At 37.4% G+C, this 230,686-nt stretch carries 183 protein-coding genes (1 of these 183 cut by a window edge); 96 read left to right on the plus strand and 87 right to left on the minus strand.

The window, feature by feature from the left end; genetic code table 11:
- Positions 1-648 precede the first annotated feature (648 nt).
- The 11 genes from ACN1CD_RS14740 to ACN1CD_RS14790 all read left to right on the plus strand — a co-directional run bounded on the left by ACN1CD_RS14740 (position 649) and on the right by ACN1CD_RS14790 (position 13,084).
- A complete protein-coding gene (locus ACN1CD_RS14740; protein WP_419131148.1) occupies positions 649-1,593 on the plus strand; it encodes an outer membrane protein assembly factor BamD in 945 nt (314 codons plus the stop codon).
- A 7-nt stretch (positions 1,594-1,600) separates the two neighbouring features.
- On the plus strand, positions 1,601-1,927 hold the full coding sequence (locus ACN1CD_RS14745) for a DNA-directed RNA polymerase subunit omega (protein WP_029287811.1): 327 nt from the start codon (positions 1,601-1,603) through the stop codon (positions 1,925-1,927).
- 80 nt (positions 1,928-2,007) lie between these two features.
- The gene (coaBC, locus tag ACN1CD_RS14750; RefSeq protein WP_419131149.1) at positions 2,008-3,204 is read left to right on the plus strand and encodes a bifunctional phosphopantothenoylcysteine decarboxylase/phosphopantothenate--cysteine ligase CoaBC; all 1,197 of its coding nucleotides are present in this window, start codon (positions 2,008-2,010) and stop codon (positions 3,202-3,204) included.
- Positions 3,204-4,091 (plus strand): DUF4835 family protein, encoded by an 888-nt coding sequence (locus ACN1CD_RS14755; protein ID WP_419131150.1) that lies wholly within the window; start codon positions 3,204-3,206, stop codon positions 4,089-4,091. The genes coaBC and ACN1CD_RS14755 overlap by 1 nt, the downstream gene beginning before the upstream one ends.
- Before the next feature lie 176 nt (positions 4,092-4,267).
- On the plus strand, positions 4,268-4,639 hold the full coding sequence (locus ACN1CD_RS14760; protein ID WP_419131151.1) for a BlaI/MecI/CopY family transcriptional regulator: 372 nt from the start codon (positions 4,268-4,270) through the stop codon (positions 4,637-4,639).
- Positions 4,640-4,760: 121 nt separating this feature from the next.
- On the plus strand, positions 4,761-6,602 hold the full coding sequence (locus ACN1CD_RS14765) for a M56 family metallopeptidase (protein WP_419131152.1): 1,842 nt from the start codon (positions 4,761-4,763) through the stop codon (positions 6,600-6,602).
- 101 nt (positions 6,603-6,703) lie between these two features.
- Positions 6,704-8,356: a DNA repair protein RecN gene (gene recN, locus ACN1CD_RS14770; RefSeq protein ID WP_419131153.1), complete on the plus strand. Its 1,653-nt coding sequence runs from the start codon at positions 6,704-6,706 to the stop codon at positions 8,354-8,356.
- A 46-nt stretch (positions 8,357-8,402) separates the two neighbouring features.
- On the plus strand, positions 8,403-9,626 hold the full coding sequence (locus ACN1CD_RS14775) for a carboxypeptidase-like regulatory domain-containing protein (protein WP_419131154.1): 1,224 nt from the start codon (positions 8,403-8,405) through the stop codon (positions 9,624-9,626).
- A gap of 73 nt (positions 9,627-9,699) precedes the next feature.
- Entirely contained in the window at positions 9,700-10,935 is a 1,236-nt protein-coding gene (locus tag ACN1CD_RS14780; RefSeq protein WP_419131155.1) for a carboxypeptidase-like regulatory domain-containing protein, read from the plus strand.
- Between the two features lie 168 nt (positions 10,936-11,103).
- Positions 11,104-12,171 carry a PA0069 family radical SAM protein gene (locus tag ACN1CD_RS14785; RefSeq protein ID WP_419131156.1) on the plus strand — a complete coding sequence of 356 codons (1,068 nt, stop codon included), beginning with the start codon at positions 11,104-11,106 and terminating at the stop codon, positions 12,169-12,171.
- Between the two features lie 40 nt (positions 12,172-12,211).
- The gene (locus tag ACN1CD_RS14790; protein ID WP_419131157.1) at positions 12,212-13,084 is read left to right on the plus strand and encodes an ATP-grasp domain-containing protein; all 873 of its coding nucleotides are present in this window, start codon (positions 12,212-12,214) and stop codon (positions 13,082-13,084) included.
- 90 nt (positions 13,085-13,174) lie between these two features.
- On the opposite strand, the gene ACN1CD_RS14795 is transcribed toward ACN1CD_RS14790, so the two are convergent.
- Both ACN1CD_RS14795 and ACN1CD_RS14800 read right to left on the minus strand, forming a co-directional pair.
- Positions 13,175-13,783 (minus strand): hypothetical protein, encoded by a 609-nt coding sequence (locus ACN1CD_RS14795; protein WP_419131158.1) that lies wholly within the window; start codon positions 13,781-13,783, stop codon positions 13,175-13,177.
- Positions 13,784-13,992: 209 nt separating this feature from the next.
- Positions 13,993-16,545: an ATP-dependent Clp protease ATP-binding subunit gene (locus ACN1CD_RS14800; protein WP_419131159.1), complete on the minus strand. Its 2,553-nt coding sequence runs from the start codon at positions 16,543-16,545 to the stop codon at positions 13,993-13,995.
- Positions 16,546-18,247: 1,702 nt separating this feature from the next.
- Between ACN1CD_RS14800 and ACN1CD_RS14805 the strand changes: the two genes are divergently transcribed.
- The 4 genes from ACN1CD_RS14805 (at position 18,248) to ettA (ending at position 22,718) form a co-directional block, all read left to right on the plus strand.
- A complete protein-coding gene (locus ACN1CD_RS14805) occupies positions 18,248-18,568 on the plus strand; it encodes a hypothetical protein (RefSeq protein WP_419131160.1) in 321 nt (106 codons plus the stop codon).
- Positions 18,569-18,624: 56 nt separating this feature from the next.
- Positions 18,625-20,148, plus strand: a complete 1,524-nt coding sequence (locus ACN1CD_RS14810; protein ID WP_419131161.1) for a DUF4394 domain-containing protein — start codon at positions 18,625-18,627, stop codon at positions 20,146-20,148.
- 200 nt (positions 20,149-20,348) lie between these two features.
- The gene (locus tag ACN1CD_RS14815; protein ID WP_419131162.1) at positions 20,349-20,741 is read left to right on the plus strand and encodes a hypothetical protein; all 393 of its coding nucleotides are present in this window, start codon (positions 20,349-20,351) and stop codon (positions 20,739-20,741) included.
- Between the two features lie 297 nt (positions 20,742-21,038).
- Positions 21,039-22,718, plus strand: a complete 1,680-nt coding sequence (ettA, locus tag ACN1CD_RS14820; RefSeq protein WP_419131163.1) for an energy-dependent translational throttle protein EttA — start codon at positions 21,039-21,041, stop codon at positions 22,716-22,718.
- A 137-nt stretch (positions 22,719-22,855) separates the two neighbouring features.
- On the opposite strand, the gene ACN1CD_RS14825 is transcribed toward ettA, so the two are convergent.
- The 6 genes from ACN1CD_RS14825 to ACN1CD_RS14850 all read right to left on the minus strand — a co-directional run bounded on the left by ACN1CD_RS14825 (position 22,856) and on the right by ACN1CD_RS14850 (position 26,492).
- Entirely contained in the window at positions 22,856-23,251 is a 396-nt protein-coding gene (locus ACN1CD_RS14825) for a hypothetical protein (RefSeq protein ID WP_419131164.1), read from the minus strand.
- Between the two features lie 18 nt (positions 23,252-23,269).
- Positions 23,270-23,617: a hypothetical protein gene (locus ACN1CD_RS14830; protein WP_419131165.1), complete on the minus strand. Its 348-nt coding sequence runs from the start codon at positions 23,615-23,617 to the stop codon at positions 23,270-23,272.
- A gap of 198 nt (positions 23,618-23,815) precedes the next feature.
- Positions 23,816-24,535, minus strand: a complete 720-nt coding sequence (locus tag ACN1CD_RS14835) for an SGNH/GDSL hydrolase family protein (RefSeq protein ID WP_419131166.1) — start codon at positions 24,533-24,535, stop codon at positions 23,816-23,818.
- A 25-nt stretch (positions 24,536-24,560) separates the two neighbouring features.
- Positions 24,561-24,791 (minus strand): DUF1456 family protein, encoded by a 231-nt coding sequence (locus ACN1CD_RS14840; RefSeq protein WP_121948305.1) that lies wholly within the window; start codon positions 24,789-24,791, stop codon positions 24,561-24,563.
- A gap of 133 nt (positions 24,792-24,924) precedes the next feature.
- Positions 24,925-26,229, minus strand: a complete 1,305-nt coding sequence (locus tag ACN1CD_RS14845; RefSeq protein WP_419131167.1) for a DEAD/DEAH box helicase — start codon at positions 26,227-26,229, stop codon at positions 24,925-24,927.
- Between the two features lie 47 nt (positions 26,230-26,276).
- Positions 26,277-26,492 (minus strand): hypothetical protein, encoded by a 216-nt coding sequence (locus ACN1CD_RS14850; RefSeq protein WP_419131168.1) that lies wholly within the window; start codon positions 26,490-26,492, stop codon positions 26,277-26,279.
- A gap of 213 nt (positions 26,493-26,705) precedes the next feature.
- Between ACN1CD_RS14850 and ACN1CD_RS14855 the strand changes: the two genes are divergently transcribed.
- A complete protein-coding gene (locus ACN1CD_RS14855; RefSeq protein WP_419131169.1) occupies positions 26,706-27,179 on the plus strand; it encodes a ribonuclease H-like YkuK family protein in 474 nt (157 codons plus the stop codon).
- Between the two features lie 649 nt (positions 27,180-27,828).
- The gene (locus ACN1CD_RS14860; protein WP_419131170.1) at positions 27,829-28,296 is read left to right on the plus strand and encodes an SRPBCC family protein; all 468 of its coding nucleotides are present in this window, start codon (positions 27,829-27,831) and stop codon (positions 28,294-28,296) included.
- A 7-nt stretch (positions 28,297-28,303) separates the two neighbouring features.
- On the opposite strand, the gene ACN1CD_RS14865 is transcribed toward ACN1CD_RS14860, so the two are convergent.
- The 12 genes from ACN1CD_RS14865 to ACN1CD_RS14920 all read right to left on the minus strand — a co-directional run bounded on the left by ACN1CD_RS14865 (position 28,304) and on the right by ACN1CD_RS14920 (position 41,262).
- Entirely contained in the window at positions 28,304-28,882 is a 579-nt protein-coding gene (locus tag ACN1CD_RS14865) for a DUF4468 domain-containing protein (protein WP_419131171.1), read from the minus strand.
- An 88-nt stretch (positions 28,883-28,970) separates the two neighbouring features.
- The gene (locus ACN1CD_RS14870) at positions 28,971-29,987 is read right to left on the minus strand and encodes a porin (protein WP_419131172.1); all 1,017 of its coding nucleotides are present in this window, start codon (positions 29,985-29,987) and stop codon (positions 28,971-28,973) included.
- 36 nt (positions 29,988-30,023) lie between these two features.
- Positions 30,024-31,430, minus strand: a complete 1,407-nt coding sequence (locus tag ACN1CD_RS14875) for an ammonium transporter (RefSeq protein WP_419131173.1) — start codon at positions 31,428-31,430, stop codon at positions 30,024-30,026.
- A 346-nt stretch (positions 31,431-31,776) separates the two neighbouring features.
- A complete protein-coding gene (locus ACN1CD_RS14880) occupies positions 31,777-32,724 on the minus strand; it encodes a TIGR01212 family radical SAM protein (RefSeq protein WP_419131174.1) in 948 nt (315 codons plus the stop codon).
- Between the two features lie 207 nt (positions 32,725-32,931).
- Positions 32,932-33,441: a hypothetical protein gene (locus ACN1CD_RS14885; RefSeq protein WP_419131175.1), complete on the minus strand. Its 510-nt coding sequence runs from the start codon at positions 33,439-33,441 to the stop codon at positions 32,932-32,934.
- A 2-nt stretch (positions 33,442-33,443) separates the two neighbouring features.
- The gene (locus ACN1CD_RS14890) at positions 33,444-34,058 is read right to left on the minus strand and encodes a hypothetical protein (protein WP_419131176.1); all 615 of its coding nucleotides are present in this window, start codon (positions 34,056-34,058) and stop codon (positions 33,444-33,446) included.
- Positions 34,048-35,388 (minus strand): PAAR-like protein, encoded by a 1,341-nt coding sequence (locus tag ACN1CD_RS14895; RefSeq protein ID WP_419131177.1) that lies wholly within the window; start codon positions 35,386-35,388, stop codon positions 34,048-34,050. The genes ACN1CD_RS14890 and ACN1CD_RS14895 overlap by 11 nt, the downstream gene beginning before the upstream one ends.
- 1 nt (position 35,389) lies before the next feature.
- Complete coding sequence (locus tag ACN1CD_RS14900) at positions 35,390-36,280, minus strand: hypothetical protein (protein ID WP_419131178.1); 891 nt, start codon at positions 36,278-36,280, stop codon at positions 35,390-35,392.
- A gap of 2 nt (positions 36,281-36,282) precedes the next feature.
- The gene (locus tag ACN1CD_RS14905) at positions 36,283-38,088 is read right to left on the minus strand and encodes a type VI secretion system Vgr family protein (RefSeq protein WP_419131179.1); all 1,806 of its coding nucleotides are present in this window, start codon (positions 38,086-38,088) and stop codon (positions 36,283-36,285) included.
- Between the two features lie 34 nt (positions 38,089-38,122).
- Positions 38,123-38,839: a hypothetical protein gene (locus tag ACN1CD_RS14910; RefSeq protein ID WP_419131180.1), complete on the minus strand. Its 717-nt coding sequence runs from the start codon at positions 38,837-38,839 to the stop codon at positions 38,123-38,125.
- Positions 38,840-38,847: 8 nt separating this feature from the next.
- Positions 38,848-39,429, minus strand: coding sequence for a hypothetical protein (locus ACN1CD_RS14915; RefSeq protein ID WP_419131181.1), 582 nt, complete (start codon positions 39,427-39,429; stop codon positions 38,848-38,850).
- Positions 39,430-39,819: 390 nt separating this feature from the next.
- Positions 39,820-41,262: an APC family permease gene (locus ACN1CD_RS14920; RefSeq protein WP_419131182.1), complete on the minus strand. Its 1,443-nt coding sequence runs from the start codon at positions 41,260-41,262 to the stop codon at positions 39,820-39,822.
- 959 nt (positions 41,263-42,221) lie between these two features.
- Here ACN1CD_RS14920 and ACN1CD_RS14925 point away from each other — a divergent pair.
- The 4 genes from ACN1CD_RS14925 (at position 42,222) to ACN1CD_RS14940 (ending at position 48,132) form a co-directional block, all read left to right on the plus strand.
- Positions 42,222-44,468, plus strand: coding sequence for a sodium-translocating pyrophosphatase (locus tag ACN1CD_RS14925; RefSeq protein ID WP_419131183.1), 2,247 nt, complete (start codon positions 42,222-42,224; stop codon positions 44,466-44,468).
- Positions 44,469-44,581: 113 nt separating this feature from the next.
- Positions 44,582-46,057: an amino acid permease gene (locus ACN1CD_RS14930; RefSeq protein WP_419131184.1), complete on the plus strand. Its 1,476-nt coding sequence runs from the start codon at positions 44,582-44,584 to the stop codon at positions 46,055-46,057.
- A gap of 94 nt (positions 46,058-46,151) precedes the next feature.
- Positions 46,152-47,486 carry a porin gene (locus tag ACN1CD_RS14935; protein ID WP_419131185.1) on the plus strand — a complete coding sequence of 445 codons (1,335 nt, stop codon included), beginning with the start codon at positions 46,152-46,154 and terminating at the stop codon, positions 47,484-47,486.
- A 79-nt stretch (positions 47,487-47,565) separates the two neighbouring features.
- Positions 47,566-48,132, plus strand: a complete 567-nt coding sequence (locus ACN1CD_RS14940) for a MarC family protein (RefSeq protein ID WP_419131336.1) — start codon at positions 47,566-47,568, stop codon at positions 48,130-48,132.
- Positions 48,133-48,576: 444 nt separating this feature from the next.
- Here the strand turns inward: ACN1CD_RS14940 and ACN1CD_RS14945 are convergent, their stop codons facing one another.
- The 5 genes from ACN1CD_RS14945 to ACN1CD_RS14965 form a co-directional block, all read right to left on the minus strand.
- Complete coding sequence (locus ACN1CD_RS14945) at positions 48,577-49,740, minus strand: RsmB/NOP family class I SAM-dependent RNA methyltransferase (protein WP_419131186.1); 1,164 nt, start codon at positions 49,738-49,740, stop codon at positions 48,577-48,579.
- A 15-nt stretch (positions 49,741-49,755) separates the two neighbouring features.
- On the minus strand, positions 49,756-50,967 hold the full coding sequence (locus ACN1CD_RS14950) for an ABC transporter substrate-binding protein (protein ID WP_419131187.1): 1,212 nt from the start codon (positions 50,965-50,967) through the stop codon (positions 49,756-49,758).
- Positions 50,968-51,073: 106 nt separating this feature from the next.
- Entirely contained in the window at positions 51,074-52,603 is a 1,530-nt protein-coding gene (guaA, locus tag ACN1CD_RS14955) for a glutamine-hydrolyzing GMP synthase (RefSeq protein WP_419131188.1), read from the minus strand.
- 188 nt (positions 52,604-52,791) lie between these two features.
- Complete coding sequence (locus ACN1CD_RS14960) at positions 52,792-53,256, minus strand: deoxycytidylate deaminase (RefSeq protein WP_419131189.1); 465 nt, start codon at positions 53,254-53,256, stop codon at positions 52,792-52,794.
- Between the two features lie 64 nt (positions 53,257-53,320).
- Complete coding sequence (locus ACN1CD_RS14965) at positions 53,321-54,928, minus strand: MFS transporter (RefSeq protein WP_419131190.1); 1,608 nt, start codon at positions 54,926-54,928, stop codon at positions 53,321-53,323.
- A 151-nt stretch (positions 54,929-55,079) separates the two neighbouring features.
- Between ACN1CD_RS14965 and ACN1CD_RS14970 the strand changes: the two genes are divergently transcribed.
- The gene (locus ACN1CD_RS14970) at positions 55,080-55,706 is read left to right on the plus strand and encodes a LysE family translocator (RefSeq protein WP_419131191.1); all 627 of its coding nucleotides are present in this window, start codon (positions 55,080-55,082) and stop codon (positions 55,704-55,706) included.
- A 529-nt stretch (positions 55,707-56,235) separates the two neighbouring features.
- On the opposite strand, the gene ACN1CD_RS14975 is transcribed toward ACN1CD_RS14970, so the two are convergent.
- Entirely contained in the window at positions 56,236-58,137 is a 1,902-nt protein-coding gene (locus tag ACN1CD_RS14975) for an amidophosphoribosyltransferase (protein WP_419131192.1), read from the minus strand.
- A gap of 215 nt (positions 58,138-58,352) precedes the next feature.
- On the opposite strand from ACN1CD_RS14975, the gene ACN1CD_RS14980 reads away from it, so the two are divergent.
- Genes ACN1CD_RS14980 through ACN1CD_RS14995 form a run of 4 tightly spaced genes read left to right on the plus strand, consistent with a single transcriptional unit; the run spans position 58,353 to position 65,219 of the window.
- Positions 58,353-61,151, plus strand: a complete 2,799-nt coding sequence (locus tag ACN1CD_RS14980) for a TonB-dependent receptor domain-containing protein (RefSeq protein ID WP_419131193.1) — start codon at positions 58,353-58,355, stop codon at positions 61,149-61,151.
- Positions 61,152-61,154: 3 nt separating this feature from the next.
- Positions 61,155-62,486, plus strand: coding sequence for a DUF4876 domain-containing protein (locus ACN1CD_RS14985; protein ID WP_419131194.1), 1,332 nt, complete (start codon positions 61,155-61,157; stop codon positions 62,484-62,486).
- A 33-nt stretch (positions 62,487-62,519) separates the two neighbouring features.
- Positions 62,520-64,076, plus strand: a complete 1,557-nt coding sequence (locus ACN1CD_RS14990; RefSeq protein ID WP_419131195.1) for a DUF6850 family outer membrane beta-barrel protein — start codon at positions 62,520-62,522, stop codon at positions 64,074-64,076.
- Between the two features lie 3 nt (positions 64,077-64,079).
- Positions 64,080-65,219 (plus strand): cytochrome-c peroxidase, encoded by a 1,140-nt coding sequence (locus ACN1CD_RS14995; protein ID WP_419131196.1) that lies wholly within the window; start codon positions 64,080-64,082, stop codon positions 65,217-65,219.
- Between the two features lie 114 nt (positions 65,220-65,333).
- Here the strand turns inward: ACN1CD_RS14995 and murI are convergent, their stop codons facing one another.
- The 13 genes from murI to ubiE form a co-directional block, all read right to left on the minus strand.
- The gene (gene murI / locus ACN1CD_RS15000; RefSeq protein ID WP_419131197.1) at positions 65,334-66,152 is read right to left on the minus strand and encodes a glutamate racemase; all 819 of its coding nucleotides are present in this window, start codon (positions 66,150-66,152) and stop codon (positions 65,334-65,336) included.
- A 297-nt stretch (positions 66,153-66,449) separates the two neighbouring features.
- Positions 66,450-67,028, minus strand: coding sequence for an OmpH family outer membrane protein (locus ACN1CD_RS15005; RefSeq protein WP_419131198.1), 579 nt, complete (start codon positions 67,026-67,028; stop codon positions 66,450-66,452).
- 63 nt (positions 67,029-67,091) lie between these two features.
- Complete coding sequence (locus ACN1CD_RS15010) at positions 67,092-67,622, minus strand: OmpH family outer membrane protein (protein ID WP_419131199.1); 531 nt, start codon at positions 67,620-67,622, stop codon at positions 67,092-67,094.
- Between the two features lie 362 nt (positions 67,623-67,984).
- Positions 67,985-70,528, minus strand: a complete 2,544-nt coding sequence (gene bamA, locus ACN1CD_RS15015; RefSeq protein WP_419131200.1) for an outer membrane protein assembly factor BamA — start codon at positions 70,526-70,528, stop codon at positions 67,985-67,987.
- A gap of 148 nt (positions 70,529-70,676) precedes the next feature.
- Positions 70,677-71,417, minus strand: coding sequence for an isoprenyl transferase (locus tag ACN1CD_RS15020; RefSeq protein ID WP_419131201.1), 741 nt, complete (start codon positions 71,415-71,417; stop codon positions 70,677-70,679).
- 19 nt (positions 71,418-71,436) lie between these two features.
- Positions 71,437-72,258: a DUF6089 family protein gene (locus ACN1CD_RS15025; protein ID WP_419131202.1), complete on the minus strand. Its 822-nt coding sequence runs from the start codon at positions 72,256-72,258 to the stop codon at positions 71,437-71,439.
- A gap of 2 nt (positions 72,259-72,260) precedes the next feature.
- A complete protein-coding gene (locus ACN1CD_RS15030; RefSeq protein ID WP_419131203.1) occupies positions 72,261-73,142 on the minus strand; it encodes an NAD kinase in 882 nt (293 codons plus the stop codon).
- Positions 73,143-73,150: 8 nt separating this feature from the next.
- Positions 73,151-73,813, minus strand: coding sequence for a CBS domain-containing protein (locus tag ACN1CD_RS15035; protein ID WP_419131204.1), 663 nt, complete (start codon positions 73,811-73,813; stop codon positions 73,151-73,153).
- Positions 73,813-74,577, minus strand: coding sequence for an alpha/beta fold hydrolase (locus ACN1CD_RS15040; protein WP_419131205.1), 765 nt, complete (start codon positions 74,575-74,577; stop codon positions 73,813-73,815). The genes ACN1CD_RS15035 and ACN1CD_RS15040 overlap by 1 nt, the downstream gene beginning before the upstream one ends.
- Before the next feature lie 221 nt (positions 74,578-74,798).
- Complete coding sequence (locus tag ACN1CD_RS15045; RefSeq protein WP_419131206.1) at positions 74,799-75,239, minus strand: GatB/YqeY domain-containing protein; 441 nt, start codon at positions 75,237-75,239, stop codon at positions 74,799-74,801.
- 158 nt (positions 75,240-75,397) lie between these two features.
- On the minus strand, positions 75,398-76,156 hold the full coding sequence (locus ACN1CD_RS15050; protein ID WP_419131207.1) for an SDR family oxidoreductase: 759 nt from the start codon (positions 76,154-76,156) through the stop codon (positions 75,398-75,400).
- Between the two features lie 97 nt (positions 76,157-76,253).
- The gene (locus ACN1CD_RS15055) at positions 76,254-77,051 is read right to left on the minus strand and encodes an outer membrane beta-barrel protein (RefSeq protein WP_419131208.1); all 798 of its coding nucleotides are present in this window, start codon (positions 77,049-77,051) and stop codon (positions 76,254-76,256) included.
- Positions 77,048-77,779: a bifunctional demethylmenaquinone methyltransferase/2-methoxy-6-polyprenyl-1,4-benzoquinol methylase UbiE gene (gene ubiE, locus ACN1CD_RS15060; protein WP_419131209.1), complete on the minus strand. Its 732-nt coding sequence runs from the start codon at positions 77,777-77,779 to the stop codon at positions 77,048-77,050. The genes ACN1CD_RS15055 and ubiE overlap by 4 nt, the downstream gene beginning before the upstream one ends.
- A 305-nt stretch (positions 77,780-78,084) precedes the next feature.
- On the opposite strand from ubiE, the gene yihA reads away from it, so the two are divergent.
- The 5 genes from yihA (at position 78,085) to ACN1CD_RS15085 (ending at position 84,332) form a co-directional block, all read left to right on the plus strand.
- Entirely contained in the window at positions 78,085-78,708 is a 624-nt protein-coding gene (gene yihA / locus ACN1CD_RS15065; RefSeq protein ID WP_419131210.1) for a ribosome biogenesis GTP-binding protein YihA/YsxC, read from the plus strand.
- Positions 78,709-78,784: 76 nt separating this feature from the next.
- The gene (locus ACN1CD_RS15070; protein WP_419131211.1) at positions 78,785-79,642 is read left to right on the plus strand and encodes a UbiA-like polyprenyltransferase; all 858 of its coding nucleotides are present in this window, start codon (positions 78,785-78,787) and stop codon (positions 79,640-79,642) included.
- A 103-nt stretch (positions 79,643-79,745) separates the two neighbouring features.
- Entirely contained in the window at positions 79,746-81,452 is a 1,707-nt protein-coding gene (locus tag ACN1CD_RS15075) for a M3 family oligoendopeptidase (protein ID WP_419131212.1), read from the plus strand.
- A 451-nt stretch (positions 81,453-81,903) separates the two neighbouring features.
- The gene (locus tag ACN1CD_RS15080) at positions 81,904-82,434 is read left to right on the plus strand and encodes a carboxypeptidase regulatory-like domain-containing protein (RefSeq protein ID WP_419131213.1); all 531 of its coding nucleotides are present in this window, start codon (positions 81,904-81,906) and stop codon (positions 82,432-82,434) included.
- 83 nt (positions 82,435-82,517) lie between these two features.
- Positions 82,518-84,332 carry an outer membrane beta-barrel family protein gene (locus tag ACN1CD_RS15085; RefSeq protein WP_419131214.1) on the plus strand — a complete coding sequence of 605 codons (1,815 nt, stop codon included), beginning with the start codon at positions 82,518-82,520 and terminating at the stop codon, positions 84,330-84,332.
- A gap of 44 nt (positions 84,333-84,376) precedes the next feature.
- Here the strand turns inward: ACN1CD_RS15085 and ACN1CD_RS15090 are convergent, their stop codons facing one another.
- Entirely contained in the window at positions 84,377-85,600 is a 1,224-nt protein-coding gene (locus ACN1CD_RS15090; RefSeq protein WP_419131215.1) for an MFS transporter, read from the minus strand.
- A 276-nt stretch (positions 85,601-85,876) separates the two neighbouring features.
- Between ACN1CD_RS15090 and ACN1CD_RS15095 the strand changes: the two genes are divergently transcribed.
- Together ACN1CD_RS15095 and ACN1CD_RS15100 are read left to right on the plus strand one after the other, a co-directional pair.
- Entirely contained in the window at positions 85,877-87,826 is a 1,950-nt protein-coding gene (locus ACN1CD_RS15095; RefSeq protein WP_419131216.1) for an amino acid permease, read from the plus strand.
- A gap of 60 nt (positions 87,827-87,886) precedes the next feature.
- Complete coding sequence (locus tag ACN1CD_RS15100; RefSeq protein ID WP_419131217.1) at positions 87,887-88,117, plus strand: hypothetical protein; 231 nt, start codon at positions 87,887-87,889, stop codon at positions 88,115-88,117.
- 273 nt (positions 88,118-88,390) lie between these two features.
- On the opposite strand, the gene ACN1CD_RS15105 is transcribed toward ACN1CD_RS15100, so the two are convergent.
- Complete coding sequence (locus ACN1CD_RS15105; protein ID WP_419131218.1) at positions 88,391-90,370, minus strand: KUP/HAK/KT family potassium transporter; 1,980 nt, start codon at positions 90,368-90,370, stop codon at positions 88,391-88,393.
- A 361-nt stretch (positions 90,371-90,731) separates the two neighbouring features.
- Here ACN1CD_RS15105 and ACN1CD_RS15110 point away from each other — a divergent pair, with 361 nt between their 5' ends.
- From ACN1CD_RS15110 to ACN1CD_RS15150, 9 genes are all read left to right on the plus strand, one after another.
- Positions 90,732-91,082 (plus strand): T9SS type A sorting domain-containing protein, encoded by a 351-nt coding sequence (locus tag ACN1CD_RS15110; protein WP_419131219.1) that lies wholly within the window; start codon positions 90,732-90,734, stop codon positions 91,080-91,082.
- A 71-nt stretch (positions 91,083-91,153) separates the two neighbouring features.
- Positions 91,154-91,765: a fumarylacetoacetate hydrolase family protein gene (locus ACN1CD_RS15115; protein ID WP_419131220.1), complete on the plus strand. Its 612-nt coding sequence runs from the start codon at positions 91,154-91,156 to the stop codon at positions 91,763-91,765.
- Between the two features lie 3 nt (positions 91,766-91,768).
- Entirely contained in the window at positions 91,769-93,502 is a 1,734-nt protein-coding gene (locus tag ACN1CD_RS15120) for a M23 family metallopeptidase (RefSeq protein ID WP_419131221.1), read from the plus strand.
- A gap of 128 nt (positions 93,503-93,630) precedes the next feature.
- Positions 93,631-94,095: a thioredoxin-dependent thiol peroxidase gene (gene bcp, locus ACN1CD_RS15125; RefSeq protein ID WP_419131222.1), complete on the plus strand. Its 465-nt coding sequence runs from the start codon at positions 93,631-93,633 to the stop codon at positions 94,093-94,095.
- Between the two features lie 56 nt (positions 94,096-94,151).
- Positions 94,152-94,997, plus strand: coding sequence for a transketolase (locus tag ACN1CD_RS15130; protein WP_419131224.1), 846 nt, complete (start codon positions 94,152-94,154; stop codon positions 94,995-94,997).
- A gap of 180 nt (positions 94,998-95,177) precedes the next feature.
- The gene (locus ACN1CD_RS15135; RefSeq protein ID WP_419131225.1) at positions 95,178-96,137 is read left to right on the plus strand and encodes a transketolase family protein; all 960 of its coding nucleotides are present in this window, start codon (positions 95,178-95,180) and stop codon (positions 96,135-96,137) included.
- Between the two features lie 130 nt (positions 96,138-96,267).
- A complete protein-coding gene (locus tag ACN1CD_RS15140; RefSeq protein WP_419131226.1) occupies positions 96,268-96,828 on the plus strand; it encodes an RNA polymerase sigma factor in 561 nt (186 codons plus the stop codon).
- Between the two features lie 33 nt (positions 96,829-96,861).
- Positions 96,862-97,518, plus strand: coding sequence for a hypothetical protein (locus ACN1CD_RS15145; RefSeq protein ID WP_419131227.1), 657 nt, complete (start codon positions 96,862-96,864; stop codon positions 97,516-97,518).
- A gap of 65 nt (positions 97,519-97,583) precedes the next feature.
- Positions 97,584-98,024, plus strand: coding sequence for a hypothetical protein (locus ACN1CD_RS15150; protein ID WP_419131228.1), 441 nt, complete (start codon positions 97,584-97,586; stop codon positions 98,022-98,024).
- Between the two features lie 28 nt (positions 98,025-98,052).
- Here the strand turns inward: ACN1CD_RS15150 and ACN1CD_RS15155 are convergent, their stop codons facing one another.
- The 3 genes from ACN1CD_RS15155 to ACN1CD_RS15165 all read right to left on the minus strand — a co-directional run bounded on the left by ACN1CD_RS15155 (position 98,053) and on the right by ACN1CD_RS15165 (position 101,720).
- Positions 98,053-100,689 (minus strand): carboxypeptidase regulatory-like domain-containing protein, encoded by a 2,637-nt coding sequence (locus ACN1CD_RS15155; protein ID WP_419131229.1) that lies wholly within the window; start codon positions 100,687-100,689, stop codon positions 98,053-98,055.
- A 10-nt stretch (positions 100,690-100,699) separates the two neighbouring features.
- Positions 100,700-101,422, minus strand: a complete 723-nt coding sequence (locus ACN1CD_RS15160) for a GLPGLI family protein (protein ID WP_419131230.1) — start codon at positions 101,420-101,422, stop codon at positions 100,700-100,702.
- A 64-nt stretch (positions 101,423-101,486) separates the two neighbouring features.
- Complete coding sequence (locus tag ACN1CD_RS15165; RefSeq protein WP_419131231.1) at positions 101,487-101,720, minus strand: hypothetical protein; 234 nt, start codon at positions 101,718-101,720, stop codon at positions 101,487-101,489.
- Positions 101,721-101,960: 240 nt separating this feature from the next.
- Between ACN1CD_RS15165 and ACN1CD_RS15170 the strand changes: the two genes are divergently transcribed.
- The 8 genes from ACN1CD_RS15170 to ACN1CD_RS15205 all read left to right on the plus strand — a co-directional run bounded on the left by ACN1CD_RS15170 (position 101,961) and on the right by ACN1CD_RS15205 (position 114,775).
- Positions 101,961-102,668 (plus strand): LytR/AlgR family response regulator transcription factor, encoded by a 708-nt coding sequence (locus tag ACN1CD_RS15170; protein ID WP_419131232.1) that lies wholly within the window; start codon positions 101,961-101,963, stop codon positions 102,666-102,668.
- Positions 102,669-102,698: 30 nt separating this feature from the next.
- Positions 102,699-103,904 (plus strand): aspartate aminotransferase family protein, encoded by a 1,206-nt coding sequence (locus ACN1CD_RS15175; RefSeq protein WP_419131233.1) that lies wholly within the window; start codon positions 102,699-102,701, stop codon positions 103,902-103,904.
- Between the two features lie 297 nt (positions 103,905-104,201).
- Positions 104,202-104,879 carry a response regulator transcription factor gene (locus ACN1CD_RS15180; protein WP_419131234.1) on the plus strand — a complete coding sequence of 226 codons (678 nt, stop codon included), beginning with the start codon at positions 104,202-104,204 and terminating at the stop codon, positions 104,877-104,879.
- Between the two features lie 315 nt (positions 104,880-105,194).
- Complete coding sequence (locus ACN1CD_RS15185) at positions 105,195-106,499, plus strand: sensor histidine kinase (protein WP_419131235.1); 1,305 nt, start codon at positions 105,195-105,197, stop codon at positions 106,497-106,499.
- A gap of 70 nt (positions 106,500-106,569) precedes the next feature.
- Positions 106,570-108,468: a 7TM diverse intracellular signaling domain-containing protein gene (locus ACN1CD_RS15190; RefSeq protein ID WP_419131236.1), complete on the plus strand. Its 1,899-nt coding sequence runs from the start codon at positions 106,570-106,572 to the stop codon at positions 108,466-108,468.
- 289 nt (positions 108,469-108,757) lie between these two features.
- Positions 108,758-111,670 carry a SusC/RagA family TonB-linked outer membrane protein gene (locus tag ACN1CD_RS15195; RefSeq protein WP_419131237.1) on the plus strand — a complete coding sequence of 971 codons (2,913 nt, stop codon included), beginning with the start codon at positions 108,758-108,760 and terminating at the stop codon, positions 111,668-111,670.
- Positions 111,671-111,681: 11 nt separating this feature from the next.
- On the plus strand, positions 111,682-113,106 hold the full coding sequence (locus ACN1CD_RS15200; protein ID WP_419131238.1) for a RagB/SusD family nutrient uptake outer membrane protein: 1,425 nt from the start codon (positions 111,682-111,684) through the stop codon (positions 113,104-113,106).
- 226 nt (positions 113,107-113,332) lie between these two features.
- Positions 113,333-114,775 carry a glycoside hydrolase family 30 protein gene (locus ACN1CD_RS15205; RefSeq protein WP_419131239.1) on the plus strand — a complete coding sequence of 481 codons (1,443 nt, stop codon included), beginning with the start codon at positions 113,333-113,335 and terminating at the stop codon, positions 114,773-114,775.
- 854 nt (positions 114,776-115,629) lie between these two features.
- On the opposite strand, the gene ACN1CD_RS15210 is transcribed toward ACN1CD_RS15205, so the two are convergent.
- Positions 115,630-116,316, minus strand: a complete 687-nt coding sequence (locus ACN1CD_RS15210; RefSeq protein WP_419131240.1) for an RluA family pseudouridine synthase — start codon at positions 116,314-116,316, stop codon at positions 115,630-115,632.
- Positions 116,317-116,431: 115 nt separating this feature from the next.
- Positions 116,432-117,247 (minus strand): 3-methyl-2-oxobutanoate hydroxymethyltransferase, encoded by an 816-nt coding sequence (gene panB / locus ACN1CD_RS15215; RefSeq protein ID WP_419131241.1) that lies wholly within the window; start codon positions 117,245-117,247, stop codon positions 116,432-116,434.
- A 392-nt stretch (positions 117,248-117,639) separates the two neighbouring features.
- Between panB and carA the strand changes: the two genes are divergently transcribed.
- From carA to ACN1CD_RS15240, 5 genes are all read left to right on the plus strand, one after another.
- Positions 117,640-118,752, plus strand: coding sequence for a glutamine-hydrolyzing carbamoyl-phosphate synthase small subunit (gene carA, locus ACN1CD_RS15220; RefSeq protein ID WP_419131337.1), 1,113 nt, complete (start codon positions 117,640-117,642; stop codon positions 118,750-118,752).
- Between the two features lie 251 nt (positions 118,753-119,003).
- Complete coding sequence (locus ACN1CD_RS15225; RefSeq protein ID WP_419131242.1) at positions 119,004-119,768, plus strand: ABC transporter ATP-binding protein; 765 nt, start codon at positions 119,004-119,006, stop codon at positions 119,766-119,768.
- 164 nt (positions 119,769-119,932) lie between these two features.
- Positions 119,933-121,057: an ABC transporter permease gene (locus ACN1CD_RS15230; protein WP_419131243.1), complete on the plus strand. Its 1,125-nt coding sequence runs from the start codon at positions 119,933-119,935 to the stop codon at positions 121,055-121,057.
- 110 nt (positions 121,058-121,167) lie between these two features.
- The gene (locus tag ACN1CD_RS15235; RefSeq protein ID WP_419131244.1) at positions 121,168-122,124 is read left to right on the plus strand and encodes a Fic family protein; all 957 of its coding nucleotides are present in this window, start codon (positions 121,168-121,170) and stop codon (positions 122,122-122,124) included.
- A 45-nt stretch (positions 122,125-122,169) separates the two neighbouring features.
- Entirely contained in the window at positions 122,170-122,856 is a 687-nt protein-coding gene (locus tag ACN1CD_RS15240; protein ID WP_419131245.1) for an XAC2610-related protein, read from the plus strand.
- A 4-nt stretch (positions 122,857-122,860) separates the two neighbouring features.
- Here the strand turns inward: ACN1CD_RS15240 and ACN1CD_RS15245 are convergent, their stop codons facing one another.
- The 4 genes from ACN1CD_RS15245 to kbl form a co-directional block, all read right to left on the minus strand.
- Complete coding sequence (locus ACN1CD_RS15245; protein ID WP_316796725.1) at positions 122,861-123,436, minus strand: TetR/AcrR family transcriptional regulator; 576 nt, start codon at positions 123,434-123,436, stop codon at positions 122,861-122,863.
- The gene (locus tag ACN1CD_RS15250; protein WP_419131246.1) at positions 123,436-123,846 is read right to left on the minus strand and encodes a hypothetical protein; all 411 of its coding nucleotides are present in this window, start codon (positions 123,844-123,846) and stop codon (positions 123,436-123,438) included. Before ACN1CD_RS15250 ends, ACN1CD_RS15245 begins: the two co-directional genes overlap by 1 nt.
- Complete coding sequence (gene pheS, locus ACN1CD_RS15255) at positions 123,846-124,886, minus strand: phenylalanine--tRNA ligase subunit alpha (RefSeq protein WP_419131247.1); 1,041 nt, start codon at positions 124,884-124,886, stop codon at positions 123,846-123,848. The genes ACN1CD_RS15250 and pheS overlap by 1 nt, the downstream gene beginning before the upstream one ends.
- 320 nt (positions 124,887-125,206) lie before the next feature.
- Positions 125,207-126,394, minus strand: coding sequence for a glycine C-acetyltransferase (gene kbl / locus ACN1CD_RS15260; protein WP_419131248.1), 1,188 nt, complete (start codon positions 126,392-126,394; stop codon positions 125,207-125,209).
- Between the two features lie 248 nt (positions 126,395-126,642).
- On the opposite strand from kbl, the gene ACN1CD_RS15265 reads away from it, so the two are divergent.
- From ACN1CD_RS15265 to ACN1CD_RS15315, 11 genes are all read left to right on the plus strand, one after another.
- Positions 126,643-129,090 carry a DUF5686 and carboxypeptidase regulatory-like domain-containing protein gene (locus ACN1CD_RS15265; protein WP_419131249.1) on the plus strand — a complete coding sequence of 816 codons (2,448 nt, stop codon included), beginning with the start codon at positions 126,643-126,645 and terminating at the stop codon, positions 129,088-129,090.
- A gap of 142 nt (positions 129,091-129,232) precedes the next feature.
- The gene (locus tag ACN1CD_RS15270; protein WP_419131250.1) at positions 129,233-131,695 is read left to right on the plus strand and encodes a DUF5686 and carboxypeptidase regulatory-like domain-containing protein; all 2,463 of its coding nucleotides are present in this window, start codon (positions 129,233-129,235) and stop codon (positions 131,693-131,695) included.
- Positions 131,696-131,838: 143 nt separating this feature from the next.
- Complete coding sequence (locus ACN1CD_RS15275) at positions 131,839-132,783, plus strand: rhodanese-related sulfurtransferase (RefSeq protein ID WP_419131251.1); 945 nt, start codon at positions 131,839-131,841, stop codon at positions 132,781-132,783.
- Between the two features lie 177 nt (positions 132,784-132,960).
- Positions 132,961-133,311, plus strand: coding sequence for a four helix bundle protein (locus ACN1CD_RS15280; RefSeq protein WP_419131252.1), 351 nt, complete (start codon positions 132,961-132,963; stop codon positions 133,309-133,311).
- 147 nt (positions 133,312-133,458) lie between these two features.
- On the plus strand, positions 133,459-136,326 hold the full coding sequence (locus ACN1CD_RS15285; RefSeq protein ID WP_419131253.1) for a ligand-binding sensor domain-containing protein: 2,868 nt from the start codon (positions 133,459-133,461) through the stop codon (positions 136,324-136,326).
- 335 nt (positions 136,327-136,661) lie between these two features.
- Positions 136,662-139,673: a SusC/RagA family TonB-linked outer membrane protein gene (locus tag ACN1CD_RS15290; protein WP_419131254.1), complete on the plus strand. Its 3,012-nt coding sequence runs from the start codon at positions 136,662-136,664 to the stop codon at positions 139,671-139,673.
- Positions 139,674-139,684: 11 nt separating this feature from the next.
- Positions 139,685-141,157 (plus strand): RagB/SusD family nutrient uptake outer membrane protein, encoded by a 1,473-nt coding sequence (locus ACN1CD_RS15295; RefSeq protein ID WP_419131255.1) that lies wholly within the window; start codon positions 139,685-139,687, stop codon positions 141,155-141,157.
- Positions 141,158-141,213: 56 nt separating this feature from the next.
- Positions 141,214-142,578, plus strand: coding sequence for a glucoamylase family protein (locus ACN1CD_RS15300; RefSeq protein WP_419131256.1), 1,365 nt, complete (start codon positions 141,214-141,216; stop codon positions 142,576-142,578).
- Positions 142,579-142,662: 84 nt separating this feature from the next.
- On the plus strand, positions 142,663-144,408 hold the full coding sequence (locus ACN1CD_RS15305; RefSeq protein WP_419131257.1) for a discoidin domain-containing protein: 1,746 nt from the start codon (positions 142,663-142,665) through the stop codon (positions 144,406-144,408).
- A 27-nt stretch (positions 144,409-144,435) separates the two neighbouring features.
- Positions 144,436-146,733, plus strand: coding sequence for a beta-glucosidase BglX (gene bglX / locus ACN1CD_RS15310; RefSeq protein ID WP_419131258.1), 2,298 nt, complete (start codon positions 144,436-144,438; stop codon positions 146,731-146,733).
- 67 nt (positions 146,734-146,800) lie between these two features.
- Positions 146,801-147,583, plus strand: coding sequence for a prolyl oligopeptidase family serine peptidase (locus ACN1CD_RS15315; RefSeq protein WP_419131259.1), 783 nt, complete (start codon positions 146,801-146,803; stop codon positions 147,581-147,583).
- 331 nt (positions 147,584-147,914) lie between these two features.
- Here the strand turns inward: ACN1CD_RS15315 and ACN1CD_RS15320 are convergent, their stop codons facing one another.
- Together ACN1CD_RS15320 and ACN1CD_RS15325 are read right to left on the minus strand one after the other, a co-directional pair.
- On the minus strand, positions 147,915-148,643 hold the full coding sequence (locus ACN1CD_RS15320) for a YebC/PmpR family DNA-binding transcriptional regulator (RefSeq protein WP_419131260.1): 729 nt from the start codon (positions 148,641-148,643) through the stop codon (positions 147,915-147,917).
- 243 nt (positions 148,644-148,886) lie between these two features.
- Positions 148,887-149,834, minus strand: a complete 948-nt coding sequence (locus tag ACN1CD_RS15325) for an NAD-dependent epimerase/dehydratase family protein (protein ID WP_419131261.1) — start codon at positions 149,832-149,834, stop codon at positions 148,887-148,889.
- 529 nt (positions 149,835-150,363) lie between these two features.
- Here ACN1CD_RS15325 and ACN1CD_RS15330 point away from each other — a divergent pair.
- The 10 genes from ACN1CD_RS15330 (at position 150,364) to ACN1CD_RS15375 (ending at position 160,779) form a co-directional block, all read left to right on the plus strand.
- Positions 150,364-150,948, plus strand: coding sequence for a gluconate 2-dehydrogenase subunit 3 family protein (locus tag ACN1CD_RS15330; protein WP_419131262.1), 585 nt, complete (start codon positions 150,364-150,366; stop codon positions 150,946-150,948).
- A 26-nt stretch (positions 150,949-150,974) separates the two neighbouring features.
- Positions 150,975-152,675, plus strand: coding sequence for a GMC oxidoreductase (locus tag ACN1CD_RS15335; RefSeq protein WP_419131263.1), 1,701 nt, complete (start codon positions 150,975-150,977; stop codon positions 152,673-152,675).
- Positions 152,676-152,759: 84 nt separating this feature from the next.
- A complete protein-coding gene (locus ACN1CD_RS15340) occupies positions 152,760-153,917 on the plus strand; it encodes a Gfo/Idh/MocA family protein (protein ID WP_419131264.1) in 1,158 nt (385 codons plus the stop codon).
- A gap of 8 nt (positions 153,918-153,925) precedes the next feature.
- Positions 153,926-154,978 carry a sugar phosphate isomerase/epimerase family protein gene (locus ACN1CD_RS15345; RefSeq protein ID WP_419131265.1) on the plus strand — a complete coding sequence of 351 codons (1,053 nt, stop codon included), beginning with the start codon at positions 153,926-153,928 and terminating at the stop codon, positions 154,976-154,978.
- Between the two features lie 89 nt (positions 154,979-155,067).
- Positions 155,068-155,451: a c-type cytochrome gene (locus ACN1CD_RS15350; RefSeq protein ID WP_419131266.1), complete on the plus strand. Its 384-nt coding sequence runs from the start codon at positions 155,068-155,070 to the stop codon at positions 155,449-155,451.
- Between the two features lie 33 nt (positions 155,452-155,484).
- Positions 155,485-156,942, plus strand: a complete 1,458-nt coding sequence (locus ACN1CD_RS15355) for a Gfo/Idh/MocA family protein (RefSeq protein WP_419131267.1) — start codon at positions 155,485-155,487, stop codon at positions 156,940-156,942.
- Positions 156,943-156,967: 25 nt separating this feature from the next.
- Entirely contained in the window at positions 156,968-157,648 is a 681-nt protein-coding gene (locus ACN1CD_RS15360) for a 3-keto-disaccharide hydrolase (RefSeq protein ID WP_419131268.1), read from the plus strand.
- Positions 157,649-157,763: 115 nt separating this feature from the next.
- On the plus strand, positions 157,764-159,005 hold the full coding sequence (locus ACN1CD_RS15365; protein WP_419131269.1) for a nucleoside permease: 1,242 nt from the start codon (positions 157,764-157,766) through the stop codon (positions 159,003-159,005).
- Between the two features lie 4 nt (positions 159,006-159,009).
- Positions 159,010-159,894, plus strand: a complete 885-nt coding sequence (locus ACN1CD_RS15370) for a hydroxypyruvate isomerase family protein (protein ID WP_419131270.1) — start codon at positions 159,010-159,012, stop codon at positions 159,892-159,894.
- 9 nt (positions 159,895-159,903) lie between these two features.
- Positions 159,904-160,779: a sugar phosphate isomerase/epimerase family protein gene (locus tag ACN1CD_RS15375; RefSeq protein WP_419131271.1), complete on the plus strand. Its 876-nt coding sequence runs from the start codon at positions 159,904-159,906 to the stop codon at positions 160,777-160,779.
- A gap of 107 nt (positions 160,780-160,886) precedes the next feature.
- On the opposite strand, the gene ACN1CD_RS15380 is transcribed toward ACN1CD_RS15375, so the two are convergent.
- Positions 160,887-163,493: a lamin tail domain-containing protein gene (locus ACN1CD_RS15380; RefSeq protein ID WP_419131272.1), complete on the minus strand. Its 2,607-nt coding sequence runs from the start codon at positions 163,491-163,493 to the stop codon at positions 160,887-160,889.
- A 49-nt stretch (positions 163,494-163,542) separates the two neighbouring features.
- Between ACN1CD_RS15380 and ACN1CD_RS15385 the strand changes: the two genes are divergently transcribed.
- The 9 genes from ACN1CD_RS15385 to ACN1CD_RS15425 all read left to right on the plus strand — a co-directional run bounded on the left by ACN1CD_RS15385 (position 163,543) and on the right by ACN1CD_RS15425 (position 171,718).
- Positions 163,543-164,535 carry an aspartate-semialdehyde dehydrogenase gene (locus ACN1CD_RS15385; RefSeq protein ID WP_320464710.1) on the plus strand — a complete coding sequence of 331 codons (993 nt, stop codon included), beginning with the start codon at positions 163,543-163,545 and terminating at the stop codon, positions 164,533-164,535.
- Positions 164,536-164,589: 54 nt separating this feature from the next.
- Positions 164,590-165,192, plus strand: coding sequence for a CDP-alcohol phosphatidyltransferase family protein (locus tag ACN1CD_RS15390; RefSeq protein WP_419131273.1), 603 nt, complete (start codon positions 164,590-164,592; stop codon positions 165,190-165,192).
- A 137-nt stretch (positions 165,193-165,329) separates the two neighbouring features.
- Positions 165,330-166,481 (plus strand): ATP-binding protein, encoded by a 1,152-nt coding sequence (locus tag ACN1CD_RS15395; protein WP_419131274.1) that lies wholly within the window; start codon positions 165,330-165,332, stop codon positions 166,479-166,481.
- A gap of 16 nt (positions 166,482-166,497) precedes the next feature.
- On the plus strand, positions 166,498-167,904 hold the full coding sequence (gene dacB / locus ACN1CD_RS15400; protein ID WP_419131275.1) for a D-alanyl-D-alanine carboxypeptidase/D-alanyl-D-alanine-endopeptidase: 1,407 nt from the start codon (positions 166,498-166,500) through the stop codon (positions 167,902-167,904).
- 24 nt (positions 167,905-167,928) lie between these two features.
- The gene (locus ACN1CD_RS15405; protein WP_419131276.1) at positions 167,929-168,288 is read left to right on the plus strand and encodes a hypothetical protein; all 360 of its coding nucleotides are present in this window, start codon (positions 167,929-167,931) and stop codon (positions 168,286-168,288) included.
- A 73-nt stretch (positions 168,289-168,361) separates the two neighbouring features.
- Positions 168,362-168,880 carry a GNAT family N-acetyltransferase gene (locus ACN1CD_RS15410; protein ID WP_419131277.1) on the plus strand — a complete coding sequence of 173 codons (519 nt, stop codon included), beginning with the start codon at positions 168,362-168,364 and terminating at the stop codon, positions 168,878-168,880.
- A 328-nt stretch (positions 168,881-169,208) separates the two neighbouring features.
- Positions 169,209-170,504 carry a phosphopyruvate hydratase gene (gene eno, locus ACN1CD_RS15415; protein WP_419131278.1) on the plus strand — a complete coding sequence of 432 codons (1,296 nt, stop codon included), beginning with the start codon at positions 169,209-169,211 and terminating at the stop codon, positions 170,502-170,504.
- 177 nt (positions 170,505-170,681) lie between these two features.
- Positions 170,682-170,981: an FtsB family cell division protein gene (locus tag ACN1CD_RS15420; RefSeq protein WP_419131279.1), complete on the plus strand. Its 300-nt coding sequence runs from the start codon at positions 170,682-170,684 to the stop codon at positions 170,979-170,981.
- Positions 170,982-171,103: 122 nt separating this feature from the next.
- Complete coding sequence (locus ACN1CD_RS15425) at positions 171,104-171,718, plus strand: trimeric intracellular cation channel family protein (RefSeq protein ID WP_419131280.1); 615 nt, start codon at positions 171,104-171,106, stop codon at positions 171,716-171,718.
- 345 nt (positions 171,719-172,063) lie between these two features.
- Here the strand turns inward: ACN1CD_RS15425 and ACN1CD_RS15430 are convergent, their stop codons facing one another.
- Entirely contained in the window at positions 172,064-174,148 is a 2,085-nt protein-coding gene (locus ACN1CD_RS15430; protein WP_419131281.1) for a hypothetical protein, read from the minus strand.
- A 648-nt stretch (positions 174,149-174,796) separates the two neighbouring features.
- On the opposite strand from ACN1CD_RS15430, the gene ACN1CD_RS15435 reads away from it, so the two are divergent.
- Positions 174,797-175,531, plus strand: coding sequence for a L,D-transpeptidase family protein (locus ACN1CD_RS15435; protein WP_419131282.1), 735 nt, complete (start codon positions 174,797-174,799; stop codon positions 175,529-175,531).
- 63 nt (positions 175,532-175,594) lie between these two features.
- Here the strand turns inward: ACN1CD_RS15435 and fabG are convergent, their stop codons facing one another.
- The 11 genes from fabG to sucD all read right to left on the minus strand — a co-directional run bounded on the left by fabG (position 175,595) and on the right by sucD (position 187,631).
- Entirely contained in the window at positions 175,595-176,338 is a 744-nt protein-coding gene (fabG, locus tag ACN1CD_RS15440; protein ID WP_419131283.1) for a 3-oxoacyl-[acyl-carrier-protein] reductase, read from the minus strand.
- 134 nt (positions 176,339-176,472) lie between these two features.
- Complete coding sequence (locus tag ACN1CD_RS15445; RefSeq protein ID WP_419131284.1) at positions 176,473-177,549, minus strand: agmatine deiminase family protein; 1,077 nt, start codon at positions 177,547-177,549, stop codon at positions 176,473-176,475.
- Positions 177,550-177,744: 195 nt separating this feature from the next.
- Entirely contained in the window at positions 177,745-178,098 is a 354-nt protein-coding gene (locus ACN1CD_RS15450; protein WP_419131285.1) for a four helix bundle protein, read from the minus strand.
- Between the two features lie 147 nt (positions 178,099-178,245).
- Positions 178,246-179,121 carry a carbon-nitrogen hydrolase gene (locus tag ACN1CD_RS15455; protein WP_419131286.1) on the minus strand — a complete coding sequence of 292 codons (876 nt, stop codon included), beginning with the start codon at positions 179,119-179,121 and terminating at the stop codon, positions 178,246-178,248.
- A 369-nt stretch (positions 179,122-179,490) separates the two neighbouring features.
- Positions 179,491-179,727 (minus strand): cysteine-rich CWC family protein, encoded by a 237-nt coding sequence (locus ACN1CD_RS15460; RefSeq protein ID WP_419131287.1) that lies wholly within the window; start codon positions 179,725-179,727, stop codon positions 179,491-179,493.
- A 285-nt stretch (positions 179,728-180,012) separates the two neighbouring features.
- Entirely contained in the window at positions 180,013-182,397 is a 2,385-nt protein-coding gene (locus ACN1CD_RS15465; RefSeq protein WP_419131288.1) for a ribonucleoside-diphosphate reductase subunit alpha, read from the minus strand.
- Positions 182,398-182,555: 158 nt separating this feature from the next.
- Positions 182,556-183,527 carry a ribonucleoside-diphosphate reductase small subunit gene (locus tag ACN1CD_RS15470; protein WP_419131289.1) on the minus strand — a complete coding sequence of 324 codons (972 nt, stop codon included), beginning with the start codon at positions 183,525-183,527 and terminating at the stop codon, positions 182,556-182,558.
- 444 nt (positions 183,528-183,971) lie between these two features.
- The gene (locus ACN1CD_RS15475) at positions 183,972-184,352 is read right to left on the minus strand and encodes a septal ring lytic transglycosylase RlpA family protein (RefSeq protein ID WP_419131290.1); all 381 of its coding nucleotides are present in this window, start codon (positions 184,350-184,352) and stop codon (positions 183,972-183,974) included.
- Between the two features lie 231 nt (positions 184,353-184,583).
- On the minus strand, positions 184,584-185,087 hold the full coding sequence (locus ACN1CD_RS15480; protein WP_419131291.1) for a methionine-R-sulfoxide reductase: 504 nt from the start codon (positions 185,085-185,087) through the stop codon (positions 184,584-184,586).
- A 1,058-nt stretch (positions 185,088-186,145) separates the two neighbouring features.
- Positions 186,146-186,538: a GxxExxY protein gene (locus ACN1CD_RS15485; RefSeq protein ID WP_419131292.1), complete on the minus strand. Its 393-nt coding sequence runs from the start codon at positions 186,536-186,538 to the stop codon at positions 186,146-186,148.
- A 220-nt stretch (positions 186,539-186,758) separates the two neighbouring features.
- On the minus strand, positions 186,759-187,631 hold the full coding sequence (gene sucD / locus ACN1CD_RS15490; RefSeq protein WP_419131293.1) for a succinate--CoA ligase subunit alpha: 873 nt from the start codon (positions 187,629-187,631) through the stop codon (positions 186,759-186,761).
- Between the two features lie 318 nt (positions 187,632-187,949).
- Here sucD and ACN1CD_RS15495 point away from each other — a divergent pair, with 318 nt between their 5' ends.
- The gene (locus ACN1CD_RS15495; RefSeq protein ID WP_419131294.1) at positions 187,950-188,372 is read left to right on the plus strand and encodes a cupin domain-containing protein; all 423 of its coding nucleotides are present in this window, start codon (positions 187,950-187,952) and stop codon (positions 188,370-188,372) included.
- 74 nt (positions 188,373-188,446) lie between these two features.
- On the opposite strand, the gene rlmF is transcribed toward ACN1CD_RS15495, so the two are convergent.
- The 4 genes from rlmF to truA form a co-directional block, all read right to left on the minus strand.
- The gene (gene rlmF / locus ACN1CD_RS15500) at positions 188,447-189,442 is read right to left on the minus strand and encodes a 23S rRNA (adenine(1618)-N(6))-methyltransferase RlmF (RefSeq protein ID WP_419131295.1); all 996 of its coding nucleotides are present in this window, start codon (positions 189,440-189,442) and stop codon (positions 188,447-188,449) included.
- A gap of 332 nt (positions 189,443-189,774) precedes the next feature.
- Positions 189,775-190,800, minus strand: coding sequence for an isoaspartyl peptidase/L-asparaginase family protein (locus ACN1CD_RS15505; RefSeq protein WP_419131296.1), 1,026 nt, complete (start codon positions 190,798-190,800; stop codon positions 189,775-189,777).
- 52 nt (positions 190,801-190,852) lie between these two features.
- Positions 190,853-192,622, minus strand: a complete 1,770-nt coding sequence (locus ACN1CD_RS15510) for an ABC transporter ATP-binding protein (RefSeq protein WP_419131297.1) — start codon at positions 192,620-192,622, stop codon at positions 190,853-190,855.
- A gap of 236 nt (positions 192,623-192,858) precedes the next feature.
- Positions 192,859-193,611 carry a tRNA pseudouridine(38-40) synthase TruA gene (gene truA / locus ACN1CD_RS15515; RefSeq protein ID WP_419131298.1) on the minus strand — a complete coding sequence of 251 codons (753 nt, stop codon included), beginning with the start codon at positions 193,609-193,611 and terminating at the stop codon, positions 192,859-192,861.
- A 224-nt stretch (positions 193,612-193,835) separates the two neighbouring features.
- Here truA and ACN1CD_RS15520 point away from each other — a divergent pair, with 224 nt between their 5' ends.
- The 5 genes from ACN1CD_RS15520 to ACN1CD_RS15540 all read left to right on the plus strand — a co-directional run bounded on the left by ACN1CD_RS15520 (position 193,836) and on the right by ACN1CD_RS15540 (position 198,562).
- Positions 193,836-194,273 (plus strand): hypothetical protein, encoded by a 438-nt coding sequence (locus ACN1CD_RS15520; protein WP_419131299.1) that lies wholly within the window; start codon positions 193,836-193,838, stop codon positions 194,271-194,273.
- Positions 194,274-194,356: 83 nt separating this feature from the next.
- Positions 194,357-194,824 (plus strand): DUF4293 domain-containing protein, encoded by a 468-nt coding sequence (locus tag ACN1CD_RS15525; RefSeq protein ID WP_419131300.1) that lies wholly within the window; start codon positions 194,357-194,359, stop codon positions 194,822-194,824.
- 23 nt (positions 194,825-194,847) lie between these two features.
- Positions 194,848-195,705 (plus strand): dienelactone hydrolase family protein, encoded by an 858-nt coding sequence (locus tag ACN1CD_RS15530; RefSeq protein WP_419131301.1) that lies wholly within the window; start codon positions 194,848-194,850, stop codon positions 195,703-195,705.
- 10 nt (positions 195,706-195,715) lie between these two features.
- The gene (locus ACN1CD_RS15535) at positions 195,716-196,504 is read left to right on the plus strand and encodes a hypothetical protein (protein ID WP_419131302.1); all 789 of its coding nucleotides are present in this window, start codon (positions 195,716-195,718) and stop codon (positions 196,502-196,504) included.
- A 147-nt stretch (positions 196,505-196,651) separates the two neighbouring features.
- Positions 196,652-198,562, plus strand: a complete 1,911-nt coding sequence (locus tag ACN1CD_RS15540; RefSeq protein WP_419131303.1) for a DEAD/DEAH box helicase — start codon at positions 196,652-196,654, stop codon at positions 198,560-198,562.
- A gap of 95 nt (positions 198,563-198,657) precedes the next feature.
- Here the strand turns inward: ACN1CD_RS15540 and ACN1CD_RS15545 are convergent, their stop codons facing one another.
- Positions 198,658-198,990: a hypothetical protein gene (locus ACN1CD_RS15545; RefSeq protein ID WP_419131304.1), complete on the minus strand. Its 333-nt coding sequence runs from the start codon at positions 198,988-198,990 to the stop codon at positions 198,658-198,660.
- A gap of 367 nt (positions 198,991-199,357) precedes the next feature.
- On the opposite strand from ACN1CD_RS15545, the gene bshC reads away from it, so the two are divergent.
- Both bshC and ACN1CD_RS15555 read left to right on the plus strand, forming a co-directional pair.
- On the plus strand, positions 199,358-200,944 hold the full coding sequence (gene bshC / locus ACN1CD_RS15550) for a bacillithiol biosynthesis cysteine-adding enzyme BshC (protein WP_419131305.1): 1,587 nt from the start codon (positions 199,358-199,360) through the stop codon (positions 200,942-200,944).
- Between the two features lie 102 nt (positions 200,945-201,046).
- A complete protein-coding gene (locus ACN1CD_RS15555) occupies positions 201,047-202,132 on the plus strand; it encodes an Ldh family oxidoreductase (RefSeq protein ID WP_419131306.1) in 1,086 nt (361 codons plus the stop codon).
- A gap of 391 nt (positions 202,133-202,523) precedes the next feature.
- On the opposite strand, the gene ACN1CD_RS15560 is transcribed toward ACN1CD_RS15555, so the two are convergent.
- The 11 genes from ACN1CD_RS15560 to ACN1CD_RS15610 form a co-directional block, all read right to left on the minus strand.
- Entirely contained in the window at positions 202,524-205,217 is a 2,694-nt protein-coding gene (locus tag ACN1CD_RS15560; RefSeq protein WP_419131307.1) for a glycoside hydrolase family 3 N-terminal domain-containing protein, read from the minus strand.
- A 13-nt stretch (positions 205,218-205,230) separates the two neighbouring features.
- On the minus strand, positions 205,231-206,661 hold the full coding sequence (locus tag ACN1CD_RS15565) for an alpha-L-fucosidase (protein WP_419131308.1): 1,431 nt from the start codon (positions 206,659-206,661) through the stop codon (positions 205,231-205,233).
- Between the two features lie 56 nt (positions 206,662-206,717).
- Entirely contained in the window at positions 206,718-208,313 is a 1,596-nt protein-coding gene (locus tag ACN1CD_RS15570; protein ID WP_419131309.1) for a SusD/RagB family nutrient-binding outer membrane lipoprotein, read from the minus strand.
- Positions 208,314-208,331: 18 nt separating this feature from the next.
- Entirely contained in the window at positions 208,332-211,598 is a 3,267-nt protein-coding gene (locus tag ACN1CD_RS15575) for a SusC/RagA family TonB-linked outer membrane protein (RefSeq protein WP_419131310.1), read from the minus strand.
- A 62-nt stretch (positions 211,599-211,660) separates the two neighbouring features.
- Positions 211,661-212,869: an ROK family protein gene (locus ACN1CD_RS15580; RefSeq protein WP_419131311.1), complete on the minus strand. Its 1,209-nt coding sequence runs from the start codon at positions 212,867-212,869 to the stop codon at positions 211,661-211,663.
- A gap of 531 nt (positions 212,870-213,400) precedes the next feature.
- Positions 213,401-214,588, minus strand: a complete 1,188-nt coding sequence (gene lepB / locus ACN1CD_RS15585; protein ID WP_419131312.1) for a signal peptidase I — start codon at positions 214,586-214,588, stop codon at positions 213,401-213,403.
- A gap of 585 nt (positions 214,589-215,173) precedes the next feature.
- A complete protein-coding gene (gene lepB, locus ACN1CD_RS15590; RefSeq protein WP_419131313.1) occupies positions 215,174-216,367 on the minus strand; it encodes a signal peptidase I in 1,194 nt (397 codons plus the stop codon).
- Positions 216,368-216,443: 76 nt separating this feature from the next.
- Positions 216,444-217,178 (minus strand): 4-hydroxy-tetrahydrodipicolinate reductase, encoded by a 735-nt coding sequence (dapB, locus tag ACN1CD_RS15595; protein ID WP_419131314.1) that lies wholly within the window; start codon positions 217,176-217,178, stop codon positions 216,444-216,446.
- A 93-nt stretch (positions 217,179-217,271) separates the two neighbouring features.
- Positions 217,272-218,006, minus strand: a complete 735-nt coding sequence (locus tag ACN1CD_RS15600) for a DUF5683 domain-containing protein (RefSeq protein WP_419131315.1) — start codon at positions 218,004-218,006, stop codon at positions 217,272-217,274.
- Positions 218,006-218,914, minus strand: a complete 909-nt coding sequence (locus ACN1CD_RS15605) for a ParB/RepB/Spo0J family partition protein (protein WP_419131316.1) — start codon at positions 218,912-218,914, stop codon at positions 218,006-218,008. The genes ACN1CD_RS15600 and ACN1CD_RS15605 overlap by 1 nt, the downstream gene beginning before the upstream one ends.
- A gap of 7 nt (positions 218,915-218,921) precedes the next feature.
- Positions 218,922-219,725 carry a ParA family protein gene (locus ACN1CD_RS15610; protein WP_419131317.1) on the minus strand — a complete coding sequence of 268 codons (804 nt, stop codon included), beginning with the start codon at positions 219,723-219,725 and terminating at the stop codon, positions 218,922-218,924.
- A gap of 183 nt (positions 219,726-219,908) precedes the next feature.
- Between ACN1CD_RS15610 and ACN1CD_RS15615 the strand changes: the two genes are divergently transcribed.
- Complete coding sequence (locus ACN1CD_RS15615) at positions 219,909-220,430, plus strand: NADPH-dependent FMN reductase (RefSeq protein ID WP_419131318.1); 522 nt, start codon at positions 219,909-219,911, stop codon at positions 220,428-220,430.
- A gap of 181 nt (positions 220,431-220,611) precedes the next feature.
- On the opposite strand, the gene ACN1CD_RS15620 is transcribed toward ACN1CD_RS15615, so the two are convergent.
- Genes ACN1CD_RS15620 through ACN1CD_RS15630 form a run of 3 tightly spaced genes read right to left on the minus strand, consistent with a single transcriptional unit; the run spans position 220,612 to position 222,281 of the window.
- The gene (locus ACN1CD_RS15620) at positions 220,612-221,685 is read right to left on the minus strand and encodes a DUF2891 domain-containing protein (protein WP_419131319.1); all 1,074 of its coding nucleotides are present in this window, start codon (positions 221,683-221,685) and stop codon (positions 220,612-220,614) included.
- Between the two features lie 13 nt (positions 221,686-221,698).
- Positions 221,699-221,839, minus strand: a complete 141-nt coding sequence (locus tag ACN1CD_RS15625; RefSeq protein WP_419131320.1) for a hypothetical protein — start codon at positions 221,837-221,839, stop codon at positions 221,699-221,701.
- Entirely contained in the window at positions 221,829-222,281 is a 453-nt protein-coding gene (locus ACN1CD_RS15630; protein WP_419131321.1) for a hypothetical protein, read from the minus strand. Before ACN1CD_RS15630 ends, ACN1CD_RS15625 begins: the two co-directional genes overlap by 11 nt.
- 19 nt (positions 222,282-222,300) lie before the next feature.
- Between ACN1CD_RS15630 and ACN1CD_RS15635 the strand changes: the two genes are divergently transcribed.
- The gene (locus ACN1CD_RS15635; protein ID WP_419131322.1) at positions 222,301-223,962 is read left to right on the plus strand and encodes an ABC transporter substrate-binding protein; all 1,662 of its coding nucleotides are present in this window, start codon (positions 222,301-222,303) and stop codon (positions 223,960-223,962) included.
- Here ACN1CD_RS15635 and ACN1CD_RS15640 read toward each other — a convergent pair.
- The 3 genes from ACN1CD_RS15640 to ACN1CD_RS15650 all read right to left on the minus strand — a co-directional run.
- Complete coding sequence (locus tag ACN1CD_RS15640; protein WP_419131323.1) at positions 223,959-226,037, minus strand: S9 family peptidase; 2,079 nt, start codon at positions 226,035-226,037, stop codon at positions 223,959-223,961. The genes ACN1CD_RS15635 and ACN1CD_RS15640 overlap by 4 nt on opposite strands.
- 127 nt (positions 226,038-226,164) lie before the next feature.
- Complete coding sequence (locus ACN1CD_RS15645) at positions 226,165-227,598, minus strand: SusD/RagB family nutrient-binding outer membrane lipoprotein (RefSeq protein ID WP_419131324.1); 1,434 nt, start codon at positions 227,596-227,598, stop codon at positions 226,165-226,167.
- A 12-nt stretch (positions 227,599-227,610) separates the two neighbouring features.
- Positions 227,611-230,686 carry the 3' portion of a SusC/RagA family TonB-linked outer membrane protein gene (locus ACN1CD_RS15650; protein WP_419131325.1) on the minus strand. Its footprint extends 59 nt past the window's final position, so only the last 3,076 of its 3,135 coding nucleotides appear in the window; the start codon falls outside the window, past its right edge; the stop codon is at positions 227,611-227,613.

A 230,686-nucleotide genomic window follows, 5' to 3' on the forward strand; every position in this document is an offset into this window, starting at 1 on the left:
TATATAGAAGTATTTTGCAGCTATATTATAGCGATCGCTATAAACACCCAACAAGGCCAAACCACTGTTTCTTCGTTCTGCGCCTAGACCGGCATGGTCAATTTTTCGGGATGGCACTGACCTAGCTTAACAGCTGACTTTAACAGAAAAATGGTGCAACCATCATGAATGCAATTAAAAATATAAAAACTATATGAACAATTGCGAGCTAGCAACTTTGGGTTTTCACTTGTGTTTATTAGTTATTTTGTGTTCAAGCTAGCTTCGCTGGTCTTTTGGTTGCCAAAAGAAGAGAGTCCGTCCGGCTAGGACAAGATGAGATCATTTAAATAGGCTATTAAAAAAGTGGATCCATTTCATAGCCTAAGGGGTACCTCCCGTTTAGGTATTACAAAAAGAAGGCAATAGTTTATACCTTATATATAGTAGTAGAGGGAGTTAAATTACACAACGATCCAGGTGTGGGTATTCGCAGAACAATTTAAGTCTAGTAACTTAGCGACGCATCAATCATCGGCATTAGAGTAAAGACTAAAATTGATTTTATGTTAAAAATTGTTAACTATATATATGTACTGATTTCCTTTGCATAGCTTAGCGTCGAATTGTTTTTATTGATGTTATCGTATTATTAATTATCTTTGCAGAATGTTTAAAGTTAAACACTTAATTATTTTAGTATTTATTGCCGCATTGGGCTTTGCGGGTTGTAAAAGTCGTTTCGAGAAATTGAAGGCCAGTAACGACGTGGCTAAAAAATACCAGGAAGCGCTTCGCTTATATAACAAAAGGGATTACAGTAAGGCATTGGTGCTTTTTGAAGATCTTTCTCAGAAATACCGTGGCCGCGCCGAAGCAGAAGATTTGAACTATTATTACGCTTATACATTATATAGATTAAGTGACTTTACCACGGCCAGATATCAATTTAAAAGTTTCGCCGATACTTATCCAGCAAGTAAGAATGCTGAAGAGGCTAGATATATGGGCGCTTATTGCTACTATCTGGAGTCACCTAGCTTCTCTCTTGATCAGGAAAATACTTATAAAGCAATCGATGCGCTACAATTATTTATCAACTTATATCCATCAAGTGATAGGGCTGCCGCTGCAGGAAAATACATTACCGATTTAAGGGGAAAACTTGAAGATAAGGCTTTTGAAAACGCAAAAATGTATTTAACAACCGGACCTAGTAATGTAGATAACTACAGAGCTGCCGTTATCGCCCTAAAAAATGCACAACGAGATTACCCGGATATTAAATATGCAGAAGAAATGGACTTTCTGATGATCAGAGCTCAATATCTATATGCTAAAAACAGTTATGTAATCCGCCAAGAGGATCGTTATAATGAGGCACTTTCTTTGTATAATGAATTTACAGAAAATCATCCTGAAAGCAAATTTGCAAAAGATGCAAAACAAGTAAAATCAGATGTTGAAGCAGGAATAGTTGCTACAAAACAAGAACTTGCACTATATGCTGCTGATCAGGAAAAGTACAAACAGATGCTGATCAAAACGAAGAAAGTTAAAGATACGGTTTCTACCAAACCAACTAATGCAGACAATACAGATATTAAAAATTAAGTAACACATGAATACTAACAAACCTGCTGTACCAAATACTACAGTTACCAGAAACGTACACGATTTAGATAAAACTACAGATAATTTATACGAATCTTTAGTTGTTATTGCTAAGAGAGCAAATCAAATTTCGAACAACGTTAAAGAAGAGTTACATGGTAAATTGGCAGAATTTGCATCAAGTAACGATAACTTAGAAGAGATTTTTGAAAATCGTGAGCAAATCGAAATCAGCAAGCACTACGAACGTATGCCTAAGCCTGTTTTGGTTGCTATTGACGAATTTTTGAATGATAAAATTTATCACAGAAATCCTGCTAAAGAACAAAAATAATATTTAGCATGGTGCATGGAGTTTTAAGCAAAGCGTTTTATACATACGCCCCTTGCCCTATGTTTTAAACTCCTTGCTCAATGCTTAAAAATAAAAACATAATCCTTGGCGTTTGCGGTAGCATTGCTGCCTATAAATCGGCGTTTTTAGTCCGGTTATTAGTAAAAGCTGGTGCAAACGTTAAGGTTATTCTTACTCCCGATGGCGCAAATTTCATTACGCCACTTACCCTTGCTACGCTTTCTAAAAACCCCGTTTACACACAGTACTTCGATGAGGAAACTGGTGTTTGGAGCAATCATGTTGAATTAGGCCTTTGGGCAGATTTGATTATCATCGCCCCAATAAGCGCAAATACACTTGCCAAACTGGCTACCGGAATTTGCGATAATTTGCTTACAGCCGTATATCTCTCTGCAAAATGTCCTGTTTATGTTGCGCCTGCGATGGATCTAGACATGTGGAAGCATGAAACTACACAAGGAAACATTAAAAAAATCGAAAGTTTCGGTAATACCATTATTGAACCTGGCGATGGTGAACTAGCTAGTGGCTTATATGGTGCAGGCAGAATGGCTGAGCCAGAAGAAATCATATATTTCCTGAATCATTCGATTAAACAATCGATGCCACTATTTGGGAAGAAAGTAATGGTCACTGCAGGTCCAACTTATGAGGCAATTGATCCCGTTCGTTTTATTGGAAATCACTCCTCAGGTAAAATGGGCTTCGCGTTGGCAGATGAATTGGTAAAACTTGGTGCCGACGTGACACTAATTTCAGGTCCTACTGCACAAAGAGAAAATCAATCTTTACGGCGAATTGATGTAGTAAGTGCACAGGAAATGCTGGATGCATGTTCTACTATATTTCATGAAACGGATATTACCATTATGTGTGCCGCCGTTGCAGACTATCGCCCGAAAGTTGTAGCCAATCAGAAAATCAAAAAACAAGAAAATAACCTGGTACTGGAATTAGAAAAAACTGTTGACATTCTGGCTTCACTTGGGCAAATAAAGAAAATCAATCAAATTTTAGTAGGCTTCGCTTTGGAAACCAATGATGAGGAAAACTATGCTAAAGGAAAACTAGAAAAGAAAAACCTGGATTTAGTGGTGCTCAATTCTCTTAATGATAAAGGAGCGGGTTTTAAATCAGATACCAATAAAATTACTATTTTTAACAAAGCATTGGAACGAACGGTTTTCGAAACAAAACCAAAGGCAGAAGTTGCCAAAGATATTTGTACTGCTATTTTAAAAATTTCAAAATAATGAAAAGGATTGTCTGGATATTATTATTAGTAGGCTTTGGTAAATTACAAGCCCAGGAATTAAACGCCAGGGTTACCTTATTGGCACCGCAGGTTTCTAACATCAGCAAGCCAACTTTAGATGCACTCCAGAGAACTATCCGCGATTTTTTAAGCAATAATAAGTTTAGTACCGAAAACTATAAGCCTACTGAACGGATTGATTGCAGTTTCATTATCACGATAAATTCATGGGATGGTGGATCTGGCTATACCGCTGAAGCACAAATACAAAGCAGTCGGCCGGTGTTTAATAGTTCTTATAACAGCACGTTACTGAACATGAGCGACAAAAACTTTGATTTCAGTTACAATGATGGCGCAACTATCGATTTCTCAGATCAAAACTATATCTCCAATATCAGTGCACTCCTATCCTATTATGCTTATACCATTATCGGCATGGATAAAGATAGCTTCGCCAAAATGGGTGGAACCACTTATTACAAAAAAGCTCAAAACATTATTAACCTCGCACAAGCGTCAGGTAATGCGGGTTGGAAAGCTGCTGATGGTTTAAGAAACCGCTTTTGGTTTAATGAAAATGTATTAAATCCGGTTTTTAGTGAATTGAGGGCTTTTATCTATAGCTATCACCTGAATGGTTTGGATCTACTCACCGACAATGATAAAGGTTTAAAACAAATTGTTGATGCACTGCCTGCCTTACAGCAAATGGATAAGCAAAAATTAGGTTCAATTTTCCCTAACGTATATTTTGCATCGAAGGCAGAAGAAGTAACGAATGTGCTATCGAAACTGAATACACAAGAGCGATTAAAAGCTTATAACATGCTGGCTGAAATAGATCCTGCCAATATTGGTAAGTATGAAGGGTTGAAAAAGTAATCCACTATTACCCTGTACAAAACGCATGCTGGAGTAATTTACTATCTATAAACCTGTCAAAGGCAGCAATACCTATCCCCTTTCCTTTGCTTCAATAAAATAATTTCAAAAATATTTTGATATTACGAATATCTTCGTACATTTGATTACGAAATAATTCGTACAACTCGTAACATATGACTAATCATAACATCAAACCAACAGAAGGTGAAATGGAAATCCTCCAGGTGCTTTGGCAAAAGGGGAACGCAACGGTAAGAGAAGTTCATGAGGCATTGAACAAAAAAGATTCAGGTTATACCACTACTTTAAAACTGATGCAGATTTTGCACGAGAAAGGAATGGTGGAAAGAGATACCAATCAGAAGACGCACATCTATAAAGCAATTGTGAATCAGGATAAAACGGAAAAACACCTGGTTAATAAAATGATTGACAACGTTTTTAATGGCTCAGCCGCACGTTTGGTGATGCAGGCACTAGGAAATCATAAAGCAAGCGCTGATGAAATTGATGAAATTAAAAAGTATTTGGATAGCTTAAAGTAATCAGACGTTTTTCGTTGATCGTTTTTCGTTAGACGTCTATCCTTGATAGTTGATCATATTTTAGGGGAGCAGAGAGTTGATGGTATTCTGAATATAATATTTGTTTAAATAAAACATAAAAATGGAAACTTTAGTACAACAATTTATCAAAGCATTTGGCTGGAGCATTTTAAATTCACTTTGGCAAAGCGCCATCATTTACGGCATTTTATTTATCATCATGCTAATTTTGCCCAAACTTGCTGCAAAACATAGGCATAACCTTGCCTTCTCTGCTATTATACTCATGTTTTTTGTTTTTTGCTATAATCTCGGAGAACAACTGGTGTTAACTAAACCCGTTCATCAATTGCCTGTTACGGCACAACAGATACAGTTCAGTCAATACTTTAAAAATTTGCCTGAAACTTTTAGCAGCAAAGTGGAGCAGTACTTCCCCTTAATTGTAGTTGCCTATATCCTGGGTATTTTTCTTCAATTATTTATCATTGCAAAAGGATATCATCAACTTTCAAAACTCAAAAACGAAAATTTAAGTACCATCCCTGAAGAGTGGAAATTGATCTTCGAAAACATCATCGCTAAATTGGGAATTAAAAAAGTGGTCAGATTTGATCTGTCCTCGCTGGTAAATGTTCCATTGGTAATTGGTTATTTAAAACCTGTTGTATTGTTTCCATTTACATTGGTTAATGAGTTGGATAGTGACCAGGTGGAGGCCATTTTAATTCATGAACTATCTCATATCAGAAGACATGATTTTTTACTTAACCTCATCAAGACGGCCATTGAAACGCTTCTATTCTATAATCCTTTTGTTTGGATGGCGGGAAGATTCATTCACATCGAACGTGAACATGCCTGCGATGACCTGGTGTTAAAAACCACAGGCAAACCTTTAAAATATGCCCATGCCCTACTTAAACTCGAACTGATAAAAGAAAATAAAAGTCCGGCTTATGCCCTGGCAGCCACTGGTAAAACGCAGAATTTGTATCAACGAATCAAACGAATCACTAATATGAAAACAAATTATTTAAACGCCAAACAGCAAATGGCAGCCTTAACATTAGGGGTGGCCTGCATGTTATCCATCGCATGGATTAACCCAAGCGAAAAGAAAAAAGAAATTAAAAAAGCATTAACCAATCAAATGGCGAGCATTAATACTGCTTTTGAAAACTTAACAACTCCTCAGGATACTACTAAAAAACGTAAAACGAAGATTGTTACTATCGATGCAAATGGCAAGAAAACCGAGTACAACTCTATAAGTGAGATGCCTGATAGCCTTAAAAAAAGCATTTACTCAGAAGATTTCGCGGGGATTAGACATCTTTTCAATTTCAGTCATGATAGTTCATTTATCTTTGGTGATTCTACACTACGTGTTAAAATGCAAAAAGAATTCAATTCGCCAGAAGCAAAGGCCAAGTGGAAGAAATTTGGGGATGACTTAGCCAAAGAATATAGCAGTCCACAAGCACAGGCAAAGTGGAAGAAATTTGGCGAAGACGTGGCCAAAGAATATAGCAGTCCGCAAGCGCAGGCAAAATGGAAGAAATTTGGCGAAGACGTAGCCAAAGAATATTCTTCTCCTGAGGCTGAAGCCAAATGGAAAAAGTTTGGCGAAGACATTGCTAAAGAATATTCATCGCCTGAAGCACAAGCCAAATGGAAAAAATTTGGAGAAGATGTCGCGAAAGAATATTCATCGCCAGAGGCACAAGCCAAATGGAGAAAATTGGGTGAAGATAAGGTATTTATAGTGGTTGATGGGGATACGTTGCTTAACGAAAGAAATTCTTCTGTAAAGACAAATAGATCTTTTAACTATACCTATAATAGTTCTAATAATAAGGTAAAAAACTCCGAAGAATACAAAAAGCTAAAAGAAAAGTTCGATAAGGAAGTAAAAGAGCTTAAAGAGAAAATAGAAAAAAGGGAGAAAAGGGAAAATTAATCAACCAAACAAACCATAGTTAAAACAGCGAAGAATATTCTTCGCTGTTTTTGTTTTGAATCGCCTGCTTGAAATAACTTTTTAGTATTTTCGCTGTAGTTATGCTACAAAAACTTTCTATTCGTAATTACGCATTAATCGATAGTCTTGACATTGAATTTGACAAAGGCTTAAACATTATCACGGGGGAAACTGGTGCGGGGAAATCCATTATTCTTGGCGCACTTTCGCTTATCCTTGGCCAGCGGGCAGAAAGCAAATATTTTTTCAGTCAGGATAAAAAATGTGTTATAGAAGGGAACTTTATTTTAGCTGATGAAAATCTTCGTGAAACTTTTGAATCCTACGATCTCGATTTCTCTAACGAAACAATTCTGCGCAGAGAAATATCTATTGATGGCAAAACACGTTCATTTATTAATGATACTCCTGTAAATCTTTCCATTTTAAAGCAAATAGGTGAAAGGTTGATAGATATTCATTCGCAACATGCCACTCAGGAAATTAACGATGCTGATTTTCAGTTATTGATTGTAGATTCTCTATCCAGCCATCATAATTTATTGTTCGATTACCGCAGCGGGTTTAAAAAACTAAAGCAAGAAAGCAATAGCCTGAAAAAATTTATTGATGATGCAAATGAAGCAAAAAGTAAACAGGATTATGAGCAATACCTATTTAATGAGTTAGAACAAGCAAATATCAAAGATAACGAACAAGAAGAACTGGAGCAGGAATTGGAACGCCTAACCCATGCTGAAACAATTAAAAGGGCCTTACTCACTGCTGCCGGATTATTAAATGAAGGTGAACCCTCAGCATTGCAAATTCTTAAAGAAACGGCTTTACAGTTACAGGGAGTTGAAAAGTTTGATCCTTTGATTAATACTTTATATGAACGCTTAAGGTCTTCGATCATTGAAATTAAAGACATTTCTGATGAACTTTCTGCTATGGAAGAAAATACTTTGCATAGCGCAGATCGTATAGATATCATTAACCAGCGATTAGATCTATTTTATTCACTACAACAAAAACACCGGGTGGCTAATAATGGTGAATTATTGGAAATTCAATCTCAATTGGAGCGCAATCTTAATCAGCTTTTGTCATCTGATGAAAATATAGAAAAACTTCAAAAGCAAATCGACCAACTGAAAAAAGATTTACAAAAGCAGGCGGAGCAGTTAAGTAGTAATAGGAAAAACGCGATCAAAGTTGTAGAGGAACAAACAAGTGCTACTTTAAAAAGAGTGGGTATGCCAAATGCGAAATTGGTTTTAGCGCAAAAAACTTTAGGAGATTTAAATAAGGATGGTTTGGATGAAATCAATTTATTATTCACAGCAAATGCTGGTCAGGCACCTGCACCAGTAACTAAAGTTGCTTCCGGAGGTGAACTTTCCCGCCTGATGCTGGCCATAAAAGCACTTTTAGCAAAACATACTTCACTCCCAACCATTATTTTTGATGAAATTGATACAGGAATTTCCGGAGAAACAGCTTTAAAAGTTGGCGAAGTGATTTCTGATTTAGGCGAAAACATGCAGGTAATTTCGATCACGCATTTACCTCAAATCGCGGCAAAAGGAAAATCTCACTATTTTGTTTATAAGAACGACGAAAAAGGTAAAACAACAACGGGGATTCGAAAACTTAAGCAAGAAGAAAGAATAGGCATAATTGCAGAGATGTTAAGCGGTAAAAACCCGGGCATTTCTGCTATAGATAACGCAAAAGAACTTTTAGGATAAAGCAGGCTGGATTTGTTATTTTAAAACTAAAACATTAGTTTTAAATATGAAATTAATTTTTGCTTTTCTTTTCCTGTTATTCGCATCACTGACTTGTTCTAGTCAACAGTTTACCCTATCAGGGACAGTTAAAGATGGTCGAGGTGAAGCACTTCCAGGAGCTGGGATTTATGTAAGTGGTTATCAGATTGCAACAGTTTCAGATAACGATGGTAAGTTCAGTTTAAGATTAAAGCCAGGCAATTATGATCTTCTGGTTCAATTAATTGGTTTCACAGCACTAAATAAAAATATTGTGATTGCCGATAAATCGCTCAGCATTGATTTTATTTTAAAGGAAAGTATTACCCAATTAGCTGAAGTAACCATCAAGCCCGATCCAGACCGTGAACATTATATTAACATGTTCAAGGATTTCTTTATCGGTACAACGCCTAATGCAAAACAATGCAAGCTGATAAATCCGAATGTGCTACTTGTTGATTACGACAAAGATGAATCGGTATTAACCGTTAAAACCAATCAGTTCCTAATTATCGAAAACAAAGCTTTAGGTTACCGTATAAAATATTTATTAAATGTTTTTCAGTTTGACAGTAAATCACGCATTATTTATTATGAGGGTTTTCCGTACTTCGAAGATCTAAAAGGCTCTTCACGGCAAAAAAAGAATTGGGAAAAGAGGCGTTTAATGGCTTATCTTGGTTCTCCACAACACTTTTTCAAGTCACTTTATCAACAAAAAGCAACCGAAGAAGGCTTTGTGATTAATAAACTGGTGATGCAGCCGAATATCAACAGACCATCCGACAGCCTCATCAAAGCAAATATCAATCGCCTTTCTAAAACAAAGTTAAATACGGGAAGAACAATTTACATCGACAATAACGATTCACTAACCTATTGGGTGAGGAAAAAAAATCAACCTGCAGAAATAGCAGTCTTGAGCAGAGCGAATATTTTACAGGATACATTGGTAAAAACAGTAAACTCCAGCATCAAAAAAATAGATTTTACAGATAAACTGTTCATCTCTTACACTAAAGAAAAGGAAAATCCATTGTTTAGTAATAGTATTGGTTTATCTATACCGAGGCCATTAGATATGGGAGATAATCAGGTTTCTACGGTTACTTTGCAGGTTAGCCCTGTTTATTTTTATGAAAATGGAGGTATTTACAATACCAGGAGTATGTTATTTGCTGGATATTGGGCCTGGGAAAAGATTGCCGATAATGTACCGATGGATTACATCCCGACTTTACCATAATTTTAACGACTAAAAATGTTAAAATAGTTAACTGGCATTTACAATATTATTGCTTTTGTTTACATTCGTTGCTATGATCAAAAGTCTGCTGGCTTCCTTAATATTCTTCTTTGCTTTTACCAATGTTATTGCTCAGAATACGTTTTCGATTAGCGGAATTGTGCGAGATAAGAAGGACGGTTTACCTGGCGCAAGTATTTATTTGAGTGGCTACAAAATTGCTACGGTAGCAGATAATGATGGAAAGTTTAAACTTTCAAATTTGAAACCCGGAAGTTATGATTTATTGGTTCAGATTGTAGGTTACCTCCCCTACTCTAAAAGTGTGATTATCGCTGATCAATCGGTACAGGTTGATTTAGTTTTGAAAGAAAATGTAGCTCAGCTTGATGAGGTAACGGTTCGGGCAGATCCAAACAGGCAGAAATACATTAACCAGTTTAAAGAATTTTTTATTGGTAAAACGCCAAATGCATTACAATGCAAAATCCTCAATCCGCAGGTGTTAAATGTTGATTTCGATATCACAAAAAGTACACTGACAGTTTCGACAACGGAATTTTTAGTGGTGGAAAATAAAGCTTTAGGTTATCGCTTAAAGTACATGCTGGATCATTTCGAGTTCAATTCCCGCACGCACATCATTTATTATTCGGGTCACCCTTTCTTCGAAGAACTCAAAGCATCTGCAGCTAAAAAGAAAAAATATATCGCCGCCAGGGAGATTGCTTACTATGGTTCTTCGCAACATTTCTTCAGGTCGTTGTATGCCAATAAAACAAAAGAGGAAGGGTTTATCATCAATAAAATGGTTAAAATACCAAATCCTAACCGCTATCCGGAATACCTGATTAATGCCAATTTGGAGAAGTTAAAAACACTGCCGGGAAAAACTGGGGTGAGGAAAACTGCTGGAAAAATTGATACAGCCTTGCTTTCATTTTGGACCAAACAGATGGAAATGCCCCGTACAATTGATAAGTTTTCCAGGGCAGAAGTATTGACTGATACACTGGTTCATGATTTTAACCAGAACTTAAAATACATCAGCTATACCGACGCATTGCTGATCCAATACACAAAAGAGAAAGAATCACTGGCCTACTCAAATACGGGTTTCTGGATTTTCAGACCATTGGATGTGCCAGAGAATGAAATTTCAGTGGCCAATTTAATGGGAGAAGGTGTACGATTTTATGAAAACGGTGGCATTTATGATTCACGTTCATTACTTTTTGAAGGTTATTGGGCATATGAAAAGGTGGCAGATATGGTGCCTATGGATTATGTACCGCTGCCGAGGAAATAAAATTGATGTAAGATGGATGATGGGAAGACGGATAATGTGAAAATTGATGATGAATAATGGAATTGGATTAGTGAAAAATGTATTAAACACATTATGCTTCTAAATATTGTTGAAAAGTAGTCTTCACTCCCAAGCTTTAATTACTAAAAATATTAGTAATTTTAATTTATGTCTGGTGAAGAAGAAAAACAATATTTTAAGGGAAGAGGTGCTCAGGTAAATCCACATAACAAATTTTTAAAAGATGTTTATGTAAAGGAGCATGATGAAGGAATTGACGATTGGGAGGAGACCGATCATAAAACATCATTCATCTTCGAAAACTCAAAAACCATTGTAAACAAAGTTGATAGTCCGGATGTTGGCATGGCTTATTCCTTAAATCCATATCAGGGCTGCGAGCATGGCTGTACATATTGTTATGCCAGAAATTCGCATCAATACTGGGGCTATAATGCAGGATTAGCGTTTGAGCAAAAAATAATTGTAAAGCAAGATGCGCCTTCCCTATTTAAAAAATTTCTGGAAAAGAAAGGATGGGATGCTTCAACTATATCCTTATCTGGCAATACAGATTGCTATCAACCCGCAGAACGCAAGTTTAAACTAACCAGACAGTTGTTAGAAATTGCCATGGAGTATAAACAACCCATAGGCATGATTACCAAAAATTCTTTGATTTTAAGAGACCAGGATATCCTGCAGGAAATGGCGAAACTAGATCTTTGTATGGTCTATGTATCAATCAACAGCCTGAATGAAGATTTACGACAGGTGATGGAACCGAGAACAACCACTGCAAAACAACGATTAAAAATAGTAGAACAATTGAGTAAAGCCGGAATTCCAGTTGGTGTAATGGTTGCACCATTGATCCCTGGATTGAGTGATCATGAAATCCCCAAAATACTCAAATGCGTGGCAGATGCTGGCGCAGTGAAAGCTGGCTATACCGTGGTGAGGCTAAACGGCGCAATTGCACAAATATTTGAAGACTGGCTACGTAAAAATTTTCCCGATCGTTTTGATAAAGTCTGGCACATGATACAAAGCTGCCACAGCGGAAATGTAAATGACAGCAGGTTTGGAGACCGGATGCGTGGCGATGGAAATATTGCAAAGATGATTAGAGATAGTTTTAAACTGCATTCCAGGTTAAATGGCTTAAATACAAATGAAATTATTTTAAATCATTCTTTATTCAAAGTACCTAGCGATCAGATGTCTTTATTTTAGATTTATTTGCTGCTTAATTGAATAAAACTTAGTTTTAGAAATGAATATTGCTTTAGTTACCTATCATGATCAAGGTGCTTATGACAGTGAAACCGTTGAAAGTGAAGATCAGCGGCTGCTGATATTTTTACAGGAAAAAGGTTTACAGATTAAGATGGTGATCTGGAACGACCCAGAGGTGAATTGGGAAGATTATCAACTCGCTATACTTAAATCTCCATGGGATTATTTCGATTTAATCAATGACTTTCATCAATGGTTAAATCATTTGGAAGAGAAAAAAGTAAGGTTGCTGAATCCGATTGATATAGTTCGGTGGAACACAGATAAGCAATACCTGAAAGAAATCGAAGCCGCTGGATTAGACATTACACCATGTTCTTTTATCAAAAAAAATGAAAAGGTAAATCTCAACGACTTTTTCAACATTTATCATACGGATAAACTCATTGCTAAACCCTGCATAAGTGGAGGGGCGAAAAACACGTTTAAGGTTACAGCGGAGAATATTGAGGAAGTAAATGAAAAATTAAGCCTACTTGTTCAGGATGAAAATTTTATTATTCAACCATTTTTACCTGAGATTGTGGAGAACGGGGAATGGTCGTTTATTTTCTTCAATGGTGTTTACAGCCACTGCCTGATTAAAAAAGCTAAAGATGGCGATTTTAGGGTGCAGCCTGCACATGGTGGATCAGTTCATCCACAACATCCTGATCAGTCTTCTATTACAACTGCATCAGAATATGTTGACCGATTTGCCAAAAATTGCCTTTATGCAAGGGTTGATGGAACATTTGTTAAAGGTAAATTCTTATTAATGGAGCTTGAGTTAATAGAACCGTTTTTATTTCTCAATACGGATCCTTTAAACTACGAACGATATTACATTGCCCTCAAGACATTAATGTAATTTCATATGTAAAATTGAGCGAATATGCTAAATAGAAGCAACCAATGTATCGTCTTCGAATGGAAACGAACACCTAACCTGATTAAGTAATTATTTACCCAGTTGAAATTGTGTTTCTTTTACCACGATCTGGCTGAAAAATTGCCAGTCGATATGAGGCTGTTTCCATTTTGCCAACTCATTTTCTATGGATACTTGATCTATATTGCTTTTGACCAGGTCATTAATTTCAGCGATTGTAGATTTTAAACTTTTTAAAACAGAGAAAAAATGTCGGTCGTTATTAAATGCTACTCGCCTATCTTTTTCACCAGATAAATATTCGAAATTTGAACTTTCACTATAGGCAAACTGCATTTTATCGAGTACCATCAAGCGTTCATTAATAATATTTAGAGCCACTTTAGATAAAGGAATATCCGCTATTGCTACGATTTTTTTATTTTCGATTTTGAAACTCAAACCTTCAATGTCTACGGTATGTGATCCTGCCTGATTAAAAATATATTTGGATTTAGGAAGATTCAGCGTTTGAATTTCGCGTGACTTAATGAGCGTCTTATTAAAATTGATGCGGGCATCAACTAATTTTTTGATGTTGACATTGGCATCAGCAATAGTAACTAAGTTATTTTGTGCGTTAACATATGTTGAAATACTTAACGATGATATGAGTAGAAGAGCGAATTTGGTTCTCATAGCGCAAATCTAACCTTAAAAAATTACATAACCTCTATTATTGTATGTTCAAGAATACACATTTATGAGGATTTCAACAATTTCATATTGATAAAAATCAACAATTGATAACTTCTCACTTGTTACCGCAGCTATCACTATCTATAATTTATCGCAAAACGATTTAAATGGATAAAAAAAACTCCCGATTTCCATCGGGAGTTTTTAAATTATTTACTTGAAGAATCTTCTTCTTTTTTAGGCTCTTCTTTCTTCTTTTCGCCTTTTCTATGATTTATTGAAATCAATTCGGTTTCTTTTTCATAATCGATTTCCAATACATCACCATCAGATAATTCACCTTTCAGAATTTCTTCTGCAATCGGATCTTCTAAGTATTTTTGGATCGCTCTCTTCAACGGACGAGCACCAAAGTTACTGTCGAAACCTTTCTCAGCAATATATTCTTTAGCATTTTCAGTTAATGCAATTTCATAACCTAAGCTATGAACACGACCGAATAAAGCTTTCAATTCAATATCGATAATTCTGAAAATCTCCTCTTTACCTAAGCTATTGAATACCACTACATCATCAACACGATTTAAAAACTCTGGAGCAAACGCACGTTTTAAAGCACCTTCAATTACACCACGGCTGTGAGATTCTGCCTGATTTGTTTTCGCTGTAGTAGAGAAACCAACCCCTTGACCGAAATCTTTTAACTGACGGGCACCGATGTTTGAAGTCATGATGATGATTGTATTTCTAAAATCAACCTTACGGCCTAAACTATCTGTTAATTGTCCTTCGTCTAAAACCTGCAATAGAATATTGAATACATCCGGATGCGCTTTCTCAATCTCATCCAACAAGATCACAGCATAAGGTTTTCTTCTAACTTTCTCGGTTAACTGTCCACCCTCTTCGTAACCAACATATCCCGGAGGCGCACCCACTAAACGTGAAACTGCAAATTTCTCCATGTATTCACTCATGTCGATTTGAATTAGTGAATCATCACTATCAAACATGAAACGAGCCAATTCTTTTGCTAATTCTGTTTTACCAACACCAGTCGGGCCTAAGAATATAAATGAACCAATTGGTTTTTTAGGATCTTTTAATCCTGCTCTTGTGCGTTGGATCGCTTTTGTTAATTTTTTGATTGCATCGTCCTGGCCAATGATTTTTTCAGCCACTTTATCAAACATGTTCAAAAGCTTCTGGCTATCCGTCTGCCCAACACGTTGAACTGGAATACCAGTCATCATGGCCACAACCTCAGCTACATTATCTTCTGATACTTCGTAACGTTTAGTCTTGGTTTCTGCTTCCCACTCTGCTTTTGCTTTATCTAATTCTTCAATTAAATTTTTCTCCGTGTCGCGTAGTTTTGCTGCTTCCTCATACTTCTGACTACGAACAACCTTGTTTTTCTCTAACTTGATATCTTCAATTTTAGCTTCAATATCAATAATGTTTTGAGGAACATGAATATTCGTTAAGTGAACTCGGGATCCAGCTTCATCTAAAGCATCAATCGCCTTATCTGGCAAGAAACGATCTGAAATATAGCGGGAAGTTAAGCTAACACAAGCCAAAATTGCTTCATCTGTATAAGTTACACCATGGTGTTCTTCATACTTATCCTTAATCCTAGTTAAAATTTCTACAGTTTCATCTGGTGTAGCCGGTTCAACCATTACCTTCTGGAAACGACGGTCTAAAGCACCATCTTTCTCTATATACTGGCGGTATTCATCTAAAGTGGTCGCACCAATACATTGAATTTCTCCTCTGGCCAAAGCAGGTTTAAACATATTCGATGCATCTAACGATCCTGATGCACCACCAGCTCCTACGATGGTATGAATCTCATCAATGAATAAAATCACATCTGTAGATTTTTCTAGTTCGTTCATTACCGCCTTCATACGCTCTTCGAACTGACCGCGATATTTCGTACCTGCAACTAAAGATGCTAAATCTAATGTAACCACACGTTTACCAAAAAGCACACGTGAAACTTTACGCTGAACAATACGTAAGGCTAAACCCTCTGCAATGGCAGATTTACCAACACCTGGCTCTCCGATTAAAATCGGATTGTTTTTCTTCCTACGAGATAAAATCTGCGAAACACGCTCAATTTCTTTCTCACGTCCAACAATTGGATCTAGACGACCTTCTTCTGCAGCCTTTGTTAAATCGCGACCGAAATTATCTAAAACCGGTGTTTTTGATTTAATGTCAGAAACCTTTTTAGGGGTGCTAAAGCTTTCCTCTTCACGATAATCATCATCGCCACCAGTTGATGCACTGTTGGAAATATCATCTCTGAAACCATTTTTATTCACTTCTACCTCCTGTTTAAAAACATCGTAAGTAACGCCGTATTGCAATAAAATTTGTGAGGCGATATTATCATCATCTCTCAAAACGGATAACAATAAATGCTCGGTACCAATTAAATCACTTTTAAATATTTTAGCTTCTAAGTAAGTAATCTTTAAAACTTTTTCTGCTTGTTTCGTTAGCGGAATATTACCTAAATTAACTGTAACGCTCGAAGTACCGCGAACAGCATCTTCAATTGAGCGGCGCAATTTACCGGTATCAACTCCTAACGATCTTAAAATTTTGATAGCCATACCATCGCCTTCGCGGATGAGGCCCAATAATAAATGCTCGGTTCCAATGTAATCATGCCCTAAACGGAGAGCTTCCTCCCTACTAAAAGAGATTACATCTTTAACCTGTGGTGAAAATTTTGCTTCCATAATACCTTTCTTAACAGCTACGTCCCTAAACTATAAAATTAATTATAAAAAGAGATAGTACCGTTTTCTTTATTTTATCAACAATTGCGCCATGTGGGTAGATAAACAGCCTTTTGAACCATCGCTACCCTAAAAATTTATGTAAGAATATAGTGGCTGTAAATATGCTTATCCTGATATATATCTACGTAATATCTATTTTAAAGGTTTTAAAAGTGCTTTTGAATTTGGCACTTCAACTACATTTAATTTTTGTCGGTTTAGTGTAAGGATTTTTCTATTGAATAAAACTGACAAATTGTATCTTATAATCTATGCAATTTACAAGTTTTGACAGAAAAACAAAGGGATTGTGACATCCTTTTATAACTAAACAAAGAAATTTATAGTTGATTTAAAAAAGTAGTTCCATTTTAGATCGCAATACTGAAATAACCTTGCCTTAAAGCTTTTTGTTTCAGGAATTTTGTTGATGAAGTGATTAATGTGAATGTCATTGTTGGACAAGGAATAATCCTTAATAAAAAAGATTTATTTTGTCCTGACCGGACGGGCTCATTTTCTTTTGACACCAAAGACCAGCAGAGCTAGCTTGAAGACAAAATAACTAATAAACACATGTGAAAACACAAAAGTGCCGGCTCGCAATTATTCATCTAGTTCATATGTTTTTAAAAGTATTCATGAGGGCTGCGCCGTTTTTCTGTGGAAGTCAGTAGGTAGGCTGGGACAGTGCCATCCCAAAAAATTGACCATGCCGGTCTAAGAGCAGAATGAAGAAACAGTGGTTTGGCTTTGTTGGATATTTATAGCGATAGCTATATACATTACGCTGAACAAACTTTCATATACCATTATTTTCATCCAAGCACGTTATCCGGCCTAGCATGATTTCGCCGAAGAGCACAGTGAAATTCTTGCACAAACTTTTGTAATCCGAATAACCAAGGAAATATGCAGCGAGGGCGAGTCTAAGTAATGGCTAAGCCTCATATTGCCGCTATAAGAATTTTGATGCTGCTATTCAAGAAAGGATGCAAGCCTTGGGTTTTGTTTCTTTTTGCCAAGAAAAAGAAAGACGCCCGTCTGGCTAAGACAAAAAAAAATCAATTTTAAACAAGGAGTAGTCGTTAAATAAAGAAATTTATCTAGTCCTGCCGGACGGCCTCATTTTCTTTTGACACCAAAAGGAACAAAAGTGCCGGCTCGCAATTATTCATATAGTTTTATATTTTTAATGATATTCATGAGGGCTGCGCCGTTTTTCTGTTCAAGTCAGTGGTTTGGCTGGGACAGTGCCATCCCGAAAAATTGACCATACCAGTCTAAGAGCAGAACGAAGAAACAGTGGTTTGGCTTTGTAGGGTGGTTATAGCGATCGCTACTTCTCGACACATCGTCTTTGCGGGGAGGCACGACGAAGAATCTTAATGCGATCGCTATATGCTTTGAGTCGTAGCGAGACGCTACAATCAGATTCTGGGAAACAGTGGTTTGGCCTTGCAAGTATTAGATGTATACAATGATCGCTACTCATCTCTTTTTTTAAGAGGATATCTGAAAGGTAAGGTGACTAACACTGAAATCTTATAAACATAACTTTCATTTTAACTCAATCCATCACAATTAAACAATCCTTAAAAATCTAACTTATTTTTTTTTACGTAGATGCTTTTGAATCGAAAGAAATATAGCTTTTAATATGTCAGCACTTTACCAAAGGTTTTTCATTGTATTAATTCTGCTAACTGTTTTTACAGGCAGGATTTTTATATATGCCATGCCTTTGCCTAAAGCCACTAAAGAAATTTTTAAAAGTTCAGCTGGTGATTCATCAGAAAAATCTGAATCTTCTGAAAAGCAAAATCAATTAGAAGACAAAGATAAACTGGCAGATTTACTGCTCATCCGAATGAACGAAGTCGATTTCAATGATCTTCATCACTCCATAAACAGCCAATTCCACGGCATGTTTAATCTGATACACTGCCATTTACAAATACCTGAACAACCTCCGAAATAGATTTACCTAATACTATTTCAAAAAAATCCTTATTCATAACATTAAACATTAAAAACATGATTAAAATTAAACATTTAATCGTAGTAGCCATATGCGCTATTATGACCCCAATTTTATTTTCTGCCTGCAAAAAAGACCGAAACATTGCCCAGGAAATGCTCACTCCAGGACCAGACGTTAATTTTTATGCGCTAACATCCGATAGCAAATTACATCTGATAAATGCTAAAAACCCATCTACTATTACCTCTACAGTAAATATAAGCGGCTTACAAACTGGCGAAACCATTCTAGGCATTGATTTCCGTCCGGCCACAGGTCAACTATATGGTTTGGGAAGTACGAGTAGATTATATGTAATTGATCAAAGAACTGGTGTAGCGAGATCAATTTCTTCGACTCCTTTTATACCTGCTTTAAGCGGTACATCAGCAGGTTTCGATTTTAACCCAACAGTAGATCGCATTCGTGTAGTCACCAATACAGGACAAAATTTACGCCTGAATCCAGAAACAGGATCTGTTGCAGCAACAGATGGTGTAATTAACGGGGTAATTAATGCTAGAGTTTCTGATGTAGCCTATACTCAGAATAGAGCTGGTGCTACTGCCACAGTGCTTTTCGACATTGATGCTGCGACAGATAAACTGTATAAACAAGATCCGCCTAATGATGGAAAATTAGTAGAAGTTGGAAACTTAGGTTTCGACGTAGACGAAATGGGTGGATTTGATATTAATCCTGATGGAACAGCAGCACTTGCAGCCTTAAAAGTTGGTGGCATTTCTAGCTTATACACCATAGACATCAATAGTGGTAAAGCAGCTAAAGTAGGAAATTTACCAGTTAACATTACTGGTTTGGCCATCCCAACTGAAACTGTAGCATATGCTGTATCTAACAACAATGAGTTATTAATTTTCAACCCGTTATCAACCACGCCGACCATCAGTGTAAAAACAATCACCGGCATTCAGGGTGGTGAAAGTATTTTAGGCATCGATCTTCGTCCATTAAATGGTCAACTTTATGCTTTAGGTAGTTCAAGCCGAATTTATACCATCAATATGTCTTCTGGTGCATCTGTAGCTGTTGGTACTGCACCACTGAGCACCTTGTTAAATGGTACTCAGTTTGGTTTCGATTTTAATCCTACTGTAGATAGAATTCGTATCGTAAGTAATTTAGGTCAGAATTTACGTTTCAATCCAAATGATGGAAGTGTAACCGTTGATGGCAACATCAGTTTAGCAACTGCTGCCATCTCTGGTGCGGCTTACACCAATAATTTTCAAGGTGCAACTGCCACTGTATTATTTGATATTGATGCAGCAGGCGATAGATTATACAGACAAGATCCACCAAATATTGGAACTTTAGTAGACGTTGGAGCTTTGGGTATTAATGTAGAATCAAACAACGGTTTTGATATTGGTGGAACAAGCGGGTTGGCTTATGGCTTATTTACCGTTGGCGGAACCCAAAGAGTTTATAGTGTAAACTTATCAACTGGTGTTGCAACAGCTGGAGCGACTATTTCAAATGCAGCCAGAGGTTTTGCTTTAGGTCTAGGTTTTTAATCGATCGCAATTTTAAACCAAAAAAATGGCCACAGTATAAAAACTGTGGCCATTTTTCATTTCAGATGATAAACCTTGCGGAATATTCAGCACTTAGGACGTGCTGAAGGAAAGCTTATTTTGTTAGGGGTGATTTGATGTTTTTATAATTTTTTCATTGGCTCTTTACTGCCCACGTTCAGGAAAGTCTTGGTTTGTATTTGGATTTATTAACCGCTGAAATAGCGAATAATAAACCATGCGAAGATTTTAAAGATGACATAGAGGTTAACAATATTTATTTGTGCTTCAACTTTACAAATATTGGAGAATTATACACGAAAAACATTCCAAAACAGGCACTTGTAAATTGCAATGTAAGGATTTTAAGTTTTTTATTGAAATTGGTAATTCACTTAAAAACATTAATCATGAAAAATTTAAAAGAAAAAGTACTATCAAATGCAGAAATGAAATGCATTAAGGGCGGTTTAAAATGGACAAACGACAGAAGTGTTAATGTAGAAGATAGGCGGAATGATCCTAAGAGCATGAATGAGATATTGTCGTACAGACGACAATTAACCGCTAGAGAAATTCTTGCTGGATACTAATAACGGCTGATTAGAAAATTCACTCTTTAAACTTTGTAGCAAAAAGCGCAATTATTATAGTGTGAACAAATTTTCTGCTGTAGAAACAAAAAAGGTTCATTTGATTTAGAATGGGCCTTTTTATTGTCGGAATAACTCTCATAATTCTGTCACTAAAATGCAAAAACTGATTACTTTAAATAACTATTATAAATACAAAGCCCCATAAAAGATTGATTCTCTAAATTTTCACCAATCACCCACAGCCTTTTACCTTCCGCCTTAAAAAAGTATCTTTGCGCTTCAAATCTTTTAATTATGTCTGACGAAAAAATAATCTTTTCAATGGCGGGTGTAAACAAAGTTTACCCCCCACAAAAACAGGTTTTAAAAAATATTTACCTTTCTTTCTTTTACGGCGCTAAAATTGGCGTAATTGGTTTAAACGGCTCAGGTAAATCATCGCTATTAAAAATTATTGCTGGTTTAGATAAAGCCTATCAAGGTGAAGTGGTTTTCTCTCCAGGTTATTCGGTGGGTTACTTAGCACAAGAGCCAATTCTTGATCCGGAAAAAACCGTCCGTGAGGTAGTAGAAGAAGGCGTTGCTGATGTAATTGCAACATTAAAAGAATACGAAGAGGTAAATGAAGCCTTCGGACTGGAAGAAAATTATTCTGATCCTGATGCCATGGATAAATTAATGGCCAGACAAGGTGAATTACAAGATAAAATTGATGCTATAGGTGCCTGGGAACTCGATTCTAAATTGGAAAGAGCCATGGATGCCTTGCGTTGCCCTGATCCAGAAACTAAAATCGGCGTACTTTCAGGAGGAGAACGTCGTCGGGTAGCCATGTGCCGCTTATTATTACAAAAGCCAGATGTATTGTTATTGGATGAGCCTACCAATCACCTGGATGCCGAAAGTATCGATTGGTTAGAGCAATTCTTGAAAAATTACGAAGGAACTGTAATTGCCGTTACCCACGATAGGTATTTCTTGGATAACGTAGCCGGATGGATTCTGGAATTAGACCGCGGTGAAGGAATTCCATGGAAAGGAAATTACAGCAGCTGGTTAGAGCAAAAAGCTAAACGTTTATCTCAGGAAGAAAAAACAGAAAGCAAACGCCAGAAAACGCTGGAACGTGAGTTGGAATGGGTGCGAATGGCCCCAAAAGCCCGCCACGCAAAATCAAAAGCACGTTTAGCAAACTACGATAAATTAGCATCAGAAGATGGAAGAGAAAGAGAAGATAAACTGGAACTTTTCATTCCTGCCGGGCCACGTTTGGGTAATGTGGTGATTGAAGCGACAAATGTAACAAAAGCTTACGGCGATAAAATTTTATTTGATAACCTGAACTTCTCACTTCCCCCAGCTGGAATTGTAGGAATCATTGGCCCAAATGGAGCAGGTAAAACCACGCTTTTCAGGTTAATTACTGGTCAGGAAGAACCAGACAATGGTACTTTCCGTGTTGGGGATACCGTAGAATTGGGTTATGTAGATCAGATGCACAATGATTTGGATGCAGATAAAACCGTTTATGAAAATATCACCGATGGGCTAGACAATATTCAACTGGGCACCAAAGCCGTGAATGGGCGTGCCTATGTTTCTAAATTTAACTTTAATGGTGGCGATCAACAGAAAAAAGTAGGTATTCTATCTGGTGGAGAACGTAACCGGGTTCACTTAGCTATTACTTTGAAAAAAGGGGCAAACGTACTGTTACTCGATGAGCCAACCAATGATATCGACGTTAACACATTACGTGCTTTAGAAGAAGCATTAGAAAACTTTGGCGGTTGTGCAGTAGTGATTAGTCACGATAGGTGGTTCTTAGACAGAATTTGTACGCACATCCTGGCATTTGAAGGAAACTCTGAAGTATATTTCTTTGAAGGAAATTATTCTGATTACGAAGAAAACCGTAAGAAACGTTTAGGTGATGTAACGCCAAAACGAATCAGATATAAAAAATTAGATTAATACTTTCATTTATCGGTTGGTTTGGTGAGCCACCAACCAGTGAGTTAGCGATAAGTATAAGCCCTATTTCATATTAATGTTAAGCTTTGACAACTTTCTTTGGCATTTTGCCAGAAAGCTGTCAAAGCTTTTTTTATTTATTGTCCTACGAAAGTTGGAGGGAATGACTCAGGTTTTAAAGGTTGATTCGATTTTCTTTTACCTCTAAAAAAGAGATAAAGATTAAGAAATAACATGATCCCCAGGTAGATAGAAAAGCCACCAATTTTAGAACCTAGCGCTTCTACCAAATGCTGATAGCTATTAGTATAGATCGTGATCTTCATAATAAGCAAGGCAAATCCAATATTCAATAAATAAAAGCCTGTTTCAAAAAGTTTATTGGTAGCAGCAGCAATCTCTTCCCTTCCCTTAAAAATATCGAGCATATAAATTTTACTGTTTTTAAATAATGTTTTTGAAACGTATAGTGTTAAGAATAGCGCTACTGGTAAATAAATAGCATAACCGATTAAAATTTTGGTAGTTTCCATGACTAAATTTTTAGATTGTTATTTAATTAATTTATGAATGGTGTTGGTAAGCAAAAAAATATTTAAATAATGCAGCACAGATAAAATACAGATAATCACCGCGAATTTTATAGCCAGTATCTCTATCAATTGCAATGGCGAAGTAACCGTATCCCAACTTACGAGCGTCATGGTACAATAGCCAATGTTAACGAGGTAATAACAAACAAGAAGTGTTTTATTAATCTGCTGACATAGATCTAAATGATCGGGAATAAGCGCAGCGACGAAGATATTACCATTTTGATAGCAAATTCTCCCAACAATAACGATGATAAAAACAATCACTGTGATAAAAACGCTGTATCCTATTAAATTGTAATTCATCTTGATTCGATTTAACAATACCCAATTGTTTTTTAATGGAACAATGCTAAATTCAACCGTGAGACTGAACTTCCGTCATCAAAATAACTGCTGTTCCTATTACGATATAAAGATAAATATAACTTTCTGTATTTTCAAATATTATTGAAAGTTTAATACAAAAAATAACCCACAAACTTTCTTGTGGGTTAAAATGATTTATTTCTTTCCGCCTAAGGCCTGATCGATTGCTTTTTCAGTTACTTCTTCCATAATTTTGTATCCTGCTAAATTAGGATGTACACCATCTACTGTAAGCGCTGCTTTTTGTCCTTTACGCTGATCAACCAAAGGCGTCCAATAATCAAGAATGGTGAAATTATTTTTTTTCGCATAAGCTTCAATCATATTGTTTAAATCGACAATTTTTTCGGCTGGCTTAATACTTTTGTTCCATGGGTATTCGTAAATAGGCAGGTATTTACAAAGAATTACTTTGATGTTATGAAGCCTGGCCAACTCAGACATCGATTTAATGTGATCCATAATGCCTTCGTTTGTCACATGCCCTTTGTTACCGGCAATATCGTTGCTACCCGCCAAGATAATTACTGCTGCAGGTTTCAAATTAATCACATCTTGCCTGAACCTCAGCAACAATTGCGGCGAAATTTGTCCGCTTACTCCCCGATCGATATAAGATTGATTACTAAAATACTTCGGATCCTTTTCTTTCCAAAACTCAAATATGGAACTTCCTAAAAAGACAACCCTGTTTTCCCCTTTCACGGGGGCAGGCAAGGCAGCATTTTCTTTTTTATATTTAGATAAAGCAGCCCAATCATCAGAAAAGTCTTCTTTCTGCTTAGAATCAGCTTGTTGTGCAAAATTATTACAGGAGCATAGTGCGAGTAGCGCTAAGAATAAATAGTTTTTCATTGAAAACGTTTTAGGTTGAATAACACTATTTTTTCTCTTCTCTCGGTCCTCTCTTATAAATAACTAAGCCATTTAAAAAGTTCCGAAGAATCTGATCGCCGCATGGCTTAAAGTTTTCATGATCTTCGTTTCTGAAAATATCACCTAATTCTGCTTTGGTAACCTTAAAACCAACCAAATCACAGATGGTGATGATGTCATCCGTTTTAAGTGATAATGCTACTCTTAATTTTTTAAGTATATCGTTGTTGCTCATATTTTATAATTATTGAATTGTAGAAGGGTTGAGTGAGTGAATGTTTAAAAAGTTATTAGAGATTGTAAAGTTGGAAGGTTATAATGTTGCGAATTACCCAATGAACTAATGACAAATGAACCAATGAACTACCTCAACTCGCTATCTCCAGTTTAAGTTTTTTGCCTTTAATTTTTTCATTACTCAACACTTTCAAGAGTTTTTCAACCTTATCCCGTTTAACGGCGATGTAACTGGCAGAATCTTTCACCTCAATTAATCCCAAATCATCTTTTTCCAGTTCACCCTTTTTAAGGAACACCCCCACAATATCTACTTTGTTAATTTTATCTTTCTTTCCGTTCGGAATATATAGCGTTACCCAGTCACTCGCCTCAGGTAATTTATAATTTTTGGATAAATCTTCTTCCTGAATATCTTCTGGCAGGTATTTATAATTTTCTTCTGGCGTAAGCACAACATAAGCAGTTCCCTTCGCATTCATCCTCGCCGTTCTGCCATTTCTATGAATGTAAGAATCTTCGGTATAGGGCAATTGGTAATGCACAATAAATTCTACCTCCGGAATATCCAGGCCTCTGGCTGCCAAATCTGTAGTGATTAAAATTTTATGACTCCCGTTTCTAAATTTAAGTAACGCTTTCTCACGATCAAATTGTTCCATCCCACCATGAAAAACATTATGTGCCAACCCGTTTTCAAAAAGTAAATCACTGATCCGGTCGACCGTTTCCCGGTGATTACAGAATACAAGTGTATTTTTCGATCCTATTTTACTTAAAAGTTTAAATAGCGCATCCAGTTTATCTGCTGCAGGTGATGTAATCTTCTTCAGTTTTAAATCAGGCTTAATCTGTATGTTTTTTGAAAAATCGATAGCCACAGGTTTATTCAACTTAACAAAGGCTGGAATCTCTTCCATTTTAGTCGCCGAGGTGAGTATTCTTTGCTTTAATGAATAAAGTGATCCGATAATGTACGACATGTCTTTTTCGAAACCGAACTCAAGCGATTTATCAAATTCATCTAAAACCAGTGTCTCAATGAAAGATTCATCAAAATTATGATTTTCGAGGTGATAAGCAATACGCCCAGGTGTTCCAATTAATACTGCTGGCGGATGCGCAAGGTTATTTTTTTCTACCCTTACGGCATGGCCTCCGTAACAGCAGTTTACTTTAAAAGGCGTACCCATCTGCTTAAAAACCTGCTCAATTTGCAAAGCAAGCTCTCTTGAGGGCACTAAAATTAATGCTTGTACCCCCTTGACATCCGCCTTTAGACTAAGCAATAACGGAAGTAAAAATGCCAGTGTTTTGCCTGAGCCAGTTGGCGCAATCAATAATATATCGTGACCAAGTTTTCCTTGCTTAACAGCAGCTTCCTGCATTTCATTAAGCGCAGTAATGTTTAATCTTTTTAAGGCATTTTCTATCATTATGCCAAAGATAAACATTTAATAAACCTGCAAGAAGTTATAGCAGCTTAGAACTTGAAAAACTTTGTTTTAAATCTTCTGATTAAAGAAAAATTTAAGCCTTTCTCTAAAAGCAATAACATTTTTCCCCTGTTCAAAACAGAAGAATGTACCTGCTCCGTAACCTGATCTACAGAAGACCTGAATCTGTCGGTAAAATCATCAAATTTGTTGGCTCTACTATTTTGTAACAACTGAAGTTCTTGAATTAGTTCGGCTCTCATAATATTTCTGTTTTAGGTTAACAATATAATATTAACGACATGCTGAAAAATTTGTTTCATAAACCTGCAATCAATCTCACTACAAATAACTAACTTGTTGATAACTAAATATTTGTTAGCAAATAAACAACTTAACATTAACACACATTTAATTTATAGCACTTATTTTTATAAAAACCTGATTACCATTTATTAACCCCAATAAAACTGTGTATGACCTGGAAAAAATTTAGTGGCGAAATTATTCAATCTTCTATCCACGAGGAAATCGAAAAATCTATTATCAGAGAAACCGAAAATGGCTTCAAACTTAAAGTTTGCGTTGGAACCGACTCGCAGGTGAAGGGTGCCATTACCGATTTTGCAACCGTAATTGTACTTTTAAGGGAACATCATGGTGGCTTCATGTACATCCACCAGGAAAAAAGCACACAACAAGTAAGCATAAAAGAAAGAATGCTGGTAGAAGTACAAAAATCTATCGAAATCGCTTACTCCATTTGCGACCTCTTAGATGTTTATGATGTAGCGCTAGAAGTTCATGCTGATATCAATACCAATCCCTTATTCAAATCGAACAAAGCACTTAATGATGCGATGGGATACATTATGAGCATGGGTTTTATTTTCAAAGCCAAGCCAGAAGCGTTCGCGAGCTCTACCTGTGCAGATAAAATGGTGCATTAGAAGTTACGCATCTTAGAGTGACTGCGCACTTACTTTACGTTCTTTACGATTAAATTTCGAAAGAAATAAAAAATTTACCACCGAGGTCACGAAGTTTAACGCCGAGACAAAAATGAAAATACGCAGCGCTGTGCCTTTCTCTTTGTGTCCTTTGTAGTTAAACACTTTTCCGCAGCAAACTTCGAGTCTTTGCGCTTTTCACTTTGCGAACTTTGCGGTTAAATTTCGAAGGAAATAAAAAACTCACTACCGAGGTCACGAAGTTTAACGCCGAGACAAAAAATGAGAAAACGTAGCGCTGGTACCCTCCGTGCTTTTCTCTTTGTATCCTTTGTGGTTAAACACTTTCCTACAGCAAACTTCGAGTCTTTGCACTTTTCACTTTGCGAACTTTGCGGTTAAATTTCGAAGGAAATAAAAAACTCACTACCGAGGTCACGAAGTTTAACGCCGAGACAAAAAATGAGAAAACGTAGCGCTGGTACCCTTCGTGCTTTTTCTTTGTGTCCTTTGTGGTTAAACACTTTCCTACAGCAAACTTCGAGTCTTTGCGCTTTTCACTTTGCGAACTTTGCGGTTAAAGCACTTAATAATTAGAGGTTGTCCACAACAAAACACCTCAACTATTGTTAAGCTTAAAAGTAGAAAATTGAAAACATACCGAATAGAATTTACTCAAGAAATACCCGTTGATTTAGATACTGCCTGGGATTTCTTTTCATCGCCATTAAATTTAGCTGAAATAACACCGAAAGACATGACCTTCGATGTGACCACTCCTGATATGGCCAATACAAAAATGTACCCTGGCTTGATTATCACCTACAAAGTCTCTCCACTGCTTGGCATTAAGCTGAATTGGATGACTGAAATTACGCATGTAAAAGACAAAGAATATTTTATTGATGAGCAACGGTTCGGTCCGTTTTCATTCTGGCACCATCAACATCATTTTCAAAAAACTGAAAAAGGTGTGTTAATGAAGGATTTGCTCCATTACGGCATTGGCTGGGGGCCAATCGGCCTTGCAGCCAACAGCTTAATTGTTGAAAATAAAATTAAAGGGATTTTTGATTTTAGGTATAAAAAAGTGGAAGAAATTTTCGGAAAGGTATAGTTAATCATTACCACTTTTTTGTTGAGATGGTTTCGACTGGCTTGGCTGGCAATTTTACCAAAGCATCGGTAGCAATTGCTGTTTTTAAACTTTCAGCCAATTTCTCTACTTTTGCAAAAGCAGTAGCCTGAATATCTTTCCATTGACTTGCAGTTAGTTTGTCTACCTTTTTTTCTAAAGGTGTACCTACAGTAGTTGCGGCTACAAAATTGCCATATCGATCTCTTTGGTAAGGAATAAATTCAAAATCTGTTAGCCAGAATCTATATTTCCCATTTCTGGCTTCAACTGTTAAGTTATAGTTTACTTCGCCGCTTGGATGGCCCACCACCAACACCGTTTTATCAATAATTAATGTTCCTTTAGCAAAAATTGATGAATCTGTTGTTGTTACCGTTTTAATAGACTTTTTTTGGGTACTCACAAAACTCTTGCTTCGCTGAACAATTACATCTTTACCTACCTTCTGCGAATCGACAACCTTATAATAAATAAACTTACCATTCTCATCTGTAGCAAATTGTTTCTGTTGCGCAAATAAAGTGATCGAAAATAAAGTAATAACAAGAAGGAAGAAGTATTTCATTGATTTACGTTGAAGGTATTGTAATATTTAAAGTTAACAAAAAGCCGCCAGTATGTTGCTGGCGGCCTGATATTATAAACAACTAAATTTAAAAAGCATAAACTGCTGCAAGAGAGAACTGGCCAGCATTTGGCGCTGCCATTCCATTATCTTTCAAAAATGGTTTATTCCCATTGTGATCCAACCTTACCTCTGGAATAAAGGTTAAACCTCCGGATTTGATGTTTGCAGTGAAAGTGACAGCGGTATATTTATCACCAGCAACACCTGCCACTTCTTTATATTTAAAATATTCACCTCTCAATCCAAGTGTTACCGCATCAGCCACAGCAACCTGAGGATAGAGTGCTACACCAGCGTAACCACCACCATCATTATCAATATCATAATTAGCGGCATTTAAACCTAACTTAAATGCTTTTGAAATTTGATAAGAAGTGGTTAAATCTTCAATGGTTCCGTAACCGCCACTTCCTGCACCTGATAGTATATTTAAGTAAGCGGTCCATCCTTCAACAGGAGAAACCATTAACTGACCACCAATGCTTGATACCCCACGGGTTGCGGTATAAACATTCCAGTCGTTAAATAAACCAGCCATTAAAATTACTTTATCTGAGAATTTGTAAGTTGCTTTAATCCCGGCATTTTGGAAAGGACCATTGGTAAATAAATAGGAAGTTGAATAGTTAAAGTTGCCCACTGGCGAGATCACCTCATATCCAATAAACGTTCCCATATAACCTGCTGTCATTGAGAATTTTTCAGTAAAATCGTAATTTACATACAAATTTTGAATATGAAAAGAAGAAACATCTTCTGCTGCATTTAGTAATGATTGCGCCTGACCGCGGGGACCAAAAGATAGTTCTCCAACGAATGATGCTTTTCCCGTTTTCTTTTTAAGCACCAGATCGATCATCCCTAACGATACAGAATTATGATCTGAGGCGAAGGAGGTTTTAATATTTGGCTGCTTTGCAAAATCATACTTAAAATAAGTATCAACAGATCCTGAAATTTCAAGTGGTGAGGTTGGTGCCTCTTGAGCGAGGGCACACGTAGTGCTGGCCATAGCAACTATAGCAATTAAAAATTTCTTCATGTTTGAGCTATTTGGGTTTAGATATAAGTTTCTTGCTTAAGAAATTGGTTCGGTAAGCGGACTGTTTCTTTCAATATAAATCGCTCTTTCTTCTACTAATAAAGTACCTTGAGAATATTTTTCATTGTGCTGCGACTCATCAAGACCCATTTCTTCTTCTTCTTCTGATACACGAATTGGCTGAATCAGGTTAATAAATTTGAAAATGATAAATGATACTACAAAGCTGAATATAATTACAATTGCAGCACCTTTAACCTGCGTAAAGAAAAACGCCGGATTGCCATAGAATAAACCATCAGCACCTAAGCTATTCACAGTTTTAGTTGCAAAAACACCAGTCAAAATCATCCCTACAATACCACCAACACCATGACATGGAAATACATCTAAAGTATCATCTAAGCTAGTTTTTTGTTTCCATGAAACAACCAGATTAGAAATTACCGCAGCAATAACCCCAATAAATATACTTGATGGAATGCTTACAAAACCCGCACCTGGTGTAATGGCCACTAAACCTACAACGGCACCAATACAGAAACCTAAAACAGATGGTTTTTTACCTCTTGCCACATCAAAGAACATCCACGATAAACCAGCAGCTCCGGCAGCAGTATTAGTGGTTAAGAAAGCTGAAACCGCTAAGCTACTTGCGCCTAACGCAGAACCTGCGTTAAAACCGAACCAACCGAACCATAATAAACCTGTACCAATTAATACATAAGGTATATTTGCAGGTGGAACTTCTTTATGCTCCATGTGCGATTTTCTACGCTTTAATACTAAAGCACCAGCCAATGCGGCCATACCTGCAGAGATGTGCACCACAGTGCCACCAGCAAAATCTAGCACTCCCATTTTCAACAAGAAACCTTCTGGGTGCCATGTCCAATGTGCCAACGGCGAATAAACGAATACTGCAAATAATACAATAAATAAGATATAAGAGGTAAAACGAATCCGTTCAGCAACTGCTCCAACAACCAAACCTGGTGTAATGATGGCGAACATTAATTGAAACACAGCAAATAAGGATAGCGGAATAGTTAAATCCGATCCACCTTGCAAATGCGGCGCGCCCGAATTAACGTTCTTGAAAAACAAGAAGGTTGAAGGGTTTCCTATAAACCCACCAATGGTGTCGCCAAATGCTAAGCTGAAGCCTACAACAATCCAAAGCACAGTAATTACGCCTGCGGCAACTACACTTTTAATCATTGTTGAGAGTACGTTTTTTCTATGAACCATACCGCCATAGAAAAAAGCTAAGCCTGGTGTCATTAAAAATACTAATGCCGCAGCAATTAAAATAAACGCCATATCCGGACCACTGTATTTACCCTCATCAAAATTTGGAAGGAGTGGAATAAATAAGGCGAAAATCGCGACGATTAATAAAATCGCGAAAGGCGCATACTGTTTTAAGGAAAGTTTAATCATCTTTTTTAGCTTAATTTGTTTGTCCGATACAAATAGTTGAATTATTGTCAATTTATTTTCATAAAAATACGACATATTGTAAATTTTACATCACAAAATGAAAATTTTCTAACAAAAACATAACATTTTTATAAAACCACTCAAATTAAACCCAATTAAATACAAATTCATGAAAATACTACTGATATTGGTAGCAGTTTTTGATAAAAACAAAATTCATGAATTTAGTTAAACTACCTAAATTGAGGTACATTTTACGAAAATTCATGACAAAAAAGATCTACAAACGCAAAAAACCTATGAAAAATCAGAGGTTTTTATATTTTTTTCAATGAAATATGAATTATTAGACAAAATATCGAGATCCTTGCACAACTCCTCTTTTTTCTATTTCTTTATCCATATAAGTTTGAATTGCAGATTTATTAAGCCCCCAGTTTGGTGCAATTAGCAGATCCCAATCAGAAACACCAAAAAGTCTTTGGATCACAATATCCGGACGTAATAATGGAATTAAATCGCAAAGTAAATCAGTATATTCTTCTAAACTGAAAAGTTTGAATGGCTCTTTTTTATACTTCGCTCCCATTATTGAACCTTCTACTATATGTAAATGATGGAATTTAACGAATTTAATCTGAGGGAAACGGTTAATTTCGTGGATATAGCCAAGCATCTGCTCTTTGGTTTCCCAGGGAAAACCAAAAATCGTATGCACGCAAAGATCTAGTTTACTATTCTCCAGAAGTTTTACTGCAGCCACAAACTCACCATGACTACAACCCCTGTTAATCTGATCGAGGGTTTCATCATAAATTGACTCCATTCCCATTTCCAGGTCAACATCAAAGCGATCAGCATAGCTTTCTAATAAAGCTACTTTTTCTGCATCAATACAATCTGGCCTGGTGCCCACCGAGAAGCCAACAATATCTTCTGTATTTACGGATAGGGCTTCATCGTACATCATTTTCAAATAATGTACGGGTGCATAGGTATTAGTATTGGGCTGAAAGTATACAATATATTTATCTGCACGGTAAGACGTTTTTGCCCTAAGCATCCCCTCAATCAATTGATCTTTGATATTTGGATTCTGCCTGGATGGTTCCGGCGTAAAAGAATCTACATTACAATAGGTGCAGCCACCAAAGCCCTTGCTTCCATCCCGGTTAGGACAAGTAAAACCGCCATCTACAATTACTTTAAATACGCGTTGCCCTTTATACTTTTCGCGTAAATGTGTACCGTAATTTTTATATCCCTTTATGCCTGAATCTACGAGTGTTCCCATTGCGGCAAAAATACGATTTTTGAACGAGATGTAAGATTTGAGAAGGTAAGATTTAAGACATTATACCAGAGAAGTGAGATTAGGCATACATTTGGCTGGTAGCGATGAAACAACTACTAAAAGAATATGTTCTAGTTTCTAAACTTGTCCTATTATATTTTCAAAATTTTGTTCCTTCTCAAAACACCCCTTTTTGTAAAAATACAATTATATAATTCTCCCTTCTGAGACTGGAATACTATTTTTTTCTATGAAGGTTTTTAGTTCAATACTGAATTTAGATAATTTTTCTATGTAACCTTTTTCCATACCTAAATTGACACAATTAAAACGGTATCCATCTTTAAAGGTGATATGAAAAGCAGCATCCTGAATTTTAATGAATGCAATTTCCATGGCCTGATAATTCTTTATCAATTTATTTTCAATCGATGATATAGTTAAATGATCTTCATAAAGATTAAGATATCCATAATCTGTAAACTTTATAATTAATAACCAGCCCAATAATCCCCATGGAATAAATATGATTATGAGCAAAGTTATTATTGACATTTTTGCAGGATTTACGCCAATCAGGCTATCTATAGAACTTTGAAAAACAAAAGAGAGAATTACGCAAATTAAATAACCACCAAAGATCAGAAAACCGATAAGAAGAGCTTTCCCTAAAGAAACAGGCAGCCTGAGTTTGATTGATGCAGTAAGATTATCCATAATTAAAAAAATACCAATATTAAATGATAAATAAAAACAATAAAAAAAGTAATAATATATGCTTTATTATTTTGAAGTCCGACAAAAGCTCCAGTAAAAAGTAGCAGATTAAAAATCATTATAAAAAACAATATTAATCTACCAATCTGCTTATGAAGAACATACTGTATAACATCTGCCTGATAGGACAACCTATTAAAAGGCTCCGACTCTAGATGCAAGTATATATATAATGATGAATTGGTATCTTTGTGCTTATTAAATATTGAATAAAAATAAGCAATTCGTTCTTTTTCACTCTTCAATACCGGATTTAACCAATAAATATCTTTCGAAATGGTTCCAGGAGGAGGATCTCTGTAAATTTCCTTTACTTTATTATTTATAAAGAGACCAGCAATACCTGAATAAGTACCCTCAAGATAATTATCATATCCCTTAAGTTTGTGTCTATAAACAACAGTAGATCTTGCACCACGACTTATCTTTTTGGATTCAATTAAAACCGCTTTATTAATAACAAGATTTTTTTCCAAAGATCCCTTTTTATTCATAATAAATATAAAAAGAGCAATTGGAATAATAACGGATAAAATGGCACATATTTTATACTTCATCTTCAAGTACTGTTATAGCATTTCTTGCTGCTGATTCAGAATTATTTAAAGCATTTTGCAAATCTTTTAAATCATCGGCAATTATCCAATTACCACAGGCTCTAACCAAGTCAAGTACAGCATTCGTGCCAATCCCTTTTGCTATATTAAACCCGTATTTGCCGGCAAATGCACTAAAAGAACCTTTTAATATAGAACTATTATTAAACTGCGTCGAGTTTGTAGTAATTGTTGATGATCTTATAGTCTCAGTTGTATTTGGAGTAACCCTTACATAATCCACATTTTGGACACTAATAGAATTAACACCTGTTCTCGCAGGGCTAGAGCCCAGAATCTGATTTGAAGAAACGGTTGTTTGTTGAGAATAAGTTGTACCAGGAGCTGATACCCCACCGTTAGAATTAGCTATGAAAACGTTACTCGAACTACTAGTCTGCGTAACCTGCACAGACCTATTTAAATCAGAAACCTGGCTTTTAGAAATATCGGTTGCACTACCTAAAGCATCTGTTGGAGCCCCTAAATTTTTATTTGTTGCCATATCTGTTATATCATCTATCTGATTATAACCATTATCTCCCTGGGCATAAGCATCACCAGTGATATACTTATCTATCCCCGTTGCATCCTTTGCCCAATCATATAATGAATTTACACCATACGATGCTCCACCTACTCCAGCCATACCTGCAAGGTGTAAACTTCCAGAGAGAGCTCCGTAAGTAACGAATGTTCCTTTAACTGCTATTATTGATGTAGTTAAAGCTGAAATTGTTACGCCTGCAATATAAGCTATTGATGCTATGGCAGCTACACTGGCAATTGCTTTACTCCGGTTTAGTGATGCCATTGCCTCTGCCGCTTCCTTTGAATAAAGTATTTGTACGGACCCACCTAATAAACATGGAACTATAGATTTATCAATAAGTGCTTTTTTATCTTCAAAAGTAACTCTTGGATGTACCGGAGTCCAATCCTTAGGCATCGTAAGCATTGCACAAATACAGGGCATCATAGCAGCATTAAGCCCCATAGCCGCTCCGCCAACCGCACCAGCAGCCAACATTGCTCCGAGACCAATGGCCAATGTACCCCCAGAAAGAACTATTGCCGCAGCTACAATTGCAGCAACAATGACACCTATTATCGCTCCTGCAATTACCATTTTAGCGCATACAAAATTATCGCCGGTGCGATCCTTGATAGTAGCAGCCAATCTTCCCTTAACTATCTTAATTGAACTCTGGCTATTAACTTTTATTTGTTGAGTTTTCATTCCATCTGAACAGACTAAGTAGGCTCTATCCGGTACATATAACGATCCCATATTATATCACTTTAATCTTATAAATCGATTCATACTTTAATTTTTCATTTGCTCTTTCTATAAAAACAGCATCGCACTCATTTATCAAGCCACTTGCTATATCATAGCTATATTTCGATGAGAAAGAAGTTTCATATAAAAATTTTGGCCCACACAACTCACTATACATTTTAGCATATAATTTCCCAAAATCTGAAAACGTGTATTTATCTATCACTGCAATATGATTAAGATAAACTTCATTTTCAGCTAGCTTAGTGCAAGATTCTTTTAATTCATAGGGGATTCTTTGATTTTGAAAAAGTTGGGAAAAAATATCCCCACTATAAACTATAGAATCTTGAGATATTTTTTTTCCCCCAAATACAGGCGCAAAAAACAAATTATAAATCAAGCTTTCTTGTATAGAATTTAAACTATTATTAAACTGAATATCTCCATTCCTAAGCACTTCTTTGTCTTGGTCTGATGATTGTAAAGGAGTCAGAACATCCTGCTTTATTTCATTCCACCTTTCTAAAATTTCTCCTTGGTTCAACACAGCATCAACCCTTCCTCTTTCATTTAATTGTAACACAAGTTTAGCCATAGGATAATTAAAAGCTTTAGCAAATTCAACCATATCATTAAATCCAGGATTTGCATTTAAAACTTCATGAGATTCTATTTCAACATCAACAATTATACCTAATGTATTTTTTTTTATGGATTTAACTATCCAAATCATATCTGTTTTAACATCTGTAACTTTTTGACCTAGTGCATAAAAGCAAATATGATTTTGAACCATAAATCGTTTGTTTAAGTTTTCATTCTCTTTTAAAAATAATTTTACTTGATCAGAATTAGTACTATTCTCTGTTTCCTCATCAAAAAATTTAAATCTGCTCATAATTAATTAATATCTACTTGGCTACCTGTTATTGTTTGTGTACTTTTTGAAGTTTGCGATAATGTTGCATCGGTACATACTATTATCGTTCCTTTTGATTCAAGGTTATAAGTAGAACTGCCAAGGTTTAAGGCCGTAGTGCCATTTAAGCCAATATTAACTGCATCCCCAGGTTTATTTCCTGCATTGGCATTAATTACCTGAGTACCCTGAATATTAATAATTTTTCCGACAATATCAATCGTTCCATCCTTTTTTAAGGTGATGCTGCTATCGCCCGTTCTGATTACGATTGTTTCGGCAGATTCTGCCGTAATCTGACCCGGTCCGTTTTCAACCTTCACAAAATTAGCGCCGTTTGTCCCCAAATTTAGTGCGTGGTTTAAATCATCAAAAGTTAACGCACTTCCCTTTCTGGAGGTTAACCCTTTCGTATTACTATTCTTAAAACCTGCGCTATCACCACTCTTCCCATGGTACACACTACCAATCACCACTGGCCGCGCCACATTACCTTCTTCAAAGGCAATCACCACCTGATCTCCTTTTTCAGGAATCACATGAAAACCCCGGTTTTTACCGGTATCACCACTTCCCGCATTGGGACTCACCACCCTTAACCATTCTGTTGGGTCGTTGGTTTGGCACTCCCATTTAAACTTCACTTTAATCCTGCCCTGCCCCTGCGGATCATCATTATCCAGCACGTCTGCCAGTTGCATATCCGGACTAGGCTTATCATAATTTTTTACCAGCAAGCGTTCTGTTGTAGACACCAAACCTTCGAAGGTATTGCTGTATTTACCCGTTCCATCAATCTGGTGATTGATATTGGTGATCAGGAATTTACCCAGGCTTTCGGTGGCGAATGCAATCTCCTGCCTGATGCTCATGGTGATTTCAGCAATGGTGCCAATGCCCAGCTCGGCATTATCGCCACTGGCATTTACTTTTAACAGTTCGCTAATGTGTGCTTTCTCCTCATTTTCTACATGGCTTTTAATGTCACTTCCATTATCTACCCTGATTAATGACGGCTGATTGAAAGTTTTGCTATACATCAGGTTTGATGCCTTTATCGCATGGGCCAGATCAGGGTTGCCATCAGCCTTGCCACTACTTTCACTATGCAGCATTTCATCCTGTTTAGGATTATAGGCAAAACGTTTATTTTTGATTGGTGCAACTTCCATGGCATATTGCAGGTTGTGTACATCACGTCCGTAAAAGAGCGCTACATCCTTCTGCACATCCGGCTTCCCGAAATTCAGCTGCAAGCCATCATAATACAGCCATTCGTGATATTCGCCAGATAAGCGGTTCAGAAATGCCCAATCGCTTTCCTTATATTGAATCAGGTAATCGATAGTTGATTGTCTGGTTGCGTTTGCTACAATTTTCAAATCATTGGTCGGGGTATCTTTAGTGGCCAGTTTTACAATATCATCTAAATCTTTATCCAGATAAGATCCCAGATCTTCACCCCGATCGATTAAAATAGTTGGACTATAACCACTTACAATCAACACACCATGGTAACCATGGCTTTGTGAAAGTTCTACCTTGGTAACCAAACCGGCAAAGTGTTGCATTCGCTCTGGTGAATGTCCAAAGGATGCGGAGAGCGTTTTACCCACAAAATCACGACTATCATCTAAGTTGATTAACCCTGGGGTACCCAATTGGTCGTGGTTAAAATGCAATTCAAAGTAATGGTGTTGATTAAATGCCTGTACCAGATTAAAAGAGGCGAAATGTGTAATTGAAACATCTTCTATATTGATTTCTACAATAAGTTTATTTTCCATAATGAATATGATTATTGGCGAGCATTTTTAAATTTTATATTGATTTATAGATGGCAATTTTATAAATGCCCGGATAGAAATGTACCTCGAACGGTAATTTTGCAGTATCCCGCTTGTGCGAAGCATCTATAGCCTTTTTAGTATAAGGATGCACCTCTATAGTATTGCCTTTTTTTAAATAGCCATTACCGATCATGGTATCTATATCATTTGGTTTAACATGAATGCAACCATGCGATTCTGCTAACTGAAATATTTTCCTGGAAGCTGTCGCTGCTTCGTCTGTTGGCGTGGTATGAATAAAATCTCCCATGATATACTCCTTCCCATTCATTTTCCGATCCTTATTTATGTCTTTAAAATACTTTACTGAAACATGCCCAAAATCGTTAAACAGCCATTTTGTTGGAATGGGAGAATCCGGATAAAGTGTACGTTGATATTTAAGTACAGCATCGGCAACACCTTTCTGATCATTTTTATACTTTCCCCATTGCGCATTTACATCAGTCAACTTTTTCCAGCTGCCGTTAAATTTAACCATCACAACGCCACCATCAATCCTGATATCGGTTCCCCAGGCAATGCCAGACCATGCCGCATATTTACCATAGCTTACATGTTTTTCAATGCTTTTGATCACAAATCTTCCAACGGTAGTAGAAGTTTGTGCATGTCCATCGCCACCCATCTTAACATTAGATGGGCCTCCATGTGCATCAAATTCCCTTATTTTTAAAAGCGTATTCATTCTATAAATTAATTATATTTCAAAACCTCAACCATGATCACCTTGGACTGCTCAATTTTTTCGTGATCATTAAAAGTTAGTTTAATTGCAGTACTGGCAGAAATTGTGATCTGAACCGGCAGTGGTTGCTCGGTGATGCCAATCAATGGCTTTTCTTTTTTAATACTTCCAAAATAGCGGGTAAAATCTGCAATATGTAAAGAATCCGTAATGTGTTTTGGTACTAAAAAAATAGCGCCCGCCTGAATTGTATTGGTCGAATCACTTTTATGATATAGCTGTATCACAATATTTTTTCCATTATCATCTTTTGATAGATTATGCATCACTAACGGTAGATACTCTGAAAATTTCTTGTTTAAAATTATAAGATTGGCTTCACTAAATTTCGTTAACGGAAGCTTAGCAACGGAATCTATGTAAGTGAGGAACAGATGCGCATCACTCATTTTCTTATCATTTGCAACCTGAAGCATATATTCTTTTTTCTGAAAAGGTGCATGATCACCATTACAGCCTGAAAAAGAACCAAGTAGGAAGATTAGAAAAAAGATATGCAGTATTCTGAAATTTAAAGATGCGCTTATCATTGATAAAGGTTAGATGGGCTAATATAAATCCAAATATCAGGCCAACTTAAAACTTTATCAGTTGCTAATGAGTCACATAACTAAGCTTAAAATGTGCAGATTGCTAAAAAGATGCCCTGGCACACTTTTGAAATGAATATTTAATCTTAATAAAATGTTGAAAAATCATATCATTTGAAGTTCAACACCTACAAGATTGTAGAAAAATAGTTTAAATAACAGACATCTAAATGGTATTCATATTCCTCAAATTGTATACAAATTTATGTAATCTCATAGAAAGAATTAGATTGATCGATGGCCTTGAATTGATTTTTTTCAAAAAAAATAGGCAGCATTGATTATGCTACCTATTACAGACTGATCGTTCAATTTAATAAAAATTAGTAGCTAATGCTTCGCACTTTTTCTATTAATCAAAAAATAAACAGGAACGCCCAATAATACAATGATAAGACCAGGCCAGGTATATTGTTGTTTATAAATCAGGAGCAAAATACAAAATGCGGCTCCTATTAATAGGTAAACAATCGGCGTAACTGGATACAACCAGGTTTTATAAGGTCTTTCCAAATCAGGCTTTTTTAGCCTTAAATAGATCACACCAAACACAGTAATCATATAAAATAATACAATTACAAAAGATATCATATCTAAAAGATTACCATACTGACCACTTAAACACAGAACAGATGCCCAGATTCCTTGCATCCAAAGTGATTTTTCCGGAACTCCATTTTTATTATTTTTAATAGCAGCTTTAAAAAACATCCCATCCTGTGCCATGGTTTGAAAAACCCTTGCACCCGCCAGTACAATACCATTAACGCATCCAAAGGTCGAAATCATTACCAACACCGCCATCACAATAGTACCAATTCCACTGCCAAAAATTTGCTCGGAAGCTACAACAGCAACTCTATCATTAACGGCAAATGCGATGCTATCCCTGTTTAAGGTATTGAGGTAAATAAAATTAACCAATAAATAAAGGATCATAACTGCTGAAGTACCCAAAACCATAGATCTCACCACATTTTTTTTAGGGTTTTCGATCTCTCCGGAAATAAAGGTTACGTTTTCCCAGGCTACGCTCGAAAATACAGAACCAACCATTGCAGCAGCAATCCCACCCATTATTGTCATCCCAGAAATAGACTCCCATCCGGCTTTCATTAAATTCCCGCCAGCATCAGTTTTCAGATTATTGAAAGCGCTCCAGCCAAACTTCATATTATCAGCCCAAAAACTGTTTTTCACTAAGAAAAAGCCCAATATAATTAAGCCGATTAAAGCGATAATTTTAGATCCTGTAAAAATATTCTGCAGCACTTTACCGCTCTCTACACCTTTTGTATTAATATAAGTGAGCAGAAGAATCACGAAAATAGCCAAAATCTGTATCCAGGTAATTTTATAACCACCACTTTGAAAAATCGGGGCAGCATCATTTAAAGCTGGGATTAAATAGGCTGTAAATTTACCAAAGGCTACCGCAACTGCTGCAATGGTGCCCGTTTGAATTACGGTAAACAACCCCCAGCCATAAAGAAACCCCATCATTTTACCGAAAATCTCCTTCAGGTAAGTGTATTGACCACCAGCTTTAGGGAACATAGCAGAGAGTTCGCCATAAGAAATAGCAGCCGCAACAGTCATTACTGCAGTAACCACCCACACTACAATTAACCAATAACCAGAGCCTAAATTTCTCATAATATCGGCACTTACTATAAAGATACCGCTACCGATCATTGAACCCATTACCAGCATTGCAGCATCAAAAAGACCTAGTTTTCTTTTAGAAGCCCCTGCTTCATGTAGTTTTTCCATTTTTTAGTTTAGTTTGTTGCTTTAGTTTGTCGCTAATTTATTTATAATAATAGAAAAATGAACCTGTTGCTTTGTATTATTTTAATAGAAACCTGAATTCGATTAATAATACGTATTAAAATACCATTTGAACGGTCTATTTTCGTTTTAACTATCTGCCCTTTGAATACCCTAAACAGGAACTAGCGTGTAGACCCCATTAATTTATAAAGATTTCTCGTCCGCTCTTTGCCGCGGAGGCATGGTAATTTTTCACAGTTAATATTGTTTTTAGCGGTGTTCAAGAATGCTGCGCATTTTGGAGCGCCAAAGTACCCAAAGCGCTTTGTCAATCCAGCTATGGGCCTTTCACACTTATCCTACACACATCAAAAAAACATCGGCACTTCGTTTTGTGTTCAGAATTATTTTAAGCTTCGAATCTGCAATGATGAACACAAAACCATTGCGTTCCAGGTTTGATAGTGCAATATTAAACTATTGTACAACTGTTTTTTTGATTTCCTTGGCCCTTGGGATTGACTGCGTTCTTCGGTATAGTCTGTGTTTTTATTAAAGTTAGTTAGCAAAATGCCTAGAAAATAAACCATGAAAATATGTTCACACGATCGTGCAAAGGAAATGGCGATCGCAATTCTCATCTTTCAGAAGGATGATCGCAGACCGGGGTGTAAAAGCTGTAAATAATGATTGAACTTTGGCTATAAGAAAAATCAAGTCGAGATTGATTAAATAATAATTGTACGATTGCTTTCTAAATAGATCAATAAATAAGCTCAACTGCACTATAATTCATCGCTGCTATTATTCAAAATTTCACGCATTCAATAATTTCATCATAAGGAAATAAAATTATTATATTGCTAATCAATAACCAAATTTTCAAAATCAGTGTTCTGCTAGGGATGAGCATAGCATAAAGAAGCTGATAGATATGAACCAATAACCAAATATTAACTATGAATTTTTTACAAGACAATTTAATTTACAGTATTCCGGCGCTGGGCCTCGTTGGAATAATTGTTATGATGATTAAAAGTGCATGGGTGAACAAGCAGGATGCAGGCGATAAAAACATGCAGGAACTTGCTGGCTACATTGCTGATGGCGCCATGGCTTTTTTAAAAGCAGAATGGAGGGTACTCAGCATCTTCGCTGTTTTCACAGCCGCAATTTTAGCTTATTCCGGAACAATTACAGAAATTAATGGTGTTCCCATGCATTCCAGCTGGATCATTTCCATCTCTTTTATTATTGGTGCCGTATTTTCGGCAACTGCCGGGTACATCGGAATGAAATCCGCAACTAAAGCCAATGTGAGAACCACTCAGGCAGCCAGAACAAGCCTAAAACAAGCACTTAAAGTTTCATTTACCGGCGGAACAGTGATGGGATTAGGCGTAGCCGGATTAGCCGTTTTAGGTCTCGGTGGTTTGTTTATTGTTTTCTTACAACTGTTTCATGTTACCAATGCAAATAGTGTGGAGATGAGAACGGCCATCGAAGTGCTCACTGGTTTTTCTTTAGGTGCTGAATCCATTGCACTATTTGCACGCGTTGGGGGCGGTATTTACACCAAAGCAGCAGATGTTGGCGCAGATTTAGTTGGAAAAGTAGAAGCCGGAATACCCGAAGATGATGTTCGGAATCCCGCTACCATTGCTGATAACGTAGGTGATAATGTAGGTGACGTAGCAGGTATGGGCGCCGATTTATTCGGATCTTATGTAGCCACTATTTTAGCCACCATGGTTTTGGGTCAGGAAATAACCGTTACAGATAAATTTGGAGGAATGTCTCCTATTCTACTTCCAATGGTTATTTGCGGTTTAGGCATAATATTTTCTATCATCGGAACCTGGTTTGTAACCATTAAAGATGACAAATCGAATGTTCAAACGGCACTAAACCTTGGCAATTGGTCATCAATTATCATAACGGCAATAGCTTCTTTTTTTATTGTGAAATGGATGTTACCAGAAACCCTGAGTCTTCGCGGTTACGCGTTCACCAGTATTAATGTTTTCTATGCGATTATTGTTGGCTTAGTGGTAGGTACCATTATGAGTATAGTAACTGAATATTTTACCGCCATGGGAAAAGGACCGGTAAATTCTATTATTCAGCAATCCTCCACCGGGCATGCCACGAATATCATTGCTGGTTTATCGGTAGGGATGAAATCAACTGTAATACCAATTTTGGTTTTAGCCGGAGGGATTATGGCTTCTTACCATTTCGCAGGTTTGTACGGAGTGGCTATTGCCGCCGCAGGTATGATGGCCACAACAGCCATGCAACTGGCCATCGATGCTTTTGGCCCGATTGCGGATAATGCAGGTGGCATTGCCGAGATGAGCCAACTTCCTCCCGAGGTACGGGAACGGACTGATAATCTTGATGCTGTGGGTAACACAACTGCTGCAACGGGTAAAGGATTTGCCATTGCATCGGCAGCACTAACATCACTGGCTCTATTTGCCGCCTTTGTTGGTATTGCCGGAATTACTGCAATCGACATTTATAAAGCTCCGGTACTGGCAGGTTTGTTTGTTGGTGGAATGATTCCTTTCATTTTTTCTGCGCTTTGTATTCAGGCAGTGGGTAAAGCAGCGATGGATATGGTGCAGGAAGTTCGCCGTCAATTTCGGGAGATCCCAGGAATTATGGAATACAAGGCAAAACCTGAATACGATAAATGTGTAGCCATTTCTACAAAAGCCTCCATTCGAGAAATGATGATGCCAGGTGCAATCGCATTGATTTCTCCAATTATAGTTGGATTTACTTTTGGTCCTGAAGTTTTAGGCGGATTACTGGCAGGCGTTACGGTAACCGGCGTTTTAATGGGTATTTTCCAAAGTAATGCCGGAGGAGCCTGGGATAATGCTAAAAAGTCTTTTGAACAGGGGGTGATGATCAACGGAGAAATGTTTTATAAAAAATCGGAGCCGCATAAAGCATCTGTAACCGGTGATACAGTTGGCGATCCATTTAAAGACACTTCAGGTCCTTCAATGAATATTTTAATCAAATTAATGTCGATCGTATCACTCGTTATTGCTCCATATATTGCTGTCAAAGCAGTTACAACAGTAGATAGAGTGGAAGTTCGTAAAGAAATCAGCATTCAGGAGAAAACCGACCGCCTTGGTAACAAAATTACGGACACTTTAACTAATACTATCGATACGTTGCGTAATTAACAGTAAAAACAAAGATATAATGGTACTGAAAAGGGATTTTGGCTAAAATCCCTTTTACATTTCCGTAATTTTTATTTAGGTTTGGAGCTGAATAATCTAAACAAAACTATAATATGGGTTTATTTACTAAAAAGCCGATGCATCTATTGCTTGAAGAAGCAGGTGATTCTGGAAAAGGCTTAAAGCGTACACTTAGTGCAGGTGCATTAGTCGCACTGGGTGTAGGAGCTATCATTGGGGCTGGTCTATTTGTCCGCACGGCTGCTGCGGCAGCACAAAACGCCGGACCATCAGTTACCATCGGATTCATAATAGCTGCAATAGGATGTGCCTTAGCGGGATTATGCTATGCAGAATTATCTTCATCTATTCCAATCTCTGGTAGTGCCTATACTTATACCTATGCAACTATGGGTGAGCTTATGGCTTGGGTAATTGGCTGGGATTTAGTACTCGAATATGCTGTAGGTGCTGCAACTGTAGGTATTGCCTGGAGTGAATATTTAAACAAACTACTAGTCGAAGTATTACATGTATCACCCATACCATACGAATGGTGCCACTCGCCTTTTCAATCGCACCCCGACGGAACAGTAAATGGAATCATCAATCTTCCAGCTTTATTCATTGTAGCTTTATTAAGTTTACTTTTAATTAAAGGAACATCAGAATCTGCTTTTGTAAACGGTATTATCGTAATCACCAAGGTAGGTATTGTAATTTTAATTATTATTTTGGGTTGGAGCTTTATTCACGAATCAAACCACCATCCGTATATTCCAGAAGCAACAACATATGTAGACCATGCTGGGATTAGTCACAGTTTTGGTGGATTCTGGGGGGTAATCGGAGCAGCCGGAACAGTTTTCTTTGCATTTATAGGTTTTGATGCTGTAAGTACTGCTGCACAAGAAACTAAAAACCCTAAAACAGCAATGCCAATTGGTATATTGGGTTCATTAGCGGTTTGTACCATATTATATATTCTTTTTGCCCATGTATTAACTGGTATCGCTCCAGTAGAATTTTTTAGAACTAAAGGAGGAGAAGCTTCTGTAGTAGCTGCGATTAGCGAATATATGACTGGTTATGATTGGTTAGCTAAATTAGTTACAGTGGCAATATTAGCTGGTTTCTCATCTGTAATTCTCGTAATGCTTTTAGGTCAAAGCCGAGTATTTTATTCTATGAGTAAAGATGGTTTATTACCTAAAATGTTCAGTGAATTACATCCTAAATTTAAAACACCTTACAAAGCAAACTTAGTAATCCTGGTAATTGTGGGTTTATTTGCAGCTTTTATTCCTGGAGATGTAGTTGGAGATATGACTAGTATAGGTACATTATTTGCTTTTATGCTAGTTTGTATTGCCGTAATTATCTTAAGAAAAACAGATCCGGATCTTCCTCGTCAATTCAGAACACCGTGGGTACCTTTAATTCCAATTCTTGGTGTTGCCGCCTGTGGTCTAATGATTCTAGGCTTAGGCTGGACCAATTGGCTGAGACTATTTGGTTGGTTAGCACTAGGGTTTATCATTTACTTTGGATATAGCAAAAAGAATTCTCATTTGAAGGACGTTAAGTAAGTCATCTTTTAATTATTTAAATCCCCGACCAAAAATCGGGGATTTTTTTATGTTAAATAATTGTTAATAAATTACCTTTGCAAAAAAATCAGAAATGAAGTCCATTCTACCGTTAAAAAGTAAGCCTTTAATTGCTTTCGTTTTCATATTGTTCGCTACAACGACTACCTATGCACAAAGAACAATTAACGATATAATGGATTCCACTGTAGTAAATCATCTACTAATCATTTCTAAAAAATATGGATCACTATCTTTTAGTGGCTACCTGCAGCCGCAATATCAGGTTGCACAATCTAATGGTACACTGGCTGAATATCAGGGTGGAAATTTTGGTGAATACACCAGTAATCGTTTTAGATTAAGACGTGGACGCTTACGTGCCGATTATATGTTGATGGATGATAATAACAATCCATCTACATACTTCGTGCTCCAGTTTGATGGAACTGAACAAGGTGTTAACGTAAGAGATTTCTGGGGACGTTACTATGAAAATAAATGGAAATTATTTTATATAACAATGGGGCTGTCTGGCCGCCCATTTGGAAATGAATTACAACTTTCTTCCGCAGGAAGGGAGGCTCCTGAACGTGGCCGCATGTCGCAAATTTTGATGCGAACAGAACGTGATTTAGGTGTTACCTTCACATTCAATCCCCGTTGGAAAGACACAAAACTCAAAAATATCGTTTTTGATGCTGGTATTTATAACGGACAAGGTTTAGCGGGTCCCGCCGAATTTGACAACAGTAAAGATTTTATTTTCAGATTAAGTCATAAAACCTACGTGATCAAAAGCATCCCATTATCCATAGCCGGCGGAGTCAGTACGTTACAAGGTGGCTTAAACCATCGCCTGCCAGTGAGCTATAAAATGGAACAAAGCAATCAGGTATGGAGAATGGCGAAGGATTCTTCTGCTAACACCATCAATGCAGTTGCTCCACGAAGATATTATGGTGCAGATGTACAGTTTGCAACCACATCTAAAAGCTGGAAAACAGAGTTGCGGGCAGAAGTTATTTCCGGGCTTCAAACATCAACGGCAACCACATCGGCTACACCAGGCTCCTACCCTACTGACAGCCAATCAGTTCTTCTTCCATATTATACCAGAAATTTTAGTGGCGCATACTTAACTTTCGTTCAGACTTTGAATAGCACGGATAATCAACTCATTCTAAAATACGATTATTACGATCCAAATACTAAGGTAAGTGGAATGAATGTAAATGCTAATCAAGGCTTAACAGCTGCCGATGTTCGTTTTGATACTTTCGGTTTTGGTTTTTTACACCACTTCAATCCACACTTTAAAGCCGTAATTTATTATGATATGATTAAAAACGAATCGACTGAAATTTCGGGGTATGAAACGGATAGAAAAGATAATGTGTTTACCTTACGTACGCAATTTTACTTCTAATAATAAAATTCTACACTGAAGTTTTAGCACAAATTGCGCTACCTTTGCCTAAAATTGCGCTGGTATGAAACTTGATTTTATGAAATTCGATTTAAATCAGATCCTCACCACAACGATGGTTATTTTTGCCATTATTGATATTTTGGGATCTATTCCTGTTGTAATTCAATTAAGAAGGAAAGCTGGCCACATTGAGTCAGAAAAGGCCTCAATCGTAGCTACTGGATTAATGATTTTATTTCTTTTTCTAGGCGAATCGCTACTGAAAGTAATTGGCCTGGATGTAGAATCTTTCGCAATTGCAGGTTCAATCGTAATTTTTTGCATCGCGATGGAAATGGTTTTAGGCTTAACTATTTTTAAAGAAGAAGCACCTGAAACAGTTTCAATAGTTCCACTTGCATTCCCATTAATTGCCGGCGCAGGTACCATGACCACACTACTTTCGCTCAAAACTGAATATCAAACACAAAATATTTTAGTGGGAATTATCTTGAATATGCTTTTCGTTTATTTCGTGTTAAAAAATACGGAAAGACTGGAAAGACTTTTTGGTAAAACAGGCTTAAACATCCTCCGTAAAGCTTTCGGAGTGATTTTACTAGCCATCGCCATAAAACTGTTTAGAAACAACACAGGCTTATAGAAGTCAGCAATAGTATCAACATTCTGCAATCACTTGTAACAATAAATGCGCCTCTTGGTCAAAGAATAAATCTAACCAAGGATGAACAGCTTTGAGGAATATACATTAGTAATCGGCGCAGTAGCCATTCTGATTGAGGCGATTAAATACCTTAAAAAAAATTTAAAAGGATTTTTTGAGCAGGGTTAACAGAGATTTACATTAATTGTCTGATTCGTTTGTCGTTGTTCGTCTTTAGTCTCTCGTTGTTCGTTTATCACACGCCCTGTAAGAGATCGTCATTGCGAGGTGCGAAGCAATCTTCAAGCGATCGCAATATTCATATTGGCCTAACCGTCCAAAATTGTAAGATTGCCTTTTGTAATGACGGATTTTTAACCAAAACAAACGACTAAGTGAATATTTCACTACCCCCCTAAACTGCTAACCCTCTAACCATTAATTCTACCCCTTTTTAATCCACCTGGCAACAAACATCGTATCAGCTTGATTTTTATATCCTTTGATCAATTCCATTTTTTCCAGTTCCAAAGGTAAAGTACTTGTTAAATGCTTTACAATTTCTTCGTTTTCCGCAGCAAAAGCCGAACAAGTAATATAAACTAACGGTTTTCCTGGTTTAAGATATTTAATAACATTCTGTGCAATAGACTTTTGAATATTAGCAAAAAAAGCAATTTTCTGTTCAGTAAAAAAACTGAGCATTTCTGGAGTTCTGCCCCAGGTTCCGGAACCTGTACAAGGCGCATCTAAAATAATCCCGTCAAACTGATAATGATGTAATACCTGGTCATTATTCTTTAAAAGATCAAGTTCCTTTTTATGGTATTTTTTAATGCCTGCCAAACGAAAACGTTCATCAAGATTCTGCAATATGCTTTCACGCAAATCGCTGACAAGCAATTCTATGACAGGCTCTAAACTATGCAAAAGCAGGGTTTTTCCGCCAGATGCGGCACAGCAATCCCACCATTTCTCCCATTTTTTGGGCTCGAAATAAGTACCGGTATGTTGAGAGGACAGATCCTGAACCTGATAAGTTCCTTCCTTCAAAAATGTTTCTAATTTAGTTCCGTTAGCTAAGGCTAAAGCCGTTTCGTTAATGACTTTCACTGATATCTCTTCTTTCTGAAGTTGGGAAAGAATTGTTTCCTGATCCTGAGCAGCTACCCGGATAAATAAATCTGGTTGTTTAAAAAACGAGGTAAAAAACTCATTTTGATCAATATCTGCAGATAAATGAGAATGATAAGGATAAACATCTTCCAGATTAAAATCTAAATATGTAGCTTTTATGAAATTTAGTTTTTCATTTAAAGGTGCAATGATCTGATTGGTCCAATCCGGAAATTTCTGTTCCACAACAGAACTCAGAGTTTCATGGCAAAGAAAATCAGCTATGCATAATCGTTCCTCATTACTCAGTGTATTTAGTGCTTTACCCAACCTAAAAAAACTATAAATGTGACGAGTTGCCCATCGCCTGTCGGATGAACCCATTTTCTTATTTTGCTTGAAATATGCAGGCAAAAAACGATGTAAGGGCAAAACTCCATCGTAACTTTTTAAAATTTGCTCAAAGGCGCTCAGCTGGTGAATGGCTTTCATAAATGAGGGAATAACTTAGTTAACAATTTCTAATGCAAAGTTTTTGTATTTCAATAGCATTAAACTGGTGTTAATGTAACCTAATTTTTCGTCATGAATAAAAGAAAATGTATTGTGAAGGCCTTTATATTTTTCTTTAGTGAGGTATTCGCGGTATTCTTCGCCATGATCGCTTAATAGTTTGCCGAAATAATAACCTACATCGAAGCCTTTGAAAGCATATTCGCCAGGTTCAAATCCATACTTATAGCGATACTTTTTAATGAAACCAATTACTGAAGAATTTTTATAATCTATTTTGTAGGAAGAAGTAATGATTGTATTTAATGCCTGAATTTTATCTGTAGGGTAATTTTGTTTTACCCAATTCGGATGACCAAATAAATCGATGCTATAACCACCTGAAGCCAAATTTTTAAGTTTATATAACTTTTCAATTGTTGGCAAAACAAAAGCACGGTCTGCAGATGCCACCACTATGGCATATCGCTTTCCTTTTTGCATTTTGGTTTCAAACGTAAAGGCTGATGCATATTCCTGAACCAGAAACTTACCGTTATCCTTAAGATACGCCCGAATTGGAGCTGCAAAGGCTTCATCATCTGTTTTTTTAGGATTGATGATCACTACAATAGTATTCGCAGGATTGAAATTTTTCGAAATATAGGTTCCAATTCTTTCTCCATGTATTTCAATATTATTTACGATAGATACAAGATTCGGATTATTAAATTCAGCAGGATTGGATGCCGCCAGTGGTGATACGATTGTGCTATTATTCTCCTTTGAGTAATTGGAAATATATTTTAATCCGGCAGGAAAAACAGGCCCAATAATTAGGTTACTCTGCTTAAAACGTTCGTTTTTGTAAAGAAGAGAAATGTGGGCATTGTCGTCCTGCGTATCGAAAACATTTAGTTTAAAGTTTAATCCTGATGCCGCCGCAGAATCTAACCCAAGTTTGAATCCCTGATAAAAATCAATCGGCATAGCTAATTTTTCAATATCAGATTTTGTTGCCGTTTTTAAGTTTAACTCGTCTAATTTAAAAGGAACTAAAAGAGAAACATTCGCCTGTGAAAACTTTTTGGCTGGTTTTTTCTCTTCAGGCTTTTCTTTTTCTTTCGGCTTAGGGGTATCTTTTTTTGTTGTTCTAACTTTTGGTGAACAGGCAGCTGTAAACAATACCAGCAGCATCAAAATCCAATAATTCCTTTTTAAATTCATATGTGTTCTTTTAACAAAATATGCCGGCAAATGTTTAATCTGCCAGCATATTCCTATTATTCTTTAAATTAACTCCCAACTTAGGACTCAATACTCTGAACTAATTTTATTCCCACTCAATTGTTGCTGGCGGCTTAGAGCTAATATCATAAACCACCCTGTTAATTCCCTTAACTTTGTTAATAATTTCATTAGAAATTTTTGCCAGTACCGGATAAGGCAAATGACACCAATCTGCAGTCATACCATCAAGCGATTCTACTGCTCTTAACGCAATCACATTTTCGTAAGTACGCTCATCGCCCATTACCCCTACAGATCGTACAGGTAAAAAGATGGCACCTGCCTGCCAAACCTGATCGTAAAGACCAGCTTCTTTTAAATTATCGATGTAAATCTTATCGGCATCTTGTAATATGGCCACTTTTTCTGGCGTAACCTCTCCAATAATACGGATTCCTAAACCTGGACCAGGGAAAGGGTGTCGGCCTAAAATAAACGTTTCTAAACCTAAAGCTTTACCCACTCTCCTCACTTCATCTTTAAACAAAGTTTTAAGCGGCTCTACCACTTTAAGTTTCATAAAATCGGGTAAACCACCCACATTATGGTGCGATTTAATGGTAGCCGACGGGCCATTTACCGATACAGACTCGATAATATCAGGATAAATTGTTCCCTGAGCCAACCACTTTACATCTTGAATCAGGTGCGATTCTTCGTCGAAAACTTCGATAAATACACGCCCGATAATTTTACGTTTTTGCTCAGGATCTTCTACTCCAGCCAATTGGCCCAAGAATTTATCTTTAGCATCTACACCTTTAATGTTAAGGCCAAAATCTTTATATTGTTCTAAAACACTTTCGTATTCGTTCTTACGCAATAAACCATTATCTACAAATATACAGTGCAGGTTTGTTCCGATCGCTTTATGCAATAATACCGCGGCAACACTGCTGTCTACCCCTCCAGAGAGCGCTAAAACAACCTTATCATTACCTACAGTAGCTTTAATATCAGCTATAGTGGTATCAACAAAGGCTGTAGAAGTCCAATCCTGACTACAACCACAAATATCAACCAGGAAGTTTTCTAAAAGAACTTTTCCGTCGATACTGTGGGTTACTTCTGGGTGAAATTGAATGGCGTAGGTATCTGAATCTTTAATATGGTATGCAGCAACTTTAACGCTATCGGTACTGGCGATTAATTCGAAATGATCTGGAATGCTGGTAATGGTATCACCATGGCTCATCCAAACCTGAGAATCAATATTGATTCCTTTAAATAATTTATTCTCCTGGTTAACGAAACTTAGGTTTGCACGACCATATTCACGAGAGGAAGAAGGCTGCACATCGCCACCAGCATGTTGGGCAATATATTGAGCACCATAACAAACCGCCAATAAAGGATATTTTTTATGGTATTTACTTAAATCTATTTGAGGTGCATCATCCTGACGAACTGAGTATGGACTACCTGAAAAGATAACACCTTTTACATCTTCGGTAATCTCAGGAAGATTGTTGAATGGATATATTTCACAGTAAATATTTAGTTCGCGAACTCTCCGGGCTATGAGTTGTGTAAACTGCGAACCAAAATCGACGATAATGATTTTTTCTTGCATCCGCAAAAGTACCAATTAGATACGAGATTTGAGAGGGAAGATTTAAGATTTTAAAGATAATTTAGTAAATGATTTTTAAGCGATTAGTTGGTTTAGGAGTTTATTCTAAATCTTCGAGTAACCAATTTAGAGGCTAGTATTGTTTAGAGTTTCAGTATTCCATCTCGACGACTTCCCAACTCCACCACCTACTCTGCTACACCAAACAACTTCACTTCTACCCCAAATTTCCTCAAAAAATCCACGCCTTCATCACTAGTCAAACCTTTATAAGCGGCATAAGACTTTGAATAATAAACTAACTTAATACCAGAAGATAAAATCAACCTTGCGCAAGCGATGCATGGTGATAACGTAGTATACAAAGTACAACCTTCAATTTTGGATCCATTTTTAGAAGCATACAGAATGGCATTTTCTTCAGCATGGAGCGCCAGCGAACAACTTCCTTTACTATCCCGTGCGCAACCATGCTCTGGCCATTCTTCATCACAATTATGAGTTCCTGCCGGAGGACCATTATAACCGATCGAAATGATCCGTGTATCTTTAGTTAACACCGCACCGACATGGGCACGAACGCAATGCGAACGGGCAGCCAGATCGGTAGCAAGATTCATAAAAATGGTATCGAAACTTAATTTATCAGTCATTTGAAATTAATAAAAAAGCCACAGCGAATCAATCACTGTGGCTGCAAAATTACTTTAATTAATATTAATGTCCGCCTTCAGCAGTAATATTTTCTACGTCAATTCCCTGCTTTTTAAGTTCACCGCTTACTTTCCAGGCGAAGAAAATCAGATAGGCAAAACCAAGAACCGGAATGATGTATGAATGGTGAATCCCTGCGCTATCGGCAAGTTCTCCCTGAATTGGAGGGATAATAGATCCGCCTAAAATCATCATAATTAAGAATGAAGACCCCTGTGAAGTATATTTTCCTAAGCCTGTAATGGATAAAGAGAAGATAGATGGCCACATAATTGAGCAACATAAACCACCACTTACAAAGGCAAAGATGGCAACATGTCCGGTTGTCATTAATCCGATAATCATGGCAACTGCGCCTAAAGTACCGAAAATGGCAAGTGTTTTTGCAGGCTTCTCCTGACCAATAAATACCGCAGCGACCATTACAGCAACACAAACAGCATAAACATATAAGTTACCTACATCAGTACCAGTTGCATGGTTTACACCTAAGATGATTCCAAATGCAACAAATGGAACAATAATGGTTAAAATATTTTTAACTGACTTACTCAGGTTGAATGCACTTACTGCTCCCGCCCATCTTCCAATCATCATACTTCCCCAGTACAATGAAATATACGGTTTAATATCTGCATCGTTTAAGCCTCCAAAATCAGGAAGTTTCAACAAAGCCCCCAAATTACTTTGAATGGTTACTTCTGTACCCACATACATGAAGATCGCAAGCATCCCCAAAACCAATTGTGGATATTGCATAGCTCCCCAGCTTGAGGCATTCTCTTTTTTTGTAAAATAACCGAATAATAATGCGGCTAATACGATCACTAGCGATGAATAAACGAAAATTGAAGCGCTTATTCCGGTTAGATTAGCTAACGGACTTGCAGCAGCCACCATCAAAAAACCAATAATCATTACCACCAATGGCCCGGTTGGTTTGCTACTGGCTTCAATTTTTTCCGTACTGGTTACATCTGGAAGCTTAGAAATTGCAAAGAATATGGCAACGGCTAAAAATAACCCAGCTAAAATGTAATAGAGGTTGTTGATAGAGGAGATTTCTACCACCTTCGCAACAGCATCATTTGCAGTGCCAAAAAGCACAACACTTACAATAACTGGCCCCATTAAACCCCCAAAATTATTAATACCTCCTGCAAGATTCAACCGGTGTGCCCCACTTTCTGGCTCTCCCAGTGCTACAACAAATGGATTTGCTGCCGTTTGCTGCAATGAAAAGCCTAATGCAATTACGAAAAAGGAGAATAAAATAAACAGAAAAGAGCCCGAGTGAACAGCTGGAACCATTAATAAGGCACCTCCAGCGGAGATAATCAGACCAGCGATGATCCCCTTTTTGTAACCTATTTTGTTAAGAATATCTACTTTAGTGGCCTGAGAAGCAAAATACAGAATTAGCGATCCAATAAAATAGCCTCCATAAAAAGTAAAATCGATGAGTTGAGATTCAAATTGCGTTAATTTAAAATGAGTTTTACAAAAAGGGATAAATATGCCGTTTGACGCAGCAACAAAGCCCCAAAAAAAGAATACGGTGATGATCGTATACAACGCCGTACCATAATTTTTTGTAGTTTCTTTTGACATTTCGTTTTAAGTGTTTTTAGTTTTAGTGCGGATAAACATAAATAAAAAAAAATTAAAAAACCGTAATTTTTACACACCCGATCTAACAAAAATAAATGTTACATGTTTAGGTATAAAGTTGCATATTCGCATATTATAAACAATACAATACATGTTTGAAGCCATATTATTAGGTATTGGGGCAGGGATTATTTCGTCGTTTTTAACAGGTCCGGTATTTTTTGCAATGATAAAAACCAGTATAGAAAGAGGCTTTTTGGCTGGGTTTTCTTTAGCTATTGGGGTAATAATTAGTGATATAATATTAATTGCACTGGTTGTTTTTGGGAGCCAGTTTGTTGATTACAAAGCCAGTTTTGATAAATATGTAGGTGCTATTGGCGGCGTATTTCTACTCGCCGTGGGGATCTATTATCTTGTTTCCAAAATTAAGGTTCATTATGATAGTTCTACACTTCAAAAAGTAAGTAAAAGAAGTTACGTATTGAAAGGATTTTTAATGTGCATCCTCACCCCTTCTACTTTAATGTTCTGGATTATTGTAAGTGGGATCATTTCCGTAAAACTTAATAACATGTTAAATGAAAAACTCGTATGTTTTTTTATTGCCATGGTTACTCAGTTAAGTATCGATGCTACAAAAAGTTTCTACTCCAGCAAACTCCGCTATAAAATTAAAGAAGATGCACTGAAAACACTAAATAAGATAGCTGGTGTTATTATTATATTTTTCGCCTTTTGGCTTATCTACAAAACTTATATTCAGTTCTACGCTTAATATTTTAATTCTGCTGTAATAACATTATTTAAGGATTCTTTTTGTAACAAGATGAATCGTCATTGCGAGGCACGAAGCAATCTATTCTGCAGGTAAGACTAGCTTTTTCAGTTTCGACTTTAGTTTTTATGCTTTTCTAAAAGCAATTTGTATCGTAGCTGTGAAAGATCTGCTTCGCAAAGACGGTTTTTTCTTGGAGATGAACTAAACGAATCGTCTTGCTGACCTGTAGCGCAGCGGAAAGCTACGCAGTAAATTTAGTTCAGCATCTATTTAGATAAGATCCTGAATCAAGTTCAGAAGGACGATTCTTCTAGCAAAATCGTTATTGCGAAGCCAATTACACTGGATAAAGAAATCTATTTAGTAGGACTTTCTGGTGAGATAGATCGCTTCGTCGTACCTCCTCGCAATTGTGACGACTTACCTATTGATCATACTTCAACAAGACAAACCCAATTCGAATCAACAAAAATGGCCCATAAATTATATGAGCCATTTATTATTATATAATTAAAGAATTTGTTCTTTAATATGCACGCTGATTATTTCCTTCTTTCCAGTTTACAAAAGCTTTATTTACCACTTTGTTACCACCAGGAGTTGGATAATTACCAGAGAAATACCAATCTCCTTTATTCTTCGGACAAGCCTCATGAAGGTTTTCTAAACTTTGATAAATCACCTCTACCTCAGCAACTGTTCCTTTCGGCGTGATAATCTGAGCAATTTTTGCTGAAATTTCTTCAGGTGTAAAAGGTTTATAAATCTCTTTTACGTGATTTACAATTTGCTCTTTAGGAAGAAATAATGAAGCTTTACATTTCGTGTAAACATCTTCAATTACCTGCCACATGCCCCTTTCTGTAAGCAACTGTATCGCTGCATCGAAGGCTACAAACTGCCCCATTCTGCTCATATCGATACCATAACAATCAGGATAGCGAATTTGAGGGGCAGAAGAAACAATAATAATCTTCTTTGGATGTAAACGATCAACGATCTTAATAATACTTTGCTTCAACGTCGTTCCGCGGACAATTGAATCATCAAGCGCTACTAAAGTATCTTTATGATTGTTGATTATTCCATAAGTAGTATCGTAAACATGTGCAACCATCTCACTACGATCTGCATCCTGAGTAATGAACGTTCTTAGCTTCACATCTTTAACGGCCAGTTTTTCAACCCGTGGCGCCATCGATAACAAATCATCCAGTTGTTCATCTGTTAACTGCTCTTTCCGGTGTAAAAGCGTATCTTTCTGATGCTTACGCACATACTGCTGAACGCCCTCTACCATCCCAAAAAATGCTACCTCAGCGGTATTCGGAATGAACGAGAATACGGTGTTTTTTAAATCATAATTAACAGACTGCAGAATCTTTTCGCTTAATAAACGACCTAACTGTTTACGTTCACGGTAGATTTCTACATCACTGCCTTTAGAAAAATAAATACGTTCAAAAGAACAGGAAAGTCTTTCAGTAGGCTCACGGAATTGCTCCATGCTCACCTCGCCATTTTTCTTAATAATTAGAGCATGACCAGGATCAATCTCTTTCACATCTTTAAACTGGATATTGAATGCAGTTTGCAATGCTGGTCTTTCTGATGCCGCTACCACGATTTCATCATCATAATAGTAGTAAGCCGGGCGAATCCCTGCCGGATCACGCATAATAAATGAATCACCATTACCAACCATTCCGCAGATAGAATAACCACCATCCCAGGTTTTAGCCGAGCGGCGAAGAATATTCGCAATGTCTAAGTGGTCGGAAATTTTGTGCGTAATGGCAATGTTATCATGTCCTTCTTTTTTATACTGATCGAAAAGTTCTTGATTCTCATCATCTAAAAAGTGACCAATTTTTTCCAGAACGGTAACCGTATCTGCTTTCTCTTTCGGATGCTGACCTAATTCATATAATTGCTCTAATAACTCATCAACATTGGTCATGTTAAAGTTACCGGCAATTACCAGGTTACGTGTCATCCAATTGTTTTGCCTTAAAAAAGGATGGCAATTTTCGATGCTGTTTTTACCGTGCGTACCATAACGCAAATGGCCCATTAACACTTCGCCGATAAAGCTTACATTGTCTTTGAGCCATTCTGTATCCTGCATTAATTCAGGAGTATTTTCTTGAATATCTACGAACTTATTCTGAACGTATTCGAAGATATCTGCTACCGCATTCGAAGCCATGCTCCGGTATCGGCTAATGTACCTACTGCCTGGTTTCATATCCAACTTAATGGTTGCAATACCTGCGCCATCCTGGCCCCGGTTATGCTGTTTTTCCATTAAAAGGTATAATTTGTTAAGGCCGTAAAGTGCTGTACCGTACTTTTGCTGGTAGTAAGAAAGTGGTTTTAACAGGCGAATAAAAGCGATTCCGCATTCGTGTTTTATCTGATCACTCATTGTGTGGGTTATGAAGGCGCAAAGTTATCCTTTTAAATACTCACAACCTAAACAAAAGTGTTTTCTTTTGTCACGAAGCGGTTAATTTGGATTAATTACATCAAGACGTAATTGTAACTTCTATTGATTGTATTATTATCTATAATTAGTCTAAATAAATTTGATAGTTAGTGTAAATTGTACACATTTGCAGAATTATTAAGATTTAGTCTAAATTGAAGAAACTTTACATTTCACTATTATTGGTTTTGATTTGTTTCGCCGGGATGGCGCAAATTCGAAACGTGGTCACTGGAAAAGTAGTTGACCCTCAAAATAAGCCGTTAGAGCTTGTTAATATTAAGGTTATTGAAACCAATCAGTATGCAATAACTGATCGATCTGGAGTTTTCAGAATCAATGGTTCTGAGGTCAACAACCTGCTAACACTCGAATTCTCTTACATCGGTTATCAGAAATTAAGATTGCCAATAACAATTAAAGCTGGCGAAACCAACCTTGGCAACATCCAACTAAAGGTGCTTGATTTAAGTTTAGAAAACATTGAGATTAATGCTAAGCGAAACTATTCAGGTTCTACTAACTCATCGTTAATCATTACCAGAGATTTGATTGAGCAGACACCTGCATTGAGCGTAAATGATTTATTAAATCAGATTCCGAACAGGAAAATAACGGCACCTTCTTTACAAAGTGTACAAAATATTAACTTAAGGGCAGCTTACGAACCTACCACAACTGGTAAAGGCGCATTCGAATTAAATAATGCTTTTGGTGTGGCCATCATTATGGATGGAAATACCATTAGTAACAATGCAAATATGCAAAGTTATAATCCAGGTAGAATTGGTGGAGTTGGTAGTTCATTTATATCAGGATCTTACACCAGTTTACGTGGTATAAATAGGCCATCACTAAATGGAAACGACCTAACCTCTTATTCCGGAGATTATACTTTCGGCGGCACCGATTTACGACAAATACCTGCAGATAACATTGAAAGCATTGAGGTAATTGCAGGTGTTGCACCTGCAAGGTATGGAGATTTGACAGATGGTGCTGTAATTATAGAACGCCAGGCAGGTAAAGCGCCAGCTTATGTTCGTATGCAGTTAAGAGATAATGCTACCAGTTATGGTTTTTCTAAAGGTTTTGAATTGAGCCCGAAACTAGGTGCTTTAAATGTGGGCATAAACTATGTTAATTCCTTTCAGGATAACCGCGATAAATTAAAAGCTTATCGTAGGGTTAACACCAATGCCATGTGGACCAATACTTATGGAAAAACCAGGCAACTAAAAAACACTTTTAGTGTAGATTATGGCAGAAACTTAGATGGTATAAAACAAGATGCAGATGATCCTGTAAGTACAAAAACAAGGTTTGATAGCTGGAATGTTAGTGTGGCCAATAGAAGCAATTATCGCATAGAAAAGGGTTTCTTAAAAAATATCAGTTTAAATTTAAGATATGCTGAAGGCCATCAGGTGAGTTATGAAGAACAATTGGTTAATGAGGCTTATGTATTATACAGTACAGCAACTACTACTGGTATACATGAAGGAACTTATGATTCGGGTGTCTACACTGCGAAATCATTGATTGATGGACGACCGATAACTGCTTCAGCTTTACTTGATTTTACAGGCGGCTTTCGTACAGGCAATCTTGTCCATAACCTTTCTTTTGGTACAAGCTTTACTTATAGCGCAAATAAAGGCCTGGGCCAAACCATCAATCCAAATGAACCAAGATCAGGAACAAGGGTTGCAAATACTTCTTTAGGTTCATCAAGCTCTGAGCGTTATTATGATTTTAGTTTGGCATTGGCACAAAAGGATTTAGGTTTTTATATAGAAGATGTTTTTACTGCTAAATTATTCGGTAAACCATTAAACGTTAGAGCAGGTATTCGTTCTGATATACAAAACAGTTATACTTCTTTATCTCCAAGAACAAACCTCAATTACGAAGTAAGTAAGAGTTTAAGATTTGGTGTGGCTTACGGCTTATCATATAAATCACCTGGCTTGGCACAGCGTTTCCCTGGGCCAACATTTTACGAAATACCCTTACTAAATGCCTATAACGGAAAGGTAAATGAAAGTGCTTATTTACTTTATTTAGAAAGATATGTACCAACGAATGAGGGCTTAAAACCCTCTAGAAGCGAAAGTTTGGAACTATCAGCACAAATCAAAATAGATAAATTCAATTTATCAATATCTGCATTCAGCAAAAAATCAAGAGATGGGATTACCACTGTCCAAGACCTAAAAAGCATAGAATTACCTATCTATAAAGCTACAATTAATGCAGGGGCCAAGCCAACTATCACACAAGACGGCACCAAACCTTATTCAATAAATTACTCTACTTTCAAGAATGATTTATCATCTGATAACCTGGGATTTGAAGTCATATTAAATACTCCGGAAATTGAAGAAATCAAAACATCATTTAATATCAGTGGTGGTTTATTTAAAACTACTTATGGCTCAATATCAAATACTTTAGGTAGTAAGGTTCCTGAAACCATACCAACCGACCCAAATTATGCCTATATAGGTGTTTATACACCTATTGATAAAAAATCTTACTTCAGTAATGGTCGCGTTACAAGTGTAACCCATATCCCAAAATTAAGTTTAGTGGTATCATTTATTGCAGAGTTCGATCTCCTGAATAAAAATGTTACTAATCCAAATGCCAGAATTCCAATTGGTTACTACAACAGGTTTAATCAATATACTGCAATTACAGATTTCGACGTCAACAATGCTTCTTATGGCCACTTACTGATATCACCACAAGAATTATCTGTAAATGATCTTCCACGGGTAATCGCAAACTATCACTTAAACATTGCCAAAGAGATCAAAAAACGTTTCAAGTTTGCCTTTAATGTTTACAATGTATTTAGCCATCAGCCTTATTACACCACATCGGTAGGCACTTACAAATACCCTAATAATGTTCCAACCTTTGGAGCAGAATTATCTATTAAATTATAGAATATGAAAAAATTATTATTCGCTATTACACTTGTTACGCTGGCGCTTAGTGCTTGCAAGAAATATCAAGGTGATACAACAGAAATACATCCTGTTAAATTTTTGGTTTCTGCTAACTATGCTTCAGAAAATCTGTCAAAATTGCTATCTAAAACACAGGTAAAAATCACTTTTAAAAATAACAAAAACAATAAAGAAAACATTTACTATACAAAATCTGATGGAACACTTTCGTTAGATTCTATATCTCCAGGTAGCTACGATATATCTGCTTCTATAGAAGTTTTGCCCGCAGATTATACGAGATTGACGGGAGAAATTGTGAATAAAAGTATCATTTTTAATGCTTCAGAAAAGGCTAGAACAATTACCATTGAAGATAATCAAAGCATAAATCTTAAGTTAATATCAGGCCCAATAGGTCCTTGGGTAATTAAGCAAATCTACTTTGCAGGGTCAAACGCCACTACTGGTGCATTATTCAGAGATCAATTTATAGAAATTTACAATAATTCTGATTCTGTTTTATATGCAGATAGCTTATATATTGCAGAAGCAATAGGTATTCAAAATACGACTTCATCCATCATATACCGCCAGACAAATGGCCAGTACGACTGGAGTAAATCACAAGGAATGCCATCTAATATAGATGCTAATAACGACTATGTTTATACCAGAACAGTTCTCATGATTCCTGGTAGTGGCAGGCAATATCCAGTGCAGCCAGGGAGCAGTATCGTTCTGGCTCAAACAGCAATAAATCATAAATCACCTTTTACAGGTTCAGATGGTAAAACCATTTCTGTAAGAGACCCATCATTAACCATTGATTTAAGTGGTGCAGATTTCGAAGCCTATTATGCTCCGTTCTTACCTCGTCCATTAGCATCAGATATTGATAATCCATTAGTACCAAATGTAAATGTTTTATCATATAACGGTACCGATTTGGTTCTTGAAACGAGTGGTAGAATGGGTTATGTGATATTTAAGAATAAAGGAACAGTAGATATTAAAGATTTTCCCCGGTATCCTTTCCCTACCATTGCTACACCAACTGCAAATACGGATAAATATTCCCAAATCCCCCTTTCATATATTATTGATGGTGTGGAATGTCAAACCAATGTAGCTACCGCAAGAGTACCTAAAAAACTGGTTACTCCTTTGGATGCCTTGTATACTTATGTTCCAAATGGAATTTATTCTTCGCAATCTGTGATTAGAAAAACAGAAGGCATTGTAAATGGAAGAAGAATTTTAAAAGATACAAATAACTCTTCTGAGGATTTCGATTTTTTACCACTTGCTTCTCCAAGAGGGTTTAAATAATTATAATGTTACCACAATACCGGATCATATAAAATGAAGAATATCATTCTAAACATAATTTTAGTTCTAACTACTGTAATCTACGCATCTGCACAAACAGCAGATACCTCGAACATCGGTACTAAAAATAAGCTTTTTGCTATAGATTCAGCACAATTTAGTGCTTACAATTTTGCAAAATCAAGTCCTTTTTACATTAAAAAATTAATGCCGGCTAAGTTTAATAATTTAATTGTTGGGCAAACCTTTGAAAAAGGCCATTTGATTAGAGCACAGGAGGCTAATAAAGTAAACAGTACTTTTTTCAGTACAGAAGGAGTATCTCAATTAAAGTCAATAAGTCTTTGGGGCCAGTTCTCTTATAACAGAACAGTAGAAGACAGTACATCATTTTCACATCAAACTAGAAATAATCTGGCTAATCCTTACTATTTTGGTTCAGTAAAAAATTTAAATTATCAGAGAACAGTATATAATTTGAAAGCTTTAGCAAGCAGAAATTTTATTCAAAACAATCTTCCAATTGGTTTAGGTGTTGATTACAGAATTGGCAATCATTATTCTACCAACGATCCCCGAGGAGAAATCAGCGATTATCAATTAAATCTTGCAGGTTCAATAGGATACAATTTAACTAAAGAATTGGCTTTTGGTGTGGCATACAGGTATGGCTACGGCCTAGAAAAAGTTAATGTAGGTTATAAAAACACCAGTCTTTCTCAAGGCAGAGTAATACCTGAGTTCACAAATTATCTGATAAGTGGTTATGGCGAAGGCGAGGAATATAATGAAAGAAGAACTTTTCAAAACAACCAAACCAGAAATGGTTTGGATGCTTATTTAACTTTCGATAACACGGATTTAGGATGTTTTAATTTTATTTTTCAAAATAGTAAAGACATTCAAACATTTGACTACAGAACAGATGTTGGACTTCTTGAATTCATCAAATTTAATCTTGTAAGTGAAAGCTATCGGTTCTTCTGGTTAAAAAAATCAGCTACAAATACATTAACTGTTGATTTAAGTTATGCTACAAATGACGGGGATAATTACTTTAACAAATACTTAGCAAATAGCTATTTATTCCAAAATAATTCTCTATCAGCAAAAGCTAATTACACATGGACGAGTAAACAATTTACACATAATTTTGGGCTAGGCTTAAAAAAATACGAAGAACGCAAAATAGATGGTGTTGCAGGTAATGATATCCGCTTTAACCAACTTAATTATTCCCTTAGCTATGGGATCAACCATCAGAATAAAAACAATCACAACTGGGGCGTAAACCTTACAGGGCTCTATAATCAATATTTAGATGCTGATTTTAGTGTACTCCTTGCCAATGAAGGTGTCTTTACGAGAAATGTAATTTATTACGATTACGCCTACAATACTACTTCAAAATTTGGCAGTAATTTAACAGCTGATTATAGTATACCAATGTTTAAACAAATTCAGGCAGGAATCAAAATTGGAGTAAGCTATTGGAGAAGAGATGACTTGAGAGAATTTGGGAGAACGATGACGAAAATACCCGGCAAAGACCGTTTTTCTTCCAATATCAGCTTAAATCTCTATTTTTAACCCATGAATAAAATTTTTGCCCTTCTTGCTTTAGCCCTCACCGGACTCATCTTATTTTCTTTTCAATCGGCCGATTTTAACGATGAGGACGAACTGAGTATTGATAGCCTGCGCAAAATATATTCAAAGCCTACGGATCAATGGCCGAAACCAACGGTTGATAAAGATGCCGTTTTTCAGGAGTTGGGAGAACTCCCGCCCTCGCCTGTCGATTTAAAAAACGATTCGATTAGGAAGGTAGTAGAATTGGGTAAAATTTTATTTTTCGACCCTCGCTTATCGGGTTCGAACCAGATTTCATGTTCAAGCTGCCACGCACCAGATTTACACTGGGCAGATGGCCGTCAGGTTTCTGTGGGTCACGATCATTTAAATAACTTCAGAAATGCCCCATCATTAGAAAATGTGTGGTTTTACAAACGTCTTTTCTGGGATGGCAGGGCAAATAGTTTAGAAGAACAAGCAGGTAGCCCTGTTGCAGCGCACAATGAAATGCATCAGGACATAAAGGCTTTGGCAAAAAAACTGACCAAAATAAAAGGTTATCAGCCTTTATTTAAAGATGCCTTCGGATCAAAAGAAGTGAACAACAAAAGAATTTTTGAAAGCCTGGCCACTTTTCAGCGCAGCATTGTAAGCAGAAGAACACCCTTTGATCGATTTCTTGCTAATGATAAAAAAGCCCTGACTGATCAACAATTAATGGGCTTACATTTATTCCGTACCAAGGCCCGCTGCATAAATTGCCATAACGGACCCTTGTTTACTGATAATGAATTTCACAACGACGGATTAACCTATTATGGACGTAAGTATGAAGATTTAGGTTTATATAACGTAACTAAGAAACCAGAAGATGTTGGCAAATTTAAAACACCGGGTTTAAGAAATGTTATGAAAACTGCACCATGGTTTCACAATGGCTTGTTCCCGAATATCGATGGTGTAATGAATATGTATAATATAGGGATGCCGATACAACGTGTTAAGCCAGAACAGGTGAATGACCCACTGCTACCCAAAAATGATAAATTATTAAAAGGCTTAATGCTGAGCAATGCCGAAAAAGATGCGGTAGTTTCATTTTTAGGTGCACTAACGGCCCCTTCAATTTTAATAAGGGTAGAGAAATTACCTCAATAAATTCATAATAAATTAGAGCTTCGCAGTCTGCCCCACTCCTATCCCATACAAAGCCCATACCTAAGGCATGTTAAAGGCATTTAAAGGCATGTCTTATGCTTGCATAATAACTTTTTACATACTATTGGATTCCACGTCCTCGCCAAAGAAAATTGAGGCATGTTCATTGAAAGCAGCTGGATCGCCGCTGGTATAAAACAATTTATCCTTTTTTCTACCTATTTTATTTTCAATCTCAGGATGTCTCTTCAGGTAATCAACTAAACCATTGGCAACTATTTCTCCCTGCGTTAAAATGTTGATATAATCTGGAAACACAGCCCTTAATTTAGGAAGTAATAAAGGATAATGCGTACAAGCCAATAAAACACAATCAATATCTCCAGATTGAGCCATCAACAGGCTGCAGTATTCATCGATAAAAAAATCAGCTCCGGGCTGCAGGTGCTCATTATTTTCAATCAATGGAACCCACATCGGGCAACTTTGTTGCAATACTTTTATATCAGGAAAAAACTTATTAATTTCTAAAAGATAAGATTCAGAATTGACGGTACCTCTTGTTCCCATCACACCAACCTGGTTGGATTGGGTAAAATTGCCAATTACCTCTGCCGTAGGACGGATTACACCAAGCACCCTTCGATCAGGATATTTAGCAGGTAAATCTTTCTGTTGTATCGTTCTGAGTGCTTTTGCAGATGCGGTATTGCAAGCCAGGATAACCAACTTGCACCCCTTAGCAAACAGCCATTCTACACATTCTAGAGTATACTTATAAATGGTTTCAAAGGAATGGTCACCATAAGGAGAACGGGCATTGTCACCAAGATAAATATAGTCATATTCAGGTAACTGATCAGCAATGGATCTAAAGACGGTGAGGCCACCATAACCTGAATCAAAAATACCTATTGGCGATGTTTCCTTCATTCCGGTAAAGATATTGATAAATGTTGAAAAGCTGGGAAGTTAGACAGTTTTACAAGCCCGTTAGAATGTTGAAATGTTGTATATTCTACTAGTTAGTGTCTCACCAATTTGCTTAAGTTTTATCTCGTAAATCTTTTACCATGGAATTTATAGTCATGGGTTTTCGGTTGTTGAGACATTAACCGAAAAATAATTCTAGTATCAAATCTCTCCAAAACAAAAAAGCGGAACTAAGTTTAACTTAATTCCGCTTGTATTACTGAATTTGTAAAGAGACTTTCGACTCCTGACTTAAAACTATTTCTTAGGTGCAGCTGGTTTTGCAGCAGATGCTGAAATACCTAACTTGGTTTTAACTGAAGCAGTGATATCATCACCACCTTCCCAGAAAACCAGGTTATTACCACCCTGACCGTTTGCGATATCGAAAACGTAAGCTAAACCTTTTTCTTTAGCTACAGCTGAAATTGCTGTTGCAACTTTAGCTTGGATTGGCTGAAACAATTCACCTTGTTTAGCACCAATATCTTGTGAAGCTTTTGTACGGGCATCATTGATACGTTTTTCTAAATCCTGTAATTCTTGTCCCATTGTCTGTAATTGCTTACCTACAGTTTCTTTGTTCGCCTCGCTAAGGGTTTTTTCCAAAGTTTGAGCACTTGTCATTTTAGTCTGATATTCTTTGATCATTGCATCAATATCAGCTTGTTTTTGTTTGCCTAATGTTTCTAAAGTAGTTTGAGCCGACTTAGCTTCCGGAAGGTTTGCGAAAACTTCTTCAGAATTAATGTGACCCAATTTTTGTTGCGCACTTGCCATATTCGCTGTAAACACTAATCCTGCTGCTACAAAGAATACGTTAATTAACTTTCTCATCTTTCTATTTTACTTTTTTTATTTTTTCTAATTGTTTTTTCAAAATATCAACGGGCGAATATACTAATTATTTGCAGTTCCTGGTTTGTAACCTAATTTTACAACAACATCATTACTAAGATCGTAACTGCTGCTTGCATAAATCATCATTGTGGCTTCACTGCTTTTATCAAAAATGAAGTCAAGATATTTTGCTTTTGCAATTTGTTTTATTGCATCTGCAACTTTTTCCTGAATGGGTTTGATTAATTTCGTTCTGCTTTGGAAAAGATCGCCATCCGGGCCAAATTTCTGACGTTGAAATTCTTTAGCTTGTTTTTCTTTTTCTATAATTTCGTTTTCTCTACGCTTACGCATATCATCTGTAAGCAAAACCTGATCTGCCTGGTAAGCTTTGTACATTCTGTCTATCTCAGAAAAATTCTGATCAACCTGTTGTTGCCACTGTTTTGATGCAACCTCCAATTGGCTCAATGCAGATTTATACTCTGGCATTTGCTTTAAAATGTACTCTGTATCTACGTAAGCAAACTTTTGCGCAAATGCGCCAAAAGACGTGCAAATTAGAAATGCGATTAAAAGATACTTTTTCATCTATTAAATTTTGGTTTTAATGTTGATGAAACTATCATAATTCCAAGCTTATGTAAAAGGCCTGCACCATCATGATGGTTCCATTTGTGTGTGTATTAATGACTCGTTTTAAATAACCTAACACTATTTTAAACTCTATCTAGCTTCCTTTAACATACTAAACATAATTTACACAAAGATACTATCAATTAACTAAAGCCCAAGCAAACTTCATCATTTAACTTTTTTTAACAATTGAGAAGATGATGCTAATTGATTCACTTTACAACTTTCTGATCTCTTAATTAAACCCATCTTAAAATTAACCCACAAAAAAAGGGATGTTCGGTTGGAACATCCCTTTTAAAATAAAGCTTTATATTTTAGAACCCTCCAAGTTGTTGGGCAATACTGAAAGTAAAGTTTTGTTTACCACCATCACTGATACCCGGTATGGTATCAAATCCATGTCCGTAATCAATTCCTAGCAAACCAAATATTGGTAAGAAAATCCGTGCACCAATACCTGCTGATCTTCTTACGTTAAACGGATTAAAGTCGCCAAATTTATTCCAGGTGTTACCGCCCTCTGCGAAGGCCAGAACGAAAGCAGTTGCTTGCTGACTTGAGATCACAGGGTAACGAAGCTCTAATACATACTTGGTGTAGATAGGGCTACCAGATTGTTGCGCAATACGCGGATCTGCTCCATTTGGTATAACTGCATTGTTTGCATAACCACGCATCGCAATCAGTTCAGAACCTTGTAAGAAGTCAAATCCTTGCATACCATCACCACCTAATTTAAAACGTTCAAATGCTGATTGACCTACCGCTTTATTGTACTGGCCTAAGAAACCAAACTGTGCCTGTGCTTTAACCACTAAGTTTCCGGCAACACGCTGATACCATTGTGAATCAAATTTCCATTTGTGGTACTCTGTAAAACGATATTTATCCCGATCAGAAGCAGTAGCATAATTCGTTTTGTTAAACAATGAATACGGAGGTGTTGCCTGAATCGTAAAACGAATAAATGAACCTGATTTCGGGAAAATTGGCGAATCTCTTGAATCACGACTAATTTCCTGAGACAAGTTAATATTATAAGATGTTCCGTTTCTGAATAAATATCCGTCATAGTTATTCAAAATATATTGCTGAATACTTACTGCATGACTCAACTGGAAGTAATTATCCGGCCAGTTCAATCTTCTACCTAAACTAACAGTAACACCATTCAGACGAATTTTTTGAAGTCTTCCATCATCAGAATTTAAACCGTTTGACTGCAATGAAGTAAATGCACTCACACCAAAGCTTACCGGTTTCTCTCCACCAAACCAAGGCTGTGAGAAAGAGAAACTATACGATTGATAAAACTTACCATTCGTTTGTCCACGCAAACTTAATTTCTGTCCATCTCCTTTTGGAAGTGGTTTGTAGGCTTTAAGGTTAAATAGATTACGTAAGGAGAAGTTATTGAAGGTCAAACCTAATGTACCAATGATACGGCCACCACCAAAACCACCTGATAACTCAATCTGATCTGAAGGTTTTTCTTCCACTGCATATTCAATATCTACTGTTCCATCTGCCGGATTAGGGCGAGGTGTAGGAACGGTTTTAGATTCATCAAAGTTACCTAATTGCCCAATCTCACGAATGGTACGAATTAAATCACTTTTATTAAATTTTTGACCTGGCTTGGTACGAATCTCTCTTAAAACAACTTTATCATTGGTAATGGTATTACCCTTTAAAGTAATTCTGTTATTTACATATTGTGGGCCTTCATACATGCGCATTTCAACATCAACTGTATCGCCATAAATTTTGGTTTGAACAGGATCGATATTGAAAGTCAGGTAACCATTATCAGTATACATACTATTGATGTCTCCACCATTCTCACCACCACCGTTTAATTTTTTGTTTAATCTTTCTTCACTGAAAACATCACCTTTTTCAATCGTTAAGACTTTACTTAAAATACTGTCGGGATAAATGGCATTACCTGCCCAGCTGATTTTTCCGAAGTAATATTTTTTTCCTTCGTAAATATCCATATTGATATTTACTTTCTTTTTGTTGTGTTGATAAATGCTATCCTTTAAAAGCGTTGCATCGCGGTAACCTTTTTCCTGCAACTTGGCAATCATCTTCACTTTGTTCTCTTCATATTTCTCTTTTGAGAATTTTCCAGAACCCCAGAAACGCCACCATGCAAACTGCTTAGGGCTTTTCAAAAACTTTCTAAGTTTAGCGGCTTTAAAGTCTTTGTTTCCGGTGATATTAATGCGCTGCACTTTAACACGGCTTCCCTTATCAATATTGGCTTCTAAAACAACACTATTTTCTGCGTTAGGATCTTTACGTGTACTGTAAGCTATTTTAGTAAAGAAATAACCTTTATCTAACATATACTTCTTTACAATTGCAGAAGTGGTGTTGTATAAATTATCATTTACAATTTTACCGGTTTTATCATTTAATTTCTCCTGAATAGCTGTTCTTTGAGATTTACTGATTCCTTTTAAATCAATAGAACTTAAGCGAGGACGCTCCACCACTTCAATTTCAAAATAAACAGAATCCTGAATAAACTTTTCTATATTAATTTGAACATCATCAAACAATCCCTGCGCCCAAAGGGTTTTTATCGCATCGGATGTAGCTTCACCTGGAAGAACAACCTTATCTCCTTTAGTTAGCTTGGATAAGGTAATAAGTACATCTTTATCCAGGTATTGTGTTCCGGTTACTTTAGTACCGCCGATAATATATTCTTTTGGACTGAAATAATCCAGGTCTAAGCCCCCAACTTTTAAGGAAGGAGTTACCGGTGCCTGACCTTGTGGACGTATTTGAGCAAAGGCCGGAGCGGCTAAAACTAATAGGATTAAAACTTGAAATATTTTTTTCATTAAAATAATTTGTTCAGTAATGGCCGCGAAGGTACGAGTTTTATAGAGCAAAATGCTTTATTAAATTTCCCCCTTTGATGGTTACATTTATCGTATAAAGTGGCGCTAAGTTAGTTTAAACGCTTGTTAAAAAGTGTTAAAAGAAAAATTAGTTTAATTGTTCACTAATTTTTCCGAAACGGCGTTCGCGTTTTTGGTAGTCGACTATCGCCTCAAAAAGATCTTCGCGTCTGAAATCAGGCCAAAGCACATCAGTAAAATAAAACTCGGTATAAGCCATCTGCCAAAGCAAATAATTGCTAATCCGGTGTTCTCCACTAGTCCTGATCATTAGTTCCGGATCTGGCATATTTACCGTAGTTAACTTAGATGAGAACAAATTTTCATCAATCTCATCAATAGAGATGGTATTATCTTTCACAGCAGCAGCAATCTGTTTAGCCGCATCTAAAATTTCCCATTTAGCACTATAACTTAATGCAAGGGTAAGGGTACACTTTTCATTATGTGCCGTTTTTGCCATGGCTTCGTGCAAATCATTAATACATTGCTGAGGCAAAGACGAAATATTACCGATGGCGTTTAGCTTAATATTATTTTTATTAAGCGTTTCGGTTTCGTTGTTGATGGTAGAAATGAGGATTTGCATCAATGCATCTACCTCTTCTTTGGGCCTGTTCCAGTTTTCGGTAGAAAAAGCGTAAAGTGTTAAGTATTCAATACCCACTTCTACACAACCTTCTACAATGTCTTTTACAGAAAGTACACCTTGTTCGTGACCGAAAACGCGTACTTTACCCTGGCCTTTTGCCCATCTTCCATTCCCATCCATGATTACGGCAATGTGCTTTGGCAGGCGGCTATAGTCTATTTGTTCTTTAAATCCCATTAATTATGTCAAAATCAGCTTAAAACGAGTAGCATTTTGAGGATACAAAGGTAAAAGATATGCCAACACTAACAAATAGATAAGTGTCCCTTTTTCTAAAATCTCCCCTTTGAGTACCCGGAGTACCAATATTAAGGTAATTTGGATTGGCCGGATCTGCTGGATTTGTTAGGTTTAAAGGAGGATTACCCACATAAACCTGTTTATTTGGATCTAGGGGATAACGTCCGCTAACATCATCAATATAATCTGTCATTGGTGTTCTGTACCCGATTTCTGAAAAAATACTCCAGGTATCTTTGTAATTGTACCTTAAGCCCACACCATAGGGAATAGTTAACACCGCATTATTATAGGCATTCTCCTGCCCTTCTGTAGCCATTCGATCTAAACGGTATTTTTCACCATCATATTTAATGGTAGGTTTAAAAAACACGCCTCCAACTCCGGCAAATATATACGGACTAAACTGCCTGGTGCCTCCACCGAGTTTAAAATTAAATAAGTTAAAATCAACTATTGCACTTAATTCACTTAAACTGGTTTTGAAACGTAAATTTCTATCCCTGAACTGTGCATTGCTTGACTCAGCATCTTTAGCCTCTATTCGCCCATAAGTATAGTTTAATCGAACCCCTAAATATTGATTGAAGTTTTTCTTTCCGAAAATACCAGCAGATAATCCGCTAATTTTCAATGGATTGTTCTGATTTAAATCACCCATGTACCCTGCTCCTCCGGCCATCAGGCCCAATTCCCAATTCCCGTCTTCCTGAGCACGTGATAGTTGTGAACCGAAAGTGAGTAAAAAGAAAATTAAAAGAAGTTTGTTTGGCGTCATACTTAGTAGTTACGGGTATCTATTCCCCATAATAATTTATTTCTTAACGTGTTTAAATAAGTTTCATTATTTAAACGAATAAGATTTAAGCAAAAGTCGGCTTTTTTTATGGTAATCTTTACTGATCTTTCTACGGTAACTGTTCTACTGTCGCAAGAAACCAAAAACTTAGATTCCCTCGCTTCTACTTCAAAAGACAGTTTACGATCATCTGGCAATACCACAGGTCTTACATTGAGGTTATGTGGTGCAATCGGTGTGACTACAAAATTTCTTGAATCTGGATAGATAATCGGACCACCGCAACTTAGGGAGTACGCTGTAGAGCCTGTTGGCGTTGCAATGATTAATCCATCAGCCCAATAGGAATTGATATATTCATCGTTCATCTTCGCATGGATAATCATCATGGCAGAGTTATCTCTACGATGAATGGTAATATCGTTAAGGGCAAAGTTTTCCTCACCAAATAATTTATTATCAGATTCTAAAACCAAAAGCGACCGACAATCTAAACTATATTCTCCATTAATCACCGCCATAAGCGCCGATTCAATTTCATTTTTATTGATACTGGCCAGAAATCCCAGTCGACCGAAATTTATTCCAATCACCGGAATGCCCGAATTTCTAATGAGGGAAACGGTATCTAAAAGTGTTCCATCGCCACCTAAACTGATTAAAACATCAGCCCGTTCTTTAAGCTCAATATGATTGTGAAAAATGACCGTATTTTTTGGTAAGTTTATTTTACCATGAAGCGATGTTTTGAATTTTGAGTATAAAACCGGCTGTACATTGTGGCTGGCTAAATGGTTAAAAACTTCCTGAACATATGGTAAAACGGTATCATTGAAGTCTCTCCCGTAAATTGCTATCCTCATAATCGGTTTTAAACATTTAAATAGTTCATGAAAGAATCGTATCGTTCCTGCGATCCATCATCAACCTGCGTATTGTTATATACTTCTTTCACCTGATAATCGTAGCGTTCGAATGAAGCGACCAAAGAGGTGATTTCCGTTTTATTCACTTTCAAAGTAACTTCCAAACGGGTAGAATCCTCGAAAGAATTAACATAAGAAGATAAAATCTGAGTATTATCTGCTTCTACAATTTGTGCAATATGTGCCAAAGAATTATCGCGGTTACCAATTTCAAGAACGATAATTCCCCCCGGTTCATTTACCGCATATTGTTCTGCCACGGCATCAACCATATCATTAATTGAGATTAAACCGAGATAGTTTTTTTGCTGATCGACAACTGGAACAGCAGTAAGTTGTAACTGACTTAACAGTCTGATCACATCATAAGTGTGTGCATCATTTGGAACGAAAACGCTGATTAAGTGAACAGATGTATCACTCAAAAGCGTATCATGGTCATGAACGTTGAGTAAATCATCTTCAGAAACCAAGCCAACGAAAACACCTTCATTTACGATTGGCAAATGCTTCAGTTTAAAATCGCTCAGGCGATCCAAAGCCTTCTGCACTGAATCATCAGCTTTCAGTGTTGGAATTTCGTTCGATATGATTTCTTCTGCAAACATTATTTAAGTAATATTCTATCTAGAAATTTTTCCAGGTAATTGTTAAATATTTCCGGTTGTTCCATCATCGGCGCATGCCCACATTGATCAACCCAATTCAGCTCAGAGTTAGGCAATAATTCATGAAATTCCTGTGCCACTTCCGGCGGTGTAACTTTATCATTTTTACCCCAGATTAAGGAAACCGGGATGGTAATTTTCGACAATTCTTTCCCCATATTATGGCGAATTGCTGATTTAGCCATGGTTAAGATTCTGATTACGCGAGACCTGTCATTAACGGTTTTAAAAACATCATCAACAAGCTCTTTAGTTGCCGTTGCGGGATCATAAAAAGTAAATTCTACTTTCTCTTTTATATAATCATAACTTTCGCGACGTGGAAACGATCCACCGAAAGCATTTTCATAAAGGCCGGAACTTCCGGTTAACACCAATGCTTTAACAAATTCCTGGTGCGCTGTGGTGAATACTAAACCCACATGTCCACCTAATGAATTACCAATCAATACCACTTGATTAAGTGATTTAAATTTTAAAAAGCGGTGTAGGTATCTTGATAAGGCTTTAACACCTAACGTTAAAATGGGTAAATCGTAAATCGGAAGAATTGGAATAACCACATGGTAACGGTCTTTAAAACGCTCAATAACCTGCTCCCAGTTGCTCAATTCTCCCATTAAGCCATGTAGCAATACCAGTGTTTCGCCTTTTCCAGCTTCAATGTACTTAAATCCTTCTTCTTCTATTACCTGGTATGTCATATGTATTATTGTGGTATTGTGCACTAAGTTAGTAGAGTAAAATTAAATTTTCGCATTTCTATGCCATTTTTCTGAAATAAAACGCAAAACGGTACAAAAACACTGTTTAGAGTGTTGGGTGCTTGTTTTATAGTAGTATCAAGATGTGAGTATCAAGTATCAAGATGCTTAACTCTGGACTGAAGACTTTAGACTCACGACTCCGAACTCACTACTCCAAACTAACCAAGCTTCTCTTTAACAATTTCTGCAATTAATTTTCCATCGGCTTTACCAGCAAGTGCTTTATTTGCCAATCCCATTACCTTCCCCATATCTTTAACCGATGTTGCGCCAGATTGTTTTATTACGTCTTCAATAATTGTGGCTACTTCAGCCCGATCCAACTGTTGAGGCAAAAACTGATTTATTACTTTAATTTCTTCTTCTTCAACCTGATATAAATCCTCACGGTTTTGTGATTTGTAGATATCAGCCGATTCACGACGTTGTTTAATCAGTTTCTGAAGAATCTTCAACTCTGTTTCTTCTGTAATTTCTTCTGTTGATCCTTTTTCTGTTTTAGCTAAAAGGATAGCCGCCTTAATGGCTCTTAAACCTCGCAACTGTGCGCTGTCTTTAGCCAACATGGCTTTTTTTATTTCCTGATCTATTTGTATCATTGGTTTTTAGTTTTTGGGTGTTTGGGTTTTTAGTTTTGAGTGTTTCGTTGATTGGGTGTTTGGTTTTTTAATTTTTTAGGTGATTAGGTATTTGCCCATTTATACTAAACAGCTATTAACCAGCAAACCAAACAACTATTAACCAAAAAACCAAACAACTACTTCCTATTTACAATCGTTGCTGTCGCCTGAATTGTTGGCATAATTAACATATCATTAATGTTTACGTGTTTTGGGCGACTCACTACATATGAAATGGCATCTGCAATGTCATCAGCAATAAGTGGTTCCAAGTTCTCGTACACTTTCTTAGCGCGTTCTTCATCTCCTTTGAAACGAACCACTGAAAACTCAGTTTCTACCATTCCCGGGTTAATTTCGGTTACCTTAATACCGTGTGGCAGAAGGTCTATTCTCATCGCTTTACTTAAAGCATCAACCGCGTGTTTAGTGGCACAATACACATTTCCATTTGGATAAACTTCTTTCCCGGCTATAGAACCAATATTAACAATATGGCCGGATTGCTGTGGAATCATCCAGTTCGATACAATTTTAGTTACGTACAACAAGCCTTTTACGTTGGTATCAATCATGGTATCCCAATCATCGGTATTGCCCTGATCAATCGGATCTAAACCTTGGCTTAAACCAGCATTGTTAACCAGAATGTCTACTTTTTTCCAATCGGCAGGTAATTCTTCCAGCGCAGCTGATAAACTTTCTTTAATTCGAACATCAGCCAAAACCTGCTTAATTTCTACTCCGTATTGATTGTTAAGTTGTTGTGCAACTTTCGCCAGGCGATCTTCGCGACGTGCCAGTAAAATTAACTGATAACCTTGTTGAGCGAATGTACGTGCGCAAGCCTCGCCAATGCCAGATGTTGCGCCTGTAATTAAAACAATTTTAGACATGTATGTAATTTTTTAAGTCTTGATAAACCCTTGAACTTAAAATTAAGGCCGATGATTTACCTCCGCAGGCAAAGGTAAGTTTTTTTGAATGGTGCGGCTATTGAAAAATTAAACTGAACGTTAATTGACGTAATTTCAACTTATCTATTGGATTTGCAAAGGCAGTATCATCATGTTGAAGGATATCATTCATAGAATACGACAACTTGATTTCTGGCGACATTTTAAAATATTCGAAATACAGATCGAACCCAATTCCGGTTTCATAAGAAAGGTAATTGCGCTGATTTTTTAACAGTTTATTAATAGCGGCCTCACCTTCATCGAAGGTTTTCTTCTTTGATGCAATATCAATGGAGTATTTCGCCCCGCCTAACCAATAAGCCCGGAAATTATTTAAGCGATTAGATTTTACTTTTATTCCCAGTGGAAATTCAAACATCGTGGCCTGCACTTTCTTATCAACAAGGGTTTGAAAGTTTTTCATTTGTCCGTTTCCCAAATCAATAGAAGGCACCAGTTCATATTCATAACTCACAATTCGATCGCTGAAAATCAAAGATGGGGTTGCCCGAAGATCAAAATTTTCAGAGATCCGCCTGTTCATCACAAAGCCCAGTCCGAAGCCTTGAGATGGCTTACTGGAAATCGAATTAATTGCGCCTGTAACTTGCGTACCAGAGCTAGGATCATAGGAAACACCAAATGAATTTGGTAATTCATAAAAAGGACTTTGCCAGTTTTGTTTTTTGAGAATCTTATATTCTGCAGAAATGTATTGAAAGTTAAACCCAAAACTCCAGTCTTCATCGTCAATACCTCCGCCCCAATTTTGAGCGAATGCCGTACTTGATACGATAAATAAGGAGAGAATGAGGCTTAATTTTTTTATCATTTAGTTCCGACGTAAATTGAACTTATTCCAAACGTTAAAATTCTTTGCTTGGTACTTTTAAAACCAACTTTTTCCATCAAGGTAGTAAAATCTTTTCCATCTGGAAAGGCTGCAACCGATTCTGGCAGATAAGTATAAGCTCTGGCATCTTTAGAAAATAGCTTTCCAAAGAATGGCGTAACCTTCGAAAAATAGAAATTATACAGTTGCTTTACAGGAAAAACTCGTGGTTTTGAAAATTCAAGAATCACCATTTTACCATTAGGTTTTAAGACCCGATACATATCTGTTAATCCCTTTTCTAGGTTTTCAAAGTTACGAACACCATATGCACAAGTGATGGCATCGAAAGTATGCTCTTCAAAATGCAACCCTTCAGAATCGCCTAAATGCACCGTAAATACTTCATTTAAACTGCGCTCGCTTATTTTTTTCTTAGCTACATCCAACATTCCTTCAGAGATATCTACGCCGATTACTTTTTCAGGGTGAAGTTTTTTAATTGCTTCGAAGGCGAAATCTCCTGTTCCCGTGGCTACATCCAGCATATTTCTCGGCTGAATAGAAACCAACTCTTTAATCGCCATTTTGCGCCAAAGCACATCAATGCCTAAAGAGAGAAAATGATTTAAAAAATCGTAAGTGCCCGAAATGTTATTAAACATGGTTGCAACCTGCTCTTTTTTAGTTGCATCTTCTACTTGATATGGAGTAATATTCTGATTCATGATGTGGGGCAAAGATATGGAAAAGTCGGGAGTCTTTAGTCCGGAGTCCAAAGTCTATCATGCAAAGTATAGAGTCTAAAGTAAAAAAACTTCATAAAAATCTAAAGTTTACATTTTTGCGAGATAAGGAAAACATTTACAGTTCAAAGTTTCCAGTTTAGCGATCCTTTCAAAAGATATTATTCGCTGACTGGTCCAGGTTCTCAAATCCAACCTCTAAACTCAAAACTAATTACTGACGACTATAGGTTTTCTACTCCAAACACTCAACTCCGAACTCAAAACTAATTCTTACCTTTGCACCTATGGTTATCAAAACGGCAACATTTGTTTGCAGCAACACCCAAATTTCAGCTTTACCGGCGCCATTAATGCCCGAATATGCATTTATAGGTCGCTCTAATGTGGGGAAATCTTCCTTAATTAATATGTTGGTTAATCAACACGGATTAGCGAAAACTTCACAACGCCCTGGCAAAACCCAATTAATTAATCATTTTCTCATCAACGAAAAGTGGTATATTGTAGATTTACCAGGTTATGGTTATGCGAAGGTTTCTAAAACGAGCAGAGAAAAATGGGAAAAGTTTATTCGGGCTTACATCACCAAAAGGGAGAGTTTGCAATGTGTTTTTGTACTCATCGACAGTCGTTTAGAACCTCAGCAAATTGATATTGAATTCTGCTACTGGATGGGCGAAAAACAAATTCCTTTCTCATTAATCTTTACTAAGGCCGATAAACAAGGGATGACGACTACTCAAAAAAACGTAGCCGCTTTTAAGAAAAAACTGGGTGAATTTTTTGAAGAGATTCCGGCTACTTTTATTACTTCAGCAGAAAAAGGAAATGGTAAAGATGATGTGCTTCAATTTATTGGTGAGGTAAATCATGATTTTGTCGTTCCAACAGAATATAAAAAGTTTTAATTATTCAGTTGATGGTTTATGGTCAATGGTTTATATCCCAACCAAGCCACGAGCCATTGACCATCATCTTTAAAAAATGAAAAAATACTTTTCACTCGTATTATTCGCTCACTCGGTTTTTGCATTGCCCTTTGCCATGATCGGCTTTTTTCTGGGCGTAACCACTACTGAAAATCCATTTTCCTGGTATAAACTCATCTTGGTACTGCTCTGCATGGTGTTTGCACGCAATTCTGCAATGGCATTTAACCGGTACCTGGATCGAAACATCGATGCTAAAAACCCACGCACAAAAATGCGTGATATTCCTGCAGGGAAAGTTTCTGCAAGCGAAGCACTTATTTTCGTTATCGCCAATTGTTTGCTATTTGCGGTTACCACTTATTTCATTAATCCGCTTTGCTTTTACTTGTCACCTGTTGCGCTGTTTGTAGTGTTATTCTATAGTTACACCAAAAGGTTTACTGCGCTTTGCCACCTTGTACTTGGTCTTGGCCTTGCCCTCGCTCCTATCGGCGCTTATATTGCTGTAACTGGTCACTTTGCTTTAGTACCTGTTTTATATTCATTTACAGTACTTTTTTGGGTAAGTGGATTCGACATTATTTACGCTTTACAGGATGAAGATTTCGACCGTGAAGAAAAATTACATTCCATTCCATCTGCACTTGGCATCAAAAATGCATTGAACGTATCGGTTTTGCTGCATGTACTTTCGGCAGCCTGCGTTATTCTACCCGTATTCTTTACTGAGTTTAGCTGGGTTTATTATGTAGGAATTGTATTTTTCTGTTCGATGTTGGTTTATCAACACTTGCTGGTAAAACCAAATGATATTAGTAAAGTAAACAGGGCATTCCAAACCTTAAATGGGTATGCTTCTGTAGTTTTTGCTATTTGCTTTTTAATTGACGCCTATATAAGAACCAAATAATAATAAATGATAGAATGAGTGAGTTTTGAATGAAGGAATGCTATAAAATATGATTTAAATTATTCTATCAATCACTCATTCAAAATTCAATAATTAACATAAGATGATTATTACCAAAAAACCAAGAACATATATTCCGCAGGATTTAGCCATTACCTGGGAAAGCCTTGAACCACTTTTTACTGAATTACAAAACAGGGGAATTAACAGTGTTGAAGAATTGGAGCAATGGCTGAAAGACCGTTCTGAACTGGAAGCTGCGCTAGAAGAAGATTTTGCATGGCGATATATCAAAATGAGCTGCGATACGGCAAATGAGGAGTTGGTTAAAAACTTCCAATACTTTGCTGAAGAAATTGAACCGAAGATCTCTCCACTATCAAATGAATTGAACAAAAAATTTGTGGAAAGTCCTTTTATGGATGATCTGGATAAAGAAAAATTCTTTGTTTACAGCAGGGCGATTAAAAAAGCTTTAGAAATTTACCGCGAAGAAAACATCGAGTTATTTACCTTATTACAGGTAAAGCAACAAAAATATCAGGGCATTACCGGCGCAATGAGTGTGGAAATTAATGGCCAGGAATATACGCTCGAACAAGCATCTATTTTTATTAAAGATTTAAACCGTGAGGTTCGCGAAAACGCCTGGAAAACTATTCAGCAACGTCGCCTGATTGATAAGGATGATTTAAATATCCTGTTTGATGAACTGATTCAATTGCGAAATAAAGTAGCTTTAAACGCTGGCTTTGAAAACTATCGTGATTACATGTTCCAGGCACTTGGTCGTTTTGATTATACGCCCCAGGATTGTTATGATTTTGCCAATGCGATTGAAAAAGAAATCGTACCTATTTTAAAGGAACAAGCAGAAAAACGCCGTGAAGCTTTAGGCCTGGATGTTTTAAAACCCTGGGACCTGGAAGTGAGCGTGAGTGGAAAACCTGCTTTAAAACCATTCAACAATGGTGATGAGTTAATTGATAAAAGTATTGCTTGTTTTAATGCTATTGATGAAAAATTGGGTGTTAAACTAGCAAGCATGAAGGCTAATAACCTGTTTGATGTGGAAAGCAGAAAAGGTAAGGCACCAGGTGGATATAACTATCCTTTGGCAGAAACAGGCGCACCATTCATTTTCATGAATTCTGCAAACTCGCTTCGAGATTTAACCACAATGGTTCACGAAGGTGGACATGCCATTCATACTTTTTTAACCGCAAACCTGGAGCTTAACGACTTTAAACATTGTCCATCAGAAGTTGCAGAACTGGCCTCTATGAGTATGGAGCTGATCTCGATGGATAACTGGGATGTTTACTTTGATAATGAGGAAGATTTGATTCGTGCGAAAAGGGAACAACTGGCTGATGTGTTAAAAACATTGCCTTGGGTGGCAGTTATCGATCAGTTTCAACATTGGATTTATACCAATCCAGACCACACTGCAGCAGATCGCGAAGAAACCTTTAAGCAAATCTTCAATCGTTTCGGTGCAGGTTTCGCCAACTGGGATGACCTTGAACAGCAATTTGGAAACGGCTGGCAAAAACAATTGCATTTGTTTGAAGTTCCTTTTTATTATATCGAATATGCCATTGCACAACTGGGTGCCATTGCCGTTTGGAAAAATTATAAGGAAAACCCAGGCAAAGCTTTAGATCAGTATCTGGCTGCACTTTCTTTGGGCTACACTAAACCGATTAATGAAATTTACGAAACAGCTGGAATTAAATTTGATTTCAGTGCGGATTATGTAAAAGAATTGGCGCAGTTTGTTAAGGAAGAATTTGAGAAATTGGGATAAGGTATGAAGGTGGAGAGCTGAAGGCTTTTCCCCTCGTTTTACATAACAAAGGTCGTGGCATTTTGCTACGACTTTTTTGTTTATAAAACGTTCGTCATCTCGACTGAAACGCAGCGAAATGGAGAGGTCTATGAAAAATATCTAGTCTTAGCGGACGCTAAGACCCCGTAATTTTTTGCCACGGAAACGCAGAGAACACAGAAACTTTAAATACTCTTTGATTCCGCTCAGCATAACCGATCGAATGGATTTAACTATAGCGATCGTCATTGCACCAAACCTTAAACTTTGGACAAGACCAATGAACAAATGACTACTGAACTATATTATGTAAAAAATTGTTAATTAGCGTTAAACACTGTTAAAAAGAAACTTTGAGTGCGCTGATAGATTAGTTTTGCCCTTGTATCCTCCAAAGGTTACTAACTAATCACTGCTCAACGTTTTAATTATGAAACCTATTTTAAGGCTCTCCATCTGTATTTTTATATTTCAAATTTCAGCTGCCAAGGCGCAAAATAAACCAGGAAGTATTTCGGGTACGATTTTGAATGAACTCCACAAACCTGTTACCGCCTCAGTAAAAATATCTACCGCTAATGATTCATCATCTGTTAAAGTCGTTTCAACAAATGAGAATGGAAAATTCTATTTCGATCACCTGATGAGTGGCAAATATGATATCGAAATCAGCGCATTAGGTTATATTCTGTTAAAATCATCAATTCAAATCAGCGATAGCTTAAAAAATGTGGTTAATGATTTTGTACTTAAAGCTTCAGAAAACAACTTAGGCAGCGTAACCATTGCCACTAAAAAGCCAGTTATTGAAAGATTTAACGATAGAATTGTGATGAATATTGAAAATAGTTTGGTTTCAACAGGAAACAATGCATTGGAAATTTTAGCAAAAATGCCAGGCGTTTCTGTAAATCAGGAAGGAACAATCAGTGTTCATGGAAATCTGGTGTTAATATTTTAATTGAAGGAAAATCAACCTTCCTTTCTAATGAGCAACTGGCAACGTTATTAAAATCATTAAACGGAAGCGAGATAAAGGCCATCATGTTAATCACTAACCCATCGTCGAAATATGATGCTGCAGGTAATGCTGGAATAATAGACATCAGTTTAAGGAAAAATACCAGCTTCGGTACTAATGGAAATCTGGATGGAGGCATGGGTTATGGAAAACAGCTAAAAACCAATCTCGGTATTTCGTTGAAACATAGAAATGAAAATTTTAATATTTTCGGTAGCTTAAGTAATAATAACAACAAAGCCCCTGAAAGCTTAAATATCAAGAGAATTGCAAATGACGGAATATCCAATACCTTCTTTTATCAGGATAATTCACAAATTCGATCCACACATAACCATAATTACAAAGCCGGGGTCGACTATTTCCTAAATGATAAAAACACAATAGGACTGCTGGCCACTGGCTATTTCAACAATGGGCACGACAGTTCAAATGGCATTACAAATATTGGTACCAGCTTTACAAAAATTGATTCGAGCATCATTGCCGATAATCCCGCTTCAAATAAATACAGAAACCAGACTTATAACCTGAATTACAAATCCATTATCGATACACTTGGGCAAGAATTTTCTGCAGATTTAGACTATGCACACTATCGAAGTGAAGAAAATACCGTGTACAACAATTATTTCTCAACGGTTAATAGTCATCCATATATACTTCCATTAACCTTCAGAAATTTAACCCCATCATCAGTAAAAATTAAAGCTGCAAAAGTTGATTATTCATTGTCTTTAAATCTCAAAACTAAACTAGATTTAGGCTTAAAGAGCAGTTGGGTGAGTACAGATAATGATTTCAGGTTTGAAAATTTTGCCGCGTCTCAATGGCAGAATAATCCAGGCAGAAGTAATCGTTTTATTTATGAGGAAAATATCAATGCAGCCTATGCAACTTTTAAACATGATTTTAAATATACCACAATTGAAGTTGGCTTACGTGCCGAGCAAACCAACTCGAAAGGCAATTCCATCAGCGAGCAGAAAATAGTTAAACGGAATTACCTGGATTTTTTTCCAAGTGTTGGTATCAACCAAAAGTTATCTGAGATTAATGCGCTTGGATTTTCCTATAGCCGGAGAATCGATCGCCCGGATTATAAATCGCTGAATCCATTTGTTTCTTTTGTAGACTTATATACTTTTGCGCAAGGGAATCCTTTTCTAAACCCCCAATATACCCATGCTTTTGAGTTTTCTTACAACCATAACAAAACGTTAAATATCACGCTGGGTTACAGCATTACTGATCATTTAATTATGGATGTATTTCTTCCGGATAACAAGAAAAAAACCTTGTATCAGACAGTCCAAAATCTGGATAAACGCTCATCTTACAATTTAACCGTTGGCTATCCGATTACAATTTCCAAATTCTGGAGTATGGATCATACCATTACCAGCAATTACAACCAAACGAAATCTGCAAGCTTAGCAGGATTGGCTTATAATCGGAAAAAAGTGACCTTTTCTATAAATAGCATTCAAAATTTTAACCTGAACCCGACATTATCTGCAGAACTTTCTGGTGATTTCATTTCTGCACAGATTTATGGAACATACGCCATTAAACCTTATTATGGAATTGATTTTGGGATAAAGAAGACCTTAATGGATAAAAGGTTAAATCTTAAATTTGCACTAAATGATGTACTAAATAGTCGGAAAGCCTCAATTAGCAGTGCATTATCAAACTTAGATTATAACCTGATCCAAAAGCAGGAAACCAGAATCTTTCGATTGAGTGTAAATTATATTTTTGGAAGTTCTGCTGTTAAAGCTACACGCGAGAGAAATACTGGCCTTAGCGATGAAGCAGGTAGAATTAATAATTAATCTTATTTTATTTCAATGAAGAATTGACTTAACCATTATTACAATTAAGCAGCTACTTCGTCTTTCTTCCTTGTTTTCATAATTAAAAACATCACCAAAACAGAAAGTAAAATCATCATTAAATAGCTATAACTCAAATTGCGCTCATCTTTTGCAGGGAAGAGATTTACAATTCCATAACTCAGAAACGAAACAATTACATAAGTAATTCCTCCGGTTAAGCCACCTGCAATACCTGCGTTCTTCGGAAATTTGCTCAAACAGAATGTAAAGTAGTTATTGAAGGTATAGCCCGCACCGATATGAATAATAAAGGCGAAGAAAATTAATGAATATAAGTTGCTGATGAAGTTCAGGCTTGCAATCATCAGGATCACAAATACCAGTTGCAAGGCGGAGTTAATGGCAAGCCGGTTAAAAAACGGACGGTTAATCGTCGCTTTGCCAATGAACCCACCTACCATCCAGGCGAAACCCAAAACAAGAGAACTGTAACCTGCTATTACCGGAGAGAATTTCAGTTCGTGTTCAATAATAAATGGCCCGGTCATGTTGTAAACCATTACCATGCAGTAAGCCAGCCCCAACATTACTATTCCCAATGTAAAGCTCGTGGTCTTAATCATGGTGAGATAGATATTCGCAATTTTTTTCAGTTGGAAATCGGTAAAATTTTTCAATGTTTCGCCACTAAAGAGAAATTCGAGCAAGGCAAAAACAAGTGCGAAACCGGCAAGAAAATAGAAGTTTGACTCCCAACCGAAAGCCTTTTGCAAATAGCCACCAACAAATGGCGCAATAATTGGTCCGGTTGACCAGATAATTGAGAACAAACTTAAATAGTGCTTCAATTGATCGCCTTCAAATAAATCGACGAAATAAGCACGTTTTGCTACCACAATGCCACCCACTGTTAAGCCATGAATTACCCGCATTAAATAAATCAGATAAATATTATGGGTAGTCGCGATGACAAGACTTGCAGCAGCAAAAATCAACAGCGCATAAAGGCCTATTTTGTATCTTCCAAAACTGTCTAAGATACTTCCGATAAATAACTGAGAAATACCATAACTGATGAGGAAAATGCTCAGGGTGAGTTGAACCTGAATGCTGCTGACATTCATTTCACCAGCCATTGTGGGTAATGAAGGGATATAAATATCTGTGGCGAAGCCTGATAATGGAATCAAAGCGAAGGCTAAAATCGTCGCTATTTTTTGATTTTTTTCTTTAATATGGTTGATATTGTTTGAAATCGTTTGCATTAGAATAAGTATTATAATCAAACAATTTTCATTTATAAAAATTGGCTTGATTCATTTAAGCTGACAAAAGTATCATTTTAGAACATGGATAAATTATGCAAATCAAATAAAGGTTAATGCTTTTCAAACAATTACAAATTTTTACACTTTACCAATAATGCATTAATTTTGAACTTTGGCACAGGCAAAACAACCACGATTCGAATTTTATATGTTGCTTTAAACGTTTTTAACTGATATTTTTTTAAGTTTGAGGAATACTACAAGCAAACTAAGATGTTCGAAAAGCTATTCAGGAAGAAATCTATTTCAAAGATATTAAAAGATGCAGCAGGCGGCTATGGAGATCATGAAAATACACTTCACAAAACACTTGGTGTACGCGATTTAACTGCCTTTGGGATTGCTGCAATTATCGGTGCCGGAATTTTCAGCACCATTGGTAAAGCAAGTGCAGATGGCGGACCAGCAGTAATTTTCCTGTTTATATTTACTGCTGTAGCTTGTAGTTTTGCGGCTTTTGCTTATGCTGAGTTCGCATCAATGGTTCCGGTTTCGGGAAGTGCATATACTTACTCCTATGTTGCCTTTGGCGAATTAGTGGCCTGGATTATTGGCTGGTCGCTCATTATGGAATATTCCATCGGGAACATCACCGTAGCCATTTCCTGGTCTGATTACTTTACAGGCTTACTCTCCACCATAAAAATCCCCTTTCTTGGCATCAACGGAATTCACGTTCCGGATTGGGCCACCATGGATTATTTAAGTGCTTATAATGGAAATAAACATGCAGAAGCCTTGCTCGCGGCTGGCAAAAGCCTTAACGCACTTGATTCGGCCACTGCTCTGGCAAATAATGCCTGGCTTACTGCACCACAAATTGGAGGTTTTCATGTGGTAGCCGATATCCCTGCGCTGAGTATTATCATCTTAATTACCTGGTTAATTTACCGTGGGATGAAAGAAAGCAGAAATGCCAGCAACGCTATGGTGGTGGTTAAACTAGCCGTTATTCTATTGGTTTTAGCGGTAGGTATCTTTTATGTAGACACCAAAAACTGGGACCCATTTGCTCCGAATGGTGTATCGGGCGTGCTTAAAGGTGTTTCAGCTGTGTTCTTTGCTTATATTGGTTTCGATGCCATTTCTACTACAGCAGAAGAATGCAAAAACCCTCAACGCGATTTGCCCCGTGGAATGATGTGGGCGATTATAATTTGTACGGTTTTATATGTAGCCATTGCTTTAGTTTTAACCGGAATTGTAAAATCTGATACTTTGGCCGTAGGTGATCCGCTGGCATTTGTTTTTGATCAGATTGATTTAAAGTTAATGAGTGGAATTATTGCGGTGAGTGCTGTTTTCGCTATGGCAAGTGTATTATTGGTTTTTCAAATGGGACAGCCCCGCATCTGGATGAGCATGAGCAGAGACGGTTTATTGCCAAAATCATTTTCAAAAATTCACCCAAAATATAAGACTCCATCATTCGCTACGATTGTAGTAGGTTTCGTAGTGGCGATTCCTTCGCTCTTCATGAATTTAACTATTGTAACCGACCTTTGTTCCATCGGCACTTTGTTCGCCTTTGTACTGGTTTGTGCAGGCGTATTGGTACTACAGAATCGTCCGGATGTTCAACGTGGTAAATTTAAAATCCCGTATGTAAACAGTAAATTCATTGTACCAATCGCGTTTATTGCGGCATTGGCATTTGCCTTTACGCAATATGAAAAAGAAACAAAAGCGTTCTTTTTTAATTCTCCAAGAATAGTGACTACGGTAAACTTTGTTACTTCATTAAACGGCGATGAGCTTAAAATAGTTAAAGAAGAGATTGTTAAAAATGCTACACCGCAAATTATGCTCGCCGATAAAGTAGATGCAGAATCCTACCTGAGTGCTTTACCAGGCGATCGTTATGAACAATTTATCTCGACCTCAAAAGTTTCGGTTGAAAAGAAATACGAAAGTGGCTGGAGTTTATTTAAACACAAAATACCAATGTGGATTTTCCTCATTATCTGCGTGGTGATCTCCTACTACTGCGTGACGAAAAACCTTTCCTTGATTCCGGTTTTAGGTTTAATCAGCTGTTTATACATGATGTGCGAACTCGGAATTTCGAATTGGATAGGTTTTGGAATCTGGTTGGTTATCGGCTTGGTGGTTTACTTCGCCTATGGCTACAGACACAGTAAGCTGGCTAATCCAGAAGTTTAATTTATAGTTTCGGTCGGTGGGAACACACGACCGATAGAAAGCGGCGTGGTGTCCTTCTATTTGAAAACACTATGCCGGTTTTATCACAATGAAGTTAAAGATATTCAATTTTTTCTTGTCCTGGCCGGACGGGCTTATTTTCTTTTGGCACCAAAAAAAACAAAAGTGCCGGCTCGCAATCTTTCTGTGGAAGTTAGTGGTTGGGCTTGGTCATTGCCATCCCGAAAAATTGACCATGCCGGTCCAAAAGCAGAACGAAGAAACAGTGATTTGGCCTTGCAGGGAGGCTAAGACCATTCCCTCTATCAGTTAGTATCTTCTTAATTGATCACATCATGCTCGGATTTAGTTTCGGTTAGTATCTCACCAACCGAAAACATTATCCTCTAATTTTCATCAAAAATAATGTATTCTATCGCTTCTTAAACACAAAAATAGTCAGTATAATTAACCCTATTCCCGAAAGAATAAGGTAATATTCACTATGTGCCAAACCATTTATTTTTGCTGCTGGCCCTGCAATAAACAAGAGGATAGCAAATACAATTAATAGGTTTCTAAGCATTACACGGCCAATCTGTTAAGTTCTATATCATCTGGTGTCACAAAAATTAATGGCACCTTTTCCACATCCACATAGCTGCTATCCAAACCAAAACTTCGTTCTTCAGATAAACTCAATTTTTTCAGAATGAAATAGTAATCCATAATCTGGCGCTCGTAGAAACTCAGTTTTGTGAATTTTGATAGGTGTTTTTCCAACAATACGAACCTGAAATCTCCTGCAATTTTATGTTTATTTAACGATGTATATTGGCTGGTAATGTCTATTTCACCATTTTTAACTAATTCCTCAACCACTTTACGGTAAAGTAAATTAACTCGCTGCTCTACTCTGAAACCTAACCTAAAATCTATTCTGATTAATTTTCCAGGGATTAAGAATTCAACTTTATAATCCAATGTATAAGGCTCATCCATCACATCTACGTGAACCAGCCAGTATACATCAGCACGTTTTGGCTCTTTTTGTATAATGGAATAGATAATCTTCGATTCTATCTCCGTTTTAAAGTTCGCACTGGTTAAATAAACCAGTTGCGATGAATATTTTGGCACAGATTCATCACTACTCAACTCACTTAAAATCTGATAATAGTCTTCGATTTCTACATATTTAACGAAACGGTTTTTAATCTTCCTGGCCACAAACCAGCTCCACATAATGGTGAAAAGTACCGAACCAATTAATACCGTAACCCAACCACCATGAACAAATTTGGTTAAGTTACTCACTAAAAATGTTCCTTCAATGATGATATAAGTTACAAAGAAAATTAGGATAGAATATTTAGGGAATCTTCGGCTACGCAGGTAGAAACTCACCAAGATAGTGGTCATTAACATGGCTATCGTAATTGATAGACCATAAGCCGCATCCATTCTTTCCGATTCTTTAAACAACAATACGATACCGCAGCAACCAATCCAAAGCATCCAGTTAATCGATGGTACATATAACTGGCCTTTAAAAACCGTTGGGTAAACGATTCTGATTTTTGGCCAAAGATTTAACCTTACGGCTTCAGAGATTAAGGTGAATGAACCACTAATCAACGCTTGTGATGCAATAATCGCAGCCATTGTGGCCAGGATAACCATTCCGATTTGGAACTGGTCTGGAACGATCATAAAGAACGGATTCATTTTGGCACCCGGTAAAAAGTTACCAGAGTTTTGAAGAATCCAAACACCCTGCCCTAAATAATTCAGGATTAGCGTCAGTTTTACAAAAATCCAGCTGATGCGAATGTTATTTCTTCCGCAATGACCCAAGTCTGAATATAAGGCTTCAGCACCGGTAGTACAAAGAAATACACCACCAAGAATGTAAAATGCATTATGATTGGTTACCAATAAGTGAATGGCATAATATGGATTTAATGCCCTTAGAATACTTAAATCCTTTATAATAAACAAGACTCCAAGCACGCCCAGAATACCAAACCAAACAAACATCACCGGACCAAAAAGTTTCCCTACGAGGTTGGTTCCAAACTGCTGTATAATAAACAGCATGGTTAAAATAGTTAATACAATGGGAATAACCGGAACATCAAACTTACTGGTTAGCCCTTCAATTGCCGAAGTTACCGTAATACTAGGGGTAATGATACCGTCTGCCAGAAGCGCACACCCTCCAATAATAGCCGGTACAACCAGCCATTTGGCTTTCTTTCTAACCAATGAGAACAGTGAAAAAATCCCACCCTCACCTTTATTGTCGGCCCTTAATGTGATGATCACATATTTAATGGTAGTTTGGAGTGTCAGTGTCCATATAATACAGGATAGTACTCCTAAAACAACATCGGGTGTTATGGCGCCGGGATTGGTAATTAAACCATTCTTTACACCTAAAATAATTTTGAAAATCGCATTCAGTGTGTAGAGTGGCGACGTACCAATATCTCCAAACACGATTCCTAAACTAATTAGTACCCCACCGGCGGTTAATGCATTAACATTTTTATGATTTGACACTTTATGTTTTTTTAGTGCGGCAAAAGTAAACTATGTATAACAAATTAACAACCAAATTATTGTGTATTTTTAACACTATGAAAAACAATTATTATTGTTAAATTGTGTTAAATTATGGCTTTTAAACAAAATGTTTAATTTCTTTGTTTAAAATTAATACATTTGCTTTACCAATTTGATGAAACTCTATACTAGGATAATGCTACTCACAAAATCATTATGCGCATTGTGCATTGTTTTGTTATGTAGTTTAAATTCCTGGTCGCAAGAAGCTGATAGTGTTCATATTAGCTTGAAGAATAGGACAAAAAAAACAATCAAAGTTCCAGAGATTAAAGCAAATATTCAACCCTACAAACCTATGTTTGGCACGCTTGGATATTCAGGAATGTTTCACACTTATTCTACGGTAACCAAAACTCCAACCATTGCCGCAAGCAAAGAGAGATTACTTACCATCTTAAAAATTTATCCAAATCCAGTCGAAGATCAGTTGAATATTATTTTGTCAATTGCTAAAGATGGCACTCAAACCACAATTAAAATTATAGATTTACTTGGTAACGAGGTGGTAACACTTTCAAACGAACGCTTAAATGCAGGGGAGCAAACTAAAAGCTTCACCATTCCCAGCCGCTTAAATGCCGGCATTTACTTTTTACGCGTATTGGCAGGTTCAGAAAGTCAGGTAAAGCGGATCTCAGTTTTATAAAATCATTTTCTTTTCTATTTTTGGAAAGGTATGAGCGATCTTCATACTTTCGTTTACTTAGAAACTAAAAAATGAAAATTATAGCAATAGGCAGAAATTATGCTGAACACGCAAAAGAGTTAAATAATCCCGTACCAACCTCGCCTGTAATCTTTATGAAGCCTGATACGGCATTATTGAAAGATAACAAACCATTCTACCTTCCTGATTTTTCGGATGATATTCATTATGAACTAGAAGTTGTTTTAAAAGTTTGCAAAGAAGGAAAGCATATTGCTGAAAAGTTTGCTGCAAACTATTATGACGAGATCGGACTTGGCATCGACTTCACCGCTCGCGATATCCAGACTAAACATAAAGAAAAAGGTTTGCCCTGGGAGCTTGCCAAAGGATTTGATAGTTCTGCACCGATAAGTTTATTTTTACCTAAAAGCGATTTCGAAGACTTATATCAATTAGATTTTGAGCTAAAGATTAATAACGAACTGCGTCAAAAAGGCAATACTAAAGATCTGCTGTTCTCTTTCGAAAAAATTATCAGCTTCGTTTCCCAATACATCACATTAAAAAAAGGCGACTTAATTTTTACGGGTACACCGGCTGGTGTCGGTCGCGTAAATCAGGGAGACAAATTAGAAGCCTGGTTAAAAGGCAAACAACTTTTAAATTTTGATATTAAATAACGAATGATTAAAAAACCGATCCTGTACCTATTTAAAATCTCTCTCTTCATTTGTTTTTCCATTACAGCTTACTTCGTTCAGGCGCAACAGATTTTTAGCACGAACAAGTATCCGATTACAGATTTCAGGCAGCCGCTGGATATCACTCCTCCTGCCCTTGCAGGATCGTTTGGCGAAATTCGTGGCAATCACTTCCACTCGGGGATAGATTTCAGAACCAATCAACGCGAAGGTTATCCCGTTTATGCAGTTGCAGATGGCTATATCTCCAGGTTGCGGGTTCAGAACAGTGGTTTCGGACAAGCACTTTACATCAATCATCCCAACGGATTCACTACTGTTTATGGACATTTACAACGCTTTTCGCCAAAAATTGCAACCATTGTAAAGAACTTAGAATACGAAAAAAAAACCTTCGAGATTGATGAATTTCCTGATGCAACTTTAATTCCAGTTCGCAAAGGTGAGATAATTGCCTGGTCTGGCAACCGCGGCAGCTCTGGCGGACCGCATTTACACTTCGAAATCAGAGATACCAAAACCGAAGAAACGATTAATCCGCAGTTTTTCGGCATTAACATTCCAGACAATATTCCGCCGATTATTCATGGCTTATATGTTTACCGCTTGAATGGAAAAACCTTTAATGAATTTACGCCAAAACAGGCTATTGGTATTACTGGCGCAAGTGGAAATTACAAAACTACAGCACCAGTCAGTTTAACAGGAGAAGTTGGTTTCGGAATTGTTGTAACCGATCGTCATAATGGTTTATCAGGCACCAATGGCGTTTACTCCATTCAATTAGAATTAGATGGTAAAATGATCTATACCTCTGCTCTGGAACGTTTTGCCTTCGAAAACAGCAAGGCGATTAATGCTCATATTGATTATCCAACCTACCTCAATACAAAAAGAAGTATTCAAAAAAGCTTTGTAGATCCGGGCAACCCCTTAAAGATTTACAGTGGCTTAATTAATAGCGGTAAAATCAATTTTAACGATGGCGCAGTACATCAGCTTCGCTACATCATCACTGATGCTAAAGGAAATTCTGCTGTTTTACCCTTCACCGTAAACGCTGGAACAGCGCCTGTTTTATTGGCAACAATTCCCTCGGGAACCATTTATCCTTATGGAAAGGTGAACGAATTTAATAATGAAGACATCAAAGTTATCTTCCCCCAGGGTACCTTATATAATGATTTGAATTTCATTTATAAGAAACTGCCGCAACCAGCGGGCAACTCGTATTCTGCCATGCACCAGATCCACAACCGATACACACCGTTACATGTTGGTTTTAATTTATGGATTAAGGCAGATGCGCTTCCAGAAAACTTAAGAAGTAAGGCTTTAATCGTCAGTACCGGAGGATCATCGCAAGGTGGCGTTTATGAAAATGGTTATGTTAAAGCTACGCCGAAAAGTTTCGGCACTTTTTATATTGCTACTGATACCATTGCACCTAGAATAACGCCCGTTAATATTTCAAATGGCAAAAGTATGGCAGGCTTATCAAAAATGACCTTTAGAATCAGTGATAACTTATCCGGAATAAAAAGCTTTAATGGCTATATTGATGGTAAATGGGTATTAATGGAATTCGATACTAAAACAGCTACCCTTTGGCACAGTTTCGATGAACGAACATCAGCCGGAAAGCACAACTTTGAATTGGTAGTAACTGATTTGAAAGAAAACACAAGGCATTATAACATCTCATTTTCAAGATAAAATTGATGTTTTGTCATAAAAGTTCGCTAAAACAAATCAAAGTCATATTTTAATTGGAGATAAACACGATAATAACTTAAACTGTTTAACTTGCAAAAACAAAGATTTAAAATCAATCATTTTAATATATGGTAGCGTTAACAGAAGGTGATCAGGCACCTGCAATTACATCTAAAGATCAAAACGGCAACGAAGTATCCTTAAATGATTTTAAGGGCAAAACCGTAGTTTTATATTTTTATCCGAAGGATGATACCCCGGGTTGCACAGCAGAAGCTTGCGATTTCAGGGATAATTATCAAGGTTTACAGGCGAAGGATATTGTGGTTTTGGGTGTAAGTGTTGATGATGAAAAATCTCACCAGAAATTTATAACCAAGCATAGTTTGCCCTTTACCTTACTGGCCGATACTGATCAGAAAATTGTAAATGACTATGGCGTTTGGGCCGAAAAAAACATGTACGGAAAGAAATATATGGGTACAGTCCGTACTACTTTCATCATTAATGCAGATGGAAAAATTGCTCACATTATAAAGAAAGTTGACACTAAAAATGCAACACAACAAGTACTCGATTTAATCAATAACTAATTATGATATGGCAAGTAAAATATTAACTTTGCTATATAACAACAACCTCGTATTTAATGAAACATACAATTAAAGAGCTAGAAGATATTGCCTCGCAAGTTAGACGAGATATCGTAAGAATGGTTCACGGATGTCAATCTGGTCACCCAGGCGCTTCGCTTGGATGTGCAGATTTTTTTACAGCCTTATATTTTGAAGTATTGAACCACAAAACAGACTTCACCATGGAAGGTGCCGGAGAAGATTTATTTTTCTTATCAAACGGGCACATTTCTCCGGTTTGGTATAGCACATTGGCACATGCTGGTTATTTCGATAAAAGTGAATTGGCAACTTTCCGTAAGTTAGATTCTAGATTACAAGGTCACCCAACTACACACGAGCATTTACCAGGAATCCGTATTGCATCTGGTTCATTGGGTCAGGGATTATCTGTTTCTATTGGTGCAGCTTTAGCTAAGAAACTAAATGGCGATAACTCTCATATCTTCGTTTTAATGGGCGATGGAGAATTACAGGAAGGCCAGAACTGGGAGGCAGCCATGTTTGCTCCATTTAACAAAGTTGACCATTTAATTGCTTCTGTTGATTATAACGGACAACAAATTGACGGACCTACCAGCAAAGTATTGGCATTGGATGATTTACAGGCTAAATTCGAAGCTTTCGGATGGCATGTAATTAATACCGATGGTAATGATATGCAAGCCATTGTTGAAGGTTTACATTATGCTAAAACCTTAACAGGAAAAGGCAAACCAATCTTAAACTTAATGAGCACGCAAATGGGTGCTGGTGTAGATTATATGGTAGGAAGCCACAAATGGCATGGTACAGCGCCAAATGATGAGCAATTGGCTTCAGCATTAGCACAATTACCAGAAACTTTAGGGGATTACTAACCCCCTAGCCCCCTAAAGGGGGAATAACAGCAGGATGTAAGAAAATAGATTTATACGTCTTACCCTGAATAGGGAATATAACCATTTAATTTTAATAACAAATAAAGCCCCTTTAGGGGTTTGGGGTATGCAAACCTGCTAAGCAAGCTTGAACACCTTTAAATATAAAATAATAAGCTCGTGAAAAAATACACATATACAGAGAAAAAAGATACACGTTCGGGATTTGGAGCTGGCTTACATGAGGCAGGAAAGAAAAACGAAAATGTGGTTGCTTTATGCGCCGACTTAGTTGGATCGCTTAAAATGGATGCTTTTATCAAAGATTTTCCGGAGCGTTTTACACAAGTTGGTATTGCAGAAGCCAATATGATTGGAATTGCAGCAGGTATGACTATTGGTGGTAAAATTCCATTTACCGGAACATTTGCTAACTTTTCTACAGGTCGCGTGTACGATCAAATCCGCCAGTCGGTAGCTTATTCTAACAAAAACGTTAAGATCTGCGCTTCACACGCGGGTTTAACTTTGGGTGAAGATGGTGCAACACACCAGATCTTGGAAGATTTAGGTTTAATGAAAATGTTGCCAGGTATGGTGGTGATTAATCCTTGTGATTATAACCAAACCAAAGCTGCAACCATGGCCATTGCAGAATATGAAGGTCCTGTTTACCTGCGTTTCGGTCGCCCGGTAATTCCTGTATTTACAGATCCTGATCAAAAATTTGAAATTGGTAAAGCATGGATGGTTAACGAAGGAACTGATGTAACGATTATTGCAACCGGCCATATGGTTTGGAAAGCAATCGAAGCTGGCGAACAATTGGCTGAATTGGGTATCGATGCTGAAATTATCAATATTCACACCATTAAACCTTTGGATGAAGAAGCAATTCTGAAATCTGTTAAAAAAACAGGCTGCGTAGTAACTTGCGAAGAGCATAACAAGTTCGGCGGTTTAGGCGAAAGTGTTGCCCGTTTATTAACTACCGAATTGCCTACACCACAAGAATTCGTAGCAACTAATGATACTTTTGGCGAAAGCGGAACACCAGATCAATTGATGTCTAAATACGGCTTAGATGCGGTAAACATTGTTGAAGCGGTGCAGAAAGTAATCGGCAGAAAAAAAGCGTAATAAAAATTGTAATTGGTAGAGGAAAATAGGAAATGGGAAATAGATACATCTGTTATTTATAGTCCATTTTCTATTCCCTACTATCTACTCGCTATTCTCCACTATATATTCCAAGTCCCTGTAGCAATAAATGAAACAAGTTGAAGATTCTGAAATTCTCGCCCTGTTCGCTGTCGAGAAAACCCGCAATGAAGCTTTCAATTTGCTTTTAAAAAAATATCAGCAGAAAATCTACTGGCATATCAGGCGAATGGTGCTCAACCATGATGATTGTGATGACCTCTTGCAGGAAGTTTTCGTTAAGGTTTGGAAAAATCTGGATAAATTCAGAAACGACTCACAACTTTACACCTGGATTTACCGAATTGCAACGAACGAATCTATCACTTTTCTGAACAAGCAAAAGCTAAAGAACAATACTTCTCTGGATGAAGTATCGTCAGAATTGGCTGAAAATCTTGTGGCTTCCTCTTATTTTAATGGCGATAAACTGGAGTTAAAACTGCAAAAGGCTATTCTTACACTGCCTGAAAAGCAACGGTTAATCTTCAATATGAAATATTTTGATGACTTGAAATATGAAGAGATTTCGCAGATTCTTGGAACTTCAGTTGGTGCGTTAAAAGCATCATTCCATATTGCCGCAAAAAAAATTGAAGCTTTTATCACAAATGATGAAATAGACTATTAAACCTTTTCACATTAATTGTATCATATAACTGTGATGAATGAGAATATAGAAAATAACGATTGGACAAAGGATGCTCCTGCCCTGGCAGCAATGCAAAAGCGCAACCCTTTTATGGTTCCAAATGGATATTTCGATAGTGTTGAGGCGCACGTAAAATCAGCCACTTTTATAAGCGGGCTGAACAAAAAAATAAATGAGGGCGGTTTTAAAGTTCCGCAAGACTATTTTGAGAACCTATCGGAACGTATTGAAACCAATATTCTTTTAGCAACACTTCCAAAAGCAGAAAATACTTTCGCCGTTCCGGTAAATTACTTTGATACTTTGCAGGATAAAATCACGAACAAAATTGCGGCTGAGCATCCTAAAAATGTTGCTAAAATTATTCCACTCTGGAGAAGAAACATCGTTAAATATGCCAGTGCAGCGTGTTTTGTTTTGATTGCATCTTTTGGTGCTTATTTTTATCAGAATAGTTCACCTAACATTCCAGCAGCGCAGACTCAAACTGCAGAACTGGCGAATGAACAGCTCCTATATGATATTGATGAAAGTACTATTATAGAACATTTAGAAACACAAAACACTACTACAGTAAATAATACTTCTGCGTCAGATACAGAAATGGAAAACTATCTTTTGAGTAATTTCTCTTCGAGTGATTTATCTCATGAGTTAAACAATTTATAAAAACCTGATGATTAATAATTATAGTATTCATCTTGTCTTTACATCCTGTAAAAAATCAACTTAAAATGAAAAATTTACTTTTCGCTTCATTAATCTTTCTATTGCCTATAACACTATTGGCTCAAAAGCCTAAAAATGAAGAAATAGAATCTCTAAAAATTGCCTTCTTTACCCAAAAATTAGCGCTTTCTCCTGAAGAGGCTAAAGTTTTCTGGCCGATTTATAATGATATGCAAAGCGAACAAAATGCATTACGCAAAGAACGCATGCAAAAAATGATCTCTTATAGAAAAACAACTGAGATTGATAACTTAACTGATACCCAGGTTCAGAGTTTAATCACAAGTGAGTTTGATTTTAAACAACGAGATCTTAATCTGGATAAAAAATATTATAATAGATTTAAATCAAAGTTACCCATTAAAGTGGTTGGTAAGTTTTACAGAGCCCAGGAAGGATTTAAACGTGAGTTGCTTAATAAATTCAGGGGTGGAAAAAGGGATTAGGGATTTAATTATTCTTTAGATAAAGTATCTAAAACTGATAGGAAACACCAAAGCCTACAAATCCTGATAACCTACTGATTACATCAACCGAAAACATATTATTACTGGAAGAAATTTCTATAATTTCTGGGTTATTCATATTCAAAATATTCACACCCTCTACCCAATATTTAAATTTAGAACCTTCCTTGTTATAAGCAAGCTTAATCCCCAGGTTATAGAAATCTCTGCTGGAGCCACTTGCTTTAAAGATTTCATAAGTGTTGTTGATGTAGTATCTTAATTTTTGATTAATACGCCCGTTTATATTAAGTAAAGGGCTTAATCTCCTAATCTCATTTCTACTGTTAAATAAGCTATAAACTGATTTTTGATAGGAATAAAACAAACCAGCTTCATAATTAAAAACAGGACTTTTGAAATTACTATTTATGGTGCTTCTGATCGTAAAAATGTTTGTTTCAGTGCTATTCTGCAAATCATTAATAAAATTATAATTCTCGGCATATAAATGATTGGCATTTAACTTAAATTTGCTGTCCAGGCTGCTTATTCTTTGCTCAAAACTGATACTGGAATTCCATGAATTGTATTTCGGAGAAATCGTATTTTGAATTTCATTATAGTCTAAATTACTATTAGTATTGGTGGTAATAGACTGGTCTGCTCTGGTTATTGAGCTGTTAGCCATAAGAACTGTTCCACTATACAAATCAAATTTAAAATAATTAGCAGAAAATATATTTTGATTAAATATTTCACTGTAACGCAATTGACTCGGCAATACTAGGTTTCTAAAATCACTTGCATAAGAAAACTCATTTACTTGTTCAATTTTTGGAAAATCGAGCGTTCTATTATAAGAAAAGGTTAGATTATGGGTTTGAGAAAAGGCCATTTTAAGCTGTGCCGTTGGCAGAAATTGGAAGACATCTTCTCTTTCATTTCCACTCCGGATAATGGAATTTCTTATCTCAGCTTTTAAACGATATTGAAATAAGCCTGTTTTTCTCATGATGGAAGCATCAAGAAAAGTATAATCGAGATTGGTTTTAGTTCGATTTTCAAAGGTATTATCTAAAGCATTTTCGACCGAAAATCGATTATTTATGGAAAAGAAACCTGCATTTAACCTGAAGATATGGGCCTTTATTCTTTGCGTGTACTTTGCGAACAACCCGGTTTCATCCTTATCGATATTTTTTTCCTGAAACAGTGAAGAAACTGATCGATCATAAATTTGCCGGTTACTGGATAAACCATAATCATCATCTTGTTGCTTAAATTCCTGAAAGGCATTAAATGACAACAGCTTATTATTTGCTACACGAATGATATAACTGAATTGATGACCAAGGGTGTAATTAAACCGATTGTTTTTTTCGTTATTAAAAAAAGTATCAGCCATCATTTCCGTGTTTGTATACCTGCTTCGTTCTGTTTCGCTCGGATCGAAAATAACAGAATAATTTAAAAGGGTGTTTTTATTAGGCTTATAATCAATATTTGCTTTAGTTTGATTGAAGAAAAAATGATTAACAGCTAATTGGCTGTCCTTAGTAGAAATGGGTTGGCCGAGCGTAAACAGGCTTTTAGTGGAAAGAACACGCTCATTTGACCTGGTAAAATTAAAAATACTAAAGCCATTAACACTCATTTTACTGGTTGCGTTGTAAGCAAAATCGAAAGAAGCAAATTCTGACTTCTTTGTTTTAACATTATTGTTTTGCACCAGAAAATCAGGAATTGAAGGTAAGTTGATGATGCTTGATAATGCGACATCATTATTTCGAAGATCTTCCTTAATACTTTTGCTCATGCTGATATAATCTTTTAGGGATAAAGCCTGCTCTCCGGTATTATTCAAATCAACAATCGCAGTAACATTGGCTTTTACCCCGAACCTAAACAAATTGCTATGTACCTTATACCTTTCTTTATGAGCTGCGTATACATCTCCATTTCCAGTAATTTTCCCCAGGTATGCTTTTTTGATCTTTATATTCAGTGCTGTTTTATCGCTACCTTCTATGTCTTTTATCGCCGAGAAACTTTCATAATTGTTTAGTAAATCAATTCCCTCCAGCATTTCTGCATTAATATTCTCGGTTGCCATTTGATGATTATCCCCAAAAATCTTTTTCCCATTAACCATTAGATCATTGATCACTTTCCCATTTGTGGTGATTTTTCCATCATCGTTTATTTCAAGCCCAGGAAGCCGTTTAATCACATCCTTTAATTTTTGCTCGTTACCTGTAGTTAATGCTTTGAGATTGTAGCTAATGGTATCTCCGCTTTGACGTGCTGCTGCTGATTGTGAAATAATATTCACCTCTCCAAGAGCAGTCTGAGATTCTTTGAGGATAATCTTTAGATCATTATTACTCCCAGCTTTTAATTGAAGTTCACGTTTTTCCTTTTGGAAGGATAGGTGACTAATTTCCAGAAAATAGACTCCTGGATTTATAAACGAAAGTTCGAATTTTCCTTTGCCATCTGTACTGGAATAAGAAACTACTTTACCAGATGCAGAGGCTGTTATTTGCACACTTGCGGCAAATATTGGTTGATTCAGACTATCCTGAACAATACCCCTGAGAAAATTTTGAGATAGACATAAGTGTGGAACCAGGAATAAGAACACAAAATAGATGTACCTCACACTTAATATTTTAATTACCTAAAGAGTTACCTATACCCTGTTTAAGTTCATTTATTTTTTCAGTTAATATTTTATTGTACTTCTCCTTATTTACTTTTTCTCCTTTGGAGGGTTTAGTAATCGTTAATCCCGATTTATTAGTTACCACCTTCACGGCATGATAAGTTTTCTTTTCTCCTACCAATTCAATAATCAGCCCTGGCAATCCATAGTAATCTTTCGGTCCATCCTGTATAGGTAAATCCGGGGTATACCATGCAATAATATTTTCACCGTTTATTTTAGCAGTGGCTTTTTTCACCTTGTAGGCACCAATGGTTTTGCCTTCATCAGTAATAGTCCAGGCATATTTAGATAGCTGATCGGTCACAAGGAATTTTTTTCCTAAAATATCTGCTTCATGGAGGTATTCATTTGTCTTCTGATTTTTATAAAGGCCTCCGTTATTTTTTCCAATTTCCACCTTTTTAATCTGATCATTATCTTTCAAACCAAGCTCTTCACTTTTATCCGATTCAGGTTCGGCAATGTAAAATGAAACGCCATTATCATAATATAACAGATAATTAGTTGGCTTTGATAAATGTGCTGAAACTCTTTTCCGGGTTTCAGGATCAGTTACATTTTTTAATTGATTTTCTATGTTAGCCCTTTCTTCATAACGAATGATTACAGATTGAGCATTAGCATTAAAACAGATCATTGCTGCCATTATAAAAAAATAGTTCTTCATAAAAAGTAAATAAAATAACGCAGAACAATCTTAATGACTTTCTGCGCTATCAGTTTTTTTGAGGTTAATTAATAATCAGATACACGTGATAGGTGCCTATGTAAACCCCATCAACATATACATCAAATTCTCCTAAATAATAAACATCTTGTGCGCTTGCTTCAGAAGCGGAAAGTGCATTTTCAGAAACAACCATATTGCTGGTTAATTCAATAGTGTTGTTGAGAACAGGTGTAGTGTTTGCCTGAGCAAAAAACCCAACAGTTGCCAAAGCCAATGTAAAAAATAATTTTTTCATCTTTTAATGATTTAAAGGTTTAATATTTAATTAATTACCTCAAACTTCTTCGATAAAAATCCAAAATAAAAATTTCGGCACCAATAACCAAGTAAATGGAACGAACAACAAACGAGGCCGCCCCATCAACATTTTTTTCGATTTACGTAAATTTCGGTTTTGCAAAATTTAAGTTTAAATACTATATTGTGACTTATTAAACTGACACATCCAAAATTAATCTCTCAAACACGAATAAATATGTACACCTGCCTAGCCATTGATGATGAATTTTCTGCCTTAGAAATTTTAACGAGTTATATTGCAGAACAACCCAACCTCAAACTCGTTAAAGCTTACAGCAGCCCTATAGTCGCGCTATCAGAAATAATCAAGCGGACTAAACCTGTAGATATTATCTTTCTGGATATCGAAATGCCTGGCCTGAACGGATTAGAATTGGCAGAACTCATCAAGCATCAAACTAAAAAACTGGTCTTCACAACTGCACATGCTAACTTCGCCATTAATTCTTATGAGCTAAATGCAGATGATTTTTTGTTAAAACCCATTTCACAATCTAAATTTGAACAAGCTACATCAAAGTTATTTTCAAACAATGAAATAACACCCCGACCCGAAAGTGAATTCATGCTAATTAAAAGCAGAGGACAAAGAAATCAATTAATTAAGCTCAAAATAGCAGATACAATCGCAATAGAGGCACAAGAAAAAGGCACTAAAATTTACACCAAAAATGAAGTCATATTTTCTAGTTGTGGTCTATCAGAAATAGCTATTCATTTATCAAATGAGAGGGGTTTTTCGAAAATTCATCGCTCTTTTATCATTGCCGAAAACCGAATAAAGACATTAGAACGTACCCATGTGGTACTCCATAACGACCTCAGAATTTCCATTGGCAGAAAGTATGCAGATTTTTATCATAAGATGACTATTAAAAATTAGATTCATTCCCTTTTCCCGTACTTTTGTGCCATGCTTACCCAACGTCAGTTATTTTTACAACACAACGCACAAACTTCTCCAGAACCTTTAATGCTCGAATTCGTAAGAGCAAAAGGTGTATACATTTACGATTCATCAGATAAAAAACATTTAGACTTGATTGCCGGTATAGGAGTTAGCAATGTTGGCCATTGTCATCCTGCGGTGGTTAAGGCCATTCAAAACCAGGCAGAAACTTACATGCACTTAATGGTGTATGGCGAATATGTGCAGACACCACAGGTAAATTTTGCGAAAGCACTAGCCGATATTTTACCAGAAAGTTTAAGCTGTACCTATTTTTTGAATTCTGGTACGGAAGCAGTAGAAGGTGCGATGAAACTGGCGAAACGTTATACGGGCAGAAAAGGCTTTATCGCTTGCAAAAATGCCTATCATGGTAGCACTCAGGGTGCAGAAAGTTTAATGGAAAGTGATTTCTATTCTTCAGGCTATGGTCCGTTTTTACCTCACGTGAGTTTTATTCAACATAACAACTTAGCGGATCTCGACAAAATAACTGAGGAAATTGCAGCAGTTTTTATTGAGCCCATTCAGGGTGAAGCCGGAATTAGGGTCGCTGATATGACTTATATGCAGGCGCTGCGCACAAAATGCAATGAAACTAAAACGTTGTTAATTTTTGACGAGATACAGTCAGGTTTCGGCAGAAGTGGTAAAATGTTTGCTTTCGAACACTATAATATTGTTCCAGATGTTTTGCTGCTGGCAAAGGGAATCGGGGGCGGAATGCCAATTGGTGCGTTTATTAGCTCTTTGGAAATTATGTCCGTTTTGTCTCATACGCCAATATTAGGCCACATGACTACTTTTGGCGGCCATCCAGTTTGCTGTGCAGCAGGTTTGGCTACCTTAAGAACTTTGGTTGACCATAAAATTGTAGACGAGGTAGAAGAGAAAGGGCAATTATTTAAATCACTGTTGAAACACTCGGCCATCAAAGAAATTAGAGGGAAAGGCCTGATGCTCGCAGTTGAATTTGAAAACTTTGACATCAATAAAAAAATCATCGACGCTTGTATTTTAGATGGTGTACTATCTGATTGGTTTTTGCATTGCAGCAATTCGATGCGCATCGCTCCTCCCCTCATCATTACGAAAGACGAAATTGAGGAAGCTTGCACGATCATCTTAAAAAACATTAACTTAGTTGTTGAAGGGAAGCGGAAAGACTAAAAGCAGAAAGCTTAAAGGCTAAAGACTAAAGGCCTAAACGGGTTCCAAACTATGGATGAAAACCCAAAATACAATGTTTATACAAGTAGTCTTGATACCTGATACTAAATACTTCATACTAAAACAGAAGTTGAAGCTGATTGACTAAAGAACAAATACAATGTTTACACAAGCAATCTTAATACCTGATACTAAATACTTCATACTAAAACAGAAGTTGAAGTTGAATGACTAAAGACCTAATACAATGTTTACACAAGCAATCTTGATACCTGATACTAAATACTTTATACTAAAATGAACGTTTTAATAGTTGAAGATGAAAAAAGCCTGGCGCTCGAAATGGATGAATTCCTGAGCAAGGAAGGATTTATTGTAGAACATGCCTGGAAAAAATCATCTGCTGAAGAAAAGATTTTCGTAAATAACTATGATTTTATTTTACTTGATTTAGGCTTGCCGGATGGCGATGGTTTTGAGGTTTTGAAACAGCTAAAAGCGATTAAAGACAGGGATGATGCGGTGATCATTTTAACCGCCAGAAGCGCTGTGGATGATCGCATTAAAGGCTTAGATGAGGGCGCTGATGATTATTTACCCAAACCTTTCTCTTTAAATGAACTCCTGGCCCGCATGCATGCCATCACCAGAAGAAAACATAAACTCGAAAAAAACGAAATTAACATTCATGATTTCCTGTTGAACATTCAGAATAGAACCGTCTCTTTTGGTGAAGAACGTTTAAATCTCACCAAAAAAGAATTTGAAATTTTCAATTACCTCGTGCTGAACAAAAACAGGGTAGTTTCCAGAATGAGCCTGACAGAACATGTTTGGGGTGACATTTTAGAGGTAAACTCAGATTCTAACTTTGTTGATGTACACGTTAAAAACTTACGTAAAAAATTAGCTGCTACTGCTCCTATCGATTGGTTTGAGACCGTAAGGAGTATTGGGTATAGGATTAATTGCTAAGGGAAGAGGTTGAAGAATCGGTTAGAGGGTTAGAAGTTTAGCATTTCCAGAGCCAAATAACAGTTTTTCAATTGACAATTTACAGTTTTTAAGACGGGAAGATAAAGAAGTCAGTAAATTGAATATTAAAATTACAAACATTTAATTTTTAAGATTTATATTTTTTGACACTCAACGGCCTAGACAACTCAATATCTTGTCAATCTACCCCTCTAAACCCCTAAACAGTTTTCAATTCTCAGTTTACAATTCTAACCCATCTAAACCCCTAACCCATAATAAACCCTTAAACTCCTAACCCACCTTCCTCATCCAATGAAATTACAGGTTAAGTTTTCCTTATACAATGCGGTCACCAAAATTGCCATCATATTGCTTTTAGGTGCTGCCATTTTATTTTCCTTGGAAAAACTGGCTTATAATCAACTGGATAACCGCCTGATAAAAAAAAAGAATAAGATTATAAAGAACCTCACCAATAGTGAAATTGATAGCTTACTCAATAAACAGGAATCGTTTACAGATTATAATATTTTAAAAGAAGAATTCATCGTTTTAACGGACATTCCTGATAATCAAAAAGACTCCTCTGCCATTGTTTACACCGAAAGAAGAGAAATAGAAGGTGATATTGAAGTTTATAGGATTTTAAACTATAAATTTTCTTACCACACCAACTGGTATAATCTTGAAATAGGTGAAACGATGACCACCTTGCAATCAATCAAAAATTCTATTCGCTTTTACATGCTGGTGGTACTGGTAATTGCTCTTTTGATTACACTGGTGGCAGATTATGCCTTCTCCAATTTCCTGCTTAAACCCTTTTACCTCATCATCGATAAAAAAATCAATAAGGTTGATGATCCACTGCATTATAATTACCAGAATATCCCCACCTCTACGGATGATTTTAATATCCTGGACAATAGTGTGAACACGCTGATGCGAAAAATCAATACCCTATTCGCACTCGAAAAACAATTTATTGCCAATGTTTCGCACGAATTGCTCACACCTATTTCCATTCTTAGCACACGCTTTGAAAACATGTTAAACACGGCGGAAATACCGATAGAACATGAAAACAAAATTTATGCTTCTATAAAAACATTAAATCGTTTGAAGGTAATCATTAACAGTTTGCTTCTGATTTCTAAAGTAGAAAATAATCAATACCTGAAAACCGAGGAAATTGATCTTCGCCAAGAACTCACTGATATTTACGAAGATCTGGAAGATAGAATAGCTGATAAAAGCATTGATTACCAAATTGATCTGCGTGATAATTATCAATTTACTGGCAACAAAGCATTGATGCATACGCTACTCATGAATGTAGTTAATAATGCAATTAAGTATAATCGCGAAGGCGGTAAAATAATGATCACTGGCCAGCTGAAGGATCAAAAATACCTGCTGGTCATTTCAGACAGTGGCCTGGGGATGAGCAAAGAACTGGTAGAAAATGCTTTTGATCGTTTCAAACGCGGAAACACGGAAGAAAATGGCTTTGGTTTAGGTTTAGCCATCGTTCAAAGTATTGCCAGCTTTCATAAAATTGAGATACAGATCGAATCTGTTGAAAAAGAAGGTACAAACGTATCGATAACCTTTTAAACTAAAATATCTCTGTTCACAAAACGGTGATTGGGCTTTCAACAAATTTGTACCTTTACAACAGATGCCAATGCTAACTTTTTTCAAAAAAACGCTTTTTCTGGTTCCCTGTTTTTTGCTTCTGCTTTATTATGAAAGTAGTGCACAACAAGCCGTGCAAATACTGGATGCTATTCCTCAGCATATTTTTACTTTTAAAGAAATAGAGGTACTGGAAGCTCCGGCCGATCAGTTCTCCTTTGAGCAGATTAAAAGTAAAGCCTTTGATCATGCTTTTAAGGCGAGTACATCAAGCACACCCCAAACTAAAAAACTGCATAAAACGTATTGGTTTCGGATCAAGATCAAACATAATCAAAATGCAGAAAAACCATTCCTGCTCGAATTTTTTGATCAGACCATAGATCACATCACTGCTTACATTCCGCAGGAAAATCAAACCTATCATATAGAATCACTAGGTGATGTCAATGCTTTTAACAAGCGACTAATCAATCACAAAAATTTCGAGATTCCACTTAAAAATAACGGGAATGAAATTCAAACCTATTATTTTAAGGTTAAGTCATCTCAGATTTCTGATATCATCATCGTGCTACGTACAGCCGAATGGTTCATTTCTTATGCCCTGGATGAATATTTCTATTTCGGAATTTTTTACGGAATGATTCTGGTTTTTAGCTTCTATAACCTGATCATGTTCATTGCCATCAGGCAGAAACAATACCTGTATTATGTATTGTATAACCTCAGTGTCGGTTTTTTTGAAATGAGCACTGACGGCATTGCTTACCAATACCTCTGGCCGAATGCACCCGGCTGGAATCAGGTAGCTTATGCATTTGCCTTATGTGCCACCAGTATCTTCGCTTTACTTTTTACCAGAGAACTGCTTTTGGTAAAAACCAAAGCACCAAAAATAAACAGGATAATTATTGGCGTGATCATTTTGAGAATAGTCTTCTTTATTTACTGCTATTTTTTTGATCAAACCTTATTCAGCTTTAAGTTTATTGAAGCTGTCCCACTTGCAGTAGCATTTTTTACAGGAATCTATATTTACAAAAATGGCTATAAACCGGCCCGTTTCTTCGTACTTGGTTACAGTTTCCTTTTTACTGGCTTCATGCTAAAATTTTTGATTATGCTTGGCATTAGCTGGCTTAATTTCGGGGTAATCAGTTATTATAGCCTCAGCTTTTGTTTTATTATGGAAATGGTTTTCTTATCCTTTGCCATCGGCGACAAGGTGAGGATTCTGAAACTGAATAAGGATAAAGCGCAACAAAAAATCATCCGCCAGATGGCTGTTAATGCCAAATTGAAGGACACTGTAAACCGCGAACTGGAAAGTAAGGTGGAAGAACGGACACGAGATGTTTTTCATAAATCTTTGATTATTGAGAGTAAAAATCAGGCGCTGGAAGAAGCGAACATCTTATTGCAAAAACAAGCAGAAGAAATTTCGAGGATGAACGTGTTGCTGGAACATGACAACGAAGAACTGCAAACCAACGTAGAGAAAGTAAGCAGAGACCGGGTGATGAACACTGAAGTTGATTTTGAAGAGTTCAGCAAAATTTATCCTGATAAGGAATCCTGCTACACATTTCTAGCTGAGCTCAAATGGAAAAATGGCTACCATTGCCGGAAATGCAGCAACGATCATTATTTTAGTGGCCATATCCTAAATAGCCGCCGCTGTAGCAAATGTGGCTATGAAGAATCGGTAACTACCTACACCATTTTTCACAATACACGGATTCCGATTAACAAAGCATTTTATATGATTTTCCTGATTTATTCATCCAAAGGAAAAATCTCCTCACATAAACTTTCAGAACTGCTTTCTATCAGACAAAGCACTTGCTGGACTTTCGGATCCCGAATTAAAAAGGTAATGGAAGACCGTAAAAAAACGCTCAAAAAAAGTGGTAAAAACGGCTGGAGCCAGCTCGTAATAGAATAATCTGCCATTCTAATCAGTCACATTTTTGTTATTTGCTGAAATTATTAAAAATATTTTCATTGGTATTTAAGCGTATCAAAATCACTCCGAAGGCCTATCCTTTCCTGCGACTTAACCACTGGTAATCAGGCTAAAAAGCCTCTGGATAACTGCGGTATTAAAGCGTATCAAAACAATCGTAAACAGCTAAAAATCAGTATTTTAACTCAAAAATAACTTTGTAAAAACTTGTATTTAACATAAAATGAGCATTAACTTTACTTCATATAATATTAACAAAGCAAAAATTATGAGAAAAAAATTTACATTGCTTATGGTATTTTTCCTTTGCGCTGTATCAATTAGTATGGCCCAGAACGTTACCGTAACGGGGCAGGTAAAAGATCAAAAAGGATTACCGCTTCCGGGTGTTTCTGTAAAAGTGAAAGGTACTAACCAGGGCGCATCAACGGCAGACAATGGAACTTTTACCATTTCGGCGCCACAAAATTCTACATTGGAATTTTCCTTTATTGGTTACAAAGCCATAGAAGAAGCGGTGAATAACCGTACTACTATCAACATTATCATGTCTGATGACAATCAACAACTAAACGAGGTGGTGGTAATTGGTTATGGAACTACCACTAAAAAAGATTTAACCACTTCAGTTGTTACGGTATCATCAAAGGATTTAGAAAATCAACCGATTACTAATCCATTGCAGGCTATTCAAGGTCGTGCAGCAGGCGTTCAGGTGAGTTCTCAATCTGGTAAGCCGGGTGCAGGAATCTCGATCAGCATCAGAGGTAATACATCAATTACGGCATCAAACAGCCCACTTTATGTAATTGATGGAGTAACATCCAGAGATGCAAGTTTTTTAAATGCAAATGACATCGAATCGATGACCATTTTAAAAGATGCATCTGCGGCAGCCATTTATGGTTCGAGTGGCGCTAATGGCGTGGTGCTCATCACTACCAAAAAAGGAAGTGCCGGAAAACTTAAAGTCGCTTTCAATGCTTTTACCGGTTTTTCCAACTTCTGGCAAAAACAAGATGTACTTAATAATGACCAGTACATCGGCTTAATGAGAGAATTGGGTTACACTACTTTTGGTGGTAATAATAATACCGACTGGCAAAAAGAAACTTTTGGTACCGGTACACAAAACCAATATCAGACTTCCATCTCCGGAGGCGTTAAAGGTGGCCAGTATTACTTTTCTACAGGTTATCAGCAAGATAAAGGTGTTGTTGCGCCTGCAAAGTTAGATCGTTTAACAGCGAACTTCAACGGATCACAAAACATTACGCCCTGGTTAAAGCTAACCGGAAATGCAGTGTTAACATCTAGCAATTCTATTGATGTTGGCGATAACAGCAGTGTATCTCGTGGAGGTGTTATTTTAGGTGCATTAACTACTCCTCCAACTATTGGTATTTTTGAGCCGAATGGTCAATACACCACCATTCCAAATGCTGGTGGCTGGGATAATCCATTGGCCCTGGCTTTCGGATCAAATAACAAAACCCGTAATTTCAGATTTATTGGTGCTTTCGGTGCGCAGGTAAACTTTACCAAGGATTTATTCTTTAAATCAACCATCAGTACCAATTCGAACAAAAACTTCTATCGCTACTATACTGATAATTTCTTAACCACTTATGGTCGCCAGGAAAGAGGCGTTTATAGGGATAATACCACTAACGACCATGTTTGGTTGAACGAAAACATTTTAAACTACACCAGAAATGTAGGTAAAAATGCTTTCACAGCAACAGGTGGTTATACCATACAATCGTCAGATTATCAATACAGCAATAATGAACTTACTCGTTTTTACGACGTAGCTGGAAATCCAACTCCCCCATCTGTAGCTTTGACCATCCCTCAACGGGCACAATGGAGTAAACAATCTTATCTCGCCCGGATTACATATGCCTACGATAGTAAGTATCTATTTAGTTCAAACTTTAGGGCTGATGGATCATCAAGATTTGCTAAAGAAAACCGTTTCGGTTACTTCCCATCATTTTCAGCAGGATGGAGAATTTCTGGTGAAAACTTTATGAAAGACAGCAAAACCATCAATGATTTAAAACTTCGTGGTAGCTGGGGTAAAGTGGGTAATGATGAAGGAATTGGAGACTATGCTTACCTAAAACTTTATAATGTGAATGCGCAGGGCGAATACAATCTTCAAAACCCTGCCAATGATAACCTTTCGTGGGAAAAAACTACTCAAACGAACATCGGTTTAGATTTATCAATGTTTAACAGCCGCATTACTTTCACAGCAGATGCTTACTTGAAGAAAACTAATGATTTGTTAATTAACGTTCAGTTACCTCCATCTTCTGGTTTTGGAAGTCAGGCGTATAACGTGGGTTCAATGGAAAACAAAGGTTTAGAGTTTGTTTTATCGACCAAAAACTATGATCGTGAAAAATTCAAATGGACTACCGATTTGAACTTCTCTATTAACCGCAATAAAGTGACCGATTTAGGTGCAACCACACAGTCATTAAACTTTGCGGGTATTTATGAGCGGGATGACGCTGTTCGTGTGGTGGCAGGCAAACCACTGGGTAGCTTCTACGGCTATGTGTACAATGGTGTGAATCCAGCTAATGGAGCAGCCCAATATGCAGATACCAATGGCAATGGCATCACTGGTTCGGCAGATCCGGGCGACAGAACTTTTATCGGTTCAGCACAACCTAAATTTATCTATGGTATTACTAATAACTTAACGTACGGCAACTGGGGATTGAATTTCTTCTTCCAGGGTGTTCAGGGTAGTGAGTTATTCAATGCCTCTAGAATTGATATTGAAGGCATGTTTGATTCGAAAAACCAATCTGCTGCAGTATTAAACAGGTGGACTACGCCAGGGCAAATCACCAATATCCCGAAAGCGTTAAGAAGCAGCTCAGAAAACTCGCTTACTTCGAGCCGCTTTGTAGAAGATGCCTCCTACCTGCGTTTAAAAACGACTACGCTATCGTATAGCTTTGGCCAATCCGTATTGGAAAAACTAAAGATGAGCAAGCTAACCATTTTTGCTACAGGCTATAACCTTTTAACCTTTACGAAATATTCAGGTTTAGATCCGGAGGTTAACGTAAACAATGCAAATGGACCATCAATGGGTGTAGATTATGGTACTTATCCACAATCCAGAAGTTTATTATTTGGAATCAATGTTGGATTTTAACAATTAAGAAAATGAAACTAAAAATATATTCATTAGTAGCAGCCGCAGCATTAACCGTTACATTGCAAAGTGGATGCAAAAAAGATTTCCTGGAAAAACAGCCCTTTAATCAGGTTACAGCTGATGTAGCCTTTACTACAGCGGCAGGAGCGGAAAAATTAATGGCAGGCGCTTATGGCGGCATGTATAATGATTACCACATTTGGGATTATATGGTTAACGGTGATGTTATTGCAGATAATGCCTACGCTGGTGGCGATAATCCTGCTAATATCCAGATAGATTTATTCACCACAAACTCTACGAATGGAAACGTTGGTCGTGATTGGAGCGGACTTTATTCTAATATTAAAAATGCCAACGAAGTTTTAGAGAACGTTCCGAATATTCAGGATGCAGCTTTAGATGCTAATGGCAGAAGAAATCAGATTTTAGGAGAAGCTTCTACATTAAGGGCATACTTTTATTTCCACCTGGTGAGGCTATATAGCGGCGTTCCATTGGTGTTGAAATCGCCTACCTCCTTAGAAGAAATGCAGAAATCGCGTTCTTCTGTCGAAGAAGTTTATGCACAGATTATTAAAGATCTGGAATTCGCCTTGCCAAATGTGCGTGCTACAGCACCAAACAAAGGTATCATCACTAAGGGAATTGTAAATGCTTTATTGGCGAAAGTATATGCTTCAAAGCCTAATCCGGATTGGACAAAAGTACAACAATATGCAGATGCCACTATTAATGGTGGTTACAGCCTGATTGGTTCTTTTGATCAGTTATTTGATGGCGCACATAAAAATAACAGCGAATCAATCTGGGAAATGCAGTACGATGGCTGGGGCGGTGCAAATGGCCGTGGAAACTGGATGACTGGTGTAATTGTAGGTACTGGTTGGAAACGTTTTTGTACCCCAACAAATGACTTAATTGCCGCATTTGATGCAGAAGGCGATGCCATTCGTAAAAACGCTAGTGTTAGCTTTAAAAACGTAAGCACAGAGGGATGGTCTGATGACTACTGGACTAAATCAAATTACCCTTTCATTAACAAATACCGTAATGATGATTTGGCAAACTCCTATATTCTTCGTCTGGCGGATATTAAATTGTTAAAAGCAGAAGCATTAAATGAATTAAGCGCTTCAGGATGGTCTGCTGCAGCTCCAGTGGTGAATGAGATTCGCCGTCGGGTGAATTTGGGTGCTACACCAGCGAATGATCAGACTACAATGCGTTTGGCAATCGAAAAAGAACGACGTTTAGAGCTGGCATTTGAAGGTCAACGTTGGTTCGACTTATTAAGAACAAACAGGGCAATTACCGTGATGAATGCGCAAAAGAATGGCAGTGGTGCAAACTTAAATTATAACGTTACCGCTGCAAAATTACTTTTCCCTATTCCGCAAGCTGAGTTAGACAGAAATCCAAATATTCGTTAAATAACAAAAAGCTTGCATAATTAAATGCACTTGCAGAAGTACTTTAAACAAGATATTAATGTGCTTCTGCAGGTTCGTGATTACAACGCTCGCATATATGCCTCTCTTACCATAGTACGCTGCCTTGCGGATGCCCAAGGCAGCTTTTACCCGAAAATCATATTCACAAAAAGCATTAGTAACGGCTTCTAATGAATTGATTTTCGATTTTAAAATTTAAATCCCTATGAAATTAATTTATCGTTTATGCCTGGCCACCAGTGTGCTTTTCTCCGCCTGCGCTTCCAAAAAAGAAGTAGGTCGTAATACGGAAAGAAACACGAATGCTAATTCTCCTACTCCAACCGAAGTGGGTTTTTGGCTTACCAAAGGTGATCAATCTCAACTCCTGAAAAAACAAAACATTGCTTTAAACTTTTCAGCCACAACAAATTCAAATCCTACCATCGAAGTCAATCCAGCTGCTAAATTTCAAACCATTGATGGTTTTGGTTATACCTTAACCGGCGGAAGTGCATCTTTAATTAATGCTCTGCCAGCAACTGAAAAAGATAAATTACTGAATGAGCTTTTCGCCAGTCAGGAGGATGCCATTCGTGTAAATTACATCAGAATAAGCATCGGCGGTTCTGATTTAAGCGCAACACCTTTTACTTATAATGATTTAGCTGATGGACAAACCGATGAACCATTAACAAAATTCTCCATAGAAAAAGAGCGGACTGATTTAATTCCTGTACTGAAAAAAATCGTGGCAATTAATCCTTCTATAAAAATCCTTGGCTCACCATGGACGGCCCCTATCTGGATGAAAACCAATAATAGTTTTATTGGTGGAAGTTTAAAGCCGGAATATTATCAAACCTATTCAAAGTATCTGGTTAAATACATTCAGGCCATGAAGGCGGAGGGAATTGTAATTGATGCCATCACACCTCAGAATGAACCTTTACACCCTGGAAATAATCCAAGTATGTATATGGCAGCTGTAGATCAGGCAGATTTCATAAAAACGGCTTTAGGTCCAATTTTCAAAAGCAACGGCGTAAATACCAAAATCATCATTTACGATCATAATGCTGATAAACCTGAATATCCAATCACAATTTTGAATGATCCTGAAGCAAGGAAATATGTAGATGGCTCTGCCTTCCACTTATATGCAGGTCCTATTTCGGCTTTGACCAAAGTGCATGAAGCACATCCGGATAAAAACGTTTATTTCACTGAACAATGGGTGGGCGGACCAAGCAACTTTGCAGAAGATTTGAAATGGCATGTCTCCACTTTAATTATTGGTGCAACCAGAAACTGGAGTAGAAATGTTCTAGAATGGAATTTAGCAGCAGATGCAAATTACAATCCGCATACAGATAAGGGTGGGTGTACTTCATGCCTGGGTGCAATTACCATATCACCGGCAGTTAGCCGCAATGTTGCCTATTATGTAATCGGTCACGCCTCAAAGTTTGTTCCAATGGGTTCAGTAAGAATTGCATCAAACCTGCCGGAAAACCTGCAGAATGTGGCTTTTCAAACACCTGATGGCAAATATGTTTTAATTGTTTGCAACAACAATAATGCTGAAACAACTTTCAATATTAAATACAACGGTAAGATCGTAACTACTAGCCTGGATAAGGGTGCTGTTGCTACTTACGTTTGGTAAAAACTTAGTTTAATTGTAAGGACTGGCCTCGCAACTGCGGGGCTTTTTCATTTATGATTTTTATCATTTCGAGAAACAACGAGATGTTTCAAAAAAGATCCTGAATCAAGTTCAGGAAGACGATTCTTCGCGCCTATAAAACGCAGAAAAATATCTTTTCCAGAATGTATGATGAAGAGTTTTTAAACAAATCGTCATGCTGAATTTAATTCTGCACCTACATAGATAAGATCCTGAATCAAGTTCACTGTTGTCCGGTTAAAGTTTAAACGATCCATTAAATCCTTTAAATCAAGCTAAAAAAGCTGTTTTTATCTCATTTTTAAAAGGTAAGCCCATTGTTTTATAGGTTTCCTAAAAATCTTGAACTAATTCGGCTGTCCGGTAAAAAACTATCATTTTAAGAGGTTTTAATATTTTAAACCGCTCATAGCTTCCATATCCTGCAAAATATTCTTTTGGTTAAGGAATATTGCAGCCATTTGTGATTAGGCTGTCCGGTAAAAATTTGTTCAAAAAGTTTTACCGGACAACAGTGAATCAAGTTCAGGAGGACGACAATGAGGAGGTAAAATTAAAATTCAAAAATCTTTCTAAGCTTAGAAACTGTCTAAATTTCATTATTGAAGATCAACTTGCGAAGTTTTGGTGGCCTTTGTTGGGGGAAATACTTCGAAAGTTTGTGGTACTATCATCAAAACTGACGAAATTCTTCAGCGCACAGGCTTTGGAAATTTCGTAAGTTGATAAATTATAATTTTTAGACTGCTTCTTAGTTTCAGTGGCTCCATCATTTTCAATAAAACAACTTTTAAATAAAGTATCGCAAAGATAATGCAATAAATAAAGTCAGGTTAAATATCTTCGAATCTTTCCCAGAAGCCATCTACAGGCAATTTGGCGAAGATGTTTACAGGTTCTTTCTTCACCGGATGTAGAAATTGAAGTCTTCTGGCATGTAAACAAATACTTCCTTTTCTGCTTCCGCGAGGATAGCCGTATTTATTATCGCCAACAATCGGGCAGCCCATAGATGAGAGTTGAACCCTAATTTGATGCGATCGACCAGTAAGCGGATCAACTTCAATCAGGTAATATTCACCTACTTTGGCCAATAACCTGTAAGATAGTTCTGCACGCTGAGAACCCTGAACCTCCGTTTTATAATACGTAACTACATTTTTTTGAGGGTTCTTAATTAACCAGTGAATTAAGGTTCCAGATTCGTTTTCCGGCTTATTTTTTACTACCGCCCAATACGTCTTTTTCACCTCGCGGTTCTTGAAAGCGGCATTCATCCGTTCTAAAGCTTTACTGGTTTTGGCAAATAGAATCACGCCACTCACCGGCCGATCCAAACGATGCACCACCCCAAGGAAGGCACCATTCGGTTTATTATATTTATTGGCGATATACTTTTTCACCTGCTCATCTAGTGGCTCATCACCGGTTTCATCAACCTGCACAATATCTCCCGCTCTTTTACTAATCGCGATTAAATGGTTGTCTTCAAAAAGAATGTCTTTATCGGTAACTGGCATTTGGACTTAAAGGGGGGTTAGCAGGTTAGGAGGTTATAGGGTTAGGCGGTTATTTGTGAACACAGATTGTCGACTCATGACTTTAGACTTTGGACTCCAGACTAAAACTCCAAACCTAGTACTGTTCTTTTTCGCTCGGAAAATCATTGCTTTTTACATCACGGATATAAGATTGCGCTGCACCTAAAATATCATCGTAAAGGTTAATATACTGGCGTAAAAACCTCGGCTTAAATCCTTTGGTTAAGCCAATCATATCATTAACCACTAAAACTTGTCCGTCGCAACCATTGCCAGCACCAATTCCAATAGTTGGAATATGCAAGCTTTCGGTTACTTCTCTACCCAATGCAGCCGGAATTTTCTCCAATACAATGGCAAAGCAACCTGCAGCCTGCAAGGCCAAAATATCAGTTTTAAGTTTATTTGCTTCCTCTTCTTCTTTTGCACGCACGGTGTAAGTACCAAATTTATAAATGGATTGAGGGGTTAAACCTAAATGACCCATTACCGGAATGCCGGCTGTAATAATGCGTTGAACAGATTCAATAATTTCTTCACCACCTTCTAATTTAACACCATGCGCACCAGATTCTTTCATAATCCTGATGGCAGAATTCAGCGCTTCCTTAGAGTTTCCCTGGTAAGAACCGAAAGGTAAATCAACTACCACAAAAGCACGTTTAACCGCCCTGATTACAGATGCAGCATGATAAATCATCTGATCTAAGGTAATAGGCAAAGTCGTTTCATGACCAGCCATCACATTGGAAGCTGAATCGCCAACGAGTAAAACATCCAATCCGGCATCATCTAAAATGGTTGCCATTGAATAATCGTAAGCCGTTAACATGGATATTTTTTCACCACGTTGTTTCATTTCCTGCAAAATGTGTGTGGTTATTCTTTTAATTTCTTTATGTACCGACATGGGTTTTATTTTGTTGCCCAAAAGTATTGTTTTTTTTTAATTAAGCTGAAAGGCGAAAGTTTAATTAAGCTAAAAGGTAAAAGACGAAAGCCATTTCATACAAAAATCATTCTTTATTCAAATTCAGTTTCACCCCTTTCCGCTTTAGTATTTCTGCTTTCGCCTTTTAGCTTTAGTCTTTTTACTTTCTGCTTTCCGCTTTAGTCTTTCTGCTTTTACCTAAAACCTTATTTCACTTTTTTCTTTACAATCCCATTCTTAAACTCTATCTTTGTACCCCGAAATGGAAGGGATATATTCATCTTTTTTTGCACCCAGCAAAAACAGCTTAATTGCTGAGAGAAACCCTTTTTTCAAGTCTTTTTCAACTCAAAATCCATATTGTAATTACCATGACTAACTACACCAAGTTACCTGCGATTTTATTACTGGCCGATGGCACTGTTTTTCACGGCAAAGCTGCCGGAAAAATCGGAACCACTACTGGCGAAATTTGTTTTAATACCGGGATGACAGGTTACCAGGAAATCTTTACCGATCCAAGTTATTTTGGACAAATAATGGTTACAACCAATTCACATATTGGTAATTATGGCATCCAGAAAGATGAAATCGAATCAGATTCGATTAAAATTGCTGGTTTGGTTTGCAAAAATTATAACATTGTTTACAGCCGTAAGCAGGCAACAGAATCTATTCAGGATTATTTTCAGAATGATAACCTGGTTGCCATTTCTGATATTGATACCCGTGCTTTAGTGCGTCACATCAGAGATAAAGGCGCAATGAATGCCATTATTTCTTCGGAGATTACAGATCTTGATGAACTGAAACAAAAGCTTACTGAAGTTCCATCAATGGAAGGATTAGAGCTTTCATCTAAAGTAAGTACAACCGAACCCTACTTTTATGGCAACCCGGAAGCAAGTTTAAAAGTGGCTGCTTTGGATTTGGGAATTAAGAAAAATATTTTACGCAGCTTTGAAAATCGCGACATTTATGTTCAGGTTTTCCCGGCAAAAACTAAATTTGCCGAAATGGAAAAATTTAGTCCGGATGGTTATTTTATTTCAAATGGCCCTGGCGATCCATCGGTAATGCCTTATGCAGTGGAAACGATTAAAGAAATTCTGGAAGAAGATAAACCATTATTCGGGATTTGCTTAGGTCACCAGTTATTGGCTGAAGCAAACGGTATCGGCACCATGAAAATGTTTAATGGCCACCGCGGCTTAAACCACCCGGTAAAAAATATTATCAAAAATCATTGCGAGGTTACTTCACAAAACCATGGTTTTGGGGTAGTTCCTGATGAGGTTAGAAATTCAGATAAAGTTGAGATCACCCACGTAAACCTGAATGATAAATCCATTGAAGGTATCCGCGTAAAAGGTAAAAAAGCATTCTCAGTTCAATACCACCCGGAGTCTTCACCTGGCCCGCATGATTCACGTTATTTATTTGATGATTTCGTTGATGTTATGACAGGCAAACTGGCTTGGTAATCGGGTACGGGTTGTAAGTTACGAGTTACAAGTTGTGAGTTACAGGTCATGTATTATATACTATAAACCTGTATTAAACCTTTAAAAGTTCGGCTTAAGGCTTATGCACCCAGACTTTCAACTGTTAATTTTCAACCTTTAACCAAAAAAATGCGAATCCAAATCGATTCGCATTTTTATTTCAGCGTCATTTTCCTTTTTTTCTGACCAAATTCACTTTTAATTCATTTAAAGCTCCCTATCTTCAACATATGGAAACAAATAAAGCCATTATCAGCGTTAAAAATCTGGTAAAAAAGTATGATGATTTCATTGCCGTTCAGGATTTAAGTTTTGAAGTGTATGAAAATGAAATTTTTGGTCTGTTAGGCCCGAATGGTGCTGGCAAAACCACTACACTGGAAATCATCGAGACCTTAAGAGAAAAAACGTCTGGAGAAATCATTGTAGATGGCCTGTCTGTTGATAAACATCCAAATGCGATTAAACAAATCATTGGCGTGCAATTGCAAGCCGCCGGCTATTATCCTAATTTAAACCTGATTGAGCTGATTGAGCTTTTCGCAGGCTTATATGGTGCTAACATTAAACCAATGGAAATGCTGGAGAAGGTGAACCTTCAGGATAAAGCAAAAGCAAAATACAAAGCGCTTTCTGGGGGACAAAAACAGCGTTTCTCTATTGCTACTACGCTTATTAATCAGCCTAAAATTATTTTTCTGGATGAACCTACAACTGGCTTAGATCCACAAGCAAGGAGAAACTTATGGGATTTAATCATTGAAATCAGAAACGCCGGAACCACTGTAGTCATCACCACGCATTATATGGATGAAGCCGAGCAACTTTGTGATCGTGTTGCTTTTGTAGAGCGGGGAAAAATCATTGCCGTAGATACTCCGGATAACCTCATTGACCAATTGGTAAACAGTGGCTTCGAAAGAAAGAAGGAAGTAAAAAAAGCGAATCTGGAAGATGTATTTATCAGTTTAACGGGAAAAGAGTGGCGGGAGTGACCCCCTAGCCCCCTGAAGGGGGAATGAAAACCCAGGAGGAAATGCAGCCGTAAAACTTAGTATTTCGGTAAGATAAAATAAAGTGGATGCCATATAGCCTCTTGAGGTGAAATTGAAAAACAATAGCGTTTACATAAAATTTAAAAGAATTCAGCACTATATTTATGCAAAAAGACATTAATAATGGAACAGAAAAAGCCCCCTCTAGGGGGTTGGGGGGGTACAGCAACACCAAAGCAACATTAGCACTAGCCAAGGCCAGTTTCCGTTCCATTATGCGAAGCCCATCTGCTGTTGTTTTTACCTTGGCATTCCCGCTGATCTTCATTTTGGTTTTCGGCTTTTTAGGTGGTGGTGGAACACGGATTGATGTTGGGATCACACCTGGATCTGACATAAATAATCCAGTTACAGGGATGCTCGAAAAAACAGGAATGATCCGCTTAGTTAAAGATAAATCTAAAGCCGAGTTTGACAAGTTGTTGGAAAAAGGAAATGTAGATGCAATGGTAGATATTCATAGAAAAGTGAACTCAGCAGCTTATTCCGTTAACGTGGTTTATACCTCAGCATCGAGAGATAAAGGAGGGATTTTAAAATCAGTTTTAAACAACCTATTTTACGATAAAACCCTGAAACCAGCAGTTGCTGAAATTAAAGAAAGTACAGTTACCGGAAGAGAATATAGAACAATTGATTTTATTTTACCTGGTCAGCTGGGTTTTTCTTTATTGAGCACTGGCGTTTTCGGTACAGCTTTCGTTTTTCTTAGCCTACGCCAAACATTAGTGATTAAACGTTTCTTTGCTACCCCTGTAAAACGATCGAGTATTGTGATTGGTGAGGGAATTGCCAGAATAGGTTTCGCACTGATTGGCGCTTTATTTATCATCCTGATCGGACACTTCTTTTTCAGCTTTACACTCGTTCACGGTGTCGTCACGGTAATTAATATGTTGCTCCTGGCCACCATGGGAATTATTGTTTTTATGGGCTTTGGCTTTATTATATCAGGTGTTGCCAAAAGCGAAAGTATGGTCCCTCCTATTTCCAATATTGTCACTTTGCCGCAGTTTTTATTATCGGGAACGTTCTTCTCTATTGAAGCTTTTCCAACATGGCTGCAACCCATCAGCAGGGCCTTACCATTAACTTACTTAAACGATGCGATGCGGAAAGTTGCTTTTGAAGGCATGGGCTTGTGGGATGTGAAATTTCAGATCATGATTTTACTCATCTGGGGAATTGTAATTTATGCAGTAGCGGTGAAGGTTTTTAAATGGGAATAATCTCTTCTTAGATATATTTAAAGCTGCGCTGATGGCTCAGCTTTTTTATTGAGAAAATTAATATCGGTAGGCGTGCTTTTATATCCCATCCGATATTTGTATATTTGGGGATGTGGAATTTTGATTTACAAGATCTTGAAGAACTTCAACCCATGATTAATCGGTTGAACGATAAAAAAGCCAAGCTTGATTCATCAAGACCATTGCCAAATAGCGCACTTCACCGAATTAAAAATGATTTAAGTTTAGAGTGGACTTATAACTCGAATAGTATCGAAGGCAATACCCTCAGTTTGCAAGAAACCCAGATGGTACTTCAGGAAGGAATTACCATTAAAGGAAAATCTTTGAGAGAACATTTCGAGGTATTTAATCATGAAAAAGCAATCGATTATTTATATACCCTGGTAAAAGAAAGCTACCAATTACGCAGTATTGATATTTTATCACTCCATGGTTTAGTATTGAGAAGCATTGAAGATGATTTTGCCGGCCGGATCAGAAACGGAGGCGTACGGATCGTTGGCGCAAATTTCACGCCTCCTAATGCCAATAAGGTTTCTGATTTACTTGATGAATTAATCGATTTTGTTAATAATAATCCTTTGGGCTTAAATGATATGGTGCTCACCACTATTTTCCACCATAAACTGGTTTGGATTCATCCTTTTTTTGATGGCAATGGAAGAACCGTTAGGCTGGCAATGAACTTGCTTTTAATGAGAAGGGGCTTTCCACCTGCCATCATTTTAAAGACAGATCGAAAGAAATATTATGAATCGCTCAATCAAGCCAACAAGGGAAGCTATCATAAATTATGCTTATTAATGTTGCAGGCCATTGAACGCTCGCTAAATATGTACATTAACGCTTTGCCTGGGAATAGTTATGGCGATTATGAACCTATAGCCAGTATTGTTGCTGAACCGGATATTCCTTATGGGCAAGAATATGTGAGCTTACTGGCCAGGCAAGGTAAAATTGATGCGCATAAGGAAGGTAAAGATTGGCTAACTACTAAAACAGCCGTGAAAGCATACATCATCAACAAAAAAAGAATACGTTAACCTTTTTTAACTTTTAACTTGAAGCAAATCAGGTACTTTTGTATAATGAAAAATCTGTTGATTATTTGTGCGGCCTTATTTATTTCTTTCAACGCAACTGCACAATTCAAATTTCTATCCAACAATACCTCTAATGAATACAATGCAAAGCTGTTTGTAGGCGATTGTAATAACGGGCATTGCGAAGGGAAATCCACAATTATGCTTTATGATAAAATCTCTGGAGAAGAAATCCAAACATTTAGTTCTATTGACCTGGATTTTTCTTTAACAGACAAGCAAGATGCACGAATCGGCTGGATAGATCTTGGGAAATACCAGAGTCCGCTGATTTTTGGCGATTTTAACTTTGATGGCCTGGAAGATCTTGCCATTAGAAATGGTAACAATGGTGCCTATGCAAGTCCATCTTATGATGTTTACCTATCCAGCAAAAGCAGAAAATTTGTATTGGATAAAAATTTTACCAAGCTGGCAAGCGAAAATTTAGGCATGTTTGATATTGATCGTAAAAAGAAGCAAATTAGCGTAGAAGAAAAAAGTGGATGCTGCTATCATAAAACAACCAGTTACACCATCGACGCTAAAAAAGGCTTAACAGAAGTAGCGTCTGTAATTGAAGATTCCAGCATCGGAGATGATGTTACGGTGATTACTCAAAAGTTGATTGGCGGTAAAATGCAGAAAACCATCCAAAAGTTTAAAACCAAAGATTATTACGCAGAACAGTAAAAGCTTATAGGGCGGCTTTCACCAAAAACGGCAGAATTTCTTTCTGGAAACTTACAAAATTCTTCCTTACATCAGAATCACTTACCGAAGTAAACGCAAATGAAAATACAATGCTTTTACTTGCCTTAAGCAGGAAAGCCAGGCCTTCTCTTCGGGCTGGGTTATTTTTAAAGTTATCCAGTTCGAGGTATGCAGCCAATAACAAAGCTTCTAACTGATCAGATAAATGCTTTAAAAACTCTTGTGAATTTGCATTTTCACGAACAAAATCCCATCCAATAAATTCATTACAAGCGGTGAAAGAAAGTCTGCTGGTTTTCATCACCAAAGCTTTTAAATGCTCCTCTTCAGAACCATAACTGACTTTGTTATTGATAATTTCATGCAGATTTTGGTCCAGGTAATCCATTAGAATACTATCCAACACCTGTTCTTTGCTTTCGAAATATTTATAAATGGTCGCCTTCGCTATCCGTGCCTTTTTAGCAATTTCGTTAACACTGGTTTTATGATAACCGTATTTTCTAAAAAGTTCTTTGGCAGCTTTTTTTACAGTGTCTTTTATTTTTTCAGCTTCCATTAATTAGTCACATTTAGTAGCACGTTCCCTTGTAAGGAAATGTTGTAAATTTTAAGATTTTTCTCCGCTGGTGCTTTCTGCGGAGTTCCGTCAAGTAAAGAGAATTTAGCTCCCGAACACGGATCAGTAGCTGTTAAGCCACTATCATCTGGTACGATAGCGCATTTATTTTCAGGATTAACGGTACTACAACGATCAAAGGCTATAAAGCTCCCCAAAGGGGTTCTAACAATAATTAATCCGGCCACTCCCTGATTAGGCACTAATAATATTCCGTTTTTAGCCTGCAGACTAAATTGTGTAAGGGTAACATTGTAATTAACAATCACTTCTGGCACATAGTTTTCCTCTTTCCCGCAACCGGAGAGTAAAACTAAAACAAAAAGCAAACGATATAAGTGTCGCGTCATTAAATTAAGGCCGATTTAAATTGTTTTAAGAAACGTACATCGTTTTCAGAAAACAAACGTAAATCCTTAATTTCATATTTTAAGTTAGTAATGCGTTCGATTCCCATACCAAAAGCAAAACCACTGTATTTTTTAGCATCTATACCACAGTTTTCCAAAACATTAGGATCCACCATTCCGCAGCCCAGAATTTCTACCCAACCGCTGTATTTACACAACTGGCAGCCCGCACCTTTACAAATGGTACAGGAAATATCCATTTCTGCAGATGGTTCTGTAAAAGGAAAATAAGATGGGCGGAAACGCACTTTTGTTCCTTCGCCATATAATTCCTGTACGAAATAGAATAAGGTTTGCTTAAGATCTGCGAACGATACATTTTCATCAACATATAATCCTTCTATCTGATGGAAAAAGCAATGCGCTCTTGCAGAAATAGCCTCGTTGCGGTAAACCCTGCCTGGCATAATTGCTCTGAATGGCGGCTGTCCCTGTTCCATCATCCGCACCTGTACCGATGAGGTATGGGTACGCAAGGCGATATCGCCTTTTTCTCCACCTTTTTTAATGAAAAAAGTATCTTGCATATCTCTTGCAGGATGTTCTTCCGGAAAGTTTAAAGCCGAGAAGTTGTGCCAGTCATCTTCAATTTCTGGTCCTTCTGCAACGGTAAAACCAAGCTTAGCAAAAATTTCTACAATTTCACGGCGAACCAGTGCCAATGGGTGGCGGGAACCGATTTCAAAACCTTCTCCAGGCAGTGTTAAATCTTGCTCATTCACCGCAGCTTGAGATTGACTACTTTCAGTAACTTCTTTTAATGTGTTATATTTTGATTCGGCAAGTTGTTTAAACTCATTTAAAACCTTACCCAATGATTTTTTTTCTTCAATAGAAACAGACTTAAATTCGTCGAAAATTTCTTTGATAACTCCCTTACTTCCTAAATATTTGATACGAAACTGCTCTAATTCATCTGCTTTTTCGGTTACGAAAGCATTAATTTTTTCAGTGTATTGTGTGATCTTATCCTGCAACATGGGTTCAAATATACGGCAAAATATGTTAAAAATTTAACCTTAGCTGGTTCAAAAATTCTGTTTACAATATCGCCACAAATGAAAATGAACCCAAAACTAAAAAAAGCCACACGAATTAGGTTTCTAAAATATTATAGAGATAAAAGGAGTTTAAATTTTCATCTATCGGTTCATGTTTCACCAACTGAAAACCCGTGTATTAACGAGATAAAACTTACGTTGGTTAGTGAGACACCAACCACTAGCTTAAGTTAAAGAAAATGAAACTAAAAAAAGCCACACGAAGTGGCTTTCTAAAATATTACAGAGATAGAAGGAGTTTAAATCACGCCTAATTCTTTACCCACTTTCGTAAAGGCAGCAATCGCTTTATCCAGGTGATGTTGTTCGTGTGCCGCAGAAAGCTGAACACGGATTCTGGATTTACCTTGTGGCACAACCGGATAGAAAAAGCCGATCACATAGATGCCTTCTTCGAGCATTTTAGCTGCAAAATTTTGCGCAATCTTTGCATCATATAACATTACCGGAACAATTGGATGGAAACCCGGCTTAATATCAAAACCTGCCTCCGTCATTTTTTCGCGGAAATATTTGGTATTGTGCTCTAATTTATCTCTCAGCGAAGTGGTTTCACTTAACATATCTAAAACAGCAATAGATGCCCCTGCAATAGCTGGAGCCAATGTATTCGAAAACAAATAAGGACGGGAACGTTGACGCAACATATCGATAATTTCCTTTTTACCTGATGTGAAACCTCCTGATGCACCACCCAGCGCCTTGCCTAAAGTTCCGGTAATGATATCAATCCGATCCATTACATTAAAATGCTCATGCGTTCCACGCCCGGTTTTCCCAATAAAACCAGAACAGTGTGATTCATCAATCATAATCAATGCCTCATATTTATCTGCCAAATCTGCTATTTTATCCAACGGTGCTACTGATCCATCCATTGAAAACGCACCATCAGTTACGATAATTCTATGGCGAGAATCTTTCGCAGCAATAAGCTGTTTTTCTAAATCTTCCATATCCGCATTTTTATAACGGAAACGTTGTGCTTTACACAAACGAACACCATCTATAATAGAAGCGTGGTTTAATTCATCTGATATAATTGCATCTTCGGCATTAAACAATGGCTCAAAAACACCACCATTAGCATCAAATGCGGCCGCGTATAAAATGGTATCTTCTGTACCTAGAAATTCGGATATTTTAGCTTCCAATTCTTTGTGAACATCTTGTGTACCACAAATAAACCGAACTGAAGACATGCCATAACCATAGTCATCAATTGCTTTTTTTGCCGCCTCAATCACCTTTGGATGAGAGGAAAGGCCTAAATAATTGTTTGCACAAAAGTTGATTACCTCTGCGCCGCCGCTTACCTTAATATCAGCACCCTGAGGCGTAATAATAATGCGTTCGCGTTTAAACAATCCAGCATTTTCAATTTCTTCAAGCTCTTTTTGTAGAACAGGTTGTAATGTTTTGTACATGGCTATTTTAATGGTTGATTATGGCTTCAAAGTTATAAAAAAAACAATGTTCAGCCTTAAATTACAACTGAAATAGTATTGGGCAATAAACAAACGTTTTGCAGGCTATTTGCTACCATATTATGTATGGCAATTTAGAGAGGAGAGATAACGTTCAAGAAATTTTCATCATCTTAACAAACTTTAACAGTGAAAATCTGTATAGTCTTAAAACTTATTCGATATTTATAAATTACTAATTATTTACCATGATCAAATTTTGCGCACTCCTCCTGTTTTGCAGTTTGGCTAATTTTGCATTTGCCCAGCAACATACCATTTCTGGCACAATTAGAGATTCGGGTGGGCAACCGGTGCCTTTTGCATCTGTTTATTTAAAAAACACCACTACGGGTACATCTGCCAACATTGAGGGCAAATACAACATTAAACTAAATACTGGCCAATATACATTAAGTTTTAGGGCAGTTGGTTATAAACAACAGGAGCATATTGTTAATTCTACTGGAGACATTACCTTAGATGTAAAGCTAACTTCAGAAAGCTATACCCTTGATAATGTAACCATTAGGGCTAATGCTGAAGATCCAGCTTATGCAATCATCAGGCAGGCAATTAAAAAAAGAAAAGAACACCTGGAAGAAGTTAAGGAGTTTGCTTCTGATGTATATATAAAAGGTGTTCAGCAGCTAAAGGGTGCCCCTAAAAAATTTATGGGTAGAGACATCAAAAAAGTGATGGAGCTAGACACCAATAGAAAAGGGATTATATACCTTTCAGAATCGCAGAGTAAATTTAATTTCCGCCGTCCAAATGATGTACATGAAGAAATGATTTCCTCCAAAATTGCTGGTAGAAACAATGCGTTCAGCTTCAATAAAGCTTCAGATTTAATGATCAACTTTTATGACAATTACCTCCTGGAAAATAAACTTAGTGCAAGAGGTTTTATATCGCCGATTGCCGATAATGCCTTATTTTACTATAAATATAAGTTGTTAGGCGAATCAAAAGAAAATGGCGTGCTCGTTCACAAAATACAAGTTATTCCACGACGTGAAAATGATCCAGTATTTAGAGGGATTATTTATATTATGGATGAAAACTGGAGAATTTACAATACCGATCTCTTTCTGACTAAAAAGGCTGGCATTAACTTTATTGACACCCTAAACATTAACCAGCAATTTACGAAGGTGGAAGACGTTTATATGCCTACCAGCGTTAACTTTCAATTCAACGGAGACATTTTAAAATTTAAATTCGCAGGTTATTTTATCGGGGTGTATAGTAATTATAATCTCCATCCAAAATTCCCAAAAAACTTTTTTAATGGCGAAATCCTGAAGGTTACCCAAATGGTGAACAAAAAAGATTCTATTTACTGGAGCAACAATCGCCCTATTCCCTTAACTCCCGATGAGAAACTGAACTATATCAAAAAAGATAGCATTGCAAAGCTTAAAGAATCTAAGAAGTATTTAGACTCACTAGAAAAAGATAACAATAAATTTGGTATTGGCAAACTATTACTGCGGGGCGTTCGCATTAACGATCGTTATGATAAGGAATATTATTCGTTCGATCCGGTACTGCGGGCTATTTTTTATAATACGGTTGAAGGCCTAACTATTAAATACGGTGTTACTTACCGGAAAGATTTTGAAAATAATGTTTCTTATACCATCAGGCCAGAGGTTAGATATGGCTTTGCCAACCAGAAATTAACAGCAAGTTTAACCGGGAATTACTTTTACAATCCGCTAAAGCGAGCCAGCATTGGTGGCTCATTTGGTAATGGAATTTTCGACATGAATAACCTGGGTTCGATGACAACGATTGGAAATATGGTCAACTCGTTATTGTATGAAAAGAACTTTCCGAAATTTTACGAGAAAAGCTTTGTTAATATTAATACCAGCAGAGAAGTGGCTTCGGGTTTACAGGCCAGTTTAGCAGTTGATTATAACAGAAATCATTACCTCACTAACAATACCGATTTTAAGTTTTTCGATAATAAAGAAAGGGAATTTACCTCTAACAATCCATTTAGTCCAACTGTAGAAACGCCATTATTTCCAACCTATACCTCGGTAAGTGCGACAGCAAGTTTAACTTATACCATCGGCCAGCAATATATCACCCGGCCAGATGGGAAATTTTACACGGAATCGAAGTATCCAAAGATTACGGTGTTATATAAAAAAGGATTAAATGGCATACTGGGCAGCGATGTAGATTACGACTTCTTAAAAGTTGAAGCTACTCAAGAACGAATTAGCATGGGCTTATGGGGTTATACTTCATTTTTGGCAGGAGCAGGTATGTTTTTAAATAACAAGGAAATGTACTTCCCGGATTTTAAGCATTTCTCGGGTAACATTTCAACCATTTTCCCTCCTAATATCAGAAAATTCCAATTCCTCGATTTCTATCAGTTCAGTACAAATAAAGAGTATTTTGAAGCCCACCTGGAACACAATTTTGCAGGCTTCTTCACGAATAAAATACCGTTACTAAGGAAATTAAAGTTACAGGAATTTGTTGGTGGAAACTACCTTACTCAGCCTGATAAGAAAAATTACAAAGAGTTTTATTTTGGCCTGGAACGTTTGATTTTAAGAGCGAGCTATGGCTTTTCTTATGATGGAAACAAAAAAATAAATCAGGGTTTTAGAATAAGTTATGGTTTTTAAACGTTATTAATCCGTTTGTAAAGATAATCCCACAACGCACCAATATTTGGTTGTAAAGTTTAAGTCAAGTAATGATTAAATTAAAAATTTTATTTAAAGTAATATTCTTCCTATATTTCATGACGAAGATTTGACATACGGGATGAAATTATTTTTGAAGCTATTTCTGGTAGCTTTTTTAGGGGGATTTACTGCGCAGGCGCAACAATTATTAACGTTAACAGGTAAGGTTACAGATGGCAAAGGTAATCCTGTTCCTTTTGTTACCATTTATGTTAACACCACAACAAGGGGCACCTCATCTAATATAGAGGGGAATTATAAATTAAATCTTCCGGTAGGTAAAATAGATTTACTTTTTACTGCGATTGGCTTTGAAGCTAAACTTTTAAGCATCAATTTATTTGAAAATAAATCACTGAATATCGAACTGGTATCCAAGGTATTTACTTTAAATGATGTAGAAATTGGTCGAAATAACGAACCAGAAAATACTGCTGATGAAATCATCAAAAAAACCATCAAAAATAGAGAAATCTATCTGAATGAAGTGGAGGCCTTTACCTGCGATGTTTATACCAAAGGCATGCAAAAATTACTGTCTTCACCAAAGAAATTTTTTGGGCGTGATGTAATTAAAATTTTGGACCTGAACAATCAAGGCAAAGGGATTATTTACCTATCAGAAACGGTATCAAAACTCGATTTTCAAAAGGAAAATAAGATAAAGGAGGTGATGGTTTCTTCTAAAGTTGCAGGAAACGACAACGGGTTTAGTTTTAATAAGGCATCGGATTTAACCATTAACTTCTACAAGAACGTAGTATTAGAAGACAAACTGAATGTGAGGGGTTTCATCTCACCCATTTCTGATCATGCTTTTTCTTATTACCGGTTTAAACTACTTGGCACCAATCAGGATGAAAACGGGCAAACCATTAGTAAAATAGAAGTTAAACCAAAAAGGATTAACGACCCGGTATTTACTGGTGAAATCTACATCATAAACGGTAGTTGGCGGTTAAACTCTGTAAATTTATTTCTGACTAAAAAATCGGGAATTGAGTTTATAGATACTTTAAACATTAAGCAACAGCTTGTTTTAATCAACAACATAACCGTTCCATCGTCAGTACAATTTGATATAAAGGGTAAGGTTCTAGGGTTTAAGTTTTCTGGCTATGCAGTAGGTGTATATAAGAATTATAATGTTGAACCTGCTTTTAACAAACATTTTTTCAGCAACGAAATTCTACGTATAAATCCTTCATCCAATAAAAAAGATTCTTTGTACTGGATAAAATCCCGACCTGTACCCCTTACCCTGGAGGAAAGTGAAAACTACATCAAAAAGGATAGCGTAAGCAGGTTAAAATCATCCAAAAAATATCTGGACTCGGTAGATCGTGTTAAAAATAAGTTTAACCTTAAGCAAATACTGATTACTCCTTATGTATATTACCACAGTTATAATAAGAAAAGTATTACCTACGATCCACTATTTAAAAGTATATTTTACAATACTATAGAAGGGGTAGCCTTAAAATATGCTGTTTCCTTAAGGCAGGGGTTTGACGATGGTCGCTATTATTCGATAAGGCCAGAGGTTCGATATGGCTTTAGTAACAAGCATTTAAATGGCAACATCCAGGCTAAATATTTTTACGATCCTATTAAGAATGGAATGATCAGTGTTGGTTTTGGAACCGAGGTGGCTAACTTAAATTCACTTAAACAAACCAATCTTTTCCGTAACAGTATTAATGCAGTAATATTTGGAAGAAACTTCTCTAAATTTTACGAAAGGCGTTTTTTAAACATCCAGGCTAGCAGAGAATTTGCACCGAGTTTTGAGCTTAAGGTTACCGCAGATTATGCAGAACGTGAGGCATTATTAAATTCGAGTTATCGTTCGCTTAGTAAAATAAATGATTTTACCGCTAATGATCCCTTCAACCCTACAGATAATGAAAGTCTTCTTTTCCCGAAACATACTGGTTTTATATTAAGCGGAACACTCTCTTATACCATTGCGCAAAAATACATTACCCGGCCTGATGGAAAGTTTTACATTGAAAGCAAATACCCCCGATTAGAAGTCACGTATAGAAAAGGGATTCCGAATTTCTTTAATTCTGATGTGAATTATGATTTTCTATCTGCCGAAATTTTTCAGAAAGATGTGCATTTTTTATTGCTTGGAAAGTCTTCACTACTTATCGGGGCCGGAAAATTCTTAAATGCAAAACAACTTTATTATCCAGACTGGAAACATTTCAGGGCAAACCGTTCATTAATCTTTGATTCAGATGTTCGAAATTTCCACTTTTTAGATTTTTATCTTTTCAGCACAACCAAGCAATATTTCGAAGCACATTATCAACATAACTTTGGTTCCTTCTTTATCAGTAAAATACCGCTGTTGCGAAGATTAAAAATTGAGGAAATTATTGGCGGCGCCTACCTTACCTCGCCGGAAAAAAGAAATTATAGCGAATTTTTCTTTGGTTTTAAAAGATTAAACCTCAGAATTGATTATGGCTATGCTTTCGATTCTAACAGAAGAATAGAACAGGGTTTTAAATTATCTTACGGTTTTAACTAAGTTGGTAAACCAGGCGACCTTAAGTTCAGGTGCCAAATACAATCTGGAGATCGTATAATTGTTTCAGACGAGTTTTAATCTCCCGGATTATTCCTTATCTTTGCCACGCTTTAAACGCCGTTTGCAACGGTATCAACAGCATTATGAATAGATATCAAACCATACTTTACTATTGCTATAGTTACATAGCAGATGCAGAGCAATTTGCTGCAGATCACCTTAAATTTTGTAAATCTTTAGATTTAGTTGGCCGTATTATCGTTGCAGATGAAGGTCTAAATGGCACCGTCTCAGGCACGCCAGAATCTTGTGAGGCTTACATGAAAGCCATCCATGCTGATTCGCGTTTTGCGAAGACAGAATTTAAAATAGATGATGTGGAAGAACCATCTTTTTTAAAGATGCATTGTCGCTATAAATCCGAAATTGTTCACTCCGGTTTAAGAGATACATCGATTATCAACCCTAATGAAAAAACGGGAAAACATTTAGAACCTGCAGATTTCATGGCCATGAAGGATGATGAAGATGTAGTTATTCTAGATGTTCGTTCTAACTATGAGCACAATCTGGGTAAATTCAAAAATGCCATTACTTTAGATATTGAAAATTTCCGAGATTTTCCGGAGCAGATTAATCAGCTTGCTCAATATAAAGACAAAAAGATTTTAACTTACTGCACTGGCGGCATCAAATGTGAAAAGGCTTCTGCCCTTCTTTTACACCATGGTTTTAATGATGTTTACCAGTTACATGGTGGAATTATAAAATACGGAAAGGAAGCCGGAGGGAAAGATTTTGAAGGGAAATGTTATGTTTTTGATAACCGGATCGCAGTAGATGTTAACCAGATAAACCCAACCATTGTTTCAGTGTGCTACAATTGTGGCAAAACTACCCCAAAAATGATTAATTGTGCCAACCCGGAGTGCAATGAGCACATTACACAGTGTGATGATTGTGGCGAAGAATTACAAGGTTGCTGCTCAACCGCCTGCACTACAAATCCACGGAAAAGACCATATGATGGAACAGGGTATTATGTAAAGGTTCCTCAGCCAGTAGCGAAGAAATTGGAAACGATATGATAAAGTTAATGGTCAATTGTTAAAGGTCCATAGCTTAGTTGGAAATCCATAATTGATTGTTAATTAGGATAAATGCTATCAATAAAACATGAAAAAGCATACTTTGTAGCATTTTATTTTTAGCTTTAGGTATGGACTACAACCATCAATTGATTATAACCATTTCCAAAAAACGCTATGGCTTTTAAATTTGAAGAACTAAAGGTTTGGCAGATTTCTTTAAGACTAAGTAATGAAATAGATAATATTGCAAAGAGTTTCCCTAAAATAGAACTTTTCAGCTTATCTAATCAAATTAAAAAAGCCGCAGACTCAGTTAACCTAAATATAGCAGAAGGTTGTATGGGGCAATCAAAAGCTGAATTTTCAAGATTTTTAACCTATTCGGTTCGATCTGGACTAGATGTTGTAAGTTGTTTATTTATGGCTTCATCAAAGAATTACATCTCAGAAGCTGAATTTAAAAGACTTTATATTGAATATGAACAACTTTGCAAAATGATATCCAAGCTGAAGAGTTCATTATAATTTTTAAATTATTTAATTTGCATTATGGGCTAATAGCTATCAACCATGGACCATTAACCAATTAGTTCAATAATAAGTCATCAACTAACAAGCATCCAAAATATTTCTTTTACTTTGTAGAGCGATGGCTTAATTACATTCCATTATATGTTTAGCGTTTTACGTCTGTTTTTATTATTCTTTCTTTTATCACACTATACTTTTGCATCCGATATAAAGAGTATCGGTGTTCCTTATATAGAAAATTATTCAAAATCTGTATACGGTGCTGGTAATCAAAACTGGAGCATCGCTAAAGATCAGCAGGGCGTAATGTACTATGGCAATGCCGAAGGCTTACTTACTTTTGATGGGAAATATTGGCAAAAATATAAAATGCCGAACGGACAAATTGTTAGATCCGTTGCTACAGATAACAAAGGTAAAATTTACACCGGGTGCTTCGGTGAATTTGGTTACTGGGCAATTAAAAATAATAAACTAACCTATCATTCGCTTACTTCATTATTGCCTAAAGGCTCGAAAATCACTGATGAAGTTTGGAAAATTTATGTCGATCGTGATCGTGTAATATTTCAAACATTTTCGAAAATATTTGTTTATCAAAATAATAAGATTTCAATTGTTTCATCGTCAAAATCGTTACTTTTTATCCATAAGATAAATAACAGGTTTTTCGTAGAAATTTTAGAAAACGGCTTACACGAACTGGTCGGGAATAAATTGGTTTATCTGCCACAGAGTGATCAACTTGGCAAACAAGGAATTCTATCCATCCTCCCCTACAAAAATGGAGGCTTCTTGATTGGCACCAGCAAAAATGGCCTGTTTACCTATGATGGAAAAACATTCAAGCCATTCATAACTCCTGCAAATGGCTTTTTAAAAACTTATCAACTCAATAATGGCGTTCAGCTGCTTGGAAAGTATTACGCTTTCGGAACCATCCTGAATGGCTTAATTATTATTGATGAAAATGGGAACATTGTACAGCAGATCAATAAATCCAGCGGACTTCAAAATAACACGGTATTAAGTTTATATGCTGATGATGAGCAAAATCTGTGGGCAGGTTTAGATAATGGAATCGATCGGATTGAGTTAAATTCACCCCTGTATTTCTATTTTGATAAGACCGGGCAGTTCGGAACCGTCTACTCAAGTATCATTTTTAACAATAAAATATACCTTGGCACTAATCAGGGTTTGTTTTATAGCGACTGGTCGCCAAATACTGCACTTAACTTTAATTTCAAACTTATTCCAGGTTCGCAGGGGCAGGTATGGGAATTAAACATCGTTGATACCGAATTGATTTGCGGTCACAATAGTGGTACGTTTAAGGTTTTAGGCGATAAGATTGAATGGATCTCCAGAACCAGTGGTGGCTGGACCATTAAAAAATTAAACGCTAATCCAAATTACCTGATTCAGGGAACTTACGTTGGCTTATCACTTTATCAGAAAATTCCAGGATCAGGTTTGAAATTTGTTACTCAGATTTCAGGTTTCAATGCGCCCTCCAGGTTTATTGAGCAAGATAATAAAGGAGATATCTGGGTTGGACATGCTTATAAAGGCCTTTATAAGGTAACTTTAAATCCAGATTACACCAAAGTAATCAGCACCAAGTATTTTGATGAGCGAAATGGTTTGCCAGGCAACTACAATATCAATATCTTCAATTTAGAAAACCGGATTGTCTTTTCCTCAGATAAGGGATTCTACACTTATGATGAGCTGAGCAACAAATTCACCAGTTACGAGGTATTGAACAAAAAGCTGGGGTCTTTCGCCACTTCAAATAATATTATTAAAGCAGGTGAGAAAAAATATTGGTTCATTAATCATGGGAAAACATCGTTAGTGAATTTCTCAGCGCCGGGTAAAATTGAAATAGACTCCAATCAATTCAGTTTGCTCGATGGAAGAATGGTTCAATATTATGAAAACATCAATAAGATCAGCAATTCCATTTATTTAATCAGTGTAGATGATGGATTCGTGATTTATAATACTCAACAGAATCAATCTTTACCAAGTAAATTGCCATCTGTATTAGTTAGGCGGATAGATGATATTACCGATAAATACTATACGCTTAGTGAGACTGGAAGTAATATAGAACTACCGTATACAAGAAATAATATCCGGATTTCTTTCGCACTGCCCTATTACAGGCAGGCCAAAGTTAAGTATCAGTATTTTTTAGAGGGTTACTCCAAAGATTGGTCAGACTGGAGTGAGGCCGCAGAAAAAGATTTCACCAATCTAGCTAGTGGAAGCTATAAATTTAAGCTTAGGGCTAAGCTTAATGATTCGTCGGTCACTAATGTAACAATCTTTAAGTTTACCATTCTTCGTCCCTGGTATTTTAATAATTGGTCTTTACTTATTTATTCTATTCTTTTCGCTGTGGTTTTGATCATGGGCAAGAAAATTTATGAGCGGAAACTTAAAAGAGACAGTCAAAAAATAAGTGACCGCTTAAAAGCCGAACAGGACGAAATTTTAAGACAAGAGGCTGAGGCGAACGAGAAACAGATTATCAAACTCCAAACAGAGAAATTACAAGCTGAACTGGCTTCAAAAAACAGAGAGTTAGCCAACTCTGCTATGACTTTAGTTTATAAAAATGAATTGCTGCAAAAGTTAAGTGATGAAATCACGAAACTTAAAGATGAGAACGGCAAAAAGCTTTCGGATGATCAAACTCGAAAAATTCAGAAAGTAATTAACGACGGCATGAATGATGAGCGAGACTGGCATTTATTTGAGAACAGTTTTAATGAAGCGCACGAAAGTTTCTTCAAAAAACTAAAAGCACAGCATCCAGATTTAGTGCCGAACGATTTGAAACTTTGTGCCTACCTGAGAATGAATATGAGTAGTAAAGAGATGTCATCTTTACTGAACATTAGCTTGAGAGGAGTAGAAATACGCCGATATAGATTACGTAAGAAACTAGAGGTTCCACATGATAAAAACCTGACCGAATTCTTAATGGAATTGTAAATCAGGCTTTACAAAAACCACCGGGAACGATTGCACGAAATGGCCATTTCTGTTAAAAAGCACTACACATCCTCTTATCCGACTACATCATTACCTCTCATAGGCAAAAATTACACCCCACAAAAACCTTCGTGTACTTTTCACACTTAGCTTAATGTTAAAATAATGTTAAAAAGCTAAAAACTGTGTTTTTGGTCTGAAATCGCATTTGGTTCTTAACTTTTGTAAAGCAATCAGGTTCTCATGATGTAATGATGTTGAGGTGAATTCACTTGCACAAGCGAATAAACAACCTCACATTTATCATAACAATTAAACTAAATATTAATAAAAGCATGAAAAGAATTTTTACAAGAATTTCTGTTCTCGCTGCATTTTGCTTGCTAACCATTAACGTAGCATTTGCGCAAAACATTACCGTAAAAGGTAAGGTAACTGATGGAGGTGATAAAACATCTCTACCTGGCGTAACCATTACAATTAAAGGGGCACAAGGCGGAACGCAGACCGATCCGGATGGAAATTACTCGATCAGCGCACCTGCTGATGCGACTTTGGTATTCAACTTTATTGGATACGCTGCTCAAGAGCAGCCAATCGCAAACCGCACCACAATTAATGTAGCCTTAGCTTCATCTACACAACAACTCGAGCAGGTTGTGGTAGTGGGTTATGGTACACAAAGAAAAATTGATGTTACAGGATCTGTAGCCAACCTTAAAGGAGAAGATATTTCAAAACAAATTTCAACCAACCCGGTTGGTGCACTGCAAGGTAAAGTAGCAGGTGTTTCGATTACAAATACGGGTACACCTGGTGGATCGCCCCAAATCACCATTAGAGGTAGCGGAACTATTTATGGAAAAGCAGGCCCGTTATATGTTGTTGATGGTGTTTGGTACGATGATATTAACTTTTTAAATCCTGCTGATATTGCGAGCATCAGTATCCTTAAAGATGCTTCAAGTCAATCTATTTATGGTATCAGAGCAGCTAATGGTGTGGTTTTAGTTACCACAAACAAAGGCAAAAGAGGCGATGCCGTAATTAACTACAATGGTACAGTAGGTATTCAGAAAGTAACCAACATGGTTGAGATGGCCAATGCATCAGAATATGCAACAGCGGTAAATGAGGCCTATGCACTTCAAAATCCTCCTGTAGCACCATTGTTTGCAAATACCAATTTAGGCGAAGGTACTAATTGGTATGATGTAGCACTTAGAGAGGCATTGATTACTAACCATCAACTTTCTATTAGCGGCGGTACTGAAAAATCTACTTACAATTTATCTTTAGGTTATTTGAATCAGGATGGTATTGTGAAGAATAATAATTATACAAGATACACAGCTCGCTTATCAAATGACTTTCAGGTTTTTGAACCATTAAAAATTGGCTATAATGTTACAGCAACTTCAAGCAAATCAAAAGATCCGGCTAACGGAATTTTCAGGGCTTTATATGCTGCATCTCCTGTAGTACCAGTATTTAACGCAGATGGCAGTTATGGGGATCCGAATGCTTTTAATCTAGGTAACGGAAGTAATATGAATCCTCAGGCTACTCTGGATTTCTTCAACCAGCAAACCACAAATTATAAAATTACTGGAAATGTATTTGCAGAATTAAAATTCTTGAAAAACTTCACTTTCAGAACCAGTTTAGGTGGTGATTTCGGTCAGCAAGAAGTGAGAGGATATATTCCTGTTTACAAAGCCAGTAATACCCAACAGAATACCAACAGTAAGTTAGACATTGATCGCGTTGAAAACAGAAACTGGATCATTGAAAACACATTAACTTACGATAAAAAGTGGGCAGATCATAGTTTAACGCTATTAGTTGGACAAACTGCTCAACGGAACAAAATGTACACACTAAGGGCTGATGCATTAAATGTTCCTTTTACTTCAAATAGTGATTTATATCTGGCACTTGGCGATGCGGCAACCAGAAACATTATTGATGAAGGCGAATTATCTACATTCTCCTCATACTTTGCCAGAGCAAACTATAGTTATAAGAACAGATATCTCTTAAATGCTTCGGTTAGAAGAGATGGAGCATCTCAATTCTTTGGTTCGGACAATGTTTGGGGTAATTTCCCATCTATTGGAGCTGGCTGGGTAATCAGCAACGAAGATTTCATGAAAAATCAAAAAATCTTCAGCAATTTAAAGTTAAGAGGTAGCTGGGGTAAAGTAGGTAATGCTGGCGTTCCATTTAATCCATCTACTCAAACTGTAGATCAGACAGCTGCTTTGATCGCGTTCTTCGGCGGAATCCCGTATACAGGTGCAAGTATCAGATCATTGGTTCCACCAACATTATTCTGGGAGAGAAGTGCCGGTACTGACGTTGGTTTAGAAATGGGCTTCTTTAAAAATAAACTATCAGTTGAGTTAGATTATTACACTAGAAAAACTGAACAGGCCATTTTTGATATTCCAGTATTAGGAAGTTTAGGAACCGTTAACAGTTCAATTATTGCAAACCAGGCAGATATTCAAAACCGTGGATTTGAGTTTTCAGCAACATGGGCCGACAAAGCCGATAACGGATTTAGTTATTCCATCAGTGGTAATGTAGGTATTAACAATAATAAAGTACTTAACGTAACCTCTGGAGCAAATCCTATTTATAAAGGTGGTGCAGGTTTGACCAGTGGATACCTTTCTACGAGAACCGTTAACAATCGTCCAATTGGTGAGTTTTACGGTTACCAGGTAGAAGGCATTTTCCAAACTGCGGCTGAGGCAGCAGCTTGGCCAGGCTTTAAAGCAGGTGATTTTAAATATGCAGATGTGAATGGTGATGGTGTTATTGATTTAAAAGACAGAGTGGTATTAGGAAATCCAAATCCTAAATTTACTTACGGCTTAAACACAAATTTCGCTTACAAAAACTTCGATCTTACTTTAGATATTCAAGGTGTTGCAGATGTTGATGTTTATAATGCTAATTTGAGCAGTCGTTTTGGTAATGAAAACTTCACAAAAGACTTTATCAACAACCGTTGGACTGGCGCAGGAACATCCAATACTTATCCTTCTGCTGACTTAGCTGGAGGTTTAAATAATGCTCCTAATTCATTCTACGTAGAAAAAGGTGACTATATCAGATTAAGAAATATTCAGTTAGGATATACGCTTCCTCAGGCCATCAGTAGTAAAATGAAAATGCAACGTTTAAGAGTATTCTTAAATGCGCAAAATGCAGTTAATATTTTTGGTTACAAAGGTTTCAGTCCTGAAGTTGGTGGTACACCAACAAATGCAGGTATAGACACCAACGTTTATCCATTATTTGCAACTTACAATTTCGGAGTTAACGTAACTTTCTAATCGAGATCAAAATGAAAAAAAATATAAATATACAATCTTGCGTAATTGCAGCTGCCTTGGGCGCAATGCTTTTTACTGCATCATGTAAAAAAGATTTTCTTAATGTACCACCTCAGGCACAACAGCCATCAGTAACTTTCTGGCAAAACCAGGATGATGCGCTAAAAGGTGTAAACGCAATTTATGCGAACTTGCGCAGTTGGAATAATGTGGCCTTTAATGCAATTGCTATCGAAAGCACAGGATCTGATGAAGCAGATAAAGGTAGTACACCAACAGATGCTACTTTTTTTAACTTGTACGACCAGTTTACGGTTACGTCTACTCACGGAACCCTACAAGATTTCTGGACAGGCCAATATCAAAACATCAATCTTTGCAACCAGGTATTGGATAATGTGCCAAATATCAATATGGATGCAGCGCTTAAAGCCAGATATTTAGCCGAAGCAAAATTTATTCGGGCATATTCTTACTTTAGATTAGTTAGGGCATATGGACGAGTTCCATTAAGATTAAATATACCTAAAGATAATACAGAATATAATATTCCACAGGCAGAAAGATCTGCCGTGTATGCTCAAATCGAAAAGGATTTAACAGAAGCAGCTACTGCATTACCACAATCTTACGGTGCTGCAGATTTAGGCAGAGCAACCCGTGGAGCAGCATTAGGTATGAGAGCGAAAGTAGCCATGTACCAGAATAAATGGTCAGATGTACTTGCACTTACCAATCAGGTAATGGGCTTAGGATATGATTTATTTCCAGATTTTGAGAAAGGTTTCAGAACACAAAATGAAAATAGTGTAGAATCTTTGTTTGAAGTTCAGGCAGAATTAGTACAAAACAATGCTGATGCATCAAACTCTCAGTACAGCCAGGTACAGGGCGTTGCAGGTTTTATGGGCTGGGGTTTCAATACACCATCAGCAGAATTAGCTGCAGCTTTTGAACCTGGTGACCCAAGAAGAGATGCAACCATCTTATTCAGAGGCGAAACCACTCCACAAGGAGATCTTGTACCAACTTCGGTTCCGAACGAACGTTACAATCAAAAATCATACGTTCCTTTTAACACCAGAGTTTCTGGCTTTAACGAAGGAGCGCAACAAAACTTCAGGGTTTTAAGATTTGCCGATGTATTGTTGATGAATGCAGAAGCAGCTAATGAATTGGGAAATCCATCGCAAGCGTTAACCTCTCTAAACAGAGTGCGCAGAAGAGCCAGAGGCACCAATGCGGCAATTCTGCCAGATGTGACTACAACAGATCAAACGGCATTGAGAAATGCGATCTGGAGAGAAAGACAAGTTGAATTAGCCATGGAAAATGACCGCTATTTCGACGTGATCAGACAAGGCAGAGCAGCACAGGTTTTCGGTCCTAAGGGATGGAGAGCCAACAAAAATGAAGTTTGGCCAATTCCTCAAGTAGAAATTGATTTAAGTGGAGGTTTGCTCACGCAAAATCCTGGTTACTAAAAAATAAATTTGATAAAGGTTGCCAGATCATTCTGGCAACCTTTTTTTTCTTCGCTATGCTAAAATTCAATCACATCCTTTTTTCTTCGCTCCTCTTAATTTCGCTTTCGTCTTGTGCACAAAATGAGAAGAATACAGATACAATTGATCTTACCATCAAAAAAGGGTTATCTGATGATGAATTACTTGATGTTGTTCAAAAACAAACCTTTCAATATTTCTGGGATGGTGCCGAACCTACATCCGGTGCCGGAAGGGAACGTTTTCATGTAGATAACGTTTATCCTGAAAATGATAAAAGCACGGTAGCAACAGGTGCAACGGGCTTTGGCCTAATGGCACTTTTAAGCGGTATCGACAGAGGCTATGTCACCAAACAAGATGGTTTAGCCCGTTTAAATAAGATCCTTGATTTCCTGGCTAAAGCTGATCGATTTCATGGTGCATGGCCACATTGGATTTATGGTGAAACCGGTAAAGTTCGTCCCTTTGGACAAAAAGACAATGGTGGAGATTTAGTAGAAACTGCTTTCGTAGCCCAGGCGTTAATTTGTATTGATGCTTATTATAAAAATGGATCAGCAGCCGACAAAGCCCTTGCAAAAAAAGCAGATGAACTTTGGAGAGGTATTGATTTTAACTGGTATCGCAATGGCAACCAAAATGTACTTTACTGGCATTGGTCTCCTGAATATAAATGGGAAATGAATTTTCCCGTTAAAGGCTATAACGAATGTTTGATTATGTATGTTTTAGCCGCTTCATCTCCTACTCACACCGTTCCAGCAGCAGTTTATCATAAAGGCTGGGCAGACAATGGTGCAATTAAATCTAAATTTGATGTTTACGGTCATCCGTTTACGTTAAAATATCAGGGACAAAAAAAATCAGTTGGTCCTCTATTCTGGGCGCATTATTCTTATCTGGGTTTAAATCCTAAAGGTTTGAAAGACCGCTATGCAGATTACTGGGAAAACAATGTTAATCACACCCTTGCAATCCACGATTATTGCGTAGCTAACCCTAAAAAGTTTAAGGGTTACAGTGAAAACAATTGGGGCTTAACAGCCAGTTATTCAGTTAAAGGATATGCAGCCCATAATCCACAAGAAGATTTCGGAGTAATCTCCCCTACCGCAGCAATTTCATCCATTCCATACACACCAAAGGAATCGATGAAAGTGATTCGTCATCTTTATGAAGACCTTGGCGATAAAGTTTGGGGTAAATATGGTTTCTACGATGCCTTTTCTGAAACCGATGATTGGTATCCTCAACGATATTTAGGTATTGATCAAGGGCCTATGGTAGTGATGATTGAAAATCACCGTTCAGGTTTGCTTTGGAAATTATTTATGAGTAACCCGGATGTACAGAAAGGGTTGACAAAATTGGGATTTGAAAGCCCGGAGATAAAGTAATAAGAAAACCGCAGATTAAAATTTTTAAAGATGCATTATAAAAAATAATCTGCAAATCTGCGGCTAAAAAATAAGATAGCAAACATGAGAAAAACCATACTTATACTTTTTTTCCTCACATCATTTTTAGTGGTATTTGCTCAGAAACAAAAAACCTATTGTAATCCAATCAACCTGGATTACGGTTATACTCCGTTCGAATCATTTACTGAATGGGGGAAACACCGTGCCACTGCCGATCCGGTTATTGTGAATTATAAAGGGGAATATATGCTCTTTAGCACGAACCAGTGGGGATATTGGCATAGTTCAGATATGTTGAACTGGAAATTCATTGAACGTAAGTTTCTTCGCCCATGGAATAAAACCAAGGATGAGCTTTGTGCACCAGGTGTTGGCATAATCGGCGATACCGTTGTTGTTTTTGGAAGTACCTATACCAAAAATTTCACCCTTTGGGGAAGTACTGATCCCCTAGGCAATAAATGGTTTCCATTGGTTGATTCATTAGAAATTGGCGGTTGGGATCCTGCTTTCTTTACGGATGATGATGGTAAATTTTATATGTACAACGGCAGCAGCAATAACTACCCAATGTATGGGGTAGAACTGGATCGAAAAACTTTTAAGCCAAAAGGTACTCGAACACCCATGTATTTACTGGAAAGCTGGCGCTACGGTTGGCAACGTTTTGGTGAATATATGGACAACACTTTCCTCGATCCTTTTGCCGAGGGTGCCTGGATGACAAAGCATAACGGCAAATATTACTTTCAGTATGGCGCACCGGGTACAGAATTCAGTGGTTATTCCGATGGTGTAGTAGTAGGTAGCAAGCCTTTATTTTATGATACGCAGTTTACACCACAATCTGATCCACTGAGTTACAAAGGAGGTGGATTTTCTCGCGGAGCAGGACATGGTGCTACTTTCCAGGATAACGCTAAAAATTACTGGCACATTTCTACCAGCATCATTTGTGTAAAAAACACCTGGGAACGTAGAATGGGCATCTGGCCAACTGGTTTCGATAAAGACGATGTGATGTGGACGAATACTGCCTTCGGAGATTATCCCCTTTACCTCCCAGCGGAAAGAAAAGAAAATGGGCCAGCCGGGCCAGGATGGATGCTGATTAATTATAAAAAACCAGTAACAGTTTCCTCTACACTTGGTGGTTTCTATGCCAACAATGCCGTTGATGAAAGCATCAAAACCTATTGGAGCGCAAAAACAGGAAACAATGGCGAATGGATCCAAACAGATTTAGGGAGTTTAGCCACAGTGAATGCCATTCAGATAAACTATGCCGACCAGGATGCTGAATTTTTAGGTAAACAGATCGGAATTTATCATCAATACCAAATTTTATCATCAGTAGATGGAAAGAAATGGACAATTTTAGTTGACAAAAGCAAGAACAAGACAGATGTTCCACACGATTATATTGAATTAGAAAAGCCCGTAAAGACCAGGTTTATCAAAATGGTTAATATCCATATGCCAACCGGGAAGTTCGCCATTAGCGGCTTACGTGTTTTTGGAAATGGAAATGGTGAAAAACCTTCAGAAGTCAAAAACCTGATCGTATTAAGAACAGAGAAAGATAAGCGCAGTGCCTACATCAAATGGCAACCTGTGGATAATGCCTTTGCCTACAATTTATATTATGGTACCTCACCAGATAAATTATATAACTGTATTATGATTCATGATTTTAATGAACATTGGTTTAAAGCAATGGATAGCCAAAAAGCTTATTACTTCGCTATTGAAGCGATCAATGAAAATGGCGTTTCCGCAAAAACCGCAGTCAAAAAAGTAGATTAAATTTTAAAAGAATAAAACACACACATAATGAATAGAGCGAAAATCCTGATTATTTTATTAGCATCCTTTGCGCTGAACGCATCAGCACAAACCAAAAAAAACGTATCTCCCGATGAGGCAAAGATGAATACATTCATCACCAACCTCATGGCAAAAATGACTGTCGATGAAAAAATAGGCCAGTTAAATTTACCAAGTTCTGGCGATATTACTACCGGACAAGCCAATAGCAGTGATATCGGTAAGAAAATTGAAGCCGGACAAGTTGGTGGTTTATTCAACATCAAAGGAGTAGAAAAAATCAGAGCCGTACAAAAAGTTGCCGTAGAGCAAAGCAGAATGAAAATTCCATTGCTTTTTGGAATGGACGTTATCCATGGTTACAATACTGTTTTCCCGATTCCATTGGGTGTAAGTTGTATCTGGGATATGAATCTGGTACAAAAAACCGCAAGGGTTGCAGCTATTGAAGCAAGCGCAAGCGGCATCAACTGGACCTTCTCTCCTATGGTTGATATTTCTCGTGACCCACGTTGGGGAAGAATTTCTGAAGGAAGCGGCGAAGATACCTATCTGGGTTCGCAAATAGCCGCTGCCATGGTTAAAGGTTATCAGGGTAAGTTACAGGCTAGTAATGAAATTCTAGCATGTGTTAAACATTATGCCTTATATGGCGCTGCGGAAGCTGGAAGAGATTACAATACTACTGATATGAGCAAAGTGCGGATGTATAACGAATACTTTCCACCATACAAAGCGGCTGTAGATGCAGGTGCTGCAAGTATTATGGCCTCTTTTAACGAAGTTGATGGAATCCCGGCAACCGGAAGCAAATGGTTAATGACAGATGTTTTGCGTAACCAATGGGGTTTCAAAGGTTTCGTAGTAACAGATTATACAGGCATTCCGGAAATGATTGCGCATGGAATGGGCGATTTGCAAACCGTTTCTGCTTTAGCCATGAATGCCGGCATCGATATGGACATGGTTGGCGAAGGTTTCCTTGGCACTCTGAAAAAATCATTGGCAGAAAAAAAGGTGAGTATCAACGAAATTAACAGGGCTTGCCGTTTAATTCTACAGGCTAAATATAAACTAGGTTTATTTACTGATCCTTATAAATTTTTAAGTACGGAACGAGCAGAAAAAGAAGTTTTCAGTGCAGAAAACCGTCACGTAGCACGTGAAATTTCTGCAGAAAGTTTTGTATTGCTGAAAAACAAAAACAACATTTTGCCACTTAAAAAATCTGGCACTATTGGCTTAATTGGTCCATTGGCTGATAATACTGCTAATATGTATGGTACCTGGAGCGTTGCGGCTTTATTTGATAAGTCGGTTACGGTTTTACAAGGGTTAAAAAATGCTTTAGGAAACGATGCTAAAATTTTAACAGCACGTGGTGCTAATTTCCTTGCAGATTCTGCAATGGAGCAACGTTATGTTAACGTCCATAATCCAACTTACAAGCGTGATCCCCGCAGTGAAGAAGAGATGATTAAAGAGGCTTTAAAAGTTGCCGAAAAATCTGATGTAATTGTGGCTACCATTGGTGAAGGTTCTGAATTTACAGGAGAAAGCAGCAGTGTTACCGATATCCAAATTCCAGAAACGCAGAAAAACTTATTAAAAGCACTGGCTAAAACTGGTAAACCTGTAGTTCTGGTATTATTTACGGGTCGTCCGTTGGCTTTGAAATGGGAAGAAGAAAATATTCCAGCCATTTTAAATGTATGGTTTCCAGGCAGCGAAGCTGGAAATTCTATTGCAGATGTATTGTTCGGTAAGGTTAATCCATCGGGAAAACTGAGTACCACATTTCCACAGAATGTTGGTCAGGTACCGCTTTATTATGCACATAAAAATACTGGTCGCCCGCTGGCTGAAGGAAAATGGTTTGAAAAATTCCGCTCCAATTATTTAGATGTAAGCAATGACCCATTATATCCATTTGGATTCGGTTTGAGCTATACTACTTTTGATTATAGTGATATCAAATTAAGCTCGAATGCTTTAACAAAAGGGAAATCTATCACAGCCTCTGTTACTTTGAGTAATACCGGTAAATATGATGGCAAAGAAGTGGTTCAGTTATATACCCGTGATTTAGTGGGAAGCATTACCCGCCCCGTTAAAGAATTAAAAGGCTTTCAAAAAGTGAGTTTAAAAGCTGGAGAAAGTAAAACAATCAGTTTCAATATCTCCGAAAACGATCTTAAATTCTACAATTCTGATTTGAAATTTGTTGCTGAACCTGGAGATTTTCAGGTGTTTATCGGCACAAATTCCAGAGATGTGAAAGAGGCTAACTTTACATTAAAATAAAGAAATCTAATTATTTACTTAAACCCTGACCCATTGCAAAATGGTCAGGGTTTTTTATTTTTGCCAGATGAAAAAGATTATTCTTTCCTTTTGTTTATTTTTCAGCTTTACCTTTTTAATTGCCCAGGACTTTAAGAAATTTGATCGCGGAAGTTTCATCAAAGGGAAAGACTCCATTTATTATCGAATTCTTTTCCCCGAAAACTTCAACCCCGCTCAAAAATACCCAATCGTATTTGTGTTACATGGCCGCGGCGAAAGCGGTAACGATAATGAAAAACAATTAACCCATGGCGCTCAATTATTTTTGAAAGATGATATACGTAAAAATTTTCCTGCGATAGTCGTATTTCCACAGTGTCCTTTTGAAAGTTACTGGGCGAATGTGAATATCACTACAAATAATAATGGCAAAAGGAATTTCAGTTTTGTAGAAGGCGGCAAACCTACCAAAGCGATGCATGCATTACAAGGCATGGTTAAAAATTTACTTAAAAAGCCATTTGTAGATAAAAAGCAAGTGTATGTGGGTGGGCTATCAATGGGTGGAATGGGAACTTATGAATTATTGAGGAGAAAGCGTAAAACTTTTGCCGCAGCATTTGCAATTTGCGGTGGCGACAATACCAACAACATTAAAAAATATCAAACCGTACCACTTTGGATTTTTCATGGCGGCAAAGATGATGTAGTTGATCCGGTTTTTTCAATGGCAATTGCAGAACGGTTAAAAACTGTAGGCGACGAGGTCAAATTTACGCTTTACCCAAATGCCAACCACAATAGTTGGGATAGTGCATTCGCAGAACCAGGTTTATTGCCCTGGTTGTTTGGGCATAGAAAGGATTAATTTTAGCAGCAATGAGGTTGCCACTAAATGGAAAAAAACCGTTTCTCACAGTGACGATAAATCAACTTACGAAGTTTAGTTGGCCTGTGCGATGGAAAACTTCGTCAGTTTAAAACCATAGTTTTTCCGCTCCTTAACCATCCTTGCGAGAACATCAGACGCAGTGAGTCTGCCACGGAAAGGAGAAAAACCGGTTTTCGCAATAACAACCGTGTTAGTTTAGCGCCTTGGTTTCCCCGCCGATATACCGAAACACTTCAAAACAAGCACAAACAAAAAAGGCTTGAAGAAAAAATCTTCAAACCTTTTTAATAATACTCTTTGATTGATGTTACTCAGCCATATTGTGATAAACTGCCTGAACGTCATCATCCTCTTCCAGCTTATCGATTAATTTCAATACGTCAGCAGCTTGTTCTTCGGTAACTTCGTGATGCGATAAAGCAATTCGCTCCAATTTTGAACTTTTCAGTTCGATTCCTTTTTCCTCTAACGCTTTTTGTAAAGGACCAAAGTTTTCGAAAGCTCCTTGTGCAACCGCAACATCATTTCCTTCTTCATCAGCCTCTACATAAAGATCTTCCAATCCAGCATCAATCAATTCGAATTCCAGTTCTTCTAAATCTAATCCTTCTGCAGGAGTGAAACGAAAAACAGATTTACGGTTGAAAACAAAATCCAAAGATCCGGTTTTACCTAAAGATCCATCAGTCTTGTTAAAATAACTACGAACATTGGCAACGGTACGGTTAGTATTATCGGTAGCGGTCTCAATTAAAATAGCAACTCCGTGAGGGGCGTAACCTTCATAAACGATTTCTTCATAATTGGCCATCGATTTATCAGATGCGCGTTTTATTGCCGCCTCTACCCTATCTTTCGGCATGTTTACCGCCTTCGCATTTTGCATCGCTGTGCGCAAACGGGAATTGGTTTCCGGATGAGGGCCAGATTCCTTCACCGCCATTACAATATCTTTTCCAATCCGCGTAAACTGAACCGCCATTTTGGCCCAACGCTTAAATTTTCTTTCTTTTCTAAATTCGAATGCTCTTCCCATTTTGTAGTATCAAGTATGTGGTATCAGGTATTTAGTGTTAATAGTATCAAGTATTTAGTATCAAGTATCAAGATGATGAGCTAAACCTTATTTCGTTAGTAATTAGTATTTAGTATCAAGACGATAAGATAAATCCTACTCCTTCAACCCTCAACCTAATTATTTATTTTTCGACTTATTCCTTACTTTAGTCTTTCAGCTTTGCTCTTTGTCTTTCAGCTTTAGCCTTTCAGCTCTGCTTTCTTAGCTCTTCTTTAAATTCGTTAGCATGTCTGTTGTCATTTTTGCTAAATCAAATTCAGGTTTCCAGCCCCAGTCTTTGGCAGCAAAATCGTCATTTATTGAGCGCGGCCAGCTATTTGCAATCTGCTGACGAGGATCATTATCGGCGTAAGTTAAGGTAAAATCCGGAATATGTTTTCTGATTTCCGCAGCCAACACTTCAGGAGTGAAACTGATTCCTCCAAAGTTATAGCTGCTGCGTACCGAAATCTGATCGGCAGGTGCATCCATCAATTCGATTGTTCCACGAATGGCATCATCCATATACATCATTGGAAGTTCAGTTTCTGCATTTAGGAAACTTTGATAACTTCCTTTTTTCAACGCATCATGGAAAATATGAATAGCATAATCTGTTGTTCCACCACCTGGAGCAGCTTTCCAGCTAATTAATCCAGGATAACGGATACTGCGAACATCCAAACCATATTTTTGATTATAATATTCGCACCAGCGTTCACCAGCCAATTTGCTAATGCCATAAACGGTGTTTGGATCCATTACACAGAATTGCGAGGTATTGTCTTTTGGCGAATTTGGTCCGAAAACCGCAATCGAACTAGGCCAATAAACTTTAGCCACTTTATACTCAAGCGCTAAATCTAAAACATTCAAAAGACCATTCATATTCAGATCCCAAGCCAATTTTGGATTCTGTTCTCCTGTTGCAGACAATAACGCAGCCAACAAATAAACCTGAGTTGGTTTGTATTTTTTGAAAATGCCATTGATCATCTCTTTATCCAGGACATTTACAAATTCAAAAGGCGCGGAATTTTTGATATCGTAATCAGGTCTGCGAATATCACAGGCAACCACATGATCATCACCATATATTTTCCGTAACATGGTAACTAACTCGGTACCAATCTGCCCGTTAGAGCCCAAAACAATAATTTTTTCCTGCATATTTTTTTTGAGAATGTGCAAAGGTAAAAAAATGAGACAAAAGGGCTAAAAAATATTTAAACTAAGTCCTTGGTATCGGAGGTTTTACCGGGGAATAGAACTTAAGATTCACAAAAAAGAGATTTCAGATCCCCAAAGAATTGAAAAATCATTCCGTACTTACCAGCAAATTCATGAATATGCCAAAGAACGAACTTATAAATTAAGAGTCAATCTAATTTAAAATATTTGATAAATACCCGGCGATTTCAAGAAAAATCCGCATAAAAATGCAGAAATATCTAATTTATTAGCAAAAGCTATATTTATATATGGTTAATGTAATTTATACACGAAGTAATCAGCTAAGAAAAACCAATAATAAACGTATATGAGATGGTAAATCACTCATTATTTAGAACAATTCTATTTAGTAACAATCGCATTGCGAATGCTGATTTAAAGCTTTGATATTTGATTATTATGCCATTTTTTTTCTAATATTACTTATTCAACGTATAAATAACCAATATATAAATATACAAAAACGATGCACAGAAGAGAAGCACTCAAAAACGTTGCATTTTTACTGGGAGGAGCCATCTCAGCGAGCACAATGGGCGTTCTATTTGAAAGTTTTACACTCCCGGAAAATGAAAAGAATTTTGTTTCATTTTCAGTACAGGATCAGAAAATTTTCGCCGAATTTGCAGACATTATTGTCCCAAAAACCAAATCATCAGCTGGCGCTAAAGCCGCGGGTTTAGGCAAATTCATTCCAATGATGATGCAGGATTGTTACCCGAAGGAAATGCAAACCTCGTTCGCAAGAGGTTTCAAACAACTTCAGGACAAGTCGATGCAAGATTTCAAAAAAAGTTATGTTGCCTTAACCATTCCTGAGCGAACCAAATTAATGGTTGATTTAAGGCTAATGTCTATCGCAGACAAAGATGCTAAATCAGAAGAAAATAAAGATCTGATTTACTTTTTCACTACGGCAAGAGATTTAACCCTCCTGGGCTATTACTCTTCGGAAATTGGATGTACCAAAGCACGTGAATATGTTCTTGTTCCAGGAAGATTTGACGGAAACACCAAGCTTAAACCTGGACAAAAATCCTGGGCTACCTAATTTCTAAACCACAACGACAAAACATCATGAATTTAAATACAAATTTAAAAGCAGAAAATACTTACGATGCTATTGTAATAGGATCGGGGATTAGTGGCGGCTGGGCTGCAAAAGAACTTACTGAGAAAGGCTTACGTGTTTTGATGCTCGAAAGAGGAATGAACATTGAGCACATTACCGGCTATGAAACGGCAATGAAAAGCCCTTGGGAGTTTGAACACGCAGGTAAATTAACTGAAGAGCAAAAACGTACCCACCCGGTACAAAAAAGAGATTATCCTTACAGCGAAGCCAATGAAAAATGGTGGGTAAATGATCTCGAATGCCCGTATACAGAAGATAAACGGTTCGACTGGTATCGTGGTTTCCATGTAGGTGGAAAATCATTAATGTGGGGCCGTCAGAGTTACCGCTTAAGTGACCACAACTTTGAAGATAACGCAAAAGATGGTCACGGCAGCGATTGGCCGGTACGTTATAAAGAACTTTCTCCATGGTATGATTATGCAGAAAGATTTGCAGGAATCAGTGGTTCGAAAGAGAACTGGTCTACCTGCCCTGATGGGGAATTTTTACCTCCTATGGACCTGAACATCGTTGAGAAATCCGTAAAAGCCCGTATCGAAGAGCATTATAAAAGAGAACGTATTATGATGATTGGTCGTGTGGCCAATTTAACCGTTCCGCATAAAGGCCGTGGAAACTGCCAATACCGTAACTTATGTAGCAGAGGTTGCCCATTTGGTGCGTACTTCAGTACTCAATCTTCTACCCTACCTGCGGCAATGGCAACTAAACGTTTAACGTTAAGACCATACTCAATAGTAAACCACATCATTTATGATAAGGATACTAAAAAAGCTAAAGGTGTGATGGTTATTGATGCAGAAACCAACAAAACAATGGAGTTTTATGCAAAAATCATTTTTGTAAACGGTTCTACCTTAGGCTCTACTTTCATCTTGTTAAACTCTACTTCAGATGCTCATCCAAACGGATTAGGTAATAGCAGCGGACAGTTAGGTCACAATTTAATGGATCACCATTTCCGTTGCGGTGCATCCGGCGAAGCAGAAGGTTTTGACGATCGATACACTTATGGTCGCCGTGCAAACGGAATCTACGTACCCAGGTATCAAAACATTGGTAATGATAAACGCGATTACCTTCGTGGTTTCGGTTACCAGGGTGGTGCAAGCAGAGCGAACTGGCAAAGTGATGTAGCCGAGTTATCATTCGGTTCAGGCTTAAAAGAGAAAATGACTAAACCAGGTAAATGGAGCATGGGCTTAGGTGGCTTCGGAGAGATGTTACCTTACTATGAGAACAAGGTTTACATTGATAAAACCAAAAAAGATAAATGGGGTCAGCCGGTATTGGCAATTGATTGCGAATACAAAGAGAATGAGAAAAAAATGCGTGTAGATATGATGAATGATGCGGCAGAAATGTTAGAAAAAGCAGGCATGAAAAACATCAAAACTTACGATGCTGGTTGCTATCCGGGTATGGCTATCCATGAAATGGGAACGGCAAGAATGGGTAATGACCCAAAAACTTCTGTTCTTAACAAATGGAACCAAATGCACGAAGTAAACAACGTATTCGTAACTGATGGTGCTTGCATGCCTTCAATCGCATGTCAAAATCCATCATTAACATTTATGGCTTTAACCGCTCGTGCTGCAGATTACGCGGTGAAAGAATTAAAGAAAAACAACATTTAAATAAATAGGTAAAAGGTATAAGGTTTAAGGTATAGGGTTGTGAGTCCAAAGCCTTAAACCTTACACCTTACACCCTAAGCCTTTATGAAAAGAAAACTAAGAATGGGCATGATAGGAGGCGGTAAAGACGCCTTTATCGGCGCCGTACATCGCCTTGCAGCTAACATGGATGGTTTAATAGAACTGTCTGCGGGTGCTTTAAGTGTAAACCCTGAAGTTGGATATGAATCTGGTAAATTATTATTCTTGCCAGATGATAGAATCTATAAAAACTACGAAGAGATGCTAAAGGCAGAAAGTGAGTTGCCAGCAGATCAAAAAATAGACTTCGTTACCATCGTTACTCCAAATTTCGCACATTTTGCTCCGGCAATGATGGCCCTGGAGCTTGGTTTCAATGTGGTCATTGAAAAACCAATGACCCTTACTTTAGACGAGGCCAAACAGTTACAAGCCAAAGTGAAAGAAACAGGTTTAACACTTTGCTTAACGCATACTTACTCAGGTTATCCAATGGTGAAACAAGCCAGACAAATGGTTAGTGATGGCCTGCTTGGAGCAATAAGAAAAATTATAGTGGAATATCCGCAAGGTTGGTTAAGCACTTTATCAGAACGTGAAGGAAATGCACAAGCCGCATGGCGTACAGATCCATCTAAAACAGGTAAAAGTGGTAGCATGGGCGATATTGGTACACATGCTGCGCATTTAGCCGAATATATTTCAGGCTTAAAAATCTCTAAAATTTGTGCTGATTTAAATATCGTTGTTCCTGGAAGAGCAATTGATGATGACGGAAACGTATTATTGAAATTTGATAACGGATCTAATGGAGTCTTAATTGCATCGCAAATTGCAGCTGGCGAAGAAAACGCATTAAAAATTAAGGTTTACGGTGAAAAAGGTGGTTTAGAATGGCATCAGATGGAGCCTAACACTCTTTTAGTAAAATGGTCTAACGCACCAGCACAGATTTATAGAACTGGAAATGGCTATATGGGAAGTTTTGCAAAACACAATACACGTACGCCAGGAGGTCACCCTGAAGGCTATTTGGAAGCCTTTGCAAATATTTACAAAAACTTCGCCCTTACGGTAAATGCCAAACTAAACAATGAAGAGCCTACAAAAGAGATGCTGGATTTCCCATCAACTGAAGATGGCGTTCGTGGAATGGCTTTTATTGAAAACGTGGTAAACTCCAGCCAATCTGACCAGAAATGGTGGGATTATAAAATTTAAAAATCAGCATGACAACAATAAAAGGACCAGCGGTATTTTTAGCGCAGTTTATTAGCGATGAAGCACCATTTAATTCATTAGATAACATTTGTAAGTGGGCAGCAGATTTAGGGTTTAAGGGCATTCAGATGCCAACGCTAGACAAGCGGTTTATCGATTTACAAAAGGCTGCAGAGAGTAAAACTTATGCAGAGGAGTTAAAAGGCACCATTGCTTCTTACGGACTGGAGATTACTGAACTTTCTACGCATTTACAAGGTCAACTGGTTGCCGTTCATCCGGCATATGATGATTTATTCGATGCATTTGCACCGAAAGAATTGCATAAAAACCCGAAAGCCAGAACTGAATGGGCAGTACAACAAATGAAATACGCTGCAAAAGCATCGCAAAACTTAGGTTTAAATGCACACGCAACTTTCAGTGGTTCATTGCTTTGGCAATATTTTCACCCATGGCCTCAACGCCCTGCAGGTTTAGTAGAAGAAGGTTTCGCTGAACTTGGAAAACGCTGGATGCCCATTTTAAATGAATTTGATAACTGTGGCGTGGATGTTTGCTATGAAATCCATCCTGGTGAAGACTTATTTGACGGCGAAACCTATGAAATGTTCCTTGCTGCAGTAAATAATCACAATAGGGCATGCTTATTGTATGATCCATCTCACTTTGTGTTACAGCAACTAGATTATATTCAATACATAGATATTTACCATGAAAGAATTAAAGCTTTCCATGTAAAGGATGCAGAATTTAATCCGACAGGTAAGCAAGGTACTTTTGGTGGTTATCAAAGTTGGGCAAATCGTGCAGGCAGGTATCGTTCTCCCGGAGATGGGCAGGTAGATTTTAAAACCATTTTCAGCAAACTGGCGCAATACGATTTTAAAGGCTGGGCAGTTATGGAATGGGAATGTTGCATAAAAAATCAAGAAGACGGTGCCCGTGAAGGCGCTGAGTTTATAAAAAATCACATTATCAAAGTAACCGATAAAGCATTTGATGATTTTGCAGCATCGGGTAGTGATAGCGCTTTCAACAAAAAAATATTAGGATTATAAGACTAACAACACAAACATGGAACCTTGCTTTTTTCGACTACAGACAGACGGAAAGTGTAGGCTAACATGCGAGTAAAAACAACACACACATGAAAAAAACATTATTAGGTTTAGGCGCTGTAGTAATTTTTATGGCCTCTTTTACCAAAGTGGATTTAGAGAAAGAAAAGACGGTAGTAGCAACGGCTACATTATCGAACCATGCGATGCAAATGAGCGCTGGCGAAAAATTAATTAACAAATCAGATTGTATTGGTTGCCATAACAAAGTGAATAAAATTATCGGCCCATCGTACATGGATATTGCTAAAAAATATCCTGCAACAGAAAAAAACATCAATTACTTAGCAGATAAGATTATTAAAGGTGGCACAGGCGTTTGGGGTACAATGCCAATGTCGGCACACGCAACCTTAAAACCTGCTGATGCTAAATTGATGGTGAAATATATTCTATCTCTTAAAAAGAAGTAACCAAAACCGGATTTAAAACTTCAAAACAACCAAATGAAAACAGAGCAAGAAAATAAAAACACGAGTAACCGCCGTGATTTTATTAAAACCAGCGCCATTGCCGCAGCTGCATTTATGATCGTTCCACGCCATGTATTAGGCGGCCCGGGTTTTTTAGCACCTAGCGATCGTTTACTTATTGCGGGTATTGGTGCTGGTGGAAAAGGACAAAGTGATATTGCCATGTTTGCAAAAAGCGGCAAAGCAGATATCGCTTTCTTGTGCGATGTAGATGATCGTCGTGCAGCAGGTAGTGTGAAAGCTTTTCCGAAAGCGAAGTACTACAAAGATTACCGCGAAATGCTGGATAAAGAGCACAAGAATTTTGATGCTGTTTCCATTTCAACACCCGACCATAACCATGCCATCCAGGCGCTTGCTGCCATGCAATTGGGCAAACATGTTTATGTACAAAAGCCACTTACACACGATATTCACGAAGCCCGTATTTTAACGGCTGCGGCAAAGAAATATAAAGTGGTTACCCAAATGGGGAACCAGGGTGCATCTAACGATGGTCCGCGCCAAATGAAAGAATGGTATGAAGCAGGCTTAATTGGCGATGTACATACGGTTTACGCCTGGACTAACCGCCCGGTTTGGCCTCAAGGTATTCCCTGGCCAGATAAAAAGTCTGAAATTCCAAAGGAATTGGACTGGAACCTTTGGTTAGGTACCGCTCCTGAGAAAGATTATGTTGATAAATTAGTGCCTTTTAACTGGCGCGGCTGGTGGGATTATGGAACCGGTGCATTAGGCGATATGGGATGCCACTTAATTGAAGCACCTTTTAGTGTGTTAAATCTGAAATATGCTAAAGAAGTAGAAGCCAGTGTTGGATCGGTTTACGTAGACGAATTTAAACGTGGGTATTTCCCTGAAAGCTGCCCGCCATCAAGTCATGTAACTTTGAAATTTCCTAAAACAGATAAAACCAAGGGAGATGTCACTTTACATTGGATGGACGGTGGTATTCAACCAGAACGCCCTGAAGAGTTAGAAGCTAACGAAACATTTGGTGATGGCGGAAACGGTACTTTATTTGTTGGAACAAAAGGTAAAATGATGTCTGAAACTTATAGTGCAAATCCTAAATTATTGCCATTAAGCAGAAATAAAGACATCAAAGTAAAAGAAAAATATGCCCGTGTAAAAGACGGCGCCAATGGTCACTATGCACAATGGGTAGAGGCTTCTATTGCAGGCTACGGCAAACAGGAAGTAAGTTCTCCTTTTGAAATTGCTGGCCCATTAACTGAAGCATTACTAATGGCAAACTTAGCCATCAGAAGTTTTGATATTCAAAAGAATGTGAATGGAAAAATTACTTACCCTGGCAGATACATGAAAATGCTTTGGGATAATAACAACATGAAAATCACCAATTTTGATGAAGCCAATCAGTTCGTAAAACGCGAATACCGTAAAGGCTGGAACGATTTAATTCTTTAATGAACATTCGTTAACTTATAACTCAATGAAAAAACTTATCCTATCTGCCTGTATGCTATTGGCAGTTACGCAAATTACGAAAGCCCAAAAAGGTTTCAAGCCTTTATTTGATGGTAAAACTACTACTGGATGGCATACTTATAATAAAACAAATGTTGGTAGTGCCTGGCAAGTGCAGGATGGCGCTTTACACCTTGATCCGAAAACCAAGGGCACAGATGGTGGTGGCGACTTGGTTACCAACAAAGAATACAAAGATTTTCATTTAAAATACGATTGGAAAGTAGCGCCTAAAGCAAATAGTGGCTTAATTTTCTATGTACATGAAGAACCTAAGTACCATGCCACCTACTCTACCGGACTAGAGCAGCAGGTGCTTGATAATGATGGTCATCCGGATGGAAAAATTACCAAACACCGTTCAGGCGATCTTTATGACTTAATTAAAAGTTCATCAGAGCCGGTTAAGCCAGTCGGCGAATGGAACAAAGCAGAAATTATTAGCAAAAAAGGAAATTTAACCTTAATTTTAAATGGTGTTGAAGTAGTGAAAACTACCTTGTGGGATGAAAACTGGAAAAAATTGGTTGCAGGAAGTAAATTTGCAAACTGGGAAAACTGGGGAACTTACAAGTCTGGAAAAATTGCTTTACAAGATCATGGTGATGAAGTTTGGTACAAAAACATTACTATAAAAGAACTGTAAATTATGGAAGATGTGTGATGTAAAATGTAATCATACCATGATCCATCACCCATTGTCCATTTCACATTATCCATCACCCATTTTACATTATCCATTTTAAATAATTACTAGCCAAATGAATTCTACTACCCGCTTTAAACTCTCCACAATGATGTTCCTCGAATTTTTTATCTGGGGATCATGGTTTGTAACGCTAGGAACATTTTTAGGAAATAACCTAAAAGCAACCGGATCAGAATCTGCTTCCGTTTTTGGCACACAATCCTGGGGAGCAATTATCGCCCCATTTATTGTCGGTTTAATTGCCGATAGGTATTTTAATGCTGAAAAAATACTCGGCGTGTTACACATTGTTGGTGCAATATTAATGTATCAAATGTACAACGCTACCGATGTAAGTGTTTTCTATCCTTACGTTCTCGGTTACATGATCCTGTTTATGCCAACACTGGCTTTGGTAAACTCTGTTTCATTTAATCAAATGCAAGATCCTGAAAAGGAATTTTCTAAAATCCGTGTTTGGGGAACTATCGGTTGGATTATCGCTGGTCTATTAATCAGCTTTGTTTTCCATTGGGATTCTCCGGAAGGTATTGAATCGGGATTATTAAGAAGCACCTTCCTGATGGCAGGAATAGTTTCCTTAATCCTTGGACTTTTCAGTTTTACCCTTCCTAAAACACCACCAAAAGTCTCATCAACAGAAAAAATTAAAATTGGCGATTTAATTGGTCTGGATGCACTTAAGCTTTTAAAAGATAAAAACTTTGCCATCTTCTTTATTTCAGCAATTTTAATCTGTATTCCATTGGCGTTTTATTATCAAAATGCCGGATTATTTTTAGCAGACATTAAGGTGTCAAACCCAACTGGAAAGATGGCAATTGGTCAAATCTCTGAAGCGTTATTCTTATTGGCTATACCTGTTTTCTTTTCAAAATATGGTTTTAAGAAAACGATATTAGTGGGTATGCTCGCCTGGGCATTAAGATATGTATTATTCGCATTTGGAAACGCTGGCGACTTAAGTTTTATGTTAATCATCGGTATTGCACTACATGGTGTTTGCTATGATTTCTTCTTTGTGTCAGGACAAATTTATACCAATTCAAAAGCTGGTGAAAAATATAAAAGCTCTGCACAAGGTTTAATTACATTAGCCACTTATGGTGTAGGAATGCTAATCGGTTTCGAAGTTGCTGGTAAAATTACAGATACTTATAAAGCTGCTGAAGGTGCCGTAGATTGGAAAATGGTTTGGATCATTCCTGCAGGTATTGCTGCGGTAGTTTTTCTACTTTTTGCCGTTCTTTTCAACGATAAAACAAAGTCTGAAATAGAAGCTAAAGCCCTTTAAAGAAATGTCTTCAAAATTAAACAGAAGAAACGCGTTAAAAAACATAATTGCCGGCACTGCTGCAATTGGTGTATCATCGGGTATTTCTTCCTTTGCAATGGATCAACCAGAAACATCTAAGATGCTTAAGGGTAACATTAACCACTCTGTTTGCAGATGGTGCTTCAGTACACTTGATGTAGATACTTTATGTACAGAAGCAAAAAAAATCGGCATTAAAGGTATAGACCTTGTTGCTCCGAAAGATTGGCCTATTCTTAAAAAGCATGGTTTGGAATCAACCATGTGTAATGGCGCTGAAATTAACCTGGTTGATGGTTTCAACGATAAAAAGTTTCACGAAACATTAATCAAAAACTATTCTGCTATGATTCCACTAGTGGCCGCAGCTGGTTACAAAAATCTAATCTGCTTCAGTGGCAACAGACGTGGAAAAGATGATGAAACCGGATGGAACAATTGTGTTGAAGGATTGAAACAATTGATGCCGCTGGCAGAAAAGCATGGTGTGATATTGGTGATGGAATTACTCAACAGTAAAATAAATCACGTCGATTATCAGTGCGATAAAACAGCCTGGGGTGCAGAACTTTGCAAGCGCTTAGGTTCTGAAAACTTCAAATTGCTTTATGATATTTATCACATGCAAATTGATGAAGGTGATGTAATCAGAACAATAAAAGACAATCATCAGTACATTGCACATTACCACACTGCTGGTGTTCCGGGTCGTAATGAAATTGACGATACGCAGGAACTCTATTATCCGGCAATTATGAAAGCCATTTTAGAAACCGGCTTTAAAGGTTTCGTTGCTCAAGAATTTATACCTAAAAATGCAGATAAAATAGCTTCATTAAAAAAGGCTGTTGAAATTTGCGACATTTAATCAATTATTATGTTATCAAGAAAAAGTTTTATCATCAACGGTTGCTTAGCTATAGCAACGTTACTTTTGGCTCCATCATTTGCTTGTGTAGCCCAGAAAAAAGCAGTTGGCATACAACTCTATTCATTAAGAACAGACCTGCCTAAGGATTTAAAAGGAACTATTGAAAAGGTTGCGAAAGCCGGTTTTACGGAAGTTGAAACTTATGGCTTTTCTATTAAAGATCAATTTTGGGGATTAACTCCAGCCGAATTCAAGAAATTGCTTAGTGCAAATGGACTAAAAGCCGTTAGTGGCCATTATGGCTTAGGTTCTTATATGGCAGATGGAAATACGGATGAATTAAAAGCGGCTATTGCTGCGGCAAAGGTTTTAGGCAGCGAGTATGTTACGATCCCTTATCTGGATGCCAGCATCAGAAAAAATGCTGAAGACTATAAAAAAATTGCTGCAAAAATAAACGTTGCTGGCAAAATGTGTAAGGATGCTGGTTTAAGATTAGCTTATCATAACCATGATTTTGAATTTCAAAAACAAGGAGAAACCACTGGCTATCAAATTCTGTTAACTGAAACTGATAAAAAATTAGTTGACTTTGAGTTAGATTTATATTGGGTAGTTCGCTCAGGCAATGATCCAATTAAATTATTTACAGATAACCCTGGGCGTTTCACCATGTGGCATGTAAAGGATATGGACAAAACAAATCCTGCATTAAACGCAGAAGTGGGAACAGGAAGTATTGATTGGAAACCTATTTTTGCTGATGCCAAATTATCAGGCATGAAACATTTCTTTGTTGAGCATGAGACCAATTATAAGCCTAACCCAATCGAATCTGTTGCAGCAAGTTGTGCTTACATCAAGAAAAATATTTTAAAATAAGCATTCTTTATTAGTCATCTGATGAATACCTGCATATGCTTTATATTCATCAGATGACTAACCGTCTTTTTACTCTTTACTGGTCATAGCGTCTCGCTATGGCCTTTCTAATTTAACTTCCCTGCCAATACACAGGTATTTTTGAATCTTTTGGTATTTCCTTTCAAATTAAAAGCATCAAATAACACAATATAAATTCCAATAGCAGCTTTTTGCCCGTTATCATTCAAACCATCCCAGGTTAAAATTCCGTTTGTTCCGATGGTTTGATTTTTTAATAATTTCTTAACCAGCCTCCCTTTATCAGTATAAATGTTAACCGTTGCTAAACTTGCATTTGCTGATACTTGATATTCCAATGTCATCAAATCCTCAAAATTATCTCCATCAGGAGAAAAAGTTTTGGAAAGTACGCGGACATAGTTTTCATCACCACTTAATTCCTGGGAGTTTTTATAAGTAGGTGTAGCAAAACCAACCGTGGCCGCTGCCGATTTAAAATTACCGGGTTCGTTTGTAGCCACATCAAAAGAAACGCGTTCAAGAGAAATCCCATCATTATTTTGAATGAGCGGATGATGTGTTTTTGCATCATAATCCAATCTGTCAATAATCACATGATTGCTTAAGAGAATCACACTTCCTTTATCATTATTATAAGCTGGTAGTGAACTTAGCTGAACAAAGTTATTAGGATTTTGGGCAAAATAATTCAGTTTTACATTAGCCGTATTCGTACTTAATACCCAATAAGCATTTGGATTGATCAGTATATTTTTGTTCGAAACAGATTTTACATTCGAAATAACGCCATTGGAATCTACATTCGCAATCTGTAGATCTTTCAAATCTAATGGTTGGTTGGTATGGTTAAAAACTTCTACAAAATCGACACCACCAGGCTTGGGGTTAAATAAGACTTCAGATATCAGTATGTCGCTCTTTTCTATTTTCTTTGGCAGAAACAGTTTTGCAGTGTTCGTTTTAGCATCAATTACTTTTCCGGCACAATCGGTAACATTATTTGCAGTTAGCGTATTTTCGACACCCCTTGATAAGTTAGATTGGAAATGAAGCGTTACGGTGGTATAGTCTGATTGAATGCTTACCGACTTAGGATGACCTGATCCATTGTTAATAGAATAATTGGAAACATCAACTGCAGAAAGGCTATCAACAACTTTAGAAAATTCAACCTGAACGGTTACACTATCGATAATTATCGCATTGATCAGCTTAAGTACTTCAGCACTTAACTGAGTTTTATACGTTGCATTTTGCTTTCCCGGTGTCCCGCCAGAAACGTCTGCAGATCCGATCCAATTCTGAATTCCGGTGCAAATGTTTTTAGGATCGATCAATTCTAAACTGAATCCACCCCTCTTTTTCACTTCATCCTTATACCACGTGTCACTATAAGCAACCCTGTCTATTATCTTCCCTGAGTTATCGCTCAACGTTAGGATATCTTTATCATTATTTAAACTGGGCCAAGGTGAAAGTCCGATTGTTTTTCCGTAAGGTTTAAATAGCGCTTCATCGGCCCTTGCCGTTAAAATAATATATTGATTTGGTTTTATCGTATCTACAGGAAAGGTAAAGGTTGAAGTTTGATCAGCATACTTCCAGCCCTGGGTTAAGATATACTCATTTGTCGTATTCCAAATCTCAACGTATTCCTTCTGAGGCAGTGCAGCACTTCCGCCTGGGTTAGCAAATATTTCATTAATAACAATATCGCCAGATTTTACAGCGTAAGTTTTAATATAAGTAAACTCCATGCTACTATTTACTGCAATTACATTCCCTTTAATATCCCTTATGTTGTTTAGATTAAGGTTATACAAGCCAGATTCAAATTCCTTCAAAAAGGTTAAGCGATAAATGTTTTTATTTGCTGTTGAGGTAACTTTAGAGGGATTACCATAAGAATTTGATAGCACATAATTGGCTGTTGAGGTTGCAGTATTCGAATCCAGAGGTTCAGAGAAAGTTACTTCTAAGGTCGTAGCATTAATCACTGAAATACTTTTTAGAACCGGAGGTGTAGTATCTGGAATAAGATCTTTAATGATGAAATCATCAAAAAAGTACTGATTGTATCTGGAAGCAGTTGAATACCTGCAAAAAATACCAGCGAATACCGAGGCACTAAAAGTAGCATCGGTAACACTTCCTTCCAGGTTAAAATTGTTTCCTCCGGCAACATCAGTAAATAATTCCCACTTCCCGGAAGCATCTCTGGTTACTTTGACTTTTGCATAAACATTGCCTGCCTTTAGCCGTTTTTTTTGTGGACCGGTGATAATTCTGGAGGTCGTTGTTCCACTTTGCTTGTATAAGTGAAATCCATCCGTAGCGCCGGTTTCTCCCACCTGAACAAAATACCCGTTTAAGCTTCCTTTCAAATCTTCTTTATCGGCAATTAAATAAATGCGAACAAAGTTGGCTGAAGTAGGGTTAAAATTAAGTTGCACCAAAAACTCCCAGCTAGCATTTAAACTTAGCCGATTCGCGGTAGATAAAGCAATTGTTTGCGACGCCAATCGCTGACCTTTGGATTGAAGTTGTTTTTGAGTATTAACCTGAAAATCATTTACATTACCTTTCCAAGTGGGATCTTGGGAGAAATCGCCATCTGAAAATGATTCGGTAACTTGGGAAAATGCAATTTTACATAATAACAATAGGGATATAAGCAGAATTTTCTTCATATTTGGGCTTATATCAAATGTTTTATAAATATAATAATTAAAATTAAAAATGAAAGTAGCAGTTGTAGGTGCAACCGGTTTGGTTGGAACCGTAATGTTAAAAGTATTGGAGGAAAGAAATTTCCCTTTAACAGAGTTAATTCCCGTAGCATCAGAAAAGAGTGTTGGTAAGGAAATTACTTTTAAGGGTAAGAAGTTCCCAATCGTTAGCATGGACACTGCTATTGGCATGAGACCAGATATTGCTCTGTTTTCTGCTGGTGGAAATACTTCATTGGAACATGCCCCACGTTTTAAAGAAGCGGGTACTACAGTGATTGATAATTCTTCGGCCTGGAGAATGGATCCTGCAATTAAATTGATCGTTCCTGAGGTAAATGCCCATGAGCTTTCTATTGATAATAAAATTATCGCTAACCCAAATTGTTCCACCATTCAAATGGTAGTGGTTTTGAAACCCTTACACGATAAATATAAAATTAAACGTGTGGTTGTTTCTACCTATCAATCGGTTACCGGAACGGGTGTTAAAGCGGTAGAACAATTAATGAATGAGCGCAAAGGCATACTTGATGGCCCAAAAGCTTACCCGTATGAAATTGATTTAAACGTTCTTCCTCACATTGATGTGTTCATGGATAATGGATATACCAAAGAAGAGATGAAAATGGTTAAGGAAACCAATAAAATTATGAGTGATGATACCATCAAGGTTACGGCAACTACTGTTCGTATTCCGGTAATGGGAGGACACTCAGAATCCGTAAATATTGAGTTTGAAAACGATTTTGATTTAGCAGAAGTTCGCAGTATTTTAGAAAAATCGCCAGGTATTATTGTTGTGGATGATGTAGCAAACCTAAAGTACCCAATGCCTAAAGATGCACATGAAAAAGACGAAGTTTTTGTAGGTCGTATTCGTAGAGATGAATCGGCTCCTAAAGCTTTAAACCTTTGGATTGTTGCTGATAACTTGCGCAAAGGTGCAGCAACAAATGCTGTTCAGATTGCAGAATACCTGATTCGAAAAGAATTAGTCTAAAAAATAAAATTAAGCCCGTGCAGAAAGCATGGGCTTTTTTATGCGCGCTCTAAAATGAAAAACATTCCCCTTTTACTAATTTATTCCCGCTTACTAATTGGCTTTGGAATTATTATACTTAGTATTTTCCATGTTACTCATTACTCTTTTTTAGCCATCAGTCTATTATCTATCGGCTTATTAACTGATATTTTTGATGGAATAATTGCCAGAAAATTAAATGTTTCTTCAGAAAAACTCAGACGGCTAGACTCTGGTATCGACCAGGTCTTTTTTATATCAGTGGCAATTGCTACTTACCTGCAATGTCCGGATTTTTTCACATCAAATCTGGTAAAACTGATTATACTAATCAGTGCAGAAGCATTAACCTACCTGGTGAGTTATGTAAAATTTAAGAAAGAAATTGCAACCCATTCTATTGGAGCCAAAATCTGGACGCTTGTATTATTCGCAACACTGGTTGAAATTATGATTCATTGCAAATCAGTAGTATTATTTGAATTGTGTTTGTACATAGGATTATTGACCAGACTGGAAATTCTGGTCATTGTACTCACGCTAAAAAAATGGACAAATGATGTGCCTACAATTTATCATGCCGTTAAATTAAGACAGGGTAAAGAAATTAAACGCAACAAATTATTCAACGGCTGATTAGGGCTACAAGCAAAGCCTAATCACCGAATTATATATAATTCGGTGATTATAATATATAAATTACATATAATTAAGAGATTAAGATCACTAATTTATATGTAAAATAGTGATTGCAAACTTAAAGATAGCTATCTTTGGGTGTAAAGAAAGAAGTTAAGGTTATGATCGGAAGGTTATTGGAAGATTATATAGAATCTAAATTTTTTAAGGGAAAAGCAATTATAATCACTGGCGCAAGACAGGTTGGTAAAACTACTTTGTTAAAAAAGCTGGCGAAGAAAAAAGAGCAATCATTTATTTTTCTAAATTGTGATGAAGCAAATGTTCGCACAACTTTAGAAGATGTAAGCATTGAACGTTTAAAATCAATAATCGGAACGCATAAAATTCTTTTAATTGATGAAGCGCAAAGGGTGGTAAATATTGGCTTAACATTGAAACTGATCGTGGATAACTTTCCAGAAGTGCAACTGTTGGTTACAGGCTCTTCATCTTTGGATTTAGCTGCAGGAACAAAAGAAAGTCTAACAGGCAGGAAGTTTGAATATCATCTTTTTCCTTTTTCTGTTAGAGAACTTATACAGCATACCGATTATCTTACTGAAGAACAATCATTAGAAAAAAGATTAATTTTTGGAAGTTATCCTGATGCCATAAATTACCCAGGCGAAGAACAGGAACTGCTGTCAAACCTAACAAATAGCTATTTATTTAAAGACATATTAGCACTTTCCGGAATTAGAAAACCTATTCAGCTTGAAAAACTTGTACAGGCTTTAGCCTTGCAAATAGGAAGCGAAATATCATACAGCGAACTTGGGCAAATGATAGAAGCAGATAAGCTAACGGTTGAAAGATATATTGATCTGTTAGAGCAATGCTTTGTGGTATTCAGATTAGGAGCCTACAGCAAAAATTTAAGAAATGAAGTGAAGAAAGGAAAGAAAATTTATTTCTATGACAATGGTATACGCAATGCCGTTATCCATAATTTTAGTCCGCTAAATTTACGGCAAGATACCGGTCAGCTTTTTGAAAACTATATGATATCAGAATTTATAAAGGCAAATAATAACAAAATAAAACATGCAAAACTTTTCTTCTGGAGGAGTTTTCAACAACAAGAAATAGACTTAATTGAAGAATTTGAAGGAAATTTAACAGCGTATGAGATTAAATGGAATGAAAATAAAAAAGTTAAATTCCCAACAACCTTCACCAATGTTTATGAAACTGCACAAACAAAAGTAATAAATAAGAAAAATTACATTGATTTTTTGATTTAACACAGTATACCTTTCCATGAAAAAATATTTACTAATTATTTCTTACCTCCTATTCTCGATTAGTTGTTTCGCTCAAAATAAAATTCAAAATCTTGAGAAAGCATTTAATAATTTATTGGCAGATGAACAGGCTAAACATGCAATTGTATCACTTTGTGTTTTAGACGCAAACTCCGGTAAAGTGCTATTTGCAAAAAACGATCAAATTGGACTCGCTACTGCCTCCACACTAAAAACCATTACGGCGGCATCAGCATTTAGTATTTTAGGGAAAGATTTTCAGTTTCAGACCACGCTGGCTTATTCAGGAAATATTACAGCAGATGGAACGCTTAAAGGGAACTTAATAATTATTGGCAGTGGCGACCCAACTTTAGGTTCATGGCGTTTTCAAAATAAAGAGAATGCGGTATTATCACAATGGGTAGCCGCAATAAAGGCATCAGGGATTAAGAAGATTGAGGGTTCGATAATAGGTGATGACCGCATTTTCGGTACGCAAACTACGCCTGAAGGTTGGGTGTGGCAAGATATAGGCAATTACTACGGCGCAGGAACTTCCGGATTAGCCTGGAGAGAAAACCAGTTTGACATTCATTTACGTCCTGGATCCAGTACAACCGCAACTGTTACGGTAGTTAAAACGGTGCCATCAACTCCTTACATTCAAATTAAAAATGAGTTAAAAACAGGAGCATCAGGCACTGGCGACAGAAGCTATGCCTTCCTTCCACCCTATTCAAACCTGGCCTATTTGCGTGGCAGCTGGGGTATGGGCATTGGCAAATCGAGCATTTCGGTAGCTTTGCCAGATCCTGCTTTCGATTGTGCTTACCGTTTACAAGATACACTGAAAAGATTGGGAGTAGAAACTAGTCAACTGGCTACAACAGCGAGGTTAATGGAATTAAATAATTTGACAATTCCAGCCATCACGCAGAAAATTAATACCATCACTTCGCCTACGCTAAGTGAAATGACCTATTGGTTCCTCAAAAAAAGCATCAACCTTTATGGTGAAACTTTATTAAAAACTATGGCTTTAAAGTCTGGCCAGCCAGGCACCACCGCTAAGGGAGCAGAAGCCGAAATTAATTTGTGGACCAGTAAAGGCATTGATAAATCGGCATTAAATATTATTGATGGCAGCGGACTTTCACCAGGGAACAGAATTACAACTTCTGCTATGGGAGCTATTTTATTTCAGATTCAAAAAGAGGATTGGTTTTCGGATTTCTATAAGGCTTTGCCAGACTACAATGGTATGAAAATAAAAAGTGGCACTATAAATGATGTTTCGGCATTTGCCGGCTACCACACTGATGCTGTAGGAAACAAATATATTATTGTCATTAATATCAACAACTACAGCGGAAGTGGAATTAATAAAAAATTGTTCAGGGTACTGGATGAACTTAAATAAAACGGATCTTAAAAATTAAACTTTATGCTACATTTTGTTAAAAACCTTCAAACTGTTGATGGACTGATTTCTAATTTATACAAAGATGTTTCTATCCCTGAAATGACACAAAAAATTACAGAAGTTTTTGAAATGCAGGATTATAAAGTAATTGATCAGCAATTCGGAAATTTGATTTTAGAAAAAGGAAGCCGAATTAAACGACTTTTGTTTGGTGCCTTTGTAAAGTATTATAAATTTAGTGTAACTATGGTTCAAAATACAGAGAATGAACTTACCGTAAATGTTTTTCAACAATCAAGCGGCATGTCTGGAGGTTTAATTGGCATGAACCAAATCAAAACAGAACTTGCGAGGCTAAACTTTGTATTCGCCAATATTTAGATAGGGCTATCTACAATTGATTGAAATGGGTATTTCTCTAAAATTGCTTAAATTGCTAGTCAACTAAAACAAAATGCAATTAATTTTACGACCTTACCAAGCCAGTGATCTTGAAAACTTGGTTAAACATGCTAATAATATCAAAATTTCTAAATTTTTAACCAATAAGTTTCCCTTTCCTTATGAGAAAAAGGACGGTGAAGCCTTTATTCAATTAGCCTTAAGCCACACACCTTTACAAATTAAAGCGATTGTTGTTGATAATGAAGTGATTGGATCGATAGGCGTGCATCAACTGGCAGATATTTACAGCAAAAGTGCTGAAATAGGTTATTGGATTGCAGAAGATTTTTGGGGCAAAGGCATTGTAGTACGCGCCGTAAAAGAGATGCTGAAATATGGATTCGAAACATTTGATATTGAAAGGATTTTTGCCCGGACTTCTCACGTAAACCTGGCTTCGCAGCAGGTTTTAAAAAAAGCTGGCTTTGTTTTCGAAGCTGAATTAAAAGGTACTATTTTTAAAAACGGCGAATATTTTGATGAATTGATTTTTGGGTTTAGGAAACATCAACTCAACACATTAATATAATAATCTTTTTATGCTGAGTCACGAAGCATCTGCAACCAATTAAACACCTGTCTACTACATGCGGGGATGTTCATGTCTCAGCATGATAGAAGTTTTAAAAAATTGAAACAAAAAGGCAGGACTATGCTATCTAAATCGTCACTAAAATGGCATTGCAAAACACCAATATTAATTTAAAATTAACAAGTGATTACTTTAAATCACTATCCTAACATTAACGTTCAAAACACTTTATTTATTTAAAAAATATACTAACTTTGAAGTTAGGCTTAGTAATTGTACTTTATACACTAAGCAGGTTAAAAAATCAACAAAAAATCAAATAAAAATGAGCATAATCGTTAATGTCCATGCTAGACAAATCCTCGATTCGAGAGGCAATCCAACAGTAGAAGTTGAAGTAGTTACAGAAGCAGGCGCTTTTGGCCGTGCAGCTGTACCAAGCGGTGCATCTACTGGGCAATATGAGGCTGTTGAATTACGTGATGGTGATAAATCTACATACTTAGGTAAAGGCGTTTTAAAAGCTGTAGAAAATGTAAATACCAAAATTGCTGATGCTCTAAGAGGTATCGATGTTTTTGAGCAAAATGCAATTGATAAATTAATGTTGGAACTTGATGGTACTGAAAACAAAGGTAACTTAGGTGCTAACGCAATTTTAGGTGTTTCTTTGGCTGTTGCTAAAGCTGCTGCTGATGAAATTGGTCAGCCTTTATACCGCTACATTGGTGGTGTAAATGCAAATACTTTACCCATTCCAATGATGAACATCATCAATGGTGGTTCTCACTCTGATGCGCCAATCGCATTCCAGGAGTTTATGATCATGCCAGTTGGTGCGCCTTCTTTCTCTGAGGCTTTACGTTGGGGAACTGAAGTTTTCCATAGCTTGAAAAAAATTCTTCACGATAGAGGTTTATCTACTGCTGTAGGTGATGAAGGTGGTTTTGCACCAACTTTTGATGGCACTGAAGATGCAATTGAAACCGTTTTAAAAGCAATTGAAACCGCTGGTTACCAACCAGGTTCTCAGATCTGTTTAGCTTTAGATTGTGCTTCATCTGAGTTTTATAAAGATGGTAAATACGATTATACTAAATTTGAAGGTGCTACTGGTGTAATTCGTTCCAGTGAAGAGCAAGCCCAATATTTAGCTGACCTTTCTGCAAAATATCCAATTATCTCTATTGAAGATGGTATGGATGAAAACGATTGGACTGGATGGAAAAGTTTAACTGATAAAATTGGCGACCATGTTCAGTTGGTTGGTGATGATTTATTTGTAACGAATGTTACGCGTTTACAACGTGGTATCGATGAAAACACAGCAAACTCTATCCTGGTAAAGGTTAACCAAATTGGTTCATTGACAGAAACAATTAACGCAGTAACTTTAGCTCAAACCAATGGTTATACTTCGGTAATGAGTCACCGTTCTGGCGAAACTGAAGATGTTACCATTGCTGATTTAGCTGTAGCTTTAAATTGTGGTCAGATTAAAACAGGTTCTGCATCTCGTTCAGATAGGATTGCAAAATACAATCAATTATTACGTATTGAAGAAGAATTAGGCGAGAATGCTCGTTTTATTGGATCAAAATTCAAATACGCTAAGAAATAAACCCCTAAATCCCCTAAAGTGGACTTAAGGTGTTAACAAGTTGAAAAACTTATTTGCAAAACATCCGGAGATTTAAAATCTTCGGATGTTTTTTTATACATTTACCTCATTGCGAGGCACGAAGCAATCTATCTAGTAAGATTGCTTCGTGCCTCGCAGTGACGATTTTGAGAAATTATGAAACGTTTAATAGACCTTTTCCGCAACAAATACTTTTTTGCAACTGTAGCTTTTGCGCTGTGGATGCTATTTTTCGATAAAAACGATATGATGTCTCAGTACGAATATCGAAGTCAGGCAAATAAATTACAGGAAGAAAAGGAATATTTCGAGAAAGAAACCGCCCAGGTTAAAAAGGATTTAAATGAATTAAATACCAATCTGAATACCGCTGAAAAATTCGCCCGAGAAAAGTATTTCATGAAAAAGGACAACGAAGATGTTTTTGTTATTATTCATGAAGAGAAAAAAGATTAGTTTTCAATTGGCAGTTTTCAGTTAAAGGTTGACAGTTTGGAGTTAACAATTCAACAATCAAATCATAGAACAATTTATCTATCAGTTTACCGATTAACGAATTCAAACAGTTAACTAATCGAATGCTCCACATCCTCTACATTATTGCGATAACTGCAGAAGCTATGACAGCTGCGCTTTCTGCTGGTCGTAGGGATATGGATTGGGTTGGCGTGTGCATTATTGCCTGGGTTACGGCTTTGGGAGGTGGAACAGTGAGAAACGTCTTATTCGGACATTATCCAATGAGTTGGGTTGAACATCCTGAATATTTAGTCATAACTGCCGCTGCTGCACTATTAGCTGCTTTTATTGCATCCATCATGACTAAACTGAAGAGGCTTTTTCTTTATCTTGATGCTTTAGGTTTAGTTGTTTTCACCATAATTGGTTGTCAGGTTGCACAACAGATTCACTTATCGCCATTAATCGTTTTATTTAGCGGAATGATTACGGGCTGCGCTGGTGGTGTGCTGCGTGATGTATTGTGTAATGAAGTTCCATTCCTGTTTCGAAAAGAGATTTATGCCAGTGCAGCTATTGTTACAGGTGCTGTTTATATGAGTGTTGAATATTTTCAAGGTTCAGAAATGCTGGCGACCATCCTTGCCGCAATTGTTGGATTGGCTTTAAGGTTACTTTCTATAAAATACGAATGGCAAATGCCGAAGTTTGTTTATAGAGATGAATGGCACTAGTCAGTTAGCAGTTTTTAGTTAGCAGTTGAAAGTTTGAGGCACACATTTAACCGCAAAGGACGCTAAGTCTTTCACAAAGAATTAAAGCCGAGATAAAATTATAAAGTTATCTTTAAAGTTTAATTTCAGGGTATCTCATATTTAAGCCCATCCTTAGTACTATTATATAAGCAATTATCTTATATTTTTTCGCCATCTAACTTTGTGTTCTCTGTGTCTTCCCTCTGCGTACTCTGTGGTTAAACAAAGATTAAATCTTACGCTTTTACATAGAAAATAGCCTTCTAACTTTGCGTTCTTTGCGCCTTCCTCTGTTTACTTTGCGGTTAAACCAACATCAAATAATTACAATTCTCCGTTCCTCTTCCTCAAAAACCATTCTACACTTAGCAACAATAAAATTAATCCGAACAACCATTTCATATTAATTAGTTCATCATATTTACGATCCTCGTAACTAATGGTTTTGATATTTTCGTTCTTCAAAATTTCATCTGCAATTTTGAGCAAATCAGCAGGCATAAAAAGTTCCCCATTGCTTTGTTTCGCGATTGTATTGAGCAATTGATGGTTGGCGGTGGTTTGTTGATATTCAGCAATCAGGCTGTTCACGTAGAAACTTCCCGATGCTGTAAACTTTTTCCCGCCAATTGAAGTGTTGGAAACGTATGAATAATTACCTGCAACCATGGTTCCTGCATCAAGCTGATAAGCATTATTTGTTTTCGAGAAGGTATAATTGAAAACTTTTCCAGCTTCATTTTTAATCTGCAAATTCACTTCAGGCTCATTTATTGCTTGATAACTATCATTATAAAGTGTTGCATTGAATTGTATGGCTTCATTTTCATCGTAAGCCGACTTTGATGTAAAAACTTTGAATCTTCGTTTATCATCTTTTACAGAAAGATACTGAACCGTTTTCGAAATCAAATCATTCAGGCTGGATTGACCAACCTCATTTTTAGCTTCTGACAGTTTCCAGCGCCAAAGCCCCTCACCCATCAGATAGCCAACTTTTAAGCCATTCTCATTCGTAAAAAACAATAATGGTTGTTGTGTACTCACTTTTCCAATACGCTGATTAAAAACAGGCGAAACACTGGCATTCACGGTCAATCTTCCGAACGGAGAAAGCAAAGGATCGAATGCAGAAAATATTTTTTGATCTTCTTCTGTTAAGTTAAAACTGGTGAAACCACTTGCAATATCCGGATAAACCTCCTGAACTGAACCATCAGACGAAGTTAGGTTTACCTGATTCTGGATTTTATTGAAAGCATTTATCCCACTCTGTGCACCTAAAATATACCAGACAGGCTTTTTTAAAGCAGTTATTTTCTGAAGGAATGAAGCCGAAATGTTTTGCACATCCGGTAACTGATACAATACAATTAAATCATATTTTGAGGGATCTGTTGTATTTAAATCATCAGCTAAAGCAAGCTTGACTTCATAATGCTTGTTAATAGATATAGCTTCTTTTAAAACACTTAAATCGGGGTGTGGCGAAGCTGCTGCGAGCAACACCTTCTGCCGACCATCGATTACCTCAACATAGAACGTTTGAGAATTATTTCTGGTTGTTATTTCATTTGATAAAGCAGCAAGCTGAACAGTATATTTTTGAACGCCAATTTTGCCAGCATGTAATTTAATCGGAATAGTTTTTATAAAGGAATTTCCCTTAATAACAACGGACTGTTGAGCAACCTTGCTGCCGTTCTGACTTACCGTCAATGTGGTGTTCTCTCGATCGCTTTGAAAGGCCTGAACCTGAACTTCTATCGTGAAATCGTCATCGAGGTAAACGATGTTGTTATAATTAACATTAGAAATCAGTAGATCTCGCTTCGGAATACTATCGCCCAGCGCAATGGTATAAACTGGAGCATTAATTTGATTGATGCTGTACAAAGGATTGCCTCCATGATTGAAAATGCCATCGGTTGCAAGAACTATTGCCCCGATATTTCTATTGGTATATTCGTCTCTAACCTTTTGGAAAAACCCCGAAGCATCTGTTAGTTTTCCCTGATTTTTAAAATTAAAACCTTCGGCTATAGAATCGCTGAAATTGTAAACTTTTACCTCATACTTGTCAGATAACTTATCTTGCAAAGTTTTTAGGTTATCTTCATATAACTTTTGATTGAAACCAGCAGCTTTAACTTGCCCGACAGAAAGAGAATTATCCTGCCCGATAATGATGATGGGTTTATCTAATGTATAATTCAAGGTTTTAATTAGCGGAGCAAATAACAGCCATGCGATTGCTGCAATGGCAATTACCCTGATTGCAGTCAAACCATATTGAAGCTTTTTATCTAAATTTTTATTCCCTCTGTAAAGTAACCAGGCATATAAAACACCTAATGCAACACAGCCGAGAAAATACAAGATAGAAGTACCAGCAAAAAAGCTATTCATATTTTATAAAGATGCTAATTTTGTTATTAACCGCAAAGGACGCAAAGAATTTACGCAAAGAAAGAAAAGGTAAGGGTTAGCCACGGTGCAAAAAATTTTATTTACCACGGAAACACGAAAAGTATAGAAAAATATGGATTTAATCCCGTGTAAATCTGTGCTTCCGTGGCAAACTTTATTGAAAATACAATACATAAGCCCGAAATCTGTTTGACACTGAAACACGAAAAGCACAGAAAGATATGAATTCAATTCCGTGTAAATCTGTGCTTCCGTGGCAAACTTTATTGAAAATACAATACATAAGCCCGCAATCTGTTTGACACTGAAACACGAAAAGCACAGAAAGATATGAATTCAATTCCGTGTAAATCTATGCTTCCGTGGCAAACTTTATTGAAAATACAATACATAAGCCCGAAATCTGTTTGCCACGGAAACACGAAAAGCACAGAAAGATATGAATTCAATTCCGTGTAAATCTGTGCTTCCGTGCAAACTTTATTGAAAATACAATGCATAAGCCCGAAATTTATTTGCAATGGAAACACGAAAAACACAGAAAAAAATGAATTTGATTCTGTGTAGATCTGTGCTTCTGTGGCAAACTTTACTATTAAATATTTAGCTTTATCAAAACCAAAATTTATGAAATTAATTTGTTTAACTTTTTTATTATCCTTCAGCATAATGGCTAATGCACAAAATAATTTCAGAGCAACTCAAATTAAATTCGAAAGGGTAGAAAAGGCTTATAAAGAAAAATGGGGAACTTTACATCGGTCGCTAAAGTCAGCTGGTTTTAAAGATAATTTTTCGATGATCGTTAATGCCTACAAAGCTGAAGGCAAATTGGAAATTTGGCTGAAAGGTAAACCAGACAAAGCCTATTCATTATTCAGGACTTACGATTTCTGTGCGCATTCTGGCACATTAGGTCCAAAAGTTATAGAGGGTGATGGACAAACACCTGAAGGCTTCTATTATATCAATGTTTTTAATCCCTTGAGTAATTTCCATTTGTCGCTGGGACTGAACTATCCAAATGCAGTAGATTTAGCAAGGACAGGAAAAGATAAAAAACCTGGCAGCGATATTTACATCCATGGAAATTGCGTAACCGCTGGTTGCATCCCACTAACTGATGAAAAGATTAAGGAACTTTATATTTTAGCAGTAGAAGCCAGAAATTCCGGTCAGGATAAAATTTCAGTTAATATTTACCCTTTCAAAATGGCAGATAGGAATATGAAGAAATATGCTGTTCAGTTTCCTACGCAATTAGCTTTTTGGAAAACACTCCAAGCAGGTTATTTAGCTTTTGAAAAGAATAAAAGTGCAGTAAATATTAAAGAAGTTAAGGGGAATTATGTGGTGAAATAAAAACCTGCTAAGTTTTTAGAAATTAGCAGGTTTTAGCTTTCGTCTTTAAGCTTTCAGCTTAAATTACAGCATTCCGCCGCAAACAGACAAAGTTTGACCTGTTACATAAGCACTCATATCTGAAGCTAAAAACACACAAACATTAGCAATGTCTTCAGTTTCACCAGCACGTTTTAATGGAATGTCTTTTTCCCAACCCGCAACCACTGCAGGGTCTAAAACTTCGGTCATTTCAGTACGGATAAAACCTGGTGCAACCACATTAGCACGGATATTTCTCGAACCTAATTCTTTAGCCACAGATTTTGTAAAACCGATGATACCAGCCTTTGACGCTGCATAATTTGCTTGTCCGGCGTTACCAGTAATACCTACAACGGAACTCATATTGATAAAAACACCTTTACGGGCTTTCATCATTACCTTCGATGCTGCTTTGGTTATATTAAAGATTGATTTCAAGTTGATGTTAATCACATCATCCCAATTTTCTTCACTCATCCGCATCAATAAACCGTCTTTGGTAATACCAGCATTATTGACAACGATATCAATTGTTCCAAACTCAGCCACAACATCGTTGATTAATTGCTCAGCCTGATCAAATTTAGAGGCATCAGATCTATAACCTTTAACTTTTGTTCCGAAGCTTTGTAATTCTTGCTCTAAAGCTTCACCTTTTTCTACTGATGATAAATATGTAAAAGCAACATTAGCACCTTGTTCAGCAAACTTTTCAGCTATTTTACGACCAATACCTTTCGATGCGCCTGTAATTAATGCTGTTTTTCCTTCTAGTAATTTCATTTATGAAATGTTGTAAAGTTGAAATATTTTAATGTTGTAAAGTTAACAACTCCGCCAAAGGTATTGTTAAATTGTTTAATTGCTAAATTATTTATCTGGTCCGGAACTGAAAACTCCAAACTGTTAACTGTCAACTAAACTGCTGGTTCCTGCTGACTCAAACAATGGAAGCTTCCTAATCCCCAAATAATATCTACGGAATTGATACCAATAACCTTTCTATCCGAGAAACAACCTTGTATAATATCCAAAGCCTTTTGATCATTAACATCATTAAAAACCGGAACAATTACTGCCGAATTAGCAATGTAAAAATTAGCATAAGATGCTGGCAACCTGGTATCATCGAAAATCACTGGCGATGGCATTGGTAACTCAATGATATTCAATGGTCGGCCATCTTTCAATTTCATTGTTTTCAAAGCTTCTAAGTTCTCTTGCAACAGAATATAATTTTCATCCAGCGGATTGCTTTCTACAACCGTTAAAACGGTATCTTCATTTACGAAACGGGTGATATCATCAATGTGTCCGTCAGTATCATCACCAACGATTCCGTCTCCAAGCCATAAAACCTGCTCCTGACCATAATATTCTAGCAAATATTTTTCAATTTGTTCTTTAGTCAAATGTGGATTGCGGTTTTCATTTAATAAACAAGCTGTAGTAGTTAAAATCGTTCCAGCACCATTAAATTCTACCGAACCACCTTCCATTACAATATCAGGTGTAAATAAAGGTAAATCAAAGTGTTTAGCAATTTTAGTAGGCACTACATCATCCAGATCAAATGGAGGATATTTTCCACCCCAGGCATTGTAACCCCAATCTACTACAGCCTTTTCATTTCCCTTTAGCAAAAAAGCTGGTCCATGATCCCGGCACCAGGCATCATTGGTTTCGTTGAGATAAAATTCAATTTGTGATAAATCAGCATCAACTTTAGTTAATTCTGAAATAACAAAAGCTCTCATTTCTTCGTCTTTAACGTTAATCCGAACTTTTTCACCTTCAGCAATTGCTTTAATAAATTGGCAATAGGGTGCGTAAATGGTTTCAATTTTACCTGGCCAACTAGCCTCTTTGTGCGGCCAACTTAACCAGGTAGCCTCGTGTTTTGCCCATTCAGCAGGGAATGAATAGCCTTGCTGCTTTGGGGAATAATTGAATTGATTGATATTTAATTCTTTTCTTGGAGGAAAGTTTGACATATTTTTTTGAGTCTGAAAGTCGGTTGTCCGATTCCGATGATTTAGTTTATAAAAAGTCCGAGGTCCGGAAGTCCGAAGTCGGAAGATAAAGTTTTATAAAAAGTCCGAGGTCCGGAAGTCCGAAGTCGGAAGATAAAGTGTAATAAAAAGTCCGAAGTCTGGAAGTCCGAGGTCGGAAGATATAGTGTTTTATAATTAGTCTAGCGATTTGATTAAAGCGGAAATCATGATTAAAATTTCTTCACAAGCCTGATAATGTTTCTTAAAAATATCTTCAGTAATGTATCCACGCCTGACGGCCAAATGTAAACAATTCACAACTTCAATATCCGACCTTAAAGAATAGCGTAAAAATTTCTTAAATTCTAAATTGCTTTGTCCTGTACTGCCTTCGGCAATGTTCATGGAGATAGAATCTGCAGCGCGCTTAGCTTGAGATGTCAAAACATAAACTTCTTCTTTTGGAAAAGTTTTGGTCATTTTATCAATCTCATCTGCCAGGTCTAAGGCCTTTTGCCAGACTTTAAGTTTTTCAAATTTAAATGCCATAATTTTTAATTCGAAATTAGAGACCTAAATTTCGATTTTATAATTTATCAAAAATCAAATTACACATTTTAAATCGTTCAAACCAAATTAACTACTTGCTATCTGCGCCCAAACCTCCGACTTCGGTCTCCCGGCTTTCGGACTCTATTAATCCCCATCAATATATCTTTTAGTAATCGGTTGATAAGAATCGATTCTTCTATCTCTCAAGAATGGCCAATGTTTGCGCATAAAATCGCTCTGGTCTAAATCCAACTCTACAACTTCAGTTTCTTCCTGATCATGAGATGCTAAATAAAGTAATTTACCTTGAGCATTGGTAGCAAAACTTCCGCCCCAGAATTTCATCGCACCGTCTTGCTCAAATCCTACCCTGTTTACGCTTACTACGGGTACGCCATTGGCAACGGAGTGAGAACGTTGTATGGTTTGCCATGCATTATATTGATCTTGATTGGTTTCCTCATCCTGAGTGGTATCCCAACCAATAGCCGTTGGATAGAACATAATATCAGCACCCATCAAAGCTGTAATACGCGAAGCTTCCGGATACCATTGATCCCAACAAATTAAGATTCCAATTTTAGCAAACTTTGTTTCGAAAACCTTATAACCTAAATCACCCGGGGTGAAATAGAATTTTTCATAGAAAGCCGGGTCATCAGGAATATGCATTTTGCGATATTTACCCAGATATGAACCATCAGCATCTAAAACAGCTGTTGTATTATGGTACAAACCTTGTGCACGTTTCTCGAATAAAGAAGCTATGATTACCACGCCTAATTCTTTAGCCACAACCTGCAAAGCATCTGTTGAAGGACCAGGAATAGCTTCTGCTAAATCGAAGTTAGCATAATCTTCCACATCGCAAAAATATAGTGAAGTAAAAAGTTCCTGCAAACACACAATCTGTGCACCTTTTGCAGCAGCTTCTCTTACTTTAACGATTGCCTTATCTAAATTTTCTTGCTTATCTTTAGTACAACTCATCTGTACCAAGCCAACGTTTACTTTCTTCATTTCTTAAAATTATTGAATGAGCGAATGATTAAATGGTAGAATGCTATGGTAACCGCAGCCATTCACTCATTCAAAATTCTTTCATTCTAAACCAGATTGCAAAGCTACAAAAAAGGTTGATGGTATTAAGGTTGAAGGTGTAAGGTTTGTTTCAAAAATTATTTGAAAAGCCATAGCAGTTATTAGATTATGGTTAGTCGGGCTATCCGTTGTAGCTCCGATAGAAAAATCGGAGGCTGCCACTGCGATCCCGTTTAGATGGGAAAGGTTTGTGCTGCTATTTGAGGTTGCAGAGTTGCAAAAAAACACTTTGATTTTAAACTGACGAAGTTTCCATTTGCACAGGCCAGCTAAATTTCGTAAGTTGAATTATGCCCCGATATCTTCGCGGTATTCTTGTTGTAATTCGAATAAACACTTTGCGCATAAACAGCCATCATATAATTCTGAGATATATTGCACTTCGTTAATGCTGAGCTGCACCACGCTACACTGGCATTTGGTATAAGAATTTGCCTTGCACTCAATAGCACCATTACATCGCTCGCAAGGAATGATTTCGTGTTTGCTATGTTTAAAGGTGTTGTTCATTAGTTCAATGGTCATTAGTTCACTAGTGTTTGGCGCCTTAGCAACGAATGAACCATTGGCTAATAAACTGATGAACTAAAAGCAAAAATATAAACAAAAAATAAGGTTTTGAGCGTTTGCCCAAAACCTTACGATATTATTAGATTCTTCACACTGAACTTGCTTCAGGGTTTTCTTTAATGAGGTGCTGAAATAAATTCAGCATGACGACCGCCTTAAGATTGCTTCAGCCCGCTCAAATCCAGCCTCGCAATGACGGCAAGCTTTTCGCTTTTAGTCTTTCAGCTTTAGTCTCTTCGCTTAACCTGAACAGCTAATGCAACCTTCTTCCATTGAACAAACTGGTCCGTCAACGATTTCTTCTGCAACCTGATCCTGGCTCATTTCAGCTGGAATTACGGCTTCAATTGCTTTACCGCCTTGATTTTCTACTGTAAATTTAACCGCTTGCGATGCTGCCTGAGTACGTAAATAGTACATACCGGTTTTCAAACCTTTCTCCCATGCGTAGAAGTGCATTGAAGTTAATTTTGAAGTATTTGGCGCATTTACGAACAAGTTTAAAGATTGTGATTGGCAGATATATGCGCCACGGTCTGCAGCCATATCGATGATGTTACGCATCTTAATTTCCCAAACTGTTTTGTACAATTCTTTAATATAATCTGGAATAGATGGAATAGCCTGAATAGAACCGTTAGCCAATATGATTTGATTTTTCATATCGTTGTTCCATAAACCTAAGGCAACCAAGTCTTTTAACAAGTGTTTATTCACCACTACAAACTCTCCACTTAATACACGACGGGTGTAAATATTTGAAGTATACGGTTCGAAACATTCGTTGTTACCTAAAATTTGTGAAGTAGAAGCAGTTGGCATCGGTGCAACCAATAAAGAGTTATAAACACCATCTTTTACTACTTTGCTACGTAATGCTTCCCAATCCCATCTTCCGCTATCAGGTGTTACATTCCATAAATCAAACTGGAACTTCCCTTTAGATAATGGAGAACCTTTAAAAGTTTGATAAGGACCATTTTGCACAGCTAAATCGTGAGAAGCTGTCATCGATGCGAAATAAATCGTTTCGAAAATATCTTTATTTAAACGTTTTGCTTCATCACTTTCGAAAGGTAAACGCAATAAAATAAATGCATCAGCTAAACCTTGCACACCTAAACCAACCGGGCGGTGACGCATGTTTGAGTTTTCTGCTTCAATAACCGGATAATAGTTATGATCGATGATTTTATTCAGGTTTAAAGTAGCCTGATAAGTTACATCATATAATTTATCATGGTCAAACTTACCATTGATTACAAAACGAGGTAGCGCTAATGATGCCAGGTTACAAACTGCAACTTCATCCTTAGAGGTATATTCAATAATCTCAGTACACAAGTTAGAACTCTTAATGGTTCCTAAGTTCTGTTGGTTAGATTTACTATTCGCTGCATCTTTGAACAACATGTAAGGTGTACCGGTTTCAATTTGCGAATCTAAGATAGCAAACCAAAGTTCTTGTGCTTTAATGGTTTTTCTACCACGGCCTTCAGCTTCGTATTTTGCATATAAGGCTTCAAATTCAGCACCGAAACAATCAGCCAAACCTGGAGCTTCGTGTGGACAGAATAATGTCCATTCGCCATTATCTTTAACACGTTGCATAAACAAATCGTTTATCCAAAGCGCATAAAATAAATCACGGGCACGCATCTCTTCCTTACCGTGGTTTTTACGCAAATCAAGGAATTCGAAAACATCAGCATGCCAAGGCTCCAAATAGATTGCGAAAGCACCTTTACGTTTACCTCCACCCTGATCTACATAACGTGCAGTATCGTTAAACACCCGTAACATTGGGATAATACCATTACTTGTACCGTTTGTTCCACCGATATATGAACCTGTTGCGCGGATATTATGGATGCTTAAACCAATACCACCAGCACTTTGAGAAATTTTCGCAGTTTGCTTTAATGTATCATAAATACCATCAATACTATCATCCTGCATGGTTAACAAGAAACATGATGACATTTGAGGTTTTGGTGTTGCAGCATTAAATAATGTTGGTGTAGCATGTGTAAACCAACGCTCACTCATTAAGTTATATGTTTTGATTGCACTTTCAATATCCTCTTTATGGATACCAACAGATACACGCATAAACAAGTGTTGAGGGCGCTCTACAATCTGACCGTTCACCTTTAGCAGATAAGATTTTTCTAAAGTTTTAAAACCGAAATAGTCGAAACCAAAATCACGGTCGTAAATGATAGAGCTATCTAAAATATCTTTATTTTTTTCGATGATCTCGAAAACATCATCAGCAATAAGTGGTGCTGCTTTTTGTGCTTTAGGGTCGAAATATTCGTACAACATTTTCATTGTACCTGAAAATGATTTTGTAGTGTTTTTATGCAAGTTAGAAACCGCAATGCGTGATGCTAACAAAGCATAATCAGGATGTTTTGTGGTTAACGATGCGGCCGTTTCAGCAGCAAGGTTATCCAACTCTGATGTAGTTACACCATCATATAAACCTTCAATCACTTTTTTTGCAACATCAATTGGGTCTACAAGATCTGAGTTTAGACTGTAGCACAACTTTTGAATCCGAGCTGTGATTTTATCAAATTGCACCGGCTCTTTGCGGCCATCTCTTTTTAGTACGAACATAATTTATGAGATTTAATTTTTATTGACTGAATGAGTGAGTTTTGAATGAGAGAATGTTAATCCACCCATCGCCCCCACTTTATTCATTTCATTTATTTATTTTTTCGACTGATAAAAGAGTATTTACTCATTCCATCAGTCACTAATTCGAATTTGGCCTAAAAGTCTTCGTCTAATGAAAACGCTTGTTTATTATTATCAGCTGAAGTTAATACACCGCTTTTTTGATAATCACCTACACGTTTTTCGAAGAAGTTAGTTTTACCTTGCAACGAGATCATTTCCATAAAGTCGAAAGGATTAGTTGCATGGTAGATTTTTGTATAGCCTAATTCCTGTAACCATCTGTCGGCCACAAATTCGATATACTGGCTCATTAATTTAGCATTCATTCCAATTAATGCAACTGGTAATGCTTCTGTGATAAATTCTTTTTCAATTTCTACTGCATCACTAATGATGCCATGAACTTGTTCTTCGCTTAGTTTATTGCTTAACATGCTGTACAATAAACAAGCAAACTCACAGTGAGAACCTTCGTCTCTCGAAATCAATTCATTACTGAAAGTTAACCCTGGCATTAAGCCACGTTTTTTTAACCAGAAGATTGAGCAAAAACTTCCACTGAAGAAAATACCTTCAACCGCAGCAAATGCCACTAATCTTTCTGCGAAAGTTCCGTTTTCTATCCATCGAAGTGCCCATTCTGCTTTTCTCTTTACCGCAGGAACAGTATCAATAGCATGGAAAAGGCGATCTTTTTCTTCAGGATCTTTGATGTAAGTATCAATTAATAGCGCATAGGTTTCAGCATGAATGTTTTCCATCATAATCTGGAAACCATAGAAGCAACGTGCTTCTGGCAATTGAACTTCACTCATGAAGTTTACCGCAAGGTTTTCATTTACAATACCATCACTAGCAGAAAAGAAAGCAAGAATATGAGAAATGAAATGTCTTTCACCATCATTTAAGTTATCCCAATGTTTTTGGTCGTCAGAAAGATCAATCTCTTCTGCAGTCCAAAAACTGGCTTCGGTTTTTTTATACATTTCCCAGATTGCCGGATATTTAATCGGCAAAAGCACAAACCTATCTTTATTTTCTTGTAGCAATAATTCCTGTTCCATAGCTGATACTTTATTTTTTTACTAATTTAATCAGAGTCGACGAGCACATGCATCCGCCAATTTTAAATGGTGGTTGTAATGTCTTGTATCAAAACGCTGTTGTGAAAGTACTAACCCTTTACCCGACAAACAACTGAGATTTTAGTTAGGGGAATTTAAATTTGTAATCAGAGAGATGTACCTATAAATTACTAAAAACTAAGCTTTTATATTTGTTTTCAAGTGCAGGAAGTTAAAGAACTTTGTAGCAACAAATATAGATACGGCGGGCTTGTTTTGTGAATCAAAGTTGTTAACATCACTTTGATTTTAGTGGATAAACGTATCAGCTAAATATCATTTTCAGGCGAAAAAAAAGCTAATTGTTTAATTTCAAGGGTTTAGTAAACAAAAATGAGTGTTAATAACTTAAATTTATACTACTAAAAGAGGCAAAATGGACTTTTATTCGAGGGTGTAACTTAAGTTTACCGAAGCAACACCTTTGGTATAAATACCGATCTGTTTAGCAGCACTTTCTGATAGATCTATAGCTAGTTTTTTGGAGAAAGGACCCCGATCATTCACCTTTACAATGACTGATTTTCCGTTGTCGGGATTGGTTACTGTTATTAAGGTTCCCATGGGTAATGTGCGGTGTGCAGCGGTTAATTGTTTGGCCCTGTATTTTACACCGCTGCTGGTGCGCCGACCTTCGAATTTTCTGTGATAATAAGTAGCGAGAACTGTTTTTTCGATGTTTTCTGGTTGATTTGAGGGACCAGATTGCTGTGCTTTAACTTGTGTAAAAACGAGACAAAAACTTAATATCAGAAAATACTTCATAGGCTAAAATTTCTTTATCGAGCGAGCAAATATAAGCATTTAGTTTATAATCAGCAATTTGTGGAAAAATTGATTGGTTAACAGAATGAAAACCATCGTGATACGACACGCAAAAAAAACACTTTTCCCCACTATTTTAGCTTTAGACCTATAAAATGCTCATTCAAAAAATCAATAAAAAAAGCGTACAACTTTCGCTGTACGCCCTAACCTAACCCAACTATACCCACCTTAATTTTTATCTGGCACAAAGTTCATAGAGATCGAATTTACGCAATGACGTGTGTCTTTATTGGTAAATCCTTCGCCTACAAAAACATGTCCTAAATGTGCTTTACAATTTGTACATACGATTTCTGTGCGTGATCCATCAGCATCAGGAATACGGGTTACCGCACCTTTAATTTCATCATCAAATGCCGGCCAACCACAATGTGCATCGAATTTGGTTTCCGATCTGTAAAGGGCTGCATTACAACGTTTACAAGTATATGTACCCTTATCTGTGGTGTGTTCATACTTGCCTGTACCAGGATATTCCGTTCCTTTGTTTACAATTACTCTCTCTTCTTCGGGTGTTAATGGATTCCAGTTCATTTTCTTTTTCGGTATGATATTTTCTGATTGCTGCGCCTGCTTGATTTCTTTCTTTTCTTGTTTCTGAGCACAAGCAGAAAGACTTGTTATTAAAACAACAGCGGAGATCAAAAATAGTTTATTTAACATCGTTTTCATACATCAATATACGCTATAGATTTTGATTTGGTTTGTTGGTTTAAAGTTTACAGGGAGTGTTTACAAAGGGATGATAAATACAATGTAGTTAGGCGGTTTTTTGTGTGGAAAACACGGAGGTTGATTTTAGAGATCAAAGCTTAAATAAGGTATTAGAAAGACAAAATTGGTAAATAGATATTTTGCCACGGAAAACACAGAACCCACGGAGTAGGATTTAGAGATTAGAGCTTATATTGTGTATCAGAAAACAAAAATGTGCAACTAAATAGTTTGCCACGGAAAACACCGAATTCACGGAGAGAGATTTTAGAAATCAAAGCTTAAATCGTATATCATACAGACGAAAATGAGCTAATAAATAGTTTGCCACGGAAAACACCGAATTCACGGAGAGAGATTTTAGAGATCAAAGCTTAAATCGTATATCATTACAGACGAAAATGAGCTAATAAATAGTTTGCCACGGAAAACACCGAATTCACGGAATGAGATTTTAGAGATCAAAGCTTAAATCGTATATCAAACAGACAAGATGAGCGACTAAATAGTTTGCCACGGAAAACACGGAATCCACGGAATGAGATTTTAGAGATCAAAGCTTAAATCGTATATCATAAAGACGAAAATGAGCTAATAAATAGTTTACCACGGAAAACACAGAATCCACGGAGAGAGATTTTAGAGATCAAAGCTTAAATCCTATATCAAACAGACAAGATGAGCGACTAAATAGTTTGCCACGGAAAACACAGAATTCAGGGAGAGAGATTTTAGAGATCAAAGCTTAAATCGTATATCATACAGACGAAAATGAGCTAATAAATAGTTTGCCACGGAAAACACCGAATTCACGGAATGAGATTTTAGAGATCAAAGCTTAAATCCTATATCAAACAGACAAGATGAGCGACTAAATAGTTTGCCACGGAAAACACAGAATTCACGGAATGAGATTTTAGAGATCAAAGCTTAAATCCTATATCAAACAGACAAGATGAGCGACTAAATTAGTTTGCCACGGAAAACACAGAATGAGTTTTTATACAAAGAATTATTTATAAAACGACCCGTCTGATTTCTAAAGTCGATTTGCCAAAATTTAAAATCAAACCTACCTTACACTCAGAACATTTTAAATAATTAATCGTTTGAGCAAGATCCTCATTGGCAATTCCACTCTTAGATTTAATTTCTAAAATAACCGAATCAAAAACTATAAAATCTGCATAAAAGCAGTGGGGTAACAAAATATCTTTGTAATAAACTGGGTAAAGTTTTTCTCGCTCATAATGATAGCCTCGACTTTCAAATTCAATACAAATTGCATCCTTGTAAACAATTTCAAGAAATCCACAGCCCAAATCTTTGTGAACTTCAATTGCAGCATTAATAACTAAATCAGTCTCGTTTTTATAGGGAAAATTATCTTGTTTTATTTCATAATTCATAAATGATAATTTTGGCCTAAACTAATTAAAATTCTAAAATATTCATATTTTTCCTTTACTTGCTTTAGTGTTCTGTGGCAAATAATTACAAAACCACTTCATAAATTTAAGCCCATTTTCCATTTTTCTTTCCGTGCCTTTGTGTTTCCGTGGCAAATACCAACAGAAAAAGCGTCCCGAACCTAATCGAAACGCTTTTCTATAAAGAAATTTTAAACGCTTATTTTGCTAATTCTTCTGCCATTGCAGCACCAATTTCAGCAGGACTTTCTACTACGCGAATACCACACTCAGCCATAATCTTCATTTTAGCTGCAGCTGTATCGTCAGCACCACCTACAATCGCACCAGCATGACCCATTCTACGTCCCGCAGGCGCAGTTTGACCAGCGATAAACCCTACAACAGGTTTAGTACCATGTTCTTTAATCCAAAGCGCAGCTTCAGCTTCCATTCCACCACCAATTTCACCAATCATGATGATACCATGTGTTTCAGGATCGTTCATTAATAATTTTACGGCTTCAACAGTTGGCGTACCAATAATTGGGTCACCACCAATACCGATAGCAGTTGTAATACCCAAGCCAGCTTTAACAACCTGATCTACAGCCTCGTAAGTTAAAGTTCCTGATTTAGAAACCACACCTACATGACCTTTTTTGAAGATAAAACCTGGCATGATACCAATTTTAGCTTCATCAGCAGTAATAATACCCGGGCAATTAGGGCCAATCAAAGTAACATCACGGCCGGTAATATATTCTTTTACCTGAATCATATCCTTAGTTGGGATACCTTCAGTAATACAAACAATCACTTTAATACCACCTTCGGCAGCTTCCATAATTGCATCAGCAGCAAAAGCTGGTGGCACAAAAATGATAGATACATTCGCTCCTGTTTGATCAACAGCATCTTTAACAGTATTAAAAACAGGCTTCTCTAAATGTAATTGCCCACCTTTGCCAGGGGTTACACCACCAACTACGTTTGTACCATAGGCCAGCATCTGCTCTGCATGGTAAGTTCCTTCGTTTCCGGTAAAACCCTGAACGATAACCTTAGAATCTTTATTTACTAAAACGCTCATGTATCAATTTTTTTGTGCAAATCTAATATTTTGGAGTGGAAAGTCAAACCTAAAAGCATATTATTTGCCGCGTTTTTTCAGGAAAATGTAAGGAATTGCATTAAGGCAGCCGGAGCCCTGCTTTGCACTTCAATCTTTTTATATAAAGTTACTCGTAAAAGTTACTAACCCTCTAAGTGTTTTGTTTATTAGGGTTAGTAACTTTAAAAAACATAAACGGAAGCGGAAAGCTTAAAGACCGAAGCTTAAAGCTTAAAGAACAAAGCGAAAAGCTTAAATACTAAAGCAGATGAAAATCCAATACCAAAATTAATTTTTATGAAAACCAAAATATTCCTTGTTATAGCCATTTTTAGCTTGCTATCCATTGATGCTAAGGCGCAAACTCCTGATACCACCAGGTATATTCTACAAAACGATATTGATGTAGCGAAAAAAGAAGCTGGAACGCACAACGGCGGAGGCGAAACTATCGGCTTTAATTTCTTCAGCAATGCCAGGAACCTCAAAACTGTATTTAAGAAAAGAATTCTGAAACCTGGTTCTTCCATCGGCTACCACCTGCAAAAAGAAGATGAAATTTACTACATCATCAGTGGCTATGGAAAGATGCAAATGAATGGTAAAACCTTTGCCGTTAAACCCGGAGACGCGATCTTAACCCGCCCCGGAAGCGCTCATGGCATTGCTCCAAATGCAAACAATGATTTGGTAATTATGATCGTTTATGAAAAGAAATAAATACAAAAAGCCAGACTAACTTAGTTGCTAATCTGGCTTTGCATTTATAAATCTTTAATTATTCGATATTCTACTTAAGACTTCGGACTTTCGACAGCAGACTTACTTTTCCATCCCTTTGCCCATTCAGCCTGCGCTTCATCATCCTGAAAAGTCCAGGCTACAAAACGACTTATTTTTTGGCCTTGGCTCATCTGTACTGTGCGCACTTCAAAAGCATCTGCTTTTACCAGTGCGCCATAGATGCTTTTTAAATTTGCACTTTTCGAAACCAGTGAGGTAAACCACAACACCTGATCTTTAATTTGAGCACTTTGGATAATCATCTGTTCCACGAATGCGCGTTCACCGCCCGGGCACCAAAGTTCTGCTTTGTTACCACCAAAGTTTAATACGTGTTTTACTTCCTTTTCTGTTCCACCTAAATTACGCCATTTCTGACGGGTACCTTGCTCGGCCTCTTTTAACGAAGAGTGGAATGGCGGGTTACAAACCACGGCATCGAAACGTTCTCTTGCCCCAACAATGCCCCTGAAAATCCCCATTTTTGATGACTGCAGACGGATTTCAATCGCACCTTGTAATTCTTTGTTTGCCTCTATAATACGCTTGGCTGAATCTACAGAAAGTGGATCAATTTCAGAACCAACAAAATTCCATCCATATTCCTGGTGACCAACAATCGGGTAAATGCAATTTGCGCCAACGCCAATATCAAGCACATTTAATTTGTTTCCCTTTGGAATTTTACCCTTAGCGCTAGAGCCTAAAAGATCTGCAACGTAGTGGATATAATCTGCCCTGCCTGGAATTGGCGGACAAAGAAAATCCTGAGGAATATCCCACTGGGAGATATTGTAAAAATATTTTAGTAATGCCCTATTTAATGCTTTAACTGCATTTTGATCTGCAAAATCAATCGAATCATCGTTATGTTCATTTTTGAAAACGAAACGCTTTAATTCTTTTGAAGTAGAGATAAGTTGTTTGAAATTGTAACGCGAACGGTGTTTGTTGCGTGGGTGTAACTCGCTTTTTTCTTTGCGGTTATTTTGTTCTTCTTGAGCCAATGTGATCTGGATTAATTAAACAAGCTGTGTGCATGTTTCTGCTGCAAAGGTAGTTTAAATAGTTGGGAGTTTTGAGTTGAGCGTACCAGGCGGATTAGATAGTTTTGAGTTGAGAGTTTTGAGTTAGGAACGTTAGGTGGATTACCAAATAGGATAGTGGAGAGTTGGGAATACCAGGCGGATAGTCAGTTTGGCTAAGTAGGGAGCTAATGCTTGAGTTATTAATTTAGTTTAGCATCATACTATCGCTTGGGTCTGCGCATAAAACTCCATACTCCTAACCCTCCACTCCAAACTCATCACATTTTTCAATCAATAAATAGCGTCCTCATTTATTTGTAAATACTTACTTCAATCTTGCCATCTGCAGTAATTGCGCCTCTGTACATGCCTTCTGTGTTGAATGGCATGGTCATATTTCCTTTTTTATCCAAGGCAATTAAACCGCCGTCGCCACCCATTTTACCCACTTTATCTAATGCAATTTTCGAAGCTTCACTCACTGACAAACCTTTATATTCCATTAAATCGGAAATAGTTTTAGCCACTACATTACGGATGTAAAACTCACCCCAGCCGGTGCAAGAGATTCCGGCAGTTTCATTATTGCAATAGGTTCCGGAGCCAATAATAGGTGCATCACCCACACGACCATATTTTTTATTGGTCATACCACCAGTTGATGTTCCGGCAGCCAGATTTCCGGCCTTATCCAGGACCACACAGCCTACCGTACCAAATTTATAATCGTGATTTTTAACTCCCAGAAGTTCAGATTTTTTGCTGCCATGATCCAAAACAGCTTTGGTAGAATCTTCTTTAATGGCTTTTTGCAAACCATCCCAACGTTCCTTTGTCCAGAAATATTTTGGATCAACGATTTCCAGGCCTGCTTCTTTGGCAAACTGATCTGCACCCGCACCAACCATCATTACATGTTCTGATTTTTCCATCACTGCACGAGCGGCAGAGATTGGATTTTTAATGGTAGTTACGCCTGCAACAGCCCCGGCCATTAAGGTTTTTCCATCCATAATAGCCGCATCCAGTTCATTTTTTCCTTCGTGGGTAAAAACAGCACCTTTACCCGCATTAAAATGAGGATCATTTTCTAACACGTGAATGGTTGCCTCGACAGCATCCAAGCTTGTTTTGCCAGACCTAATTTTTTCATAACCTGCTTTTAAAGCTTGTGTTAACACCGCAATATAGGCGGCTTCCTTTTCAGGCGTCATATTCTTTTTTAAAATGGTTCCGGCACCGCCATGAATAACCATTACATATTTTTTCTGCTGTGCAGAAAGGTTTAATGTGATTAAGGAGATCAGCAGAAAAGCTGATAATTTAAGTATTTTCATCTTCTGGGTTTGAAGATGTTAAATTAGGAAATTCTATCGGAATATGATGAAATTAAGCTTTAGCAATACCGCTGGATGAGAATTGCAGGTCGTAAAGTTTTTTGTAGTAACCGTTTAATTTTAATAATTGCTGATGTGTTCCTTTTTCTTTGATCTCGCCTTTATCCAATACAATAATCTGATTGGCTTTCTGGATGGTAGATAATCGGTGTGCGATAACAATGGAAGTTCTGCCCTCCATCAGATTATCAATTGCTTTTTGAATCAGCAGTTCGGTTTCGGTATCAACCGATGAGGTGGCTTCATCCAAAACTAAAATCGCAGGGTTATGCACCAAAGCACGGATGAACGAAATCAATTGCGCTTGTCCGGCAGAAAGCGTTGCACCTCTTTCCATTACATTATACTGATAGCCACCTGGCAAACGCTCTATAAACTCATGTGCGCCTACTTTTTTGGATGCATTAACTACCTCTTCTATGGTGATTTCAGGGTTATTCAGGGTGATGTTATTTAATATCGTATCAGAGAACAAGAAAACATCCTGTAGAACAGTAGCGATATGATTGCGTAAATAATCTAAATCGAAGTCTTCAATCTTAATCCCATCTACCGTAACGTTACCTTTTCCTATTTCATAAAAGCGGTTTAGAATATTGATGGTTGATGATTTTCCTGCACCAGTTGCGCCTACAAGAGCTACCGTTTCGCCTGCCTTAACCTCAAAAGTTAGATCTTTTAACACATAATGATCTTCATTGTAAGCGAACCAAACATTTTTAAACTCAATATTTCCTGCTAGTTTTTCTGGTTTTTGATGTCCTTCATTCGGCGTGGTTTCTTTGGTATCTAACACTTTAAAAACGCGTTCTGCACCCACCATTCCCATTTGCAGGGTATTAAATTTATCCGCCAGTTGGCGAATTGGGGTAAAAACCATCCCCAGGTAGATAATAAACTGCGTAATTGTACCTGGCGTTACATCAAGCGGATGAGCCAAAATACTTTTGGCACCATACCAGATTAACAAGCCCAGAGACATGGCCGAAATCAATTCCACCACAGGAAAGAAAATAGAATAATACCAGTTCGAACGGATATTGGCATCACGGTAGCGTTTATTAATGGCATAAAACTTTTTGTATTCCTGCCTTTCCCGGGCGAAATACTGAACGATGGAAACGCCTGTGATATGTTCTTGAAGAAAAGTGTTCAGGTTGGAAACCTCATTCCTAATCTCCTGGAAAGAAACTTTAATTGCTTTTTGAAACTTCCTGGTGGCCATGATTAATAATGGAATTGGCAAAAGCACCACCAAACTCAATTCCCAATCGGTATAAAGCATTACCCCAACAATTACCACCACCTGTAATGAATCGCCAATCATCGATATTAAACCTTCAGAAAAAATATCGGCAATGGTTTCTAAATCTGACACCGTTCTGGTGATTAATTGACCAATAGGTGTTTGATCAAAAAACTTTAACCGGAGTTTGGTGATGTGATTAAAGACATTAATTCTTAAATCGCGAATTACGGATTGCCCGAGTGTATTGGTTAAAAGGGTGTGGTTATATTGAATCAGTGTTTGCAAAACCAACATAAAGATCATTAGCATCGTCATGTTCAGCAAGCCGCTATACTCACCTTCAAGAATGTAATGATCAAGTGTATATTTAATTAAAAACGGACGAACTGGAGAAATTGCCGCCAGCAAAACAGTTAAAATTACCGACCAAACAAAAATAGCACGGTAAGGCTTTACGTATTGAAAAATACGTTTCAGTAATCCTGTGTTATATACTTCGCCTGTTACTGCCATTTATGGGTTATGGGTTATGGGTTATGGGTTATGGGTTATGGGTTATGGGTTATGGGTTATGGGTTATGGGTTATGGGTTTAGAAACTGTTGCTCTGAAAGGTTTAATTCATTTTTTTATATTTTTTTTTTGCACCCTGACCTATAACTTAATACTGGTAACTGATAACTTTTTACTCAAAACAACTTTCCATCCTGACTTGTAACTTATAACCTTTAACCCGTAACTCTCAATCAATCATTTAATATAAGGATACTCTACTTTTACTAAATATAACCCACAAGCAGGTACCGATTGTCCGGCATTGCTACGGTTTTTGCTTTCAATGATGGCTTTAAAATCTGTTAAGTTAATTTCATTTTTCCCGATGCGAACCAAAGTGCCCATTATTGCCCTTACCATGTTTCTTAGAAAACGATCGGCCTGAATAGTAAAAACTAAACCACCATCTATCTCTTCGAAAACCGCCTGAACAATTTTGCAGTTATTGGTAAAGGTTTGAGTATTAGATTTGCTAAAACATGAAAAATCGGTATAATCTAACAGCAAAGCCGCCGCGTCATTCATTGTTGCTACATTTAATTTATCTTTAACCAACCACGATCGGTTAAGCTTAAAAGGATCTTTTTCAAAATGAACATAGTATTTATAAGCGCGGGAAGTAGCATCAAAACGGGCATGTGCATCATCATGAACTGGAATGATTCGTTTTGCCGCAATTTGATAAGGTAAAAGTGCATTGATCCCCGTAACGGAACTTAAGACTTTATTTTCGTCTGGATTTTCAAGATCAAAATGTGCATAAAAGTCTTTGGCATGTACGCCAGCATCGGTTCTTCCGCAACCCAAAGTTTCTACAGGCTGCCTCAAAACCGTCGACATAGCCCGATCTAACAACTCTTGTACAGTGATTGCGTTTGGTTGAATTTGCCAGCCGTGGTATAAGCTGCCATCATAAGCGATTTGGATGAAGTACCTTTTTTTATTCAAAGCGCTGCAAAAATACTTTTTTCCTTTTAATATGCACCGATAGTGCACCGCAATTAAATATATTTCGACTGTAAAGATTTTATTGTGAAATAATATTTAACTTATAAAAATTATCAATTCTAAACAACGACTCAAAAACGCTCATGAAATTCCAAACCTCCGTCGCGATCTTGTTCTTGGCGATTCTTCCCACTATCATTTCTTGCTCCGGATCAAAACTATACATGATCAATAACCAGCTATCAAGAACTTTTACACGCTTAAAAGCAGACAGTATCAGAAATTATTTAGCGCAGATTTCCAATGAAAAAATACAGGACACCATAATTGTGAAATACGAATTTAATAAAGAAACATGCTGGAATGTGCTCGATGAACAAAGTGATCAATATATTGCCCGGGTGATTCAAAGCGCAAATGATTATACCGAACGATATCAAAATATCCACACAAACGTTACCATATTGAGAATTAGAGAAAGTGGAAATAACTTCAATAAGCTTGTATTTCGCAATCCTAAAGTGATCGTTGATGGTGGATATTTACGCCAGAATGTTTTTGTGAAGCGTGCTACTTGTGGAACATCGATGAAGCTGTATCCTGATGGCCGGTATGAATTCATTCTCTCTGATTCTCATTTTAAAATTCTTGAGTTGAAATAGAAACACCTCCAAATTAATTCTTAGCACCTTGCTTTGCAAGCATATGCATTTTTAGCTAAGTTTGTGACAAATTTATTATCAGCATGATACAAAGAATACAAACAATCTGGTTTTTTTTAGCAACCCTGGTTTTAGTCCTCATGATCTTCTTACCTATAGCAACAAAGGTATTTGATGGCGCCGAATCCATCATTTATACCAGTGGATCACATCACATTACCCAGGCAAAAGATGCGAAAGTATTAACTGCCGAAGTATTTTTGCCTTTGCTTATTACCAATATTGTATTAATTCTCCTATGTTTCATAAACATCTTTCTTTTTAAAAGGAGAACGCTACAAAAACGCCTGGCCATTTTCAACATTCTGTCGATTATTGGTTTTGCTTTCTGGTGCAGTGTTTATGCAAAGGAACTTCCGGGTGGGATTGAAGGTGCAAGTTTTGGTGTAGGTGCATATTTACCAGCAGTAGCAATCCTGTTTGTTGTATTGGCTATTTTTGGCATTAATAAAGATGAACGCCTGATTCGCTCGGCTGAAAGATTGAGATAATATCTAAATACCAAAGACTCAACATGTCATTCAGACTTAATCGGTATTTTTATCTTCTTATAGCTGTTTTACTACTAACTGCTTCTGCTTGTAGCAATAGAATTTCAACATTCGGAAGAACAAAAATTGCTCAGAAATCAGATTCGCTTCAGCTTAAGGAAAGAATATCAGCAATAAAAAGTTTTGAGGTAAAAAGTTTTGAGAAAGGTTTGTTTAAAGACACTTCTGATATTACTCTCACCTATCGCTTATTTAAACCATTAAATGCTAAGCAAGTAAAACTTCCGTTAGTTGTTGTTTTTCATGGCTCAAATGCAATTGGCACCGATAACCTGAACCAGGTTGGAATTTTAGCTAAGCTTTTTGCAATGGATAAGACCCAGACTAAATATCCGGCATATGTATTAGCGCCACAGTTTCCATCCCGATCTTCAAATTATACTTTAGATAAAAAAAGAAATTTACTCACTTCTGTGCCGCAACCTGTTTTAATAGCCGCATTAGCATTGATCGATAGCCTAAAAACATCACTGAATATTGATTACAAAAGAGTTTATGGTATCGGGTTTTCCATGGGTGGATCATCGGCTGTTAATGTACTGGCCCTAAAGCCTAATTTATTTGCAGCTGGAATCAGCATCTCTGGTATCCCACAGTTTGATAACATAGAAACAATATCGGAAATTCCACTTTGGTTAATTCATGGAAATATAGACACTGAAAATCCGTTTTCCAGTGATGAGCAATTTTATAAAGAATTGAGTTCTAAAAATAGAATCCGTTTTTGGGAACTCGATCAATTATCGCATAACGATATATTTTCTATGTCTTTTTTAGGAGAAGAGTTGCCAAACTGGTTGTTCAAAAACAAACTTAAGTAAACAACACTGAATGTCCGATACTTTTACTGATCCTTATTTCACACCTTTCGATGAAGTGATCGCCCAGGAAACTGTTTCGAAAAAATTTAGTTTGATGATCACCAAACCTCATCCACTGTGTTTACTGGCGGCGAAACAACTTCAGATTTACTTATCCAACCAAACCGACTGGACACATAACTTTGGCTTAACTAACCAAAACGATGGCACCGTTATTGGCAAAATGTTTGGTATTTTAGTAGTTCAAAACCAAAATAGCGAAATCGGATACCTTTCTGCTTTTTCCGGAAAGTTAGCGGGCAGTAATCTACATGCCAGGTTCGTGCCTCCGGTTTTCGATTTACTTACAGAAAACAGTTTTCTGAACATCGGGATGGAAGCACTCACGGGGATGAATCAAATGATCAAAGATCTGGAGAGCCAAAACCTTTCCGCGCACAAAAGTGAAATTACCCGGCTGAAAGAAAAGCGGAAGGCCCATTCTATCGCTTTGCAGGATGAGATTTTTGAACATTATCATTTTTTAAATCATGCTGGTGAGGAAAAAAGCCTAACGGAAATTTTTACAGATGCAGGTTACAAAAAACCACCAGCGGGTGCAGGTGAATGCGCAGCACCTAAACTTTTACAGTATGCTTTTCTACATAAAATGAGGCCAATTGCACTGGCAGAATTCTGGTGGGGACAATCGCCAAAGTCGGATTTCTGGAAACATGGCCACTTTTATGCCTGTTGTAAAGAAAAATGTGAACCTATTTTTAAGCATACTTTGGCAGGTATTGATATTGAAAAAGCCTAATTAAACCATCTAATCGAAGTAATCTTACTACAAAAAGGCTTATTGCCTAATTTTCAATTCATTACAACAAAAAACTATTTAACCATCTACCCTTAAAATACCAAAAATTAAGCTTACCTTTGCGGCTCAATTAAAAATAAAAGACGAATGACAAACCCATTTCAATTATTGGGGATAAGTGATGACGTCGTTAATGCCGTAAAGGACCTTGGATTTGAAACTCCAACGCCTATTCAGGAGCAAAGTATTCCTGTACTGTTAGAAGGCACTAATGATTTTGTTGGTTTGGCCCAAACAGGAACAGGAAAAACAGCCGCATTTGGTTTGCCGCTGTTAGAACTAATCGATTTCAAAGTTAATAAACCACAGGCATTAATTTTATGCCCTACCCGTGAGTTATGCTTGCAGATCGCTAACGACCTTAAAAACTTTTCTAAAAACGTTGCTAATGCCCACGTTGTTGCCGTTTACGGTGGCGCGAACATTATGCAACAGCTACGCGAAATACGCCAAGGCGTACAAATTGTAGTGGCCACGCCCGGCCGTATGTTGGATATCATTGGCCGTAAAGCCATTGATTTTTCAAGTGTTAAATATGTTGTGCTTGATGAAGCTGACGAAATGTTAAATATGGGTTTCCAGGATGACATTAACGACATTTTATCAACTACTCCTGATGACAAAAAAACCTGGTTATTCTCGGCTACTATGCCGGCAGAAGTTCGCCGTATTGCTAAAAAATACATGAACGAGCCTGTTGAATTAACCATGGGCACCAAAAACACTGGTAACGTAAACATCGAACACGAATATTATATTGTTCGTGCACGTGATAAATACGCGGCCTTAAAACGTATTGTAGATTTCAACCCTGAAATTTTTGCGGTAGTATTTTGTAAAACCAAATTGGATACACAAGATGTTGCTGAGCATTTAATTAAAGATGGCTACAATGCTGATGCTTTACACGGCGATTTATCGCAACAACAACGTGATAAAGTAATGCAACGTTTCCGTGAGCGTAACATGCAATTACTAATTGCTACTGATGTTGCTGCCCGTGGTATCGATGTAAGTGGCGTTACTCACGTAATTAACTATTCTTTACCTGATGAGATTGAAAGTTATACCCACCGTTCTGGCCGTACTGGTCGTGCTGGTAAAACTGGTATTTCAATCTGTATCATCAACTCTAAAGAAACCGGAAAAATCCGTCAACTGGAACGCATTATTGGTAAACAATTTACCAAAGCTGAATTACCAACAGGATTTGATGTTTGTGAAAAACAATTATTCTCATTAGTGCATAAAGTACATAATGTAGAAGTTAATGTAGAGCAAATTGATCAATACATTCCCCGCATAATGGATGAATTTAAAGATTTATCTAAAGAGGATGTAATCAAACGTTTTGCTTCATTAGAATTTAACCGTTTCTTGGATTACTATTCTAAAGCTCCAGATTTAAATGCTGCAGCCGGTGAAGATCGTGGCGAAAGAGGCGAACGTGCTGGTCGTGGACGTGGTAGCGAAGGTTACACTCGTTTATTCATCAACTTAGGTTCTGTAGATGAATTTACACGCGGCGATATGTTATCATTTATCTGTAACAACGGTAAAATCGGTGGCAAAAGCGTTGGTAAAATTGATTTAAAAGGTGTTTTCTCTTTCTTTGAAGTAGAAGATGCTGTAGCTGATACTGTATTTGAAGGCTTTAAATCTGTTGAATTCAATGGTCGCCAGGTTCGCATTGAAAAAAGCGGAGATGGTGGTCGTGAAGGCGGTGGCGAAAGACGCGGTGGCGGTGAAAGACGTAGCGGTGGATTTGGTGGCGGCGAACGCAGAAGCGGCGGTGGCGGTGGTTACCGTGGTGGAAATAGTGGCGGTGGCGACAGAAGAAGTTCTGGCGGTAGTGGACGCAGAGAAGGTGGAAGTCGTGAGGGCGGAAGCGGTGGCGGTTTCAGAGATTTCTCTGGACGTAGTCGTGAAGATAAAGGCGGAAGTCGTGAGGGTGGAAATCGTGAAGGTGGAAGTGGCGAACGCAGAAAAAAATGGTAAATCACTAAACCAAATATTTTACAAACCGGTCTTGTTTATTCGAGGCCGGTTTTTTTATGCAATTGAAAATTCAGTTTAGTACATTTCAACCACTGTCAGGCCCAAGAAAAACGATCATACTTAATATTCTCAGCATCCATGAATTCTCCAAATAGTGAATAAGCTTTATTTCCACTAAACCGAAGTTTCAAGGCTTGTAGTAAACCAGATTTGTCACCCTGCTCTAAATTGAATATTTCGTAAAATTTAGCGACTTCTTCAAATTCAATGGAATAGCAATACTCATAATCAGAATCTCCCCATATTTCTTTTACAGATTTACCAATATCATATCCGTCAAAGTATAATTGATCGTTCTCATTAAAATATAACTCCATCGATATTTTAATATCAGGTTTTTCCAGGTAAAATAAAGTTACTTTTTCCAAGGTGTTTTAGATAATTTCATGACCGCTGTGCAGCATAAATTTATAAAAAAAACGTTTTTCCCGACTATGAAAACATTTTTTTTAAATAAATGCCTTATCTGATGATGGATTCAGCTAGATAAAAAGCTAATTATTTGAGAAAAATCTTCATGAGATAATTAAAAAACGGCTGGAATTTTCATAGAAAATCATGAAAGCAGAATTACAGGCGGTATCCCTTGATAATGGATCTTTTTTCAATAAATATTGACCCAAAATTATATTTTATAAATTTAGCATGAAGGAAAGCAATTTCTAATTATTTAACAATTGTAAAATAGTTATGTAGCTTTATATTTATCCTTAAATTGAACTACTTTCGCTGATTATGCAGGCAAAATATATCTCCTATCAGGAAACCGGCTCTTTTTCGAAACTGGTTTTAGATTACATTAATAACGAAGAAGCGCTCAAGGCGTTTTACAGTTATCGTCCTGGTATGGAGGGACTATCAGAAGCCATCAAGAACAGAAACTTTCTCGGAGATCGAAAAGTGCTGGTTGATGTTTTAATGACTCAATATGAGCACCTGAAAACCAATAAATCTGTCGCCAAAAATATTGAATTATTGGCCAACGAAAATACTTTTACTGTTACCACCGGGCACCAGCTTAACCTTTTTACAGGTCCGCTTTACTTCATCTATAAAATCGTAACTGCAATTAATTTAGCAATTGAGTTGAAAATTGCTCATCCCGATCAAAATTTTGTTCCCGTTTATTGGATGGCAACAGAAGATCATGACTTTGAGGAAATCAATCATGTGAGTGTAGATGAGAAAAACATCAGCTGGATTCAGAATACCAACGGTGCAACAGGCAGGTTAAGTACCAAAACAGTTGCTGCTGCAGTTACCGCTTACAAAGGTTATCTTGGCATCTCGAGAAATGGAAAACATATCGCCAAACTAGTTGAAAAGGCCTATCTGGAACACGATAACCTGGCAGATGCTACGCGATATTTAGTGAATAAATTATTCGAGAAATATGGACTGGTAATTGTAAATGCTGATGATGCATCTTTAAAGAGTCTCTTCAAAAACATTATTACAGCAGATATCATTGAGCACAATAGTGCAAAAAACATAGAAAAAAGCTCAAAAGATTTAGAAGATTTAGGCTACAAAACTCAGGTAAATGGCCGCGATATTAATTTCTTTTACCTCAAAGACAATTTGCGTGAACGTTTGCTTTTCGAAAAGGGAACGTATACGGTTAACAACACCGATATTCATTTTACGGAAGAAGCACTTAGGGCCGAGATTGATACTCACCCAGAAAGGTTTAGTCCGAATGTGGTAATGCGGCCCATGTACGAGGAGGTGATTCTACCCAACATCGCCTATATTGGAGGTGGTGCAGAGGTAGCTTACTGGATGCAGTTGAAAGCGAACTTCGATTACTATAAGGTTGATTTCCCCGTACTCTTGCTTCGTAACTCTGCTTTGTTAATTGATAAAAGAAGCGCTGAAAACCTTTATAAATTAGGTTTTTCACTCGAAGATATTTTCCTTCCGATTGAAGAACTCAAAAACCTTTGGGTAAGAAAAAACTCAACGGCTCAATTGAGTTTAGCTGATGAAACCCGGGCGATTAACAGCATATTCGATCAGATCAAACTGAATGCTTATAAAATTGATAAGACACTTTCTGTTTCAACCGATACTGCGAAACAAAAAACCAATCACCTGTTGGCTAACCTGGAGAGGAAATTATTCCGGGCAGAAAAACGCAAACATGAAATGGCTTTGATTCAGATTGAAAACGTGAAGAAAAGACTATTCCCCAACGGAACCATGCAAGAAAGAACATTAAACATCGCACCCATGTACGTAAACTATGGAGAAGATTTTCTATCTACCTGCATCGAAAATTTCGAACCATTGGGTGGCGATTTTACTTTGCTACTGCCGTAAAGAGCAAAGAACAAGGATAAAAGAATAAAGACTATAGAGCAAAGACGCTAGCTTGGCGCAGGAACGATCTTGATACCTGATACTTACTACTTGATACTAAAAATGAACTTCATCACCTTCACAGAATCACACCTTAGAACTTTTACTTACAACGTTTTTAAAAAAATGGGTTGTTCTGATGCGCATGCAACCTTGGCCTCAGATGTTCTGCTTCGTTCTGATTTACGTGGAATTGATTCGCATGGCGTGGCCCGATTGAGTGGTTATGTTCGCTTGTGGGAGAAAAAGAGAATAAACGCAACGCCTGATATAAAAATCGTTCATGAAACGCCAACTACGGCAACCATTGATGGTGATGCAGGCCTCGGACTAGTTGTGGCGCCCTTTGCAATGCAGGTAGCGATAGAAAAAGCAGAAAAATATGGTACAGGATGGGTTTCGGTAAAAAACTCCAACCACTTTGGTATCGCAGGATATCATGCTTTAATGGCGGTAGAAAAAGATATGATTGGCATCAGCATGACCAATGCAAGTCCGCTGGTTGCGCCAACCTATGCTAATGAAAGACTATTGGGTACTAACCCTATGTGTTATGCCTTTCCGGCAGGAAAATATCCACCGGTAATTGTTGACATGGCAACTGCAGCGGCAGCGAACGGAAAGTTAGAGATTGCCCAACGTGCAAATAAAAGTATTCCAGACGGCTGGGTACAGGATCAAAACGGAGAGAATTCCACCGATCCAAATGAATTAAAAAAAGGTGGTTCATTATTGCCATTGGGGAGCGATAAAGATCATAGCAGCCACAAAGGTTATGGATTAAGTGCAACGGTTGATATTTTATCAGCGGTACTTTCTGGCGCAAATTATGGCCCATGGGTTCCTCCGTTTGTGGCTTTTTTAGAACCATCTGCAAATCCCGTTGGCGAGGGTTTAGGCCATTTTCTGGGTGCCATGCGCGTAGATGGATTTCGCCCGGCGGCAGATTTCAAAGATCATTTAGATAATTGGGTAGAACGCTTTAAAAGTGCTAAAACAATTGATCCTGATAAAAAAGTGATTATCCCCGGAGAACCAGAGTATGAATTTGAACTGGAAAGAAAAATTTCAGGGATTCCTTTGATTGATGTTGTAGTAAAAGACTTAAATGAACTCGCTGAAAAGTTAGGAATAGCAGGTTTGAGTTAGATTTATAAAATCTCATCAACTTACGAAATTTCAAAAGCCAGAAGCGCAGCAGAATTTCGTCAGTTTAATGATTAAATCTGGGAGACTGACGAAGTATAGCCTTTTGCTCATGGCCACCAAAACTTCGTAAGTCGGCTTTCTCAACTTACGAAATTTCTAAAGCCAGGAGCGTAGAAGAATTTCGTAAGTTTAACGATAAAATCTTGGAGACTGACGAAGTATAGCCTTTTGCTCATGGCAACCAAAACTTCGTAAGTCGGCATTTCTCAACTTACGAAATTTCAAAAGACAGGAGCGCAGCAGAATTTCGTCAGTTTAATAATAAAATCTTGGAGACTGACGAAGTATAGCCTTTTGTTTGTGGCCACCAAAACTTCGTAAGTTGGTGATTCTAAAGAACACTAATCGTTTCCTTTAATAGCAGTTCCTTACTGGATGAGCCAATCATAATTCTGAAATCTCCCGGTTCGATTACTGTTTTCATATCAGCGTTAAGCATTTTTAACATATCTGGCGTAATGGTGAAACTAACCTCTTTTGTTTCGCCTGCCTTTAGTGCAATCCGTTTAAAATTTTTCAACTCCAAAACTGGTCTTACCACGGTTGCCAACATATCCCTAATGTACAATTGCACCACTTCTTCACCTGCAACTTTGCCCGTATTCTTCAACTTAAATGTTGCCGTTACGCTTTCAGTAGCATTAATTTGTTTTTTGCTTAACTGTAAATCACTGTAATCAAAACTGGTGTAACTTAAGCCATAGCCGAAAGGGAACAATGATTCACCGCTTAAATTATTGTAATCATCACCTCTACCCGTTGGCTTGTGGTTGTAAACCAAAGGTAACTGCGATTCGTGTACGGGATAAGTGATTGGAAGTCTTCCGGCAGGATTATAATCTCCAAAAAGCGTTTCTGCTACCGCGTTTCCACCTTCCTCTCCTGGATACCAGACATTCAACACCGCAGGAACCTGATCAATCCAGTTATTCATGGTGATGGCACTTCCCCCAACCAATAAAACAATAACGGGTTTTCCGGTTTTAGCCACTTCGAGAATCAGCTTTTCCTGGTTTCCAGGAAGCGTTAACATGGCCCTATCCAAAAATTCTCCTTCTTTAATCCCTGATGCAATCACCACCACATCAGCCTGTTTTGCTAAAGAAACTGCTTTTTCTATTTCTTTCTCGCTATTATCAGCAACATCGATGTTTGAAACCAGCTTGATGTAGGCGTTTCCTTTAGTTTCATGAAATTCTACCAGAATGGAGTAGGCTTGATCTTTCACAAAATTAAAGGGTACCAACCTTTTATGGTAAGAAATTTTTTCCCATTGATCGATGAGTAACTTATCGTTTATGAACAACCGGAAGCCATCATTTCCCTCCAAACCGATTTGAAATTCACCTGTTTTCGGTGCAATCAATTTCCCCGTCCACCTTGCAGAATAATTATCATTATGAAGTTTCTGATCCGGTGCGTAAAGCGTCCACATGAAATTGATTTGTTCATCGATTCTCGTTACAACAGGAGTGCCAGCTAAGTTTAGGTTATCAAAATACTCTGCCTTTAACCCACTTGCCGTGTCGGTCTTTAAAAACTGCTTTGAAATTGGTTTAACGAGATTCAGCTCGCGAGTACTTCCTTTGGAATAAGTTACATTGGTAGCAGATCCTGCTCTTTTTTTAATCCCATCTACCATATTCACTTTACCATTTCCCGATCCGCTATAGCCACCAAGGCGGGCATCAATTGCATCTTCACCTAAAACCAGAATATTTTTAACATTCTTAATTGGCAAAGTAGCATCTAAATTTTTAAGCAATACAAATGATTTCTTTGCAGCTTCTTTTGCGATTATTTTATTGCTCTTATCATTAACAGCTTTTTGAGCATCCTTTTCTGATACATATGGATTTTCAAATAAACCCAATTCAAATTTAGCTCTGAGTACGCGTGAAACGGCATCGTCTATTCGTTCTTGCGAAATTGATCCATCCAAAAACGGCGGTATAAACAATTTGTAATGATCAAACTCTGTTTGAAAAATGACATCAAGTCCGCCCTCAAGAGCCTGTTTGGTAGATTGGGCATAACCTTTAGCCGTATAATGTAATACATTGGCTCCACCAACGGCACCTGCATCAGAGATAACGAAACCTTTAAAGCCCCAGTCTTTTTTTAATTTCTGCGTTAACAATTGATAGTTTGAAGTTGCCGGCGTTCCATCTACAGAGTTATAGGCGGTCATTAAAGACCGTGCTTTACCTTGCTTAATAGCAGTTTCAAAAGGTGGAAAGTAAATTTCTTCCATCAGCCTCTGGTTATAGTGAATGGGATAACTGTCTCGTCCCCCATCTCCAACATTGGCAATAAAATGTTTGGGTGTGGTCACGATATTTTGTTGTTCGAATGCGCTTATAAAGGCAAGGCCCATTTGAGCGGATAAATAAGGATCTTCCCCATAAGTTTCTTCTGTTCTGCCCCAACGCACATCGGCGGCAATATTTACCACAGGGGTCAGAATATCTCTGATTCCTCGAACTTTGGTTTCCCTGGCAATTGCATTAGCAACATTTGCCATATTAGTGGTATCGAAACTTGCTGCCAAACCAATCGCCTGTGGAAAGGCTGTTGCACCCTGCCTCACCAAACCATGAAGTGCTTCATCAAAAGCAATTATTGGAATGCCTAAACGGGTTTCGTTAACGAAGTATTTCTGAATGGCATTAATTTTTTTAGCGAGTGTAAATGCATTTTCAGAGGTATTATAAGTCATCATTTGGTTTGCGCCACCGCCACCCTGTGATACTGCGCTCACCTGTAATCCAAAGATTCCGTTTTGATAACGATTTTTATCTACGCCATCTAAATCTCCCGGGATCATAAATAGCTGCCAGAATTTTTCTTCAGGCATCATTCTAGCCAGTAAATCTTTTACCCGGTCATCAATGTTTGCACGGGCATCTTTATAAATGATTCCTTTCGCATTTTTTAAGGTTGGTTTACTTTGCGCGAAGGTATTTTGATAAGTAAGGGCTTGAACGCTTATTCCAATGCAATAGATGATTGTTTTAAATCTCATTCTTAATGTATTTTTATTGAGGGATAAATGAAAAAGCCAAAGCAGCCGTTTTATCTATTCCCGCTGGCAGCGTTAAGGTTGTTTCACCATTAATGTTTTGCCACTTCACCTTTTTTCCGGTAGATATCAGTACGATCTCAGTTCCTTTTTTCGGAACATTGTTATTCCATTTTATTGTTTTAGGATTGGTTTCATCTGATGTTAAGCAATAAATTGCAAATCGCTTTTTACCATCTTTGCTTTGAGTAAACCAGGTTTGACTATCGTGGTAGTTTTTAGTAATGCGTGTATTGTAAATCGCCTGACCATTTTTGGAAGTCCACTGGCCGATTTCATTTAACTTTTGAGTCACCTCATCTGGCAGTGTTCCATCAGGCTTTGGCCCTACTCCTAGCAATAGGCTTCCGCCTTTGGCTACAATTTCTACTAATTTATGAACTACTTCTGCCGCTGGTTTATATTGGTCGTCCGGAACAAAGCCCCACGCGCCACCTAAAGTCATACAGCTTTCCCAGGGATGGTCTAATTGTGTATCAGGAATTTTTTGTTCTGGTGTTTGATAATTTTCATAAGGACCATGCACGGTACGATCTACCATTAGTAATCCAGGTTGTGCTTTTCTTGCCATTGTAGCTATTTTGGGCATATCAATATCCTGGCTCCATTTTGGAATTGGCGCTCCCCAGGAAAGTACTTCTTCGTTTACACTTTCTAAAGGCCTCACCCAACCACCGTCGAGCCACAAAATGTCTACACTTCCATAATTGGTCATTAACTCGCCGATTTGGTTTTGCACAAAGTTTTTAAACATATTCCAACGCCATGGATATTTTTTGATGTCGTAATTGTTATTGCGGTCTGCTGTCGCATATTTTTGCCACCAGTAATATTGCGAGTGCCAATCTGGTTTAGAAAAGTAGGCGCCGATCATAAAACCATCTTTTCTAAAAGCATCAAAAACATATTTGGCAACGTCTGCTTTGGGATTGTTGGCAAAAGGACCTTTTGCAATACTGAAATCGCTTTGTTTAGTATCAAACATGGCGAAACCATCATGGTGTTTAGTGGTAAAAACCAGGTATTTCATTCCGGCATTTTTCCCAGCTGCCGACCATTGTTCAGGGTTAAATTTTGTGGGATTAAATTGTTTACTATAATCCCAATATGCTTTTTTATAATCATCGTAAGAAATGGTCGAGTCTCTTTCAATCCAGTCTTCAGAACAAATAGACCATGATTCTATAATTCCTGGAACTGCATACAGACCCCAGTGGATTATCATTCCAAATTTTTTATCCTGCCAGGTATCTAATTTCTCTTTAACGAGTGGATCGGTTGGCCATTCGTATTTGGTCGATTCCTTTACAATATCATTGCGTTCCTGGGCGTAAACAACATTGGCAAAAGATGCGAAAATCAGAACGATAAGTAATTTCTTATTCATATGTAAATATAAAAATCCCAGCCTTTTTAGTGGCTGGGATTGGTAAGTTATTTAAGTTATGGCATCCAGAAAATTTTTGTTTTCCGTGTATCTTTTGACACAACAGCTTGATAATTTTCGCTGTTAAGTGTTTTTTCTTTCGAAGGATAGATTAGTCTTGTTGGAGGTGTATCAAAGCCTGATAACTTTCCGGTAGTAGAGAAAGTTAGCGCAGGGAATCCTGTTCTTCTGTATTCAGACCAGGCTTCCGTTGATTGCAGCACACCATAATGTAACCATTTCTGGGTGTAAATTTGTGTAAGTTTCGCAGTTGACGAACCAGCATAAGTTGCTATGGAGGTATTAACCCAGGCAGTAACTACTGAATCTGCTGGAGCAGTTACATTTTTGAATCCACCACCCTGGTTAAGGTTGTTCAGGTAATGGTAAAAAGTTACCGATTGTCTTAAAGCATTATCATAGGCGGTTTTTGCATCTGTAGAACTTCCCCATCTTTCAAAAGCTTCGGCTTTAATGAAATTAACTTCAGATGCAGTAATTAAAATACCTGGCAATTTTTGATTATAAACAAAAGTTGCAGAGTCTAAAACTGCATAATCTGCAAAACTAGCCTCTTGCTGTGCCGCAGTAAAAGTTATCGGCATAGCTTTGTAATCGGCATTTTGTACAAATTTTCCGTTTACCGTGCGACCAAATTTATCGTAGATAACAGGAATACGAGGATCATTGGCAGGCAACATTACGGTATTCAACGCATAATCTGTAGCATACCAGCTTCCTTCAAAAAACGCATCATGTAAATCGCTGGTGCTATTGGTTAAGGGTTGCAATAAAACATCAGATGTACCTGGATTGTAAGTTCCGCTATTTCCACCATCTACCAAAGGATAGGTAGCTTGATTAGCTAACATAGCTAAAATCGCGGTTCTGGCAGTAGCTTCATCAGTCCTGGAAATGCGCATTAAGAGTCTCAAGCGTAATGAATTAGCATAACGAGCCCACATATTCATACTACCTTTTAATAAGATATCAGATTTTGAAAAAGCAGATGTGGTTGTATTAGTATTAAAATATGTCCCTAAAGCATCCAAATCTGCGATGAATGAGGTATATAACGCCTTTTGTTCATCATATTTTGGATTACTGATTGTGCTGGTCGTATTTAAGCTTCCGGCTGCAGAGTAAGGAATGTCTCCCCAAAGATCAACCATTTTTGCAGCTTGTTCTATTAATACAACTTTAGCCGCCTGCATAATCACTTTTTGGCTAGCCTGATCTGCTGTAGAAAGTGTATTATATTTGGTTTCCATCGTTCTGTATTGTGCTATGATGCCACTTCCATTGCCACCAGTGCTATAGAAATCATCCCAATATTGTTGAGAGTAGCCATCATTTTGCTGATAAATGGTATTACCATTAGAAATATAGCTGGTTTGTGCATATACTCCAGGCATCTGTGTTAAGAATGTACGCACATTCCAATATTTAGCAGCAACCCGGTCATTGTTAAGCATTCCTGTAAACAATCCGGTTAGACTTGGATCCAGAACCTTTTCTGGATTATTAAATTTTTCATCAAGTTCCTTTTTACAACCAACTACCGTTGTTATTGCAATTAAAAGAAAGCTTGCTTTTATGATTAACTTTTTCATAATTCTTTTCTTAGCTGATTAAAAGTTTGCGTTTAATGAGAAACCAAAGTTTCTTGATGCGGCTGTAGAACCTACATCAACACCTTGCGACCACCATTTATTACCTAGTGGTGCCTCAGGATCTAAATCTTTTAATGTACGGTGGATGTAAAATAAGTTACGCCCGATTAAAGCGAATCTCATATTACTGATGCCAATTTTTTTTGTCAAAGTTGAAGGTATTTTGTAACCCAAAGTGATTTCCCTCATTTTGATGAAGTTATTTTTGAAAATCTCCGCTTCAGTTAAAGATCCTTCACCCCAGTTATAGGTAGTGATGTAATAATCAGCTGCAGAAAGAATTTTCGTATTAGGCTGTCCGGTAGTTTCGTTTACACCCTGAAGTAAAACACCATCATTGTAGGTTTTGCCATTGGCTGTATATGCTAAACCACCGCTTGCAGCATCTCTAAATTCCATAGAGTTTTCCAACATCCCTGCACCACGCATAAACTTTAAGTTTGGCGCAATCATTTTACCGCCGAAACGATAATCAATAGTAAAATCTAAAGAGAAGTTACCATAGCTAAGTGTGTTAGAAAAACCACCAACTGCTTTCGGCATAATGTTTCCAACTTTAACATAAACAGAGTTATCCATTACATAAAAGCCATCATCATTAATAATATAGTTTCCATTTGCATCTGTTTTTCTTGGACGAATGTAAATGTTCCCTAAGTCCTCGCCTGCCCTCGCTACAATTTTAGCTGTTGCCTGGTCTGAATTATAGAAGTTAATTTCTGAATTGGCATCTTTTAATGAGTTTACCTTAGATTTATTAGTTGAGAAATTTAAACGGGTATCCCATCTGAATTTGCCTGTTACAGGTGTTGCATTTAAAGCAATCTCAAATCCTCTATTACCAATTTCTCCAACATTTACAATCTGACTTTGTGCGCCATTTGTCGAAGTTATATCAAGTGGCAAGATCTGGTTTTTGATTTTGTTATCATAATAACTAAAATCTAATCCCAATCTTCCTTTGAAGAAACGAGTTTCTAAGCCAAATTCTGCTTCATGTTTCTTTTCAGGTAATAGATTAAGATTACCATATGATCTCGGTGCTAGTATAGAAGGCACAGATCCGTTAATGGTTTGAAGCGAGTTCTGTGTATATGCAATATTAGCTTCATAGATTGGAGGTGCATTACCTACAACGCCATAAGAAGCTCTTAATTTACCATAATCCCAGAATGATGGTAGTTTCACAACATCACTAAATACAAAACCACTATTTACCGAGAAATATGAATATTGGTTATTACCCGGAGGCAATGTGGAAACATATTCTCTTCTACCTGTAGCCTCTACGAAAAGGAAATCTTTGTAGCTAAAATTTGCAATTCCTAAATAAGCATATTTTAATTGTTCTTTTCTTGCCTCAACAGTTTCAGCAACGTTAAATGAGTTAGATAACGCAAAGAAATTTTCGGTCACCAATCCATCTCTGGTATTGGATCTTAAATCTTTATACGTTTCTTTTCTTCCCTGATAACCACCACTTAATGACAATCCAAAATCTTCACCAATTTTATTGGAATAAGTTACCAGTGCATCACCATATAAAATGGCATACTGTCCTTGGTTTGTAGTGTAAGAACCTGTACTGGTGTTACCGTTTAATGCACTTGGGATTTCGGTAAATTGTCTGTTCTCTGCTTTAACACTGGTATAATCATTACCGATACGGCCTCTGAATTTTAAGTTTTTAGCAAAATCATAGTTCAAAGTAAAACTAGATAACAACCTGTTTTCATTTTCAGTATACTGATTTTTTAACTGCTGCCAGTAAAAATCCAACAGGTTAGTTGCCCTGATGTTATAGACAAAAGGTTCTGGTCTGTCTAGTTGATTAAACTGTGAATATTTGTAGCCATTACTGGTTTGATATTTTTCTTTCATCAAATCCATATCTTCTGCACGGCTAAAGAAACCACTGAAAGAGCCTAAAACCTGTCCTAATTGATAAGGTCTGTTAACGGTTTTGGTATTCACATAACTCACAATTACATCAGCAGATAATTTCGGTGCTAATTTGATCGTTGAGTTTAAGTTGAATGAGTTTTTTGCTCCGGTGTTACCTGGTTGCGTTCCTTTATAATCTAAACGTGATGCCGAAAATCTATAATTTAAAGCATCTGTTTGATTGGAAATGGCAACGTTAGCATTTGAGGTATAGCCATTTTGGTAAACATCTTTGTAGTTATTAGGCTGTGGAGAATAAGAACGAATTGAACCATCCCACCATCTTACCTGCTGGCCTTCCATTTTTGGACCAAAGTTAGCATAAGCTCTGAAATATGGTCTTAAACCTGTTGGTGAAAGTGGATCAGCAATCCAGCCTTCTTCTGTTGCTCCATTTGCTACGTTAGTTTCTCTATCGTAACCCGGACCATAGGTATTTTGAAAGTTAGGTAAAAATGCAACCTGATCAATAGATCCCTGATAATTGAAATCAACGCCTAAACCACGGTTTTTAGACCCTTTTTTAGTCGTAATTACCACCACACCACTCGCTGCGTCTGATCCATACAAAGCTGATGCACTTGCACCTTTTAACACAGTTAAGCTTTCAATATCAGCAGGATTAATGTCAAGGATACCATTACCACGAACACGTTGATCATCCCAGTAGTTATTGTTGTTTGCACCACCAGCACCATTTTGTCCATCATTTCTAATCATTACACCATCCACAACATATAGTGGCTGTTGATTATAGTTGATAGAGTTTATACCACGAATCTGAACATTTACTGCACTACTGGCTCCACCAGGTGCTGTTGTAACCTTAACGCCCGCAGCTTTACCATATAATGCTGATGCAAAATTGGTATTACCTGCTTCTGTTAATTGTTTTGCAGTTACTGTACTTACGGCATAACCCAGAGATTTTTCTTGTCTCTTGATTCCTAACGCCGTAGTTACCACACTTACCTCATCCAGTTGATTAGAACTTTCTTTTAAGGTAATACTCAATGTAGTTTGATCACCATAAACCAGCTCTTGTCTTGCATAGCCAATAGCAGTAAAAACCAGCGTTTCTTTGGCATTTACGGCAATCGAGAACTGTCCATTACCATCTGTTTGGGTAACTTTAGATGTGCCTTTAATAGACACGCTTACCCCTGGAAGCGGTCCAGAGGCGTCTTTCACCGTTCCGGTGATGTTTTTTTGTGCATAGGATGTTATTGTTAATAGGGTTAACAACAAAATACTTAAGCACCTTAAGTACACTTTTTTCATAATTTTGCTTTGTTTAAGGTTATAGTTGACTTGATACTTCTTGGTTATTTTTCTTTATTTATTCATGCGGTTATTTTTACTTCTTCGAACTGACTATTTTCTACCATGATACTGGCTGCTGCCAAAAGCTCGGCCTCATCTGTTAAGGTTGATAATTTGATGGTTGTAAATTCTGCAATACGTGGCATACAGAACTGGTTAATGGCTTGTTGAATCGATGGCAAAAACATATTCCCTACTTTTGCACCTCTGCCGCTTAGCACGATACATTCCGGATTCAAAATGTGCATCAATGTGGAAATCCCCTTACCAATCTGAAATGCAGCTTTAGATAAAATGGAAATGGCTAATGGATCCTGGGCTTCTACCGCATCCAAAAAATGATCTCTCGGATGTTTGGTTTTGTCTTTGAAAAGCAGTTTCATACTGGATTCAGCACCTTCCTCTAATGCACGTTCTGCTTTTTCGGCCATCACTAAAAGGGATGTATCAACTTCCAAACAGCCTCTTTTGCCGCAAGAACATAAGTTATTACTATCAGATAAAGGAATATGACTAAACTCTCCGGCGTAACCGCGACTACCACGATAAAGTTGTCCATTTACAATCATTCCCAATCCGGTACCCCAACCAATGTTGATCACCATTACATCCTTCAAATCTATTGCTTCGCCAAAATTGAGTTCAGCAAGAGCTATTAAACTCGAATCGTTATCTATAGATATGGGTAGATTTATTTTCTCAGAAAGATATTGCTGAAGGGTTTCGCCGTTTTTTATTGGTAGAAATGAGGAGTTGATTCCCAATTCGGCATTAACGAATCCGGGCATGCCAATTCCAACACCTATAATATCATCTTGATTAATTTTAGATTTTGTAATGCTTTCACCAATAAAGTCGGCAAGGGTGTTTACGTCTTCAAAGGAATCAGACATGTGTAAATCCAGGTACTGAATGGGTAAAATTACCTTCCTGGATAAATCGTAAATGGTAAGCCTGGTAATAAGCTGATCCATTGCAACGGCAACGATGTATTTTGGGTGATCTGGATTTAACAGATATATTGAAGGCCTCCTACCTCCTGTTGAAGGTGCCAAACCTTGCTCATTGATATATCCCTCTGAAATTAAACCATTTACAACTGAGGTGACCAAAGGCAAGCTCTTTTTGGTGAGTTTGCTTAAATCCGTTAAGGATAAAGCCTTTTTATAATAAAGATGTTTGATAATATCAGCACGAAGCCGCTGACCTTTCTCAATGATTACAGACATTTTTATTTGGTTTACAAACAAACTTAATAAATATTTTTAAAACAATAACCGACTTATTAATTTTTTTTAAAAGTATTTTTCCAAATATTAAAAGGCTTTGCCTCAACTAGACCTTTTTCTGTTCGGTTTTACCAAAAAGGATGGTTACTTTTCGAATAACTTGCTGCATTATGCTGGGAAATTAGGAGATATTCAGCTTTGATAACTTTTTATCAATTGCTTGTAAGAAATTACCAAGTTGATTAGGTATTTAAATGTTTTTTCACCAGTTCTCGAAAGATTTACTAGCTGAAAAACATAGAATGAAGGTTCTGAATCAAGTTCAGAATGACGATTCTACACAGGACTTATTGACTAATACTTCATCTTCTTAATTCTTTAATGTTTTTTACCGCTAGCCGCAAAAAATTCTTATTACACGCCGTTTCTCCTCCCGGGGAAAGGTGCCGATAGGCGGATAGGGGCTGTTTTGCAACAAAAAAAACGCCCTGATTAGATCAGCGCGCTTCATATATGTTTTAATTTTTATTGCTAATGTATCCCTCTGAATAGTCTACTCCAACGAATCTTATTGAAAAAAGAACCTTCACTGTCAAAACTCATCCAGATAAATAATGCTTTACCTACTACATGATCTTCTGGTACAAATCCCCAATATCGGGAATCTGTAGAGTTGTGACGGTTATCGCCCATCATCCAGTAATAATTCATTTTGAAGGTGTAATTTGTAGCTATTTTATCATCAATATACCAAACGCCACCTCTTTGCTCTACCTTGTTACCTTCGTAAGTTCTAATGGCTCTATAATACAGCGGCATGGTATTGCTATCAATATTTACAGTCCAGCCTTTTGCAGGGATTTTGATCGGACCAAAATTATCTACATTCCATTTACGGTTTGGATCCAAAGGAAAAAGATCACCGTCATCAGTTGAAGATGGCTTAACAAAGAGATCAGCTGATTTTACAAAATTGAAGGTCTTTAATTTTTGAATCATGCTTGGTGTGGCATTGGCTATATAGGTATTGGCATCAAGCTGCTGCATCTCTCCTACCTTAAAGCCCAGATTGCTGAAAACATCAAAATTAACATTACTTGTAGATAATTGGATTTTATAAGGCATTTGACCTGTATCTTTTAATGGCTCGGCTTTCCAATTTACACTCACCACGCCTCCGCTCATGCTCACCACATCTCCTGGAATTCCTATACACCTTTTGATAATGTTTTCTCTTTTATCAACAGGCCTGCTGCTGATGGTATATTGACTATTCACCGTTTTCCAATCAGATTGACGAATTAAATTATAGTAGCTTGGTTCTTGATTTTCGAGTGCTACTGTATCTCCAACCGGTAAATTAAAAACAACGACATCATTTCTTTTGATCTCCGATAAACCAGGCAAACGACGATATTTCCACTCAACACCATCCCAATATGATTTGGTTCCGGTGATGGGCATGGTATGGTGAGCAAAAGGAAAGGCTACGGGGGTCATCGGAATCCTGGCACCGTAATTCACCTTGCTTACAAACAGAAAATCGCCAATTAGTAGCGACTTTTCCATAGATCCTGAAGGAATGGTATAGGCCTCAATAAAGAAAACACGAATAATGGTTGCAGCTATCACAGCGAAAACAATTGCATCAACCCATTCGCGGGTTTTTGTTTTTTTCTTTTCAGGAGCGCTTTTCTTTTGCCAGATTTTCCAGTTCATATTGAAGATTGATAATATTGGATTTTAGATTGAGAGAGGGTTTGATTGTTACATATCGGGTTATAATGGTTTTTTCCTATCTCAATGGCTCTCCTCGGCTAGCCGCCGAAGGGCTTTCTTCTTTTCCTTAGATGAAAAGAAGCAAAAATCAAGGCTTGGAACTGATGTCGGATAAATTCGTCAAAGCTTTATTTCGGCAGCACAAGCGCCCGATGAAAAATCGGGCAATACGCGCTGCCTTGTGTTGTGGGCGTATGAAAAATTGTGGTTGAAGCTTTAACGTTTTTTCCTTCCATCATTTCCTAGGCCGGAGAGCAGGGTGGCAATAGCAAAGTCCAAAATAGGTGATGTCATAAATCGATGAGTTAAAAAGTTCGTCATCCTGAGGCAACATGGATCCCTGCCTTTTTAACCATTGACTTCATTCAACACTTAACTATTTTTTCACTGCTAGCCGCAAAAATCCTTATTACACGCCCTTTCTCCTCCCGGGGAAAGGTGCCGATAGGCGGATAGGGGCTGTTTTGCAACAAAAAAAGCGCCCTGATTAGATCAGCGCGCTTCATATATATTTTATATTTATTGCTAGTGTATTCCTCTAAATAATCTGTTCCAACGAATCTTATTGAAGAAGGAACCTTCCCCGTCAAAACTCATCCAGATAAATAATGCTTTACCTACTACGTGGTCTTCCGGAACAAATCCCCAGTAACGTGAATCTGCAGAATTGTGACGGTTATCGCCCATCATCCAGTAATAATTCATTTTGAAAGTATAATTCGTAGCTACTTTATCATTGATATACCAAACACCACCTTTTTGCTCTACCTTATTGCCTTCGTAAGTTCTGATGGCTCTATAATACAGCGGCATGGTATTGCTATCGATATTTACCGTCCAGCCTTTTGCAGGGATCTTGATAGGGCCGAAGTTATCTCTATTCCACGCTCTTTTTGGATCATGTGGAAACAGACCTCCAGCTTCTGCACCAGCAGGATCTGGATTCATCACCACTGATTTTACAAAATCTAATGCTTTAAGCTTTTCTACAATTTCGGGTGATGCATTTACCACATAAGTATTCGCTGCAATTGCAGGGCTGTTTCCTAAATCTAACTTATATTCATCAAGCGCCGAATAATTAAAATCCATCGTTTTGAATTCAATACGATAAGGCATCATGCCTGTGCTTTTTATGGGTTCGGGTTTACCATTAACACTCACCACACCGGCAGTCATGGAAACCACATCTCCGGCAATACCAATACATCTTTTAATATAGTTCTCTCTTTTATCAACCGGTCTATCGATAATGGTATAGGTATTTCTTACCTGCTCCCTACCACTCATTCGTACCAGGTCATAGTAACTGGCTGCCTGATTTTCTACCGCAACGGTATCTCCTTCAGGGAAGTTAAATACCACCACATCGTTTCTTTTAATATCTGACAAGCCCGGTAAACGGTGATATTTCCACTGCACGCCATCCCAATATGCTTTTGTAGAAGTAGTTAATGGCATGGTATGGTGAGCGAAAGGAAAAGCAACGGGGGTCATCGGAATCCGTGCACCATAATTCACCTTACTTACGAAAAGAAAATCGCCGATAAGTAACGAACGTTCCATCGAACCGGAAGGAATGGTATAGGCCTCAATAAAGAAAACGCGGATAATGGTTGCAGCAACTACTGCGAAAACGATGGCATCAACCCACTCGCGGGTTTTTGTCTTTTTCTTTTTAGTGGCATCAGTTTTCTTCTGCCAAAATTTATAATTCATATTTTTATTTTCGTTTGTCGTTTGTCGTCTATGTTTTTGAGAAATCGTCCAGCGTTTTTATGCTTTAACCTTCCGCTTATTCGAAGATATCAGTAATACTAAAAAATCCTTTTTTATCTTTCAACCATTCCGCAGCTACGACTGCTCCTAAGGCAAAACCTGCGCGACTATGTGCCGTATGTTTAATTTCAATTTCATCCACTTCACTGCTGTAAATAACCGTGTGTGTACCCGGAATATTTTCAATTCGATGTGATTCGATTAAGAGCTGTTCTGCTTTTGGAAACAATTCTACTTCACTTCCTACTACTTCATTTAACCACTCCGATTTCCGCTCCAAATTATCTACAATTCCTTCAGCAATGGTAATGGCTGTTCCACTTGGTGCATCCAGCTTCTGTGTATGGTGAATTTCTTCTACCTGCACTTCATAGCCTGGATAATTGTTCATCAGCTTTGCTAAATTTTGATTAAGCTTAAAAAATAAGTTTACGCCAATACTGAAGTTAGAGCCATAAAGCAAGGTATTGTTACTGCTATCACAATCATTTTTAACTTCTTGCAATTTACCGTACCAACCCGTTGTACCCACCACAATTGGAACATTGGCATCAAAACAAGCGTCAATATTTCCCAATACTGAATCTGGCGTACTGAAATCTATCGCCACATCGGCAGCCTTTAAATTTTGTCTGGTTAGGTCTTCCAGATTATTTATTGATATTTTTAAAACGATTTCATGACCGCGTTCAAGTGCAAATTTCTCAATAATCTGCCCCATTTTACCATAACCTAAAAGCGCAATTTTCATCTGTATAATTTTATTATTAAAGGTGATGAAGCGATCATGATCTTAATTATTCAAGTGGTATAATTTTGAAAGATCCTGATGGTTTCCTATTTATTAAAATGTTAACGATAATTTTAACGATGGAGTTGCATTAAAGCCATACATCGTATTGGTGGTAATTACTGATGGTCGAACCTGAAAAGCCAGGTCATCATCTATATTAAAAAAGTGTAAGCGTGCTGCAACATAAGCATCAACAATATTTGCGGCATAAAGCAAGCCGTAAGAAAAAATTACGATCTGACTGTTCCGCTTAAAAACACTTTTATTATCAAGCACTCCCTGATCTGAATAACGGGTAAGTGTTGGATTTGGTGCAAATTCACCCACTCTTTGTGTAATAGGCAATTGTCGCGACTGCCCTTCTTTCAGGAAAATTTTATAATTCTTTCTACTCTCAATATAGGATAATGTGAGCGCTGTAAAACCGCCGTAAATGGCTACGATTTTACCCGTTGTATAAATTTTCTGGAGTGTCTGACTTTTACCTGCCCGGGTACCATAGCCATCTTTAAGTAACTGCATGTTGTACAACTGTCCCCAACCGGGAATAATCATTGACCTGAAAATCGCTTTTCTTCCTGCAACTTTTCCAGGATTTATATATTTTGCTTTTGCAGAATCTCTTCGCGTCATTACCTTCGGCGAATCTACCTTGATTGGCGTATAATTTCGGCTTTTCAGCGTATCGGTTTGTTTTAACACGGTATCTCCTACCTGAGCAGATGCCAGGTTTACCAGAAAAAATGTTAGCAAAGAAACCAGTAATAAAACCTTCTGAATCCGCATTACCAATCTAATAATTCTAAGATTCTATTTAAATCGTCATCGCTCATAAAAGGAATTTCAATAGCCCCTTTACCGTTCTGAGTTACTTTTAATTTTACACGGGTGGCAAATTTAGATGCCAAATCATCCTGTAATTTTTGATACTGAAAAGAAACGCCTTTAGCTTTTGGCTTTTCTTCTACTTTAACTGGTGTATGATGAAGGTTTCTAACCAGTTCTTCTACCTTCCGAACGGAAAGACCTTTATCTAAAATTTCCTGGTGGATGAATAGTTGTTTATCAACACCATCTACATTAATTAGCGCCCTTGCATGGCCCATAGAAATTTTCTGATCGCGGATGGATGCCTGAATGGCTGGCGGAAGTTTTAGTAAACGGAGGTAATTGGTTACCGTGGTTCTGTTTTTCCCCACTCGTTCGCCCAATTGTTCTTGTTTCAAACCAACCTCATCGATCATCCTTTGGAAACTTAAAGCAACCTCAATCGCATTTAAATTCTCTCGCTGAATATTTTCAATCAAGGCCATTTCCAGCATCTGCTGATCGTTGGCGCTTCGGATATAAGCGGGGATTTGTGTTAATCCTGCCAACTTAGATGCTCTGAACCTCCGTTCGCCAGAAATTAACTGGTACTTATTTGCACCTAATTTCCTTACGGTGATGGGCTGAATTAAACCTTGTACTTTAATGGAATCTGCCAGCTCATTTAAAGCTACCTGATCAAATTCGGTACGCGGCTGGTATGGATTGGTTTCAACCTCAGTTAAACTTACGTGACTGATATTGCCAATCTGCTCGGTTTCGCTTACTGCATTTACCTGCTGCTTTGGCGGATGAGCAGACTCGCTATCATCTAAAAGCGCACTTAACCCTCTTCCTAAACCTGTTTTTCGCTGAAAAGATGTCATCTATAATTTATAAAGTTGCTGAGTCTATGTTTTCTTCCTCTTTTAACAAGCCGTTTTTCTTCACTATTTCCCGGGCAAGGTTAAGGTAATTGATGGCGCCTTTGCAATTTGCATCGTGCATAATTACCGAAACACCATAACTCGGCGCCTCACTTAAACGTGTGTTCCGTTGAATAATGGTATCAAAAACCAATTCGTGGAAGTGGGTTCTCACTTCTTCTACCACCTGATTAGACAAACGTAAGCGTACATCATACATCGTTAACAAAATCCCTTCTATTTCCAGGTCAGGATTTAAACGGTTTTGTACGATCTTAATTGTATTCAATAGTTTCCCTAAACCTTCCAAGGCGAAATATTCGCACTGAACGGGAATAATCACTGAATCTGCGGCCGTTAAAGCGTTAATGGTAATTAAACCCAAAGATGGAGAACAATCAACAATAATAAAATCATACTGGTCTTTAATCTTCTCCAGTACCGCTTTCATCTTATACTCGCGGTTATTCAGGTTAATCATCTCGATTTCAGCACCTACTAAATCTATATGCGCAGGTAATAAATCTAAATTCGGAGTATCAGTTTTCTGAATGGCCTGACTTGGATCGATATCATTGATGATACATTCGTAGATACTATCTTTTATATTGCGGGGATCGAAACCGATACCTGATGTTGAATTTGCCTGAGGATCAGCATCTACCAATAAAGTTTTGTATTCTAATACGGCTAAACTGGCAGCCAGGTTTATGGATGAAGTTGTTTTACCAACACCACCTTTTTGATTTGCTAATGCAATAATTTTGCTCATCTATCTATCCGAAATTTACTTAACGTTTATTTGGGCTGCTAATATTTTATGCCTTTTAATTGGCAAAAAGTTCTATTTTTGCGTTGTTTACGCCCTTTTTCTCAATCAGCTAAGATACAAACTATATGGCAATTTTAGCAATAAGGGCTTTCGGGTTTTAAACATCTTATTAACAATTCATCCATGATTACAATAATAGCAGGCACCAACAGACCCAATAGCAATACGTTAAAAGTTGCCAATTATTACCAGGCGCAGTTAAAACTTAGAGGTGAAGAGGCCACGTTATTTAGCCTGGAGCAGCTGCCAGCTGATGTATTGAATACAGATATGTTTGGCAAACGTTCACCTGCCTTCCAGGAAATCCAGAATTTAATTGCGAAAACCAGTAAATTTATCTTCGTTATACCAGAATATAATGGCAGTTTCCCAGGTGTGTTAAAAGTGTTAATTGATGCCTGCGATTTCCCAAATAGTTTTTATGATAAAAAAGCCGCATTAGTCGGAATTTCATCAGGCAAGTATGGAAATATTCGCGGTATAGATCACTTTACAGGCGTATGTCATTATATTCACCTAAACGTACTGCCCCTGCGTATTCACATTCCTAACATTAAGCAGGAGTTAGATTCTTCAGGGAACCTGATTCAGGAGGATACGGTTAAGTTTACGACTGAACAGATTGATAAGTTTCTTCGTTTCTGATCCAGGATTTACAGGATTTTAGGATCTGGGTGCAGAAAAAAGCCGGGATTTACAGGATTCTCAGGATTTAAGATCTAAGTAGACAATATATCAGGATTTTAGGATTACGGTAAATAGAAAATCACGCCTAATAATTAATCTTTAATTTCCTCTACCTGGAAATAAATTAATCTGCGGCAATCTATTTTTCTAAGGCATAAACGGCAAAAGAAGCCAACCAATGGTCGCCGCCATAATTACCGGCAAATACAAGTGGTAAGGCATTGGCCAGAAAACGATTTGCTGTTGTTTCGAAACGTTTCTTTAATTTATGATTTTTGGGTAATTCTTTAGCAATTCCTTTCATACACCAGGCCCTGGTAAACGATAAGCCTACCAGGTGAACGCCTTGATAATCATTAATATCGCTGATTATCGGCAAATCGCTAATGCGTTTGATACTTTTTTCCTCATAAAATTTATTTAACCAACTCACAAATTGTTTGTTTGGTAAAACACGTCTTATCAAATCAGCAATTTCCAGGCTTGGCGAAAAGAAATCTGATCCATCGGGTTCCAGGTATGCTGGTGTAGCGGTATTGTCTAAATAGAAGGCTTTTGCTTTTTCATCAATTTGTTTTTCGAAATCAGCATCTTTAAAAGTCCTGGCCCAATCTAGGGCGAAAACCAACCCGAAGGCCGTATTAGGGTGCACGCCTGTCCGGTTTGGGTATGTTTGTTTGGGGAGATAAGCTTTCCAGAGTTTTAAAATTTGTTGAGTTAGGGGCTGCATTGCGGCATACCATCTCTTCGCATCCGGATTATCCCAGGTATATAATTCCTGATCGAGCTTTAATAACCAGGCCCAGCCATATGTACGCTCGTAAGTATTGGCCACCTGATATTTGGTGAAATATTCGGCCTCCGCTTTCATTTTTTCAGGCGTTAAAGTGGCATTTAATTGAGCCATAATTTCGGCTTTATTCTTTAAATCAGGAACCGTTTTCAGCAAGCGCAACAACATCCAATGGCCATGAACTGAACTGTGCCAATCTAAACAACCAAAAAACGCAGGGTGTAGTTCACTTGGCAATAACCGCCCATCAACCGCTGTATTGGCTACATGAGAAGTTTTATTTGGAAACTCCTGCCCAATGCAGCCTAAAGGCATTTTTGAAAGCTTTTCTGCAACATCGGCTGTTAATGTCGGAACAACCTGTGCATCAGCGCACAGAAATGAAAATGCCAGAAAACCAATTATAATAAACTTTCTCATTGTTAATTTGAATTTAAAATTTTATTCCCCTGATCGGATTTTTCTTTTCCCTATCTCTCATTATCCATTCCCCATTTTCCCCTTCCCTATTTCCCATCTTCCTTTTTCCATCTTCCTTTTTCCATCTTCCCTTTCCGCTATTCTCAAACTCCAAACCGAATCCATTTATCGCCTTCATGGCCAAAAATAAATGAACCTGGATGGAGCATTTCTGCAAGGTCTTCAATTAACGACACTGCATTTTCTGCTGAGCGTTCACGACTTGTATCGTCGTTGAGTAAGATGACGCGGTTGTTTTTTACGGCTTGCCAATCCTCACCCAACACAGATGGCACTTCACGCATCAAATCGGTAAGGGTTTTGCCGGGTTGATAATAAATAACAAAAACAGCACTCAGGATATCAGCTTCCAGCATACCTCCGGCAAAGGTGATTTCTTCAGAAAGTAAATAGCTAGGCGTGTTGCTTACATCTAATAAAGCCACCGGAACTTTATCCATAAATTTAATCTTGTGTTCCACAATATCCAAACGTTCCTGTAAATCTTCGCGGATTGTGGCATCAAGGCCGATAAATAAATCGTTTAAAAAAGACATCTGCATTAAATTTATTAATTTGTGCAAAAATAACAATCCTTATTTCATGCAGGCCTCATTTAAGTATATATTTTGGATTTTCTTTGGCATTCTTTTCACTTCCTGCAATCGGGATACCGTAAATAGCAACAAAAAGACTTTTAATATCAACCTGGATCAGGGTTTAACCTCTATCGATCCTGCTTTTGCCCGTAATCAGAACGCCATATGGATGACTAACCAGATTTTTAATGGCCTGGTTCAAATTGACTCCAGCATAAAAACCATTCCCTGCATTGCCAAAAGCTGGATGGTATCTGATGATGCCTTAACTTATACCTTTAATTTACGCAATGACGTTTATTTTCACGATGATCCAATTTTTAAGGGTGGTAAGGGCAGGAAAGTTATTGCAAGTGATTTTGCTTACAGTTTTTATAGGCTAATCGATCCAAAAGTTGCCTCTTCTGGCGGATGGATTTTCAGCGACAAGGTAAAAGATCAGCATAATTTTATTGCTTTAAACGATTCTACCTTTCAAATTAAACTGGTTAAGCCCTTCCCTCCTTTTATGAATTTGCTTACTACACAATACTGTTCTGTAGTGCCAAAAGAAGTGGTTGCGCATTATGGGAAGGATTTTAGAAGTCACCCGATTGGTACCGGACCCTTCAAATTTAAATACTGGAAAGAAGGTGAAATCTTGGTGCTGTTGAAAAACGAAAACTATTGGGAGAAAGATCAAGCTGGAGTTAAATTACCTTATCTTGATGCAGTAAAGGCAACTTTTATCACCGATAAGCAAAGTGGCTTTATGAGTTTCCTTAAAAAAGACCTGGATTTTTACTATAATGTAGATGGCAGCTACCGCGATGATATTCTCACTAAAAGTGGCAAAATGGTATCGAAATACAAAGGGAAATTTACACTAACCAAAAGCCCTTATATCTGTACCGAATATGTTGGAATTTTGGTTGATACCAATCTTGCCCTTGTAAAAAAATCGCCTTTAAGGATTAAAAAAATACGACAAGCCATTAATTATGCGATTGATCGCGACAAGCTGATCCGGTACCTGAGAAATGGAATAGGTATTGCCGCAACATCGGGTTTTATCCCAAAAGGAATGCCTGGTTTCGATAGCCTTGCTGTAAAAGGATATACTTATAACCCTGTTTTATCTGCCAGATTATTAAAAGAAGCTGGGTTTCCTGGAGGAAAAGGTTTACCAGAAATCACCCTGAACACCACCACTACTTACAAAGATTTGATTGAGTTTATTCAGGGCGAACTCACCAACATTGGCATGAAGGTGAAAATCGATGTAAGTCCGAGTGCTAGTCTGAGAGACCTGATGTCTAAGAACAATGTGAATTTCTTTCGTGGTTCATGGCTTGCTGATTATGCCGATGGTGAAAACTTTCTTTCTATGTTTTATTCAAAAAACAAAGTACCCAACGGACCAAATTATTTTGCTTATTATAACAAAGCCTTTGATAAATTATTTGAGCAAAGTTATTATGAAACTAACGATCAGAAACGTTTCGAACTTTACCGGAAGATGGATCAAATGGTGATGGAATATTCGCCAGTGGTGCCGCTATTTTACGATCAATCTGTAGTGATGCTTCAAAATAACATCAGCGGCTATGCTTTTAATGCCTTAAGTTTAATGATTTTGAAAAACATTAAGAAAAACTAATCTTTCAGGAGTTTCCGTTTAAGGAAATCGGCCGTTGCTTCGCTTACTTTTACACCATTAGAAAACTTCATCCAATGATGGGTATCATCTGGAATAACCAAAGATTCGAACTCGAATTTCTTCTCTTCAAAACGTTTGGCCAAATCTACACTTTGGCTAAAAGCTACGTTGCGGTCGTCATCTGCATGAATAATTAATGTTGGGGAAGTCCAGGTATTAATATAAGTTATCGGTGAAGATTCTATTGCGATTTTCTCCGCTAAATTTGCATCGGGAGCAGGCGCTTTTCCCGCTATTGAATTATTTCCGAATCTATTATTTACGCCATGAATGTCAACACCAGCGGCAAATAATTTAGAATCTTTCCCTAAAGCCAAAGCGGTTAGATAACCTCCATAAGATCCGCCATAAATACCAATCTTTTCCGGGTTGATATTGGGTTGTTTCATTAGCCATTCACCAGCCGCTTTAATATCCTGATATTCTGAAGCACCCTGCGCACCAGCATTTAGTGGTTTATGAAAATCATATCCATAGCCTAAACCCAATCGGTAATTTACCGACAGCACCGTAAAACCCATGCTCACCAGGTACTGATTTAAAGCATAATCGATAGCATAATAATCCATTGGATTCCAACCCAGCAACATCTGCCTCTGCGGACCGCCATGCACATATACAATGGCTGGATGATTTTTTACGATCTTTTTGGGAGAAAAAAGTTGCCCGTAAACCATGTTTCCATCCATAGCTTTAAAGGCCACGTGTTCAGGCGTAACCATGGCATTTAATGGAAAATCTTTCGGAATTAATTCTGACCCTATTAATTTGAGCTTGCCATGATTAATAAGCGCTGGCAACAACGGCTGCCGGGCATTGGAACTCAGGCAAAAAATATTTTTATTGTCGCCAGAAATTACCGGATAAGCCTCAATCCCTTTTCCTAAGGTAAGTAATTCCATATCTGCTTGCTCGACAGAAACCCGATAAATATGTCTTCTATCTAAATCGTCCATATTTTTACCAGTATTGGCCGCAAAAACGAGTGTCTTTTTATCGTTGCTCAGCTCAATATTTTCTACAGTGAAGTTGCCCGGAGTAAGGATTTTTTGATCAGTTCCATCGGTGTTCATCGAATATAGATGTGGCCACCCATCCTGATAAGAAGTAAAAACAATTCTTCCATTTGCCCACATCAAATTGGCTCCGCCTTCCATTGCCGGAAATGAACCCCTGATCGTTTCAGGTGCTTTGTAAAGTTGTTGTCCTTTACCCGTATTAACATTAACTTTCCATATTGCCCATGGCTGATGTTTTCTGGCTAAAATAGAATCGGTTTCACTACCTAAGCATGGTAATCTAACGAAAGCGATCTCGTTTCCATCAGGCGACCAGGTTGGTGTTACATCTCTGGAAAAAGCTGGCAATAACCATTGGATGGGGGTTTTCTGATCAACAAAAATCCCGATGTATGAATGATCGGCCCGGTTACAAACGAAAACTAATTTCTTGCCATCGGGCGACCATTTATAATTGCTATTTGTACCTTTTGCATAAAATAAGCTGGTTGCCGTTGAAGATCCATCGAGGGGAGCACTTTTAATTTGCCCGGCATTGTCGAAAATAACCGTTTTACTATCAGGCGAAATCAATGGATGATCACCCTCGCCTAAAACCTTTATACTTCTATCTTTAATATTTAAGGCTAATACCTGCATTTTAGGCGCAATGGGCGCTGATGATGCATTCACTGGGCCACCATCTCTGCCTCCATGATCTCCACCCCTAACGAAAACAAGCCAGTTTGCATCCGCAGATATAGAAAGACTGGTCAGTTCTTGCCCGTCGTCATCGTTATAATCAGTCAGTTTTACAGCTTCATATGTTGGTGCTTCTGCAAGGTAAATATTCCTTTTACCTTGTTCATTTGCCGCCCATGCAATTTTTGATCCGGCAGGGGCAGCAACTAATTGTGTAGGAAATGGATAACTGAGAACCGATTGAATGGAAAAAGATTGCGCAAAAATGCAGGATGATAAAATCAATAACAGCAGGGTAAAAAGTGATGGTTTCATAATTTGGGATTTTGGAATGGTCTAATTTTCGGTTGGTGAGACACCAACCGATAGAAAACCCGTGTTTATCCGCGTCCATCTGTGATTAGTAATTATGTTAGTAAGACCAACCTATAGCAAAAAGATTTTATTGATCCCACCAAAGCCTGGTGGTTCTTAAAACTTCCACCGGAACATTTGCTCCATTTTTACTTCTTTCGCCCTGCGGATAATCTAAACGGCGAATAAATGTAGGTAATGACGCATTGGCTGGCATAGTAAAATCTTTGTATCTGTAATCGAAACGACGTGCATCGTTCCAGGCCTCTGGATTTAAATAAGTGGCGATGTATTTTTCTTTAAAAATCAGGTCCTTGGTTAGCGCCGAAGCACCTACAGCAACTGTCGGTTGAGCCATATAAGCCTCTTTATCGGCTGCTGCTACCTGAAACTTATCCATGTTCGCACGGATCGCCGTTAAATAGGCATTGTACGATCGTGTTCTATCAATATCAAAGGCAGCTTCAGCTTCAATAAACTTCAACTCTGCATAGGTAATGATAAAAATCGGCGAAGTATTACCACTCCATGGGGAATTGCGGGAAATGTAATTCTCATCTTTCCTGGTATTTGCCCCTGGCAATCTGTTTCCGGCGCCGTTGACAGTGCCAATATATTTTCCATCGACTGTTAAATCAGTGATTTTCGGCAAGCGTGGATCAAATACTGGATAGCTTTTGCCGTTTAAAGCATCTATTAATTGCTCTGAAAGCCAGCCCCCAAGTGATTGTTGTTCGTTATTTTGTGCAACGGTAGCCCATGGACTGCGTTCTCTGAAAGTTTGCATTCTGGCATCTTCATCATTACTGGCAAAAGACTTACTCACCGCATCTAACACTGCTGCTGGGTTGTGAGTATTGCGCTTACTTACTTTATTTAATAACCTTGCTTTTAAGCCATAGGCCATTTTTAACCAATTTGCCCTTTCTATAGAAGCCGTAGTTCCATAAATTAAATCGCTGGCCGCAGCAAGTTTCACGGTAGCATCTGTTTTAGCTAACTCTACAATCGCTTCGTCTACCAATGCCATTGTTGAGGCATAAACATCTTCTTGCTTATCATATTTAGGAACGAGATTATTAATATTGAAAGCTTCAGAAAATGGGGCATTACCCCAAAGATCGTTCACCATCATTAAATTATAAGCGATTAAAACATCGGCCACACCTTTATACTCACTTGAATTTTGTGTGATCGCCAGCTTCTTCATCTCGTTGGCATCGGCCATAGCGAAATAAAGTAAATCCCAGGTACCGCTGAAATCAATTGCCTGATACGTATCTCCGGCACCATTCGCCGCAGGGTTTGCGGTATACTGCACATAAGGCAGGATAATTGTGGCCACACTATAGTTATTGAAACCAGCTTTATAAGTTGAGGTAGCCAACAGTGTATTTAGCGTTGGATTGGCAACCTGGTTTGGGTTATCAGATAATTTATCGAAGTAACTATCCTTACAGCTTTGCAACCCTAATGTTGCAATTACGGCCGAAAACAAAGTATATTTTATAATCTTTTGCATCTTAATTCTTTTTTAAAAACCAACATTAAGGGAAAACATAATGGTACGTGCCGAAGGATAGGTAAATCCTGCGGAACCGTCGTTGTTGCTGCCAGAATCGTAAGAACTGGATTCAGGATCTACGCCATAATATTTAGTCCACAACCATAAATTATTTCCGGTTACTGATAAGGAAGCATTTTTAATGGCTTTCGCGGGTAACCATTCCGCTGGTAAGCGGTAACTCAAACTTGCCGAGCGTAAACGTACCCAGGAAGCATCGCTCACAAATGGCTCCGAAACGTTGCGGTATAAAATCCGATAATAACCTTCGCCATAATCTACATTATCCGGGCCTAATCTTTGCCCCATGTAAACGGGTTTTGTATTGGGCTGACCATTTGCCAAAACACCATCAAAAACCCTAGTGGTTCTTCGATCTGAAGTATAATCCGGCAAGCCGAATGCAGAATAGAAATCTTCCAGCCAGTTGTATTTTTCAAAACCTAAACGGGCATCGAACAATACATTTAAACTAAAATTTTTGTAGCTAAAGTTATTCCCGAAACCAATAATATAATCTGGCTGAGAATTTCCCAGTAGTTTTTGTTTACCACCTGAAATACTTGGGAAGCCATTTGCGCCAATTAACAGCGGAAGGTTTTTATCTAAGTAAACCGGATCTTCTGCCTGCCCGCCATAATATCGGTTGAAATAACTACCGTAGATATTGCCATAAGCCTGGCCTTCGATGAGTTTCATTGTTACGCCCGCATTTCCATAACCTCTGGCTGCGCCGTAAACAATTTCGGTAATTCCGTTCGGCATAGAAAGCACCTTATTTCTATTTGCAGAAAGGTTAAGGTTGGTACTCCAATTGAAATCCTTCCCAACAATTGGTTTACCGTTAATCACCAACTCTACCCCACGGTTTCGGATGTCACCTGCATTGATCGACTTGGTTACGTAACCCACCGCAGATGATATTTGTGTTTGGATAATCTGGTCTGTACTTAAAGAATAATAGTAAGTGAAATCAAATCCGATTCGGTTTTTAAAGAACGACATTTCTAAACCGGCTTCGTAAGTATTGGTAAATTCAGGCAATAAATCCGGATTGCCCAGATTTGCGCCTATGGTTAAACCACCTGTTCCGGTAGGTAAAGAAATGTACGGTGTGTACCCTGTGAAAGTGGAGTATTCTGATGCGTCTTTTCCAATACGAGCATAAGATAATCTTAATTTAGCCTGGCTGATCACTTCCGGCAATTTGAACTGATCGGAAAAGACATAACTTAAACTGGCAGATGGGTAAAAGAAAGACCTGTTTTCTTTAGGAAGTGTAGAGGTGATATCATTTCTTCCTGTTAAGGTTAAAAACAGGTAGTTTTTATAATCGAAAGTTGCCTCACCGAAATAACCAATCAGGCGTTTTTCTCTCAGTGCCTGGCTTGGCGTAAGTACACCTGCGTTGGCGAGATTGAAGAAATTATAAATTCCCAGAATACTGCCCAACGTTCCGATTTCTTTGATTCTGCGGTCATAAAGTTCTTGCCCTAATCTAAGCGTACCCGTAATGTCTTCACCTATTTTGGTTGAAGCAGTTGCTACAAAGGTGCTGTTCAAGGTTCTGAATTTAGTGTTATATTCACCATAATATCCCTGGTCGTTATCATACATTGCTTCTCCGGTATACATTGGCCCACGGGCGGTTCTCACTCTGTTTTCATTATAGGTATCTACGCCGAAACGATAAGAGAAGTTTAACCATTTTAGCGGATCATATGTTAAGCTTGCACCTGCAATGTATCGGTTTACGTCGCTCTTTAGCTTATTGTTCGCGGTACCCCAGATCGGGTTGTTGGTGCCTAAGTATTTTTGAGAACCATCAGGATTCTGATAATCTGCAACATCATACCTCGGCGAGAAATACGCCAAACCCTCGCCAAAGCGATCGGCGCTATAGGTATAACCGCCCGAGTTGGTAAAGTTCATATTTACAGAGGCTTTTAACTTCGGACTGATAATAAAATCAGTATTTAATCTTCCGGAGAAATTTTTGTTATCGGTATTCGGCATCATTCCTTTCTGATAAAGCTGTGAAATGGAAGAGAAAAATTTAACCACATCACTTCCGCCAGTTAAGGAAAGGGAGTTTTTTACCTGTTGACCAGTACCAAATGCCTGATCATAATTATTATAAAGTTTATCGGGATGGGTTGGATCGATCAGCTTAGCTTCTGCAATTGTTGGTCCCCAGGCAGGGCCGATTCCGCCAGGAGGATTGGTATATACACCTAACACGCCTTGCGTAAATTCAGTTTGTACCTTCGGACTTTTCAAAACTTCATCGAAGCCATAACTGCTATTGAGGTTGATCTGGATTCCATTTTGCTTGCCTCTTTTGGTCGTGATAACCACCACACCATTTGCACCCCTTAAACCATAAAGCGCTGTTGCGGCACCACCTTTTAAAATATTAATGGTTTCGATATCATCAGGATTAACATCAGAAGCCCTGTTGGTTACCCCTCTCGAACCATAAGCATTTCCACCTGGATTTGCGCCCTGGGTAGAAGTGGAGTTATCAATTTGTACGCCATCAATGACGTAAAGCGGATCGCCAGAAATATTCGGATCTATTGAATTTACCCCTCTTATTCTGATACTCGCACCTTGCCCCGGTCCACCACCTGTGCTTGATATTGTTGCACCTGCAACCTTTCCTTGTAAAGCATTGAGCAGGTTGGGCTGATGATTGAAATTTAAATCTTTATCATTTACTGTCTGCGCGGCATAACCGAGTGATTTTGCTTGCCTGGTAATTCCCAGCGCCGTTGATATTGTTACTTCCTGAAGTTCTTGTGAATCTGAAGCAAGTGTGAGGTTGATAGTTGTTCTGTCGCCCACTGCAATTTCCTGCATTTTGTAGCCCACCAAACTGATCATCAGTACAGCGCTGGATGAAGGCACCTGAATGGTGAAGTTTCCGTTTCCATCTGTTGAAGTTCCGGTATTGCTACCTTTAATTTTGATACTTGCTCCGGGCAGTGGCCCTCCATCGTCTGTGGATGTGATTTTCCCTGTTACCGTTTTTACCTGGGCAAAG

It is taken from the genome of Pedobacter sp. N23S346 (assembly GCF_048515415.1).
Lineage (GTDB): Bacteria > Bacteroidota > Bacteroidia > Sphingobacteriales > Sphingobacteriaceae > Pedobacter.

What these genes read in the sequence shown, in the direction of transcription:
- ACN1CD_RS15150 (WP_419131228.1), top strand. Translation starts at nt 97,584, where the DNA reads ATGAAAAATTTACTTTTCGCTTCATTAATCTTTCTATTGCCTATAACA.
- ACN1CD_RS15560 (WP_419131307.1), bottom strand. Translation starts at nt 205,217, where the DNA reads ATGAGATTTAAAACAATCATCTATTGCATTGGAATAAGCGTTCAAGCC.
- ACN1CD_RS14785 (WP_419131156.1), top strand. Translation starts at nt 11,104, where the DNA reads ATGTCTGGTGAAGAAGAAAAACAATATTTTAAGGGAAGAGGTGCTCAG.
- ACN1CD_RS15185 (WP_419131235.1), top strand. Translation starts at nt 105,195, where the DNA reads ATGAAATTACAGGTTAAGTTTTCCTTATACAATGCGGTCACCAAAATT.
- ACN1CD_RS15035 (WP_419131204.1), bottom strand. Translation starts at nt 73,813, where the DNA reads ATGTTTGCAGAAGAAATCATATCGAACGAAATTCCAACACTGAAAGCT.
- ACN1CD_RS15265 (WP_419131249.1), top strand. Translation starts at nt 126,643, where the DNA reads ATGATCAAATTTTGCGCACTCCTCCTGTTTTGCAGTTTGGCTAATTTT.
- ubiE (WP_419131209.1), bottom strand. Translation starts at nt 77,779, where the DNA reads ATGAATCAGAATATTACTCCATATCAAGTAGAAGATGCAACTAAAAAA.
- sucD (WP_419131293.1), bottom strand. Translation starts at nt 187,631, where the DNA reads ATGAGCGTTTTAGTAAATAAAGATTCTAAGGTTATCGTTCAGGGTTTT.
- ACN1CD_RS15235 (WP_419131244.1), top strand. Translation starts at nt 121,168, where the DNA reads ATGTGGAATTTTGATTTACAAGATCTTGAAGAACTTCAACCCATGATT.
- ACN1CD_RS15040 (WP_419131205.1), bottom strand. Translation starts at nt 74,577, where the DNA reads ATGACATACCAGGTAATAGAAGAAGAAGGATTTAAGTACATTGAAGCT.
- ACN1CD_RS15435 (WP_419131282.1), top strand. Translation starts at nt 174,797, where the DNA reads ATGAAATTAATTTGTTTAACTTTTTTATTATCCTTCAGCATAATGGCT.
- bshC (WP_419131305.1), top strand. Translation starts at nt 199,358, where the DNA reads ATGCAGGCAAAATATATCTCCTATCAGGAAACCGGCTCTTTTTCGAAA.
- ACN1CD_RS15210 (WP_419131240.1), bottom strand. Translation starts at nt 116,316, where the DNA reads ATGCCAGTTACCGATAAAGACATTCTTTTTGAAGACAACCATTTAATC.
- ACN1CD_RS15575 (WP_419131310.1), bottom strand. Translation starts at nt 211,598, where the DNA reads ATGAAAAAAGTGTACTTAAGGTGCTTAAGTATTTTGTTGTTAACCCTA.
- ACN1CD_RS15450 (WP_419131285.1), bottom strand. Translation starts at nt 178,098, where the DNA reads ATGGCATTTAAATTTGAAAAACTTAAAGTCTGGCAAAAGGCCTTAGAC.
- ACN1CD_RS15555 (WP_419131306.1), top strand. Translation starts at nt 201,047, where the DNA reads ATGAACTTCATCACCTTCACAGAATCACACCTTAGAACTTTTACTTAC.
- ACN1CD_RS15140 (WP_419131226.1), top strand. Translation starts at nt 96,268, where the DNA reads ATGAAACAAGTTGAAGATTCTGAAATTCTCGCCCTGTTCGCTGTCGAG.
- ACN1CD_RS15160 (WP_419131230.1), bottom strand. Translation starts at nt 101,422, where the DNA reads ATGAAGAACTATTTTTTTATAATGGCAGCAATGATCTGTTTTAATGCT.
- ACN1CD_RS14995 (WP_419131196.1), top strand. Translation starts at nt 64,080, where the DNA reads ATGAATAAAATTTTTGCCCTTCTTGCTTTAGCCCTCACCGGACTCATC.
- ACN1CD_RS15535 (WP_419131302.1), top strand. Translation starts at nt 195,716, where the DNA reads ATGTCCGATACTTTTACTGATCCTTATTTCACACCTTTCGATGAAGTG.
- ACN1CD_RS14925 (WP_419131183.1), top strand. Translation starts at nt 42,222, where the DNA reads ATGAATTTTTTACAAGACAATTTAATTTACAGTATTCCGGCGCTGGGC.
- ACN1CD_RS14795 (WP_419131158.1), bottom strand. Translation starts at nt 13,783, where the DNA reads ATGAGAACCAAATTCGCTCTTCTACTCATATCATCGTTAAGTATTTCA.
- ACN1CD_RS15070 (WP_419131211.1), top strand. Translation starts at nt 78,785, where the DNA reads ATGAAAAAATACTTTTCACTCGTATTATTCGCTCACTCGGTTTTTGCA.
- ACN1CD_RS15300 (WP_419131256.1), top strand. Translation starts at nt 141,214, where the DNA reads ATGCTAAAATTCAATCACATCCTTTTTTCTTCGCTCCTCTTAATTTCG.
- ACN1CD_RS15380 (WP_419131272.1), bottom strand. Translation starts at nt 163,493, where the DNA reads ATGAAGAAAATTCTGCTTATATCCCTATTGTTATTATGTAAAATTGCA.
- ACN1CD_RS15335 (WP_419131263.1), top strand. Translation starts at nt 150,975, where the DNA reads ATGAATTTAAATACAAATTTAAAAGCAGAAAATACTTACGATGCTATT.
- ACN1CD_RS14765 (WP_419131152.1), top strand. Translation starts at nt 4,761, where the DNA reads ATGGAAACTTTAGTACAACAATTTATCAAAGCATTTGGCTGGAGCATT.
- ACN1CD_RS15200 (WP_419131238.1), top strand. Translation starts at nt 111,682, where the DNA reads ATGAAACTAAAAATATATTCATTAGTAGCAGCCGCAGCATTAACCGTT.
- ACN1CD_RS15090 (WP_419131215.1), bottom strand. Translation starts at nt 85,600, where the DNA reads ATGCAAACGATTTCAAACAATATCAACCATATTAAAGAAAAAAATCAA.
- ACN1CD_RS14940 (WP_419131336.1), top strand. Translation starts at nt 47,566, where the DNA reads ATGAAATTCGATTTAAATCAGATCCTCACCACAACGATGGTTATTTTT.
- ACN1CD_RS14780 (WP_419131155.1), top strand. Translation starts at nt 9,700, where the DNA reads ATGATCAAAAGTCTGCTGGCTTCCTTAATATTCTTCTTTGCTTTTACC.
- ACN1CD_RS15230 (WP_419131243.1), top strand. Translation starts at nt 119,933, where the DNA reads ATGCAAAAAGACATTAATAATGGAACAGAAAAAGCCCCCTCTAGGGGG.
- ACN1CD_RS15520 (WP_419131299.1), top strand. Translation starts at nt 193,836, where the DNA reads ATGATCAATAACCAGCTATCAAGAACTTTTACACGCTTAAAAGCAGAC.
- ACN1CD_RS15245 (WP_316796725.1), bottom strand. Translation starts at nt 123,436, where the DNA reads ATGGAAGCTGAAAAAATAAAAGACACTGTAAAAAAAGCTGCCAAAGAA.
- ACN1CD_RS15340 (WP_419131264.1), top strand. Translation starts at nt 152,760, where the DNA reads ATGAAAAGAAAACTAAGAATGGGCATGATAGGAGGCGGTAAAGACGCC.
- ACN1CD_RS15030 (WP_419131203.1), bottom strand. Translation starts at nt 73,142, where the DNA reads ATGAGGATAGCAATTTACGGGAGAGACTTCAATGATACCGTTTTACCA.
- ACN1CD_RS14895 (WP_419131177.1), bottom strand. Translation starts at nt 35,388, where the DNA reads ATGGGATCGTTATATGTACCGGATAGAGCCTACTTAGTCTGTTCAGAT.
- bcp (WP_419131222.1), top strand. Translation starts at nt 93,631, where the DNA reads ATGGTAGCGTTAACAGAAGGTGATCAGGCACCTGCAATTACATCTAAA.
- ACN1CD_RS14805 (WP_419131160.1), top strand. Translation starts at nt 18,248, where the DNA reads ATGTCAGCACTTTACCAAAGGTTTTTCATTGTATTAATTCTGCTAACT.
- lepB (WP_419131313.1), bottom strand. Translation starts at nt 216,367, where the DNA reads ATGAATTATAAATTTTGGCAGAAGAAAACTGATGCCACTAAAAAGAAA.
- ACN1CD_RS15640 (WP_419131323.1), bottom strand. Translation starts at nt 226,037, where the DNA reads ATGAAACCATCACTTTTTACCCTGCTGTTATTGATTTTATCATCCTGC.
- ACN1CD_RS15620 (WP_419131319.1), bottom strand. Translation starts at nt 221,685, where the DNA reads ATGAGAAAGTTTATTATAATTGGTTTTCTGGCATTTTCATTTCTGTGC.
- ACN1CD_RS15055 (WP_419131208.1), bottom strand. Translation starts at nt 77,051, where the DNA reads ATGATAAAAAAATTAAGCCTCATTCTCTCCTTATTTATCGTATCAAGT.
- ACN1CD_RS14775 (WP_419131154.1), top strand. Translation starts at nt 8,403, where the DNA reads ATGAAATTAATTTTTGCTTTTCTTTTCCTGTTATTCGCATCACTGACT.
- ACN1CD_RS15430 (WP_419131281.1), bottom strand. Translation starts at nt 174,148, where the DNA reads ATGAATAGCTTTTTTGCTGGTACTTCTATCTTGTATTTTCTCGGCTGT.
- ACN1CD_RS15480 (WP_419131291.1), bottom strand. Translation starts at nt 185,087, where the DNA reads ATGAAAACGATGTTAAATAAACTATTTTTGATCTCCGCTGTTGTTTTA.
- ACN1CD_RS15390 (WP_419131273.1), top strand. Translation starts at nt 164,590, where the DNA reads ATGAAAAACATTCCCCTTTTACTAATTTATTCCCGCTTACTAATTGGC.
- ACN1CD_RS15080 (WP_419131213.1), top strand. Translation starts at nt 81,904, where the DNA reads ATGAAACCTATTTTAAGGCTCTCCATCTGTATTTTTATATTTCAAATT.
- eno (WP_419131278.1), top strand. Translation starts at nt 169,209, where the DNA reads ATGAGCATAATCGTTAATGTCCATGCTAGACAAATCCTCGATTCGAGA.
- ACN1CD_RS15010 (WP_419131199.1), bottom strand. Translation starts at nt 67,622, where the DNA reads ATGAAAAAGTATCTTTTAATCGCATTTCTAATTTGCACGTCTTTTGGC.
- ACN1CD_RS15330 (WP_419131262.1), top strand. Translation starts at nt 150,364, where the DNA reads ATGCACAGAAGAGAAGCACTCAAAAACGTTGCATTTTTACTGGGAGGA.
- ACN1CD_RS14825 (WP_419131164.1), bottom strand. Translation starts at nt 23,251, where the DNA reads ATGGAAACTACCAAAATTTTAATCGGTTATGCTATTTATTTACCAGTA.
- ACN1CD_RS15045 (WP_419131206.1), bottom strand. Translation starts at nt 75,239, where the DNA reads ATGATACAAATAGATCAGGAAATAAAAAAAGCCATGTTGGCTAAAGAC.
- ACN1CD_RS14830 (WP_419131165.1), bottom strand. Translation starts at nt 23,617, where the DNA reads ATGAATTACAATTTAATAGGATACAGCGTTTTTATCACAGTGATTGTT.
- ACN1CD_RS15180 (WP_419131234.1), top strand. Translation starts at nt 104,202, where the DNA reads ATGAACGTTTTAATAGTTGAAGATGAAAAAAGCCTGGCGCTCGAAATG.
- ACN1CD_RS15295 (WP_419131255.1), top strand. Translation starts at nt 139,685, where the DNA reads ATGAAAAAAAATATAAATATACAATCTTGCGTAATTGCAGCTGCCTTG.
- coaBC (WP_419131149.1), top strand. Translation starts at nt 2,008, where the DNA reads ATGCTTAAAAATAAAAACATAATCCTTGGCGTTTGCGGTAGCATTGCT.
- ACN1CD_RS15290 (WP_419131254.1), top strand. Translation starts at nt 136,662, where the DNA reads ATGAAAAGAATTTTTACAAGAATTTCTGTTCTCGCTGCATTTTGCTTG.
- ACN1CD_RS15600 (WP_419131315.1), bottom strand. Translation starts at nt 218,006, where the DNA reads ATGCGGATTCAGAAGGTTTTATTACTGGTTTCTTTGCTAACATTTTTT.
- ACN1CD_RS15320 (WP_419131260.1), bottom strand. Translation starts at nt 148,643, where the DNA reads ATGGGAAGAGCATTCGAATTTAGAAAAGAAAGAAAATTTAAGCGTTGG.
- ACN1CD_RS15110 (WP_419131219.1), top strand. Translation starts at nt 90,732, where the DNA reads ATGTTTGGCACGCTTGGATATTCAGGAATGTTTCACACTTATTCTACG.
- panB (WP_419131241.1), bottom strand. Translation starts at nt 117,247, where the DNA reads ATGTCGGTACATAAAGAAATTAAAAGAATAACCACACACATTTTGCAG.
- dapB (WP_419131314.1), bottom strand. Translation starts at nt 217,178, where the DNA reads ATGAAAATTGCGCTTTTAGGTTATGGTAAAATGGGGCAGATTATTGAG.
- bamA (WP_419131200.1), bottom strand. Translation starts at nt 70,528, where the DNA reads ATGAAAAAAATATTTCAAGTTTTAATCCTATTAGTTTTAGCCGCTCCG.
- recN (WP_419131153.1), top strand. Translation starts at nt 6,704, where the DNA reads ATGCTACAAAAACTTTCTATTCGTAATTACGCATTAATCGATAGTCTT.
- ACN1CD_RS15475 (WP_419131290.1), bottom strand. Translation starts at nt 184,352, where the DNA reads ATGAAGTATTTTCTGATATTAAGTTTTTGTCTCGTTTTTACACAAGTT.
- ACN1CD_RS14835 (WP_419131166.1), bottom strand. Translation starts at nt 24,535, where the DNA reads ATGAAAAACTATTTATTCTTAGCGCTACTCGCACTATGCTCCTGTAAT.
- ACN1CD_RS15270 (WP_419131250.1), top strand. Translation starts at nt 129,233, where the DNA reads ATGAAATTATTTTTGAAGCTATTTCTGGTAGCTTTTTTAGGGGGATTT.
- ACN1CD_RS15355 (WP_419131267.1), top strand. Translation starts at nt 155,485, where the DNA reads ATGAAAACAGAGCAAGAAAATAAAAACACGAGTAACCGCCGTGATTTT.
- ACN1CD_RS15190 (WP_419131236.1), top strand. Translation starts at nt 106,570, where the DNA reads ATGCTAACTTTTTTCAAAAAAACGCTTTTTCTGGTTCCCTGTTTTTTG.
- ACN1CD_RS14985 (WP_419131194.1), top strand. Translation starts at nt 61,155, where the DNA reads ATGAAAAAATTATTATTCGCTATTACACTTGTTACGCTGGCGCTTAGT.
- ACN1CD_RS15020 (WP_419131201.1), bottom strand. Translation starts at nt 71,417, where the DNA reads ATGGGATTTAAAGAACAAATAGACTATAGCCGCCTGCCAAAGCACATT.
- ACN1CD_RS15365 (WP_419131269.1), top strand. Translation starts at nt 157,764, where the DNA reads ATGAATTCTACTACCCGCTTTAAACTCTCCACAATGATGTTCCTCGAA.
- ACN1CD_RS15565 (WP_419131308.1), bottom strand. Translation starts at nt 206,661, where the DNA reads ATGAATAAGAAATTACTTATCGTTCTGATTTTCGCATCTTTTGCCAAT.
- ACN1CD_RS15025 (WP_419131202.1), bottom strand. Translation starts at nt 72,258, where the DNA reads ATGACGCCAAACAAACTTCTTTTAATTTTCTTTTTACTCACTTTCGGT.
- ACN1CD_RS15630 (WP_419131321.1), bottom strand. Translation starts at nt 222,281, where the DNA reads ATGTCTTTTTTAAACGATTTATTTATCGGCCTTGATGCCACAATCCGC.
- ACN1CD_RS15445 (WP_419131284.1), bottom strand. Translation starts at nt 177,549, where the DNA reads ATGTCAAACTTTCCTCCAAGAAAAGAATTAAATATCAATCAATTCAAT.
- ACN1CD_RS14800 (WP_419131159.1), bottom strand. Translation starts at nt 16,545, where the DNA reads ATGGAAGCAAAATTTTCACCACAGGTTAAAGATGTAATCTCTTTTAGT.
- ACN1CD_RS15370 (WP_419131270.1), top strand. Translation starts at nt 159,010, where the DNA reads ATGTCTTCAAAATTAAACAGAAGAAACGCGTTAAAAAACATAATTGCC.
- ACN1CD_RS14850 (WP_419131168.1), bottom strand. Translation starts at nt 26,492, where the DNA reads ATGAGAGCCGAACTAATTCAAGAACTTCAGTTGTTACAAAATAGTAGA.
- ACN1CD_RS15145 (WP_419131227.1), top strand. Translation starts at nt 96,862, where the DNA reads ATGAATGAGAATATAGAAAATAACGATTGGACAAAGGATGCTCCTGCC.
- ACN1CD_RS14740 (WP_419131148.1), top strand. Translation starts at nt 649, where the DNA reads ATGTTTAAAGTTAAACACTTAATTATTTTAGTATTTATTGCCGCATTG.
- ACN1CD_RS15130 (WP_419131224.1), top strand. Translation starts at nt 94,152, where the DNA reads ATGAAACATACAATTAAAGAGCTAGAAGATATTGCCTCGCAAGTTAGA.
- ACN1CD_RS15645 (WP_419131324.1), bottom strand. Translation starts at nt 227,598, where the DNA reads ATGCAAAAGATTATAAAATATACTTTGTTTTCGGCCGTAATTGCAACA.
- ACN1CD_RS14920 (WP_419131182.1), bottom strand. Translation starts at nt 41,262, where the DNA reads ATGGAAAAACTACATGAAGCAGGGGCTTCTAAAAGAAAACTAGGTCTT.
- bglX (WP_419131258.1), top strand. Translation starts at nt 144,436, where the DNA reads ATGAATAGAGCGAAAATCCTGATTATTTTATTAGCATCCTTTGCGCTG.
- ACN1CD_RS14935 (WP_419131185.1), top strand. Translation starts at nt 46,152, where the DNA reads ATGAAGTCCATTCTACCGTTAAAAAGTAAGCCTTTAATTGCTTTCGTT.
- ACN1CD_RS14875 (WP_419131173.1), bottom strand. Translation starts at nt 31,430, where the DNA reads ATGATTAAACTTTCCTTAAAACAGTATGCGCCTTTCGCGATTTTATTA.
- ACN1CD_RS15470 (WP_419131289.1), bottom strand. Translation starts at nt 183,527, where the DNA reads ATGGAACAGGAATTATTGCTACAAGAAAATAAAGATAGGTTTGTGCTT.
- ACN1CD_RS15505 (WP_419131296.1), bottom strand. Translation starts at nt 190,800, where the DNA reads ATGAAAATACTTAAATTATCAGCTTTTCTGCTGATCTCCTTAATCACA.
- ACN1CD_RS15325 (WP_419131261.1), bottom strand. Translation starts at nt 149,834, where the DNA reads ATGCAGGAAAAAATTATTGTTTTGGGCTCTAACGGGCAGATTGGTACC.
- ACN1CD_RS15350 (WP_419131266.1), top strand. Translation starts at nt 155,068, where the DNA reads ATGAAAAAAACATTATTAGGTTTAGGCGCTGTAGTAATTTTTATGGCC.
- ACN1CD_RS15345 (WP_419131265.1), top strand. Translation starts at nt 153,926, where the DNA reads ATGACAACAATAAAAGGACCAGCGGTATTTTTAGCGCAGTTTATTAGC.
- ACN1CD_RS14760 (WP_419131151.1), top strand. Translation starts at nt 4,268, where the DNA reads ATGACTAATCATAACATCAAACCAACAGAAGGTGAAATGGAAATCCTC.
- ACN1CD_RS15375 (WP_419131271.1), top strand. Translation starts at nt 159,904, where the DNA reads ATGTTATCAAGAAAAAGTTTTATCATCAACGGTTGCTTAGCTATAGCA.
- ACN1CD_RS15530 (WP_419131301.1), top strand. Translation starts at nt 194,848, where the DNA reads ATGTCATTCAGACTTAATCGGTATTTTTATCTTCTTATAGCTGTTTTA.
- ACN1CD_RS14990 (WP_419131195.1), top strand. Translation starts at nt 62,520, where the DNA reads ATGAAGAATATCATTCTAAACATAATTTTAGTTCTAACTACTGTAATC.
- ACN1CD_RS15115 (WP_419131220.1), top strand. Translation starts at nt 91,154, where the DNA reads ATGAAAATTATAGCAATAGGCAGAAATTATGCTGAACACGCAAAAGAG.
- ACN1CD_RS15095 (WP_419131216.1), top strand. Translation starts at nt 85,877, where the DNA reads ATGTTCGAAAAGCTATTCAGGAAGAAATCTATTTCAAAGATATTAAAA.
- ACN1CD_RS15205 (WP_419131239.1), top strand. Translation starts at nt 113,333, where the DNA reads ATGAAATTAATTTATCGTTTATGCCTGGCCACCAGTGTGCTTTTCTCC.
- pheS (WP_419131247.1), bottom strand. Translation starts at nt 124,886, where the DNA reads ATGTTGCAGGATAAGATCACACAATACACTGAAAAAATTAATGCTTTC.
- ettA (WP_419131163.1), top strand. Translation starts at nt 21,039, where the DNA reads ATGTCTGACGAAAAAATAATCTTTTCAATGGCGGGTGTAAACAAAGTT.
- ACN1CD_RS14840 (WP_121948305.1), bottom strand. Translation starts at nt 24,791, where the DNA reads ATGAGCAACAACGATATACTTAAAAAATTAAGAGTAGCATTATCACTT.
- ACN1CD_RS15580 (WP_419131311.1), bottom strand. Translation starts at nt 212,869, where the DNA reads ATGTCTGTAATCATTGAGAAAGGTCAGCGGCTTCGTGCTGATATTATC.
- ACN1CD_RS15250 (WP_419131246.1), bottom strand. Translation starts at nt 123,846, where the DNA reads ATGACGCGACACTTATATCGTTTGCTTTTTGTTTTAGTTTTACTCTCC.
- ACN1CD_RS15485 (WP_419131292.1), bottom strand. Translation starts at nt 186,538, where the DNA reads ATGAATTATGAAATAAAACAAGATAATTTTCCCTATAAAAACGAGACT.
- ACN1CD_RS15425 (WP_419131280.1), top strand. Translation starts at nt 171,104, where the DNA reads ATGCTCCACATCCTCTACATTATTGCGATAACTGCAGAAGCTATGACA.
- ACN1CD_RS14880 (WP_419131174.1), bottom strand. Translation starts at nt 32,724, where the DNA reads ATGGGAACACTCGTAGATTCAGGCATAAAGGGATATAAAAATTACGGT.
- ACN1CD_RS14960 (WP_419131189.1), bottom strand. Translation starts at nt 53,256, where the DNA reads ATGACTGATAAATTAAGTTTCGATACCATTTTTATGAATCTTGCTACC.
- ACN1CD_RS14950 (WP_419131187.1), bottom strand. Translation starts at nt 50,967, where the DNA reads ATGAATTTAAAAAGGAATTATTGGATTTTGATGCTGCTGGTATTGTTT.
- ACN1CD_RS14790 (WP_419131157.1), top strand. Translation starts at nt 12,212, where the DNA reads ATGAATATTGCTTTAGTTACCTATCATGATCAAGGTGCTTATGACAGT.
- ACN1CD_RS15510 (WP_419131297.1), bottom strand. Translation starts at nt 192,622, where the DNA reads ATGGCAGTAACAGGCGAAGTATATAACACAGGATTACTGAAACGTATT.
- ACN1CD_RS15360 (WP_419131268.1), top strand. Translation starts at nt 156,968, where the DNA reads ATGAAAAAACTTATCCTATCTGCCTGTATGCTATTGGCAGTTACGCAA.
- ACN1CD_RS15075 (WP_419131212.1), top strand. Translation starts at nt 79,746, where the DNA reads ATGATTATTACCAAAAAACCAAGAACATATATTCCGCAGGATTTAGCC.
- guaA (WP_419131188.1), bottom strand. Translation starts at nt 52,603, where the DNA reads ATGCAAGAAAAAATCATTATCGTCGATTTTGGTTCGCAGTTTACACAA.
- ACN1CD_RS15275 (WP_419131251.1), top strand. Translation starts at nt 131,839, where the DNA reads ATGAATAGATATCAAACCATACTTTACTATTGCTATAGTTACATAGCA.
- ACN1CD_RS15315 (WP_419131259.1), top strand. Translation starts at nt 146,801, where the DNA reads ATGAAAAAGATTATTCTTTCCTTTTGTTTATTTTTCAGCTTTACCTTT.
- murI (WP_419131197.1), bottom strand. Translation starts at nt 66,152, where the DNA reads ATGAAGGAAACATCGCCAATAGGTATTTTTGATTCAGGTTATGGTGGC.
- dacB (WP_419131275.1), top strand. Translation starts at nt 166,498, where the DNA reads ATGAAAAAATATTTACTAATTATTTCTTACCTCCTATTCTCGATTAGT.
- ACN1CD_RS15405 (WP_419131276.1), top strand. Translation starts at nt 167,929, where the DNA reads ATGCTACATTTTGTTAAAAACCTTCAAACTGTTGATGGACTGATTTCT.
- ACN1CD_RS15120 (WP_419131221.1), top strand. Translation starts at nt 91,769, where the DNA reads ATGATTAAAAAACCGATCCTGTACCTATTTAAAATCTCTCTCTTCATT.
- ACN1CD_RS15050 (WP_419131207.1), bottom strand. Translation starts at nt 76,156, where the DNA reads ATGTCTAAAATTGTTTTAATTACAGGCGCAACATCTGGCATTGGCGAG.
- ACN1CD_RS14910 (WP_419131180.1), bottom strand. Translation starts at nt 38,839, where the DNA reads ATGAATACGCTTTTAAAAATAAGGGAATTTGATGCACATGGAGGCCCA.
- fabG (WP_419131283.1), bottom strand. Translation starts at nt 176,338, where the DNA reads ATGAAATTACTAGAAGGAAAAACAGCATTAATTACAGGCGCATCGAAA.
- carA (WP_419131337.1), top strand. Translation starts at nt 117,640, where the DNA reads ATGACTAACTACACCAAGTTACCTGCGATTTTATTACTGGCCGATGGC.
- ACN1CD_RS15285 (WP_419131253.1), top strand. Translation starts at nt 133,459, where the DNA reads ATGTTTAGCGTTTTACGTCTGTTTTTATTATTCTTTCTTTTATCACAC.
- lepB (WP_419131312.1), bottom strand. Translation starts at nt 214,588, where the DNA reads ATGAACTGGAAAATCTGGCAAAAGAAAAGCGCTCCTGAAAAGAAAAAA.
- ACN1CD_RS14855 (WP_419131169.1), top strand. Translation starts at nt 26,706, where the DNA reads ATGACCTGGAAAAAATTTAGTGGCGAAATTATTCAATCTTCTATCCAC.
- ACN1CD_RS15570 (WP_419131309.1), bottom strand. Translation starts at nt 208,313, where the DNA reads ATGAAAAAGTTAATCATAAAAGCAAGCTTTCTTTTAATTGCAATAACA.
- ACN1CD_RS14810 (WP_419131161.1), top strand. Translation starts at nt 18,625, where the DNA reads ATGATTAAAATTAAACATTTAATCGTAGTAGCCATATGCGCTATTATG.
- ACN1CD_RS15280 (WP_419131252.1), top strand. Translation starts at nt 132,961, where the DNA reads ATGGCTTTTAAATTTGAAGAACTAAAGGTTTGGCAGATTTCTTTAAGA.
- ACN1CD_RS14945 (WP_419131186.1), bottom strand. Translation starts at nt 49,740, where the DNA reads ATGAAAGCCATTCACCAGCTGAGCGCCTTTGAGCAAATTTTAAAAAGT.
- ACN1CD_RS15175 (WP_419131233.1), top strand. Translation starts at nt 102,699, where the DNA reads ATGCTTACCCAACGTCAGTTATTTTTACAACACAACGCACAAACTTCT.
- ACN1CD_RS14890 (WP_419131176.1), bottom strand. Translation starts at nt 34,058, where the DNA reads ATGAAGTATAAAATATGTGCCATTTTATCCGTTATTATTCCAATTGCT.
- ACN1CD_RS15225 (WP_419131242.1), top strand. Translation starts at nt 119,004, where the DNA reads ATGGAAACAAATAAAGCCATTATCAGCGTTAAAAATCTGGTAAAAAAG.
- ACN1CD_RS14865 (WP_419131171.1), bottom strand. Translation starts at nt 28,882, where the DNA reads ATGAAATACTTCTTCCTTCTTGTTATTACTTTATTTTCGATCACTTTA.
- ACN1CD_RS14755 (WP_419131150.1), top strand. Translation starts at nt 3,204, where the DNA reads ATGAAAAGGATTGTCTGGATATTATTATTAGTAGGCTTTGGTAAATTA.
- ACN1CD_RS14870 (WP_419131172.1), bottom strand. Translation starts at nt 29,987, where the DNA reads ATGAAGAAATTTTTAATTGCTATAGTTGCTATGGCCAGCACTACGTGT.
- ACN1CD_RS14845 (WP_419131167.1), bottom strand. Translation starts at nt 26,229, where the DNA reads ATGATAGAAAATGCCTTAAAAAGATTAAACATTACTGCGCTTAATGAA.
- ACN1CD_RS15605 (WP_419131316.1), bottom strand. Translation starts at nt 218,914, where the DNA reads ATGACATCTTTTCAGCGAAAAACAGGTTTAGGAAGAGGGTTAAGTGCG.
- ACN1CD_RS15385 (WP_320464710.1), top strand. Translation starts at nt 163,543, where the DNA reads ATGAAAGTAGCAGTTGTAGGTGCAACCGGTTTGGTTGGAACCGTAATG.
- ACN1CD_RS15170 (WP_419131232.1), top strand. Translation starts at nt 101,961, where the DNA reads ATGTACACCTGCCTAGCCATTGATGATGAATTTTCTGCCTTAGAAATT.
- ACN1CD_RS14930 (WP_419131184.1), top strand. Translation starts at nt 44,582, where the DNA reads ATGGGTTTATTTACTAAAAAGCCGATGCATCTATTGCTTGAAGAAGCA.
- ACN1CD_RS15455 (WP_419131286.1), bottom strand. Translation starts at nt 179,121, where the DNA reads ATGAAGAAAGTAAACGTTGGCTTGGTACAGATGAGTTGTACTAAAGAT.
- ACN1CD_RS14970 (WP_419131191.1), top strand. Translation starts at nt 55,080, where the DNA reads ATGTTTGAAGCCATATTATTAGGTATTGGGGCAGGGATTATTTCGTCG.
- ACN1CD_RS14965 (WP_419131190.1), bottom strand. Translation starts at nt 54,928, where the DNA reads ATGTCAAAAGAAACTACAAAAAATTATGGTACGGCGTTGTATACGATC.
- kbl (WP_419131248.1), bottom strand. Translation starts at nt 126,394, where the DNA reads ATGTACAAAACATTACAACCTGTTCTACAAAAAGAGCTTGAAGAAATT.
- ACN1CD_RS15615 (WP_419131318.1), top strand. Translation starts at nt 219,909, where the DNA reads ATGATTACAATAATAGCAGGCACCAACAGACCCAATAGCAATACGTTA.
- ACN1CD_RS15525 (WP_419131300.1), top strand. Translation starts at nt 194,357, where the DNA reads ATGATACAAAGAATACAAACAATCTGGTTTTTTTTAGCAACCCTGGTT.
- ACN1CD_RS15005 (WP_419131198.1), bottom strand. Translation starts at nt 67,028, where the DNA reads ATGAGAAAGTTAATTAACGTATTCTTTGTAGCAGCAGGATTAGTGTTT.
- ACN1CD_RS15085 (WP_419131214.1), top strand. Translation starts at nt 82,518, where the DNA reads ATGTTAATCACTAACCCATCGTCGAAATATGATGCTGCAGGTAATGCT.
- ACN1CD_RS15410 (WP_419131277.1), top strand. Translation starts at nt 168,362, where the DNA reads ATGCAATTAATTTTACGACCTTACCAAGCCAGTGATCTTGAAAACTTG.
- ACN1CD_RS15465 (WP_419131288.1), bottom strand. Translation starts at nt 182,397, where the DNA reads ATGTTCGTACTAAAAAGAGATGGCCGCAAAGAGCCGGTGCAATTTGAT.
- ACN1CD_RS14885 (WP_419131175.1), bottom strand. Translation starts at nt 33,441, where the DNA reads ATGGATAATCTTACTGCATCAATCAAACTCAGGCTGCCTGTTTCTTTA.
- ACN1CD_RS15420 (WP_419131279.1), top strand. Translation starts at nt 170,682, where the DNA reads ATGAAACGTTTAATAGACCTTTTCCGCAACAAATACTTTTTTGCAACT.
- yihA (WP_419131210.1), top strand. Translation starts at nt 78,085, where the DNA reads ATGGTTATCAAAACGGCAACATTTGTTTGCAGCAACACCCAAATTTCA.
- ACN1CD_RS15495 (WP_419131294.1), top strand. Translation starts at nt 187,950, where the DNA reads ATGAAAACCAAAATATTCCTTGTTATAGCCATTTTTAGCTTGCTATCC.
- ACN1CD_RS15610 (WP_419131317.1), bottom strand. Translation starts at nt 219,725, where the DNA reads ATGAGCAAAATTATTGCATTAGCAAATCAAAAAGGTGGTGTTGGTAAA.
- ACN1CD_RS15165 (WP_419131231.1), bottom strand. Translation starts at nt 101,720, where the DNA reads ATGAAAAAATTATTTTTTACATTGGCTTTGGCAACTGTTGGGTTTTTT.
- ACN1CD_RS14745 (WP_029287811.1), top strand. Translation starts at nt 1,601, where the DNA reads ATGAATACTAACAAACCTGCTGTACCAAATACTACAGTTACCAGAAAC.
- ACN1CD_RS15305 (WP_419131257.1), top strand. Translation starts at nt 142,663, where the DNA reads ATGAGAAAAACCATACTTATACTTTTTTTCCTCACATCATTTTTAGTG.
- ACN1CD_RS14905 (WP_419131179.1), bottom strand. Translation starts at nt 38,088, where the DNA reads ATGGAAAATAAACTTATTGTAGAAATCAATATAGAAGATGTTTCAATT.
- ACN1CD_RS15195 (WP_419131237.1), top strand. Translation starts at nt 108,758, where the DNA reads ATGAGAAAAAAATTTACATTGCTTATGGTATTTTTCCTTTGCGCTGTA.
- ACN1CD_RS14915 (WP_419131181.1), bottom strand. Translation starts at nt 39,429, where the DNA reads ATGATAAGCGCATCTTTAAATTTCAGAATACTGCATATCTTTTTTCTA.
- ACN1CD_RS15460 (WP_419131287.1), bottom strand. Translation starts at nt 179,727, where the DNA reads ATGACCATTGAACTAATGAACAACACCTTTAAACATAGCAAACACGAA.
- ACN1CD_RS15540 (WP_419131303.1), top strand. Translation starts at nt 196,652, where the DNA reads ATGACAAACCCATTTCAATTATTGGGGATAAGTGATGACGTCGTTAAT.
- ACN1CD_RS14900 (WP_419131178.1), bottom strand. Translation starts at nt 36,280, where the DNA reads ATGAGCAGATTTAAATTTTTTGATGAGGAAACAGAGAATAGTACTAAT.
- ACN1CD_RS15240 (WP_419131245.1), top strand. Translation starts at nt 122,170, where the DNA reads ATGAAAAATCTGTTGATTATTTGTGCGGCCTTATTTATTTCTTTCAAC.
- ACN1CD_RS14975 (WP_419131192.1), bottom strand. Translation starts at nt 58,137, where the DNA reads ATGAGTGATCAGATAAAACACGAATGCGGAATCGCTTTTATTCGCCTG.